The sequence below is a fragment of the Sphingobacteriaceae bacterium genome (genome assembly GCA_002319075.1).
Taxonomy (GTDB): Bacteria; Bacteroidota; Bacteroidia; order B-17B0; family Aurantibacillaceae; genus Aurantibacillus.
In genome coordinates, this window is sequence record NVQB01000001.1 from 5,359,680 (window position 1) to 5,590,365 (window position 230,686).

Below are 230,686 nucleotides of genomic sequence, written 5' to 3' on the forward strand. Positions count from 1 at the left end.
TTTTTTTGATAAAAATAAATTTGCATTGAATAAAAAAAAATGATTTACATTTGCACCACAATCTTACTTCTCAGTATTAATTTTTTAATCAACAGGAGGATCGATCATGCTAGAGCGCAATAACATATTATCCCTGCAATTCACTGCGTAACCGCGGCTCTGGATCGTTTTATCAGCATTTTTTACTTTCCTGATTTTTTGATTTAGATGTCCGCATATCACCGGAATTTATTTTCGTTGCCCCTTTGTTTTGCACGGTAAGCCATCATTGGCTTTTTAATTCAACAATTTCCAAATACCGTTTACATGCAAATTAATGGACATAAACGAATGGGAATACTATGTTCTGTGCAGTCGCCTTAAAACGAAAAGACAAAAAGAGCGACTTCGGAAATGGGATTCCGACAAAAAACTAATAAAAATTAATAAGGAACTAAAACGCCTTCAAAAAGAACAGATGAACCTGGGGCACAAGGAACTTGACCCTCCGGTACAAAGAGGTTGGAAAAGATCTTTTGTACTTAGACCGGATGTGGAAAGAACTAAAGACCGCGCTTTTTTTCAAGCACTTTTAGATAAGATCAACACAGAGCAATACAGCCATCGTCGCGATTTTAAAAAAAAGATCAGAAAAAAAGGAAAAAAAATTCATGTGCCTCGGGTACAAAAGCTAAATGAGTTTTATGAATGGAGTTTTAGAAAACTGAAATTAACTGAAAAAGAAAAATTGTATTTCATAGAAAAATGGGAGTTCAATCAAAAGCGAGAGCTCTGCAAAAAATACGCATTTGCAGAACCCTGGAGATATACCTTGCGCGTGCGGCCAAATATGATAACAAAGGTAAAAGTAATCGATCCACTCTTGTTGCAACAGCAAGCTGAAATTGACAACTTTCTGTGCAGGAATAATCTTTGGCCCAGACTTCATAAAGTGGTCGATGGCTGGCATCAATACCGTTGGAACCCCGGACCCAAAGAGAAATACAAACAATTATTAAAAACCGACTCCATTAAAAATTTAATGGAAGACTATTACAAAGAAAAACAACATGAACACTAATAAATTAAATGGAAAAGATCTTTATAAGATCGGATATGACAAGGATGCATCACGAAGCATGGCAATAATGACCGCTTCAAAGCATTTTAAGCATAGCCCAAAAGAAGAAGTACTGAATCAATTTAAGTTGGTTAAAGAAAATCCGGAGGACTATCTGGCGGATGAAAAGCTTGGAAAGCTTGCCGTTACATTTATAGAAAAAACGGATGAGCGACCTTTCAAGGTTTACACGTTGAATGATATGCCTGAACGGGTGAAAGTATATGGTTATAATCATATTGAAGAAGAAGCAAGAAAACAAATGGATGTTGCCATGCGATTGCCCATTAGCCTAAAAGGCGCTCTGATGCCCGATGCACACAGCGGTTATGGCTTGCCTATTGGTGGGGTGCTCGCTGCTGACAATGCTGTAATTCCATTTGGCGTTGGCGTCGACATTGGTTGTCGCATGGCCTTATCAATTTTCGATCTCCCCGAAAAGTATATTCATCATAAAGCGTTTGAATTAAAAAACGCCTTAAAGGAGCATACTCATTTTGGAATGGAAGGTAGCTTAGACAAAAAACAAGATCATGAAGTACTTGAACGATCCGAATTCAATGACACACCTTTACTGCGAAAATTGCATGGCAAAGCAATGCGGCAACTAGGGACTTCAGGAAGTGGAAATCATTTTGTAGAATTTGGGATCATTACATTAAATGAATTTAATACGCAAAATTTACCAGCAGGCAGTTACATAGCGCTGTTGTCGCATTCAGGGTCAAGAGGCCTGGGGGCAACTGTCGCACAGCACTACACGAAGATAGCTATGGACACCTGCAAATTACCGAGGGAAGCACAACACCTTGCGTGGCTAGATCTCAACAGTGGTGAGGGACAAGAATACTGGTTAAGTATGAATTTAGCGGGAGACTATGCAAAAGCTTGTCACGACAGAATTCATATTAATTTGACAAAAGCACTTGGAATAAAACCTGTTGCAAAAATTGAAAACCATCATAACTTCGCCTGGAGGGAAACACTAAATGGTAAAGAGATGATTATTCATCGCAAAGGTGCTACACCTGCACGTGAAGGTGAGCTTGGTATTATCCCGGGAAATATGACCGACGCAGGTTATCTTGTTTGCGGAAAGGGGATTATTGACTCTCTCAACTCTGCGTCGCACGGCGCTGGAAGAGCCATGTCAAGAAGAAGGGCCAAGGACAGCATCACGGTATCTTCATTTAAAAAAATGGTAGCAGATGCGGGAGTATCTTTAATTGGCGGCACGCCGGAAGAGTCTCCTCTTGCCTACAAGAATATTGATGAAGTAATGATCGCTCAGAAGGACCTTGTAGATATCCACGGAAAATTTATCCCAAAAATCGTAAGAATGAACAAAGAATAATTATGGAAACAAAACTGATACAAATTACATCAGGAAAAGGCCCCGCAGAATGTGAGCGGGCCGCCTTCCTGGTAGTAGATAAAATGAAAAAAGAAGCGATAAAACATACGCTGATAATTGAACCAGTAGAACTGATAAATGGAAAATTTGACGAAACCTATCTTTCTGTTTTATTCCGCGTTAGCGGCAAAGGAATCGGAGCTTTTCTTAAAGAATGGGAAGGAACCATTCAGTGGATAGCACAAAGTCCATATCGCAAATTTCACAAACGTAAGAACTGGTTTGTTGGAATTATATCGTATGATTTGCCAAAAGAAATTCCATGGAATGAAAAAGATATTTCGTTTCAAACCCTCAGGGCATCAGGACCAGGTGGTCAAAATGTAAATAAAGTAGAATCGGCTGTCAGGGCAATTCACAACCCAACCGGTACAAGTGTAACGGCATCTGATGAAAGATCGCAGCTAATGAATAAGAAAGCCGCCGGAGAAAGATTAAAGAATAAGTTGTTAAGCTTGCAGATGCAAGAAACTATGATACAAACACAAGACCAATGGATGAAACATCATTTGCTTCAGAGAGGCAGTCCTGTCAAGGTTTTCAAAGCATCGCTTGAATAAATTAAAAAGTGTTTTCTTGTTTACGAATTTAAAACTACTGCTCACTCAATGAAACACTCTATTCAGAAAAAATATAAATTATTTTTTAAGACCCTGAAAGTACTGATTTTAATGGAGTTTCCAGAGGTGTTATAGATATATTAAAATATCATTTCGCCATTTTAATAAAAATAAATTTGGATCGAATAAAAAAAATGATTTACATTTGTGCCAGAGTTAAAGAAAAGAACAAAATGAAACACAGTTTAATATATCGCCAAAACATACACCAACCGGCCTTTACGCCGCTATTTGGATGTATTGGGTTATGTTGAACTTAGAATAAAAATTTATTTTAATTTATCATAACCCCGGCCACACCGGGGTTTTTTATTGAACAAGAAAATGAAACGACACAGTCTACAACCGATATTTTTCTATCAACCAGGTTTTACCTGACAGGGAAATCGTGTGCCATAGTGTAAAAACTATTCAAGCCCGATCCCTGAAAAGATCGGGTTTTTGTTTTACTGCCGGGTCGTCTAATTGGTAGGACACCAGAGTTTGAATCTGGGTATAGTGGTTCGAATCCACTCCCGGCAACAAATACCCTCTTAGCCCAATTGGTAGAGGCGCTTGTCTTAGGAACAAGTTAGCATTGGTTCAAATCCAATAGAGGGTACAAAAAAATGGGATGTAGCTCAACGGTTAGAGCAGGTGCCTTATACTCACAAGGTTGTCAGTTCGAATCTGGCCACCCCGACAAAAAAGAACGGGAAGTAGTTCAGTTGGCAGAACGCGTGCTTTGGGAGCATGAGGTCGCAGGTTCGAATCCTGTCTTCCCGACAGATGTTGAGATTAGTGTAAGGGTTAACACGGTGGCTTGTGGCGCTATCAATAAGGGTTCGAATCCCCTATCTCAACCAAACGTGAAGTAGAATAAATTTCGCTTCATATTAAAAAATCATGAAGCGTAAGTTTTGCTTTCTGCTTCATGAAAGGGACAAGTGGCAGACGTGGTGTATGCGTTGCTCTGAAAAAGCAAAGAAAGTGATTCGATTTCACTCTTGTCCACAGAATCTGAAGTGAACCATAGAGTTTGCTTTAGAAAAACGACCTGTAGCTCAATTGGAAGAGCGGCTGAATACGAATCAGCAGGTTTAAGGTTCTCCCGATAGCTATCGGGATTACTGGTCGTCAAAAAAAAATGAGAATGCGCTGACCCTGGAGTTCAGGCATAGAAAATTATTAAATGGGAATGCGCCAACGACGGTGAGTTGGGACGGACTGTAACTCCGTTGCCGCAAGGCTTTGCAGGTTCGACTCCTGCTACTCCCACAAATCCTGAAGTGAACGAACATTGTGAGTTCTACTTCAAGGATCCGTTCTTTGATAGTTTGAAATTGTATGTTTAAGCCGCGCTTGAATCTTTCCGGAGAGCCGTTTCGGAGATAACACTTTAATCTGTTCTCCGAAGCCAAGTATTTCTCGCTCAAGCTCAAAGTTCCAGATCACGTCTAAAGAGAAAATAGTTCCGTCCATTTCTTCTTTTAAGATCTTCTGACTATGGTGAATGGGCTTTGTGATAATGTAGGGTGCATGCTCGGGTATAATTTTCATCACAATAGTCTGAGATTTTTGGCTTGGCATTTTTGAAACACCGATAGTATCATTAAAGTAACTGAAGACATCATGTTCAGGTTTGATATATTTTTCTGAACCTGCTTCGGCAATACTTTCAATGCGGTCAAGCGCGAGGATCATAATAGCTTTCCCTTTTTTATTTGCGCCTTTCAAAAACCAACGGTTACGATATTCTTTAAGCAGGTAGGGATAAAAGACAATTTCCTGTGGCTTTTGTGCTTTGAAAGATTGATAGGTGATGAGAATCGTTTTTTTATGAATAATAGCCTTATGCAGTGTATCAATGTGATTAAGGCCCTTGAGAAGTTCGTTTTTTTCGAAATCAATATAAGAACGGCCTTTGTTTTTTTGCTTGTACAGCTTGTCCTCCAGCCGTGTAACCATTCCTGTAAGATCTTCGAAATAGCTAAAGCCCTTAAATTGTTTTAGTACTTCCATAACCTCATTCAAAGTACCCAGGTCCTGCGTACTTAATGGAATATTGGTGATGCTGTAATTCTTGTCCTCGTAAGAATAATATTTCTTATCGGTCACAATAATGGGCGCATTATATCCCAGTTTTTCACTCCGCATGTTTTGTATGTCCAGTTGGATGGTGCGAACACTGATGCCTTTGCTTATTCCTTCGTACTCGTTAAGCGCTTCGGCGCAGGCTTCTACAAGGTCATTCAACGTCCATTTGCGAAAACGATTCTGAAGGCAATTATCTATGGTTTTATAGCGCATAAGCGCCAGCTTATTAATTGGCATAAAATAAGGGGCTGGTTCAACGCATTAAAGATACAATTTTAAAAAAACTACGCAATGTATTTGCGTAGTATAAACCGGGTGAGAGTTTAACCGAAATTAATTCTCCTCGTTTTCAGATACTTAAAATAAAAATAAAAAAATCAATAAACTACGCAATTCGGATGCGTAGTTAAATAAAACCTTTGTCTTGTCAATATGAAACAATAATAAAAACAAATTCAAATTGATAGTAATAATTAAAAACAGAAGAGTATGAAATTCAACATCTTTAAAAAAAACGTAAACGCTGTAACCAACTACGAAGGTGCAAAAGCTTACACGTTAACTCCTGAAATGGAATTATATTCCGCAGTAGTAACTGCCGGATTAAATGACAATTTCTACGAGAAAGGCGATACCCGTCTTGCCCGTATACAAGAGTTGATGTTGAAAAACAATGCTGAGTATGTTGCAAAACTGGCTGTATACACCCGCAACGAAATGTATATGAGAAGCGTGCCAATGGTATTGGCAGTTGAACTGGCAAAAGCAAATTCAGGTAACGCAGTTGTTGGAAAAACTGTAAGCGGCGTGGTAAAACGCGCAGATGAGATCACTGAATTATTAGCCTACTACCAGTTAGCCAATAACAGAACAGGCACTAAAAAATTAAACAAGCTTTCCAAGCAAATACAAAGAGGTTTGTCTGAAGCGTTTAACCGTTTTGATGAGTATCAATTTGCCAAATACAATCGTGCAGCTGAAGTGAAATTGCGTGATGCATTGTTCATTGTTCACCCTAAAGCAAAAGATGAAGCACAACAAGCGATCTTTAATAAAATTGCTGGCAACAACCTGGCTGTACCATACACCTGGGAAACTGAGTTATCAGCTTTAGGTCAGGCAAAATACGAGAATGAAAAAGCGAAAGCAGCGGCGCTTAAAGCCAAGTGGGAAGAATTAATAGACAGCGGTAAAATAGGCTACATGGCCTTAATGAGAAACCTGCGAAATATTTTGGAGGCAAACGTATCGGTAGCTCATGTTAGAAAAGTAGGCGACTACTTATCAAACGAAACTGCGGTGGCCAATTCAAAACAATTGCCTTTCCGTTTTCTGGCTGCCTACCGCGAAATAAAAATAATGAACTCTGAATTTGCAACTATGATCTTAAATGCACTTGAAGATGCGGTTATTGCAAGTGCAAAGAACATGAAAGGTTTTGTCGAAACAACACGTGTATTGATTGCCTGTGATGTATCAGGTTCTATGCAAAAGCCAATCTCTGCAAAAAGCAAAGTGTTGTTGTTTGACATTGGTTTAATGCTGGGCATGTTAATGCACTCAAAATGCAAAAGAGTTGTAACCGGTATGTTTGGTGATACGTGGAAGATCGTGAATATGCCGAACCGCGGTGTATTAGCAAACGTAGGAGAATACTACAAGCGTGAAGGTGAAGTGGGTTATTCAACGAATGGTTACAAAGTAATCGATGACCTGTTTAATCGTGGTGTGGTAATGGATAAAATAATGTTGTTTACCGACTGCCAATTATGGGATAGCAAGTTTGGAGTTTCAAGCCTTGAAAAATCATGGAAAGCCTACAAACAAATAGCGCCAGAGGCAAAATTGTATTTGTTCGACCTGGCAGGTTATGGTACTACGCCGTTAAACGTCCAAAAAAATGACGTCTGCCTGATAGCAGGCTGGTCAGATAAAGTGTTTGATGTATTGCATTCTATCGAGAATGGTGTGAGTGCAGTTGAAAAGATCAAACAAGTAGTGTTGTAGAATAAATCCCTCTCTGTCAATCCAGTCAGAGGGGGTTAATATGGTCTTGTAGCTTAAAAGGAAAAGCTGCGGCAAAATTAGCTTAACCGCGGAGTGTATGGAAAATGCCGGCACAACTATGCGTTGTGAAGGACAGAGTTTACAGTGCACCGAAATGATTTTATCATAGTAGGGAAGCGTATTTACAGCCATACTGTCTGAAAAGAAATACGAGTTCGAATCTCGTCAGGACCACGTTCTTTAAAATATTGAAATTGTCAAAATGCCGTAGAATGGCCCGATAGCTATCGGGACGCTCTACAGGGCGGGTCTCAATAGGGGTGAAAGCCGGTATGGGTGCAAATCCTCATGCGTATCCCCGTTCTGAATTCGCCTTTTGCTTTTGACATACTTAAATTTCCAGGATGCCGTAGAAGTGGGTTACTTCGAGCCAAAAACAATTAGGGGAGGTTGCCGGTACGTCCGGTATAGGGACATGATCCCTATGGCAAATCCCCGTTGCCTGCTCCGACTTTCGCTCCTGGAATACTATTGAAAGATGCCGTAAATAAGAGATACTTCGTTTGGCAAAGCCGAAAGGCAAGGGGTTCGAATCCCTTAAGACTCTTATTGCTTTTTGCTCTTTTATAAACAGTGCCGTATATAAGACTTACTTCGTTTGAAACACCTAAAAAGGTCTTATAGCTCATTGCCTGTTTCTAAGATTTTAAAACAGTGTCGTATATAAGAGATACTTCGTTTAAATTATGTGTCGTTGGTTCGAATCCAACTTTCATGAAAATGAAATAGCTCAGCTGGTAGAGCAATAAAAAAGACTCTTATAGTTTTTTACCTGTTTTTTAATGCTATTGATAAGTGACGTAGTGAAGCGATCCTTCGGTAGAGCGCCCCGGCCCGATAACCATCGGGACCGGGAAGGTCGTCGGTTCAAATCCGGCACCGGTTTCCCCGATAGCTATCGGTACCGGTTAGCTCAGTTTTCTTCTTCGCTTTGCGCTTTTTTCCTTATCATAAATATTGAATGGTGTCATAGAATAGAGATACTTCGACTGTCACTCAGGTGGTCGCAGGTTCTCCCGATAAATATCGGGACTGCCTTAATCGACCCAGGTAACAGATTGGCTTTGTAGCTCAGTGGTAAAGCGCCATGTGCTTTATTCGCTTTTAACCCATTCATCATCGGCTGTAACTCAGATGGCAGAGTACCGTCCTTTTAAGACGGGAGTTCCGGGTTCGAATCCCGGAAGGCCGACAAGGATTTTCACAAGAAAATCTGAAATAAAATAAAAAAAATGAATAAATACGAAAGACTGAAGCAGGAACTGCAAAGTTCAGGCACAGGAAAAATGAAATGTTTTGGGAACTCTATGTTGCCCATATTAAAAAGCGGCTCCTTGCTGACTTTTAAAAAAGAAGAAAATTATAAAATAAAAGACATTGTATTTTGCAAAGTAAAAGGGCGTTTTATCGACGCGCATAAAATTATCAAAACCGATGCCGCTAAAGGTTTTCTTATTGCCAATAATCATGGCTATGAGAATGGCTGGACACGTGTGATCTTTGGTAAAGCCGTGCTTGCCGAATACAATGGAGAAACGAAAGAACTTTAAGATTTAACAAAATTATTTTTATCTGCGCAATTTGACTGCGTAGTCAAAGTTTTTCTTTGTAACATGAAAGAATTAAAAAAATACATGATCTGGTTTGGCATACTCGTCTTGCTTATTACTTGTGGCGATAGTGCCATGACCATTCTGAGTATTTTAGTTTACATTTTCCTCGGCATCCTGTTGCTTCTTATTGCAGTGATTCTGTTTGTCATTTGTGTAGAGGCTATAGAGGATGGAAAGTTTTCACGTTTCAAAAAAAAGAATGAAGGACATTATTTTTTAATGTATGGCATCAATTGGCGCCTTAAAAAGAACATTGAGCTGGATCTAAAACCCTGTCTGGATATACAGTATAAAGATATTCTGATAAACAGAGATGAGATCGTTATTAAACAGAACGAAATGGAGAACGGATATTTGTTCAAGGAAACGAATATGGTTAAATTTCCCAGGGTGATGAGAATTGTTGAAGGCAAAATGCAAGTGGTGTCTTTTTACTCAGAGATCTGCAAGTTAAAAAGCGGAGAAATAAATAAAGATGCATTTAAAAAAGAAGTAGAAATCAAATTACAAAAATTACAGAAATGAATAAATTAAACATAAAAGGTGACGATCTATTAGCATTAGGTTATCCAAAAGGTAAAGCCATTGGAACTGCTATTCGCGTGGTAGAGCAAAACTTTAAGAACCAGGAAAGAGAAGAGGTTTTATCCATCTTACTAAAAGTGTTTCAATACCCGGAAAGCTTTTTAGATGATGCTATTCTCTCTCCAATTGCTAATGAGTTAGTTATCAAACCAAAAATGGAAGATGGCATTCCGGTAACACCTTTAAAAGAAAATGCGGATAGTTATGCTATTTATGGCAAGCAGCATATCGAAAAAGGCGCTATCGATCAGATGGAAATAGCCATGAAGCTGCCGGTAACAGTTGCGGGGGCATTGATGCCGGATGCGCATCAAGGATATGGTTTACCTATTGGCGGAGTATTAGCTACTAACAATGCAGTAATTCCTTATGGCGTGGGTGTTGACATTGGCTGCCGTATGGCCTTATCCATTTATGATTTTCCAGAATCGCATTTTGTTGAGAATGCCGCTAAGTATAAAAGAGAACTGATTGCGTGGACAAAGTTCGGCGCCGGTGAAGGTTGGCAGGGAAAGTTTCGTGCAGAGCATAACATTTTAGATCGCCCGGAATTTAATGCCACGCCCTTTATTAAAAGCCTGCACGAAAAAGCGGTACATCAGCTTGGATCTTCAGGTGGCGGTAATCACTTTGTAGAATGGGGTATAATTGAATTTGAAAAAGACGATGTAGCTTTAAACATTCCAAAAGGAAATTACGTAGCCTTGTTAACGCATTCTGGTTCCCGCGGTTTTGGCGCTACCATTGCCGGGCACTATACCAGGCTGGCCAAAGATCTTTGCAAGCTTCCTGATGAAGCAAAGAACCTGGCGTATTTAAGTCTTGACTCCGCTGAAGGACAAGAGTACTGGCTGGCTATGAACCTTGCCGGAGATTACGCATCGGCCTGTCATGAAGTGATCCATAACCGTTTAACAGCAGCAATGGGTGGCACCCTACTCGCCCGCGTAGAAAACCATCACAACTTTGCCTGGAAAGAAAAATACAATGGGCAGGATGTGATCGTACACCGCAAGGGTGCAACGCCAGCCTCAAAAAATGTACTGGGAATTATTCCCGGCTCTATGACTGCTCCTGGTTTTTTAGTCCGCGGAAAAGGAGAAGAACATGCTATTAACTCAGCTTCTCATGGTGCCGGCCGCCAGATGAGCCGTACACAAGCTATCAAAACAGTGAGTAAAGCATCTATGCAAGAGATCCTGAAAGACCACGGCGTTACCTTAATTGGCGCCGGGTTGGATGAAGCGCCCTTTGCTTACAAGGATATCAATATGGTAATGGCTGCACAGTCGGAATTAGTAGAAGTATTGGCTAAATTCACACCGAAGATGGTGAGAATGGCAGATGATGGCAGCAGAGAGGATTAGAAAAATGTTGAATTATAAAATGTGTAAGACAAATGGAACAACACATAAAAAATAAATTAAAAGAAATAGAACAAACACACTCTATAAAAATACTCTATGCCTGCGAAACGGGTTCGCGGGCCTGGGGCTTTGCATCACCGGATAGCGATTATGATGTGCGCATGATCTATATGCATGAGCCTGATTGGTATTTGACGTTATCGGATAAAAAAGATTCGATAGAGTTAATGCTCGACAATGGAGAGCTGGACATAACCGGCTGGGATTTTAAGAAGTGCTTGAAACTATTATGGAAATCTAACGGCGCTTTGCTGGAGCGAATACAATCACCAATAGTGTATTGTAACACTTTAGATTTAGTCGAACGCTTCCACTATTACGCAGACCGCTGTTTTATACCGATAGCAACCATGCACCATTATTCAGGAATGGCGAAAAATAGCTTTTCTGAAATAGAAGGAAAAGAAGAAATAAAACTTAAAAAATTATTTTATGCTTTAAGAGCTACTTTAGCTTGCAAATGGATCTTAGATAAGGACTCAATACCACCAATAGTTTTTAAAACCATGGTGGACGAATTAGACTTTGATCCCAAATTAAAGACAAGAATAGACGAACTGGTTCAGTTAAAATCAGGAAAAAACGAAAGCTATATGCACCCAGCCGAGAAAAAACTCAACACATTTATACATGCACAACTAACACTAGCCGATGAAAAAGCACCGGCATTAGCAGGTCGCAAAGACAAGAACGTAAACCTCGATGAGTTTTTCAGGCACGGATTAAAAACATACTGGGTATGACAATAAAGGATTTAAAAGATCAGCAGTTGATCCTGCTCGAATGCATCAGTGGCAGCCGCGCTTATGGCCTGCATACGCCTCAGTCTGACACAGATCTGAAGGGTGTGTTTCTCTTGCCAAAAAATATATTTTATGGTCTTGAGCAAACCGAACAGGTTAACAATGACTCGAACGATGAAGTATATTATGAATTAAAGCGCTTCATCGATTTGTTGACAAAAAATAATCCTAATATCCTGGAGTTACTAGCTACGCCACAAGATTGTGTTATCGAAAGACATCCATTGATGGATCATGTAAAACCGGAACTTTTTCTCTCACGTCTGTGCAAACAAACCTTTGCCGGCTATGCGCAATCTCAGGTAAAAAAAGCAAAAGGGCTCAATAAAAAAATTGTGAATCCGGTAGATGAGGAGCGCAAGTCCATCCTGGATTTTTGTTATGTAGTAAGTGGGCAGGGATCGGTTTCTTTAAAAGCATGGTTGCTTAAAAAAGGCCACAGCCATCAAGATTGCGGTCTTGTAAACATCCCTCATATGCGCGATACCTTTTCGGTATTTCATAACAGTCAGTTGCAGCAAGGTTACCTGAAAGGAATTTCGTCGGGCATAGAAGCTAATGACATCTCCCTAAGCTCGGTGCCTGCAGGCCTTGATCCCCTGGCTGTGATGAGCTTTAACAAAGATGGTTATTCGAAATATTGCAAAGATTATAAGGCCTATTGGGAATGGGTAGAGAAACGGAATGACGCCAGGTATGAGAATACCATCGAGCATGGAAAAAACTACGATGCCAAAAACATGATGCATACTTTCAGGCTTCTGAATATGGCCCAAGAAATTGCAAGAGAAGGCAGGATCAACGTGCGCCGTAATGATCGTGAGTTTTTGCTCAGCATACGTTCTGGCCGTTTTGAATACGATGACCTGGTAAAAATGGCGGATGAAAAAGTAGCTGAAATTGAAAATTTGTTTGATAAGAGCGATCTGCCGGAGATGCCAGATTTGAAAAGGGCTAATGAGTTGCTAATTCATCTCAGGGAGAAATTTTACGAAGAGACATGAAGATACTTCTTCCAGAGCCTGGAAACTATGAAAAATAAAAAAGCCGCTGATTTTCAGCGGTTTTAATGTTTGTAAACAACTTATTTCAGGACGAGAGATATTGACGAAAAAAGGCAGAATACAATACTGACGTGCAGGATAAATTACTAGCCAAAGCTTCCAAAATGCCTTCAAAGACATTGCGGCAAGCTGTTACAAAATATGGAAATGCTAAAACAAAAAAACTCTTTAAACCGCTTATAAGCCAAACCTTAGAGTATGCCTAATTATTGCCCGATCATAAAGTGTCTGGGCTGAGACGCATAAAAAAATCTTGGTTTTTATTATTACTTTTACGATCGTGTCTAATTTGGATCAGGCGCAAAAGTTGTGGGGAAGAAAAAATAATCTGAATTTTACGGGGACTAAAACTAACTATGGACCCATCCTACAATGACTTTTTAAAAATAGTATTACCTGAGGGGATTTGCGATTATTTTGAACTCACAGGTTATAAAAAAGACTCAGAAAGCGAGCGCATTGATTTGTATTTACAAGAGATAAGCACTATTCCTGCTGAGTACGCGACTGTCCGATTAACTTCAAAAGGTTTTTTTGATCAGGTAACTATACAAGATTTTCCGATTCGGGGGCACAATGTTTTTCTGCATGTCAAGCGTCGTCGCTGGCTTAATGAGGAGACCGGAAGTGTAGTTTTTCGTAATTGGGATATCATTACAAAAGGGACGCGAATCACAAACGATTTTGCGGCTTTTTTAAAAGAAATTAGTTGATACGCATGCGCATAGCATTAAAACTATAGGCTCATTTTACGGCATTAATGGCAAAAAGCTTCAGCGTTACTATCGTAAGAAATTAAGTGATTATAACGATTGGAAATACAAGAATAAAGCCGAACAAGGAATTATATTTCCTGAAAACATTGGTCCTTATTTATCCATTGATGAGACCTGTTTATCACACTCAGAGCTTTACACAATCCTCTCCAACAAAGCGGCAAAAGGGAAGAAGGGTACCATAGTTGCGATTTTAAAGGGGACTCACTCGGAGAGCATAATCTCATTGCTACAAAGTATCCCCTTACATCTTAGAAAGAGAGTTCGTGAAGTCACACTGGATCTTGCGGGTAGCATGGGGTTAATCGTAAAAAAATGTTTTCCTCATGCAAGTATGGTTATTGATCGCTTCCATGTTCAACAGTTAGCTACCGAAGCACTCCAGGAAATAAGAATAAGACATCGTTGGGAAGCTATAGAGGCTGAAAATAATGGCATTGACGAATCCCGGAAAAACAAAAGAGCTTATGTCCCTGAAATTTTAAGTAATGGTGAGACTCTCAAACAACTACTCGCAAGAAGCCGCTATTTACTCTACAAAGCCGAACACAACTGGACTTTAGAACAATCCCAAAGAGCTAACATACTTTTTGATCGTTATCCTGATATTAAAAAAGCGTATGGTCTGGCTCAAAAATTATCCTGGATCTACAGCAATACAAAAGAGAAAATATATGCGTTTACAAGATTAGCCAAATGGCATGAAGAGGTTGCCCAATCTGGGTTCAAGACCTTCAATACCCTATCCAGAACCATTGAAAACAATTACAAAAGAATACTAAACTACTTTAATAACAGAAGTACTAATGCCTCAGCCGAATCATTTAATGCGAAAATCAAAGCTTTTAGAGCGCAATACCGAGGAGTTACAGATGTAAATTTCTTCCTATTTAGACTCTCTAAACTATTTGCCTAAATTTTACTCCACAGATTTTGCGCCTGATCCTCTAATTTATATATAATCGCAGGATGTAATGGTGCCGGAAAAACTACAGCATCTTATGCAATGTTGCCCGAAATTTTAAACTGCAAGGAATTTGTAAATGCAGATGAAATAGCCAAAGGACTTTCACCTTTTCAACCTGATAAAGTAGCTTTTGAGTCTGGAAGAATTATGCTTCATCGCATTAGAGAATTGCTGGCCAATGGGAACGATTTTGCTTTTGAAACAACTCTTTCTACAAGGTCTTATGTCTCCCTTATCAAAGAAGCAAAACAACTAGGGTATAAAGTAACATTGGTATTCTTCTGGCTAGATTCTTTCGAAACAGCTAAAGAAAGGGTCAAACATAGGGTGTTATTAGGTGGACACGATATTCCTGAAGATATAATTGAGAGGCGATACAAGAGAGGTATTCAAAATTTAACAAAATTATACATTTCGCAAGTAGACTATTGGATGGTTTTTGATAATACTAAGGAATCTAGACTGGTTGCCGAAGGCACAAATAGTCTAGGTTTTAACATAATAAATTCCGATATTTGGTCTAGAATTTCTAATGGGCAATAATCATCCATACTCTGATTTAAGAGATAAAATAATAGCTGGAACTAAACTAGCATTCGAACGTCTAGTTGAAAAAGCTAAGTTGAATGATGATTACCTGGTTTTTTCTGAAAATGGAAAAGTTATCAAGGTGAAAGCTCGTTCCTTAAAATAAGTGTACTTTATTACTTAATATTTTGAAAGCTCTTTCAATATTGTTTTTTAACAAAACACTACTTGTAACAACCTGAAAAACAAAACTTAAATCACCTTATTTTTGAGTCTTAAGATGCTCAGATGAGTTAGGTGAAAAGTAACGTAGTTCTCCAAATAATGGCACCTCTAAGCTCTACTTTCTTCCCGAAACGGAAAAATTTGGCTTGAGCATTTTTCTGTACGCCTGTCGTCATTGTAAATTCCGCTTAAACAGACCCCTCTATTCCGCTTGAAAGAGACCCCTCACTTTGACTTACTTTTTTAGGGATAATCTTACTCTATTTTTAGCAGTGTTTGGCTAAGTTAGTTTTTTAAATTTATTAGTTCAATTTCTTCCTGATTTTTGGGTTTTCTTTTCTTTCTTAAAGAGTCTCCTTTCATTTCAATACGGTGTGCATCATGTATAATTCTATCCAGGATCGCGTCAGCGATTGTTTCCTCTCCGATGACTTCGTGCCATTTGTTTACAGGTATTTGGGAGGTGATGACGGTTGAAGATTTGCCATGCCGGTCTTCCATTATTTCCATGAGTGTTAACCTGCTTTGTGCGTCCAGTGGTTGTATTCCAAAGTCGTCGATGAGTAAGACTTGTTGTTTTTCGATCTTGGCAAGTTCTTTTAAATAGGATCCGTCTGCTTTTGCGATTTTCATTCTTCCAAAAAGTTTTGTGCTGTGCTGATACAAAACACGATACCCGAGCGCGCAAGCTTGATGACCAATGGCAGAGGCGATAAACTTTTGCCAATACCAGTGCTTCCGGTGATGATGATGTTTTCTTTTTGTTTCACGAACTCACAATCTGCAAGCCGAAGGATTTGATTTTTATCTATTCGCTTGTTCTCAAAACTCAACTCTTCAATGCTTGCTTTGTAGCGGAAGCGTGCCGATTGCAGTGTTCTGTCGAGTTTACGATTGTAACGCTCGTCCCATTCTGAGTCTATCAGGTGAGTGATCATTTCATCGGGAGTAAACTTTTCGTTCTTACCTGATTCAAGGGTTAGGTGGAAGGCCTTGGCCATTCCCAGCAGACGCATCTGCCGCATTTTTGTTAAGATGTCATTCATGGTTTTGTTTTTATTTTTTATTTTATTGATAGTAATGAGGCCCACGTATATTCTCATGTGTAGGCATATTTTCTTCCCGCAGATCTTCTTCTTGTCTGTCAAGGTTGTTCTTTAGGATGTCTTCGATGATCTTGTAATTGTAATAACCAATCTCATGAGCACGCTTGCAGGCTTTAATTAATCGTTGATTGCCAACACGTTTAGCAAAAGATAAAATTCCCATGCAGGATTTATAAGCTTGTTCGGGATGTTGTTTTCGTTCCAGAACTTTACTTACAAAATATTCTACAACTGGATCAATCTCTTTTGCTTTACTAAGAAAAAATGTAGGGCTCCACTCAGTTACATAGCGATGCTGCGCTGGCATGTGCGCAGGGTCTGTAGAGTAGTTATGGGGACTGCGCAAGCGCTTGTGACTTGCTACAAGCTCGTACTGACGGTAAAGTCCAACCTCAGAGCGGGAGTACTGCATCTTAAGTTTCTTACCAATAAGTTCATAGGGAACACTGTAGTAATGCTGATCTTCACTCAAATAAACGTGTCCGTTTTTCATAACAGTGACTTGTTTTATCTTTCGCATTTCATAAAGTGAGTCTACAAGTGGATGAAGCGAGGGCAGTTCCATTTTCCATTGATCCGTTCTTGAACATTCTTTACCGGTGAGTTTAGCATCGTTAAGCGCTTCAAGATGTGTTCTGATTTGCTCATTAAGCTCGCTTAGAGGAAAGATCTTCTTCTCGGACAGGTTGGTGTAGATCTTTTGATAAGAGAGCTTCACCATGTTCTCTACGTGAGCCTTGTATTGTGGTTTGCGGGAGCGTGCCGGAAGAATTGCAATACCGTAATGGTCAGCGAAGGCCGTAAAATTTTCGTTTACTAACGGTTCATACCGGCTTGCTTTTATTACAGCCGACTTTAGATTATCAGGAACAATAGCTAGCGGTACACCTTTAAAATAGTGAAGAGCATTCTCACAAGCACTAATAAAATCTTCCACGTTTTGACTCTGCATGGCCTCTACGTATGCGTACTGGCTCCATCCTAATATGGCCACAAAGACTTGTGCGTTTTTTATTTCACCAGTATCTGTATCTACAAAAGGAAGCGTAGCTCCCGCATAATCTACATACATTTTATCGCCAACCTTATGCTCTATGTGCATAGTTGGATTTACTTTTTTACTCCACTGATTGTAATAAATGTAAAACGATGTGGCCTTGTAACCCTTTGGATGCAGCGTTTTGTAAACCTAAATTTGTTTTAAGATCGTCATCCCACGTCTACGCATTTGTTTTTCCATCTCAGGAAAAAATTCATGCAGTTGTTTTAAGCGCTCATTGGATTGTATTACTTGTTGTGTGGGTGAAAGAGTTTATTTAACTCATAATCGGTGAGTTTGATTAACTCCTCGCAAGGTCGGCGCAAGGCCTGATACTGTCCAACATAAAGCTTTACAGTGTTTTTTGACATGCCTAAGCGTAATCCTATTTTTCTTTTGCCAATTCCCTGGGAATGAAGCTTGATGATCTGACGTACTTTGCTCATACTAATTGCTTTATTGGCCATGAAGTTTTTAAGATTACTGAAGTCATAAAGTACAACTCAACAATCAAAAAAACATCCTGCTAAATCAGCAAAATCATACTAAAAAAGGTGGGGTCAATTTGCTCCGGAATACTGGGGTCAGTTTACTCCGTAAAGGAGGGGTCTATTTGGAGCGGTTAACTGGGGTCTGTTTGTGCGGAATTTCCAGTAATACCTGAATTGGCAATCCTCTAAGCATTAAAATCGACTTATCCTTAGGCTTCGAAAGATACTCTAGCTTGAGCTTTGGTTTGAGTTTTGCAAAATTAAAACTCATAAAGCCTGACAGAATTTTTATGTTCCGTTGAAACATATTTTTGGATATTTTCGCATCGGAGGCTTTGTATTTTTCTTGCAAAACTTCTACTTTTTCATCTAAAAGTTCGTTTTGTTCCGATCTAAAAACACTACCTATCGTGCTCAAGGAATGGATCCAATAATCACCTCCTTCGCCAGGTTCACTTTTTGGTTTAGTTTTTTTCAAATTGTTAACAAAAGTCATCTCCGAACTAAGAGTCTTTTTCCTCCTAAATTCCACAATCTTACTAATAGCTATCTTATCCATAGTTGAACTAATAAACTTGTAAACACTCAAAATTATAACGACGAGGAAACGGTAATTCTTAGCTATCTAATCAAATATTAAGAACTTTTATCGCCTTTATTCCATCTACTTTAAATACACGAGTAGCTTGTCGAAGATGGCAGTAGGCTTTCAAATAAGTTAATGATACTTCTTCAGATAGGTCTTTTCCCTGTTCTTCTCCGACTAATTCAACGTCACTTATTACCCTCTTTGTCTCATCATCTTTAAAATCTTTATAAATAATCCAATAATACTTCTCTTTTCCAACCTTATCAATTAAGTGCTTAATATTTTCAGCATTTATTAAACGCCCGTTTACTTTATTAGAAACTAATTTGAAACTTGGTAATTCTTCTGAATACCATGATTCAAGAATCTCATACTTAGTTAATAAAATTGCAAACTCTTCTAACATGGCGTTAAATAGATTAAATGCAGATACGTAGTATCGCCCTGCCCTATAATTAATCTTTTTTGGATCAACTAATATTTTTTTGGGAGGACTACCTTCTTTGGCGGATGGAAATGTTAATATTAAATGCTTGTTTCTTTCAATTGCATCTTTTAATGGTTCCAAGGCGTCTTTATTGAATTCGGGAATTTTAGATAACGCGTCAATTGGAATAAGAACTTCCGTCATTTTTTCTGACGCTGAATTATAATATTTACACTTGACAAGTGTTTTTGAAATAAAACGCTTTGGCCTTTGAGTATTAAGATCTCTTAAGGGTTCTTTTATCTCGTTCTTAGTGGTTCCAATAACCTGCATTATAGGGCTTACAAAGCTTAGCTCAGCAGTAACAGACGTTTCATTTTGATTGTTTTTAAATTTTAAGCTACTTTTTTTCTTGCCTAATTCTATCTCAGAACCTCTTAGCTCAACCAAATCGCCATATTTATAATTTACTAGCTCATCAACTGGCTTTATTATGCGCAATAATCTTGATGATATCCAAACCTCTTCAAAATGAAAATTTTTGCTAGAAAACCAAATGCATTTGCATTGAAAGTTTTTATCATCTTTTCCGTCTATCAAATCTCCTGTAGTAGGATGGTAAGATTTTTTCTCTGGCGTAGTTTCAACAATCACCATCAAAGGTGAAATTATTTTAGGTTCACCTGAATAAACAATAATATCAGAATTCACTTTTTCCGTATAGAAATGGCTCTTCAAAGCTACAACTGTGCCGTTTTTCCATTCTGTTGGATTAACCGGAATTCCTGTTTCAGTATCCATAAATGATATTTAACTTGTTAATTGGACGAATATATGGAAACCAATTAACAAAAAAGGGGCGGTTTACCGCCCCTTTTCGGTCAAAATACGGATTTTGGACTTAATAAGTTATACTAGCGAATTTTCATTAACTTTAAATCGACTTTGCAGATCGCTAGGACGAGGACTTTTGGTTAGAACCGCAACGTTCTTAAGAACGTACTCGCATTTGGCAATAAAGTCAGGGTGTTGAGGAAAAGGATTACATTCCTGCGCCTTCTTGAGGCTGATATATCTATATATTTCATATATAAGGTATACAACCGATAGAATCGCAGATGGGATGTCTCCCAATAAATATAAGGATTTAATTAATATTATCATGGTCTTTATGGCTTGAATTATTAGTTTCTTCTTCTGATTTCGAAAATATAGTGACTCAAGAATTTGGGTACTGGTTCGACCCGCAAGGGTGTATGTCTTCGAAGTGTCCGCTACAGCGACTGCAAAGTTTTTTTTAATTATGGAAGAAGAATACAACTGGCTCAAATCAAAAGGGTATTTACACATTACGGCTCAGATTGATATAGCTCAACGTAAAACAGAGATCTATAATAAAGTCACCGATCCGGGTTATGTCGCCCGGTATTCTTTTTATCCTCTAATTCATCTAATTATTGACGAGCGCAAATACAAAAAAACTGGATTGCCATATCCTCAACGAGCCCACTCATACATTGATAATAAAGGCGAGCATAAAAGAACTGTCAAAAACCGACCCTTGCATTATGCTACTCATTTAGATGCCATAATATTTGGTTACTACGCCGAGCTTTTACAAAAACGTTATGAAATTAGTCTACAAAAATATGAGGGGTTAAGTGACTGTATTATTGCTTATCGAAAAATACCCACTGGGGTTGACGACACTAATAAAAGTACCATTCATTTTGCCCATGAAATATTCGAAGAAATAAGAACTCGTACTAACGAAGGACGAGAATGTTTTGTACTTGCCTTCGACATTAAAAGCTTTTTTTCGCGCCTTGATCATTTAATGCTGAAGAAAGCTTGGATGAAGCTGCTTGACACAAATAGGTTAAGTCCAGACCATTATAATGTTTTTAAAGCAGCTACTAATTTTTCCTACATTATGCGTGATGAACTGCGAATAAATAAAAAACTAAAATCTGGAAAAAAGTCCCCTTTTGACGAAAAAGAGCTGGCAATGATTAGGAATAAAAAAGGATTTCATTCCTTTTTCGAATCACCAAAAGCATTTAGGGATAGAATAAAATCAGGAAAGCTAAAGATCTATAAGCATCCATTCAGAAATGATGAGAAAGAACCTGTAGGCATTCCGCAAGGCTTACCTATAAGCGCCATTCTTGCTAATTTGTATCTTTTAGAGTTTGATATTAACATCCTTGATGAGCTTGTAAATAAAAAAGGGTGCTATTACAGGCGCTATTCCGATGATATTGCTATTATTTGCGACGTAGAACAAAAAGATTTTGTGGAGGATTTTGTTAATACATCTATTAAAGAAAGTAAAGTGCGTATTAGCGAGGGTAAGACAGAAAAATTTCATTTTAAAGTAAGTGATATACATAGCAAAAGTCCAAGACTTACCTGCTTTAAAGTATCTAAAGATGGAAATTATACCTATTCGCCATTTATATATCTGGGTTTTGAGTTTAATGGTAGCCACGCCTTAATAAAATCATCCAATTTGTCAAAATTCTATCGGCGCATGGTATTTGCGGTTAGAAGAAAGGCCAAGCGTGCTTTAAAAACCGCCGAACTACAGCCTGGAAGCAAACCAGTTGTATATAGGAGACAATTGTATAAGTTGTACAGCGCTTTAGATCTTAGTACTGTAAAAACGCATACACGCTGGAAAAAGCTACTTAAGCAGGAAAATGGTGAGTTCAGATTAATAACAGGAGTTAAGAAAAGACCCTTAAAAAGTAACTATTTCAGTTACGCTAGACGCGCCACTGAAATAATGAACGAGCCAAAAATCTATGGCCAAACACGAAACCACAAGAAAATTTTTAATCAAGCTGTTTCTTGGCATTTAAGGGCAAAATAACAGTTGTTACTATGTTTTACTCCCACAGTAGGGGCAAAAAGCGAAGAGCTTTTCAAGCTGACTGGAACAACTACCACATACTTCAATTTTTTCAATTACAGACTTAATAGGCAGACTAGTCTTTACAGTAAAATTATCAGGTATTTCTTTTAAAAAACTCGACTCATTACCTTTCTCAGTGATTAGAAATAGCTTGTCTTTCGCTCTTGTTATAGCTACATAAAAAAGTCTACGTTCTTCTTCCAGAAGAAGGTCGTGATCTGCCTTTTTGATTACCTGAAAAATTCGATCTTCGAGCCATATATCAGGAAATCCGCCGTTTCCTTCTGTAAGACCCAGGATGAATACAACCTTTGCTTCAAGCCCTTTTGACGCGTGGATTGTCTTCCCTTGAACTTTTAAACCTTCTGTTTTAAAGCGAAAAAAATATGGAGAAAACATCTTACTTCTTCTGTATAAAAAAAGTATATCGTCATTTTTTATACCATCTTCTAATAACTCCCTAATCTTAGTAACGCAAAAGTTAATATTTTCCTCCTCCTGGCTTCCTGCAAAAACCACAATTTTATGTTCTGACATCTTGGAGGCCGAAACCTCTTTTTCAACTTTAAACTTATTATGCTTTATAACCTCATTGCTGGCACCAACAATGTTTTGAGTACTGCGATAATTGAGGTTTAATTTAATAGTTTTTGAATTTTGAAAATGCTTTTCAAATTCAACAATGTAGCTCACATTTGAGCCTCTAAAACCATAAATACTTTGCCAATCATCGCCTACGCAAAACAATTGAGTATTAGGGGTTAGAAGTAGCTTTATAAGCTCTACTTGTAGGTTATTTACATCCTGAAACTCATCAACCAAAATATATTGATATTTCTTTTGAAATTGATGAACAATATCAGGTTGGTTTTTAAATAGAGAAATCGCGGTCGAGATTAGATCATTAAAATCAAGATAAGATTTGTTTACACAATATTGAATATATTTTTCAATTATGGGAATAGCAACTCTATAAAATGCGCGAATTCGCTCATGTTGATCGGTTTGTGATTTTTCTAAGATTGAGTTAATATCAGTATTTTCAACCTTTATCATATCAGTAATCCGCATTACTTGGACTACAAAATCCTTAACATCTTCATGGTATTTATTAAATTCTTCTTTAAATGATAGAGTTATTGTTTTATGGTAATCAAGTGGTAAGCGGCTTTTTACAATTTTGTCTAATGTATGGTTGAATAAGGCCGAATCATTCGTCATACTTTCATATGTTTTAACTAAAAGTAATTTGCCTTTTTCGAACTGATCTTCTTTTGCTTTTATTGGGTGACTCTTATCGCTGATATGCTCTATATACAAGTTTGCATCTGGAATATAAAAATCCGGCCTGAAATCAAAGTCTTTTACATTTAACAAAGGCTCATATTCATATTTTATGCTATGCCTGTATAGCCAATCAGCAATTGATTGTTCAGATTTAGAGCGCACTTTATCACCATTTAAAGTGGTGTAATACTTTCCATCTTTAGGAATCGAAATCTTTTGATTTCTTTCAATATGAATTCTATCAATGATATAGTCAAGAATATACTTTTTAAGGTGTAACAGGTACTGGGTATCTTCGCAAAGTTCTATTACTATTTTATGAAAAACTTCAAAAACCGTTTCAGGGGCGGCATACTTGGCCAACTCATCTCCATCGTCCTTTTTTTCGTCTCCGATTATTCTGAATTTATTGTCAAATTCATTAACACCATAATTTCGCAAAATGTTGTAACAAAGCCCGTGAAATGTTTTTACCGTGAGGCTATCAACCCACTTATACTTTTTGACGTATGCGTACCTTGCAGTATCTTTTTCTACTTTGCTTTTATATTTATCAAAAAGTATGGCCTCAAATTCTTTCGATTCATCTGCGGAAATAATTAAGCGATCCACCATTTCATTGGTGGCATTTTTGGTAAAAGTAATCGCTAGGATATTCGAAGGGCTTACACCTTTCTCCTCAATTAAATAGATTAGTTTTTGAAGCAAGGTTTTGGTTTTCCCAGATCCTGCGCCAGCTAAAACTAAAAGTCTTTTATCCTCACTAATAACAGCCTCTCTTTGCTTATCGTTAAGCGCACTCAGATCTGTTTTCGTCAATTGGGGAACTACTTTGTCCATAATATTATAAATTTAGCTAAAAGCGTTAAATTATTCATACTATTTAATCCATTTGCTCGAATTTTTGAATTTCAGGGATAATGAGGCTGGGGGTCATAAAATCAATACCTGACTCATAAATGATTGTATTTTTTACTTTATTATATTCTTCTTTCCAAGTTTCGAATTCATAAAGATTAAAAGCTGATGAAATTTTGACTTCCAAATTTGTCTTATGTTGTTTTGCGGTTAAAACATTATTTTCAATAACTGGATCAATAATTTGAAGAGTGAAAATTTGCGGAACAGCCGCTTCATTCTCTTTTTGAGAAATAGGAAACAACGGAACACATAAAAAAATATATACCGGCGAGGAGTGCTTATTGTTAATAAAAAGTAGTTTAAAGCGAAAAAGAATATTTTCTTTTTTGTCAAGAGTAAGTATTAATGACTCGCATAAATTCGATTCGTTCTGATTTTTCGTGAATGTATGCTCAAGCGCATTTCTTTGCAGTCTAAGAGAAACATCTTCATACATTTCGTTGATGGTACGGGAGACGAACTCAACTCTATGCCAAAAAACAATCCCAGCAAAGCTATAATGCTTGGGATGAGCGAAATAATTTCTTGTCCACTTGAGGTGTTTTAAACCTTCTAAATTTAAATCAAATAGGTTTAATGCGCTTAACTCTCCGATGAGATTATTAAATGTAAGGTCTTTTGAACCCGGAAAAAAATCCTTGTATCGAATGCTCATAGCCATTTCAAAAGTGAGTAGGGCTTTTGCATAAGCCTCATCAACAAACCTATATTCATAATAACCAAATATCATAAGCTTTTCGATAACTTCGAAGTTTTTTATTACGTCTTCGGGGACGCCTTTTCTAAAATAAAACTTCGGTATTTTTAAGCAATAATCTTCAAAACTGATATCCGCACATAGTGGATGAGCTTTTAGATACAATTCTTTTGGGGAGGGATTACTCATTTTGGTTGTAGAGTTTAGCTATGGTTTGGTTGAAGTTTTGAGATTGAATAAACAACCACTTCCTTCTCTACGAAGCTGTGCAAAAGAAAATATTGGAAAGGGTAAGATTTCTTTTTTTAAATATGCAGTAGGAATTTCTTCGGAAGTTATGACTACAGATTTTATGCAGTAGGCGAGGGGATTTATTAACAGAACTTTTAGTTTATCTAGATTGCTTTTGAGCCACTGGTCGCGAATAACATGTTTTTGTAGCATTCCGGGCATACCATCCCTTCCAAGATATTTGTCCATTTCTGTTTTCATGGCATGTACAACTTTAGCATCAACGGTGTTTTTGCACTCTATAGAATAGATTATTGACTGTTTATGATCTATTGCCATGATATCAATATCCCCAATATCTATAGTGTTATTTAGCAATTCGCCAGGGCCAATTTTTACTTCATCGGGCTTCACGTCCAACTCTGAGTTAGAACTCAGCCATTCTGTTACTAGGTTTCGAAAGTGATGACCCTTTTTTGTGTTAATGGCCTTTACAAGTTTATCTAGTTCCCCACCAGATTGAACATGTAAAGATCCATTTAAAAGTAAAGCAAGTAGATTGTCAAACGCAGCAAATAGATGTCTATAACTCCAGTAATAAATAGTTCTGTTATTTCTGGTAAGTTTAGCGATTGGCCTTCGTATGAAGGACAGCTCACGGTTGTAATGCCAGGGATAGGTATCTGAATTTAAAAATCCCTGAGGAGGGATACCAACCTTCCAACCCGAAATTAACGAGAGAGCTTTTAAAGCTGAGGAGATTTCCGCCGTAGACCAATTAGAATCTTTTAGAATTTCACTATAAAGATCCGATTCATCGGCGCATACTAATGTTGCATTTTTGGTACGAGTAAAATGCGCAAGAGTTGTAATAAAGTCGTTTAGTCGTAAAAATTCTATACCCCAATCTGCTTTAAATGCTTGATTAATTTCTTCAAGCTCAGGAGAAATATCGATGGGTATTTTTGAATCCGGTATATCAAATAATTCCCCATAGGCTTCATTATGATGAAGTATTTCATTTTGAGACCGTGCTACGTTAAATGGATAGAGTTGGGAATTGATCGAAGGATAATCAACTTTTAATCTTCCGCATGGTAGTAACTCGATTGCAGGGTCATACAAGCCGAGATTTAGGCCATCAGATAAAGTGGCCCAAGCAATCATTTCGTTCATGAGAGCAATTAGTTGATCCATATCATCAACAGACGGTAGTTGATGACCTATGATCGGCTCACTGTCATAAGCTACAATTAATTCAATTAAGCAACGTAGTCCAAGGGCCGTTCTAACACGCTCTTGTTCATTAACTATCAGTTTAAGTACTTCTTCAGAGTGCGAATCAAGACAAGCAATTCGAGCAGGAAGATCTAAACTACGGATGGCGCGTAATTGAACGCAAGCTTCATTATTACTCATAAGGATGAGAAGCAACGATTCGGGTTCATAACGCCTAAAGCTGTCTATTATTTTTTGATGGATAACTGTTGCTATTTTATAACTGAGTTTCTTTTTGTTTTCTGTGGTAGAAAGGTCACTGGGCTGAATAGTTATTCCATAGTTACGGGTCAAAGATGTTTGAACACTTGATATATCGGCTTGCTGGATTTTTCGATACGGAGGTAAGAACCGTTTTTCCATCTGTAAGTTATTTGCATTAGCTAACATACTTGACATTTTTGCTGGACCTTTCGGCATTATTATGTCAAGAACGTTAACGAGTTCGACATGTTTGTCTTCACTAATAATTGTCTTTAAAAAACTAAGCATTACATGACGCTCACCGTCGTTGTGAGGTTTTGCATACCAATGTGCCATCTCAAGTGGAATAGTCAGTGTTATTAGATTAGAGCTGACTTTAACAGGAATAACAATATTCACTAAATCGACTATAGGCACTTCATGAAGCCTTACCTCTTTTTCAAAACGGTTATCAATTATTAAATTAATAGTAATGGGATCTAGATTTGTAGATTCAAATAAATTTCTCAGCTGATTACTCAGCCTGTATGACCAAAAGGCTAGCATCTCTAATTGTGAGCTAACCAATTCTTGATTCAGTTTTTCTTTTTGATTGTTGACAAACCAAATTGGAACTATAAAATCTTCTAGTAGAATGTCCGGAGGATAATTATCCCATCCTTCCATATAAAAGGGAGCATAGGTACAATATTTGAACACAAACTTATATGTCATCTCTCCACCTACTAATTGAGGAGCAATGTGTTCTTCCCTATCAATAATAGATTTATATCTATATCTCGCTGATGAACCAGGAGGAATTACTAACAAACCTGGCTGCTCTTCTCCCTCAATCCATAAGGAGTAACCGTTAGTTTTATAAGCGAAAAATACATCAAGCATACCGCCATTATGTAGTAAATCCATCTCTTCTGAGGCATGAGTATAGCTGCGAGCAAATTTCCATAGCAACAATGGATCGGGTTCTTCGCTCAACGCTATAAATTTGAACTCTGTTACTTTAAAATGAAGTACTAATACATCTTTAGAAGTAGACGGAACCGCATAGGATTCGGAAGGATATGCGTCTGAAATTATATAGACGGTAAGGATTAACTGTTCGGGTAAGTCAAAAGTTTTAGAAAGATGATTTAAGACTTCAATTTGTCGCTTTTGCAATCTAGCACTATATTCTACCAGTGGCTGTGGATGCTCTTGATAATTATCTTCCGCAATTTTGAGATCAACTCCCTTCTTAATAAAACAAAGATAAACTAGTTTATTAAGTTCTAATTTAAATACAGACTCTTGGAATAGATCTTGGTCAAAAGATGTAGGCAAGCCGATATCTATTAAAGGCCACTGCATTTTTCGTGCATACTCTTCAACTTGATTCATCTCAAAACTTTGGAAGAGATTTTGAAGTAAATCATAACAATTCTGGGTTTTGGCTTCCTGCCATATAAAATTTATAAGGCATTCAACTAGAGAAATTGGTTGAACCAAAATATACTCATCCTCTATTTTGATAAATGGCTTTTTGTTTAAAGGAGAATTGTATGGTAAATCCTGTAAAAGGCCTGTATCATTAAGGTTTGTAACAAAGATGTCGATAAGATCAACACTTATTTTCTGGTTAAGGAAATGTTCGGTAAGGTTTTGTTTACTAAAGGTAACTATACTTTTTAACTCTTGAAGTTGATCCTCTAGTGGAAAATTTAACGGTTTTTTCAATACTTTTTCAAAGTAATTATAGGAAAAACCAGTCTTTTCAGAGACTAATCGTGATATGCCAAGAATTAGCATTGCTGAATTGTAAATATTGTCTCTGTATGATTTAGGAAAGCTCTTGTCCTTATCATATATAAAAATCGTCTGAAGCAACAAGTTCAGAATGCTAGTACCACTGTACGTAATACCTGGAAAAACGGTATAATTTTCACTAAAAAACATAACGTTTTCCGTGAAAAGATTTATTGGGTAATCTTCCCATTCCGACTCTGCATATTCTCTAGCGGTTATTTCTTGAAACTTAGATATTGGAACCTTGTTTGAAAAGGAATTAAGATTAGTAACAGTAACTCGAGCGAGAGATTCTAGTCTAACTTTTTTGCCATGATTTTGTGGCAATAATTGCATTGCCCCAATGATTTTCAATAATTCTGAACTATTGTAAATTTGGGCAAATTGAGTGTATTCGGTCATGGCAAATACTTTATCAGATTAATTTCTATTTTGATTAAAGATAAATAAGTTTTGAAGATTAAAATGCAAGCGTAAATTTAAAAATGAAGTAGAAAAAGGGCGGTAAACCGTCCTTTTTGCGCCTTTTTAGGCGTTATTTCAAATTTTAAGGAATTATACAGTTAGAGAATTGATATCATCAACCTAACGTAAATTGATGCTTTTCAGGCGATGATTCATAAAATCAACCACATCTTGTTTCGAAATATCTCCTGTCCCTAAACAACCTTCGATACATTCATCAAAAACTTCTATTTCTTCAACAGTCAGGTTTGATTTGGCAGCGCTATACATGCCTTCGATCTCTGAACGATACTGTTTATTTATTTCCGACAGCCAAGTTGATTCAATATCGCTATCTGTATCCAAGTTCTCTCTGTAGTCTAAAAACTTACCAAGCAACTGCATTATTTTAAAAAAGGCCTCGTCTTTAATATTCTCAATGTTTTTTTGAACTTCAACACCCGGCAACGAAGAAATTTTAAGATTGTCGGCAAACAAAGGCAACGGATTGTCTATTTCCTCTTTATCGAACTCACCAGTTTCAATGGACTTTCTGATCACACTGAAATAATCTTTAGTAACCCTTATACCGCAGACTGCCTTGCCTTGCGATATGAAAACAAAAGTAAAAAAGTTAATCTCCGTCTTATCAAAATCCAGCATTTTGTTTACTAGTATTGTAAAATCCTCACTAAGATCAGTTAGATTCGCTCCTTCAATGCCTATTTCAGCATATTTCAGGTTTTCATTCTTAATAATTTTATCAGGAAGCATAAGTGTTAGCCCATCATGGGCACCACCCTTTATTATTGAGTGTAGTTGCTCTAATTTTTGCTTTTCAGTATTCTCATACCAGCGTTCAATGTCAGTTTTTATAACAAAAATTCGCCCTGGGTTTTTAGCGTTAATCATGTGAACATAAAACAATACTGTTTTTAGTAAACGGCTATACCAGGTTAATTCTAAGCTACATAATTCATCGGTTGGATAATAGTCAAATGTTTCCTGGGTAATTTTATTATACGCTTGTTGCATTGCCCGAAGCTTGTATTCAACAGCATCCAGATTAATTACTGCAAGGTTTCTGTCGTTATTTCCCTTTGGAGCAACAATATTCACCATTTGATTCCTAAAATTCGTTAGCGATGTACACCAGCTTTTTATCGTTTCCTCTTCTGTTTTGTATTTATCTTTTTCAATGTAATCCTTATTATATTTAGGTAGCTTTTTACTTGAGTTAATACTTTTCAGCAGCTTGTCGGCTGGGCTAGCCCATTCTTGCGCAGCACTTTTAATTCTAGCCTGGTTTTGCTCCAGGTACGCTTCAAATAACCTAACACACTTTTTTGCAAATTCAATTCCTGCCTGCCTTATTTCAATATACTGCATTTGCCATTCATATAACGAACCTACGCGGTAGTTAGCTACAAGAGCACCGTGCCAAATCTGGTTAATATGTACATCAAACTTGTCTTCAAGGTTAGCTTTCGAAATTTGCTTTACTGAGTCCTGAATAACCACATCAAAAATCTGCTGGTACGGAAAAGGCAGCACTATGGCTTTTGAACAGTAGCGATCATAATCCGGCAAAAAACTGCTCAAAGCATCTATGCGTTTCATACTTTGATGGTTCGCTTTCCCAGTATCCGCGCCTAAAAAATATTTAATGTGAATATCACCTCCATCTTCCTCAACAGCCAACGTATCTGTATGTTTCTTAAGCAACGAAATTATTTCCTTTTTATTTTTTATTGTAAACTGTTTATATTTTACAGGAAATGCGACTTGATAATAGCCGAACAATTCAGCAGCCTCATCAAGCTCTTGCTTTCTTAGAACGTTTAATAGTATGTCGTCATTAACATTCACTAATACTGGTACTTCAATATTCAAGCACTTATACCACCTCGCTAAAAAATCTAATCCTTTAAAAGAATGCGGATTATCGATTGGCTTTATCTTTAAAGACAATTTTTTAAGGAAAATAAAAAGATCGGTTTTAGAGGCATCATATGGGCTAAGGCCATCCAGCAGGCCAATTACTTCGTCATAATTACTGTTATTATTATCAATTTCTTTCAATCGCCTCAACATATTTAATTTTGTATAAGGGAGCGTATCAAAAATAAATACCTCTAACGCAGCAGGGATGTTAGTAGCAACACGGTCAAAAGTTGATCGATTGGCAAGCCAGAATTTTTCTGCTTCATATTTCATAAGGCCATCCAATGCGCGAACCAAATTAGGTACTTCTTTTGTTGCCAAAGCTGTAGCAACTTCCTTGTAAATCTCGTCCTTTTCTGAAGCAGAAATTAACGAAGGAACGGCTTTAAAAAATTCGAAAATATATTCCGAATTAATGATAGAGAATAGCTGCAACAAAGTTTCGGAAACCTGTATCGAGCTATGTAGTATATCCACTAAATGCCGGGATCGTATAGGGTGAAGCCCTTCCACATATTTTTCATTAAACCGGATATAGTATTCCTGTTCTAATTGTCGGTAAACTTCATTTCTATCCGTATCAAACCTTACGGTATTGATAATATGCTGAGTGATTCGGTTTGTTTCAAGTTTAATATCCATTATATCCGCAAGAGCAATTAACCGAAGTATTTCTGCCTTGGCCGCGCCGCTGTTTTCATTAGCAAGTTGTTTCACCTGTTCCTGAAGCCGCTCGGCTAGCATCTGGCCTCGTGTTAGCAAATACACATATTCTATCAACAGTCCTTTGGCTTCAACCTTTTCCCACGCTTCCTGCCATCCGTTGTTATCGGCGCTAATTTTGCCCTTTTCCTTTAATTGCAAATAAATTTCACGGGCTTCCTGTTGGGATAATTTAATTTGCACCGGCTTTATTTTGATTTTCGAATGATCGTAGCCATACCGCACCCAATCTTCTTCGCGTGCAGTGATTAAAAATTTCACTGGACGTTCCTTTAACCTTTCAGCAAGTATGCCCCAGCCTTCAACCATGTGGCCTAAACCATCAATTACAATCAGTGGTATTTGGCCAATATAAATTCTCGATTCTATCAGATCGTAGATCTGTGAGGCTTGATCCCAATCTTTGCAATAATTTAATTGAAAGATCGTATAGCCCTCTGTAAGCAAACTATAACTGGCTTGCCAAGCTAGAGTAGATTTGCCCTGCCCGCTGGAGGCGCGTATAACTGTTACGTCAAAACCTGTGGCGCTTTCCTGGATTTCCTTTTCCCACAAGGGTCTTTTGACAGGCAGGTTGTTTGCAATATGAATCGGTTTTGCCGCCTTGCCATCAAAATAATCCATTATATCCGTAGATTCTGTCATCTCGAAATTTACTGGTAACAGCCAGCTATTTTGAATAGCAGGATTAACAGGAGCCTTGGAAAACGATTCGGTTGTTAATACAATCAACTCATCAACATTCTTTTTACTGATTGTAGATCTGTTTTTGGACCATTGAAAGACACTATTAAAAAGCGCATTAAAATATTGTTTTTCTGTCCCTACATTAAGGCAATACTTCTTCGCCAATAGCTTGAGGCAATTATTTAACAGATCAATTTCGTTGGTTTTTTCAATCGTGATTGCTGCAATAAAAGCCGGAAAGTCAATTCCTAAAACATCAAAACCATTTTCTTTGAACCTATTTTTCCAGTATTCTAAGGTTTCGTTTGAATAATTACGATTAAAAAGACCACGCAATTTTCCCTCGGTAAAAGCGGAATTATGAACTAGCTTAAATTTGGCCGCAGGATCAATTTTATATGCTTCAAGAAAATTTTGAAGTACTTTCATTTCCCAAAAGGCACTCGCGCCAATTATGTTTTTAGAAGTCTTAAGCTGCACATACTCTGTGGTATCTATCTCACCCAAAAAGTCGATATCCTCAATGCCTTCAAGGCGTATTTGGTGGCTTTCTTTGTCCAGCATTGTAAGAATAAGAAAACAGGAATACAAGAGCTGAAATTCCACGCCCCTGATATTGTTAGCACCACCGGTTCTCCTATTAACCAACACTTCCAAACCAGTAATTTTACCGTCTTTTACAGCGGCAGCCTGGGTTAGCTTTGTTTTTGGTTTATTATTCTTTGTCTTACTCATGCATTCTACACTTTATTTATAAAGATAAATGTAGGGGTAATATACGGTTGCTATAAATTATAGAATATGGAGGCTAAATATGAACAGTTTTTTCTGTTTAAAACCCTGTTAACACCTTTCCACCTTCTATTGTCGCTAATTTCGAAAATTCTTTATCTTTAGGCTGCCATGAAAACCACTATTCCCAACCTTCCAGCGCACAAACAGGCCGAAATAAAGACCATTGTTGCGGCCTTGATCCCAAGGTTTTCCGAGATTGAAATGATCATTTTATTTGGTTCGTATGCGCGCGGCACCTGGGTGGAAGATAAGTACATGGAGAAAGGTAATACTTACGAATATAAAAGCGATTACGATTTGCTAATTATCCTGAGTAAAAACGGACATGCTAATAGCGACAGTGTTACTTCAGGCATTAGCACCAGGTTAAACGAATTAAAATTGGATACTCCAGTGCATCCTATTTATCATGGGATGGAATTTGTAAATAACGAACTACGCGAAGGCTCTTATTTTTTTGGCGATATTAAGAAAGAAGGAATCCTGCTATTTACAACGAACCGTTATCAACTAGCCAATAAACGCGAAATGAGCCCGGCCGAAGTGCAGGTAAAAGCACAACGCGATTTTGATAATTGGTTTGAGAGTGCGAATGGATTTTATGGAATGTATCAACATGCCGTGAGTGTTGATCAAATAAAAATTGCTGCCTTCCAATTGCATCAAGCTACTGAACGCTACTACGGCGCTATTCAACTAGTATTTACAGGGTACAAGCCAAAAACACATAACATAGAAGAACTCGGCAACCTTGCCAAAGCCTGTAATATGGAGTTCGGCAAAGCCTTTCCGCAGGCATCACCTCAAGAGCGCCAACGCTTTGAACTTCTTAAAAAGGCTTACGTAGATGCCCGCTACAATATGGATTATACGATCAGCAAAGAAGATCTGGATTACTTAAGTGAACGCGTGCAAGTACTACGCAAAATGACAGAGGAGATTTGCAGGGGAAAGATTTCTAGCTTTATTTAATGACCGTTTTTTTAGTTATAGCATTAATAGATCATCAAGCCCTATAAATACAGGCTCATTATTTTCCCAGCTGTAGTATAAAACACTTATCCCGAGAGAAGCAAATCTCCTTGCCACAGGCATGCTTAATCTATCAGGTAATACAGCAACCAGTTTAACGGGATTTCTAATTGGGATGCTATAAAGCAACAGTTGTCCCACAGCCTGGTAAAGACATTGCGTTGAAGAGCTTGTTTTAACTTCAAATAGAGTTGAAATTCGTGATCTGTGATGAATAAATAAATCACGATTTCTATCGTTTGACGCATTAAGGCCTCTTCTTTCTAGCTCATCATGCAATGCATTTACTACAATACCATGAGTTCTTGTAATTGTGCGCGGATCGTTACTTTCCGTGACGGTACTTCCAGAGCGTTCATCAGTATATTTAAAGTTTCCTAGGTATCCAAAATCAGTTTCTATTTGTTCTTGGTTAAGATTTTTTACCCTATAAATTTCGCGGATGAAGTTCGAGACCTGTTCAGGGAAATGAGGTGAATTCAATTCACCAACGAGGCAATAGTCTACTTCTTTATCGTCATGAATAGCTTTTATAGGATCTCCTCTGAAATTTGAAAGGAAGAAATTTTTGCCTATACCCTTTTTTCCACCACCAATGGTGCCAGTGTGGAGAATCAATATTTTACCTTCGTTGTCAACCGCAAATGCACCTGCAACTCGTTTGCTACCTTCATAGTCAAAATTGATCTCACCATTCAATGAATTGCTTCTGCCTTGTTTAGGTCTACCTATTCCGAAGCCATTCCAATATTTACTTTCTTGTTCCTGAACGCATACCCAAATATCTAGTTCTTGTGAATATTGTACAGTAGTATCCATACTACCACCTGGAAATCCCACACGGCAGCGAATTCGTTCAGTGAAAAACGCATTTAATTTTTTGTGAAAAAGTTTGTGGAGCTTTTTTATCTCTTGCTCATCTGTGATTACTATAGACATAACTAATCAATTTTAAAATGATTAATCCACTTTGGATTTCCTAAAAGGGTTGAGTGCGAAATACGACCTTTAAATTCAGGAGCAAGATTCATCAACCCATCCTTTACGCTATTAAAAACGGGGTCGGGGAGTCTGCTGCTAAGAGTGATACGTCTAATGCAATTAATATCTAGTGGTACATCAAATGCTGGTTTTTGGTCTTCCTTTCCCAAAGCTATAATCCTGTATTCTCTTTCCGGCTCGAAAGGATCTCTTTTAAGATAAGGCAGTTGTTTAATATTCGAACCGTAGTCTGCAAGGTCGTTTATTTTCACATACTTCACTTTCCCGTGGCTTAAACTTTTTGTCTTATCAAGGCATTCGATTAGTTTCTTACGATCGAACTCTATACAACAACCACTGGTTCCGTTAGCAAAGGCAGTCCAATGATGAATGGTTTCTCTCCTGTCAGATAAACAAAGTGCATATATACTACCTGCTTTCTTTTTGTTTTTATATAGATCCATAGTAACCCTATCATTGTAATCCTCCCAGAATGCAGGATTAAGCAAGGTTAATTTTTGCCTGGTAAGCATATCCATTAAAAATGGAATTGTAGTGAAGCGATTTAAGAAGTTGTCTTGAGATGTTGACATAGTGTTTTGTTGTAAATGTGTAAAAATAGATTTTAAGAACGACAAAAAACGGGCGGTAAACCGAACTTTTTCGACCTTATGATTCTATTTATCTACGAAAATTGGCTAATTCCCTGCATAATTCATCTAACATCAACTTCATCTTTATTCCCGCTTCTCCTCTCGCATTTGGATGGTAAGTAATAAACACCTTCTTAAGAAAATCCTTGAATATTGGATATTCTTCGCCGGAAACAGAATAATATAAAAGCTTCTCTTTCTCTGTATCGGGATCTAAATACGTCTTCTTGTGCTCATTCCAATCTACTGTATTTCCATCAATACGTTTATGAAGTACATCACTAGCGTCCGTTCCTAGTACCATAATAATATTCGGTTTAAATATTTTAATCTCTTCTACCGAAACATTAAAGAGACTTTGCTCTAGTTCGACTTGCTCAGGGCTGATCTTATAGACATTATTCCAAATTAGACTAATATCCTTCTTAAGATTAAACTGCAATAACTCCTGAAAAGCATAAAAGTAATTCCAAAACGCATTGCCATAACGCCAATTACCTCCTTTAAAATAAAAATCTTCATACATGTCCATTAGTGCATTTATACCTTGCTCATCTGCTACATTATATATTTTTGTTTTGGTATCCCAACCATTTGTACTAATTCCGAATACCATTATACGTATGTCGGCTGCATTCCATTGATCTTCAAATTCAGGGGATACAGATAGTAAATGAGGGTGTTCAAAATCCTTATCGCCATCTTGTTTTAGTACCTCGGATTTAAAAGCTGACCATTTAGAGAGGTACAAATGTTGAAGTTGTGTTTTAATGTCACTCATATTGAGTTATGGGTTTCAAGAGCGTTACAGAGAAAATTAATAAAATAAGGATCAAAATCTACGAACTAGTTTACTTATGGGTTATATCGGAGACATCAATCACGTTAATTCCGAAGTTAAATTGTTGCATCTCTTTCACAACCTGTACCAGTGAGTACTTTGCAATATTCGATTTACATTTATCTATTCGATCAATAATCTTCTCTCCTTTGTAATGATTATTTTTAAATGCCATCACAAAACTAATATTTAGCTCTTTTTTAATAATTTTTTCTACAACACCAGTTACATCTATTTTTTTGTCGGCATTCCTCTTATTATATTCTTTAAGCGTGCTTTTAAGATAGCTTACGCCTTTATTATTTTTTAAATCATTTGATAGTCTTTTTGCTGACAAGATCACCTGAATATAAAGATCGCGCATTTGCGCATTAAATCCATTTTTGACATGGATAAAATATGCCGTATTATCGCGAATGGCTAAGATGTCACATAACTCAATGTTTTCTTTAATCACTTTGTCTAGTATGTAATAGTCGGCCAAGTCTTTGTAACTATTATTATATGCGTCCTCGTCATCCTCATCGTTCCATTCAATCAAGATGTCTTCTTTTAAAAAGTACTTATTATAATATTCTTTGGCGTCTTCATTCATTATACCAAGAAATTCATCTTCCAAGATGTACCAGTGTCCATCTATTTTAAAATATTTTTTTGCTTTAAACTCGACTTCAGCTGTAATATGAGAAAATAAATTACCGTATGTTATTTCTTTATCATTAACGAATCCAGTAATATTTAACTTAAAGATGTCTTGCTTAATTTTAACTCGATCGGCAATATCTTCAACATTTTCAAATATGTATTTGGTAGCGTTAAAATACAGTTCGCCTCTTTCAAAAATCTCTAAGTCCTTTTTACCCCTTGAAAATTTGAATCTTATGACGAATTTGTCGCATTCGTAGAACCTCTCAAGCTTCGATGGATGAACAATTTCGATTATATCATTTTGAAAGTTTTTTAACGCCAAAGGATTGTTATGTATCTGTACATCGTTTGTAATTAAATCTAAAAGATGTTCATCAAGCTGCTTCAAAAAATCAATATCGCTCACTTTTGAAAAAAGAGTAAGTTGCTTCGGAGGATTATCAGTATATATCTTATCTAAGTCGGTTATAAGAGATTTTAAATCTTCAAAATCTATTTTTTTTCTCAAATAGAAATACGATCCAACTTCCATAATAGACATTTTTTCGTCTAGCTTATATTTCTTAAATTCTTTCAATTTAAGTTCATCTCGAACCTTCAATTTTATTTTTACGGGAACATCAGAATACACTAATGTTTCAGAAATTGTTTGATTTAAATTGTATGTTTCTTTTTTATATGAAATATTGCTTGCAATACTCCTTGTGTTTAACTCTATGATATTATCGTTAGTAGGGCTCGCAATTCTTTGATAAATCTCTATACCAAACAAAGGATGTAAGAATTTCTTGATCACGCTCATTCCGCTTCCACTAATAACGCAGTATAGTTCAGATTTATACTTAATAAAAAGCACATAAGAAAACTCTACTACATCAAAATTTTGATTTTGTGTTAATACATCCGGCAAAAACACTTTCCAATAAAATTTCTCTTTTGGTTGTCTATAGCAATATGACCAAAATTTGAAATCCCCATCCTCGTGTGTTGTTATTTGAGGGTTAACTAATTTCAAATCTAAGTTCGCAAACTTGTGTCTTAGTTTTTTGATATGGTTTTCTTTTATGTATTGGTAATATCCTCGAAGGATTTATCCCTTAATTCATAAAAGCTTCTGTCGATTTTAAATATTTTTAAATCGATTTTGAAATTATCTAAATCCATAGCTTATCTTTTATGGCGCTATCCAGTCAAAATCAATAAGGTGAGCTAAATTGTCGGTCAATGTTTTATCTGGGTTAGAACGAAGATATTTCCCGTTTTTTCCACTAACAACTTCAACAGTTTCACCAATATTCCATCCTGCCTGTGTATAATTCCATAACCAGGTGGTGGCACTATTACCTTTGGTTTCCAAAAGCGTTATTGCATCCGCCCTAGTTTTTTTACTCGCTCTTGAAATTGAATTTTCACTTACCGTATGAAAAGCATAATGTGTAATCACATTGTTTGAATCTTTCCACACACCTGATATTCTGTATTCTGCCATGTTGAGTTTATTTTTAATCAAATATAGTTTATGATAATTATATGAAAGGGGCGGTAAACCGTCCGTTTTGAGCTTCTTTAGGTCGTTTTTTATGATCTGAATCTTTTTATGGTACAATATTATGGAATCAGCTGTTAAATAAAATCCCTAAAACCAATGAAATCATATCCCCGATTTTTGGGATTTTGAACTCAGAGATAAATCTTCTATATTTGAAATAATTGCTCATAAGGCCACGATCTCCGGATTTCGAATCATCTAAAGATCAATCTTATGAAAAAGAAATTAATGCCACTCGAAAAAGGAGATCTATCTTCTTTAAAATCTGCTCAATCCCGTAAAATTTTACAGCATGTTCTAAGTCCTTTAGAAGAAGCTGCATTCCATTACATTTACAAACCTTTTGACTACGAAATAGAAAAAGGCAAAAGCATTTACATTACCCACTACACCTGTAAAGAACTGTTGCGCAGCACTTCGCATAAGTTAGATTTACTTTTAAACTCCACTACCAAATCCATTTATTTTAATCGCGTTCCTGTTAAACATCGCAAAGCATTCGATGATGTAAGAATAATTCTTTCCTTATATCCCATTCTAAGAAATAAACTCTGCCGGCTAGATTGTTACACACTTCTTTCTATAATGAAACACGGCCGAAAGTACTTTTCAGAAGAACAAAAATTTGGAAAAGGTGAAATGCAAACCATAGATGGGTTGTTCGCCAGGTACAATTGTTCGCATTTATTTAAGGATCTCTAACAACTTTTATCCTATGTTAGAAAGAATTACGATTTATAATTCTTGTTGCTTGCAGGCTATGCCGTTAATTGATAGTAAGAGCATTGATTTAATTTTGTGTGATCCGCCTTATGGAAACGATCGATCTCAAAAGGAGTGCTGTAATTAACAAGCTTTATACCAACTCCCTGGTTCCTTGCACAATACTCCCTACTTACCCCGTACATATCCCGTCTTTTAGTATAAAACACATCCATTCACTCAGCTTCTCATACACCTTCCCTCAGAGGTCAATACACTCTTACTCATTCGTCAAATTTTTCATCCAATTTCCAGCTATCTTTGTATATGGCATTTCAGGTCGGTGATATAAAACTCTCAGGTACTGTAAATGGTATTTCTTTCTACAAAAGCGTCTTTGGCTGGCTGGTAAGGTCCAAAGGCGGGCCAAAGCGGAAACAATTCAAAACCTCACCGGCATTTGTTCGGTCAAGAGAGAACAGCGAAGAATTCACAGCCTGTGCCCGGGCTGCGTCTACTATCCGCCGCCTGGTAATAAGACACACCGGTTATAAAGACAAAACCCTTTACCACCGCCTCATGAAGTTGATGCGCCTGCTCGCAGATAACGATAAGGAATCCCTTCGTGGAAAGCGCGACCCTATGAAAGGGATGCAGACAAGTCAGGCTCAGGCACTTTTAAAGGAATTCAAAATAAGCGAAAATCTTTGCCTCTATGATATTCTGCTCATAGCCGGGTTGTTTAAAGAATCTCATGATAAAGTGAAGGAAGGCAGCACTCCTATTATCCTTTCAGGGGCTATCAGACGCAGACGAGCCAAAAAGCTATCGCCTTTTTATCCACTTTCTAAAGCTCTGCCGGCACACTTATCTTTAAGCCAGAAACAAATACAGGTTAACACCGCTTTCGGTTAAAGGCGTTTATAGAAAGCTAATTACAGGCTTAGCATCTGCACTACAATCAAACTTTATTTTCTTCCCAAAGCATTCGCGCATGATCAGTTTTTTATAGCGTATACATATACCATTTGCTAACAATAAAAAAAGCAGAGAAAAAATTCTCTGCTTTTATATGTACCCCGCACTTTGAAATTATCGAACTTTATGCGCGAACCATAAAGCAAAAAGCTCTCCCGTATTAACGAAAGAGCTTTTCTGCTTTACGCACCCGGAGGGTACGATTTATCGAACTTTTTAGATGATTTCCAAGCAATTAGAGTGTTAAGAAAACTTACTAAGAAATCAATATGCCTGAATCAACGCATTTAATGGAATATTTAATTTTTCATGAAGATTACGAATCATCTCTAAAGTCAGCTTACGCTTCTTATTTAAAATTTCACTCACGTGGCCTTTATAGCCTATTATCTTTTCCAGATCTTTTTGTTTGTAACCCATTTGTTCCATTCTGAATTTAATAGCTTCTATAGGGTCTGGCGCTTCGATCGGATAATGTTCATCTTCGTAACGCTCTATTAAAAGTGCAAGAATATCCAGTTCATCTCCTTCCGAAGTTCCAGGACGAGCATCAAAAATCTCTTCAAGCCGGGTTAAAGCTTTTTGATAATCTTTTTCAGTTTTTATAGGTTTTATGTTCATGATTTTTAATTTTAAATGGATTCGGCATCTATTTTGTCGTATTGGGCGTGAGTCCCAATAAACCTGATCCAAACCATTTTATATTTATAATTTATTCTTACGATAAGTCTGTACGAATTGCCTTTGATATTAAATACTACGCGATTATCACTCAAAAAACTTGCACTAGGGTAATTGATTTTAATGTCTTTCGTTGATACCCAATTTGCATTTGCAGTTTCCTCATACCATGATTTTAATTGTTGTTCACAATCTTCATGTTTCTTCCAAAATAGTACTAATGTTTTTTTAGCAATAATTCTCACAAACTTTATCTTGATTACAAAGTTAAGCAAAAACATTAAATAGTTCCCAATTTGGGAACTATTTTAAGAGATAGGGAATAAAAAACCGCTAAGCGATATTTTATCAACTTAGCGGTGATTTGATGCGATTAAATCTGATTTAATCGTTTTGTACCTCCGGTCGGACTCGAACCGACACGATTTCTCACTGGTGTTTGAGACCAGCCTGCCCGCCGAAGCTCAGCCTTGCGCGTCGGCAGGCGGGCGCGTCTTTTGACACAGTTCGGCCAAAATCACCCTTAACCTACTCTTTCCTTCTCCTGTTTTATAAAACTTTTCCCATTTGCGAGCTTCGATTCTATCATCACATTGCATTGAAAAAATTAAAAGGAATGGTGAATATGGTTTTGTACTTTTTTCTTCTCTATTATTATGTTGATGAAACCGAAGGAGGACATTTTCCGTTTGACCAACATAAATGTAGTTGCGGTGAAGGCTTTTTATAGCGTATACATATACCATTTGCTAAAAATAAAAAAAAACAGAGAAAAAATTCTCTGCTTTATATGTACCCCGCACTTTGAAATTATCGAACTTTATGCGCGAACCATAAAGCGAAAAGCTCTCCCGTATTAACGAAAGAGCTTTTCTGCTTTGCGGTACCTCCGGTCGGATTCGAACCGACACGATTTCTCACTGGTGTTTGAGACCAGCCTGCCCGCCGAAGCTAAGCCTTGCGCGTCGGCAGGCGGGCGCATCTTTTGACACAGTTCGGCCACAATTACCCTTAACCTACTCTTTCCTTCTCCTGTTTTGTATTTGCTCATAATAAAAAAAGCAGAGAAAAAATTCTCTGCTTTTATATGTACCTCCGGTCGGACTCGAACCGACACGATTTCTCACTGGTGTTTGAGACCAGCGCGTCTACCAATTCCGCCACAAAGGCATTTCATGATCAGGCTGCAAATTTAGGCTTTTGTTTGGTATTACAAAAAAATAAAACGAAAATTTTATTTAATGAGGCTATCTAAAACTACATAGTGCCAGTAGGGTTGGCAGGCTAATTAAATTTGAGTTATTTTGCTCACAACCCTTAAAAAAATAGGCTTTGTCGCGATTTGGCTAATAATTCTTACCGGCACTTTCAAATAGCACAAAGCAAACAACTCAATGCTGCGAGGAATTAATTTAGCGTAACAGTTTAAGTTAAAATGCAGAATACACTAATTACAAACACATTACAACCCTAAATCCTACAATCCGTCTTTAAATAATCTTTATACCCTCTACCCTAAATCTTTATCAGCTTCCCTTTATCTTTGTAACATTAAAGCCATATGGACGGATTTCTCTTTCGCAAACTAAGTTTAAGCAAACAATACATTTTCAGCTTGCTGTTTATTTTTGTTATTGCCGGTTGCTGTTATCTTTTATCAGACTTTGTAGGTTACCGGGTTGTTGCTTTGATCTTGATGCTGAGCGTTTCTATCATCGCTATGTTTTTTGATATGAAGCCCGTCTTGCTGGTAGCGGTATTGAGCGCTCTTACCTGGAATTTCTTTTTTATACCACCCAAATTTACACTTGCAATTCGTGGCACAGAAGACAATTTAATGTTTCTGATGTATTTTGTTATTGCCATGGTAAACGCTGTTTTAACCTCTAAGATCAGGCAAATGGAAACAGAAGTGCGAAATAAAGAAGAAAAAGAAAATACCTTAAAACTTTATAACACTGTACTCAATTCACTTTCACACGAGCTGCGCACTCCTATCTCTACAATTATTGGCGCTACAGACAATCTTCAGACGATGTCCAAAAAATTAACGGAATCTGATAAATATGAGCTGGTCTCCGAAATTTCAAAGGCTTCCATGCAACTCAATCGTCAGGTAGGAAATTTGTTAAACATGTCCCGGCTGGAGTCTGGTTTTATCAAACCTAAAACCGATTGGTTCGATATAAAGGAATTAATCTACGATGTACTGAATCAAATGGAGGATACTGTCAAAGATAAACCTGTACACGTTGCTGTGGATGAGAATACCCCGCTTTTTAAACTTGATTACGGTTTGCTTTCACAAGTAATTCACAACCTGGTTCACAATGCTGTTACCTACATTCCGACACACGCTGTCATCACAATCCGCGCATTTTGCAAAGACAAAAAACTTGTGTTGGTAGTAGAAGATACCGGAAATGGTTTCCCCGAAACTGAAAAAGAAAAAGTCTTCGAAAAATTTTACAAGCTTAAACATTCCGGTACTGGCGGAACCGGCCTGGGACTCTCAATAGTAAAAGGGTTTGTTACAGCGATGGATGGGAAGATAACACTGCAGAATAAGACCGATGGTGGTGCAATTTTCACAATAGAAATTCCTTCAGAACTTTCATTTGTAACGCCTGCGTGATAAAATGAACAACGCAGAAATATTGATTATTGACGATGAAGCGCAGATTCAAAAGCTGCTGAAGATCACTCTGCAAACCAATGATTTTAAAGTCACCGGAGCTCTAACGGCACAGGAGGGATTAAGAGCAGCAAAAAATATAAATCCTGATCTCATCCTGTTAGATCTTGGCTTACCCGATAAAAGCGGTCACGACGTTTTGAAAGAACTCAGGGAATGGTACACCAAACCCATTATTATTCTTTCTGTGCAAAGTGCAGAAGAAGACATTGTGAAAGCTTTGGACAATGGCGCAAATGATTACCTGGTAAAACCTTTTCGTACGGGCGAGTTACTGGCAAGACTTCGGGCTCTGTTACGTTTTTCACTCACTCCTCCTCTTTTTAAACCGCTTGCTTTAGATGAGTTGGATGTAGATCCTCAACTTCGCCTGGTAAAAAAGAAGGGTGAAATTATTAAGCTCACAGCTACAGAATACGATCTGCTAACCACCTTGATCAGGAACGAAGGACGCGTGTTGACACATCAGTATCTATTGAGAGAAGTGTGGGGGCCCGGCTACATCGAACAATCTCAGTACCTCCGGGTGTTCGTAAATCAATTGCGCAAAAAAATCGAGGCAGAACCAAACCAGCCGAAATACATAATTACAGAATCTGGGGTCGGATACCGTTTCATTTCCAAAGAAAATCATTCCTGAAGAGTCTCTCTAAAGACAATGGATTGTGCTATAACCCACTCTTTCTATACTGGCGACTAAATGCCGGAAAAACTTTAGATGGTATCTTTGCCATGCTCTTAGTTTATAGTCTGCCATTTGAGTTTGCATCCGTCTATTCAATATAGCCAGGCATTCCATGAACCTCATCCGTTTATACTCTATTAAAAGCTGTTCATGAAAAATACCTGTAACAAATAAAAAAAAGTGTATTATAGCAGATACTTTAGCGAATTAATGAGACAAACTTTACTCTGTATATTTTTACTGGCTTCCCTATTTCATTCTTCAGCACAAAACCTTGTTCCTGATTCCAGCTTCGAATTCAATTCCACTATTCCTTTGGATTTTTCATCCATATCCATATCTTCCGCATGGAACTCACCGAATAGGGCAACTCCCGATTTGTTTTGCAAATGCACTAAGAAACAGGAAAAGATCTCCCGCGTTAACGTTCCTAAAAATGGCATGGGACAGCAGGAAGCCCATACTGGCACATGCTATGCAGGCATTTTTGCAGTCTCGCACGGCTATTACCGCGAATATTTGCAAACAACACTCAACAGTCGCCTCGAAAAAAACAAAGAATACGAATTAACCATGTACGTGAGTCTGGCTGATTACGCACCGCTTGCAGTGGATAAGCTCGGCATTTGTTTCCTGAACGACAAAGTGAAATTTGAAAACTCGGATGTTATCACCTCTCTTCGTCCTCTTCAGATTCCACTTGAAGAAGAAGTTGGCACAGATACGGATGGCTGGCACGAATTAAAAGTGCGTTACAAAGCGCAGGGTGGCGAGAACACGCTACTGATTGGCAGCTTTAACCTCCGCAAGTTATTCCGCACAGGCAACACGGTGCCACAGGGCTTCAGTTCACCCATCTACAAGGGCATGGAGCGCGATGCTTATTATTATATTGATGATGTAAGTTTGCACCAGTTTATTCCTGAAGTGATTGACACAACCGAAGCGCCTGAAAATCCTTATTTCGCGAATCTTCCGCAAGACAGTGTAGAGACAGTAGTCATAGAGCCGGATACGCTCAACAATCTTTACAAGGAAAAATATGAAGAAGTACTGGCATTCAGAAACGTTACTTTTAAAACTGGTGAAGCTGTTCTATCTCCTCTCTCCTACCCTGAACTAAATTCTATTGCCTCTCACATGGCCTCCAATCCTAAACTTCGGATGGAGATTTATGGTCACACCGATAACGCAGGTGAAGAAAAAAAGAACATGGAACTCTCTCTTAACCGCGCAAAGTCCGTAGCAGATTACCTCATTGCCAAGGGGGTGATTTCTGAAAACATAAGCTATCAGGGCTTCGGAAGTACCAAACCTGTAGATACAAATACAACAGAAGAAGGTCGTCGAAAAAACCGGAGAGTTGAATTTATATTAAAGAAAAATTAGTATGAATTACCTCACTTCCATATTTGCCTTTGTGATTGCGGCCGGCTGTTTATGGATGAGTGTAAAAATGATCCGTCTTTATTTACAGGTAAAAAAATGGCAGCGCGTTCAGGCTTCTCTTAGTTCCAAAGAACTAATTCTTCACTCCAGGCATTCAACCTCCAGGGCACCCTATGGAATAAAAGCCGAATACAGCTATTTGGTTAATGATAAAATTTACCATGGAGATACCGTCTATCTTATTGAATTAACAGGCGGACAAGTAAACATGATGAAATCGGATGCGGAGCAAAGATTAGCTAAAATTAATGACGACTTATTTATTTTTGTAAATCCCAGTAAGCCTCAGCAATCTTTAGTGTATTGTGAAGGAATTGGCCTTTACGTTTTTATTTTTTCTATGGGAGTTTTTGCCTGCCTGATGGGTTTAAACGCCCTGCTCTAACAAACCATTACCCATAAGATTTATTTACCCTGCATTAAAATCTAGTGTTGATAGCTCATAACCGTGGGGCGGTTAGAAAGCAGGTTATTTTTTAACTGTTTTTCTTCAATGTCAATTTCTGTCAGCAACACTGCTCTTTCATTCAGAAGTTTTTCAAATTGACTATAAGTATCAATACTAAATTTTTGAAGCAGTGACGTGATCAGAGATTTGAGAGAGTCTACAAATTTTGCCGGTGTGCCATAAGACACAAAGGCAATAAAAGAATATACCAGAAGAACCATCGAATTAAATCTCAACATTTCATTCGAAGACCTTTTAAGATCAAAGGGGAGTTTGTAATGTTGCATGTAAAAATAATTGGCCAGTAAAAGTGTGAGAGCAATGAAGAAACGTGATACAAGAAGTATTTGCCTTTCTTTCCGTTTCATTTCTTCTTTTTTTGCCTGAAGTTCCATGATCTTGTCCTCAACTGTTTTTAAACGCTTTTTCTTATCGTCAAGCGTAAGCGGTTTATCGTTGTCAAGCAATTTATTTGCTGCCCATCCCACGGTAATAAAAATAATCGCGATCAAAAAAATAATGATCACGAACATAAAAAAATGTCCGATTGGCTTTTTAATTCTTTTGTCCATGATTTGTAAGTAAAGAACGGTGTTTCTTTATAACACGTTCTTAAAAAGAAAATTGATTTTAAACAGCTTTTTTAACAGGATATTACGGCTTTAATATATAACTCGTACTGCGTCCACCCCCTTCTTCTTTTTTGAGGATCTTCTTTTTTATGAGATCATTTACATCGCGCAAAGCTGTATCTGTAGAGCACTTGGCTATTTTAGCCCATTTGGTAGACGTTAAGTTGCCATTAAATCCCTCAAATAATTTATTTATCATCAAACGCTGACGTTCATTTATGCCTGTTTTCTGATGCTTGTCCCAGAACTGTGTTTTACCCATCACCTTTTTCAAACTCCCATCGGTAGCATTTAAAGCACGATCAAGGCAATTTAAATACCAAAGCAACCAGGCGGTTATATCAAGTGTACCCTTTTGTGTTTTTTCAAGCATGGCATAATAGGCGGTGCGATCAAGACGTATTTGTGCAGACATGCTGTAAAACCTTTGCTCATCTCCATCGGCACGAGCCAGTTGCATGTCCGCTATAGCCCTTGCTATGCGACCATTTCCATCATCAAAAGGATGCACGGTTAGAAACCATAAATGGGCGATAGCAGATTTTATAACAGGGTCGAGTTTCTTCTCTGAATTAAACCAGTTAAAAAACAAACGCATCTCTTTTTTTAATTGAGAAGAATCAGGAGCTTCAAAATGCACTTTTTCTTTTCCCATCGCGCCCGATATCACCTGCATTGGACCCTTCTCGTTATCGCGCCAATTGCCCACCACGATCTTATGCATACCACTTCTTCCCGAAGGAAACAATGCCGAATGCCATCCGAAAAGGCGCTCAGTATCTAATTTTTTTTGGGCGTTTCGCGTAGCATCCAACATCATTTCTACTACACCATCTACATGACGCTCGGCGGGCACCAGGCCGGCGATATCCATCCCTAGTTTACGCGCTAAAGAAGAACGCACCTGATCTAAATTCAGCATTTCACCCTCTATCTCGCTCGACTTAAGTACATCTTGTGTAAGCGTTTGTAACGTTGCTTCCTTTCTTAGTGCAAAACCAAGCGCGTCCATATAGCCTTTTAACCTGCCCTGCTTATGCCTTACAGAAGACAAGAGCACCAAAAGACTATCATTGTCCCAAGTAAAATGAGGCCAGTCAAGTTGCTGATAAAGATATATTCTCCGCATAATTGCGGTAAATATACGGTTTATTCTCCGCAACTAAAAAACTATTCTCCGCAAATTTGCGGATAATAAGCGCATTAATCTCCGCAAACAATAAAGCTATATTATAGCTACAGGGCATACCTTTTAAAGAAATGAAATAAAATTATTGCTAACATTGCAGTCTTGAAATGACTTCGTAGCTCAGCTGGTAGAGCAGTTGACTCTTAATCAACGGGTCCGGAGTTCGATCCTCCGCGGGGTCACCAGTAAAGCAGAAAAGTCATCCTTCACTAAGTGTTTGAATGGACTAGAGTATCGGATTTTTTTCTGCACATTTCGAAACAAAAAAAATCCGGGACCGAGGTCCCGGATTTTATAAACTGCAGAGAAAGAATTACTCTTTAATAAATTTTTGCTGATAGGATTTACCTTCCGTTTTAAGGTTTAGAAAATAAACCCCGTTCTGAAGGTCTGTTAAATTAAGTGCCGATTTCCCTGCGATGTGTTTTTCAGAATAAAGAATTTGCCCGATCAGATTGCTAACAGTTAGATCTGCATCGGTGTTTGCTTCTACAATAAAGTGTCCGTTGGTAGGATTTGGATATAAACTGATATTTAAATCAGAATTTCTATCCGCCAGAGCGGTACATTCAGAAACATTCTGTGTAATAAAAACAGTCAGCTTACACGAAGTAAGGGTACTTGTTCCCACAACCGTATAGGTAGTTGTAAGCAAAGGTGAAACTACAATATCTGAATTTACAGAAGCAGTGCTCCACATGTAATTATCTGCCCCGGTTGCAACTAAGGTCACTGTTTCGCCAGAGCAAATTAAAGTTGAACTGGTTGAGGCGGTTACCACAGGTAAAGCATTTACACTAATAGATTGCACGGCTGTAGATGTGCAACCTTGCGCACTAAACCCTATCACTGAGAAGCTAGTATTTGCGGTAGGATTTACGTTAATGCTAGCAGTGCCGGCTCCATTTGTCCAGGAATAGGATTGTGCTCCTGAAGCACTCATTAGAAGTGTTTCCCCTGCACAAATTAAGGTGTTATCAACGGCAATAGTAACCGTAGGATTAGGATTTACCGTAATAGTAACAAAGGCCGAATCTGCGCAACCATCAGGGTTGCTACCAACAACACTGTAATTGCTTGTAATGGAAGGTGTGATAGAAATAACAGGCTGGGTGGAATTCGTACTCCAGGAATAGCTGCCTGCACCTGTTACTGCCAAGTTAAGAGAGTTTCCTTCACAAAGATTAAAAGAAGAAGTATTAATCGTAACGGTTGGCGTAACATTCACACTAATGTTCGCAATAGCCGTGGCCGTGCAACCTTCACTACTAATACCTGTAACAGTATAATCTGAAGTCACATTTGGCGAAGGCGAAATGTCTGATGTTATTTCACCTGTACTCCAACTAAAAGATGGAGCGCCTTGCGCAGCAAGACTTGTGCTATTACCTGAACAAATAAAAATTCCTCCACCGGCAATTGTTACGGTAGGCGTTAGATACACTGTTAAGGTTACCACTGCAGTATTTGTGCAGCCTTCAGCACTAACACCAACTACGGTGTATGTGGTGTTAGTAAGGGGTGAAACTGAAATTACCGACGATGTGGAGGTCGTATTCCAGAGATATACAACGGCACCCGTAACACTTAAGTCAGAGGTATTTCCCGAGCAAAGTGTAGCCTGGGTAGCTGCAATAGAAAGGCTTGGTGTTAAACTCACCGTTACAGTTTTTACAGCTGTTGACGTGCAGCCCTCTACGCTTGTTCCAATAACCGTATAGCTAGAGGTTAAACCTGGAGAAACAGAAATAGCCGAAGATGTAGCAGAAGTGCTCCATAAATAAGACGATGCTCCGGAAGCCGTTAAACTTGAAGCATTTCCTGAACAAATGCTTGTACTGGAAGCTGAAATAGAAACTGTAGGAGTAGTATTCACTGTAATACTTGTAACAGCGGCATTCGTGCAACCAAAAGCACTTGTTCCAACTACACTGTAAACAGAGTTTGTTGCAGGAGTTATGGTAAGTACTGTTGATGTCGTACTGGTATTCCATAAATAGGAAGAGGCTCCCGAAACAGTTAAAGTTGCAGAATTACCTGAACAAAGAGCCTGGTTTCCGCCTGAAATAACAACAGATGGTGTTGGATTTACCGATACGGTTACAGCAGTTGTGTTTGTGCAACCCACTGAATTTGTCCCAACTACCGAATAACTACTTGTGCTGGTGGGTGAAACAGAAATAGAAGTGGATTGTGTAGTTGTACTCCAGGTATAACTATCAGCCCCACCAACGGTTAATGTAGCAGTGTTACCTTCACACAAGGTAGTGGTTGAGGAAGATATTGACAAGGTTGGTACTACTGTATTTGCAGTCACAGCAACTGTTGTTACAGAAGAAGTACATCCGTTTGAACTACCAATCAAAGAGTAAGTACCGGCAGAAGCGACCATAGCATTTGCACTGGTTGAACCTGAAACAATAACGGGGCCAGTCCATGTATAAGTAGATGCTCCTGATCCATTAAGAGTAATGGTGGTTAAACTACAAGTTAGTGTTTGTGTAGTGGCAGCACTAACAACTGGCGTCAGTGTTACATTCACCGTGCTGGTAACCGTGTTACTCGCGCAGCCCTCACTACTCAATCCCGATACAGTATAAGTAGAGTTAACCAGGGGACTAACAGTTGCAGATCCTCCCTGAATACTGTACGAATTAGTACCCGAAGGCGTTAGTGTAAAAACAGAACCACTGCATATAGAGCCGCTGTTAACGGAAATGGTAGGGGTTATAAAAACACTAACACTAGACACCACTGTATTAGATGCGGGACACCCCGACAAATCTCCCGTGATGGAATAAGAACTGGTAGTCATGGGATTAACGGTAAAAGAACCTCCAGATATAGTATAAGAGTTAGCCCCTGAAGGACTCACTACAAAAAAATTGCCAGAACATACAGAGCCACTGTTAACTGAAATCGTGGGAGCGGGACTAACAGAATAAGAAATGACAACATACCCATTACCATTATTTACACCCGCAGAAATGGAAGTGTTAGTGATAGCCGCTGAGAAATAATTTGTTCCACCTGCTCCGCCGCCGCCGCCGCCCTGATCATTAAGGGTACAACTTACAGTGCCGGCTGAACCGCCGCCACCACCGCCGCCGCCGAAGTAGCCACCGCCACCACCGCCGCCGCTAACAAAAGCACCGCAAATAGAAGGCCCATTTCCGCCACTGCCGCCCTGGCCAGAAGTACCGTTAACGCCAACCGTACCGGAAGCAAAAGAACACCCTATACCTGTAGCGCCGCCACTAGTGCCATTACCACCTTGACCACCACCGCCTCCAACACTGTTATTGCCACTGGTGCCATTACCGCCACCGCCAGATCCGCCATTACCTCCTTTAATCGCTGATGAAGCACAACCGGCATTTCCGCCGCCGCCGCCGCCGCCAGCTACAATAATACGATTAGTCAATCCAGTTCCTCCAACACGAATATCACTGGCTCCTCCCCCTGCACCTGATGGACCCCTGTTACCTGAACCCCCACCGTTAAATCCACCCACAGAACCTGTACCAGCTCCTCCCACGTAAACATTTAAAGTAATGCCTGAAGCAAATAATGAATAAACTCCAGATGCCATAGCGCCAAGGCCGGCAGTTCCGCCTATTGCGCCAGAAGCTGTACCTACTCCATTGGCGCCTTTAGCGCCATAACAAGTAATGGAAACCTGGGAAACACAGGCCGGAATTGCAAGGGTTTGGCTTGCCCCGGTATAAGACAGCGTTTGAGTAATAATTTGAGCAACGCTTATTTTACCAATCAAGAATAAAACTAAGGGTAATAGAAAATGTCGGGATTTTTTCATGAAAACAATGAGTTAATTTTTTTTGCAAAAGTAGGTTTTTTTCCAGAGATATGCTCTGGCTTAAGTCAAAGTACTATTCTTAAGTACGAACAAAAACTCACTAAGTTTATACAGTAAACCTATTTGTTATTTGTTATTTTGTGCAAGAAGCTCTTAGCTAGTAAGCCTCGGAATAGAATTCCACCTGCAGGCCTGGTAGCGCTTAATTATTAAAATCATAATTCGTGGTCCAAAAACGGTAAGGCAACTTAGCGTCTTCGCCGGCATAATCAATGCCTATGCGCGGACCTACTTTTATATCATGCTCTTTTATTTTTATTTTATCATCCTGTATCCATATTTCTTTTCCCGTTAAAGAAACATTATTGTGTATGAGATCTATACCTAATGCCTGTGAAACTTTGCCAGGGCCAACACATAAAGCCGGCGAAAATTTCTGACCACGACGTTTGACTATTTCCTCTAAGCCTTTTGTCGGATAAATAGCCCTGACTAAAATGGCATGCGGAACATCCCTGGCATTAGTAACGATATTAAAAAGGCGATGGATGCCATAACAGAGGTACACATAACTAACCCCACCTTTGCTATACATCGTTTCTGTGCGGTTCGTTCTGCGACCGCCATAGGAGTGCGACGCTTTATCAACTATGCCGGCATAGGCTTCGGTCTCTGTTATGATGCCGCAGGTTAATTTATTATTAATACGTGTGCAAAGTGTTTTACCAATAAGATCTCTGGCAAGGAAAACAACGTCAGGATTTAAATAATAGTCAGTTTTAAGCATAAATACTATTTAAAATTAGTACAAAAAGTGGTGGTGGAAAAAACACTTTAGAAACTTTGGGAAATAAAAAAGGAAGCTCTTTTCAAAGCTTCCTTGTGGTTAACTAAACACACATTAAAAAATTACGCGGCGTTCTGCCCCAATATAGAGTTGAGAATATATTTTAGATCGAAAAAGGTATAGGGTTTTTTAAAAAAACCGGTAGCTCCCAGTTCTATGGCTTTATTCTTAAAAAGCTCTGATTCGTAGGATGAAAATAAATAAATAGGGATATCATTAAATGCTCTGTGCTTCCTGATTTCTTTCAGATCTTCAAGCCAGAAAAAATCTGCTTTTACATTAGCTATAATAAGATCGGGAACTTCCTGCCTGTTTAAATCAAGATATACCTGATCTTTTAAAAGAAATTCTACAACCTGGCGACCTGTGTGCAACACGTCTACATTTATAGTGAGATCTATTTCTGCAATGGCATTTTGTAATAAGAACTGGTCGCCCGGATCATCTTCTACTATAAGCACTGAATACTTTTTTTCAGAATTCATCATTTGTTACTTTTTTTTATTTATGCTAACCAGGTGCTGTTCAGCGATCCCACAATATTCACCAAATCCTGAGCCCCGAAAGGCTTTGAATAATAATGGTCGCCACCCTGTTTAACAAAATCGGTTTTTTGAAACGTGTTAGAACTGTTGGTTAAAAATACGATAGGCACTCGTTCAAGACCATCTGCTCTCTTAATTAATTCAATTGTACTTTTGCCTGAAACGCTTAACATGTTCTGATCAAGAAAGATGAGATGCGGAAGCGCCGAACAATTATTGAAATATTGCAATGCTTCATCATCGTTGTAAACTGAATCTACAATAGCGTTTGGTACAACACTGTGAATTACTTTTCTTAAAAAAGTATGGTCTGTTTTGTCGTTTTCTACAATGGTTATGTAAAAAATTATATTTTTTGAAAGAGTGCTCATAGTTGGGTTACCTGATAGCTATCAAAATGTTACTGATTTAATTTAGTTAACTTCCATTTTAGTGAGATAATCAAGAAGGTCATTTTCAAGACGACGCAATCTTAAAGACTTTGGATGATACGAACGGAAGCTGTATTCAGGAAGTTCAGGGTGAATTAAACGGCAGAATTGTTTTACATTCCAATCGCCTATAGCTTCAAATTGCACACCTTCAAACACTTTCTTTAAGCGCATGTCAAAATCCGGGCCTGTAAAAAATAAACATACTTTCGGATTAATTATTTTAATCTCATCTAAAAGAATTTTATCTACTGAAGAAATAACTTTTTCGTACTTGCCGTAAGATTTGCCACCGTAAAGATCAAACTTACTCAGGTTAGTCCAGGCGCAGGAATGAGGTTCATTACCTAAGGCATTTTCCACCTTACGTGTTACATTCCAAAAAGTGGTAGAATCAAAACCTTTTCCTACTTCAAATTCCTCGTAAGTGTCCATTTGCTTCTGAATCTCATCAACGTGATAAGTCCAGCCGTTGGTTTCTTGTCCAACTATTAATAAAGGTTTCTTTTGTTTGCGGTAGTGTTGTGCAGGCGACATAAGGAAAGGTCCGGCAAGATCATCTCCCGGAAAAGTTCCTATTACATTTTTAAAATTAAGTTGTCTGTCCTGGTAAAGTTTTAGTAATTCTTCTTTCATGCCTGTGTGATTTAGCTTAGTTTTTTATAAAAAAGGACATTGTTTCTTCTATGACGGAAAAAGCGGTGCTTACCCCCAAAAAGAATTATGATCAAAATCAATTATTTTTTCAAAGGGCCCCCTACGCTATTGCCGAAAAAATTTAAGAAACTCTGAATCAGATGATTAGTAAGTGACTATTAAACTGGAAATTTAACCAACTCTTGTAAAAAATAATTCCGTAGGTTTAGATCAAAATAAAAACATGACGCTAAACACTGTAAAATCTTTGAAATTTGTTTTTTATTCCACTTTACTTTTTACATTAGTTGAGTGTAATCAGCAAACGCATGAAAGTGAAACGGAAGTCGGCACCGGAAGTCCTAAAGATATTCTTGAAGGAGTGATAGCCGAACCGGAGGATATTGTTTATGATCTAACATACATGGACACATTGCCCTGTAAAGATTGCGGCGGTATTAAAACCACTCTTAGACTTTCTACAAGCTCTAATAAATTCAGCCTCAAAGAAGAATTCTTAAAAACGGAAATCGCTCCAAATATCCAGCTGGGTAATTTTAATACGGAACGAGGCTTTGAAAAAGATGAAAACGCTACAGTTTATATTTTAAATGACGAGCTTCCTGACAGTGAACATCAGTATTTCGTAAGAGAAAGCGGAAAAGAAACCCTGCTAAAGCTTGACAATGAGAGGAAAAGAACCAACCCTACTCATTTTGTTTTAACCCAGGTTTCGGAATAAAAAAAACCGTCACTTGAGGGTGACGGTTCAAATAGTTTTAAATTTATTACATCGCAGCTAAATCCAGCTCGAAAGTATAACCAAACTTTTTCAGCATACGTAAATGCGAACTTAAAGCCTCTTTCATAGTATGTGAACACAAGTAGGGCACATCAAATTCAGCGGCTGTTTGTTCTACAATTTTTGAAATCTCAGGATAATGCACGTGGCAAATATTGGGAAACAAATGGTGTTCTACCTGGTAATTTAAGCCTCCCACGTACCATGACAATAATTTGTTTTCGCGCGCGAAGTTTACCGTAGTATTCATCTGATGCATTGCCCAGTCGTTCTCTACAATGTTAGCGCTGTTTGGTAAAGGAAAGTCTGCCTCTAAAACTGAATGTGCAAGTTGAAATACTACGCCCAGAATAAGCCCACCGATGGCGTGCATAATTAAAAAGCCTCCAATAATAAGCCCAAAAGAATATTCCTGCAAAGCTAAAGGAAGTACCAGCATGTACCCTACATAAAAGAGTTTCAGTGCGATCATGCTCCAGAAATAAAATTTATTTTCTTTCTCGCTGTAACGGTTTACGCCATTTTTACGGTATTTAAAATACTGGATCACATCTTTTGCCAGCACCCAGTAAAGGGTAAGAATCGAATAAAAGAAAAATACATACAAGAATTGGAACTTGTGGAACTTGCGGGCTTCTGAATGTGGTGAAAAACGAAGTACTAATTTTTCTTCGATATCGTCATCCATGCCATGAATATTTGTGTAAGTATGATGTAATACATTGTGCTGCATTTTCCAGTTAAAGACCATGCCCCCCATTAAATTTAAAGTATACCCTAACCACTTATTTACAGTTTGGTTTTTAGAATAAGCGCCATGGTTTGCATCGTGCATCACCGACATACCTATTCCCGCTTTTGCAAAGCCCATTATAGCGTAAAGACTTAACACGGCCCAGGGTTTCAGATGAAAGATTACCATTAAGGCGAGTGGCAGAAAAAAGGCCGACAATAAAATGATTGTCTTCATCACCATAGTTGCATTGGCATTCCTGGAAATGTTATTTTCCTTAAAATGGGCACTAACCCGTTTCTGTAATGTTGGGAAAAACGCTGATTTGTCCGCTGGAACAAACCGAGGATAGATTTTTTGTCCGTCTTTAGTCATAGTTTTTTACTTAGCACTCCAAAATACACCAAATTATGGAGATTACAAATTAATTTCGCCTAGAACTCAGTCTTTACGAGGTTTTCAAGGAATTAAAATGACGAACGCCGTTTAATTTTAACAAAATGCATGTACCAGGGTAGATGCAGCTAGTTAAATAAAATTTATATTTGATCGCTCTCTGCACTAATAGACCTCTTTTCAATAAAAATTATGGAAACAGCGCTTAAAAATTTGTATTACGCTTTAGGTGAAGCCTGTTATGCGGTTGCAATGGCGGATGGCGAAGTTCAGGTAGAAGAAAGAATACGACTGACAGAGATCCTTAAAAAGGAATTCAGCCAAAGTGCTGCAAAAGATATTGTTGAAACTGAAATTATTTTTGCGCTTTTAAATAAAGAACGCACAGATGCCGGTACTGCTATGGATTGGGCGATTAATGAAATAAAAACAAACTCACATTATTTCAGTACCGACTTAAAATGTCATTTCATTAGCACAATGATTAAGGTTGCAGATAGTTCTAAGTCTGTAGGTAGTGAGGAAAAAGCAATGTTGATGCGTTTTATAAACGAGGTGATCGATATTCACGAAGACAAGCTGTTGAGCCCGCCCACAGCAGATAAATAGACTAAAATGGTTTGCCGTGAGTCAGGCGGATAATTCTGCGAGCAAGTGAAGGTATAACCTGGAAGAGTCGGATAGTTATATTGGTTAAAGAGGAGTATTCAGACAATTTTTGAAAATGCCGGCTAAGTTTGATGCGCATGGCAAATTCCTTCTTCCAGAAATCAGAATAGCTTTTATCCAATTTATCTTTCGTGATGTTTCCAGAAAAATAATCGTCCAGCAGATTTGCTAAAACAAATGCCGAACGCAGTCCCATACTCATTCCGTTTCCGGTTACAGGCGCAATACTGCCAGCTGAATCTCCCAGGAAAAACTGCTCGGTAGTTAAGGGTTCTTTTATAAGAAAATTGATGCCGCTTACCGTGACAGGCTCTCTGAACAAAAAATCAGCATCTGTAAATATTTTTTTAAGGTTTACATTTTGCGAAAGTATTTTCTTTTCTAATTCAGGTATAGACTTATTCACTGCGTTTAACTCTTTAGCATTCACGATGTAACACAAGCAGGACTTATCTTCTTCAATAGCGGAGATGCCACAATATCCCCCAGGAAAATTATGGATTTCTATCAACCCGGCATCGCGTTTTAGTTTAATGTGGTATTTTATCCCAACATAATTTGTGCCCGTTTGCTTCTGCCCTCTTTCCGTCATTTCGAGATTTGAGCGACGGCCGCTGGCATTGCAGATTATTTTCGAACGTATTGTTTCTGATTTTGTTACTACCGAACAAATACCAGCTTCTGAGGCTGCAATTGACTGGGCTTTAGTGTCTAGTAAAAAAATTACCCCAGCTTTTTTTGCTTCTTCGTACAGAAGTTCTTCCAGCAGATAACGGCTTATACCAAATCCACCAGATCCTAAAGGAGTTTTAAAATCTCTTAAACCGGTAGAGGTGATCCTGAAATTTTTAATGAGGGGTAAATTTAATCCAGATAAAGCCGGGCAAAGTGAAAGCAAATATCTGTGCGACTCCATTGAAATATATTCTCCGCAAACTTTTTGTCTGGGATACGAGCCTTTTTCAATGAGTACGATAGTATACCCTCTTTTTTTAAGATCCAGCGATAAGGCCAATCCTGCCAGTCCTCCACCTATTATAACAACATCGTGTATCATGATTTTGCTATGATGATGTAACGGAAGGCCCAGCTCCAGGTAACTGAATAGTCTTTAAAGCCGCTTTGTTTTAGTAAATCAAGAAGTTCATTTTTTCTAAAACCCCTTGTAACAGAAACCGCGGCATCATTTTTCACAAGGTAAGATTTCGAAAACAAAGCTGTTAACCATTTAATGCTATAATAAGCCAGAACGTTGCGATGAAGATCGTTGGCAAGAATCATACATTTGTTTTCGCGGGCAAAATGAAAGAGCCCGATAATTTCATCGTTTGTTAAATGGTGTAGAAATAAACTGCAATGAATAAGATCGATGTCATTTAATAATTCTTTAGAGATATTCCTGTAATCGTTGCAGATAAGTTTTTTGTTGGCTAAGGCCGAAAGATTTTCCTCAGCGTAATTAACGCAGTCTTGTTTCAGATCAACCCCGTAAAAAAAAACATCGTTTTTCTTTTTTTTAGCCAGGATTGCAAGTTGTTTGATAGAATCGCCGCCACCAAAGCCAATGTCCATAAGGGTTTTAACTTTGTTTTCTCTGATAAGTCTTATAAAACCCTTTCGCGAAGCAATATAACCGCCCAAATGCTTATTGATAAAATCGAGTTCCTTCAAATTCTGATAAAGATCTTTTGTGGCAATTGCATCGCCATCAAGCAACTCTTTTTGATTTGATCTATACTTCAAATGCATGATCTTCTACAAGTGAATTTGCAATAAGAGAATTTACGGCCGAAAAACGTAACATTTCAATATTAATTCCCGGACCAAAAGCACAACAAAAAATATTCTTTGTTTCTTCGGGAGGGCCGTTTTTTATTTTATCGAAAATACTACTTAAAATGAATAGTATAGTGGGAGAAGACATATTCCCGTAATTTTTTAAAACGTTCAGAGAATCTTCTACATTGGCTTCGCTTAAATTAAGCCTGTCGCTCACGGCTTCAACGATTTTTACACCGCCCGGATGAATGGCCCAGAAATCTATTTCATGGATCTGGCTTTTTAGAAAATCAGTTACTACCGGTAAAATATTTTCTTTGATAGTAGTCGCTATATTTTTGCTCAAATGCATTTTAAAATGAGTCGGGCTGACATTCCAGGTCATTAAATCGAATGTATTTGGAATATAAGCTGAACCTAAGTCTTCTAATCTTAAAACCGTTTTATTTTCCAGGTGTTTATTTTTGTCGCCACAAACAATGGCGGCAGAAGCTCCGTCGGCAAACAACAAATTTGCCACTATGTCTTCGTCCACATCAGAAGGGTAAAAATGCAGAGAACATAATTCTGCGCAAATGATCAATACGCAAGCGTTCGGTTCTGCCTGGGCAATGTAATGGGCTTGTTTCAGGGCTTTGATGGCTGCGTAACATCCAAGAAAATTTAAACCTACTTTTTCAGTATGTTGCAAACCATAATGTTCTGCCAGTTGAAATTCAATACCTGGTGCAGTTAGTCCGGTACAACTTACCGTTATAAAATGTGTAATATCCGAAGGATCTAATTTTGTGTCCTTTAAAACTTTGTCTATCGCCTGCGTTGCCAGAGGAATAACATGTTTTGTGTAAACCTCCATACGTTTGTCTACAGAAGGAATTTCAGTACCATTTTCAAAAAGTTCAAAAGCATTACCTTTAAAATCGGGAATGCAGGAGTAACGCTTTTCGATTTTCGTTTTAAGGCTTATGAAATTTAATTTGTGGGAAAATGAAGCAGGATCTGATGGATTAAGAGCTTTTGCATAAAATCTTAAAAAATCATCTTTATCAGCTGAATGCTGAGGAACGGCTGTTGATATGGAGAGTATGGCGGACATAAGATCAGTTTAGTAATAACACGAAAAAATAAATATTGTTTAGCATGGATGACAGTACCAGCATAATCATGGTATTTTTAAAATTAACATGCACGGTATCTCTAAAAGACCGCAAAGCCCAAATAAGAAAAAATAACGTGGAGGGCAGCATCACAATATTAAATAACCAAAAATTAGTGAGATTATTTTGAAGGTAGAAAGATGAATAGATCAACAAACTGGCTATTGAAAACATAACTACCGAAAAAACAAAGGTCCCTCTCATTCCCAGAACAATGCTAAGAGTTGTAACACCTTCGTTTTTATCGGCCTGGTGCTGATAGATTTGTGTGATGGGATAAATGGTTCCGATTAAGAAAGAAGAAGCTATAGCGGAAAGTAGCACAGGTGTGTGATTGAGTAACCCTGGTTCAGACAAAGCAAAAATATTAGCGCAAAAAATCCAGAAGCCCTGGAACACAAATACTACCAGGAAACCATAAACAGGATATTTTTTTAGCCGAACAGTTTTGTTACTGTATAAACGGGAAGCGATAATATAAACGAGAACAAAAAAGGTGAAACTAAAGCTAATAAAAAGAGAGAGAAGAGCTGCCAGGCCATCCATAAAGTTGACACTGGTTAACAGCGCTTTTGTTGGTTTTGGAGGTCTGGCAAGTCCACCAATCGGACCTTCATCGGCATCGTTATAACTGTTATAACCATTGCTTGCTGGAAAAACAAGTACATGCCAGATAAAAATCACAAGCCAAAAGGAAAAATTAAAGTCAGGCTGGATATAAAAAAAAGAAAAGAGTGAAACAGGCAACAAAAACACAGAAAATGGAAATCTCAGAAGCTTAAGTGTATTTCTTATCTCTTTAAAATCTTCTTGCATAGTGTTGGTATAAAGATAGCCTTTTTAAAACTCAGACTTCCCTGTTTTCATGCAAATTTGAGACCAACTACGGCCCTCAAAACTAAGTGGATTTCTCAGGAACGTACTTTCAGGAAAAAGACTTTTTTTTGCGAATTACTTTCAAGTTTTAAGGTATAATTTCCATTTGGCAGCAGAAATAAATCAATCTGCTGACCATTTACCACATTTGCAGAAGTATAAACTACTTCTTTTGCTTTATTTGTTATTGTTAAAGAAGGATTAGTAGACCGTTTGGCGTTACAAGCTATATATAATTTGCTGCTCACAGGATTCGGATAAATATAAATATCGGTGAATAAACTTTCATTTTCCTGCACACTTAAAATTAAAGCCGGAATAAGTGACTGTCCATAACTCCCCATATACTCAACCGAACAATCTGAGTATACCCTGAATTTCCAGAAACGGCGCTGTTCGCATCCTGTAGAACATTCCTGCCATCCATAGGAATAAGTTAATTCGGTATATTTTGAATTTACAGAATCGGTAATGTCATTCCCATCACCATACATAAATTCAGATTCTGCGGCCTTTACCCCCAGTGCTGACTTTAATTTTCTTGCCAAAGGAACAAGATTACTATTGGTATCTGTTCTGAACACAACCATGTTTGGTTGCATGAGCCCGGAATAAAAATGTTTTTCAAGGCCGTATTTCTGCATCATTTTATCAATGGTGTAATCGCGCGTTGGCAAAATGTTGTAACGCAGATTTGTCATCCATACTAAATTAGAATCGGCCATAACTATCAAAGAATTTAAACCTGGATTGTAGGTGTGAATATTTAATAATCTGGTTATGGTATCAACCGCGGAAAGCGCTGTAGCATTGTTTACCGCAACCAATGCCTTTAGGTATTTTTCGCTAAGCTGCTTGTCTATGGTAACACTGTCTTTGTACGAAGAACCAATGTGATTTACCCTTCGAATCGCCATCCGGTCAGCATCGTTTTTGTAAAGTTTTAATGCAGTGGAGGTGGCATTGCATTTTGAAATAACAGTCTGGGAAAAGGAGTTAAGAGGTAAAAAAATTAGTAGAATAAAGGCGTTAAGTTTCACGGGCAATCGGATAGTAGTGTTTAAATATACAAATTGTTCCTTTTGATTACTGCTAACAAAGCGCTGCATTTTGCAAGAATAGCTATGTTTGACACTGATTTATTGATTTTAATTACATTATGTGTTTAAAATTGAAAAAAGGAAATTCGTAACGATCTCAAAGCCTAAAGTTAACCAGGTTAAATTATCCAGGCAGGCAATTAGTGAGTTTTCATCGTGATTTACCAGGAGTGACTTCATGGCCCTTATTTTCTTAGCTTATATCTGCACCATCCGGAAAAAAGAACCAAATCTATTTCACTATTATTTTCTCGGTGATTATTTTTTCAGATTGAGGTTCATGGCCGGCTAACTCAACATAAGAAACTGTCGGCTGCATGTAGGTTCCGCCAATTATATTTACGAAGATTCTGCTAAGAATAACTGATTTTCCTTTAATGTTTGCATGCACGTGATACTGTTTGGTTTTAATATCCCTTTTAAGGTAAAATTTTATTTTTTTATTGGAAACCAGTGAAATCGCGTAAATTTTATTTGGTTCATCAATAAGTTCTGATTCAATACCATAAGCAAATTTACTTTGCAGAAACGTCAGCGAACTTCTTTTAGCTTCATTGTCAAAATCAATCCAGTAAGTTTTAATTGGATTTTTAGCATTGAGTTCGCCATCTGGCTCCAGATTCACCTCATAAATGACTGTGTTTCTATCTACTGTTCTCTGAAGATAGAACAACATGTTTTTTGTGGGTGCCGGTTCAGGAAATGGTCCGTAAAAGGGAGTGATTTTTTGAGCGCGTGAAAAAATACTCGTCAAAAAAAACATAAGTACTATGAGAACTCTTCGCATGCACTGCAAGTTTACAAAAATAATTGCAGTCTAAGCCCTAAGAAGATTGCTGATCTATTTATTAGCGATAAAATTTAGAATTCTTAGCGCTGAAATTTAAATTCAGTAAATTTTTTTTGTCAAAAAAACATTATCTTGTTTGAATGAATGAAGTAGAAAAATATTTTTATGCAGAGAAAAATTTCTGCTTGTTCGGAATTATTTTTGGGTTTACTTGTTTACTGGCCGCTGCTTATTTTTTAATCAAGATAAAACACCCTTTTTTCAATGGAATGGCCTATCCATTTGTTTTTTTAGGGGGCATATTTCTGGCTGTTTGCGGAAGTGTTTACCTGCGATCTTCCAAAGACATTAGCCGCGTTAACACTTATGTACAAACCTACACGGAGGGTTTAAAAAAAGAAGAACTTCCACGGATGCAAAGGGTACTCGCTGGTTTTAAAGTTATTATTGGTATCGAAATTGCCCTGGTAATAACAAGCGCGTTTCTCGTTTTCATGGTAAGATCTAATTCTTTTGTTAAAGGAATTTTTACCGCTTTGCTTATTTTTAGTCCTTTTCTTTTACTCTTCGACGTATTAGCAAAAAGCAGGGCAAAAGTTTATCTGGAATATCTAAACATCTTAACTAGAAATTAAAATTACATGAGACAAAATTTAAATATCATAACACTGGGAGTGAATGACTTTGAGAAATCAGTTCACTTTTATGAAACAGGGTTGGGTTGGAAAAAATCTTCTGCGAGCCAGGATAACATAGCGTTTTTTTCTTTAGGCGGAATCATTTTGGGCATCTATCCTCGCAAAGAACTTGCAGAAGACATTACCATCCATCCGGAAGGCAGCGGTTTCTCGGGAATAACATTAGCCTATAATACCAAAGATGAAAAGGAAGTAGATGACGTGCTAAAGGAAGTTGAAAAATTAGGTGCTACCATTATTAAGCCAGCACAGAAAGTATTCTGGGGCGGATACAGTGGGTATTTTAAAGATCTGGACGGCCATATTTTTGAAGTGGCGTTCAATCCATTCTGGGAGTTTGACGAGAAAGACAATCTGATATTGCCATAGATGGATGTGCAGCAACGGCGAATCGCTGAAACTGGCTATTAGGATCCTAAGGCCAAAAAATTGCGTCGTAAGGGTTCTGGGCAGATATCGCGCTCATCTTACACTCCTAACTGTGATCGGGACGGAATTACAACTGCAAATAGTTTGAAGCCACAGATTGCGAAATTTTACGGATTTCTTGCACAATAATTGGAGTGATGGAATAACAGGTGATCAATGAATTCGTTCCCCCTCGATTTAAAAAATTATTTTTTCTTTTTATGTTTGCATTTTTATGCGTTATGCTTTTTTGATATTTTTTGTTTGCTCACTGGGGTTAAATGCTTTTGCACAGCAGAAGCAGAAGAAAGATTCTAAAGGTGAAACGGAAGCCGCAGATAAAAAGAAACGCGAAAAACTGCCGCCAGAAAATATTGAATTTTTCCCAAAGAATTTCTTAGTGAAGGTACGTTACAGTTATCCTTTAATGTCTATTAATGTGTCCAATCGCAGAGATGGAAAAGGAAGTAAATTCATGTATCTGCCCGCTATGCCTGGCGTGGTGGGACTGTCGCTAAAAATTAAAAAAGTCTATATTTCATTTGGTGTGCAGTTACCAGCCAGCGACGCTCTTAAAAAAAAGTATGGTTATTCTAAATTCAGGAACATTGCTTTAAATATTCGTGGACGTGTTGTGCAGTGGGGTATGTTTTACAGAGATTACAAAGGATTTTATTTAAAAAATTATCAGAGTTATTACCCGTATTGGAACAAGGATTCGTTGGGATATCCAAAGACAAAAGGATTGAGAATTCTTGAGACTGGTTTGAATTTTAATTTCACATTCAATAAAAGATTTTCTTTGAACGCCGCTCTTTCTCAGGGCGAAAGGCAGAAAAAGAGTGCGGGTTCCTTTATGCTGGGCTTCTCTGAACGTTATCAATGGTTGCATGCGGACACTAGTTTTGTTCCGCCGGGACAAGGGGACTTCTACCCTAACCTGGATAAATTAAAATATGGGAATTTCTTAACAACCATTATTTCTTCGGGTTATGGTTACCAGATTGTAGTGAAAAAATTTCATTGCACTCCGCACGTGATGTTGGGAACTGGAATTCAATTTCAAAGCTACAGGCAAATCGGTGAAAGGCATTTGCGTGTGAATATTCCTACTTATGCCAGCGGGGGATTACAACTAGGTTATAATGGAGATCATTTTTTCTTCAATACTATTTATCAGTCTGAATTTAATACTATACCCATAAAAGAATCCCGAATACGTCTTTTTCAAAATCGGTTTGAAATAGGGGTTGGAATGCGGTTTTAGGGTCTCGACTACGCTCGACCTGACATGTCACCTGCTACACACCTATCCGCAATCGCGCTCAAAGAGTCCTAACTCTTTTGCCCTGTACGACCTGACATGTCACCTGCTACACACCTATCGCACGATCGGGCTCAAAGAGTCGTAACTCTTTTGCTCGACCTGACATGTCACCTGCTACACACCTATCGCACGATCGGGCTCAAAGAGTCCTAACTCTTTTGCCCTGTACGACCTGACATGTCACCTGCTACACACCTATCGCACGATCGGGCTAAAAGAGTCGTAACTCTTTTGCCCGACCTGACATTTCACTGCTAGAAAACTATCGCACGATCGGGTTCAAAGAGTCCTAACTCTTTTGCCCTGTACGACCTGACATGTCACCTGCTACACACCTATCGCACGATCGGGCTTAAAGAGTCGTAACTCTTTTGCCCGACCTGACATTTCACTGCTAGAAAACTATCGCACGATCGGGTTCAAAGAGTCCTAACTCTTTTGCCCTGTACGAGGTGACATTCACCTGCTACACACCTATCCACAAGCGGACTCAAAGAGTCCTAACTCTTTTGCCCTGTGAGCTGACATTCACCTGCTACACACCTATCCACAAGCGGGCTTAAAGAGTCCTAACTCTTTTGCCCTGTGAGCTGACATTCACCTGCTACACACCTATCCACAAGCGGGCTCAAAGAGTCCTAACTCTTTTGCCCGACCTGACATTTCACTGCTAGAAAACTATCGCACAATCGGGTTCAAAGAGTCGTAACTCTTTTGCCCTGTACGAGCTGAGATTCTTTTAATGGCAACTGGAGCGCAAGAAATGAATTTGGCTATCTATACTCTGTAACCCGACATTGCAACTGTGATTGAGTGTGCTAAATCGCTATATGTTAAAGCTGTTTTGCCTTTAGTTAGAGGTAGAGTCTGTTCGTGTCATTTCGAGCCTGGTCGAGAATAAGACTTCGACATACAGATGCTATGCCTCTATATCTAAGTTTGAATATTCGTTCTTACCTGGGGTTTGTAAATTTAAGCGGTGTTGTCGGTAGTAATCCTTATCAGTGCTGGTGTAGTCTGGAACTACATCCTAATCCCCAAAACACAAATATCATCCGTTTGCTCGGTATCACGTTGCCAGGCTTCTAAGCCAGATTCTATAAAATCTACTTGCTGATTCATAGGCAAAGGAAAGGCCCTAGCGAGAATAGTTCTGAAAGTTCTGTAGGTTATTTTTTTATTTCTCGGGCCTCCAAACTGATCTGCGAAACCATCTGAAAATAAATAGATTGTATCGCCTTTCATAAGGTCCATTACCTTTAATTCGTATTTCACAATTACTTCATGCACTGAACCAATTGCTTGTTTAGTTGCTTTTAAAATAATCTCTTCAAGACCTTCGTCTTTTTTTCTGAAAATATAAATAGGATTGTTAGCACCTGAATAATAAAGTTTCATATTCTTGTAATCGATCCCAATTAACGAAATATCCATACCATCACGGATTTTATTTTTACTCCATTGCTGATTCAAATGCGAACTTACGCTCTCATTCAGGTAATCTAAAATTTCGTTTGGTTTAGAATTTGGATTTTCAATGAGCGAACGATCTAAAAAATCATTTGCCAGGATACTTAAAAATGCCCCAGGAACACCGTGTCCGGTACAATCTATAACACCGGCAAACTCAAGGCCGCTTTTTGCTTTTGTGTGTCCTGCGCACCAATAAAAATCTCCGCTCACAATATCTTTGGGTTTATACAACACGAAATAATTATTCGAAAACATTTCTTTCATCAAACCTTCCGGCGGTAATAAAGAGTCCTGTATATTTTTAGCATACAATATACTATCAGTTATATCTTTATTTTTATGTTCGAGTTGTACTTTAATTTCTTCAACCGCTTCCTTTTCGCGTTTCAGCAAAAAAGTTTTTTGTTCAATACGCATTTCCAGTAATTGCTGTGTTCTTTTTAAAGAACGCGTTCTCAGAATTACCACCACGTTCATAAGCAGTACCACCAAGAAAATCAGCAGAAGATAAAACCAAACACTTTTCCATATCGGCTTTGCAATAACGAACGAAATCTTTGCCGGGATTTTATTGCATTGTCCTGTGATCACGTTACAAGCGAGTACTTCAAAAGTATATGAACCATCCCCTAATTTTGGAAAATCCACGTAAGGCATGCTGGTAGTATTAAACGATTTATCCACATCCAACAAGCGGTACTTAAAAACAATGGAATTAGGATCAGAAAGCGACACCGCTTTAAAGTCGATATGCACAGAATAATAATTATACTCCATCTCAATAATTTTATCGAGAGGCTGATTGATGTCGTTCATCTGTATGCCGGAAATAAAAATCTCAGGAGTCTTTACTTCTATTCCACCATATTTTGCATCATATACCACCAACCCCTTATTGGTTCCAAACCAAAGATTATCCACCTCGTCTTTAAAAATAGCGTTTAGATTATTTTCATTGAACATTAATCCTTTTTGCCTCGCGTAAGAAATAAATTTACTACGGCCTTTCTGTAACATGCTTATGCCACTGCGATGTGTTACCCAGATGGCATTGTTACGATCTACTATGATACCGGTGCAATAGTTCGAGATCAGGCCTTCGTTAGCTGTATACTGCCTGAATTCAGAGTTATTATACCTGAACACCCCGTCCCCGTCTGTTGCAATCCATATATTTCCTAATATGTCTTCACAGAATGCGTTAACGTTATAAGAAGTCATGCCCTCAATTTTTTTCAAAGCAGTTATCTTCTGGTCCTTAATATAATAAGGTGGTGCTCCGTGAGAAGCTATCCATAAGCGTTCGCGACTGTCCATAAAAACATCTACAATGTTGTTATGAAATAAGCCGTCGTTGGTACTCAAGTCTTCATGGTTTTTTGAATCGGGAGCGTAAATGTAAAGTCCGTCGGTAGTTCCGATCATGATTTTATCATTGATCTTTCGAATACAATTAATGGTAAGGTGATTAAACCTGTGTTCTTGCGAAAAATTTTTAAATCTCTTTTTAGCAGGATCAAAAATATAAATGCCATTTTCCTGGGTTCCGATCCAGATACTTCCGTTATCTGCCAACACTGTATTTACATGTCCGTCTATAAATCCGTTAGCTGCATTGTACAAAGTATAATTTCCTGATTCTTTATTATAAAGTGCCAAACCCTTATTTGTTCCTAACCAAAGATCGCCTCGCTCTGCGCCCGATATTGCATTGATATCAGCTTCCTGGAAACCCTCGCCTTTTCCAAAAAAAGAGAATAATTCGACAGGTTTTTTAATAAGACCTTCGCCAAAAGTACCAAACCAGATGTTTCCTTCCGCATCCTGAAAAATAGTTTGAATGTTATCGCTTCCTAAACCATTTTTGGATGAAATTTTTTCCATGGTATACCGGTGAAAAAAACGACTGTCACTAAAACTTAATTTGCGCACCCCATCACCAAAAACACTTACCCAAAGATTATTCGAATGATCTTTGTAGATGTAACGGATACTGGAATTTGCGTAGTCTGGAGTATCGAATAATCTTTGAAAGATCTTACAGGTCATTCCTTTAAACCTTACCCCATAAACGCCTTCGCCTTCAACATTCAACCAGTATTGGGTACCGCGCCTCACCGCTTTAATGATTTGTTTTACATTCTTATTCTCGAAAATATCTACGGTGCTTGCCACGAGTCTATCTTCCTTTGTATTTAAAGTTGCTGAAATTAATCCTTCGGTGGTAGCTATTAAAAGGTGACCAGGACTTGTTCCCAAAAAAGAATTGATATAATATTTTTTTGTAGGTTCATAAGAGTTGACTTTAAAATCGGGATTGATTTTAAAAAGGCCGCCGGAAGTTGCTACCCATATACATTTTTTATCGTCCTCTGCAATTTGTGTGATCTTAAGTGCTGAGATTTCTTTGTTTGCAAATTTATGACACTTGCCATTCTGATAGTAAGACAAACCGTTCTGATGTCCAAGCCAGGTGATGCCCCGTGAATCTACAAAATGCGTGGATTCAATTTGCTCGGCCAGTTCTTTATTAGAGAAGGACGTAAACTTATCACCATCAAACCAGGAAACGGTTTCGCCGGTAGAGAGAGTGAGAAGACCTTCACGGGATTGAGAAATATTATAAATGTAAGACTGCATCAAGCCATTCTCTTCGGCATAATGCGCGAAATTATAGGTCTGTGCTGAAAGAAGACTGTCTAAAAAAAGTAAACAAAAAATAAATCTCTTAATCATTACTCTTCTTTTACAGCGATTTTATACAAATACTTTGGAACTCCTCCAATGGGCGTTGTAAAAAAGGGCATCAATTCGCCGTATTGATTAGCAATATACACAACAATATTATTATTTTTTACTGCACTTTGTTTGATAAATTGAATATCGAGTGAAGTATTGATTTCTTCTTTCACCACCCGGTGCATACTTTCTATCCAGAGGCCCTCTTCATTGAGTTTACAGGCATCTCCTTTTTTTGCAACCGAAATAATACGAATCATGCCTTCATTATCGTAATCAAAAACCTTAATTTTCACTGCCGTTACTTTGTCTGCCACAAAGGGGTAAAGGTGAGAAACTGAGCCTTTGGCATCAAACAAACGAAACGCATACTCGTAGGCAAACCCATTTCCTCCCTCAATAGGTTTATTATCATCTGCTACCGAGGATAAAAAGAGACGGTACAAATTTCCATCGTCGCCTTCCATGCCTTCGATGATTACCTTAAAAACGCGCCCTCCCAATTCTTTTTGTAACTCTCCTTCAATCGGATTAAATGGTCCTAATGTTACCCACTTGTTATCTACCGATTTATCATCACCATAAATTTTTGAAGCCAATAAAATTCCACTCTTAAAATTGCCAACAGGATCAGGCCTTATCGCATCCGGATCAGAATGAGCTTTAGAACCTCCATACACCGAAAATTTTGTTTTGCTATTAAAATCGTTATGATTCTCATCATACATACCACCACAATCCGGATCAAAGACGCGGATATAAACCGGTTTTTTGTAAGACTCAGGGACAATAAAAAAGAACGTTTGTACAAAATCATCATCGCCCCAATTCTTATCTGCCTGTTTACTAAAAGTGCAGATAAACGGGATCTTTTCATCGACTGAAGGAACCGGCTGAGCAACAAGATCCAGAGAACTGATTAAAAAAGTATATATAAGTATTCTAAAAAACTGCTTCATAAATTATTTTACATTCTCCGACACGATTATTGTTTTCTCTATTTTGTAGAGCTCCATTTTTTCAGTGTCTTTATTTTTTGCCACCACCCCCAACTGTATTTTATATGTTCCCGGCTTTTTATAACGATGTTTTACTGTGGATCCGGAATTAAAACGTCCGTCACCAAAAGCCCAGCATATCTTATCGGGTTTACAGTTTTTAATATAGAGATCTTTTGACATTAAAACAATTTCTTCATTTATAGACGCCTTTTCGCTGCAACTGATAACTAAATTTGTTGGTCTTTCAATTGTTAAAGGATAAGAAGTTTCGCTTATAAAAATTTCACCTGACATTTTATCCACTACATTTAAAACAACCTGGTATTCTCCCGGGCCAGGAAAGCAGTGGCGAGCACGCAGTCCCCTGCTCTTCTTACCATCACCAAAATCCCATTCGTAAGTTAAGGTTAATGTGTCTTTTGAAGCCAGGGTACTTTCTTCAACAAATGAATAACAAAACTGTGTTTTAGGAATTACCGTTTTTGCGTCCCTGAAATCAGGCATGCTGTTGGTAAAATAATAAATATCATCTTTAAACTTAGCGATGCGATTGCTTGAAAAATAGCCTGATGAAGAAGCGGAATCGACCCAGATCCCAAAATCATCGTATTTTGTGTTTATTGGAAAAGTCAAAAGTCTGGGTTCTTTTTTGGCAGAGTCTAGAGAGACAAAATAAATATCCATTCCTGTGCCAGTTTTTTTATCGCAGGAAAAATAAAGAACGTTGTTTGGACCAATAAAAGGAAAGACCTGGCTGTTTGTGTCGTTAATTAAAGCGTTGAGAGCCTGTGGTTCTGACCAGGAATCGCCCTGCAGGCTGGAGGCATAAAGATCAATTTTATTTTTTGCCCTGTTACGATCACTGGCAAAGATGAGCTGATCTTCCATAGGAGAAAGGGCTGGATGAAAATACGAAAAGGTATCCTTACAAAAAGATAATTGCTCTGGTCTTGACCACTTGTTTTCTGTTTTCTCGGATCTAAAAATTTTCAGAGCGGCCGTCTTTTTGTCATTTGCTGTAAAATAAATGATGGTTCCTTGCTTATTAATGCAGAAAGGACCTTCATACGCCTTTGAATTAATACGCGAATCGAAAGTCCTTGTATTTCTAAATTTAACCGGACTTACACGCGTAGAGCGATAAAGATCTGTGATCTCCGATTCGCCGTTTGCATCGACATAATCCACTCCCACTTCCTTATTTCTTCCAGACACAAAAAACAGTTCGTTATTCACAAAGAAAGGACTGAAATCTGGTTTATCGGAATTCAGCTTTAAACGCAGAACTTTTATAGTGGTTGTATCCTCTCTGCCCTCTACAAAACTTTCAAGCGTATCCTTCACCTCCTGAGCAACAGAAATCCTGATAATTAATAATAAAAGTATGCTAAGCCCGATCCTCATAAAAATTAGAAAAAGCGCACATTTGTTGCATTGATCTTATAACGGAAAATGTAGTGAAGCATAAATTCATGGCTTCCCGCTATATAGGTTTGAAGGTCATTCAGCGTGTATTCGTAGCCATAGCCTACATGTAGCTGTTCATTAACCCTTATATCTGTGTAAACAAGTGCAGAACTTCTATAGGTATAACCGGCCCCGAGTCCTATTATTTCTTTAAAATAAAATGTGGCTGAAAAATTTGGCGAAATAGGAGAACCTGAAATGTATTTTATAAGAACAGCGGGCTTAACCTTAAAATTTTTACCCATATCCACCACGACGCCGGAACTCAGGCAGGTTAGTGAATAGGGATTTAACCGGCCTGTAAATAAATTCGGTACCGATAAGCCTACGTAAAATGATTTGGTATGATAATAAGCTCCGGCTCCCAATTCTGGCATGGTTTTACGATTTACATTTGCTACAAAACTTGGATCTCCCGCTTCGGTGATATTTAGTTTGTCCCAGTTCGTAGAATAGGAATCTATGCCTGCCTGCAGTCCCAAAGCAAGATGTCCCTTTAAAAATTTAAAGCGGTAAGCATACACAAGATTCACCTTTGTATGATTAAACAAACCAAACTGACTATTCTGAAAATTTCCTCCAAGGCTTATACTTTTATTTTTAAGCGGTGAATGCACACTCAGCATTGCCTCTGTAGGCGATCCGTTAATGCCCATCCACTGTTTCCGGTAGAGGCCAGTCATGCTTAAGGCCTCCTGGCTGCCAGCATATGCCGGATTAAGAATTAAACCATTAAACATATATTGCACATAATTACTGCTATGCTGAGCATTTAAAGTAAATGCCGAGATATACACCAAAACTAAAAAAATAAATTTCTTTATCATTTATCGCGCTTTATAATAACAAACCCTGTAAAGTTTTTGAAGGTAGAAATTTCTATAATATAATAATAAGTATCATCGGCCAGGTTTTCGTTGTTGGAGTTAATACCTGCCCAATCGTTATGGTATTCTGGATTATGATATAACAAAGTGCCCCATCGGTTGTAAACAGAAATCTTCACATTTTCGTAGTAATCGAGCGAGGTGATTGTAAACTTGTCGTTTATTCCGTCATTGTTAGGAGAAAATGCATTGGGAATATTTAATTCTTTTACCCGGATAACGATGTCATCTGAAACATCGGGACAAGATTCGTTAGCTATAGTCCAGCGCAACAGGGTTGTTCCAAAAGGAAGGTTTGCAATAGTAGCGGAGGAATCGTGAGGATTTGTAAAAATACCCCCACCTGAAATGACAGACCAGGTGCCCGCGCCTGACTGTGGCGCATTAGCATTCAATTGATAAGAAGCAGTTTCAATAATTCGATCTGCGCCGGCATCCGGCACAATAGGATTGTCTGTACGCGTAATGGCTACTGTATCAGCTACAGTTGGGCAATTTCCATTTGAAATGGTCCATACAAATTCGTAAGGTCCGCCTTTAAGACCTGATATATGTGTTGTATTTGTTGTTATTTGCAGAATAGCGCATGAAGTTGTACCGGATAGCTGCGACCACGTGCCTGTGCCTACAAGAGGTTTATCAGCGTACATAGGAATTTCATCAGCACATACGAGACGATTTTCGCCTGCAGCGGTTTTTACCGGAACAGCATTTGAGAAAATAGAAACAGTATCTGCAGAAGCGGGACAAACACCATTCGTTATCGTCCATTCAAATGTATTATTACCGGGAATCAGTTGCGTGATAGTGCTTTGCGGCGTTTTATCATCCGAAAATTCTGCGTTACCAGACAAGGTTCTCCACAAGCCGGTAGTTCCCGCCGGAAGTAGAGCACTTAAACTTGTGCTGTCGCCGCAAACCTCCTGGTAATTACCGGCATTTGCCACTCCAAGCGTTTCATACCTGGTAATGTATAGCGTATCAGCAGTTGTAGGACAGAAGGCTTTAGAAACCGTCCAAATAAAACTTGAGAGGCCTGTGCCTAAACCAGTGACTTGTGTTGTGGCGCTGGTTACACTCGCCGGAATGCCAGCCCCACTTCCTAAGGTCCAGATCCCATAGCCATCGTTATTAGCTGTTAGTGTATATTCGGTAGCGCAGATTTGTTGGTTGCTGCCCACCAATGCATCCGGCAGAGGAGTTGCTGCAAAAACAAACACTGTATCAGAAGATGCAGGGCATACCCCATTGGTTGCGACCCATACGAACTGATTTAGTCCTTCACTTAAATTTGAGACTACCGCAGTTGAACTACCTACTGAAGATAAAGAAGAAGATATCAGATACCCCGTCCAGCTGGCAGTGCCAATTGATACTGGTAGTGCCGCAAGAGTGCAGGAAGAGGCACAAACTGTAAAATCGGAGCCTGCGATGGCACCCGATGGATTTAAATCCCTTAAAATTTCTACGGTAGCAGTTGCGGCAGGACAAACACCGTTAGCTACAGTCCATAAAAAAACATTTGATCCGCCCGCTAAACCAGAAACCTGGGTTGTATCATTACCGGGAGAAGTGATAGTAGCAGAGGAACCGAGCAACGACCAAACGCCCGTTCCTACCGTTGGTAAAGCGCTAAGTGTAGCATCTGCCGAGCATACCGTCTGACTTGTTCCTGCAAAAGCAACAGGCTGAACATCCTGGATAACAACCACCGTGTCTATTGCAGAAGGACAAGAACCATTAACCACCGTCCATGCAAACACATTGGTTCCGGTAGACAAGGCCGTTACGTTTGCTACGGCAGAAGTTGAAGAAGTTATGGCCGCGTTACCTGCTAACACCGACCATGAACCAGAACCTGGTCCAGTAACACTGGCAGTAAGAGTGGCTTCCTGGGCACATAAAACCTGATCTGTACCTGCCTGTGCGGTAGGCGGCAGATCGCGTGTAATGATAACAGTTGAACTCGCAGCAGGGCAAATACCGTTAGTGACGGTCCAAACAAAACTATTGGCAGTGGGATCAAGATTAGTAACGGCAGATACAGCGCTCCCCAATGACAGTATGGAGGCATTGCCTGAGGTGGACCAGGCACCCACTCCAACAGAAGAACTAGTTGCTGCTAAAGTGAAACTTGATGAACAAATACTTTGATCGCTGCCCGCACTGGAAACAGGCTGCTCATCGCGCCATATAAGTACCGAAGAGGTGCCTGTAGGACAGGAACCACTGGAGACGGTCCATAGAAAAACGTTAGCGCCTACATTTAAAGAAGTAACCGATGCTGTATTGCTCGAAGGATTTGTGATGGAAGAAGTGCCACCTATCACTGACCAGAGGCCTGTGCCGGCAGTAGGACTGCTGGCACCGAGAGTAACACCTGAAGAACAAACAGTTTGACTGTTACCTGCAACAGCAACAAGCGCCGGACTTCGGTAAACAGATACAGTTGAAGTGGCAGCAGCACATACACCATTAGATACAGTCCAGACAAATTGATTTAGCCCCGTACTCAGACCTGTGACTAGTGAAGAAGCTGTGGTTGTAGAAGTAATTACAGCAGACCCGGAAAGCAAAGTCCATACTCCCGTTCCTGGAGTAGAAGAAGTCGCTGCCAGGGTGGTGCTCGAAATACAAACAGTTTGATCACTTCCCGCACTTGCCAAAGGAGCAAGATCGCGGTTGATCGTTACTACGGATGTTGCCGAAGCACATGCCCCGCCTGTAACCGTCCATAAAAATTGATTTGGCCCAGCGCTCAAACCCGTGGCTTGTGAAGTATAAGAAGAGGAAGATATCACAGTTGCCGATCCTGAAACAACAGACCATGATCCGACGCCAACAGTTGGACTCGTTGCCCCAAGAAGTACTGACGAAGAACAAACGGTTTGCAGCGTTCCTGCATTCGAAGTAGGAGGAATATCTCTGATAACGGTTACAGCAGAGGTTGCTGAAGTGCAGGCAAAATTGGAAACCGTCCATAAAAATTGCGTGGCCCCGGAACCAAGACCTGTTACCTGTGTAGAAGCATTGGACGGAGCCGTTATGGTGGCACTGCCACCTAACACCGACCAGGACCCTGTGCCAACTGTGGGTGATACGGCTGCTAAATTTGCGGAAGGAGAACACACTGCGGCGGCAGTTCCTGCATTTGCAGTTGGAAGAGCATTTCTAAAAATTATTACCGTGGAAGTAGCGGCAGTACAATTACCGTTAGAAACCGTCCAGACAAACTCATTTGTACCAAAGCTCAAACCCGTTGCCTGCGAAGAATACGATGCGGGAGAGCTTATTGATCCAGTGCCCGTTAAGACCGTCCACAGACCCGTTCCCACTGTGGGATTGACAGCCGCAAGGGTATAGTTAGCAGCACAAATCGTTTGACTCGTACCTGCATTAGAAACCGGTTGTATGTTGCGAATTAGTGTAGCAATAGAAGTTGCAGAAGGACATGAACCGTTTGTGACTGTCCATAAAAATTGATTGCTGCCATTGCTTAAACCTGTAACTGCAGAAGAAAAACTGGAAGCGCTAACTAAACTTGCTGTACCGCTAATTACCGACCAAAGGCCAGAACCAGTTGTTGGAGATATAGCCGCAAGTGTGGCAGAAGAAGCACAAACCGTTTGACTCGTTCCGGCATTAGAAGTTGGCGGGATATCTCTTAAAATAGTAACGGTAGAAGTTGCGGCAGTACAAATACCGTTAGATACTGTCCAGACAAACTGATTTGTACCAAAGCTCAAACCCGTTGCCTGCGAAGAATACGATGCGGGAGAGTTTATTGATCCGGTGCCCGTTAAAACCGTCCACAGACCTGTTCCCACTGTGGGATTGACAGCCGCAAGGGTATAGTTGGCAGCACAAATCGTTTGACTCGTACCTGCATTAGAAATCGGTTGTATGTTGCGAATTAGTGTAGCAATAGAAGTTGCAGAAGGACATGAACCGTTTGTGACAGTCCATAAGAATTGATTGGTACCGGTGCTTAAACCTGTAACTGCAGAAGAAAAACTGGAAGCGCTAACTAAACTTGCTGTACCGCTAATTACCGACCAAAGGCCAGAACCAGTTGTTGGAGATATAGCCGCAAGTGTGGCAGAAGAAGCACAAACCGTTTGACTCGTTCCGGCATTAGAAGTTGGCGGGATATCTCTTAAAATAGTAACGGTAGAAGTTGCGGCAGTACAAATACCGCTAGATACTGTCCAGACAAACTGATTTGTACCAAAGCTCAAACCCGTTGCCTGCGAAGAAAAACTTCCCGGCGAACTTAACGACCCGGTACCTGTTAAGACTGTCCATAGACCCGTTCCCACTGTGGGATTAACAGCTGCAAGGGTATAGTTAGCAGCACAAATCGTTTGACTCGTACCTGCATTAGAAACCGGTTGTATGTTGCGAATTAGTGTAGCAATAGAAGTTGCAGAAGGACATGAACCGTTTGTGACTGTCCATAAAAATTGATTGCTGCCATTGCTTAAACCTGTAACTGCTGAAGAAAAACTGGAAGCGCTAACTAAACTTGCTGTACCGCTAATTACCGACCAAAGGCCAGAACCAGTTGTGGGGGATACAGCCGCCAGCGTGGCAGAAGAAGCACAAACCGTTTGACTCGTTCCGGCATTAGAAGTTGGCGGGATATCTCTTAAAATAGTAACGGTAGAAGTTGCGGCAGTACAAGTACCGTTAGAAACCGTCCAAATAAACTGATTTGTACCAAAGCTCAAACCCGTTGCCTGCGAAGAAAAACTTCCCGGCGAACTTAACGACCCGGTGCCTGTTAAGACTGTCCATAGACCCGTTCCCACTGTGGGATTAACAGCCGCAAGGGTATGGTTAGCAGCACATAGCGTTTGATTCGTTCCGGCATTAGAAACTGGTTGAATATCTCGTATAATAGTAGCAATGGAGGTTGCAGAAGGGCAAGAACCATTAGAGACAGTCCATAAGAATTGATTGGTACCGGTGCTTAAAGCCGTTACACCCGACGAGAAACTTGTGACAGAAGTGACATTCCCGGTGCCTGTTAACACAGACCAATTACCTGACCCTATAGTAGGTGAAGTTGCACTAAGCGTTGCAGTGGCTGCACATACACTTTGAGTTAAGCCTGCGTTGGAGGTGGGCGGCAGATATCTGAAAATAGTCACTGTAGAAGTTGCGGGCGTACAAACACCATTACTCACCGTCCACACAAATTGATTTGTACCCGCCGAAAGTCCGCTAACAGCAGAAGCCGGGTTGGTTAAAGTCGTAACTGAAGCTGTGCCTGAAAGTACCGACCACAAACCCGTACCCGCAGTAGGTGTTACCGCCGCCAAAGTAACAGTGGATGCACAAGGCGTTTGACTTGCCCCGGCGGCAGATACCGGTGGCACGGAACGGAATACAGTAACCAAAGCTGTAGAAGTCGGGCACGGACCATTGGAGACAGTCCACACAAAAGAATTGGTACCAATGCTTAAACCCGTTACAGATGAAGAAAACGAGTTTGAGGCAGAAAGCGTGGCCGTGCCACCCAATACAGTCCAATTACCCGAACCCGGAGAGGGCGGTGAAGCTCCAAGAACACTGGAGGCAGAACAAACACTTTGGTTGGTACCCGCCACTGCCGCTGATGGTGGGGCAATAACATTCACCGTAATAGTGTTGCTGTTAGATGCAGATAAAGAGCAACTACCGGAAGACGACACTACCCTGCGGAAATAAGCAGTTGTGGTAAGCGTTCCCGAAGTATAACCCTGTGTTGTGTTTGTACCCGGAGCGGCTGTCCAGGTTGCATTATTAGCACTGGTTTGCCATAGATATAAAGTTCCTCCAGTGGGTACAGATCCGGTAAATGTAGCAGGTGAAGTTCCAGCACAAATGGTTTGTGTAGCAGTTACCGTATTGTTGGCTATTACCGCACAACCCAGCTTTGCCACAAAAACATTTGTGCCACCGCCGCTTTGTAAAGTCGTTGTAGCATTAATTACCATCGATCCATCCTGTTCTCCACAAGTGTAAATTCCTCCTGTGCCGTCAACTGTAAGTCCATTCACATAGTCCCTGGCATTTCCACCTGCTTTTGTGCTCCAAAGAAAACTTCCTGTATTAGAGTAGGAACTGATAAAAACGTCATGACCACCCGCAGACGCAAGGTTTGGTCCACCCCCAGCACTGTAATTAATACTACTTGTATAAACTCCGCCCAAAATGATATTCCCATTAACATCTACTTCAAGAGCCCTTCCAATTTGTTCACCTGCCCCATTTCCGGTTACGGAGGCATTCCACGAAAATGTGCCAGCAGATTTTCCCAATTGCGCGAGAAAAAGATCCAGGTTTCCGCCAGTTGTTAGACTTTGCGTTAATGTAGGTGTAGGATATTTAAAATTTATATTTCCATCAAAGTAGCCTGTAACATATAAGTTCGAAGCATCTTGTGCAATGCTCCAACCTACTACCATATCACCACCCGTGCTACTGGTAATGTTATTCTGCCAGTTAAACATTCCAGCCTGCGTTACGGAGAGTATATATACCTGAGCTTTATTGTTTTGTTGCGCCTGGAGGGTTGCACTGGTGGAACCAGAAGCATCTTTAAAAATAAGATGGTCATCATAGCGTCCGATGAAGTACACGTTATTCGCATCTGCAGTAACACTAAATCCCATGTCATCTTTACTACTGCCACCCGATACTACCCACTGAATGACCCCACTGGAATTGTATTTAGCACCGTATGCATTTACTTGCGTAGAAGCCGAACCGATGGAGGTTGTTTTTGTGACAGCACTTCCATAAGAATAAAATGTTGCTGGAGTAGACTCATAGCTCCCGGTAAGATAAACTCCGTTAGCATCAGAAGCCATTTTCCAGGAATACTCATCGTTTGAGCCTCCAAACTTTGTAGCCCATACCAGCGCTCCAGCGGAAGTGTATTTCGCCAAAAAGCCGTCAGCTCCACCGGAAGATGTCAAAGTATAAGTAGAAGAGGATGGATCAAAATCGGCAGTCCCGGTAAAAAAACCCGTTACATATACATTACCGGCGCCATCGCAGGAAACACCATGAATTTCGTCGTTGTTGGTGCCTCCTATCTTAATAGCCCACAAAACTGTTCCCGACTGATCGTATTTAGCCAGAAAACCATCGCTACTGCCGTAGGTAGAAGATAACGAAGATCCGTAAACTGAACTTAAGTTCCCAAAGAACTCACCACCTACATATATATTTGTTGAAAAACTGTCGTAAGCCACATCCCAGGCACTTTCGTACGAAGATGAATTAGCATCTTTGCCCCAAACCCACGCAGGAGCCTGAGACAGCAGGGCTGCTGAATAAAAAAAAGTAAAAATTACAAGTAGTACTTGTCTCTTCATCTAGTTCGTAAATAATGTTAACTTAACCCAGAGGCATTGGGGGTAAGTCGATTATCGTGCCAATATATTGAAATAAAAAATATAAGGTAGTAAAATTACTGCATACTCGATGAATACAAGATTTCAGGGCATGAAATTATATAGACCTTCTGCAAATCACTAATATCCTTAGACGGAGGCATTCTGAGTGTTGCGAATATTTCCCAACTCCCGGCGTTAATTGAAAGCAATGGGCAATTTAAGCCTCGTTTTCCCCATTTAATTTAACCTTTTGTCCAACATTGATTATCTTGTCACCTAATAATTGTACAGAAAAGGCAGAACCATATGGATTACCAACTATTATTACAAAGCGTTTCAAAACATATCAGCCTCACTAAAAATGAGGAAGAAAGTTTTACCGCTCTCTTCCAGGAAAAAAAACTGAAGAAAAAACAATTCCTGGTCCATGAAAATGAGTTTAATAAGTTTACAGCCTTTGTTACCAAGGGATGCCTGCGTTCGTATTCCGTTGACCGAAACGGATTTGAACACATCATTCAGTTTGCCCCGCCCGGCTGGTGGATCGCCGACATGGCAAGCGTTATTTCTAACCAACCAGGAAAACTTAACATAGACGCCCTGGAGGAAACCACCATGCTTATCCTTACAAGAGAAGATCAATTACAACTCTTTGAAAAAATCCCGAAGTTTGAACGTTTTTTCCGCATCATTACCGAAAATTCCATTGCTGCTAATAGCCACCGCCTGATAGACTATATGGGACTTACAGCACAAGAAAGGTATTTTACTTTCTGCAACCGCTACCCTACTCTTATGCAAAGCCTGCCGCAAAAACAGATTGCTTCTTATATTGGTGTTACGCCCGAGTTTTTAAGCAAAATTAAAGCGGAGTTTCTGAAGAAAAAGTAAGTAATAGCTAAGTTGTTACACAGGTTGCCCAGCTACACTGACCTGTACGTTTACCAGATTAACGCAGATAAATTGGTTTGCAAATGCAGGATTCTCAAAACGATGCTAAAACGAAGCCTTGCTGTGACCACTCTCTTAGCCATGCCTTCTATTGTAAAACCGTTAGCGTCTTGTTTTAGTAGTCCTTCAGCCTGCAATGCACTTCGCTAGTTAGTACGTTAACCTCCTGGTAAAAGCCCACAACCCCTAAAAAAAACAAGCAAAGCAACCTGCAATTTTCGTTTTAACTACTATTTGAGATGGCTTTGCTCGTGTTAAGCCGTTTTTATTTCAAATCAAAGCGGTCAAGGTTCATTACTTTCACCCATGCAGCAACAAAGTCAGTCACGAACTTTTGTTTTGCATCAGCACTTGCGTAAACTTCCGCCAAAGCTCTTAATTCAGAGTGAGATCCAAAGATAAGGTCTGCGCGGGTCGCCGTCCATTTAAGAGTTCCAGTCTTTCTATCTTTCCCTTCAAATTCTTCTTTCGAATCGCCTTTAGTTGTCCAGGCAGTGCTCATGTCTAAAAGATTTACAAAATAATCATTGGTTAAGGTCTCTTTTTTTGTTGTTAGAACACCAGCACTTGAGTGATTGTAATTTACATTTAATACCTTCAAACCGCCCATCAAAACAGTCATTTCAGGAGGAGTTAATTTTAGCAATTGTGCTTTATCCACCAAAAGTTCTTCTGTTGAAACTGTGTATTTTGTTTTCAAATAATTCCTGAAACCATCTGCCATTGGCTCCAAAACAGCCATTGACGCCACATCTGTCTGCTCTTGTGTAGCATCCATACGTCCGGGAGTAAATGGAACCTCAATAGTATACCCTCCATTTTTTGCAGCTTTCTCAATTCCTACAGAACCGCATAATACGATTAAATCGGCCGTAGAAATTTTTGCGGTTTTAGATTTTGAATTAAAGTCATTTTTAATTTTCTCAAGAGTTTTTAATACTTTCTCTAATTGTTCAGGATTATTTACTTCCCATTTATTTTGTGGCGACAAGGTAATTCTGGCTCCGTTTGCGCCACCCCGTCTATCTGAATTGCGATACGTAGATGCAGATGCCCAGGCGGTGGCTACCATTTCACTTACCGATAAGCCTGAATTTAATAGAGATGATTTTAACCCGGCAATGTCTTTTGCGTCAACAACCGGATGATTGAGAGCCGGAATTGGATCCTGCCAAATTAACTCTTCTTTGGGAACATCTTTGCCTAAGTACAAGGTACGCGGCCCCATATCACGGTGTGTTAGCTTAAACCAGGCACGGGCGAAGGCATCAGCAAAAGCATCTGGATGATCAAGAAAATACCTGGAAATTTTCGCATAAGATGAATCCACCCGTAGCGACAAATCTGTGGTTAGCATGGTTGGTAAATGCTTTTGGTTGCTGTCAAACGCATCAGGAACAACAGCGGAACCATTTTTTGCAACCCATTGATGAGCGCCGGCCGGACTCTTGCTTAATTGCCATTCGTAATTAAAAAGTGCAGTAAAAAAACCATGGCTCCATTTTGTGGGCGTGGTAGTCCAGGTAACTTCTAATCCGGATGTAATGGCGTCTTTTCCTTTTCCCGATTTGTATTTGCTGGCCCAGCCAAAACCCTGCTCTTCGATAGCCGCTCCTTCAGGTGCAGAACCAACCAGGGCAGCATCCCCGGCACCGTGTGTTTTTCCAAACGTATGTCCACCGGCTATTAAGGCTACCGTTTCTTCATCGTTCATTCCCATTCTGCCAAAAGTTTCACGAATATCTTTCGCAGCAGCAAGGGGGTCTGGATTTCCATTGGGACCCTCGGGATTTACATAAATTAGTCCCATTTGTACTGCAGCTAGAGGGTATTCCAGTGCACGGGCATCGCCTGTATGTCTTTTATCATCTAACCATTTTTTTTCAGAACCCCAGTACACGTTGGTTTCGGGCTCCCAAACATCTTCCCTTCCACCTGCAAAGCCAAAGGTTTTAAACCCCATGTCTTCTAAAGCAACGTTTCCCGTAAGAATCATCAAATCTGCCCAGGAAATTTTATTGCCATATTTTTGCTTTATTGGCCAGAGTAATCTTCTCGCTTTATCTAAATTTCCGTTATCAGGCCAGCTATTTAAAGGTGCAAATCGCTGCTGCCCTGCACGCGCTCCACCTCTGCCATCGCCCGTGCGGTAGGTACCAGCGCTGTGCCACGCCATACGTATAAAAAACGGACCATAATGTCCAAAATCTGCCGGCCACCAATCTTGCGAATCTCTCATTAATTCATGCAAGTCTTTTTTCAATGCGTCCATATCAAGACTTTTAAACGCTTTTAAATAATCAAAATCTTTATCCATGGGATTTGACAAAGTTGAATTTTGTCGAAGGATGTTTAAATTCAACTGATTTGGCCACCAATCGGTAGCGTTAAAACCTTTAGAATTAAAATTCATAACAGGTTGTTCAGCAGAAGCTGTTGATTTACTGTCGTAACCAAAGGGGCATTTACCTTTACTTTCCATAGGAGTTTGAGCTAATGAGTTAATTGATAGAATGAGACTTGAAACAATAATTATATTTTTCATTGTAATTTTTCAGGGATTTAATTTGTTTGTAAAACTAAACCATATCTTTGTTTGATAAAAACGATAATTTAGATATTAACATTGATAGAATAGATGAACATACAGCAATTTCAATACATTCTTGCCGTAGCAGAGCACAAGCATTTTGAACTGGCCGCTGAAAAGTGCTTTATTACACAATCTACATTGAGCACCATGATTTCGAAGTTTGAAGATGAAATAGATGTTCAGATTTTTGACAGAAAAAAGAAACCCGTTCAAATTACAAATGAGGGCTCGGTAATAATAGAACAATTAAAAATTATTACCAATACCATTGAACAACTGCAAGAGTTAGTAAAAGAAGTAAGGGGAGAAATAAAAGGAACTGTGACTTTATCTGTAATACCAACAGTTGCACCCTTTTTACTACCTTTATTTTTGCAGGATTTTGCCGCTAAATTTCCTAGCTTAACTATAAAAGTAAGAGAAGAAACTACCAGTGAAATTATTCGAAAAATAAAGTCGCGTGAACTGGACATTGGCATACTTTCCATTCCGTTAGCAGATAAAGATCTTATTGAAATAAAACTCTACGACGAGCCCTTTGTTTTTTTTGATGCAGGCAATGTTGTTGATAAAACTGTCTCCATGAAAAAAATTAATCTGAAAAATTTGTTTTTAATGGAAGAAGGGCATTGCATGCGTACACAGGTATTGCAGCTTTGCGATATCAGTAAACAACAAATTGATACCAAACTAAATTTTGAATATATGGCAGGGTCCATTGATAGTTTGTTGCGTTTTGTAAAAGCAAATAAAGCCACTACACTCCTACCTTACTTAGCAGTTAACGACTTTTCAAAAGAAGAAAAAATGCATGTGGGCCGTTTTTCTTCACCTGTGCCTTATCGCACGGTAGGTATGGTTGTTCATCGCCATTTTGTGAAGAAAAAATTATTCGAAATTTTGCAAAAGGATATAATGATCAAAGTTTCGTCAGTAATCAGCAAAACGGATATCGTTGGTGAAAAATTATCGCCGAGATAGCGTGTTTTTGTTGCATGAACTGACAGAACTCCAAAAAAAATGCGCTACCAGTGTGCTTTAATGGCGGGAAAAACATCTTAGCCTTCTTGTTCATTGTCTGAAAAGCCGTCTGTTTCGCCTATAAGAGAGGACTTTAATCTTATCTCTGTATAACTCTTAACCTACCTTATCTAAATTTCTTAATCTAGGTTATTAGCTGGTGACTTCCTGGTGTCCTACCTTTGAGTCATCAAAATTACAAAACATGGACAGAATAGATTTTATTAAGAAAGGCCTGATGGGAACAGGAATGTTTCTGGTAGGAAATGGAGTTGCTGATACATTGACGAATGATATTGACGAACTTCATAAACTTGACATCATAGGATTTAATCATTTGCCCACAACAACCTCAAAAATTATGGAAAATACAATCGTTCACAAAGCCGAAACACGTGGCCACGCAAACCACGGTTGGTTAAACAGTCATCATACCTTTAGTTTCGCAAATTATTATAATCCTGAAAGAATGCACTTTGGTGTATTAAGAGTTTTAAACGACGACCAGGTAGATGCCGGAATGGGCTTTGGCACTCATCCTCACGATAACATGGAAATTATATCTATTCCATTAGAAGGGGATTTGGAGCACAAAGACAGTATGGGAACTACAGCGGTTATTAAAAACGGCGACATACAAGTAATGAGTGCAGGTACTGGTATCACGCACAGCGAGTATAACAAAAACAAAGACAAACTTGTAAAGTTTTTACAGATCTGGGTCTTCCCTAACAAGAAAAATGTAACACCGCGTTATGACCAAATTACTTTAAAAGAAAGCGATCGTCATAATAAATTGCAACAAATTATTTCTCCTAACGCAGATGATGAGGGAGTTTGGATTCATCAAAACGCCTGGTTTCATTTAGGGAAATTTGACAAAGGTGTAAGCTCAGACTATTCTATCAAAGCAAAAGGAAATGGTGTTTATGCCTTTATTTTAAAAGGAGATGTAACAATTAACGGGCAAAAATTAAATCAACGCGATGGGTACGGTATTTGGGACACTGATAAACTTTCAATAAGTGCCGACAGCGATGCTGAGTTTTTGTTGATGGATGTTCCGATGACGATCTAAAATATAACCACTTAGACACTAAGGTCACTGAGCAGCACTAAGAGAAATTATGCAGGTGAGTTAAGTGATGTTTACAAGAGCATGGGGAGGGAAAAGGATTTTAGTAGAACCACTTAGACACTAAGGTCACTGAGCAGCACTAAGAGAAATTATGCAGGTGAGTTAAGTGATGTTTACAAGAGCATGGGGAGGGAAAAGGATTTTAGTAAAACCACTTAGACACTAAGGTCACGAAGGAGCACTTCACTGAGCAGCACTAAGAGAATAAAGCAGGTGAGTTAAATGATTTCCTTAGTATTTTAAGTGTCTTAGTGGCAAAATAAACTTAAGCAATCAATAATTAATAATTAAAAACAAAAAAACAATGAGCAAAATTAAATGGAATTTAGACCCAGCGCACAGTGAAGTAACTTTTAAAGTGAAACACATGATGATTACTAACGTTAGCGGAAATTTTACTGATTTTTCGGTAGATGCTGAAACAGAAGGCGAAGACTTTACAACTGCCAACGTAACCTTCAGTACCAGAACAACCTCTGTAAATACAAATTCTGAACAACGCGACGGTCATTTACGTTCACCGGAATTTTTTGATTCTGAAAAATTTCCTGAATTAAAATTCAAAGGAACTAAATACGAAAAAGTTTCAGGCGACGATTATAAATTACATGGTGATCTTACTATAAAAGATGTAACCAAAAACATTACACTTGATGTAGAATACGGTGGAATCAATAAAGATCCGTGGGGCAATATGAAAGCCGGTTTTACAGTGAGCGGTAAAATTAACCGTAAAGACTTCGGTCTTACCTGGAACGCGGCTCTGGAAACAGGTGGCGTAATGGTAAGTGAAGATGTTAAAATCAACTGTGAAATTCAATTGGTAAAAGGCTAATCTTATTACTGCTTACACCGAAGCCTTCTTAAACCGAGAAGGCTTTTTTTATTCTGAAACTTTGAATTTTAGCTTTTTTTAGAACTTATCGGATTGGTTTTTGTATACTTTTGAACAAACGAAACACACATGAAAAATCTATTGATTATCGCCCTGACTCTTTCAGGATTATTTAGCGCTTACAGTCAAACCCCTGTTTGGACGAAAGAACAATTGATGCCGACCAAAGATCTTGCTGAAAAAATTAAAACAAATGCAAAAGATAAACCTATCATTTTTAATGTAGGTCCAATGGAAAACATTAAGACTGCTGTTTTTGTAGGAAGAGCTACCAGCGCTACCTGTGTCGAAAAAATGAAATCTACTTTATCGATGGAGAACAAAACAAAGCAAGTAGTAGTTTATTGTGGCTGTTGTTCTTATGCCAGCTGTCCAAACATTAAACCTGCTTATGATGCTTTAATGGGAATGGGTTTTAAAAACACAAAGGTACTTGAGCTTCCTGAAGGCATTAAGCCTGATTGGGTTGCCAAAGACTATCCGATGGAAGAATAATATATAATTAATATATTTTGTAAAGCTACGTAAGACTACGTAGCTTTATTTTTTTATACCTTTTAATCCGCAAACTGACTTATGACCAGCGCTATTATTATTACTTTTTGTTCTTTGCTGCTCATTGCTTACGTATTTGACCTTACCTCTTCCAAAACAAAAATCCCTTCGGCAATTTTGCTCTTGTTGTTAGGGTGGACAATCCGGCAGATCATTGACTTCTCAGGAATTCAACTTCCGAACTTCGCTCCTATTCTTCCGGTATTAGGAACTGTTGGACTTATCTTAATAGTGCTTGAAGGATCACTTGAACTGGAACTTAACCGATCAAAGTTTAAGATGATTTCAAAATCATTTTTCGGAGCCCTTCTCCCTTTATTTGTATCCGCATTTTTACTGGCATATTTATTTCGTCATTATGGTGGCGGATCTTTTAGAGACGGTTTAGTAAACGCAGTACCTTTTTGCATTATTAGCAGCGCCATAGCTATCCCAAGCGTGAGAAGTTTAAGCTCTGCCTCTAAAGAATTCGTAATTTACGAAAGCAGTCTCTCTGACATATTGGGTGTTTTACTTTTTAATTTTGTAGCACTTAACGAAAGTTTTGGCACTTACTCGTTCGAAGTTTTTGCTTTGCAACTTTTTATCATTATTGGAGTTTCTTTTTTAGCGACCATCGCACTCTCCTATCTCCTCAATAAAATTGAGCACCATATAAAATTTGTTCCGATTATACTTTTGGTGATTTTAATTTATGCCGTATCTAAAGTGTATCATTTGCCAGCATTAATATTTATTTTGCTTTTCGGATTGTTCATTGGAAATATCGATGAATTGAAACGCTTTAAATGGATTGAAAAACTTAAGCCGGACGATTTAAACAGAGAGGTTCAAAAGTTTAAGGAATTAACCGGTGAAGCGACTTTTTTAGTGCGTGCTCTTTTTTTTCTTGTTTTTGGTTACCTGCTTGAGACGTCTGAAATTCTCAATCCGGCCACTTTAATTTGGTCCATAGGCGTTGTTGCAGGTATTTTTGTTCTCCGGTTTATTCAGCTAAAAATATCCAAACTTCCTTTAAGTCCTTTACTTTTTATAGCCCCGCGCGGACTAATTACCATTTTATTATTTCTTTCGATCGATTCTTCACAGCGCATACCTTTAGTCAATAATTCGTTGATCATCCAGGTGATTATTTTTACTGCCTTGATTATGATGGCCGGACTTCTGACTTTGAAAAAAGAAGTTTTAGAGTAGTAGGCATGCGGTGGCGATAACTGAATTCATCATAAAAAACGAAAAACGCTCAATAAAATCTAATTATTGATCGCCCCCGCATCAATCCAGCAGATAATAGTATTCTTCTCAACTGCGGTTAAAGTATTATTCTTCGGCATTGTAGCATTTATTACAGAAGAACGTACAGTAGCCGAAGCATTTTTAACCTGCGAGTAGGTGGTTAAAGCTCCCGGACCATTTGAACTGCCATTCGCGTGGCATCCTGACGTAGCGCATTTTGAACTTATGAGGGGTCCAACAGTTGCAGCATAAGTTGGCGTTGTGCCGGTACAATCTGGTATAAAAGCGACTGGAGTTGTACTTAGGGTGTCTTTCTTTTTGCAGGAAATAAAAAGCAGTAAAGTAAGGGAGAGCAATAGATTTATTCTTTTCATAAAAAAACTTTAATCAAAGTTAGCAAAACAAGATGATAAAATCTTTTAGAGAAAAAGAAAAGCTGGCTGTAGTCAAAAAACAGTACTTTCATGAAAAATTTTATTTTACTGATGAAAAACTTTCTGCTTCTCGTTTCCTTTTTACTTTCACAATCATTTAATGCCCAGGACGAAATTATTACTTTAAAAACTCCAGCAGGAGATTTAGAAGGAAGTATCTTAATGCCTGCCAAAAGTACCCCTGTTCCTCTGGTGCTAATCATTGCAGGCTCTGGTCCTACGGATAGAAATGGCAATAACAGCGAGATGGAAAATAATTCTCTAAAATTACTCGCTGCCGAATTTCAAAAAAATGGCATTGCCAGTTTTCGTTTTGATAAACGTGGTATTGGTCAGAGTGCTGCCATGCATACCGACGAGTCTGAAATGCGTCCCGAAACGTACATTGAAGATGTAAAATCCTGGATTAATCTACTTGTAAAGGACAAGCGCTTCAGCAGAATTATTGTAGCCGGCCACAGTGAAGGTTCCTTATTTGGTATGATAGCATCCGCCAATAATAAAAACGTAAGCGGATTTATTTCCATTGCAGGGGCAGGAAAACCCATTGATGAAATATTAAAAGAACAGTTTTCTAAAACTCCTGACAATGTAAAAAACATTGTTTATGAGATGCTGGATAAACTCAAAAAAGGTGATACACTCACGAACGTGCCACCCCTATTTTATGCCATATTCAGACCAAGCATACAACCTTATATGAGGGCCTGGATGAAATACAATCCTCAAACGGAAATAAAAAAACTAAATGTTCCTATTCTCCTTACAAGCGGAACAACAGACATTCAGGTGAAAGAAGAAGACGCACAGCTTCTCGCTAAAGCACAACCAAAAGCCCAGTTAAGCATTATTAAAAACATGAATCACGTATTAAAGGATTGTGATACCACTGAAAAAGAGACACAGCTGAAAACTTACAACGATCCGCTGTTGCCATTAAATAGAGAGTTTGCAAAAGTTGTAGTTGATTTTGTAAACACCCATTTCTTAGACCTTGTAAATTCTCCAAAAGGTAAAAACTAGATGCTTAAAAAATGGAAAATACTCTCTGAAGAAGATGTATCGCCGTCGAAATGGTTTCCTATACTGAGACATGTTGTAGAACTACCAAACAAAAAAATAATTGACGATTATTTTATTTCTCCTTTCGGGAATGCTGTAATGGTTTTACCTTTTACTAAAACGAACGAAATGGTTTTAGTAAAGCAATATAAACATGGTCTTGGCGAAATTCTCATAGAACTTCCTGCAGGATTTCAGCAAGCCGGGAAAAGTATTGAAGAATCTGCGATTGCCGAATTACTTGAGGAAACAGGCATTCAGACAACTACTGACAATCTCGAGTTTATTGGAAAAATCAGTAATAATCCCACAAAGACCAACCAGGTCACACATGGTTTTATTGCACGGAATCTCACGTTTAATTCCGTGCAGCATTTTGATAGCACTGAAGAAATTGAGGTTTTGGTAGTTAAGCCAAAGCAGGTTTTAGAAATGATTGGCAGAGGTGAGCTCTGGACAGGCGATTCTGTGTCTATGATCTTGAAAGCTTTCATGGTTTATCCGGAGCTTTTTTAATTCTCCATTATACGTAAACTCACCGTATCGATTCTATGCTTACATGTATTAACAGGCAACTTTAAGCCACTGCCACTATCCATATCTGCGCGTGCTAGCGGACTTTGTGAGGATTTGTTTGTCTGTAAACAATTATTATCTTTATAAAACACAAAATCCCGTTCTTCGTTAAAAGGCTATTAAATATGACAAAGTATTTTTTGAAGACCACTTTAAAATACCCTAAAAAGGTTTTTTTATTCATTGCTATTTTTCTAATCAGTTTCACGGCATCAACCTGCTATTCCCAGGTTGCTTCGAACGTTTTTCCTTTAAGCCCACTGGCTACAAAAACGCTTATTGACAGTCTCACCAACCAGATTATTAAATATTACGTTTTTAAGGATGCTGCCATTAAGATGAACAGCTATATTAAAAAAAGATATAAAGAAGGGCATTACAATAACATCAAGGATCCCCATGCTTTAGCTGGCGCACTGACTTCTGATATTTTATTTATAAACCGCGACGAGCATTTTCATTTGGAATACAATCCCCAGATGGCGAATGAACTCCTTGGAAATATTGACGATGTACCTAAGATGGTGGCTACGCGATTAAGACAGGAGAAAGAAAAAAACTTTGGGTTTAAAAAGGCTGAAATTTTAAACGGAAACATTGGGTATCTTGAAATCAGTGCCTTTTCGAGGCTTAACGGTTACTCCAAATCCACGGCGGACGCAGCATTAAAATTGCTTTCTAATTCAAGAGCACTCATAATTGACCTGCGTTATGGCATTGGCGGATCTCCCGACATGGTGAACCATATAATAAGTCACTTTTTTAAGATGCCAACACATGTGGTAGATATTTACATTCGCAGTGAGAACGCCACCCTACCCTACTACACCGTGCCTGACTCCTCTTACGGCGTGCTTACGGAGATTCCGATTTATATTCTTACAAGCTACAAAACTTTTTCGGCAGCAGAAGGATTAACGTATGAACTGCAGGCTTTAAAACGGGCAACTGTCGTGGGCGAGACTACCCGCGGCGGCGCGCACACCGTTACCTATCGCCCTTTAAGCAGTGGCTTTGTTTGCGACATTCCGTTTGGAAGAGCTACCAGTCCGGTAACAAAAAGAAATTGGGAGAAAACAGGTGTTATTCCAGATCTCAAAGTACCGGCGGAAAGAGCCCTGGAAATTGCCGAGACAAAAATATTTGAAGATGCATTTAACAAAGCAAAAGACTCATCAGAAATAAAAAGCTTAAAATGGCAGTTAGAACTAGTACAATCGATTAATCATCCTGTACAATTGGATACAGCTACCTTTAATAGTTTTACGGGGCTTTACGGAGCTTATGCAATCAGCTATTCTTACGGAGTACTTTATTATCAAAAAACCGGCAAGGCTAAATTCCCGTTGATTCCAATGACCACAAGTATGATGCGTGTGAAAGGCAACGACAGCTTTACCGTTGAATTTTTTAAAAATTATTTTGGTAAAATTACCCGTATTGCAACACGCTACGATGATGGACGTGTAGAATATGCCGACCGAACAGACTAAACCATTTTTTTTATTTAGTTTAAAAGAGACTGCCATAAGGTTGTCACTGCCTGATGCTTTCTTTGCATAAACATAAAATTTAACTCATGGAAAAATCTTATTCAATGTGTCAGAGTTGCTCTATGCCTCTGAAAGATGATCTGCAACACGGCGGAACAAATGCAGACGGAACTAAAAGCAATAAGTATTGCAGTTACTGTTATCAAAATGGAAAGTTCACTCAGCCTGACATCACCGCCGCAGAAATGCAAGTAGTTGTAAAAGGGAAATTAAAAGAAATGGGCGGCGTTTACCGTTTGTTCGCCGGATTATTTTCGAAGGGAGTTCCAAAGTTAGAGCGCTGGCAAAAACTAAAATAGAAGTAGTCACTATTTTAGGTCATTTGTAGTCAATCAGTAGAGAAAATTCTACATCTTATAAAAAAAATCTAAGAATAATTTTTCAAGATAATTTTTACGTGCGTCTGAATTCCTTTAATATTAAGGCATTCAGACCTCTTAACGTTCTTTGTATTTAACCGACAATGTAGGTACGTTTATTGAGCTGGATATAATAACTAATTATTAACTCTCAAAAAACTCTACTTATGGCACGCTATTCAAAAACAGCTTTGTACAAGTTACAAAATGAAATACAACACGAAATACATACCACTAAACCTGGAAAATTGAGTACAGACTTTGGTCACAAGCCAACGGTTCCGTTAATTCCAACAAGTCAGTTAAGTACTGCCACTGAAAAAGAAAATCCTTCATTGGGATCTTTAGCTCCTGCAACTAGTTCTCCCATGTATATAACAAGAACAACTAACCAGTCGGGCGAAGACGGAGAAACAAAGGCTCCTGCTAAAAAAGTTAAAGCAAAAGCACCTGCTAAGAAATCTGCGTCTAAAAAAACAAGCTCTGCTTCAGCTAAAAAAGCTACAGCAAAAAAAACAAGCCCTACGACTGCTAAAAAAACATCTGCGCCTGCTGGAAAAAAAGCTTCTTCTGCAAGCTCAGTTAAAAAAGCTGCTCCTAAAAAAGCTACAAAAACGGCGTCCAAAAAGGCAGCTGTTAAAAAAGCCAGCGTTAAGAAATCTGTTAAAAGGTCAGCTCCCAAAAAAGCTTCGGCAAATAGGATAGCTATTGGATCTTCATCAAAAAAAGTAGCGGCAAAATCAGCTAAAAAAGTAGCTTCAAAAAAAGCAACCAAATCTATGGGGTCTAAAAAAATAATGTCCACCAAAGCCAGCAGTGTTAAAAAAACTACCGCTAAAGGAGCGAAAAAAATGACCGGTAAGATGGCTTCAAAAAAACGTTCAACTAAAAAATAAATGCATGGCGAAGTATGGAAAGAAAGCTGGTGAAAAAGTAGAAAAAACCATGCACGAGCTTAAGAAAGGAACTTTAAAAAGTAGTTCCGGTCAAAAAGTTAAAAGCCGCAAACAGGCTATAGCGATTGGCCTTTCAGAAGCAAAACAAGCAGGTGGAAAAGTTCCGACAGCTCCGGCTAAAAGATCTTCAGCTAAGAAGCTTGCATCAAAGAAAGCTTCGCCCAAAAAAACATCGGCTAAAAAAGCAGCTAAAAAAAGAACAACAAAAAAATAATTAATAACACTTAAAAATAAGATTATGGCAACTCAAGAAAAAACATCAGCAGCAATTACAGATCTTATCGTAATTAACAATGACCGTTACGAAGGATATAAAACAGCCTCTCAGGAAACAAAAGAAGCAGATCTCAAGGAATTATTCAATTCTTACAGCGTTCAAAGTAATGGATTCGCAGGAGAACTTCGTCAATTTGTTCCTGCAGGCGAAGATCAGCCTAAACGCGATGAAACAAAAACAACTGGTAAATTGTTCAGAACCTGGATGGATTTAAAAGCGGCCGTTACTGGCAATGATCGTAAAGCGATTTTATCATCGTGTGAATTCGGTGAAGACACTGCAAAAAAACATTATAAAGATGCTCTAGAACATACTGAAGATATCGCTCCAGAAGCATTGGAAATCGTTCGCAAGCAAAGTGCTGAATTGCAAAAAGCTCACGACCGTATTAAAGCTCTTCGCGACGCCGCTAAGTAATTTTTAACTAGTACTCACCTCTACTGATTTATTTGGTAAGTCGGATCAATCAGTATACAAAACAAACATATATCATGTCAACACCAGAAATAAATAATCCGACAGTTGCTGGATCTGATCCAAAGGAAAAGAATCCACAACAAGATGATAAAAAGATCAATCCCTCTAAACCAGGGAGCGATCCTGATCAGACACCAGAACGTGAAACCAATAAACCACCGGTAGCAGAGCCTGAACCAGGACGAACTGAGAAACCGGGAAAAATAGGTTTCTAATTTTTGTCTCTGCATTTTATGCGCAGAGATAATAGGTCCGCAGATACTTAGGTGTCTGCGGATTTTTTGTGTGAACCGGTTTAACTATTGCCACAGATTTCACGGATTTCGCAGAATGATTAAAAATAGATATACGCCTTTGGCGGAAATTATTACGCAGAGCTTTTTGGCTAAGATTCTATGTACTTACAATGGAGCGCTTCTCTGGGAGCGTGACGCAGATGACACAGATTTCGCAGAATAATTACAAATTAAATATTCGCCTTTGGCGAAAATTATTTCACAGATCTTTGTGGCTAAGATTCTTTAGACTTACAATGGAGCGCTTCTCTGGGAGCGTAACGCAGATGACACAGATTTCGCAGATTAATGAAAATTAGATATTCGCCTTTGGCGAACATTATTACGCAGATTAAGCTAATTTTTTTTAAAAAGCAAAACAGTATGCTTCTCAACCTGCTCATGGCTCCTTTTATAGTTAACAATGTATTTATCTATCAGTTCAAATTTGTGTCTCATAAAATATTCTCTTAAATTATTTTGTGAATGGTAATAAAAATAAGTTCGATCTCCTGTGCTGCCAGTCTGAAACCCAGACAGGCTGCTATCTCCTTCCACAAAACTTAAATATAGAACAGCCCAATCGTTCATTAAATCGGAACAGTCCTTTATAAACATAGAACAATCTTCAGGGGACAAATAAGGAATACAGAAACCGCAGACAATGGCATCGACTTTTGTTTTTAGTTCTTTAAGATTTCTGCAGTCCAGAACCCTAAAGCTAGCGCCGGGATTATTTTCCTGCGCCAACCTGATCATAGCTGGAGAAACATCTGTGCCTTTTATTTTCAGATCAGGACGTTTGTTCAGTAAATACTTTGTAATATTCCCTGGGCCACAACCAATTTCAAGTATCCTTGCATTTTTTTGACTTATAAGCAGTAAAAATTTGTCGTAAGTTTCATCATAGAAATCAAGGCGCATAAATTTTTCCTGGTAGAGACTAGCTAACTTATCCCATGTTTCAAAAGTCTCTTTATAACGGTTATTTACATCATTAGCATTTACATCTTTCATATCCCAGCGGGTTTTATAAATGGAGATCAGCTTTGGGAGCGACTCTTTATCTATTTTATAATAATTCACATTTAATTTTACAGTCCCAACATGCTTTGTTCTTACTTCTATAGCAATAAGAGACTTTGAAGCGTCATCTTGCATGTAAACCCGGACTATCTTTTCGACATCCGCCCATAAAACCATTTTATTGTCATAAAGAAACCCATCGAAGGTTACTACCAGTTTCGATAAACCCGATCTATACCCATTTGAAAAATAATAATTGAGTGCCAGCAATAAAACGATTATTAAAAACATACCAGCAACAAGAATATTCAAATAGTTATATTTTTTACCTGGAGAGTTTAAGACATCAAATTTATAGGCGAAATAATAAATTAAACAAGGGGCTACAACAAATAATACGCCCTGAAGTCTGCTTTGTGCTTTTAGAACGTGACTAGCAGGAAGTGTTTCAATATTTCTTAGATCTCCGTAATTTATGAAGGCTTCTCTTACTGGAGGCACTTCCTCTGTCCAACTCTCGTTATAATCACGCATGATCTACTTTGGTATTGAGGTTTAATAAGTTGCCTTTACCTAATCCCACCATAAATCCAGTTCGCCATTCTTCTTTAGTTTTTTTTCGACTTCGTCCACATCTTCAGTGTCAGGACAAAATTCAAAAATTTCGGCTGCAAGACTTTTACTATCAAACTCTTTTGCTAAAAATTTTAAATCCAGGTAATCGTGGCTAATTCCGTAGATGTGAAGGCCGTATTTCTCATCCCAGGTTTTTAATCGAGTGATAATATCTTCCGTTTCAAGCCCATAATTTATTCCGTTTGTTTCAGCGTGGCGAAGAATTTCATAAGGATCATTTGTATCTATTAAAACTACTTTGTATTGACCACCGGATGCTTGATAACCTCCAAGGTAAATGAATTTTCCTTCCGCTATAAATTGCTCCCGAAGTTCCTTCACCATTTTCCTGGCTCCTTTCTCGTAATCACTCACGAAAATACAAGGTGGTTTATCATCTTCCTGAACATATTCAAATTCAAATTGATTAATTTCGCCAGCTGATCTTCTCTTGAGTAACAAAGCATCCTCCAAACTATAGCCTAAGTCCTGACAAAGGATCTTTTCACGGTCCGACAATTCCTTATCTGAATTTTCACTAATTCTCGCGGAATTCTCTTTATTAGAATCACTTTTGACTCCAAATATTTTCTTTAAAAACGACATGGGTTTAAGTTTGCGGATATTAATTTGAAATGAAGTTAATTATAAATGGAGTAAAAGCAAAACTATTAGTTTACAAAACTTCCCGTTGACATGTATTACAACATTTGTTTAAACTGTGCCTTACTTTTTAACCGTTCGATTTTTTGCAGCGTGAAAGTCGTTTTAACTTTTTTGCCGCTTAGAGGTAAGTTTTTAAAAACCTGAGAATTACAAATGTAAGCCGTCATGTTCTTATCAAAAGCTATAAGTGTTACAAGTGAAGTTTTTGTGAAGACAAACTTGTAAGGATTGTATCCCCCTGCTCCATCGTACCTGATAAGGCCATTCAATGAACTATCCAGAATATAAATATATTCCGGAGAAATAGTGTTTCCCTTACTGTCCTTGTAATTTGCTACTACCTCTACAGTATTTGACAAACTTTTTAATGCATCAAAATTAAAAATGCCAAGGCTATTGATATTCATGGTTTCTGTAATAAAACTGACTTCACGGTCAACACTTGCTGAACTCCCTCCACCGCCCGTTAAAGGTGGCACTATGCAAATGGCCAATTGATTGTCAGAAACTGAGCATTCGCCATTTCTTTCTTTTGCCTGCGAGTATCTTTCAGTCATTTCTGTCTTATGCGCATCGAAGTAACTGCACCATTCTTTAAAAGACATTTTCCCTTCAGTTTCCATCATAAATGGTTTACTTCCATTCCAGAAACAAGTGGCAGTATCGGCGCCTGAATGCAAGAGCGAATAAATCCAGTCGTTCGCCGTTTTTAATTTTTCTAAAGAGTCCAGGCGATTTGTAAAACATTCATTTTTCAGCAAATAAGGTGTTTTTAACTTTGCTAATGCTTCTAATCTTTCAGTATACATTTTACGAACTGTGTTATAATCAAAAAGGAGAGCTTCAGCGCGGGACGCTTTATTTTTTTTACCCAGTACTCCTTTCACTTTCATAGTAAGATGCTCCATTTGTATCTGTTCTTTTCCGTCACCCAATACAAGGGAGTAATCGTTCCCGGATTTAATAATTTCGCAGCTTGTCCAGTAATTATTAAATGTTTCAGGCTTTAAAGGAGGAAGATCTTTTGTTTTGAATTTCCAGTGCACTTTTGAAAATGATTCCAACTCATTATTATTTTTTGAATAGCAGCTGAGATGAAAAATTGTTCTCCTGGTATTTTCTCTTAAACTATGCAGTTTATAAGTATGGGTCTCTTTTTTAATTTCTTCCTCTATCTCTTTTATTTTCGCTTTATTTTTTGCCGAAGAAGACTTTAGCTCATCGATTTCAGCTATCAACTTTCTTTTGTTTTGTTTGAAGGTTGCTTCTGTTTCTGTAAGTTTTTCGTAAAGTGGTGCCGGATGATAAGCAAGATAAACTCCGGCTCTTAGAGTTGTACATTGGCTCAGCGTGCAAGTGGAAGTTCCTGCTAAAAGCTTTTGATAGTCTTTATCTGAACCGTAAACCCTCGTAGAAAGTTCCTTTCCATCAGGACCAGTTAACTGTGCTAGCTCGGTCCACTTTTCAGAGATAGTATCGAAGTTGTAAAAATTGAGATTCGGAAGTTTAGAAACAACAGCAAATTTTACTTCCAAAGGTTTTTCAAGTTTCAGGTAAACGGGAACTCCTTTGCTAAATGCAAGCACCTTAAACATACCTGCAGAATTAAACTGATACAATTTTCCTTTTTCACTATGACTCATCGGGATGCCTGCCAAAATAAAATCAATAGGATCGCGGTATTCACAATACATGATGTCCACTTTCCCTGAAACAGTTTTACCGTCTTTCGTTACAAAGGCCGAAGGAGGAATGGTGACCCTGGTTCCTGAACTGTATGTAATAACGGCCCCCGAGTCAGCGTTAATTTTAAAGCGCTCGTTTTTTATTCTTAAGCCAGCGATGCCTTTGTCACCCGCAATCTTTTTCCGCTTCATAACAACAAGTTCCGGCTGAATGGTTATGGTGACGCGTCTGTTAGCCGATTTGCCTTTTTCCGTGCTGTTATCCTCCACAGGATTTAAGAAGCCTTTCCCTGCTATAGTAATTTTCTCTTCTGAAAAACCTTTCTCCAGAAAATAGTCCATAGTAGCATCTGCGCGGCTTAGGGAAATTTCTTCATTTGCCGCCATGTTACCAACGTTGTCTGAATGGCCTATGATTTCAACCGCGTAATTTTTTATATTTTTTGAAAGTAATTTGCAAACCGAATCTATCTTATCTTTCTGTTGGAAAGTAAGTGCGCGTGCATTGCTTTCGTAGTTGATCTGGAATTTATGAGCCGATTGCGCCTTGGTAGTAAAGTTCAGGAACAGTATCCAGAACATTAGCAGACTTTGTATATTCTTTTTCATAGTGTGTGATTTTAGGAATTGTTTTATAACCATAACTAAAAAAGACTTAAGAAAGATACAGGAGGTAAATTCCGTTTTACGCAAGTTCCCTGTAAAAAAAAATCCCATCTTTTTAAAGACAGGATTTTAAATGAGGTTAAACTAAACTTTAGTTAATAAAGAGCTTCAGTAATATAAATGCTAAGAATGCAAATAGCGTATTTTTTCTTTTGATTTTTCGGAGGAGTTCGTTATCAAATTTCATAGTGCAGAGTTTTAGTTCTTAGTCAATAGTTGATGGTCAGTAGTTGATTTTATAGTAGGTCAATAATTTAGAAGGATGCAACCATTTAGTTGGTTATCAATTTCATTAACTCCTCCAATTTTGGAGATAAAACAATTTCGGTACGGCGGTTTTTTGCTTTCCCTTCTGTTGTGCTATTATCGGCCACCGGCGAAAATTCTCCTTTTCCTGCTGCTGTTAATCTTTTTGCATCCATTTTATAGTCTTCGGTTAAAAGACGAACTACGTTGGTTGCACGGGCTGCACTTAAATCCCAATTGTCTTTGTACTGAGACGTTTTAATAGGTACGTTATCGGTGTGACCTTCAATAGCAATGCTCACATCATTATTTTTATTGAGGACTTCTGCTAATTTTTTCAAAGCTTCTTTACCTTTCACTTCTACGTTAGCGTCACCAGATTTAAACAAGAGCTTATCAGATAGTGACACGTACACTTTACCGTCGCGCATTGTAACAGTTAACTCATCAGGACTGAAACCTAACAATGCATTTTTTACAGAGCTATTTAATAAGTTTAAAATAGAATCTTGTCTTTTTAAGATCGCTTCCAATTGTCTTAGGCGGGCTTCACGTTCTTCAAGCGTTCTTTGTTTGTTGCCAAGGTCGCTGCTTAATTTATCAATGTTTGAATTTAATTTATTTACTTCTGAACCTGACGATTTTTTTAAACTTTCGAATTTTGCCGTTAGTTCTTCGTACTCTTTTGAAGCCTTAGCCAGTTCATCCTTTTGCACTTTTGTTAAACTGCACAACGAATCTCTTTCATGAAGCGCCTTATTATAGCGTTTTCCGTGGTATTTTTTATTTGTTGTATTCTCGCCGCAGTTTTTGTGAGCAGCGCAGGAAGTTACAAATATGGCAATTGCGGCAGTTACAAATGCCATCTTTAAAAATGTTCTGAAAAAAGTAATCATAGAGAGTGTATTTTGCATGCAGAATCTGATTCAAAAACCATGCACTGCAAAATACTATTGAAAACTAAGGGTATAACTGGATAAGAAATCTCATTCGAGGAAAGAATTCCACATTATGTGGTCTAATTAAAGATCTATCTCTTTTAAACTGCGCTCCAGAATAACAAATGCTTCGTCAATAATTTCCTTTGTAACGGTTAACATGGGACGAAAACGAATAGATTTTTCGCCGGCTGATAACAATAATAAATTATTTTTGAGAGCAACTTCCAGCAATTTATCGCGTAATTCTTTGGTTGGAAGATCCATAGCGCATTGCAAGCCGAGTCCACGTGTGTTAGAGACTTTGCAATTCTTTGAGAGCTGAATCATTTTTTCAAGAATGTATTTCCCTTGTTTTGCGGCATTCTCCACTAACTTGTCTTCTTCCATAATCCTGAGGATTTTCGTTGCACGCACCATGTCGGCAAGATTTCCACCCCAGGTGGAGTTGATGCGTCCCTTTATTTTAAAACAGTTGTCCTCCACCTCGTCGATGCGTGAAGTGGCAATGATACCACAAGTCTGCATCTTTTTTCCGAAACAAAGAATATCCGGCGTTACATCAAAATTCTGATAGGCCCAGAATTTCCCTGAAAGCCCAACGCCATTTTGCACTTCGTCAAAAATTAAAAGAATTTCATTTTCATCACAAATCTTTCTCAGGGACTGCAAAAACTCTTTGCGAAAATGATTGTCTCCCCCTTCACTCTGTATTGGTTCTATAATAATAGCGCAGACATCATCCGGATTATCTTTTAAGGCTTTATAAATTTGCTGAACTGCCTCTTCTTCCTTTTCCTTAGCCTCCTGCAAAGCGTTTTCCGTTATAGGGAAACTTAGTTTGGGATTAACAATGCGGGGCCAATTGAATTTAGCAAAACCGTCAATGTGTTCAGCTTTGGTATTGGTGAGTGACAAACAATAGCCACTTCGGCCATGAAACGCTTGTTTAAAATGAATGATCTGCGTGCCCTTCTCGCCCTTAACCCCCTTCTTAGCATTCTTTTTACCTTTCCAGTCCATGGCGACTTTCAGACCATTTTCAACTGCCAGCGTTCCACCTGAAATGAAAAAAGCATGCACAAAGGGTTTCGGCATTGCTAACCTTGCAAAAGTTGCCATGAAGTTAGCGTACTGTGTTGTGTAAAAATCAGAATTACTGGGATTTTCAACGGCTGCAAGCTGCAAATCCTTTAGAAATTCAAGATCTTCTTTCATTTTAGGATGATTATGTCCTAAAGCATTTGTCCCAAAATAAGAAAAGAGATCAAGGACCTTTCTCTTGTTTAAAGAATCATAAATGTAAGAGCCCTGACTTTTTTCGAGGTCTAGCACCATGCGGTAGCCATCGGCAAGAATATGCTCCTTCATAACAGGAAGAACTTCTGAAGGGGAAAGTGAATTGAACATAGGATTTGGTTTATCGGTTTAATATATATCAAGATTTATTCCTGCTCACAAATGTCTAAACATAATCAGAGGCTTGCAGTTAAAATTTCAAAAAAAAGTTTGGCATTTAAAATAAAGCTTACATTTGAACCGAATTTGAAAACGACAAAAAAAATAATTAGTTTTTTTAATTTACTACTTTTTGTAGGGACGTTTTTATTTACCTCTGTTAGCGCTTTTGCCTCCAAACAAAACGCTTCCCCTTCTAACTTCAATCAAAAACACATTTCTGCAAAAACAGATTTGGAGAACAGTGGCTCGCATGAATCTTTTTTTGAAAAAAATGAAAACGAAACAGAGTCAGAAAGCGATGCTCCAGTTCCGGCAATACTCCTGCCGTTTTTAGTATCTTTCTCTCCTTTAGAAGTTTTACAATCTACTTGTATAACTGTGCATTCTGCTGCAGTTAAGCATTCAGCACCGATATATCTTTCGGTTTGTAATTTTCGCATTTGATAATTTAGCCGCTCATCTTAGCCTGGTGAGTAACGGCTTCATGCTGTTCTAGTTATTTTCAAATCAAAATTACATCCATTAAAAATGAAATTAAAGTTTTATACTCCAATGGTCTCAATAACCAGGAAGCAATTTTTAAAACGTATTTTAAAATTGAGCTAGTCTCAAAACCCCTTGCCGGGCCCGCTTGTCTTCAGTTTATTTCATAGTTTTCTGACAGATTGTTAAAGTGGGTTTGGCAAGACTAATTTGAGTTGATAAACTCAAAAGAACTTGTCAGTTCCCGGCTACATTTTAAGTAGTTTATTTCATAGTTTTCTGCTGAAATTAGCCGGGCCCCTGACAAGATAGTGGGATATACGTACTAAAAATTTTTATGAAACTATTTCGCATTATCATCATCACATTCATCGTGTTTAACACTGTTTTATACGGGCAACAGGCAGACACTGTAAAAAAAACAGCGCCTGATAAAAGCGGGCTAAAGTTTAACATTAGTGCTGATGGCTCTCGCTATTTCCAGGTAGTGTTCTTAAATCAGGTGTGGTTGCGTTATAATGAAAGCAACCCTGGTACCACCCGTTTTTCTAAAGCGACACCTGAGACTTTTGATATTGGATTAAGAAGAACACGTGTTCAGATGTATGGACAGATTACTGACAGAGCCTTTGTATATTTTCAATTTGGTCAGAATAACTTTAACAGCACTGCACAATACTCTGCTGCAGGAACGGGAAACAGGAAAATTGCCGCCTTCTTTCATGATGCACTTGCCGAATACAAAATATCGAAAGGAAATCAGCTAAAACTCGGAGGCGGGTTAACCGTACTCAACGGACTTTCACGTTTTTCTCAACCCTCTGTTGGCTCTATCCTGAGTTTGGATGTTCCGGTTTTTCTCCAATACACCGTCGATCAAACAGATCAGTTTGACAGACGTCTTGCAGTGTACGCGCGGGGACAAGCAGGAAAGTTCGATTACAGAATTTATCTCTCCAATCCTTTTCCAATAAACACTAATGGAAGTATTCCTCCTCCTATTGGCAGGAATGCAACTTTTGTAAATACAGGCGCAATTGCTAACGGTTCCGGGCCGGGTGTTAACAATCAGTTTGGAGGATATTTTGCGTATAATTTTTTAGACAATGAAAACCATACGACTCCTTATATGCAAGGCACTTACCTGGGATCTAAAAGAGTATGGAACATTGCGGTTGGAGGAGTCTATCAAAAAAATGCGACATGGAATCTGGAAGCGAACAAAACAGGCACTTACACAGATACGGTTTACAACAATATGCTTCATTTTTCGGTGGAAACATTTTTAGACATGCCCTTAAATAAAGAAAAAGGAACAATGATCAGCGCGTTTGCCGGTTATTATAATACGAACTACGGAACAAAATACTTAAGATATAATGGCATTATGAATCCTGCAACTGGTGCACTTACTTCTGCCTTGCCAACAATGGTACAGGCAAGCAGTTACGGAAATGCTGTACCTATGTTTGGTACAGGTCAGGTTGCTTACGCCCAGATTGGATTCATGCTTCCTAAATCTTTACTGGGAGAAAAAAACGGACAATTAATGCCTTACCTCACAAGCACCTATGCAGATTACACGGCACTGCAAAATAAAGCTTCTGTGATTTTAGATGCGGGTATTAATTGGTTCATGAATGGTCACCGCTCGAAAATCTCACTGGATTATCAGAGTCGACCTACTTTCTATACTAACGCTACTAACAAAGACATTGTTTCAACAGGTCCGCGTAAAAGCAGCGTTACGCTCCAGTACCAGATCATGTTTTAGATCGTATTTCGTTCCCTATTCCTAACTTCTTTTTCAGGGTTGTAAGCTCTATTAAATTCTAACGAGCAATTTTCTCCTTTCCGTTTTTAAAAATTAAAAATGGTTCTGAGCCTTATGGCACATTTTCATACGCATGCAATTTTACATTATAAACACTAAATATGTTAACACGACAAATTCTAATTTTTTTCTAATTCAATTCTAATCCTGGTCTAAAATCATATAAAATGCCCACAACTACCTTTGTCATCAGACGAAAAAGAACTTCTATGGTTTATAAGACACGCTTCAAAAATTAAAGAAAATGAAAACTACACACACACCATTCGCTTTCCTGTTTCTTTGCCTGATTTTTAAGCAGATGAGTTTTGCACAGGTTTCGCAGTCGCTAACCATTGAAGACTGCGAAAATCTTTTTCTCAAAAAAAACCTGTCTTTACTCGCCCAACAGTACAATATCAGCGCTAAACAATCATTGGTAATCCAGGCAAAAGCTTATCCAAATCCAATTTTCAGCGCCGACATTAATTTGTACGATCCACAAAACAAGAAAGTGCTTCACATAGATTCAGGTGGACAAAAATCTTTCCAGGTAGAACAACTAATATTATTAGGAGGCAAACGCAGAACAGAAATAGAGATTGCTAAACAAAGTACGGTATTGGCTGAATCAGAATTTGCAGACCTCTTACGGAATTTAAAAGCACAACTCAGTGACAGGTTCTACAGCATTAACAGTCAAAAAGTTGTTATTGAAAACTTCCAAAAACAACTTCAGATCCTCGACACAATAATCAATGCTTATAAAACACAGTCTGACAAAGGAAATTTACCCTTGAAGGATTTAATTCGTTTGAAATCGGTTTACATTAAAATAAACGGTCATAAGTCAGAATTAGCAAGCATGAATGAAGAAGATCAGAAACAATTAAAACTTTTATTGCAGACAAATGTGGATATAAATCCGGTTGTTTCTGAGGATGACTTCAAAAAATTTGTAGAGCTGAAAGCACTCAGCGAACTTCAAACACTTGCTATTACGAACAGGCCGGACCTTAAAATTGCCGATCAAGGCGCCCTATTAGCCGCACTCGCACTTAAACGCGAAAAGAAGCAGGCGATCCCGGATGTTGCCGTGAACGCCAGTTACGATCAGCGTGGCGGAGCTTTTCGCAACCAGATTAATGCCGGTATTTCATTGCCGCTCCCAATTCTCAATGCTAACCGCGGTAATATTAAAGCGGCCGAATACGACAAGAAGGCAATGGATCTTTATCTGCAGGAAAAAAAACTGGAAGTAGAACTTGACATTCAGAAGGCGTGGTCGACCATGCAACGTAGCATAAATGAATACACCAAAGTAAAGGAATTATACAACGAAGAATTTCTAATTGTCAACAAGGGAATCAACGATAATTTTAACCGTAGAAATATTTCCATCCTGGAGTTTGTGGATTTCGTTGAAGCTTTTAACGAATCTCTCGCTGACTTTGAACGAATAAAACAACAACTGGCACAATCAGCGGCGCAAATAAACTATACAACAGCTACAAAAATATATTAAAAATACATCCTTGGATTTCTTTCATAGATATTTCAGGGTTTAAACAAACCACACATGAACTTCAAATTATATCTGGCAGTTATCTGCCTCGCAACTCTAAGCTTCACAGCCTGTAAAGACAAAGCCAAAGAAGAGGTTTCACAAACCTTTGTACTTTCTGATACTATGCTCAAACGTTGTGAATTTACCAAAGTAAAAACGGAGGACGTAAAAAGTGAGCTTAAGCTTTTTGGAAAAGTAGAAGCTGACAACAATAAAATGGCGCACGTTTACCCCATCACCGGAGGAATTGTAGCCCGGATTAATGTGGAATTAGGCGACCATGTAAACGAAGGGCAGCTACTGGCTATAGTAAGAAGTAGTGAGGTAGCAGATTTTCAACGTCAGCTATTGGACGCACGTTCGGATGTGGCACTCAGTGAAAAAAACCTACAGGTGGCCAGAGACCTTTTTGCCGGAAAATTAAATTCAGAAAAAGACGTATTAGCTTCTGAAAAAGAATTAGAAAAAGCAAAAGCAGAGTTTAACCGGATCACCGAAGTATATTCTATCTACCACTTGAAAGAAGGTTCAGAGTACCGTATGACGGCTCCCATAAGTGGATTTATTATCCGAAAAGACATTACCCAGAACGAAGAATTGAGAAGCGATCGTGCCGAAGAAGTTTTTACAATAGCACAAATTAGTGAAGTGTGGATTTTAGCGAATGTAAATGAATCTAATATTTCAAAAGTAGAAGTAGGTTACGAGGCCGACGTTCAGACTTTAAGTTATCCCGACAAAATATTCAAAGGAAAAGTAGATAAGATCTTTAACGTTATTGATCCGACAACTAAAGCGATGAAAATTCTCATCAAAATAAATAATCCCGATCTTTTATTAAAACCAGAAATGAATGCGACGGTAAACCTCCGTTTCTCTGAAAAGAAACAACTTATTGCAGTGCCTTCGAGTGCAGTTTTATTCGACAAAAATAAATATTGGGTAATGGTTTTTAAATCAAAAACTCACATTGAAACCAGGCAGGTAGAAGTCTATCACCAGTTAGGAAACATAACTTATATCACTTCCGGACTTAACGCATATGACAATGTTATCTCCAAAAACGGCTTGCTAATTTACGATGCGTTGAACGATTAACTTATAACGCCATGAACAAATTCATCAAAAACATTATCACGTTTTCGCTTAAGAATAAATTCTTTACCTTCTTTTGGGTAGGAATTCTAATCATAGCGGGTTGGATCAGCTACATCACTATTCCTATTGAAGCTTTTCCCGATGTAACCAACACCCAGATTATTATTGTAACTGAATGGAACGGTAGAAGTGCTGAAGAGGTCGAACGTTTTGTTACCACCCCTATTGAGATCGCCATGAACTCCGTGCAGAAAAAAACAAACGTGCGCAGTATTACCATGTTCGGTCTTTCTGTTATCAAAATTATTTTCGAAGATGATGTGGAAGACTTCTTTGCAAGGCAGCAGGTTAACAATCAATTAAGAAATATTGCCTTACCCGAAGAAGTAGATCCCGATGTTCAACCTCCTTATGGCCCCACCGGTGAAGTTTACCGTTACGTATTGACGGGGAAAAACCGCGATACCCGCGATTTGCTTACCCTGCAGAATTGGGTCATAGATCGTCAATTACGCGCAGTATCTGGCATTGCGGATGTGGTAGCCTTCGGAGGACAAGATAAAATTTACGAAATTTCTGTTGATCCCGTTAAACTTCAAAAATACGACCTCTCCCCTACCCAGGTTTATGAAGCCATCACAAAAGCCAACCTGAATGTAGGTGGCGATGTTATTGAAAAAAACGGACAAGCTTATGTGGTGCGCGGATTGGGTCTATTAAACAGTACAGAAGATATCGAAAACACCATTGTAGATGAATTTAACGGAAACCCTATCCTGGTAAAAAATATTGCCGCAGTGAATGAAGCCAGTGCGCCACGCGTGGGGCAGGCAGGATTAAATGACAACGATGATGTTGTAGAAGGTATTGTAGTAATGCGCAAAGGAGAAAATCCCAGCGAAGTATTGGGTAGACTAAAATCGAAAATCGAAGAACTCAATACAAGCGTACTTCCATCAGATGTAAAAATGGAAGTATTTTATGACCGCGACAATCTGATGACCTTCTGCACAAAAACGGTGATGCACAATTTGCTGGAAGGAATTGTATTTGTAACGCTGATTGTATTGATTTTTATGGCCGACTGGCGTACTACACTGATCGTATCCATCATCATTCCCCTTGCACTTTTATTTGCTTTTTTATGTTTGAAATTAAAAGGCATGAGTGCCAATTTATTATCCCTGGGGGCAGTTGATTTTGGAATCATTATTGATGGAGCCGTTGTAATGGTAGAGGGTTTGTTTGTAATGCTGAACCACCTCGCAGAAAAGCGTGGCATGGAAAACTACAACAAGCTCTCTAAACTTGGAGTGATTAAACAAACAGCAACCGGACTCGGCAAAGCCGTTTTCTTTTCCAAACTTATTATTATTTCTGCGCTGCTCCCAATTTTTGCTTTTCAAAAAGTAGAAGGTAAAATGTTCTCTCCTTTAGCTTATACTTTAGGATTTGCTTTACTAGGGGCGTTAATTTTCACTTTGACTCTGGTGCCTTTACTGGTTTCTATTTTATTAAAGAAAAACGTCAGAGAAAAAAACAATGTTGTTGTTGATTTTTTTAATAAAAGTGTTATGCGTGGATTTAAAGTAACGTTTTCTAACAAAAAACTAAGCCTCATTATCTCCGTTATAATTCTGGCACTCTCTCTTTTCTCAACAAAATGGCTGGGAACCGAATTCCTTCCCCCCTTAAATGAAGGCGCCTTGTGGGTAGAAGCTAAATTACCCATGAGCAATTCGTTAACCGAAACTATAAAAACGGTGGCGCTCCTGCGTGCCGAATTACAAAAGTTTCCGGAAGTTAACGGCGTACTTTCTCAAACAGGTAGAAGCAATGACGGTACAGATCCCAGCGGCTTCTATTACGTGCAAATGCAGGTGAATTTAAAACCTAAAGACGAGTGGACACGAAAAATAACCGTGGATGGTCTGGTTGAGCAAATGGACAAGGTGCTTAAAAATTACCAGGGAATCGTTTACAATTATTCCCAGCCTATTATAGATAACGTAGCGGAGGCTGTTGCTGGCATCAACGCCAGTAACGCGGTTAAAATTTATGGAGACGATCTTGATAAACTGGATGAGATCGCTAACCAGGTAATTGGACAGATTAACCATGTGGCCGGTATCAAAGACGTGGGAATACTCAGAAATATTGGTCAACCCGAGATAAGCGTTATTCTCGATGAAGAAAAAATGGCGATCTATGGTGTGCAGAAAGCAGACGCGCAGAGCATCATTGAAATGGCTATTGGTGGTAAAACAGCTACACAAAAATATGAAGGTAATCGCAAATTTGATATCCGCGTGCGTTACTCCAAAGACTACCGAAAAGACGAAGATGATATCATGAACCTTATGGTGTCAACCGTTCGCGGAACAAAAATCCCTTTAAAAGAAATTGCGAGTTTAAAAAAAGTAACAGGTCCCGCCTTTATCTATCGTGATAATACCAAACGCTTTATTGGTGTAAAATTTTCCATCCGTGAAAGAGATTTGGGAAGTACAATTGCTGAGGCACAAACCAATGTTGAGAAAAACATTAAGTTACCCAACGGCTATAAAATCGGCTGGACCGGTGAATTTGAAAACCAGGTGCGCGCAACAAATCGATTAGGACAAGTTGTGCCGGTGAGCCTGGTATTAATTTTCATATTGCTTTTTATTATGTTTGGTAATTTCAGAGATGCTTTACTGGTGCTTATCAATGTACCCTTTGCAATCATTGGTGGTATTTTTGCACTCCACTTAACCGGCATTAATTTCGGAATCTCAGGAGGGGTTGGCTTCATAGCCTTGTTTGGGATCTGTATTCAGAATGGTGTTATCTTGATTTCCGAATTTCACAGCAATTTAAAAAACAAACTGAGTCTGCAGGTTTCGATTGTGGACGCTGTGAAAGTAAGGACCAGACCTGTTGTAATGACGGCGTTGATGGCTGCTATTGGCCTGATGCCGGCTGCCTTATCGAGTGGCATCGGTTCTGAATCTCAAAAACCCCTCGCTGTAGTTATTATTGGCGGGCTTGTAACGGCCACTGTTTTTACGCTTTTAATTTTTCCGATTTTTTATTACTGGGTGTCACGAAAAAAACTGGAAGACATTTAAGGAGATAAGCTGGCACATCCGTTATTTTAGTAATTTTTTGTTTTATCTTATTTCTTTTTTACATAGATTTGCCCTCCACTCATTGAAAAAAATCAGATTCATATTCGTTTTTGTTTTCCTGGCAGGAATGCTGTTTACAGTGTTTCAGTATATTCCTATCCTTGAGGAAGAACCCCATGGACATAAAGTGGAACTTGCAAAAAAAGTAAAAGCAGATAGTTCAGCCGATGGAGATGATGATAAAGATGCTGATAGTGACGATGACGATTCTGAACAAGAATTAAATTATTTTTTCTTATCCGAGTATGCCTCCCTTTATAGTAATCATAGTATTCATTTTTCTCACAGGAATAACCTTTATTCCTACCTTTTAGAATCCAAAGACACCCCTCCTCCTAAGATTTAAGATTAAAAAACGCTCCTGTTATTCAACAGGGATGCTCTCCATTTTTTAATTTTTAAATCATTTATGAAATCTATTGTTACAAATTTCAAATCAGGAATTGTCGTTTTTTTAGTAGCTCTACCCTTATGTTTAGGGATTGCACTTGCCTGCAACGTTCCTCTATTTTCAGGTATTCTCGCCGGCATCATCGGCGGAATTCTTGTAACCACTTTTAGCGGATCAGTTTTAAGCGTGAGCGGACCCGCGGCAGGACTTACCTCCATTATTCTTGTTTCGGTGGCGTCTTTAGGCTCATTCGAGGTTTTTATTGCAGCGGTAATGTTCGCCGGAGTGCTTCAGATCATGCTGGGACTTGTACGCGCAGGAGGCATTGGTAACTTTGTACCAAGCGCCGTTATAAAAGGCATGCTGGCAGGCATCGGGATCATCCTGATCATGAAACAACTTCCTCATTTAGTAGGTTACGACCGTGATCCGGAAGGCAATTTTGATTTTTTGCAACAAGATGGGCACAACACTTTCTCCGACCTCTATTACATGTTTAACTACATCTCTTTTGGCGCTGTAACGATAGGGCTTATTTCTATCATCTTACTTTTTGTGGGCGACAGACCATTCTATAAAACAAATAAATTTCTTTCATTAATTCCACCGGCCCTGATTGTGGTAATTGTAGGCGCATTGTTAAATGTAGCCTTCAATCCATTTAATATACTGCATATACAGGATGAACACATGGTTGCACTGCCGCTTATCCGCAATTTTTCGGATTTGAAAGAAACCTTGATCTTCCCGGACTTCAGTGCACTGCACACAAGCCGCTTTTGGGGTGTTGTAGTAACTCTTGCAGTTGTTGCGAGTCTAGAGTCCCTACTCAGCGTTGAAGCTACCGATAAACTAGATCCTGAACGACGCGATTCTAATTCAAATAAAGAATTAATTGCCCAGGGAATAGGAAATATTTTTTGCGGACTTATTGGAGCCCTGCCTGTAACTGCTGTAATTGTAAGAAGCTCTGCAAATATTAATGCAGGCGCCACCTCCAAGCTCTCTGCTATGATTCATGCACTGCTGTTGTTACTGAGTATTTTACTGATTCCAAATCTTTTGATGTTAATTCCCAATGCGGCCCTGGCTGCTATATTAATTATGACGGGATATAAACTCACAAAAATTGAATTGTTCAAATACCACTATCAAAGAGGAATCGATCAGCTGCTTCCTTTTCTTGTAACTATAGCAGTGATGCTACTCACAGACCTTTTAAAAGGAGTTGGAGCAGGAATAGCCGTTTCTATTTTCTTTATCATTCGCTTCAATATAAACTCTTCTTTCGAAGTGGCTGAAGATGTGATCGAAGGAAAAAGAAATTACCTGATAAAACTACCACAACACATTACTTTTTTTAATAAAGGATTTATAATTGAGTACCTTAATAAAATTAAAACGGAGAGCCGGGTGATCATTGATGGTTCTATCAATAAAACTACCGACAAAGACGTCAAAGAAGTTCTTCACGAATTTATTGAAGTCTCAAAACAAAAACAAATAGAAATACAACTCGTAAAATATACTATCGAATAATGACGACAATGGAAGAATCATATAACAAACTTATTGAAGGAAACAGACTTTTCTCACTTACAAAAAAATTAGATGACCCCGAATACTTTAAAAAATTATCACTTGGACAGAAACCCGATTATTTGTGGATTGGCTGCAGCGATAGTCGTGTACCGGCGAATGAAGTAACAAATACTTCAAGCGGCGAAATGTTTGTACACCGTAACATTGCCAACATGGTAGTGCATACCGACCTGAATCTGCTAAGTGTGCTTGAATATGCTGTTAACGTACTAAAAGTAAAACACGTGATTGTTTGTGGTCACTACGGTTGCGGCGGTGTAAGGGCATCTATGGGTAACGACCTGATAGGTTATGTAGACAACTGGTTGCGTAATATAAAAGACGTTTATTCAAAACACCAGTTAGAATTGGAAAACATAAGTGACTTTGAAAAACGTGTAGACCGCTTAACAGAACTTAACGTTGTTGAACAGGTAAGAAATCTTGCAAAAACAGGTATCGTACAAAAAGCATGGAAAGAAAGAGAACTCCATTTACATGGATGGGTTTACGGAATTAATAGCGGACTCATTACTGACCTTAGCGTTATTCATGACGGAAGCGCTGACATTGATCCTATATACCGTTTTAACCTGTAAAATTAGCCACAGAGAAGGGGAAACGCAAAGCCTTGTATGAAACAACAACGTGTTAGTTTAGCTTTTCAGAAAGCTTTGTGTCTCTGTGGCGTTTTTATTTAACCTTCATTTAACGAAAATAGCTGTAAATTAGGGGCTGAAAATCGCCAACAATAATCCCCTATATGAAAACAGTTCTTATTACAGGAAGCACCAGCGGCATTGGTCTGGGAATAGCTACAGAATTCGCAAAAACAAAGCAGTATAACATTATTTTTAACGGGCTCGAAACTAACGGTCCTGAAATTGCCGCAGAAATTGGAAAAAATTATGGCATTGAAGTTATGTATAGCAATGCTAACATGCTTAAACCAGAGGAACTCCGTAAAATGGTTGCCGACGGAATTTCTAAATTCGGCAAGATTGATGTGCTTATCAATAACGCAGGCATTCAACATGTTTCCCCCATCGAAGATTTTCCAGACGATAAATGGAATGCGATCATCGGTATTAATTTAACGTCAGCGTTTTATCTGTCTAAAGCCGTTTGGCCAGGTATGAAAGAACGTAAATTCGGACGCATCATCAATATCGCTTCTGCGCACGGACTTGTTGCATCTGAATTTAAAAGCGCTTACGTATCTGCAAAACATGGTATTGTAGGACTTACAAAAACTTTGGGTTTAGAAGGAGCTCCCTTTAATATTACCTGCAACGCTATTTGTCCGGGGTATGTTAAAACACCCTTAGTTGAAAAACAAATTGCTGATCAGGCCAAGGCTCACAACATGAGTGAAACAGATGTTGTAAATAAAGTAATGCTTTTAAAACAAGCCGTGAAAGAATTTGTAACCGTAGAAAGTATTGGTTTGATGGCACTCTTTTTAGCGGCAGAAACTTCTACCACAATTACCGGCACAGCTCTACCCATTGATGGTGGCTGGAATGCTCAGTAAGTTTCACTACGGCAGAGAACTTTTGCTTGCAGAATGTAAATTCATTTATCCGCCGTAAAAGTAGTCACGCGAATCATCTTCTTATCTTCACTCAAAAACGTCTATTTCTGTGCGAATAACGCATAAATAGACGTTCTTAGTTTTACACAGTACAATCAAACCCCCGAGGCTATTTTCCAGCCAAAAGACAACTACTTCTAAACGAATATAAATTTGTTTCCAGCGCTTTTTTCTTTAGCGACCCCGGTCACAAATCCTCAGGAAATTTCTGGTTTAAACTATAGAATTTTGACACAAAATTCTATGAAACATTATTTACTCTAAAAAACCCACCATGAAATTCAACCTTTATCAAAGCCTTAATTTAAGAGCTCAGAACTTGAGTAAAAGAGCCTGTTATTCTTTTCTCCTAATGGCAGCAGTTGCTTCCGCTGCACCTGCACAGGTAACATTGTATGAATCATTTACAGCCCCCTTTAATCCTGCCTCTGCCGGTTGGAGCGTTCAAAACCTTTCGTCACCTGCCGGAACAGCAACATGGTTTCAGGGAACGATTGCTTTCAATGCATTGGTTGGTGCACCTACAGATTACTATGCTGTTAACTACAACAGTACATCAAGTGCCGGAACAACCAATACAATCAGTAACTGGCTGATTACCCCTACACTTAACTTGGTAAATGGTGCCATTGTTCAATTTGCTACCCGCACAACCGCTAATACAAATTTTGCAGATCGTCTTCAACTGTATTATAGCGATGCCGGAGCAGGCACCAATGTTGGAAACAGTGCAGGCACACCAACAAACACCGCAGGTACATTTACAAATATAGTTTTCGATCTTAATGCCAATCAAGCGGCCACAGGTTATCCGGGTTTCTGGATTTCGATGACCGCAACGCTCAGCGGTATTGCCACGCCAACAGTAGGACGTCTTGCGTTACGCTACTATCTAACCAACGCAGGAGCCTCAGGCACCACCGGAAATTTTGTTGGGGTTGATGAATTCCGTTACTCCCTGCCCTGCAATCACGTTCCTGCTGTCGTTGCCTGGAATGTTCAGCCCTGCGCTGGAAATCCTGTTAACTTAACGGTGATGGGTGCAGGCACCACTGCCATTACTTCTTACACCTGGTCTACAGGAGTTAACACAAGTACCACAAGTTTTATACCTTCTAATACAGGAATACAGAGTTGTTACGTCTTAATGGAAACTACTGCAGGATGCGTCAATTTAGAGGTAGCAAATCTGAATGTTCTCCCCTCACCAACAGTTTCCTTTGTTCGGTCCCCGAATGGGAACCTCTGTTCGGGACAAACTGTTACCGTAACCGCAAGCGGCGCAAATTCCTACACCTACGTCATCAGCCCAACACAAACCATAACTACTACCCCCCTTGCAGCAAACCTGCCCACAGTAAATACTTTAACCAATGTTTCATTTACACTCCGGGGCATAGGATCAAATGGTTGCGCCAACACGCAAACTGTTTCACTCGCTGTTAATCCCAATCCAACAGTAACAGCCTCAGGTACATCGTCAGCGCTATGTATCGGAAAAACCGCTACACTCAGTGCTTCTGGTGCATCTACTTATAGCTGGTCGGGAAGTTCCACTTCTACTTTCGCAACCCTGAACTATTCAGCAACTGCACCGGCTGGCACAAAAAGTTTTTCCGTAGCCGGAACATCTGCCGAAGGCTGTATCTCCGGCACGGCGGTAGTTTCTATCCTGGTTAATAATTGCACAAGTATAGGTGATCAGTCGCTTTCATCCATTGTAAACACCTATCCTAACCCTTTCACAGATCAACTATATATTCAAGGCTTTACCGGAAACATTAAAATCTACAATGAGCTTGGACAATTGGCAATAGAGAAACAATGCCATTCGTCAGACGAAATCGACACCCGCAAACTACCCGCTGGCGTTTACCTCCTGCAAATAAAAGCCTACAACCATAGTATCACAAAAAAAATAATAAAACAATAGACGGAAAATCGTGAAAGTGAAAAGGAGTTCCGGTATAGGGAACTCCTTCTTATTTTATTTATTCATACTCTGTTCTTTCTCCAAAAGACGAATATCTTTGATTAATTTTTGAATATCTTCGGAATTCGTGCCATCGTAAAATCCACGTATGTGTCTTTCTTTATCTACTAAAGCGAACAATTGCGAATGAATAAAATCATCGCTGTCGCCATTCCCTTCTTCGTTATTCATTAAATAGCTTCTTCTCGCAAGATCGTAAAGCTCCTTTTTCTTTCCTGTAAGAAACCACCAGTTCTTTGCATTGGCTTCATGCATGTCAGCATATTGCTTTAAAACCGGGATAGAGTCTTCTTCAGGCTTTACAGTATGTGACAGAATTTTAAAGGTCGTATCGTCTTCAAATACTTTTGCAACCGTCATCATATTTTTGTTCATAACCGGACAGATAGATTGGCATGTAGTAAAGAAATACTCTGTTACATAATTTTTACCTTCCACATTTTTTTGAGTGATGGTATCACCTGATTGGTTTACAAACGCAAAGTCTGCCACTTTATGAAAAGTGGTATCAAAATCATTTACGATTTTGTTTCCTAAAGTTGGAAGAAGGCGTACTTTATCTTTTTTATCTCTTTTGCTATAGTTCACGTATATGATAGCAAAGAAACAGAATAACAGGAGCAGCATTAAGGGAATATATTTTTTCATTTTTATTAAAATTAAAGGCAATCTAAAAAAGACTGCAAAAGTGAATTAAAATTGTTGATCAGGCCATTCAGCCTTATAATAAACAAACGTTAGAATGTTTCAAACTTATGCCTGTTGCGGTGGATGGAAAACAGAAACCTTATAGTTGCTTAAATAAAAATTGAGGTAACCATCATATACCTGACTTGTGGCTGTGGCAAAATAAAATGCAACCAAACGCACTTCCTGCTCAACAAACTTTATTTCTTTTTGTTTCAGGTCTGGAAATTTTTCTGTTTTCTTTTCATTCTCTTTTAATTCTTTTGTAAGATAACACTGACCGTTACAGAGTTTAATCTTTTCGAATCGGTTCACACAAAGATTCTCTGAAATAGATGTACGGTTTAAATAGAACGAACCAAGAATAAAAAGATGCGAGAGGCTTTGAAATAATAGTACAAAAAGGAAGAGTATAGAAAGGCATCTTTTCACGCGGTAAATTTACTAATTAATTTCCTGAGGATTGAAATAAAGACCAGAGAGCTTAGCTGAGAGAGGCAAAATTCCTGAGTCTAAAACCCAACATCGCTCTCACCTCATTCACGTTTTACCAGGGAAATATATGTATGTAGATAATCCTTGAAAGTTTAAAGTTTTTCAGTGAGAATAAGAAGATTACACCCACAATAGCGAATGCTACATACAAGACAGGAACGGAAGGAAAAAGAAAATAAAAAGTGAGAAAAGTGATAATGGCTTGCAGTACAGCAAGACCATAACTCAAATACATAGCACCTAAAAAGTAACCTGGCTCCCTGTCGAAGTGATAATCACACACTTCACAATTTTTTTTCATTACAGGAAACTGATAAAATTTCTTTTTTTCGAAAACATGCCCTTGTCCACAATTCGGACATTTTTCAGTAAGAATATTTAAAACCAAATTGCCTTTTGCCGTTTTCATAGAGTCTGAATTACACTACAAATATACGGAAGAAGCGTGGTTTACAACCATTACAAACTACGCATTGTATGGCACAATTCAGACATTTTTGTATTTTTATAGTATGAAATCGTTACCTGTTTACAAAATCAAAGATTTTAGAAAATTTTCGGAAGAAAATGTCTTTTATTCCAATGATCTTAAAGCTCACGTAAAATTTCATGACTTTACAAATAGTCCTCATAAACATGACTTCTATTTTGCAGTTCTTTTTACTAAAGGCTCAGGTACACATGAAATCGACTTTAAAAAATATCCTGTAAAAACAGGGAGTCTATTTCTGCTAAAACCCGGACAGATGCATAACTGGAAACTCTCAGCCGACTGCGAGGGATTTATTTTTTTTCACACCCGCGACTTTTATGATACAGGATTTACTTCCGAACACTTACAGGATTTTCCTTTTTTTTCATCGCACCATAGCAGTCCATTACTCGTTTTAAAGGGCAGTTCATTTTTATCTATTAAAGAATTGGCTAACCAGATTAACGAAGAATACCAGAAAAACGACCGTTTCAAATTGCAAAAATTACGCGCCCTGGTGAATCTCGTTTACATCGAAACCTCGCGTCAATACAGTTCTCCCACCGAAGGCACAAAAGAAAACTACCTCGAAAAACTTAAAAAATTCGAAACCCTCATTGATGGCCATTTTAAGGACCATATAACGGCGAGTGATTATGCCGCCCTTATGAACATCAGCGAAAAACATTTAAACCGCATCTGTAAAACGTGTCTTGATAAAACAAGTACCGACCTTATATCCGACCGCATGATTCTGGAAGCGAAACGACTTTTACTTCAGTCGAAATGGAGTGTTACGCAAATAGCCGCCGAACTCGCTTTTAAAGATAATTCGTATTTCAATCGTTTTTTTAAGAAGCGCACCGGCGAAACTCCTTTAGGATTTTTGGAAAAATATCGCTAAAACTTAGTCGAGTACAAAAAAAAAGACCTCATAAAACCGGGAATTTCTTCCCCAGGTTGAGTATTTTGGTAAAAACGGGAACTACTTTCTCAACCCCTTGTACAATTACATTCATCCACAAAACTCAGTGTTTTTAAGCCTTTCAGAAGCAGTAGAATCAGATGACACCTCTCCTGGGTTGCCACACCTTCTGTCACATTATTTGCAATATCCTTAACATATTTTAAATGCACACATGATAGACAGGTTACCACTTTATCTAAAACTTTCTACAATTACAATGGGGCTCCTGGGCTTCTTTTACATTCTGTTTATTGGGCAAGACATACTTATTCCTCTCACTTTTTCTTGGATCATCGCCATTTTATTAAATCCCCTGGTTAATTTTTTCTGTCGCAGAAGTAACAGGATCATAGCAATCTCGTTAGCGATCATTGTTATGTGCATCATCGTAGGAGGAATTCTATTTTTTATAGGCTCGCAGGTAAGTATGTTCAGTGATTCTTTTCCAGCTTTAAAAAAAGCATTTAATGAATACGTCAACCAGGGGCTCACCTGGTTTTCACATACTTTTAATGTGGGCAAATCAAAAGTGAATAGTTGGATCGCAGAACAAAAAGCTGAACAGATGCATAATGCCGGTGGAATGATCACAAATACGGTTACAGGTCTTGGCGGCGCAATTGTAAATATTTTCCTGATTCCGATTTACATTTTTCTTTTTCTTTTCTACAAACCACTACTACTCGATTTTGTAGGAAAATTATTTGACAGTCATCAACATAAAGTTGTGGCAGAAGTTCTTTCTCAAACACGCGTTCTCATTCAAAATTATTTAGTTGGATTACTTTTAGAAATGGTCATAGTAGCCGCTATGAATTCTACCGCGTTACTCATTATAGGCATTAAGTATGCCGTATTATTAGGGGTGATAGGAGCTATCTTAAATCTAATTCCTTATATCGGCGGTATTGTTGCCATTGCGCTTCCCATGATTATGGGATTAATTACCGATGATCCTTCCTGTGCTTTTTTTGTATTAATCGCCTATATCATCATTCAAATTATAGACAACAACTTTTTGGTTCCTATGATTGTAGCATCCAAAGTAAAAGTCAACGCCTTGGTCTCGATTATAGTTGTACTCATAGGAGGAGCACTATGGGGGGTCGCGGGCATGTTTTTATCCATTCCTTTAACGGCCATTGCCAAAGTAATCTTCGACCGGGTTGATAAACTCAAACCCTTTGGTTTTTTAATTGGAGATACTATGCCAGATATCGGTAAAGCCATTTTTCACTTTAACCGTATAAAAAAAGAACCTAAACCTGTTATTAAACCTGAAACCGAAACGTTAACTAATACCAAGTAAAAACAGACAAATGATAAAAGATAAACTTATTTACAAAATTTTATTGGCAGTTGTTTTAATGCCTGTCATCTTATTTGCCATGTATTGCGGCTTTAATATTCACCAGTTGGTAGAAGAACGGTCGCAAATTAAAAAAGATTACAGCGAAATAAACAGTATTAAAAACGGCCTGTTTTCAGTAGACATATGGCGTTCGCATATCACCGACATTATGGATGAGCAGATCGACGCTTTTGATCTTACAGACATGCAGGAAGATACTTTAAAAATTGCTTTGAATAAAGTACTTAACTCGGTGGTAACAAAAGCCAACGACATGGTGAATAAAAAACAAACCAAACTTGACAAAAAAATAAAACAATTCGCTATCCGTCAGGTGGTGGACGTAGACAAGGTACGTGCAAAAGTTCCGGAGTTTTCGCAAACTATTATTGACGAACTAAAAAAACCCAGTAATAAACAAAGATTAAAATTTTTAGCCAAAGACAAATTTACAGAGATGGCTAAAAAAACACACGATAGTATAAGCAATGAAGAAGTGGTTCGCCAATTACTGAATAAATATCAAGCCAACACCGTGGCAGAATTTAATATGATCTCTAATTTAAAAGTTCAGCAACTGCAACAAACAAGTTACAACTACACTTACATGATGGTGATCTGCCTGTTCTTCTTTCTTGTTTTATGGCTGCTTCTCAGAAACCAAACACCTTTGCACACGCCTCTTTTTGTAATGTCGGTACTGTTAGGATTGGTAGTTCTATTGATTGGTCTTATCGCACCAATGATTGAAATAGATGCCCGGATTAAAGAGTTCGATTTTATGCTGATTGGAAAATCACTGATCTTTACCGACCAGGTTATTTTTTATCAGAGTAAAAGTATTCTCGATGTAGTACACATTTTAATAGCCACCGGAAAAGCAGATTCAATACTGGTAGGTTCGTTGATCTTAATTTTCAGTGTGGTCTTCCCTATTACCAAATTGATCTGTACTAAAATTTACCTTTTAGGAAGCGATAAAGTGAGAGAAAACAAATTCCTTAGCTGGTTTGCATTTAAGTCAGGAAAATGGTCGATGGCTGACGTAATGGTTGTGGCCATATTTATGTCTTACATTGGTTTTAAAGGAATTCTGGACACCCAAATGGCGGTACTGAATATGAAAAAAAATACACTTGCCACTATAGCCACTAATGAAACGTCGTTGCAACCTGGTGTGATCTTATTTGTGAGTTATGTACTTTATGGCTTAGTTCTTGGCGTGATTCTTAAGAAAATCACTTACAAAGAAAAAATCATTGACATTGATAAACTTCGTTTTATCCGCAGAAAGAAAGTGGTTCTGACTGAAGTACCTAAAATAAATAACGATCCTGCAAAATAATCGCCGGATATCCATTTAGGTAATCATGACTCCGGGGCCCACCCCTTACGAAGCTTTTATACAAAAGAAGCTCCTTTAATTTCTTTCCGTTAAAACAGTTAAAGTCTGTTTGGCACAAACAGTGTATACTACTAAATATACCTGTTGGGAAATTTCTTGTTGAATATTATGCAATTGTTTATTTTAGGCTCAGCAAACACCCAATAGTTTTCATGAACCTGATTCACTTAGCTTTATTTATTCTTTTAATTTCGGTCTTTTCCTGTAAACCCATGGCAACAACACAATCAACTCTACAAAATGAAAATGTAAAAGGACATTTTTTTTTAAAAGAGATGTACAACGACAGTTATTTCCCTACTCTATGCGTGAACAAAGGTAAAGACATTTTAATTGACCTGTGTTTTCAAATTGAAGCGCAACAACCGGCGAATTTAGATGCGCTTTACAAATTGACACATGCTTCAACCGAAAAATTTAACGACCTTCAGGAGCTGTTCGAAGAAAATGGCAGTGAGATAGAAACAGCAGCAAGAGAAAATATTGCAGCGGATTTTGAATTTATTGCTAAAAGCTACGGATTTACAGAGGCTGACGTGGAAGAATTAATTGCGCCAAGAGAGTGGTAATTTATATCTTGATATCAACCGAATTTTTTTTATAGCCCCCTTATAAATTCCTTACCCAAAAAAACCAGGAATGCTAAAGCGCATCTTAACAACACTGTTAGTTACCTTGATTTTGTCAAACACACAGGCGCAAAAATTAATTGGCCTGGGATTAGGCTATGATTGGGCTGAATCGTTCAGTTCAAATCCGGCTTACGCTAATAAGGACATTGATATTAGCTTTTCAAACTCCTGGAATGACTTTGTTTTGGAGGGCCGCGAAGCTTTAAGATACATGGAAGGTTTTGAAACGATCCGCTATAACACCTACGTTTTGGCAGGTTTCACAACCTTAAAAGACAGACATTTTGTGTTTGACTTTCTCGGCGGGCCTTGTTTTACTTTTGTAAATGAAAAAGCCGGAAGAGCAACCTATCATTACATAAACCAGGTAAATTTAAGTGGCAAAACAAGTTTGTCTTTGAGGTTAAGTAAAAAGAACAATCTCTTTGTGGGTCTTGCCTGTTTATTTTCGACATACCGTTATATTTCTCCCGCCCGCTTCAATGGAAAAGAAACAAGAGGCTACACCGGTTCCCTCTTGATTTCCCTCACCTACTGTTTTTTAAAGGAGTCGCCATAAAATAAATACAGCAATTCAGATAAATAAATTTTGCTTAATTTAAAGCTATGTACGTACTTGAAAAGCTACTTCTAACATCATTCGAAAAACAGCAAGTAGTAAGACTCTGGAACAAAGAATATCCAAAGTCTTTAAACTTTGCGGATGACCAGGGATTTGATCAGTACCTGAAAACTTTGTCAAATCCACAGCATTACCTTTTAACAAGTGAAAGCAAAGAAATTCTAGGTTGGGCAAGCAAATTCTCCCGCGAAGGAACAACCTGGTTTGCCATTATTCTAGACGACAAAATTCAGGGCAAAGGCTATGGATCTAAGATTCTAACTGCGATACAGAAAAACGAAACTGCTTTGCATGCCTGGGTAATTGATAAAGACAATGCGTTAAAAGCAAATGGAACGTTTTATAAATCTCCCCTGGATTTTTATTTAAAACAGAAGTTCGAAGTTCATTCCCAGATAAGACTAGAGACGGAAAAACTGTCAGCAGTTAAAATTGTCTGGAGCAGTTGAGATTCTGTGAATCTGCGTTTTAGCAATAAACAAGGCGAGTTTTCGTTCAGTATTTATGAAGAACATAAAACCCTTTTTAAGGATCATTCCGGAAATTATCCTGATTTTAATAGTTATATTTTACTGGCAGGACGCGGGTCTGAGAAATCCTGTTGCCCCGGTTTTAATGGGACTACTGCTAATGCAATTACTTCTCCGCCGAAAAACATCAGGACTCATTGTCTCATGTATCTTTCTGTTTTTAAGTTTGTGGATGGTACTGGCTTGTTTGTCTGATGCCATGAAAATAGAAGAGATGAACCATAAAGCATGGACGTTTTTGTTCTTTGGTATCGGATTTTTGAGCCTTCTTGGTATTTCATCAACACTTATGTTTGTGAAATACGTAAACCAAAAAGAACTTAAAAATCTGCAAACGAATTAAACAGCAGCTTCCTTATTATATTTCCCTTTGTATTCTATCGGAGACATACCCGTAATCTTCCGGAAAACCTCTCGAAAAGCTTTTACGTCTGAATAGCCGACTTCATACATCACTTCATTAATAGTTTTATTACTTGCTTCCAGAGCTTTTTTAGCAGATTCAATCTTTAATCTTTGTGCATATTCCAAAGGTGTGTTGCCTGTAGCCTTAATAAACCGGCGGTCAAAATTTCTCCTTCCAACTGCAAATTTAGACGACAGATATTCTACCGATATTTTTTCATCCAGGTGATTTTCCATATAAGCCTGGGCTTTTTTTACCGTTTCATCACCATGAGCCTTCTGCCCTGTAAAAATTGAAAATGGCGATTGACTTTGTCTTTCAATTTCAATCTGAAAAACTTTTGCGCAGAAAATAGCTGTTCTCCTGTCGTAATATTTTTCTATCAGGTAGATCATAAGATTAAGAAAGGAATATGCGCCACCATTTGTATAAATGCCTTTTTCATCCGTAATAATTTTATCCGTCTGCAAATTTATTTGCGGATACAGTTTTTTAAAATCATCGGCTGCTGACCAGTGCGTAGAACAGCTCATTCCATCTAAAAGTCCTGAGGAAGCAAGTATAAAAGCGCCTGTACAAATACTTGCAATCTCAGAACCTTCCTTGTGTTTTTTGGTGATCCAGGAAATAAGAGTTTTATTTTGCAGCAAGGCTTCCTTATAATTATGATTTAATGAAGGAATAATAACAAGGTCTGTCTTTTTTATCTCTGAAAGTGCAATATGTGGTTTCACCGTAAATAGCCCTTCGTAAAAATCTACTTTCTTAGAAACACCCGCCACCTGTATTTTAAAAACATCTTTCTTACCATTTTTTTTGTAGTAGTCGTTTGCTCTTGAAAAAAGTTTGTAAGCGCCCACAATACTACTTAAATTATTTTCTCCTTCGGGAACGACAATAGTAAGATGTTTCATGTTTGAAATTTCACATAAAGATAGAAATTCAGCTTGTCCGAATCAACCCGCTACAATGTCTATTTTACACCCCTCAATTCCCCCTCTTTCGCCCTAATTTTGTGATAGGAATATTCACTAAAACACAAAACACATGACTGCTATTGATGTAATGGTAAAAATGGTACAAGACAGATGGTTGGCCTTGCTAAAAAATTTCGACCGGGATCTTGATTTGCTTACAGATGAGCAATTACAAAAAGAGATTGCGCCGGGCAAAAACCGTGGAGTTTATTTGTTAGGGCATCTTTTAGCAGTACACGACGAAATGATCGTTCTCTTAGGTTTCGGCGATAAACTTTACCCCGAATTGCATGAAGCGTTTCTTAAGTCACCAGATAAAGCCATAAGCACGATCCCCTCTGCAAAAGAGCTTAGAGCTTTATGGACAAAACACAAAGAATTTTTAAATCAAAGAATAAGCGGTCTTAAAACTGCACAATGGTTTGAGAAGCACACGGCAGTTTCAGAAGAAGATTTCAATAAAGAACCGCACCGTAATAAGTTAAACATTCTTCTTACAAGAGCAAGTCACCTCGCTTACCACGCCGGACAATTCGTTCTGCTTAAATAGTTCCTTTAAAATTTATGAAAAAACTCATTCTTTTCAGTCTGCTCAGCCTGCCAGCTTTCACAAACTTTACCTGCTATACCCAAACAAACGCAATAAGTCAAAAAGATAAACCTATGAAAACAGAAGATTACACAGCTACGTTAATTGTAGATAATAGTTCAACCCAGGCCTTTACTGCCATAAAAAATTTCCGCGCCTGGTGGTCAGAAGAAATTGAAGGTCCCACTGATCAGCTAAATCAAACATTTTTCTATCACTACAAAGACATTCACTTATGTAAAATAAAACTGGTAGAAAGCATTCCTGATAAGAAATTGGTTTACGAAGTGATGGAAAACGAGTTCAGTTTTACCAAGGACAAAACAGAATGGATTGGCACCAGATTAATTTTCGACATCACAAAAGAAGGAGATAAAACAAAAATTGTTTTTACCCATAAAGGCTTAGTACCGGCATATGAATGTTACAAAGTTTGTAACGACGCCTGGACCGGCTATATGAACAACAGTCTTTACAAGTTGATTACAACGGGCAAAGGCGAACCAAACCCTAAAGACGGAGAAGGGTTTAACGCAGAACTCGCCGAAAAATGGAAGTTGAATCACTAAAGCATGTGCCCGCATTTTCAAAATACACATAACGTTTCAACGAGCAGCTATCTGCTGACACTGGCTAAAGACCTTCTGAATTTATCAGGAGGTCTTTTTATATTAAAGACTTTCTAAGATACTTAGGGGTGTTAAGAATTATTTTTACCTTGAGCAGACTAATTTTAACACTTCAATGAATAAACTTATCTGGATTACTTTGGCATTTCTTTCAGGAGCTTTTTTACCCATACAGGCCGGGTTAAATTCGAGGCTGGGAAAAACTTTAGAAAGCCCTGTATATGCTGCATTTTTTAGCTTCGTGGTAGGCACACTTGCCCTTGGCGCTTATATTTTATTTACAAAGCAAAGCATTTCTTTAACCGGCATTAAAGAAGCACCGCGCTATATCTGGCTCGGAGGCTTGCTCGGCGCGTTTTACGTAACCGTAATCATTCTTGCTTTTCCAATTTTAGGTCCGGGTTTAACCTTCGGTCTCATTGTGGCTGGACAAATGCTCATTTCCATGGTACTGGAACACTTCAATATTTTAGTGGCACAGCAACATCCGGTTAACTACATGAAACTTTTAGGAATTCTGCTCGTTATAACGGGTGTAGTAATCATCAGAAAATACTAGCTAACCTTGCATGACCACCAGGACAACCGTTATAAGTCTTATTGCTCTTTTACTCCTGATTATAAAACTACGGAAAGACTTTAGAAAAGACAGAGACCTACATGAACGTGCAAAAATTTACCAAACCCTTATCTTAAGCGTTCTTGTATTTTTTAACGCTACCTCCATTTATCATCTCCTCTGGGTAGTGGTGAATCTAAAAACGGTAGTATCGGGCTATACGATGAGCGTTGGGATGCTGACCGGATCTTTGCAGTTTGCACTTTTTGTACTAAAACTTTTATGTACCGTAGGTGTTTTTATTTTATGCTTTTTAATGTCAGGCAGAAACGAAAAAGCAAGAAAAGTATTTTTTTACGCCCTGCCTCTACTCTGCCTGAGCGGCTTATTTCATTTTTACACCAACTCCCTGGTCTTTGGCAATGCTTTTGGCCTGGCATTTCCCAACATGCTTATGATCGCACTGTTCGTTTATATAGGTTTAACGATCCTTACTCTTTTAATTTACAGATCCCCTTTTATGAAAGCATTTTTCCATGCGAATGCTGAATCTCCCAACGATAAAGAAGATGAGATTTTAGATGATATGGATCTGTCCGAAGAATCCTAACTATTTTTGTGGTATCGACCTGAAATTTTTAAAAAGCAAAAAAAATCGGGATTGTAATTTGGCATACTAGCAGTTACAGCCCTCTCTAGGGTTGAACGCGGGTCGCTTTAAGCTTTATAACCATCGCACAAAGCAGGAAAAAAGATTCTGGCAAAGTTCCTAAATGCATTTTTTTAATGTGCCTGAACTTTGTATCTTTTCAAAAAAAATTCAGTTATCAAAATAAATGCCTGGCTGGCTAAATAAAGAATGAGATTAAATTTACTAGTAATTGGTTTTATTATCTTTTGTTATTTTCCCCTATTGGGTCAGGTCGACTCCTTGTCGGAACTCAGCACCACAGAAACCATTTACACAGCCAATCCAAAAATTAAAACACTTAACCTCGATTTAAGCAATCCTGAAGAAGTGGAATTGGTTCTTAAAAAAATTCACACCTTTCGCTATTTGGAGTCTCTTACACTTGATGGAGAAGCCGATGAAAACACGCTAAAAAAATTATTTTACAGAGTCTCTGTTTTAAAAAATCTGAACAAAGTTACGTTCAGAGAAAACGAACTTAAAAAAATGCCCGAAACTATCAGCACACTTCGCAACCTGCAATCAATTACCATTGAGGGAAACACAAGCCTGGACTATTCGGACTTATGCTTCAAACTAAAAAGCCTTCCGCTAACTGAACTCAAACTCCTTGATAATGATATAAAGAAGACGCCACCCACCATCTCACAATTGACTTCGCTCAAAAAACTCACGATCTCCGGAAGCAACCAGCTGGATTATTCGGTACTGGTAGATCAACTCACCAAAGTTAAGGGCCTCACCACCTTGTCTATTCCGGTAAATTACATTTCAGAACTTCCAAAAAACATCGATCAGTTAAAAGCCTTGCAGGTACTCGATGTTAGTAATAACAACCTGACGGAACTCCCCAAAGAACTTTCTTCTTTAAAAGCAATTAATAAACTAAGTATCCAGGGTAACTTGTTAGTTGATCCGGCAAAAGATCTTGAAAATTTAAAAGACAATACTATCCAATACCTGGCCCTGGATAAAGAAATATCGGGTGAAGACCTTGAGCGCATAAAAAAAATGTTTCCTACCGCTCAAATCTATTTTCCACTTAACGAAGAGGAACCAAAAGAACCAGCAGCTGTTAAAGAGCAAACCGTTAGTCCACAACGGACAGGTGAACTCCGCGTAAAAAAAGAAGCCAGACTTTTATCGGGTGCTTATGCTCTTTATCCTGTGCTTTTTCAGCCCATAGTATACACTTTTGATACACTCACTTTTGAAGAACGTTACAAAGATCTCAGGTATGCAGGTACTTCCCGGATCATGCGTGCAGGGGTTATGGACGAGCCACCCTTTCATTTTCGTACACTACGTAACCGTGGTGAGGGAAAAGGAAAAAGAAAAGAGATTTGGTTTTACTTTCCTTTCGAAGGAGTTTTTCAGGAACTACGTGCATTCTCGGGCATGTATTGGGTTTACAAAGGCCCCTTGACAAAAAAACAATTTAAAAAAACTTATTTAAAAATAAGAAGGCGACCAAGCAGCGCTTACTTTTTTCCTCGTGTAAAAAGAAAATTTCCTATTGGATGGAACGACATTCGTGTGATCATTGATAAAAACAACAGCCAATTCACCATTCAACTTAAAAGCGATACTGGATTTTCTGAATTCACAGCTTGTCCCGTTTTTGCTTATATGGATCCTTATAAAAACACACAAACTTATACTAAAAAATATCTCCTGTATCAACGCTTTCTTCAAAGACGGAGTCAGAATTTTAAAAAACAGCAAGCGCGTGAAAAGGCTACTTATGATCGCAACTATAATAAGGTAAAGGAATACGCCTGGAAAGAACTGCAGCTAAGAATGAGTGATGAAGAAAAATTAATGTCGCAGGAAGACTGGCTTGAGTATTACGACAACATTGTAGCCAACGAAGAAGAAGCCATCAATGGCAGTTCGCTAAGTACACCCTTTATTTTAAGATCTCTGGCACTTAAAAGTTATGCCGCATTTGCAGAACCTACAAACCCTTCAACGGTAGCAACGCGAAGCAATACCGCTTTTTACAGAACAAAATCAGTGGAGGTTGATTTTATGAATGCCAACGGAGCAGGTAAACTGGCCGTTGCAAACATTATCGTGCTTGACTCAAAAAACAAACTTTATTACATGAACGCCGGTACACTCGGACTTCTGCCAAATACCCTCAGCTTGCAGCAATTTGCAGGTTACAAAATAATAATACAGATGCGAAATGGCGACTGGGGCGCGGTAGATACGGAAGAAATAGACAAACAAAACTTCGAATCCAGTGAAACCCTGCTCTTTAAAACCCAGGTTTTTGACAAGAATTTAGACACTATTGGCGATCTTTTACAAAGTAGTTTAAAGTAATTTTAGAAAACTGTATCTTTTTGTCCCCCTTTTCAGTTATCACTTAAAACGCACCCTTAAATGCCTTTGATATGAATGAAATTATAAGCCCATATCACCAGAACAAAGAGCAGATTGAGCAGGAACAAGTTCTTATAGCAGCAGCTAAAAAAAACTCTTCCAGGTTCGCTGGTCTTTATAAAAAATACTATGAGCAGATCTTTCTGTTCATTTTAAAAAGAGTTGAATCTGAAGACACGGCTGCAGACGTGACTTCTCAGGTCTTTTTAAAAGCCCTCACTAACCTTAGCAAATACAAGGATATGGGATTTCCCTTTTCATCGTGGTTGTTTCGTATTGCACGCAACGAAATATATGATATGTACCGCGACAAAAAAATCGACCTCGTAGTAAGCATCGAAAAGAAAGGTGTGGGAGAAATGATTGCTGAGATGGGCACGGAAGACAAAGAGGACCACAGCAAACTTTATTTAGCCTTAGGTCATTTGGATGAAAGTGAAATGGAATTAATAGAATTAAGGTTTTTTGAAAAGCGCCACTTCAAAGAGATCGGCGAAATTTTAGAGATTACAGAAAACAACGCGAAAGTTCGCACTTACAGAGTATTGGACAAACTTAAAAAACTTTTGAAAAATGAAAGATAACGCAGGCAAAAGAAAAATTCTGACGGACAGAACTTTCCCAAGTTCGGAGCAGATTGCTAAGCACCAGAATTTTGAACGACTTCATAAAGACTATTCGGTGATAAAAAAATTGCTGATGAAAAAGATCATGCTTTGGACTGCAGCTGTTTTGGCCGTGGCAGGAGTAACTGGTCTTGTACTTACGAATGCGAACAAAAAACATCCAGCGCTTTCCAAAACAGAAAGTCAACCAACCGACGAGGTCAAATCCTTCATTGAGCCACCCTTTCCGGGAATGGAAACGCCCTTCACTACTTATCGCATAAGTGCAAAAGAAGGCGGTGTCATTAACCATTCAACAGGCAGTGCGATCACTATTCCTGCGAATGCCTTCTTAAACGAGGGAAAACCCGTGACTGACAGTGTTGATATAAGGTATCGCGAATTTCATGACCCTTTGGCCATCTTTCTTTCCGGCATTCCAATGGGCTACGATTCTGCGGGAATACATAACACGCTCGAATCGGCAGGCATGCTCGAAATACTGGCCTTTGAAAATGGAAAAAGTTTACAACTGAATGAGCAAAGTCCTATTAAAATTAAAATGGCCTCCTTAACAGCAGACGAACGTTTTAACCTGTATGAATTGGATACCATCCAAAAAAACTGGCTCTACAAAGGAAAAGATAAAGTAGAAAAAATAAAGCAAGGACAAACTCTGCCAAATGCAACCGGTACAAAAAGACAACAAACCACCACACGTCAGTTTGCAGGCAATGCAGAGCCTGCGCCGGCACTTGCAGATCCTGAAAAGTTCTCTTTTAAAATTGCTTATGACAACAGCGAATTCCCGGAACTCTCTGCTTACGAACATGTGCTGTTCGAAGTAACTGATAAAAGTTTTAAACCTTCATACTATAAAATCAACTGGAATAAAATTTCGCTTTACAGCAGCGATAATGACGGAGAGTACCTTGTAAAATTAAAAAAAGCAGATACAACCATCTCCGTTACGGCAAAACCAGTGTTTGACAAGAAAGATTATGCAGCTGCACTGGCCAAATTCGAAGAGAAAAACAACAAAGCGAATGAGCAAAGAGATCAGGCAGAGTTTGAAAAACAACAAGCTTTAAACAAAGTGAATAAAAATCTTTCCACTTATAACAGCAAACAATTATTAAGCGCTTCAGAAAAAATTGTGACTGCCGTGGCTTTAAGAGACTTTTCCATCGCGCGATTAGGCATTCATAATTGCGATTTCCCGCTCGCCCCCCTCGTTCAGTATGCCTTTTCTTTTAAAAGAGATCAGAGAACGGCGGAAGAAGCTGAGAAGAGATTTTCATACAACACCATTTTTTTAGTTGAAAAAGGTAAAAACACAGTTTTCCGTTTTGCAAAAGGACAACCTGTAAGACTTAATCCTTCCGCAAAAAATTTAATGTGGACAATGACAGATAAAAACCAGGTAGCTTTTTTCAGAATAGAAGACTACACCCGGCTTCAAAATGGAAACGAAAACACTATTGAACCGGTTGTAGCGGAAAGTCAGGCCCTGGCTTTTGAAGAAATAAAAAAGTTTTCGGAATAACTCTTTTTGTGTGTTAGTTAGGAGAGCATTGGAGGGGTGATATCTATTCATCTTTCCAATGTTTTTTTTTTACAAAAATCAAGCGCAATCCCTGCAATATCCGGTGAGCATACAATTAACATCCTGCACTTTATAACCCCTTGGAATTCTAAAATTTACTTCCTCCTTCAAACATTCTACCGTCTGACATTTAACGCAGCGAAAATGAAAATGGTTATGCGTGTGTTTTTTTTCTTCGCATTTTACGCATATGGCAAAATAAAATTTTCCATCATCCGATAAAACCTTATGCACAAGACCGTCTTCGCAAAAACTATTCAAAGCCCTGTAAACAGTTACACGGTCCATTGTGCCTTTCACTTCCTGTTCAATGTTTTCCTGGCTTAAGGCTTTTTTTGAAGCGCGAAGAATGTCTAAAACCGACTGTTTGGACGCTGTATTTCGTCTTTTCATTTTTTCATTAATGCAATTGAGTTGCAATAATAGAACTTATTCCTAACTTTGCCAAGTAATAAACCAAAATTTTGATTTTATGGCAAATGAAAAAGTAGTCGATGTAATTATCCTGGGAGGAAGCTATTCAGGACTTTCAGCAGGAATGGCACTTGGCAGAGCGCTAAGAAATGTACTTATCATAGATAGCGGAAAACCCTGTAACAGGCAGACGCCCCATTCTCATAATTTTATAACGCAGGATGGAAAAACACCAAAAGAAATTTCGGAAACAGCCAAAGCGCAGGTTAAGAACTACAAAACCGTTAAATTTCAAAATGGTCTTGCCACCAGCGGAAAAAAAACAGCAAAAGGGTTTGAAATTTCGCTGGAGTCGGGTGAAATTTTTAGCGCTAAAAAGTTGATTTTTGCTACAGGCATAAAAGACCTAATGCCAGATATTGCGGGCCTGGCAGAGTGCTGGGGTATTTCTGTTTTACATTGTCCTTATTGCCATGGCTATGAAGTAAGAAATGAAAAAACAGCCATTTTAGGAAATGGAGACTTTGGTTTTGAATTTTCGAAACTGATCAGCAACTGGACAAAAGATCTGAAACTTTTTACCAATGGCCCCTGCACACTAACAGCGGAGCAAACAGAAAAAGTTAAGAAAAATAAAATAGAAATTATAGAAACCGAAATAGAAAAAGTAGAACACAAAGACGGTTACCTTCAAACCGTTTATTTTAAAGATGGTTCGAAAGAAACTATAAAAGCCATGTATGCAAGATTGCCATTTGTGCAACAGTCTGAAATTCCTCAAAATTTGGGTTGCGAGCTGGCAGAAGGCTACATCAAAATAGATCCCTTTCAGAAAACCAGTGTGCCGGGAATTTTGGCTTGCGGAGATGCTGCTTCGCCAATGCGTTCTCTGGCTAACTCAGTAGCAATGGGAACACTGGCCGGGGTTATGATAAATAAAGAATTGATTGAGGAAGAGTTTTAGCCTGCACATTATGAGGAAGCACTCATTCTCCTTCATTTAATTCCTGCTTTTTTTTAAATTCACTCAATTATTTAGTAAAGAAGGATTATGACTGTTAAAGAGATCATGAGTTTCCTCGAATCAAAAGGAAATCCAGGTACTAAAAAAGTACTTTTAAAACATGGCATGAAAGAGCCTTTCTTCGGCGTAAAAGTTGGAGACATGAAAGTAATTCAGAAAAAAATCAAAAAAGAGTATCAGTTAGCTTTAGACCTCTATGCTACCGGCAACGCAGATGCCATGTACCTTGCGGGTCTCATCGCCGACGAAACCAAAATGACAAAGAAAGATTTGGAGACCTGGATAAAACAGGCAACATCATCTAACATCATTGAATATACTATACCCTGGCTCAGCGCCGAAACTAAATTTGGTATGGAGCTTGGTTTGAAATGGATTGAGGATAAAAATCCGGATACCGCCTCTGCAGGTTGGGCAACACTAAGCAGCGTAGTATCTATTACCCCTGATCCCGACTTGGATCTAAAAGTTTTTAAAACACTCCTCCAAAGAGTTCAAAAAGAAATTCATAAATCAGAAAACAGGGTGCGTTCAAAAATGAATGGATTTATAATCGCGGTTGGATCATGGGTTCCCGCTCTAACGGAAGACGCACTAGCAGCTGCAAAAAAAATCGGAGAGGTTTATGTAGACGTTGGTGATACATCGTGCAAAGTGCCAGATGCTTTGGAATATATTGCTAAAGTAAAAGCTAAAGGAAGTCTGGGCAAAAAGAAAAAAATGGCAAGGTGCTAAATCTTATCTCGTCTTATTCATTCATCATTCATTATTAGAGTATGTCATTTCAGGGTTATTTAAAAACTATCAAAGAAAAAACAGGTAAAACACCAAAAGACTTTAAAGCTCTCGCTGATAAGAAAGGATTTACCAAAGCAGGGAAATTAAAACCTGAAACCAAAGCAGGTCAAATTGTTGATTGGTTAGCCGCCGACTTTGACCTCGGTAAAGGCCACGCCATGGCCATCTTCGCCATTTTTAAAGGCATTAAGAACGAAGATAGTGAATAAATGAAAGCTGCTTCGGTAGCCATTCTGTTCTTGAAAGTAACGGGAGAAGTTTTTTCCACGACTTAATTTTTGCCCGCATCACCTGTATACCGATTAAACGTGTACATTAGCTTCAACTATTCAAAATCAAACTTATATGCGTATTAAAATCATGGCCATCGGCCTGTTGCTGCTTATTGGAATCACAAGCTTTTCACAGGAAAGAATTGTACCGGGAAGCAAAAAAGGAATTGAAATTATAAAAGAATCCACATTGCAGGTTGTTGTGGGAGAAATCGGGGAAGATTATGACGAGGCTATTAAAACTGCGCTGGAAAAATATTGGAAAATATGTCCAGTAGAATATGTAGACGCGAAAGAAGTAGATAAAAGCAAACCTTTCCTTGCAACAAATGTCTACCAGGGGAAAGGCTGGGCTGGAAAATATCAGTTTCTTAAACTTGTATTTACCGGGCCAAAATATATTAGCTGCGAATGTCATTTTGATAACCTGACCACCGAAAAAACAGGCTGTATCGGAATAGATATAGATAAAGCAGAATGGCAATTAAGAGGTACGATCGCAGTTATGAATCTATGCGCTCAGCTTCGCCAGTACGAAGAAGTAATTATCACTAAAGAATACGGGGATTTTCTAAAATTTGAAGGATATACTCAAAAAATAAAAACCACCACTATCCTTATTCCTACAGAATACCTTCAGAACGGCATCACAAAAAATGCTTTTAAAAAACTTCCGAAACATGAGTTTTTAAGTCTTGCAGAAATAGCTAAAAGAATAGCGGATGGTAAAACTAAGGGTTACGCTATCTTTACAGGGTATGTGGCAATACCAGGGCGTTTTCTGAACATCATAGATCTTGACACCGGAGATTATCTATTCTACAAAGAACTTGGAGGTGGGTATGTTGCGGGCGGTACAAGTATGCCTGATAAATTAACCGATAAAGACATAATTAAAGCCTTAGAGAAAATTTAAAGGATTATTTTTTCGATCATTTTGAAAGGGTTATGGTTTACCATAACCCTTTTTTTTTGCAGAAAATGCAGTATTAAAGAATTGAATTATTGATTTTTAAAATAAAAGAGGGTTTAACCTGCACGGTCTGCGTTCAATTAATGATTAATGCAGATTTAAAAAATTTACCGGCTTATTTCAATAATATAATGAGTGTGAGATGATTAGTTTTGTCAACCTAAAAGCAACCCAATGATGATCCAAATGCTAAAGACCAAAATTAAAGAGCTAACCGTTTCCGAAAGTTCCATTCATTATCCCGGAAGTATTTCTCTACCGGAAGAAATTTTAAAAGCATCTGGTATTAAACCATTTGAGATGGTTCATGTAAACAATAAAACTAACGGTAACCGCATAACCACTTATGCCGTGAAAAGTAAAACTCCGGGTCAGGTTACTTTAAATGGCGCCGCCTCTCACCATTTCTCTAAAGGCGATCAGATTCACGTTCTGGCCTACGCTCTTTTAAATGAAGGAGAATGCGATACTTTTGAACCTATACTGGTGTTAACAGACAAAGAAAACAGACTTCTTTCAGCTAAACCTTATCTGTTCGATTAATGACCTTGCTCATTTTTATCTTTGCTTTTGTTGTACTGGGTATTTTTTTTCTGATCAGAAAAAAAATACCATTTTTTATAAAAGCTAAAACCATTCGGCTGCAAAAACCCGGTACTAAAGGCAGTGAACGAACAGGCGTGCCCGCTACTTTAGAAACTAAAAACCTTATAAACCTGGAGAAAAATCTAAGAGCTGTTGCCTACAAAAAAACTTCTATTAAAACCGGACCGGATTTTTTTGATGATTCTGATATGCAGTCAGACTATTACCTGGTAATAGTTTACGATAAAAAAACAAATACACCTTTGCTTACGGCCCGCTATTATTTTGAGAAAGAGGCTATTTTGAAATGTTTGCAAGGTGATGAAAACGGAACATTAGCTCTAAATCCTTATTTGTATAACGAGAATGAGTTATTTCTTTCAGACCGTCTTTCAGGAAACACAAGCAGTAAAATCTATCGCAGGTACCGTAATTATATTTTTCTGTTATTTTACAAAGAGATTATCAGGAGAAATAACTGCTGCAAGTTTATTCTCATGGCAAGAAAACAACCGCAGGAAAAACTGCTGTCGAAATATTTGCGTTTAGGGCTTGACGTAAAAGGCTCCAATGTACACAAAGGAAAAGCTCACTGGATCCTGCTGGGTGATCTGAAAAAAATAAAACGCAGCTTCACCCAAACACTCTTCTCAACGCTTTATTTACTTGTAAAAACTTAGGGCAAATGATTCTTGAAAAAATAAAAGGATTTTTTAAACTAGTCAGGTGGTTTCATGAACTTGTAGCTCTCATTCCATTTGTAGGATTATACCTGGTTATAAAGCACTTCATCTCTATTACCGGACAAAGCTGTGACCTGTCACTCCTCAATTTTAGCATTCTTTGTTTTGCGGTGCAACTACTAATAGCAACGGGCTGTGTTCACAACGACATCCGGGATAGAAAAATTGACAAGGTCAATAAACCAAAGACACATACGGTAGAAAATACTATTTCCTTAAAAGAAGCAAAGTGGATCTTTGGTTTCCTTACTCTCCTTATTATCCTGGTGAGTTGGTATATAAGCACATATATGTTTAGCGAGTGGACACTTATATGTATAGGTGTTTACGGCCTCTCCGCAGTATACAATCAATGGTTAAAACGAACTCCCCTGTTTGGAAACATCCTGATGGCCGTTTTAACAGCATTTATTCCACTCGTTATTTTATTTTTCGCGAAAGACTGCATAGAACTGCTACATAGTAACAAACTGATTCGCCTGATTTATCTTTATGCGCTATACCCCTGTCTTATTATCATTCCAAGAGAATTAAGCCTCGACATTTCAGATATGGAAGGAGATAAAGCAGATGGTTGCAAAACTTTGCCGCTACTTATCGGAGCGAAAAAGGCGAAGAGGGTTGTTTATGCTTTTTTATACCTCATTCTGCTAGTGTCGTTATTCTTCATGGTGAACTATTCTTATTTAAGAAGTACCTTCATTTTCACCGACCTTCTGCTTTTAGTTTACATGTATAAATTAAAAAACACAGAGTTGCGATTACACTATATTCGCATCGGAAGATTTTTATGGTTGATAATGATTGTTGCTTTAGTGGGATTTACAATCGCAACTATGAGCTAGCCACCAGTATCCCGGTTCTCACTTTCGGCAAATTTATACACAACACCATCCACTATTCCCAGCAATAGCAGGGTATCTGGGTGCGGTATGATTATGGAATTATCACATAGGTATTCCAACCAAAAATTCTATGAGAAAAATAATTTTAAGCTGTGCAATAGCATTAACGTCCTTAACTATGTATTCGCAAACTGCCACTGACGTTAGAGGCAGACTCGTTTTAGGACTTAAAGCCGGGGTAAATTACTCCAATGTATACGATTCACGCGGTCAATCTTTTGATGCGAATCCAAAATTAGGTTTTGCAGGTGGAGGCTTTTTAGCCATTCCAATTGGCAAACTCTTTGGCATACAACCCGAAATAATGCTCTCACAAAAAGGATTTCAGTCTTCTGGAAATATTCTTGGAAGTTATTATAATGTGACGCGCACCAGTACCTACCTCGACATCCCGCTGCTCTTTGCATTCAAGCCTAGTGAGTTTTTAAGTTTATTCGCCGGTCCGCAACTATCGTACCTTTTAAAACAAAAAAACACTTTCAAGAATGGTTCAACCAGTGTTGAGCGCGAAATAGCGTTTGATAAAGAAGATCCAAGAAAAAACACTTTAGGTTTTGCCGTTGGTGCAGACCTTACTTTAAAACACTTTTTAGTGAGCGGTAGAATTGGTTGGGACATTCAACAAAACAATCCTAATGGAACTTCCTCTGAGTTACGCTATAAAAATGTAGTTTACCAAGTAAGCATAGGACACAGATTTTACAGCCGCCGTTCTTAATTTAGAACTTATAATAAACTCTTAAACCAAGCGCATTTTGCAATTTTAATTTGCGGGTATCGCCCATGTTTATTTTTTCGAGAGAAGGTTTATAAAGTAGCTGCACATTAAATTTAGGACTCACATCAATGTTAGCTCCAATGCCCGCGTAACCACCAACACCAAAGCCAAGCAGTCTTCTTGGCATACCAACTGAATTTGGATAAAGTGCCTGGTTCCAGTAGCTGTTAAGATCAATCTGTAAATTATTTATGAAGATCATATTTCGGTCAGACTTTGCTAACGTTCCAACCAGTCCAAACTCAAGCAACATGTTAAACTTTTCATCAGAGCCTGCAAGATGCTGATAGCCTAATTCGAATTGCAAACGTTGCTCCCGTCCCTGAATACCACAAACTACAATATTTGAGTTAACGCTGGGATCGGGGTTAGAAGGCCTGGTTTTGGTTATTGTAAAATTGCCTTCCAGGTTTATTTTAGTACCATTTACATTTACTATAATAAAATTTTTCTGGTCAACCGGAATTTTAAAGTTAGCACCCACTATGACGGCGGGAGTGTAACGCATGTTGGTTGGCATATCACTTTCTGTAAACTGCCAGGCTCCCTGGTCAACCCCTATTGCATCGGCTACCTGGTCGTGAAGCCCATAGCCGTAACCATATTCATTTATTATTTTTTGATACATGAGACTGTTTGCAAAACTGTTTCTCACCCCATAGTAATCAAAGCCATAACCATTATAAATGCCGGCGGTAGATTTGTTTGCAAAATAGGAAGCCACATAAACGCCCGTTAAAAACCTGCTTTTTTTACGTATAGGTTTTGTATCCTCGTCCTGGTCGTTGTCTTGCGCTGCAAATGGTGCGCTTAAAAGTAGAAGTGCGGAAAGAAAACTAAAAGTTCTTAGTCGGGATAGTATCATGAATGCGAAGCAATAAAATTAAAGCGATAAAGTAAAGATACAAAACGATTATGAAATCGAATAAGGACAGGGCTCCTCATCTGCCAATAAACTAAAAAAGCCACACTTTAAGGTGTGGCTTCTTAAAAAGTCTGCTATTTGTTAAGCGAATTTTTTCTCAAATTCTTTCATTACATCTACTAAAACATTCACACTTTCTAAAGGAAGTGCATTGTAAAGAGAAGCTCTGTAACCGCCAACATCTCTGTGTCCGCGAATACCACTAATATTTGCGTCTTTCCAGAATTTATCGAATTCTGCTTCTAACTCCGGTTTATTCATGAGGAAACAAACGTTCATATTACTACGGTCTTCTACCGCAGTAGTTCCATAGAATAAAGAGTTGCGATCAATTTCATTATAAATAGCATCGGCCTTTTGCTGATTTACTTTTTCTATCCAGGCAATTCCCCCGTTCTTTTTTAACCATTGTAAAGTCAATAAAGTAACATAAATAGGAAATACAGGAGGCGTGTTGTACATGGAATCTCCTTTAATGTGTACCTGGTAATCGAGCATAGATAACATTTTTCTGCCTGTTTTTCCAAGCGCCGATTTTTTTACCATCACCATGGTGCTTCCCGCAGGACCCATATTTTTTTGAGCACCCGCATAGATCAGATCGAATTTTTTAGCATCTACTTTACGGCTGAAAATATCAGAACTCATGTCACACACCAAAGGAATCGGCGAGTTTGGAAATTCTTTCATCTGTGTTCCGTAAATGGTATTGTTGCTTGTAATGTGCAGGTAATCTGCATCTTTCGGAATCTCATATCCTTTAGGAACATAAGTAAATTTTTTATCTTCTGAAGAAGCAATCACATTTGTATTACCGATAATTTTCGCTTCCTTGATAGCTTTGCTTGCCCAAACACCAGTATTTACGTAAGCCGCAGTACCATCTGTTCTCAAAAGGTTATATGGAATCATAGCAAATTGTAAGCTTGCACCTCCGCCTAAATAAAGTACTTCGTAATCATCCCCTACTTCAAAGAGTTCTTTAACGGTATTTCTTGCTTCAAGAATGACCTTCTCATAGTTTTTACTGCGGTGAGAAATTTCAAGCAGTGATAGATTCAGATTATCAAAATTAATGCAGGCTTCAGCTGCTTGTTTCAACACTTCTTCCGGTAATATTCCAGGACCCGCGCTAAAATTATGTACTTTGCTCATAGATTGATTTTTAAAGGCTTAAAGGTAATAATGTTTAATCGTATATCAATTTTATTTCTCCGTTATTTAAAGTAACTATCAGCAGCTTGTTGTTAATTTTCTGCACATTATCCACTTCGGTAAATACAAGCTCACCCTTATTGTTAATTACAGAACGGGAGTCGTCGTTCACACTGTAATAATGGCGTGAGATCTTTACAATTTCGGCGCCGGTTGAAAAAACTTCACTCCCATAAACAGTTATAATAGCATTGTACTCTTTAACTTTTGCAAGCGCAAGACTATCTGAAAAATCGTTTGCCTGCGAATATTTGTAGGGAATTGCAAGCGCCAGTTTTTTGTCCAGGTAACCGTATTTATTTTTTTGCTTCACCCTCATAAGATCGTTTTCGGGGAAGTTAATTTCCTGGTAAGCTCCAAATGGTATATAGGTTTTACCATTTGCATCTACAAAAGATTGCTCGCCTTTGCGTTGCAGTTTAAATAGTTCGCCATTGGTATAATAGTCGGGCATTTTTTCCTTCATGTAGTCGTAAGCCAATCCGGTTAAAAAACAGCCTTCAGAACTAAAGAAGCCATAGAGGTTATTTTGCACAACAATAAAAACAGAAGAATTGGTTTTTATAATCTGATCATATTCCGGCTCCAGAATCTTTTTTCCGGTTACAGTAATGAGTCCGTATTTATTATTTTGTTTAATGATTGCAATTTGTGATGTATTAAAATCGGAGATCCACTCAAACTCTGCTTTGTGACGGGTGCCGGCTTTTGAAATAAAACCATAAGCCCCTTTGTCTACGTAATAAGCATACTCATTTTTGAAGTCGCCCAGTTTATCATATTTTGGTTCGAGAATGCTTTGTCCAAACTGATCGAGCGCGCCATACTTATCGCCGAACTTCACTACATACACGCCGTCTGATAATTCATTTATCTCTTCATAAACTTTGGAAATAGTCTGGCCCTGGCGATTAATAAAACACCATTTCGTATTTTGCTTTACAGGAGCAATGCCATTCTTAAAAACGGAGGCATCAGAATATATTTTGCCAAAAGGATTTATGTTTTTCTTATTTATAAAATACACAGAATCATTTTTAGAAACAACTGAAAGACCTTCATAAAAATCGCTGGCCGAATCATACACCGGCTTAATGACGTATTGTCCTTTTTCATCAATAAACCCTGAAAAATCGCCTTTTTGATAAGGATACAGGATTAATTTATTTAGTTCGAGTTCATTTAAAATAGAAGTCTTGAGAGGAAAGTCAGGATACACTCTCACAAAATTTTTAAGTTCATCAAAAGAAAATTCTTTAACACTTAAAGAGAATAACAATTTCCATGCTTCCAAAGCCTGATAAGACTCAGGATAAGTCTTCACAAAAAAGGCGAGTCCCGTTATGTCTTTTTGCTGACGGTAGATCGTAAACAATTTTTCATGCGCAGTTTTCACGAAAGTACTTTTTGGATAATTTGCCAGGAAAGCGATATAGGCCTCTGCGGTTGCTTCTTTGGTTTGCTCATTGTAAAGCTGTTTTTCCAACAGAGAAGAAGCATCCTTGAACAAACTGCTTTCCGGATGCAACACCATAAACTGTTTTGTACTATCACTTTTATTATACTCCAGGGTCAGTGAAAAATCCAATTCATCACGCGAACGAAGTACAGCCTCACGCAAATTTGAACCAGCCAGGTAAAAATTCTGCAGATAAAAATTGTAAGCATTTACTGTGTTAAGCTGTTTGACCAAACGAAACATTTTTCGAGAAATGGAATCGGAAAGACTCAGAATGGTACTTTTATCAATTACATAACCCGACAATGTTTGCGGAGTTGGTTTTGCCAAAAAAAGATGAAAGCTTAAAGTAATGTATTTTCCTGCGCTATCAATATTTGAAAAGGGATTGTCGTTGCGGCTGAAAATTAAGGCCAGGCCATACGAGGCATAGGGATCAGGCTTTTTTAAATGCATCTCGCTCAGAATCTTTTTCGCCTGGAAATAGTCGAAGATACGCAGCGCTTCAAATCCTTTTTCCAGTTTGGAGGCATTTGCGAAATGATTCCCAAAAAGAATAAAACTTAAAAAAATATAGATATTTCGTTTTCGTCTCAAAAACAGATGGTGAAGTTTGCTATTTTTTTTGATAAAATTGAAGCCTTTTTACTTTTTAAATGGCAATGACCTCAAAAATTATCCCCTATATTTGCAGCCATGTTTACCACCGGGAGAATTGTTTTTGTGTCTTTGTTTATTCTGGCTTTCGTTATTATGCTCATCTGGAGCTACAATAAGGAGAAAAAGTTGAACAAAATCCATTTTAGCAAGGCTTATAAGGTTATCATTGCCCTGCTTCTCTTCCTTATCTTACAATTCATAATTGTTAAAATTCGGAAATTTCTCTGAAAAACAAGCCTTCGTAGGTTGTTTTTGGCATTTTGTCGTATATTTGCTTCTGTATTTTCCGGCCCACATTCCGGCTTTTGCTTTTGAAAAACTAAAATTATGAAAAGATTTTTGCTACTCGTAGGTGCGTTAACAACCGGCTTTATGGCCAGTGCTGCCACACTTGTTATTGAAGGTAAATATCAAAACAAAAACGTTTATGTGCACAATGGCTTTGGGGCTGGCGGTGTGGGTTTCTGCACCACAGAGATCAAAGTAAACGGAAATATAACCACGGATGAAATTAACTCCAGTGCGTTTGAAATCGATCTAAAAGCTTTGCACTTAAAATACGGAGAAAATGTTACCATTGAAATCGTTCACAACGATGGCTGCACACCTAAGGTTTTAAACATGGAAGACCTTAAGCCAAAGCCAACTTTTGAAGTGATAATGATGAGCATTACACCTACAGGGCTTTTAAAATGGTCAGCTAAAAATGAGATGGGTGCCCTACCCTACACTATCGAACAATTTAAATGGAATAAATGGGTTCCGGTTGGAGAAGTTGATGGCGCAGGCACTCCTGAAGCGCACGATTATTCTTTCCAGGTAGCTATGCATAGTGGCGAAAACAAATACCGCATCAAACAAAAAGGCTTAAATGCTCTAACCAAAATGTCGAAAGAGGTTACTGTAACCTCAGCCATTAACAAACCCTCTTTTGCTATACCTAAAAACAATTCAAGCATCGATTTCACAGCAGAAACAGCTTATGAAGTTTACGATGCTTATGGTGTAGTTGTGAAAAAAGGCTATGGCAAACAGGTTAAAATAGATAACCTCAGCAAAGGTGAATACTACTTATGCTACGACAATGCACTTACTGAGTTTAAGAAATAAGTTTTAAAATTTGTTTTAATTCGCTTAAGATCATTGCGGTTGCTCCCCAAACTTTCAGTTCTTCTACCTCAAACCAGGGTGTCTTAATTGACAGACTTTCCATTACCTGCATGCTTCCCTCTTTTACTATGCTGTCTTCCAGCAGATCTGTAACTGCTAATTTGATAAGTCTTTTCACTTCCCTTTCCTGGTTTACCATAACCGGATCTTTGATTTTACAAATGCCCACATAAGGGTGAATCAAAAAAGAACTTACCGGAACATGTAAAGGTGTTAGTTTCCCGATAACATCTATCTCTTTCACTCCAATTTCTTCAAAACACTCGCGAATAGCCGTATTCATAAGATCTAAATCTTCGGGTTCAAACTTTCCACCCGGTAAACTTACTTGTCCGCTATGCGCACCATTGTAAGTCATGCGTTCAGTTAGGGGAATATACAAGTCGCCGTTTGCATTCTCGCAGAATACGATCATCACCGCACTTGGCCTGTAATTTTGTGTTTTAAGTTGTTCCTGGTTCATACGCTGGCGGTTGAGCGGAGCCATCATGTATTGCGCGTCTATGCCGGGTAGTGTTTCAGAGAGTGCCGTTTTAAGTCTATTTACCAATTGTTCCAAAATAAAATCCTATTTCAAAGGCTTAAATTACCTAAATTTGTGCCACATTATGAGTGAATTTAAATTAAATACTATAGAAGAAGCCCTTGAAGATATTCAAAAGGGAAAAGTAATAATTGTTGTGGACGATGAGGACCGTGAAAATGAAGGTGACTTTATAACAGCCGCCAGAAACGCAACACCGGAAGTGATCAACTTTATGGCAACACACGGCCGCGGACTCATTTGCGCACCTCTTACAGAAGAAAGAGCGCACGAATTAAAACTCGATATGATGGTGCCGGCCAATACCTCTTTACATGAAACGCCCTTTACAGTTTCTATCGACTTGCTTGGTTTTGGCTGCAGCACAGGCATTTCAGCATCTGACCGCTCAAAAACGGTAAAGGCTTTAATTGATCCTACTATAAAACCATCTGATTTTGGCAGACCCGGACATATTTTTCCCTTAAAATCAAAACCAGGCGGAGTATTGCGCAGAACCGGGCATACCGAAGCTACCGTAGATATTTCGGTATTAGCGGGATTCGAACCTTGCGGGGTACTTGTTGAAATTCTGAATGAAGATGGTACGATGGCCCGTCTTCCTGAGTTAATGAAAATTGCAGAGCGTTTCGATCTTAAAATTATCAGCATTGAAGATCTTATTGCTTACCGTCTTTCAAAAGAAAGTATTGTAAAAAGACAAGTAGAGGTTAACATGCCCACCAATTATGGTGATTTTAAATTGATAGATTACCAGGTAGAAACCAATGGGCAGGAACATCTTGTGCTTATAAAAGGTGAATGGAAAAAAGATGAAGCTATACTCGTAAGAATGCACTCGTCCTGTGTTACCGGCGATATTTTTGGAAGCTGCCGTTGCGACTGCGGAGAACAACTTCACCAGTCGATGCAAATGATTGAAAAAGAAGGCAAAGGCGTAATCGTATACCTTAACCAGGAAGGAAGAGGCATAGGTCTTTTAAATAAATTGCGGGCTTATAAATTACAAGAAGAAGGTCTGGATACTGTAGAAGCAAACGTGGAGCTAGGTTTTAAAATGGACGAGCGCGACTACGGCGTTGGCGCACAAATATTGCGTGACCTGGGCGTAAGAAAAATTAAACTGATGACCAATAATCCAAAAAAACGTGCAGGCCTTATCGGTTATGGCCTAGAGATTGTTGACAATGTGCCTATCATTGTAAAATCAAATCCTCACAATGCAAAATACCTTGCAACGAAGAGAGATAAAATGGGGCACTCGTTTTAAGAAGTAAATCAAAAAGATTAAGAAGGACCGCAAGGTCCTTTTTTTATGGAATACCTTTCATGTTCACAGCTAATTAGAATATGCTTAAAAAAGGGGCAAAAAAAAATCCCCTCAGTTTTACCAGGGGGATTTTTTATTAAAGTTTTAATTATTAATGTTTGATGACTTTTAGTACTTCTTCACCTTTACCAGACTGTACTTTTACATAGTAAATACCATTATCAAGATTTTTAAGATTAAAGGTCATCTTATTCTCTGAAGTAAAAGTACTGTATACCACGCGACCTGCAAGGTCAGTAATCTGAACAGATTTATTTAATCCATTGGGAAGATCAATAGTAAATTCACCTGAAGTTGGATTTGGATAAGCAGTTAAGCCCACAAGTTGAGATCTGGATTCTGCTATACCTGCACAAGCATTTACCGTTAACTCAATGGACGCGTTTGAAACACACCCTTTTGCATCCGTACCTACAACAGCATAAGTTGTATTTGTTACCGGGCTAACCGTAAGAACTGGAGTTGCCGTATTCAGCGAATCGTTCCACAAATAGGTGTTTGCACCATTTGCAGTTACCGAAGCGGTTTCACCAAAACAAATAACACTATAACCTGTAATTGAAACTACCGGATTTTGATTCACCGTAACACTTATAGTTCCTGAATGATAACAATTGATAGCGTCGATGGCATTATAAGTGTAGGTAGAACTTGTAGAAGGCACAATAAGCACAGAGCTCACAGACGATGCTACAGGGAACCAGCTGTAAGAAACAGCGCCATCAGCAGACAATATAACCGAGCCACCTTCACAAACGGCTGTGTTTGGACTAGCCGCCAGAACAATTGTATTTACTGAAATAGTGAGTGTTTTAGTTTTAACGCATCCTAAGGCATTATCAGAACTTACAGAATAAGTGGTGCTTGTTACAGGTGATACCACGATGGAGCTGCCCGTACCTGGAGCAGACCAGGTGTAAGTTTGACCACCCGTTACAATTAATGTAGAAGAAGAACCTGCACAAACAGAAAGACTACTTGCCGTAAGCGTTAACTGCGGAGCCGGATTCACTATTACAAGCGTTGTGGCAGTTCCTACGCAGCCATTTAAATCTGAGCCGGATACGCTGAAGGCGCCGCTGGTAGAAAGATTAGCTGTATAAGAAGTACCTGTTGCCGTTGTAGCATTCCAGGTATAAGTAATACCACCCGTTGCTGAAAAGATAATCGGAGCATCTTCACACACAATAGCATTTGAAGGACTCACCACTGTGATAGAAAGAACCGGAGCAGCAATTACCGTAAGGTTAGAAACAGCAGGTAAAGAAACGCATCCCAGATTTATACCAACAACGGTATAAGAACCTGAAGAAGTAGGACTCACCGTATTTGTGCCACTTTGGAAACTATAAGAAGGAGCGCCGGTAGGTGAAAAGGTAAACACACCACCCGAACAAACCGTACCGCTATTAACAGATACTGTAGGCATATTAGAAACCGCAATAGTAGAAATTACAGCAGTAGAAGTACATCCCTCTGAACTTGTACCAATAACACTCACTGTGGTGTTTGTAGAAGGAGCAATTGTGGATGAACCGTTAGAGAATACATAGGTAGATGCCCCGGACGGATTCAATGTGAATACGCCGCCGGTACATACACCACCGCTATTAACAGATACTGAAGGAACTGCGTTAACAGTGACAGTAACAATTGCCGTATTTGTGCTTTGGCAACCCACAGAACTTGAACCTATAACACTGAAGTTTGCCGTACTTGTTGGAAACACTACATTAGGTCCGCCAATAACCGAATAAGAAGAAACTCCCGTTGCGGTGATAGTATAGCCTTGTCCGTTACAAATCGAACCACTTGGTGAACTCACCACCGGACTGGTAAATACAGTAACGGTGCTCACAGCTGTATTGGAGGCAGCGCAGCCAAATGCACTGGTACCTGTAACAGAATAGGAAGTTGTAGTACCTGGAGAAACGATATTCGTTCCACCAGTAATGGTATAGTTTGTTGCTCCTTGAGGAATTATTGTAAAGGCATTGGCAGAACAATTCGTGCCACTGTTTACTGACAGGGTTGGAATTGGATTCACACTTACTGTAATAACCACTGGCGTAGCGTTTGAGCAGCCCAATGAATTTGTACCCGTAACGCTATAACTCGTATTTACTGTTGGGTTTACCACAAAAACACCACCCGTTACGCTGTAACTCACACCGCCCGAAGGAGTAATAGTGTATGAACCACCAGAACAAAACGAACCATTGCTGGCAGTAATAGTTGGCAGGGCAATAATATTTACAGTAGCAGTAACAGGCTGTGATACACAGCCCGCTGTACTTGTAGAGCTAACAATTACCGTGGTATTGCTCGTTGGAGCTATAGTGCTTGAACCATTTGAATAACTGTAAGATGTAGAAGACCCCGAAGGTGTAAACGTGTAAACTTTTCCCGCACAAACTGTTCCACTGTTCACCGTGATTGTTGGCGTAGTGAAAACAGAAACTGTAGCAATAGCTGCCGTAGCATTTGAACAGCCTGCCACATTCGTTCCATAAACGCTGTAAGATGTAGTGGTAGTTGGAGAAACAGCTGCAGATCCACCTGAAAAAGTGTAGGTAACACCACCAACAGGATTAAGCGTGAATACTGAAGCTGAACATAAAGTTCCGCTACTCACCGTAATATTTGGTTTAGCAAAAACAGAAACCGTACTTACGGCCTGAACAGTACTTGCACAGCCTAAAGCACTTGTACCGCTAATAGAGTAAGAAGTAACGGTTGAAGGGCTTACGACAAAACTACCACCCGTAATGGTATAACTAACAGCCCCTGTAGGTGTAATGGTGAAAGCATCGCCTGCGCAATAACTACCACTATTTACACTAATATTAGGAATAGGATTAATAGTATAACTGTAGATGACAAGACCATTTCCTGAGTGCACACCATTTGTCATGCTTGAAGTTGTAAATACTCCGCTCACAAAGTTAGTACCTCCGGCGCCACCGCCGCCAGCACCCTGGTCGTTATTCGTGCAGGCAACATCTCCTAAAGAGCCGCCGCCGCCGCCGCCACCGCCAACGTATCCGCCGCCGCCGCCACCGCCGCCAACATATGTGCAAGCTAAATAACCAAATCCTGCAAATCCGCCCAGGCCTGAAGATCCGCCACCACCGGGTCCACCAGTGAATCCAGCACACCCTACTCCGGCGCCACCGCCAAGAGAACCTGCGCCGCCGCCACCGCCGCCGCCGCCGGCAATAGCACTAACACCGCCAGTGCCACTTGCTCCGCCTCCGGCTCCACCATTTCCTCCGCTTATAGTTGCGCTCGGACAACCTGCATCGCCGCCGCCGCCGCCACCGCCGGCAACTAAAACACGATCAGCCAGGGTAATACCTCCAATTCTGAGATCAGAAGCACCTCCACCTGCACCGGAATTTCCTATAGAGCCAGAGCCACCGCCGTTGTAACCTGCAACGGAACCTGTACCGGCTCCACCCACAAATATGTTTAAGGTTGTACCCGGCGTGATAGGAGCGTCTGCAGTTACCATGGCACCTAATCCTCCTGAACCGCCAATAGCGCCTGAGGGACTATTAATACCATTTGCACCGCTGGCTCCATAAACTGTAAAAGAGATAGCTCCCACACAGTTTGGAATTGTAAGCGTTTGAACGCTACCCGTGTAATTAAGAGTTTGCGTAACAACCTGCGCATGCGAAATTTGCACAGATAAAAAAATTGCAGGTAAAAGGGACTGCAAAGTAGATTTTAATTTCATAAGTGGGTCTTTAGAACATTTTTGAGCACTAAATTTAGTGCCTAAATCGCTAATAACCTAAAATAGTTATAAGCCCCCCTACCGAAAACACAGGGTCCCGGAACCTTTTAACATATGCTTTGCACTAAAATTAAACTTCGGCTAACAATTTACTAAACTTGTCGAAAAGTGACTGCTATTTTAACTCTGTGCCAAATTACCCTAAAGGTTTTAATACGGAACACCGGGGGCTTATGTCATAAAAAAAGTCCCTCCATTGCTGAGGGACTTTTAAACTTATCAGAAGAGCAGGTCTTATTGTTTAATTACTTTAACAACAGATACTTCCTTGTTTGATTGCACTTTCACGTAATAAACGCCATTAGCAAATTCAGTCATTCTAACATTTACCAGGTTCTCAGAGCTTATCTCAGTACTTAAAATACGACCTGAGATATCTATGATCTGGATTGTTTTCTCTGATCCATTGGCCAAATCAACTGTAAATGCACCATTGTGAGGATTTGGATAAATCTGTAAGCCATTCATTCTTGAAGCCAACTGATTTAAGCCAGTACATTTACTTACGGTTAAACTCACCATTGCCGTATCAGAACAACCATTTACATCTGTACCGGTTACCATATAAATCATACTGAAATTTGGATTAACTACTAAAATAGTTCCTGCGGTACCTGTGGTGGTTGGTGAAGTCCATAGGTAATTACCTGCACCAGCTGCAGTCATAGTTGTAGTTTCTCCTGTACAAATCAGAGTGCTTGCAGCAACTGCAGTTACAACCGGAACAGGATTAACACTTACTGTTATACTACCCTGATGATGACACGATTTTGCATCAATTGTGTGGTAGGAATAAGTAGTAGTTACCGCCGGAGTTACAGTTACAGCGCTAAAAATAGACGGTACAGGCGTCCATGTATAAGAACTTCCACCCGGTGCGTAAACACTTATAGAATTTCCAAGACAAAGTGAACTGTCAGGCATTTCATTAATTGTAATAGTATTTACACCAATGCTTAAGGTTTTGGTTCTTGAACAACCATAAACATTTGAACCGATAACCGTATACACTGTGGTAGCTGTAGGTGTTACTACAGTAACTGCAGAAGTGGTAGATGAAGCTGACCATGAATAGGTAAGCGCGCCACCTGCAGTTAAAGTAGAAGAACCTCCACCGGCACAAAGGGATAACGGGCTACCGTTAAGAGATACTGTAGGTAAAGGATTAACAGTGTATGGCACTGTAGCAGCGCTAACACAACCATTTGCATCTGTTCCGATTACGAAATAAGAACCGTTTACAGTAGGCGTTGTAACATACGATGCACCTGTGGCAGTATTATTCCAGTTATAACTTACAGCTCCACTGGCAGTAAGAGACAATGATCCTGTAATACAAACTTCCAGATTAGAAGGTGTTGATGCAACAGTTAAAACAGGTGTGCTGAATACCGTAAGGGTTGCAATTGCAGGCAATGATAAACATCCTGCAGAGTTTGTTCCAATAACTGCGTATGTGCCAGAAGTTGAAGCGAGAACAGGATTAGAGTAATTAGGATAAATGTAGCTGGTTCCACCTGAAGGAATTAAAAGGAAATTCGATCCTGCACAAACAGTTCCACTGTTAACAGATACAACCGGCAAAGCAACAATGCTAACGTTTACAACAGCAGGAGCTGATGAAACACAACCGTTAGAACTTGTACCCGTTACGTTAATAGTTGTATTAGAAGTTAATGCAACCGTGCTTGCCCCTGTAGAATAAGAATAAGTTAAAGCTCCTGAAGGAACCGTTGTAAATACACTTCCTGAGCAAAGCGTTCCGCTAGCTGCCGTAATGGTAGGAGTTGGATAAACAGAGAGCGTAATGGTTTTTACACCATTACAAACCGTTGTACCTGTACCCGATACTGTATATACGGTGGTAACAGAAGATGAAACCGGAACTACTGTAGCATTTGAGCTCAAGGAAGCCCAGGTGTAGGTATTAGCACCAGAAACCGTTAAGCTTGAGGTAATACCCGGACAAACCGCTGAAGGTGTAGCTACCACAGTAAGAGAAGGTGACGCTAAGGTAGTTACGGTAGCAGAGGGCGAATTAGCCAGAAGCGATAAACAACCATTGCTGCCTGTTCCTCTTACAGTATAAGTGGTATTAACAATTGGAGAGAGTGTTGCGGTTGTTGCTATAACCGTTCCCGACGGGGAGCCGGCAAAAGTATAACTCGCAGCTCCACTGGCTGTTGTGGTAAAAGATCCACCAGGACAAATAGAACCGTTATTAGCAGTTAAACTGATAGTTGGTGTAGGGATAGAAGTTACTGTAACCGTTTTAACATCGTAATTACATCCTGCAGCCCCATAACCATAAACGGTGTAAACCCCTGAGGCCGCTGGCGTAATAGAGATACTTGCTCCACCCACACCCGTGCTCCAGGCATAGTTGGTAGCTCCTGAAACACTGAGTGTTCCTGCTGAGCCTAAACATATAGAGGGTGTTAATGCTGTGGCTGTAATTGTAGGATTAGCGCCAGAGTTAACTGTTTGTGTAACGGCGATTGTAAAGGCACTTGCAGCACTATAACCTGTTACAAGAACATAATAATTGGTAGAAGGTATAGAGCAAAAAGTTGCCGATGCAGCGCCACTCGCGCACATTGGTCCGTTATCATCGTTTCCTGTTACACAAGTCCAGGCACCGCATGATCCTGTGTAAACAAAAATTTTAGAATCCCAACTGCTGGCAGCGCAAAGATCAACGCCTATCTGGTTACCGTTACCAACGAGTTTGTACCAAACACCAGGTTGACTCAAACTTGTTCCGCAAGTACCGGGTGCAGGACTTTCCAGTGTTGAATTTACCGTTGTTCCTGCTGTTGAGCTCGGAACCGCCATAGTGATAGCAGCAGCACATAAGTCATTTGCCGGTGCAGGAGGCACAGCCCCACCAATGCACGTTACAGAATTATCCCTGCACGAGCTTTGTGTAGCGCATAAGGAGCTTGAGCTCACGTGTATGTAGTGTGTTCCTGCTACCTGAGCTGTCCATGTTAATGGTGAGGGGCCGGCCGCAACAACAGGACCAGTAGAAGTCCCGCTGCGAATTGTGTAATAATCTGTAGAAACAGAAGACGCTGAAACATAAACATTTCCGGCTGTAACCGAATTTAAAGTCCCATACTCTCCCGCATACTGACAGCCTATATAAACTGTAAGAGTTGGATTGGGCGCAGTCATACTTCCAAAAGCTGAACTTTGTGTACATGCCGGGCCGTAACAACCCATGAGTACATTACGACAAGTACTTTGCGTACCACAAGCGGAACTTGTATTACAATGGATGTAATAAGTACCTGAAACCGTTGGCGTAAAAACCAATGGTGCAGGGCCAGAAGCTACAAGGGTGCCGTTAGACGCTCCGATGCGAATCGTAAAATAATCTGTAGCAACGGTTGAATTTACCCAATAGGTATTTCCAGCCACTACAGAACTGGTAGTGCAATACTCACCGGCATACTGGCAGGATACCGCGGTAATAGATGTTCCAGGGGCGGGCGCCGTGGGCGATCCGAAGGAGGAGGAGTTGGTGCATTGTGCACTCATTTTTAGCGACATTACACTGAGTAATACGCTAAAAAGCATTAGAAATTTGTTAGTTTGTTTCATGTGTGTGTTGTTTAGTTGCCGACAATGTAGAGAAAAAAGATAACAAACATTAACAAACAGTTAAGAAAAAAGTTAATTTTAATCAAGTTTTAAGTCAGAAAATTTAATTATGAGGTAAAATGCATTGTTATTAGGTGAAACGACAACAAGCCCCAGATGTCTAAAATTTTAGATTTGGGATATACATATTTAACAATAGACTTAAAGTTAACCCAAAGCTAAAGTTGAGCGCAAAAAAAACTCCTTTATAAAAAGGAGTTTTGACAAAACAGGCATGTAAAAGTTCTTTAAGCACCAAGCATGGCAAGTGCATCAGCCTGAGTATCGGCTACTTTAAAAAGCGTGTGAAGTTTGGTAATGAGAATAAGTTCGTTTATTTTTTTATTCATGTTGTAGAGCACTGCTTCGCCACCAGCCACACGGGCTTTGGTGAGTAATTGAATAAGTGTATTTAATCCACTACTATTCATGTAAATTAATTTTTCAAGATCAATAACCCATTGCGAGCAGTTTTGAGTGATAAGTTCTTCCGACTTTTCAAGTAATGCAATAGCCTGACCTTTTTCAATCAGGTTACCACTCATACTTATTACGGCGTAGTTACCGTTGTTGGAAATTGTAAAATCAAAAACCATAATTTACTTTTTATAATGTTGACAGGCGCCAGATTCGCTTAAAAATTTACATTTTGCAAAAAAATTAAGAGAATGGTGCAGTACTTTAAAGTTTAACATTTCTTCCGTGCTTCTTTGAATCTGCATTATACGAGGATCGCAAAACTCAAATACTTTTTCACAATCGGTACAGATCAGGTGATCGTGTTGCCTGTATTTATAGGCTTTTTCAAACTGAGCCATATTTTTACCGAACTGATGTTTAATAACAAGCCCGGCATCCAGCAAAATCTCAATATTGTTGTACAAAGTTGCACGACTAACCCTGTATTTTTTATTCTTCATCATGAGATATAACCCTTCAATGTCGAAATGACCATCGTGGGAATAAATCTCGTTCAAAATCGCAAAACGTTCTGAAGTCTTGCGGTGTTTATTAACTTCCAGGTAATCAGTTAATATTTTATTTACAGCATCCTTGGTCTCCTGGCTCATAACTAAGTTTCTAAATTAGACATAATTTGAATTTATCGCAAATAAAAAAGTTTGGGCCACCTTGTTATTTAGCCCAAAATTACCAATTGATAGACGAACCTGGTATATTAAGGACGCATACGCCTATTAACAGTTGCGCCTTAAAGATATTTTTGCAGCCTTTTAATTTCAGTAATAAATTAATTACATTTAGCAATTATGCAACACGGAATTTGTACGCTCAGTATTGTGCCTGCGAGAAAAGAACCTTCTGGAACAAGTGAAATGGTTACCCAGCTTTTATTCGGTGAACACTACACAATTCTTGAGCAGGGCGAAGACTGGCTTCGCATAAAAACCGCTTTTGATAATTACGAATGTTGGATCAACGGTAAACAACATACCAAAATTCCTGAAAGTTTATTCCAGCAGCTCGAAAAACAAGATGCTGTGTATTCTAACGAATTGGTGCAACTTCTTCATGATAAAAGGAATGAAACCCATTTTCCGGTGAGTATTGGAGCTACCCTACCCTTTTTTAAAAACCATACTACCAGTTTTGATGTTTTTGATTTTGGATTTGAAGGGGCAACGGCTTCGCTAAAGGAAAAGAAATCAGCGAGAGATATTATCAATTCAGCCTATGTATTCCTTAATGCTCCTTATTTGTGGGGTGGAAAGAGTCCTTTCGGTATTGATTGCAGTGGTTTTACACAATTAGTATACAAATTAAACGGTTATAAATTACCCCGCGACGCCTACCAACAGGTTGAAACCGGGACACCCCTTAGTTTTGTGGAAGAGGCAGAAGCCGGGGACCTGGCGTTTTTTGATAACGAAGAAGGCCGGATTATTCATGTGGGCATTTTATTAAACAACGAACAGATTATTCATGCGAGTGGTTGTGTACGCATTGATAAATTTGACCACTATGGTATTTTTCATACAGAAACTAAAAAGTACTCGCACACTTTAAGAGTTATAAAAAGGCTGCTGTAATTCGGATGTGTAGATTAGGCCCGCCTTTACAGATACAGCCCCTACTATCGCTCAAAACCATGCTTTAACCATTGCCGTGAGTGGAAAACTTTGCGTGGGTTGCAAAAGTTGTAAAGAAGGACATAAAGTTTCATTTTTAGTAAACCTGATTACCCATTTAAAAAGCTTTCTATAAACGCCTTTAACCGAAAGCGGTGTTAACCTGTATTTGTTTCTGGCTTAAAGATAAGTGTGCCGGCAGAGCTTTAGAAAGTGGATAAAAAGGCGATAGCTTTTTGGCTCGTCTGCGTCTGATAGCCCCTGAAAGGATAATAGGAGTGCTGCCTTCCTTCACTTTATCATGAGATTCTTTAATGAACCCGGCTATGAGTAGAATGTCATAAAGGCAAAGATCTTTGGTTATTTTAAATTCCTTTAAAAGTGCCTGAGCCTGACGTGTCTGCATCCCTTTCATAGGGTCGCGCTTTCCACGAAGGGATTCCTTATCGTTATCTGCGAGCAGGCGCATCAACTTCATGAGGCGGTGGTAAAGGGTTTTGTCTTTATAACCGGTGTGTCTTATTACCAGGCGGCGGATAGTAGACGCAGCCCGGGCACAGGCTGTGAATTCTTCGCTGTTCTCTCTTGATCGAACAAATGCCGGCGAGGTTTTGAATTGTTTCCGCTTTGGCCCTCCCTTGGCCCTGACCAGCCAGCCAAAGACGCTTTTGTAGAAAGAAATACCATTTACAGTACCTGAGAGTTTTATATCACCGACCTGAAATGCCATATGCAAAGATACCTGAAAATTGGACGAAAAATTGTACGAATGAGTAAGAGTGTATTGACCTCTGAGGGAAGGTGTATGAGAGGCTGAGTAAATGCATGAGTTTCGTACTAAAAGACGGGATATGTACGGGGTAAGTAGGGAGTATTACGCAAGGAACCAGGGAGTTGGCATAAGGTAAACTTCACCATGCCTTCACAACTTTTGCCCCTGATAGCTGTCGTACAGCTGCGCTGTACCGGGTAAAACTCTCTTGAATAAACAAGTTCTATCTTTTGATTACTAACTTTTACATTCAAAGATTTCGGTTAAATGACCAGAATCTTTAGTTTCAAACAAAGGTTTAAAAAATGATCGCCCTGATCTTTGAAATGCTTATTTTTAATTTTAAATCAAAGCCGTGGTTAACAGGTATAAACTGCTATTCGTTTTAGTCTTCTTTAGTGTCCTGATTCTATCTTTGTACGCTTTTCATAGTTTGCGTGATGATAAGGACATTCTTAGCTATGTGATGGACCCAAAAAAACAGGAGCTTGGTTTGTACTGGAAAGATGACGATGGTAAACTGTTGGGGAGCATTGGCGCGTTAAAGTCTTACCTGGAAAGAAAAAAAGTAAAACTTCTATTTGCCTGCAACGCGGGTATGTATATGGAAAACCAATCTCCGCTTGGTTTATTCATTAAAGAAAACAAACAACTGCGCGCTCTGAATACGAGCAGTGGAAAAGGCAATTTTCATATGAAACCCAATGGTGTGTTTTACCTGGATGATCTGCAACAGGCCGGTATTTGTAAGACCGAAGATTATTCCAGGCAAAAAAACATACGCTATGCAAGCCAATCGGGACCAATGCTGGTTATTGACGGGGCAATACACTCTTCTTTTACCAAGGGCTCCGAAAACCTTAACATTCGTAATGGTGTTGGCATTCTTCCCGATAATAAAGTGGTGTTTGCCATGTCTAAAAACCCCATTAACTTTTATGACTTTGCCTTGTACTTTAAAAACCTGGGATGCAAAAACGCGCTCTATTTTGATGGATTTGTTTCCCGCAGCTATCTTCCCGAAAAAAACTGGATACAAACGGATGGTAATTTCGGAGTGATGGTTGGAGTAACCCCTAAATTTTAAATCAATGATTCGTAAAAAAATTAGCCTCACTCTCCCTTCCATTTTCATTAGCCTTTTTTCTTTCTCGCAGAAGCCTGCCGATATGGAGGTGATTAAGTTTGTAAACCCTTTTGTGGGAACCGAAAAAATGGGACACACCTACCCTGGTGCAACCGTTCCATTTGGCATGGTACAATTGAGTCCTGATACCGACACCTTGCAATACGAACTCAACGGAAAATACAATCCCGATATTTATAAGTACTGCGCGGGTTACCAGTATTCAGACAAAACTATTGTGGGTTTTAGCCATACGCATTTTAGCGGGACGGGACATTCTGATCTTGGCGATATTTTAATTATGCCCACGGAAGGTGCTCTGCAATTAAATCCCGGAACGGCCGATAAACCTGCAAGTGGGTTTCGTTCAGCTTTCTCACATGCTAACGAGTTTGCAGAACCCAATTACTACAAAGTAAAATTAGACGATCACAACATACAGGCAGAATTGACCACCAGCGCGCGCGTGGGCATGCACAGCTATACTTTTCCGAAATCGCAACAGAGTCATATTATTTTAGATATGATGTCGGGTATTTATAATTACGACTCTAAAAATGTATGGACGTTTATTCGTGTGGAGAATGATTCTTTAATTACCGGCTACCGTGAAACCAATGGCTGGGCAAGAACAAGAACTGTTTATTTTGCTATTTCTTTTTCTAAAGCTTTTAAGAATTACGGCTATAAAAACTTTTCGAAGAAAGAAGTTTACCGTGGCTTCTGGAGAAAATTTGATCAAAGCCATAACTTTGCTGAAATGGCGGGAACACAACTAAGGGCGTTTTTTGATTTCGATACGGATGCCAACGAATCTCTGAAACTCAAGGTAGCTCTGTCTTCTGTAAGTACGGAAGGCGCCCTGCTAAATTTACGAACAGAAATTCCGCACTGGGATTTTGAAAAAGTAAAGCGCGATGGGCAAAAGTTATGGCATGATGAACTCGGAAAGATAAAAGTTGAAACACTAAATCCGGAAGACAAAGTAAATTTTTATACGGCCATGTACCATGCTTTTTTGAGTCCGACTTTGTACATGGACGTTGACGGGAAGTACCGTGGGCTTGACCAGAACATTCATAAAGCAGAAGGATTTTCGAATTACACGACATTTTCTTTGTGGGACACTTACCGGGCTTTGCATCCTTTTTTAAATCTGCTGCAACCGAAAAGAAATTCAGATATGATCCGCTCTATGCTAAGTCATTACGATCAGAGTGTGCATCGCATGTTGCCGGTATGGTCGCATTACGCGAACGAAAACTGGTGCATGATTGGTTATCATAGTGTTTCCGTTATTGCAGACGCGGTAATGAAAGGAACTACGGGGTTTGATCCCGAAGTAGCTCTGCTAGCCTGTGCCACGACCGCCAGAAATAAACAGTATGACGGCCTGGACTATTATATGGACCGCGGTTTTATTCCCGAAGACAAAAATGGAAGTTCCGTTTCAAAAACATTAGAGTATGCTTACGATGACTGGTGCATTGCGCAGATGGCGAAAAAATTAAGTCACAAAGAGCTCTACGATGAATTTATAAAACGTTCTGAAAATTATAAAAACGTGTATGATGCATCGATTGGGTTTATGCGTCCGAGGTTAAACGACGGAAGTTTTAAAAAAGAATTTGATGTGTTGAGTACCAACCAGGCCGGTTACATTGAAGGCAACTCGTGGAACTACAGTCTGTATGTACCGCACCAACCTGACTCGCTTATAAAATTAATGGGTGGTAAAAAAAGATTTTCGCAGCACCTCGATTCACTGTTCACTATGAGTTTACCCGATAAGTATTTTGCGGAAACTGAAGATATCAGTCGCGACGGTATTATAGGTAATTACGTGCATGGCAATGAACCCTCACATCATGTGGCTTACTTCTTTAACTGGGCTGACGCCTCCTGGAAAACACAGGAAAACATCCGCATGATCCTTAAAAAAATGTACAAACCCGGTTCAGACGGCCTGGGCGGAAACGATGATTGCGGGCAGATGAGTGCCTGGTACATTTTTAGTGCTTTAGGATTTTATCCCGTTGCACCTGGATCTGACCGGTATTCTATAGGGAGTCCACTTGTAAAATCGGCGCAGTTACTTTTAGAGAACGGAAAAACCTTTAGCATAGAAACCAGGAATCAGAGCGATAAAAATGTTTATATAGAAAAAATTCTGTTGAATGGAGAAGACCTCAAAAGAGCCTATTTAACGCATGCAGAAATTGTATCGGGAGGCAAGGTGCTTTTTATAATGGGTGGAAAACCGAACAAGAAGTTGTTTTTGAATTAAGATCTAGTGGTAAAGAAAAATTTGCGAGGAACACTTTTACACAGTTTTGTTATACAAAGTGGTGTTTAAAAAGCCATGAGTAAGAAAAATTCTATTATATTTGATTTACCGCCAACATTACAAAAGGTAATGCAATCGTGTAAAATTCGCCAGATTGGAGGAAGAAAGGTAATGGTATAAGGTAATTATGGGAAAGCCGTTGGACGACTACTGGAAAAACTTAAAGAACAAAAACATTAGGACAACAATACATAAAATCTAATGAAAGGTAATTCTGCTCTTTTCACTCTTGTAATTATTGTTGCAATAATCGCATTCATAATAAAGGTCGTTATATCGGTAGTAAGTTCTCTATTGCTTCCAATTGGCATCACTGTATTAGTGGCCGGTGTGTTGACGTTATCGTATATAGTTTATAGACACTTCTATTTCAATAGTAGCAAATTTTTAAATCTCAAAAGTGACATTCAAAAATATATTAAGAATTGCAACGACCTGAACAGTCATATTAATGAATTAAAAAGTTCTTTCGTTGACATAAATACATACGACTATGGACAAGGGGAACTCAATGACAACAGTAATTTCAAATTCAAACGCAAGGAGTGGCAAAATAACATTAAGAATCATCAGATTTATAACTGTTCTGCAGCCGTATGTAAAAGCGCAAGTAATCAACCAATCAAATACCTCTGTAAATATTTCAATATCGAGACAAATGAAGGTACATTAATGAGTTTTGAAACTGTGCTTAATGACTTTGCTGCGGCAGAACAAGGAAAAGAACTACTAAGGAATGAAAGAGATTCAATTCTAAGCAACATCAGCGAATCTATTCCGAAATTAATTATGTACTTCAACAAGAACATGGTTATTCGGAAGCTTGGCTTTGAAAGTTACGATTTTAGCGATTTGTACTTACCTGTCTACACTTTTCAGTATGTGTCTGCGGGTGGCAACAGCTCGACAAAATGTGACATAAAATTAAACATCGACAACTTAGAGAACTTGATTTCATATTTAAATGATTTAATTAAATTTAAAAAGAGCGTTCAGGGACAAAGGGCCTTAATGACATCCGCTCTAAGAGAAAAAATAAAATCAAGAGATAACTTTTGTTGCAAAAAATGCTGCTTATCAATTAGAGATGAAAAGAATTTATTGCTAGAGATTGACCATGTTATTCCGCTTTCAAAAGGCGGTATTACATCTGAAGACAATTTGCAAACTCTTTGTTGGAAATGCAATCGGACTAAAGGTTCAAAAATTGAAAACACATAATAAATGTTTATGCGGACACTTAATCAGACTGAAAACTGTGTGCAACGGCCAACCCATAACGGCAGTCTTGCGTCCATGCCGGGTCTTTTTTGTTTTGGCATTTCGGCGGACATTAGTACATTTATAACATTGCGGAAGCCGGCACGGCGCAAGGCTGCCATACGTTAGTACCAATTGAGGCGGACATATAACACGACTTGAAGTTTGATGAAATTATAAATATACAATGACAAGTCCCAACTGGAAAATTTATAATTGGGTTATTTTATCTTTTCAGGTTTTAATCCTGGTAGTTGGACTTCTCTTTGGAAAAATCGCGTTCGGTTGGGGCTTAGGTGACTTGTTTTGGTACGGACTCATTATAGTTTCAATTTTGACACAATTAATTTTGACACTGATCTTTAAAAATAACTTTAATCGACTTCGCATTTTGACAATTATATTTCTTCTCTTTCTATTCTTCATCTCCCTGAGAGCGACAATATGGCGAGGATCTGAGTATAAATGGAATGGAAATATATTTTATTCAACTTCTTACGAAACAACTTTCGGGACAATTCCAATCGACTCACGGGACTATTACATTAACCGAGACGGAAAAAAATAGGTGAACGCAACTGGTACTAACAGCAACTAAGCGCCAGCGGACGACTGTACAGGCAAAAGCAAATTTACGGGCAGACAATTTATAGTTTTTGCTTTTGCTCGGTTTATTGTAAATTCGTTCAGACATCGGAGGCTCTTAAAAACCGGAAAGCATTCTGTTTTCGCCGGCGCTTAGTCGCAATCCGTTAGTACCAATTGCCGCGGTGGACATTTCCAAAGACAATTTCGGCGGACAAAAGAACTTTCGTTTTCAAAAACTTCTGGCATTCCGGTCGACAGCTTCCGGGCGGACATCCGGACATTAAACAAATTTTTCCCGGGACAATTTTAATTTTTTTTCGACGCTCTAACACACAAGCTCGCTCAAATGCCCGCAAGGCATTTGCCGTGTGCCGGGACGCGGCACATATTGGCTATCGCTATTGCAGCACATTTGTTTGGCCTCGGAGGACATATGGTAAAGCCAAACAAATAAGCTGCAATGCCCACGCTCAGACAAATTGGTTTCTTGCCGACGGGCAAGCGGCTTGACACAAGCTCGCTCAAAAGTCCACCGGACTTTTGCCGTGCATCCCCTCCGGCCAGTCAAAGGCGCAAGCCTGCGGCAGCATGGCTGACAGGTTTTTGTTCGTTGACGATGGTGATGGTTAATTTATTTTTTTGTTGTTTAATCTTAATGGTCTGACCTCTTTTAAAGCCAAGACTTTCAAGCCATTTGCCTTCGAGACGGATTTCAGGAATTTTGGTTTCATCGTATTTTCTGGTACGGTATTTTGTAAGGATTTTAAGTTTTCTAAATTGTATCATTGACGTTGAATTATTTAATATCGATGTTGAATTCCGCTTAAAAATATTCATTTTATGCTTTATAAGCAATATATTCATATAATTAAGCATTAAAATATGCTTTATAGACTGAAAATGAGTAAAATAGAATTTTTAGATTATGCTTATTTTGCAGAATAATTAATGTATAAAACTTCTTTATGAAGAAAAAAAGAGCTAGTAATAGAATTAAGGCTGTTTTAGCGGAACAAGGAAAAACGAACAATTGGCTTGCTGAACAATTGGATAAAAACAGAACAACTGTTTCCAAGTGGTGTACAAATCAAATGCAACCAACAATGGAAACTCTATTTGAAATAGCATTTGTTTTAGATGTAGATGTGAGAGAATTATTGGTTCCAACAAAAAAATAAAAGAGTGAATTTTGAATGCTATAAAATATAGCAAACGTCAACTACATTTTATCGTAATTTAGTTGTGTGAAATTGAAGTATTTAGACTAAGGATTTTATAGACGGGCAAATTAGTAATGACAGGACAAGAGGTTATAGAATTAATTGGATTAGACAGAGCTAAATCTATAAATTCTAAGAGTAAAAAACTCTTAGAAAGCGAGTCTATTGTATTTGATCATGTTCGTGAATTTGGAGTTGATTCGGTTTATTTTAACACAGATGAAAACGGAAATAGTTTTCCTGCCGTATTTTTAAAAAAGGTAAAAAGTTTTGACGTGGAAACATTGCAAGTAATAGCTGATACCCACAGAAAAATATGGAATTATAAAAAAGTACTATTCTTATATGTTTATTCCGAAATAGAAATTCGTATATATAATTGTTCTGAAAAACCTCTTATTAAAACCCAAGAGAATTTTGATTATCAAAAAGAACTTCAAAGCATCGAAATAGAAAGTTATTCTTTTTCAGACAAAAAACAACTTGAAGAACTCAATAAACTTTTTTCAAGAATAGCCATTGATTCCGGAGTTATTTGGACATTAGAAGAAGCTCAATTTATTAGAGATAAAATAAATTTACAACGTAGAGTTGATAAATACTTAGTAGAAAGCTTAGTTAACACTGCCCAACAACTAGAACAGGAAGGTCTAAAAGTTGATTTTATTCATAAAATCATTCTTCGTTCCCTTTTCTTATTGTATCTTGAAGATAGAGGAGCTACGGACCATAAATTGTACTCTCAAATTAAAAAAGGGACAAAATCTTATTTTGATATTTTAGACGATACGAAGTCTACATACCTGTTATTCGACCGCTTGGAAGAAGATTTTAATGGGAACGTTTTTACTTTAGAAAAGGGAGAAAAAATATCTGCAGAACAACTTCAACTAATAAAAAAATGTTTCATAAGTGGTAATGATAACACACCTCAATCAAAATTGTTTGAAGAATGGAGATTGTTTGATTTCAGTATTATACAAATTGAGTTGTTAAGTGAAATTTACGAAAACTTTTTATTCAAAACCGATCCTGATTTAAAGAAAAAAACAGGAACATATTATACGCCTCCTGCACTGGTAGAATTTATATTAAATGAGAAGTTACCGATTAGAAAAAATGAAAAAAACTATAATATAAAAGTATTAGACCCAAGTTGTGGTTCTGGAATTTTTTTAGTTGAAAGTTTCAACCGTTTGGTAAAACGTTATGAAAACCAGCACAAGGAGAAGCTAACGGATTTTGATAGGTTAAATAAATTATTAACTGATAATATTTTCGGTATTGAACTACACCCTCAAGCTATAAAAGTAGCGGCATTTAGCTTATACTTGGCATTAGTTGATAAATTAGATCCTAAAAATTTATGGCAAAAGAAAAAACATCGTTTGCCTAATCTTATCAATAATCCTAATGATAAATCATTAAAAGCACAAGGCAAAAATCTATTTTGTAGAGATACCATTCTGCAAAATATAGAAATTGAAAATATTGAATTCAATTTGGTAGTTGGTAATCCGCCATTTGGAACAACTGATTTATCAAAATCAGTCATTAAATATTGTGAGAAATATGGTTTTGCCAAAGAAATGGTTCTACCATTTCTTCACAAAGCGACAAATTTTGCACCAAATGGCGAGATAGCTTTGATCTTTAATACTAAAGTTTTGACGAACACAGGTGGAACATATCAAAATTTTAGGAAGTGGCTGTTTCAAGAATGTTATGTAGATAAAATATATAACTTTTCCATTCTTCGGAATGCAAAGAAAAATTTTGGAGGACAATTATTTGGCGATGCGACAGGTCCGATAAGTATTCTATTCTATCAAAAAGAACAACCAAAAAATCCAAAAGATAAAATTGCATACTATGCTCCAAAAACATTTATTAAATCCAATATAATTGATGGATTAAGTATTGACTTTTCAGATTTAAAATTTCTGCCTAGAAATGAATGTGAGAAGCCTGATACCAATATCTGGAAAATTGCAATGTGGGGGGGAATGAATGATTGGGATTTAATACAAAGGCTGAATAAAGAATTCACTTCAATTAATAGCTTTTTAAAAAACGAAAATATTGATTATGGTGTAGGTTATCAACTGGGTAATCCTAGAAATATTGAAAATTTAGAAATCAAAAAATTACCAATTCACACTCCTAATAATATATTAAAATATTATACTCCGAAACCTACCCAAAGAATAAACATAGATAAATTCCATAGATTAGGTAAACTTGAAGCGTATCAAAACCCACATATATTACTAAACGAAGGCATTAAAGTTGATAATGGCAAGTTGACTTTGTTAGCTTCTTTTGTTGATTATAAAAGTGCTTATTCAAAAGGTATAGTTGGTATTTACTCAAAAAAAGGCGATACAAATCTGTTAAAATTATTGACGGTTTATTTGAATTCTGATTTCATCCGGTATTATTCGTTCTTAATGACATCTAGTTGGGGAATCGAAAGAGATGTAGTTAAACATAAGGAATTATTTGAAGTTCCTTTTTTATTGGAACAACTGGATGAAAAACAGAAAAAACACATTATCAAACTGTTTGATGAGGATCTTTATAATAAAGAATTTCAGACAATCAACAAGTCAATAGAAAATCAAATAAACGACATAATCTTAAACTGTTTGCTACAAAATGAAAAGTTTATTGTGCAACATTTGCTGGACAATATTGAACTATTTCACAAACAAGAAAAATCAACTGCTCTATATCCTTTACTCCAACAGCAAACGCAAGAATACGGAAAAATCATTAGTTCTGAACTCAATGATTTCCTTAATGGCCAGGATTTATTTGCAAATCCTACAGTTTATAACATTAGCAGACTTTCACCCTTGATCATTATAAAACTTTCTTTTGATAAAAAACAAAAAGAAATTATTACTTCAAATGAGTTTGTTGAAGATGAGCTAAAAAAAATAGATCAACATTTATGGGAGGAAAAATCAAGTAATATCTATTTTAGAAAAAAACTAAATTATAAAACAGAAAACGACATTTATATTATTCGACCGAATCAGCGTAGATTTTGGTCGAAGTCAATGGCATTGGAAGATGCTTCAGAATTAATTCTAGAAATCTTAAACAGGAATTAAGGATGGCATTGAATACTACTATTTACGAAAAATTCAGGAATGCTTTTGAGCATAAATGTTGTCAGCTAATAGTTGATGCGTATCAAACTTCAATAGTAGAGAAAGTTATAAAACTAGACTGGAATGAAAACGATATTTCTTCCGAATTACACCAGCATATAAAAAAAAATCCACAAAGACTGAAGTGGAAAGTTTCAACCAATGTAGAAGCTGATATTCCTAAAAACATTCCGAAAGAGAAAGGGTTTTCTGATAAATTTCCAAGGATAGATTTTAGACTGACTTCGTTTGTATCAACTTATGAGTTTGAATATTTCTTTGAAGCTAAAAATCTGAAACAAAACGATTCAGGATTAAAACGTAGATATATTGATACAGGAATTAACAACTTCGTCTCCAAAAAATACGAAAATGGTAGTTTGATCGGATATCTTCTGGAAGGCCAAACCAATGACGCGATAAACGGTATTAACTCATTATTAAAAAAAGACAAAAGAAATACGGAAACATTAATTTTGAAATCGAATAAGCTAATAAAAACCTATTACGAATCTAACCATTCTGACATTGGAGTATTGAAACACTTAATTTTTGATTTTACAAATATCTCCAGTTAACAATAGCTATTTTTACTCAATTCCAGTCTCTATTAGATCGCATGTCCTGATTTTTTTATAATCCACAGCACATTTTACAAGCACATTTGCCGCGTCTTTCAAAGGCAAATATTTTTAGTGGCGCCAAATAAGCTTGTAAAATTTCCTTCCCGCCTGTGTGGACATTAGAACGAGCAATTTTTTAAATTGCATTCCTATCGCACAAAAAAAATAAAAAGTTCGGACGGAAAAAAATGGTTTGACATCTTAAAATTTAGCGGCGGACACATGACCAGAAGTTAAACTGTGTGGCGGCAACTGGGTACTAACAGCACGCGTAGCGCCATTTTTGCGCATTAGCGCCTAAATGCATAACTTGGACTTAGCAAAAACGGACGCCAGCGTGCCATCCGTTAGTACCAATTGCCGCGGACATCTCCAATGACAATTTTACGGCAGACAACAGAGTTTTCGTTTTCAAAAACTTCTGGCATTCCGGTCGACAGCTTTTGGGCGGACATCCGAACATTAAACAAATTTTCCCAGGACAATTTTAATTTTTTTCCTACGCTTCTTTCTGCCCCGTGACGCGGGGCAAATTGGCTATCGCAATTGCAGCACATTTGTTTGGCATCGGAGGACATTTAGTAAAGCCAAACAAATAAGCTGCAATGCCTACGCGCAAAACAAATTGGTTGCTTGCCGACGGGCAAGCGTGTTTGCGCGTCTCGCTCCGCTTAGTCAAAGGCGCAAGCCTGCGGCAGCATGGCGGACAGGTTTTTGTTCGTTGACAACTGTAATAGTTAATTTATTTTTTTGCTGTTTAATCTTGACAGTCTGACCTTGCTTAAAGCCCAGTGCTTCCAGCCATTTGCCTTCGAGACGGATTTCAGGAATTTTAGTTTCATCATACTTTCGTGTACGGTATTTTGTGTGAATTTTGAGTTTTCTGAAATTAATCATCGTCATATAACTGTATGACAAATATAACATGAGAATTTCATTTGTCAACTTTTAATATGACAAACTTGTCAACAAATTAGCTGACATTTGTTTTAGTGACACGCGATAAACTCAAAAAGAAAATCGGACAACGGATCATCGAATTCCGGGAACAAAAAGGTTGGAGTCAAGCCGATCTGGCGAGAGCTTGTAGTAAAGACAGACAAGCTATTGAAAAACTTGAGAATGGGAAGGTGAATCCAACGCTCTATACTTTGCTTGAAGTTGCGAATGCTTTGGAAATTTCATTAGCTAAATTAGTTGATTTAAGTTAGTTATATTACATTATAAACTCAATTCATATGTACAAATTTATATTCGTTATCATACTTTGTGTTATGGAATGTAAGTCCCAGCGGCTGCCTTCTCCAGAAGAGTTATTAGGAAAGCAAGACAATGCAAAACTTAAGAAACCTAAGTTTAATCCAAAGGCGAAATATAAATCTGTTAGTACAATATTTGAAACGAAAGATAATCGACTAGAGTACATGATATCAAATATGGCTACATATTGTAAAGATGGACCAATATATTATAGTGGCTTCAAAAACATTTATTATAACACAGACCTCGCTGTGATTGATACGAATAAAGCCTCAAGCGGCCTACTAATCACGGTAAAAATGTCTGACAATAATTTGCTTGTATTTATGTTTCACTTTTTATGCGATTTTAATAATAAAGAAACCGGACTTGTAAATGTTACGTATTTTAATTATAAGTATGGAGAAGTAGATCGATCAACTGCGAAGACCTTCAACATTAGAAGAAAAAGACTATATCCCAAAAATAATATATATACAGAAGAGTTAATTTGCGGAAAAGTCAGCTTTATTCTCGAAAACAGTAATAACAATAAAGTTAAAATGATATTTTCAGGAAAAGAAATTGAACTTGAACCACAAGTTTTATAGTGATTCTTAATTCAATATTTTCATGCGTTAATTTTGCCTATCGTCTGGGTAAGGAATGAAATTTGAATGCTCTATATTTGAAATTAAAAAACTCCAGATTTCTTTTAGCAAATCTAATTTACTCAGAAATAATTCACTTGCAGGAACATTCAAATTGTTATATCCTACAATTTTTTGATTTTCAAAAGTGTAAGTTCCATTATAAAAGGAATAAGTTAAAGACTTTGTGTTTTTTTTAGCGAAGTAAATATAATTCGTATGCATTGTATTTCTAAAACGCCCAAAGAACAGCAAAAACTCTTTATCCTCTTTCACCCTGTCTTTTGGATATTTTTCGGCCTTCTTAAATAATAAGTCCGTCTTACGTGTGATCGGAACGTGCGTTAAATGAATGTCGATTGAACTTTCTTTAAAAGCACCTAAGTCAATTTCATTGAGAGCTGATCGTTTAAATTTGTTTATAATATCCTTACAAGAAGAGCTTAATAATTTTTCTTTTTCATCAGGTGAAGCGACAGCATCACACAATAGCGTTACACAAAGTTCAAATGTCGACCAAGCACCAATAAATAAATTTCGATTTAACGAATTTAAATATGTTTTAATCAACGCCTCTTTTTCAGTTAGTTCATACAATTTTAGAATATGAGGTTCAAGGTTTGACATTTCATGATCAAAGTGAACTTTCCCCATACGACCCATATCAGATATTTCGAAAGCTAAATTTCCCATATAGTAGCAGTATCCTATATCATATAAAAAATTATAAAAATCTTTTCTTATATCACCATCAGTGAATTTAACTACGCCTGCTTCTTTTTTTAAACCCTCAATCCAATTAAGTATGTAATCCGAATTGCGTTTGGATTTGTATTTTTCCTTTCCCAGCTGAAAGTCTTCTGTGTTAATTTTATTCATGTTATCAGTTTTTTAAATAAAGGTAGCCATGATCATAACCTTGTCTTGCTACAAAATATAGTTTTCTTAAAATTAAATTTCATTTTTCTCAACATTTCAGCAGCACATTTCACAAGCACATTTGGCGCTTCTATCCAAGGAAAATATTTTTGTGGCGCCAAATAAGCTTGCAAAATTTCCTCCCCGCCTGTGTGGACATTAGAACGGGCAATTTTCCAAATTGCATACCTATCGCACAAAAAATTAAAAGTTCGGACGTAAAAAATTGGGTTGACACTTCTAAAAATTTATCGGCGGACGCGTGACCAGAAGTTAAACTGTGTGGCGGCAACAAGGTACTAACAGCATGCAAATGCCTCATGCCGGGTTCTTTTTATTTTAAAATCTCAGCGGACATCCGTACATTTATAACATTGCGGAAGCCGGCACGAAGGCATGCATGCAATACGTTATGTTCAATGCGCCCGGTGGACGAATTAACATTTCGGCTTGACAAGAACAATAGCATCTCGGCTGACAATTATTTCTTCATCACGGCTTGACAAGTACATTAGCATTCTCCCTGACAATTGACCTCGTTTCGGACGTTCTTTAATTAATTTTCGCTACGACAACCAAGGACAGGTTTTGGACTTTGGTTCGTTAACTGTAAAATCTCGGTGTGTTTATTTTGTTGCTTGCTGACGCTTTTTTCGGCTCCTTCGGAAGCCGTAGGAACAGCTATCGCTAATTTAGTACATTTGTTTTTGCAAGAGACAGGCAAAAAGCAAATAAGCTAAATTCCAGATTTAATGAAATGTTCAACTCTTTTTTATAATAACGTCGTACTTTTTATGTTCAGCCTTAAAAGCTTTAATAATTCCAGTTATTTCATCACCGAGTTTATAAACATCATCAAAATCAGCTGGTAATTTACTACTGTGAATATAACCCGCTACTGGAGAGCCAGGAATTTCAACGAATACACCGTACGATTGAATATTTACTATTTTCATTTTATGCTCGCTACCTTTCTCTAGTTCCAAGTGCTCTTTACTTATAAAATTTGATCCAAAGTCTTCCAATTCTTTAATTGCAGCGCCAAAATTCATCGGTACACTATTATCCTTGTCAGCAATTATATCGTAGTTGAAAGCAAAATGATCCTGAAAGTATGTGTCCAAATATTTAATGAGTAATTCCGAATGGCGCAGGCTGTTTTGTATTGCTAAATGTGAGAAATGACCAACACCCGCCATGTTATTTCCAATTTCCTCAGCAACTGAAACTGTTTTGTACCAAACGTTTTCTGAACAACTTGACAAATAATCTATATTCTTTAATAAATCCAAATGAATTATTCCTGAGGTTGAAATAGATACCAAATCGTCAAGATTTACTTTAGTTGTGTCTTGGGATTCGCTTAATATCAGAGTATTTCGGATCAAAAATAAAAGTTCTTCTTCGATTCTATAGTCTGCGTGGCCATGTGAACTCAAAGTCTGTAGAATAAAAGATGTTTTATGAAAACCTAAAATTCCCCCTGATCCTTTAGAGTTTTTCAGGTCATTTAATAATTTAAGTATTGCTAATCTAACAAACGGATCCGGTAAATCATCAGAAGGGTCTGAATGAAACAAGTTTTTAACGCGTGAATTAGCGTCAGAATAATATACCAAATTACCCCGTAAAAAAACGCGACTTATAATATGATTTGGAATGCGGAATTCTCCTTTAGTTTGCTTCATTTTTAGTATTTCCTTATCCGTAATATGGCCGCTTTTGCAAAAATCTAAAAATATTTCAATTCCCCTTCTTATATCCCTTCCAGCCAGACCAGAAATTAATCTCTTAAAAAAATTACTTTGAAATAGGGAAGTAAGAATGCTTTTCAAATAATGAAGTTCATCCGAAGATGGGTAACTAACTTTAAAACCATTAGAAAGTGTATAAAATTTTTCAGGTGATTTCTCAGCTAGACGGTTTGCATATTTTATTCTACTGTAAATTACCTTTTCAAGTGAAGGAGGATTAATACGGAAAATTAAATCTTTAATAACTGTGTCAAGCGGTTTCTCATTTCTATAGTGGTCAAAGGTTGTATCACGAATTGGCAAGAAAACAATGGCTTTAATGTTATCCTTAATCCAATTGGCAACTTCGAACATCAAAAGCTGCTCCTCTAAATTTCTTTTATCGCAGTTATCTAAAACAATAATTAGTTCCTTACCGGCATCATGAACAACTTTTCTTATAAAACAGTTTAGAGTGAGATCAATATCAGCTTGAAATTCCAAAATTCTTTCAACTAGAAGACTTTTGTATTTTTCGCTTTCAGGATCTAGTAATTTTAATGCTCCTTTTTTTACAGATGCTATTTCTTGCTCGTATAATTGCTCAATAAATTCAAGACTATCGTAATCGGCTTTGATAGCTGATTTTATTTGCTTAATTAAATTTTGTTTTATCCAGCGATAAATTTCGCTTGCCGTCACGGGAGCATCATTTAAATTCAGGTTTACCCAAAAAGTACGGGCGGTAATACTAGCATCCAACGCTACTTCACGTAAATATGTTAGAAAAGTTGATTTCCCAGAACCCACGCTTCCAATTAATAATAAAACTTGGTTATTATAATTTTGAGCATTTTCAAGTTTTTTTAAAATTTCGCGAGGTTTAACTTGGTCCTCAATCTCTACAGACGTTTCATTAAGAGGTTTAACTTTTTTGCGGATTAATTTATCTATGGGCTGCACGTGTGACTCATGCTTTGATACATGCACATAAGCATTTTTAACTATATCTCTCCGCTCAGTCTCTTCATTTGGATTAAATAGATGTCTGTATTGAATTGAAATAGATTCACCGAATGTATTTCTGGTATTTTGATTCTGAATATGCTTTCCACCTAATAGATTTAGTGGATTCTTAAATGCGACATCTGTTCTAATTGACTTGCGAAAATCACTTGCGAATTTATTTAGTTTGCTTTGAGTAAAACAGGATATAAATGAGGAAAAATGAATCTCCGTTGCTATCCAATTTTTAACTTCAATTTCGAACTCAGGTTTGTCGGAATCCCAAGTGCCTGCAAGAAGTCGGATTCCATCACACGCTAAGACTAACTCGCATGGGTTTTGTTTAGAAGGAAATAACCTATTAATTTCTCCAGCGTATAAGCTAGCTTGTCTAAAAGCCTCCTGTAAGTCTTCCTTAGGTTTTTTTGCCTCTATCACGACTACTGGAACGCCCCTTATATTCAAGACAAAATCTGGGTAATATAACTGTGCTTTATCTCCCTTTCCTATTAATAATTTTCTTAAACTTTGCTTTGTTTGAATTTGAGTATTATTAAAACCTAAACCTAATGGTTCCGGATTAGTAACAAGGGGCAAAATCACTTTCATTTCAACGTCACTCTCAGTGACTAGTTGTTTTGAATCTAGAATATATTCACTCATACTTTCTTGTCTTACAGCTAAGGTACGAAAATCTAATCCTTCAACTGTTTTTTCCTTTCTATCAAGTCGTCATATATCTCCAAAGCCAATCCTTCGAGCTTTTCATAAGATTTTATAAGATCAACTCTTTCCACTTTTTGGCGCAGTTCAAGATAGTGCTCAAACAGAGCTTCTCCCCGCTCATTATCTTTAATGCCAAGCAATATAAAAACTGTATCGCTTAATCCAAGCAAATAAAGTTCCGGCTGCAGACCGAGTTTGTCAAGACCAATATTGAGTTTGGAATTAATTAAGTCGTCTTTAATTAAAGAAAGAATAAGTTTTTTGTTATTTTTCATAGATTTAAATATTTGGAAAGTAAATAGTATTATGTAGATATTCGGGACAATATTATTTATATTCTACTTAAATTCCAAATATGTATGTAGAATTTCTCAACAAAAGACTAATAAGTCGATATTTATATCCTGATAATCAGGACAATTATGACAAAACTCGGTTTATTTTTGGCTAAAAAATCAATCAATAAAGCGGAGGTTTCCCGGAGAACAGGAATCAGTACTTCCCGTTTAAGTCAGTTGACTTTAAATGAAACTACAAAATTACAAGCTGACGAATTATATCTAATCGCTAAAGCAATTCACATAGACCCTTGTGAAGTTCTCAATGAAGTTTGCGGACATCTAAAACTCGCAAAATAAATCAACCATTACCCGCTGACCTGGGTGTATCGACCTAAACCCGTCAACCATACTCGTTGACCTGTGTATAATGCGTAAGAAAATTTCTAAAAAATAAAATATGAAAAATAAATGGAAATTGAGTTTCTGGATTCTTATGGTCATATTTATATCCACGACAACTTTTCTTGTTTATCAAATAGTTGACCAAGCCGTCACGTTAACCTACTTGCGCGACAGCGATGATGGAACAGAATCAGATTTAAAAGAACTTTCGCAAATTATAAAGGGAAAACTTGATTTTCACGACTTCAAGCAAATATCGGATCGATACCCCGACTTAACAGACTCCACTTATCTTGGTATGCATAATCTAAAGATCACATTTGGACCAGACTTGAAAATAACTTCTATAACAACGCAATGGTAACACAACTCAAAATTACCAATAACCGTTGACCTGGGTGTATCGACCTAAACCCGTTACCCATTACTCGTTGACCTGTGTGAAAGCCAGCCCGCATTTTACAAGTACATTTGGCGTTTTCTTTTACTGGCAAATAATTTTTTGTGCGCCAAATAAACTTGTAAAATCTCCAACAGCCTAAACCCCTATTAGGACGGGCGCTTTTCCAAAGCGCTTTCCTATCGCTCGCAAAAAAATAAACCAGTGCATTTTAAAATCCCCTAGACAAGTATTCCGTTCGACATCGTTTCAAAACAAATTTTCGGAACAGTTTCTCGTGGACATCCGGACATACTGTGTAGGGCGCACTAAACATAACAGCAAGCGTAGCGTTATGCCGGGCATCTTTTTATTTTAATATATCGGCGGACATTTGTACTTTTATAAAAATGCGGACGCCGGCACGAACGCCAGCTTGCGGTCCGATATCTATGATAATTCCAAATTAATTTTGGAATAGTTTTCCTGATAAGGAGTTCCTCTTTTTACAACAGCCATAACGCGTTTTATTAGTTTATTTCGAATGGAGTTAATTACCGTCATTTTGTGTTTTCCTTCCGTTACTTTTCTTTCATAATATTGTTTAATGTCTGGGACGTATCTTAATGCCGATATCGCAGCCATGTGCAACGTGGATTTAAGGTGCATATTTGCAAAGTTAGACGTGCCGGTTCTACCGCGCACACTTGTTCCGGAGGAATGTTCAAACGGCGCTACTCCGCAGTAACAAGCTAACTGCCTTACATTTTCCATTCTTGTAAAGGCATTCGTATAGATTAACAATTCTGTCGCCAATACTTTACCCACACACTTAACAGAGGAAATAAGACTGTACAATCTTTTTAATTCTTCATCCTGATTTATTAATTCCTCCATTCTGCCCTCAACTTTTTTCTTGCATGTCAGTAAACCTTTAAGGGCAGTTGAATTTAATTTTTCAAGTTCTTTACCCATACTTAAATCTACAAGTTTTAATTCCTGAATTGAAATACGGATGGATTGGTAAGCTTTTGAAAGTCTTTCGCGATTACTCAACAGATCTTTAAGCTTTTGAAGTGTTGTACCGCTCAATTTAACTAAAACGGCCCTGTCATTGTTAGTCATTGCATAGCGGGCAATTCTGTATGAATCGACTTTGTCGGTTTTACCCCTGGTCATTCCCATACTTCTTTTTAAGTGAAGAGCCGACTCCATCCAAACCTTGCATTGCTTTTGTAATAACTCTGATATTAACTGCCGCGTATATAATCCTGTATGCTCCAGACAAAACAAACAGCGTTCCACTGTGAAAAAATTCTTGTCTTTAAGCCATTTAAACAGGGTTTTAAATCCTGAATTATTATTCTCAAACTGGTGATAATCTTGGTATCCAGTTGCTGTAATAACACTGACATCCAGCGTTAGTTTTGAAACGTCGATTCCGACATAACAGTCTTGAATTTGGTCTGTTTTTTTCATAGATTTAATTTATGTTTAAATTAACCACGGTTATGATACGTCTCGAAACCTTAATAATAGGCCGCACTGCCTTAATATCTATTTGAGGCTTTCATAACCAGAAGACAGGGTCCGCAATCGGACTATAGGCCGTGAACCTTGTTAGCGCATTGGTCGCCCTGTCTTCGGTTAATTTGATTAATATCATTAAATTTAAATTCAAAATCTTTAGATTACAAGTCTAAAGGTTACCTGCAAGTGGCGGTCGGACTTCCGTTCAAATAAAAACGTTCAAATAAAATTTCTCATGGCCCTGGACATAACAAAATCAGTTGACATCATTGAGACGATGGAAAATTATATATCCAAAATTAGACCTGCACAAGAAATTAGAAATAAACTTGACTTTGGCTATGAAATCGACGGACAGAGTGTTATTCTCCAGGAAATTCGACCTAATTGGCGGGACCCTAGCGTCATTCAACGGTCTGGTTATGCCAAGACAACTTTCGTTCAGAAAAAAAATATCTGGAAAGTTTTTTGGTTACGTTCTGACTTGAAATGGTATTCGTACGATCCCAAGCCTACGGTTAAAAAACTTACCGACTTTTTAAAACTTGTCGACGAAGATAAACATCATTGTTTTAAAGGCTGACGTCTCTTCAATCGCCACAAGACGGGTAACAGTAAACGTGGCGCCACCGCGGACAAGAGACAGCTTGCTTTTGCACAGGCTCCGCTCAAATGTCCACAGGACATTTGCCGTATGCAAAACCAATTATAATTTGGTGCCTTCAGCGCGACGCCTCGACAAGTTCAGCGTAAGCTATAGTTTTGCTTTTGCTTAAAATATTTTAACTTCAATCCCGATAGCTACACGGATTAGCATCGGCGGTAGTGAATCCCAATAAAAATCAGAAGCTGCTGTGCCAGTTCGCAAAACATCCGTACATTTAAAAAAGCCAGCGTTACCGGGAAATGCCCCGAAAACATTCCTGACAGTATCCCACCATGACTCTACCACTAAAATATTTGGGATCTTTGTATCTGTTGCTACGCTTCCGATGCAATGGACAAGGTTATACAGGCTTTTTCTTGTTGTGTATTTTGTTTTTTTGTCATAATATAATTTTGGCGCAGCAAATGGTTTGGATGCAGCAAAACTCAGATGGGCAGGTAGTTGCCAATTTACATCCCAGGTTCAAGATTGATCCATTGCAACCCGTTTTTATGAGTAATTTTGATTATGTTGACAGGGTTCTCTGTGGAGACACCTTTTTCTCTCATCTGGACTTCCACTCCCCTCGCTGGGGAGATATGAAGGAGGATAAAACTTTTTCGATTTGTAACAGATCTCTTGATTTTAGTTTTCAATTTATTTTCTGCAATCATCATGGCTGGATAGGCAGTAGCGATCTTTATGAGCTACTTCGACTTCCCACCGGAAGTATGTCATGGTTTCCCGAAGAAAAAAACAGCTATAGAATGACCAGCTACCGTCATGACTATGTTTGCAGCAACGATTCACATGGCTACGACTCATACGACGATCAGGTCTGGCAGGTTGATAAGGATGGCCGTGTTGAGAGTATTTTTATCTATTCAAAAGACAGTGATGATTCAGTAGGAAAATTGTTGGAACGCGTAGATCTTGACTATACTTCCTTTGGAAAGATCCAGAAGATAACCTATAGAGAATTTTATGGTACGAAGACAGCCTGCACAAATCAGTGGCAGCGAGAGTGGTATTACGATGAGCAGCACCGCGAGGCAATGATGATAAATTATTCGGGTTCGCCACGCAAATTTAATAGCAACGAAATCAACAGCTATAATTACCTTTTAAATCAGGCAATCACATCACAGAGCACTGTATTTAAGGCTAAGCTTGACTCGAATAACATTGACAATATGGTGCTATACACTTATGGAACATTTGGTATTGAGCAGGTAAACGGTTATTACGCTCCAGCAGATTACACAAACATTCGACACTATTACACCGACAGTATTTTTTATAACCCGGAAGGAAAAATTGTGCGTTATGTGGGTGGGTACGATATGATGGGAAGTTCAGGAGAAATGCTTTACTGTTATGATAACGAAAGCTCACGCTTAATGAGCGTAACAGGCCGTAGTAAAGGCTGTATCTATAAAAAAGTTCAACAATGGTTTTCATACACCGATAATAAAGTAAGCTCTTTACGAGAAAAAATTTATGATTTACAGCCTGTTTACATGGCGGAAAAACAAAGTGATCCTGTTGAGAAACTACAGGAAGAAAGGCTCTACACCTACCGTTATAAATCAGCGAAAAAATAAAAATTATAAGACTACCAATTTTCTTCCTTTTTGACATTTATCAAAAAGCGCAGGCTTGAGTTGGGAGAGAGTCTTGTTTTTCTACATTTGAATTACAAACCCTAGGCAAATGAAAAAAACGTCTTCTGCATTTATTCTGATTCTTGCGCTGATTTTAATAAGCAAATTTTCATTCGCTCAGATTGTTGATCCGCCCCTTCGCTATCCCCGCACTACTACTAAACCCGAAAACAGACAAGACAAATTTTCTCTAGCACTACGGGGAAAAGCCATAAGTTTTTTTGTGATCGAAGACGCCTATTTTTCTACTGCAACACTTGGAACTGAATTGTCTTTTAAAGGCGGACATAGCTTCGGCCTTGACCTTTCCTTTTTTTACTGGCGGTTCGAATCGGACGATGAAAATGATGTAGCTCAGTACGAAACCTACGAAAAGCGAAACTACCTTTACGTGGATTACAAATACAGACTTCTTGCTTTAAAAACATGCGATTTTTATTTGAATGCTTATGATAAGATTGGATCCTACCGATCATGGGCGGAGGGTGTTGCCGAAGGGTATAACGAATGGGAAACCCCATTTTTATCGGATAAAACAAAAGGTGTTTTTAACCAAGCCGGATTTGGCTTAGGTCTTAAAAAATTTTACAGCGATCGCTTTTATCTCGACTTAAGCGCAAACGCCGGCAAGGTTTTCACAAAGAATAACAGTATTACCTATGACGCCAATTCCAAAGTACTTATTAAAACAAACAATGAAAAAGCCAGTAAGCCGGTTTTTTACATCCGTGTTAATTTTGGCTATATATTAAGAGGAAATTATTCAAAAAAGAGACCAGAGCATTTTGATAAGAATTAATTTTTGAGCGTTGATAGACTATTGCTGTTGATTCAGATAAAAAAACAGTCTCCAAAATTTTAAGTTTCGCCATTGAAGCACTAAGTTTTTTTAGATGCGTTAACAACGTGCTACCACTCCCATTTTCTCTGTGCTAATTCAATTGTTACATGTGTAAGATGAAAAGATTCAGGTAAAATTTTTATCTTTATCTAAATTCTATTTATGAAAATGAACACCCAAATTCTTTTTCACACGGTTCTTTTGTTAGCCGGGGTAAAAAGTTACTCGCAAACCCTTACCTGCACTTCTACTTGTCCAAAGATTGGTGAAATTTTCAGCATTAAAACTTCTTCTCCTGTGCTACATACAAACGGCAAAAACCAGGTTTGGAATTTTTCGCAGGTCTATTATCTTCAGGGTTCGACAAAAGTAAGCTATGCAGATGCTGCTTCCATTCCCTCGTCGAGCTTGTATCCTCTTGCCAATCTTGTCTGCCTGCAAGGAAATTCTGAAAAATTTCTCGAGGTGAGTGATGATGGAATTTTATTAGCGAATTCTACAACAGTGTCTGTAACTAATCAATCTGTATTACTTCCTCTGCCCTTCTCGTATGGCAGCATTCATACTGAAACACTAGTAACTACATCGCTTAGTGGTTTAGATACTTTAAAAATGACAGCCATCAAAAACATACAGGCAGTTGGTACCGGAACGCTAATACTTCCAACAGCCACCTATACAGACGTACTTAGAATAACAGGAACTTTAAGCGAATCGCAAACAGTAAACGGAACGTCTGACGGTTACACCTTAAACACTACAATACACTACTACTACTCTGAGAAAATTTCACATCCTTTATTATACTCCGATCAGAGATCGTCAAGTGGTGGTACTGATTACGGTCCTAACACCTGGTTTTTATCAGAAATTACAACAGGTATTAAAAGAGAAAACCTGGATGAGCAAAACACCTTGGTTGTAAGTCCAAATCCAGCATCAGACTTCCTTCATGTTACCACTGTTCGCTATGAAGAAGGGCAGCTTCGTTTATTTAATGCTTTGGGTGACCTGGTGCTAAGCAAGACGTTTTCAGAGACGGAAAGGCTGGATGTTAGTAAACTGTCTGAAGGTTTCTACACGCTGTGCATCCTGCAAAATGGAAAACTACAAAGTAAAAAAATTGTAATAGCACGCTGATTTTTTTACATTCGGTGTACTTAAATTCAATGCCAATCATGAAAAACAGAATCGTGCTTTTCTGCCTTTTAATAATTCCCTTTTCTGGAAGTTCGCAGAATTACATATTTTATTTACATGGAAAAATTGTGGAGAATCAAGGTCCCGAAGCGGTTGACAAGGTTAACGGTTATGGTGAGTACCGCTACTATGACATCCTGGATTCTTTGAAAAAAAATTCTACCAGGGTAATAAGCGAAGTAAGAGCAAAGGACACAGATTTAAGAGTTTATGCTCAGAAGATAAAAAGGGAAATAGACAGTCTTATAAAGATGGGCATCCCTCCTTCTAAGATAACGGTTATTGGCGCCTCCAAAGGTGCTTTAATTGCCATGTATGTTTCTGCCTTTGTAAAAAACAAAGCAGTGAACTATGTTTTTATGGCTGCTTGTTACAACAATGAAACTGAAACGGATCTTTACTTCTACGGAAACATCTTATCCATTTATGAAAAAAGCGACCTGGCAGGATCTTGCCAGGCTTACAGAACGAAATCATCCGGCATTACGCATTATAAAGAAATTCAAATTAACACAGGATTAAAACATGGATTCCTTTATCGCCCCATTTCCGAATGGATAAATCCTGCGAGGAACTGGGCAGCCGGAACATATAATTAATTACATTTGCTTTCTATGAAGTATCTATTTTCTCTTTGCCTTTTAATTTTGGTAAGTTGTCACAGCCATAAAACTGCTGAAAAAAAGTCTGACATTCCTGCCTGCGTGCAAAAAGCTGTAGAGAACTTTAAAAAAAATCCCTGTGAGAAAGGGCTAAGTGTGAAAGAATATACTTTCCAGGGAAAGGAAGTTTTTGTGTTTGGTCAGGATGGCTGCGGTAACGACATGACTTCTGAAGTAATGGACAGCAATTGCAAAAGTCTGGGTTTGTTAGGAGGTTTTGTGGGAAATGTAAAAATTAATGGTGAAGATTTTTCGAATGCCGTGTTTGTAAAAACGCTTTGGGAGAAGTAATAGCGTTATAAAAAACAGCGTCTTAATAACTGTAACAGGCAAAGCCCTAAAACCACCCAATTTTTAATACCTTTAAGTTTATATATTTTTTCGTGAGACCCATACACCTAATAATTTTAATTGCAGCTTTAACAGTTAGTGCCTGTAAAAAAAAGGATAAACCCCTTGAAGAGGAAACAGGTTCTACTCTGACAACCACAACGGGTTCAACAAACCCCAACCCCGAACCTCAGCCAGAATCTGATTGCAAGGACCTGCCTGAACCTCCAAAACCTTTTGGCTGGTATGACTCCACCGAAAATAAAGCAAAGACAGTAACCTCTTTTTTATTTGATCCCGTAAATCCGGATAGAATTATTTACGTAATTAACGGAGATGAATCGGGCTATAACAAACTCTTCTTTTACACCGTGCCTACAAAGCAATCTAAATACATATGTACGCTGGGAAGTTATTTGCCGGATGTAAACAAAAACGGATGGATTACTTTTAGTGATGTGGATAATAATATTTTTGTGGTAAAGAATAATTCGGACAGCGTGTACCAGTTAACTACCTATCAACATGGTAAAAATCCGAAATGGGATAATAGCGGAAGTTATATTTATTATTTCCAGGAAGCTTTTGCAGCATTTAATTCATCGATGATAAGAATAGATGTTTTGGGAAACCAGGCCGGCGTGTTCGACATGGATCTGCCTTATTTTACCAGCTTCAGAAATAGTTTTAAAACGTTGCTGGTAGAAAATAAAAACAATGCAGCCAATGTAAAAATCAGAGACTTTACAAACCTCGGCGATGAGAGGATACTTTTAAGTGGCCCGATGTACAGCAATGGAACACACTTCAATTTTAATAATCTTACTCTTGATAAGACGGATGAGAATTTTTTCTGGTCCAACTCGTATGGTATTTTTCGCTGCAACATAAGTTCTTTAAAGGTAGACACGCTTTTAAAAAATTGTCCCAACCAGATTTATAGAAATCCGGTAATTTCGTTTAAAAATAATGAGTTGACGTACACGCGTGAGTACATTACAGTATTAAGCTCATATCGTCTTTACCATGAGTTTAAATGCATGGAAATGAACCTTACTACGAAAGTATCATCGGAGGTTAAGATCTATCCTTAAGATAGTCATTTAAAATTTAATTAGTTTTTTTGAATTTGAATAAGATCAGACTTATTCTTTAATTAGTTATACTATTTTCTGGTGACCTTTTGGCCGGGAAATCCGCAGAAACCGCATCCGAACCTATGTGTTCTACTGTTTGCATACTACCATTTTGCAATGAGCCCCGCATTAAGTATCTGACTAAACAAGAGTTTTCTAAAAGTGATTGAGACTATTATTTGTAAGTGATTTCATTTAAACCAGATTAGCGGTATGGCCTTAAAGTTACTGCGCACTGATAAAATCTGATTGAAAATGAGTAGCTGACTGAATCTACCCGGTAAATTCCCAACATGGCCTACACCGTATCCAACTCAAAGACTTAGAACCGTAAGTTTGTTTACATTAATTTTAAGCGGATTTATTAAAGGAGTTCTTACACCCAATGAGAATTACGGATCATTTGGCTAGAAGTCTTTACAGAGAAAGACTTCTAGCTCCTGATTTTTTGGGCAAATATGATTTTGGTGTTAACAATTCTTTTAGTCGTAAGTATTTTGAAATAAACAAAATCAATTTAGTGTTTCAATGAAGATCAAACTTATTCTTTGATCAACTTTGCCGTTTTCTTCTGGCCATTATCCATTTTTACCGTTACAAAATATACTCCTGATTTCAGATTGCTGACATTTACCTGCGTTTCGCCACTAAATTTCTCATCCAGAATTATCTGCCCTGTCACACTGGTAATACTAACTACTGACAAGGCTTTGCTTCCTGATTTAATACTTACAAAATCATGCGCAGGATTAGGATATATAGTGAGATTTAAGTCCTTATTACTTCGTGATTCTATGCCTGTAATCGACATATCAATAGTTTCATCTTCAGACATATTTTTTCCACACCTTCTTACATAAACCATTTGACTGGCTATTGGTAAAATATTACCACATGAAGTAAGAATGGATACAGTTATTAACTGTGGGCCTAAACCATATCCTGTTGTCACTGTAATTACATTGGTAGAAGAATTTCCTGTCCAGCCTACCGGTAAAGTCCAGTTAAATGTTGCGCCTGTTATTGGAGGTACGGAATAGGTATATTCGCTTCCTGCACATGGCTCAATTTCTCCTGTTAATGGAATAGTGCATGCAGTGAAAAGTTGATATATTTCCTGCGGTGTTAAAACTCTGTCATAAAGATAATAATCATCCAAACTTCCCTCGAACCAGCGGATAGGATTTGGGAAGTTACTATCGTTACCGATCACAATAGGGGTTTGACCACCGGTATTTAGAATCTGGGTGCCGTTTCCAACGCCACAGGCTTGCGAAGAAACTAACAGAGCATCCACGTAAAAATCTACGCTGTTTAATTGCTGATTTCCTGAACCGTCATAAACGAGAGCAATGTGATGCCAGTTATTGTCAGTAATACAGGAATTACCCTTGGTTATTTGCTGTACGGCAATATCAAGGCCTAACCCCGCACATCCATAATTATATTGTGCCTGAAAAGCTTCGGCAATACCACCCGAACCATAAGTAAATAGCGCCATGGTACCGTTATTATTTGTTTTAGCCCAGAAAGCCACAGACCGTGAACTATTGCCCTGTGGACCCGGAGCTAGCATTTTAATGTAATCAGTGATCCCGTTAAAGTAATAAGCGCTATTGGCATTATTACAACGGTCAGATACTAAAGTTGCACCGAATACAGTGCCATCATTCCCGCTTGAAGAAAGATCGTTGGCATTGCCTGAAAACTCCCATCTGCCAATAAGACCGGCAGTTGGTATTTGGGCGTACAACAAGCTGTTAAAAACTATAGCAGCGGCTAGAAAAATTGGTTTTGTTTTCATTTTAAATTAATATTAGTGGGTTTGTTGCACGAAATTAATGCAGGTAAGCCGAAGTGTATCAGTGAAATGATTAGTTCACAGGATCTAATGAGTAATTCACATTAAATTTTATTGAGACTGCGGATTATTTCCTTTAATTTTATAAAGTTTTCGATAACAACTGGTATATTTTTTTTACTGTAAGATGAGTAGTAAGTAAGTATGAACGCGATAATTATTGATGATGAAAAAATTGGTGCTAACACCCTGCAGACACTACTCACTAAGCATTGCGGACACGTTAACCTGCTGGCTATAAAACATTCAGCGCCAGAGGGAATAAAAAGTATTTTGGATCTTAAGCCTGACCTTGTTTTTTTAGATATAGAAATATCTCCGGATACCGGCTTTGATGTAATAGATGCTACCAATCATCTCAATTACAAAGTGATCTTTACCACAGCGTATGATAATTATGCTTTAAAGGCCTTTAAAATACAGGCTATTGATTACCTCTTAAAACCTATTGACACAGAAGAACTTATACAAGCTGTGCAACATGCGCATTTAAGGATCAAGGAAAACGATAAGAGAACTAATGAACAATTAGAGACTTTTTTTAAAAGTATTAAGAATCCAGCTAAAAAAATATCACTTCCTACCGGTAAAGGGTTAACGCTGGTAGCGCCCGGCGAGATTATTTACCTCGAGTCTGATTCAAACTACACTAAAGTATTTTTAAAAACGGGTGAAAAAATTTTAATTTCCAAAACACTAAAGGACCTGGCCGAAAAATTCAGCGGTACTATTTTTTGTAGAGTTCATGCTGCTTACACGGTTAATCTAGATGAAATCGATCAATACATAAAAGGTGATGGTGGCTACCTGATCCTTAAAAATAAAGCATCCATTCCTGTTTCCAGAGCCTATAAACAAGAGCTACTTAACAAGATCGGACTTTAGAAATTTTTCGTTCCCAAAAAGAGGTATTTTTATTTTTATTGTCGTTCCAGAATTTTCAGGTTTGTCAATGATGGTGAGATTACAATCGAGAGAATAAATTTTATTTACAAGTACTAGACGCGCCCTGATAAAATCAATAGCAAGAGATTTATTCCCTTCCAGTTGGTAGTTTTTTTTCCTGCGGCCTGTGCCATTGTCATCAATTGTACACTCTACATATTTTTCGTTAATGGATTTAAATAAAATAGTAATTTGTTTATCCCCCTGTTTATTTTTAAGTCCATGCCAGATGGCATTTTCAACAAAAGGTTGTACCATAAGTATTGGAATATGACAATCTACCAAGGACGAAAAGCCTTCGGTTTTTACAGAACTTTGTATTTGGCCTTCAAATTTCAAATTCTCTATTTCGATAAATTGTTTGAGAAGCTCGATCTCAGATTCAAGTGAAATAGTGTCTGATAAATTACTTTCTAACGTTTTGCGGAGCAGGCGTGAAAATTTCACGAGATAAACATTAGCTTGTTCAATTTCCTCATTTAAAATGAGACTTTGGATCGAATACAATGAATTATAAACAAAATGAGGATTCATTAAAGCCCTGTTCACGCGCAGTTCCATTTCGAGCAATTTATTCATTAATTCAAGTCTTTCTTTTTCTTTTTTCTGTTTTTTACGAAGCCTGTATCTAATAAAAAAATAAAAGAGCATAAGTAGTGCCAGTACAGCATTTACTATTAACGCTCCTTTTAAAATGACTCTGTTTGAATTAGGATTTGGTGCATCGTACAAGACTTGCACTTCCTCATCAGTAAGCACCTTATCATAGAATTCCACATCATCTAAACTTCCCATGAGGAAGCGACTGTTTCTTTTATTAGCCGTAACACCCATCAGAACTGAATCGGACTCCAGGTAAATGTTCCCGAAATTTTTCACCAGCTTTCCCTGGAGCTCCCCGTCCAGATAAAAAGCAATAAATGTATCATCGAACGTTAAAACTGTATGATGCCATTCCTGAATCGGCATTTCATGTTTACTGGTTATAACCATCTGTTTTAAAGAATCTTTTGCACAGTTTACCGACAGAATACCGGTTTCGTAGTTATAATAAATACTATAGGACTCGTAAAAATCATCGCATGTGGTATATTTTGTAAGGATAATGGGGTTTATCTTACTCCCTGCGCCCGACGATACTTTACTTATAAGATTTACCCATAAAGAAATACTTCCAACCCTTGGCTTCAGTAATTTGTTCTTACCCAGATTAATGTAACTATTTTCGTTTCCGTATAAATAAATGGCGCTATTTGGATTGCCAAATCTATCTTCCGTATATCTCACTCCTACTAACTTAGCTTCAATGCCCCCTAAATTATCTCTGTTGCTTTTATTATTAAAAGAAAAATTCGCGACCGGGTAAGGTGAAATTTCAGACTGAGAGCAAAGCAAAGTATGCAGTGCCACAAAAAAAAGCAGGTATAATTTCTTAGATCTCAAAAAATCTTTTGTCTGCAATAATAGTTAATTAATTTTAGAAAGAAAGAAGCTTATAAATTAGCGCCTGTTACCTTCCAAGATAGTAAATGTCTTCATCCACTAAAATTACACCGTCGTCAATAAGCTCGTTAAAAGCTTTGATCCAGGTTTCACTGTTATTGCTTTTCATTTTTTCTTTCAGATCTTCCAGCGAATGCTGAGAAGTTTGCAGAATGGTGAGGATTTTATTTTTTACAGTTTCGTAGTCTTTCGGACGTTTTGAGATACACACATCGCAATGTCCACAATCGCTGTAATTAAATTCATTAAAATACATGAGCAACTGTACTTGCCTGCAAAGCTGATCATTGTTAGTATAATCGATAACTGAACTGATTTTTGAGCGGTAATTTTCTTTTAGCTTATGGTAGTTCTCCGGATTAAATTCCAAAAATTTAGTAGTTATCCGATCCTGCATAAAAACGAGTTTAGGCAAAGAAGATTGGGGAACGTAAGAAATAATTTCCTGCTTATCTAAATAAGCCAAATGTTCTGCGATGGTTGCAGCGCTAATCTTTACGCGATAAGCCAGGTCTTTTTCGTTGATGTGTACGTAATTTTCAAAAAGGCCGCCATAACTTCGCAGCAAGGTTTTTACAAGGGGTTCAAATTTTGGATAGAGTAATTCGAAATGGTAAATATCTTCTTTGTTAGCTGTAAACAATACCTTAGAAGGCTCGAAACCTCCGTCAAGGAAGGAAACATAATTTTCTTTCTCTAAAAACTTTATGCTGTTGTAAACTAAAATCGGAGAGAGATTATAGCTCTTGCATATTTTATCAATATCAAATTCCACGCTGGTTCCTTGCCCCGCGCCAATAGCCACCTGAAAATAATTGCAAATAGCCTGGTAGGTAGTTCTGATAAAATCCAGTTCAGGAAAAGCGAATTGAAAATTATCGAGTAATTTTTGCTGATCGGCTTTGGTGAAAAAAATAGTAGAATAAGCAATCTTTCCATCACGGCCTCCCCTGCCCGCTTCCTGAAAGTAAGCTTCGAGGCTTTCGGGCAGATCGAGATGCACTACGAAACGCACATCCGGCTTATCGATGCCCATGCCGAAAGCATTGGTAGCGCAAATAACCTGTACTTTATTATCGATCCACTGCTGCTGAACATTTTGGCGTTCCTCGTATTTTAGTCCGGCATGGTAAGCCATAGCGGAAATCTTATTGCGTTTTAAAAAACCAGCCAGCTCTACCGTCTTCTTCCGGTTACGCACGTAAACCAAACCTGATCCACCAATGTTATTTATTAGCTTAAAGAGCCGGTTAATTTTATCTTCTTCGAGTTGCACAACGTAGCGCAGATTTTTGCGAACGAATGATTGCCGAAAAACAGCTTGATCTTTAAACTCGAGTTGTTTCTGAATATCCTCTACCACGTGTTTGGTGGCACTAGCGGTAAGGGCAATGATTTTAACGTCTGGAAAGTAAGTGCGCAGCACGGAAATGTTAAGATAACTGGGACGAAAATCGTAACCCCACTGAGAGATGCAGTGCGCCTCATCTACGGCAACCAGTGTAATTGGTAAATAGGAAATTTTCTGAACGAAAGTTTCATTCTGCAAACGTTCGGGAGAAATATAAATAAACTGAACATGCCCCCTTGCCGCGTTATTCAGGGCAACATCTATCTCTTTAAAATTCATGGCGGCACTTATTGCAACCGCTGAAATACCCCGTTTTTGAAGATTTTGCACCTGGTCGTTCATCAGAGCAATCAATGGGGAAATTACCAGGGTGGTTCCACCGAGCACTAGTCCTGGTACCTGGAAACACAAGGATTTTCCACCCCCTGTAGGAAGCAGTGCCAGCGTGTCGTGTTTATTTAGAACAGAAAGAATAATATCCTCCTGCAAAGGCCGGAAACTGTCAAATCCCCAGTACTTTTTTAACAGGCTATGAATATCTTCTTTTATATTTGCGCTCAAAACTTCGCTAATTTCAGTAATTTTCAGAAATAATCGCGATTTAATTTCCTGAAAAGCAGGGTCCAACTAACAAGAAAATAAAACTGAAGTGATTTCCACCTATTTAAACCAAGTACTTCTGCTCATAAAGCGTTTATTGATTTGTTACCTGGCATATTTTATTTGCCGCCTGCTTTTTTATTTCGCCAACATGAGTTATTTCCGCAGTGCCGGATTTTGGGACATTGCCAAAGATTGTTTTTATGGATTGCGTACAGACTCCTTTAGTATAGTTATATCCAACAGCCTGTTTATCTTACTCTCCCTTCTTCCTTTAAATATCTTTTGGAATAAGGCTTACCAGAAACTGCTCAAATACGTTTTTGTTATTTTCAATACCATTTTTATTGCTGTTAACTGTATCGATATAGGTTATTTTCCTTACATCCGTAAGCGTTCAAGCGCTGATCTTCTGAAACAGGTGGGTGGTCAGAGTGACGTGATGAACCTGATTCCCCAATTTCTGAAAGATTTCTGGTATGTGCTTTTGTTTTTCATAGTGCTGATTCTACTCCTTAATTGGCTTTACAAACGCATAGAAGTTTTTTCAGAAAAGAAGTACACGTTTTCCCATATTGGACAATGGCTTGTAATTTTTCTTGTTTTTTTAGGCAGTACCACCTTAGCCGTAATTGCCGCGCGTGGAGGTTTGCAAAGAGTTCCTATAACCATTGTAGATGCAGGCGCAGCGACCAATTCTGAAGAAGTTCCCATTGTTTTGAATACCCCTTTCACCATTATAAAATCGATGGAAGATAAAGCTGTAGAAGAATACATTTTTTATACAGAAGCCGAATTAAAAGCAAAATACAATCCTATTCATGAATACAAAGATTCTGTTTTTAAGAAACAAAATGTGGTCATTCTTATTCTTGAAAGTTTTGCTAAAGAATATACAAAGCTCGGACGCCACAGTTATACGCCTTTTTTAGATAGTTTAATGGACAAATCGCTGGTTTGCAGCAATGCTTTTTCAAATGGATCAAAGTCTATTGAAGGTATTCCTGCTATCTTATCAAGCATGCCATCGTTAATGGAAAATCCTTTTATTAATTCGCTTTATTCTTTAAATGACCAAACCTCGCTGGCAACAGTATTGGGAGCGGAAGGCTACCAGACTGCTTTTTTTCACGGCGGCATTAATGGTACAATGAATTTTGATGCCTGGGCTTCTTTAGCGGGCTACCAGGCTTACTACGGAAGAAACGAGTATGGTAATGACGATGACTTTGATAATTTCTGGGGAATATGGGATGAACCCTTTTTACAGTACTCTGTAAGAAAAATGAGTGAATTCAAACAACCTTTTCACAGCTCTATTTTCACTTTAAGCTCACACCATCCCTACATGATACCGGTTCAGTACAAAAATAAATTTCCTAAAGGAGATCTTGAAAACTCAGAATCTGTTGGGTATGCAGACTATGCCCTGCGTAAATTTTTTAGTGCCGCACAAAAAACCAGCTGGTACAAAAATACCCTTTTTGTATTAACAGCAGATCATGGGAGTCTTTCGGATGATCCCTTTTACAGCAATGTTGTGGGTAACCAAACCATCCCTATTTTATTTTTTAAACCCGATAATTCTTTAACTGGAATTCACAAAGAGGTTTTTTCACAGGTAGATATATTACCAAGCGCATTGCATCTGCTGGGATACAATAAACCCTTCTTTAGTTTTGGTGAATCTTTTGCTGAGAAAAAACATGGGAACGATTATTTTTATGCAAATGCTACTCATCATCTCTACAAGGACTCGGCCCTTTATTGTTTTAAAGTTCCAGACCTGTTTCAGGTGTATTATTACAAACATGACAGTACACTGTCGCAACAACTTTTAAACAAGCTACCTGCTCTTGATTCAGCGGCAACTGTTGATTTCAGAGCTTTTATTCAGGCTTACAACCATACGTTGCTTCACAATACAGGACGGGTAAAATAAATGCTTCCCTAAATAATAATATCTCCCTATATTCGTTATCTTAATAAATTTCTGAAAGCACTTAGACCACATATCCTCTTTATTTTTATTTGTTTTGTTTCGCTGGCGAAGGCACAAACGGCTACTATATCCGGAATTGTGAGAGGTACGGATAACGAGGCTATTACGGGCGTAGTAGTAGGTGTAAAAGAGAACCCGAAAATTTCGACTACTAGTGATGAAACCGGACTTTATTCGCTTGAGATTGAGGCAGGAAAATTAATCACACTGGTATTTATAAATATCAGCTACGAGCAGCGCACTCACACTGTTATAGCTAAAGCCGGTGAAAACATTAGTTATTCACCCACACTGAATTTTAAAAACACTTTTACAACCGTTGAAATTACTTCCGGGGCGCGCTATGAAGAAGTTGTGCGACTAAATCCTCAAATTATATCTGCCATTCCTGGTCGCGACGATGTTGAAAGTATGATTAAAACCCAGGCAGGGGTGAGCAGTAACAACGAGCTAAGCAGCGGTTACAGTGTGCGTGGCGGTAACTTCGATGAAAACCTGGTTTACGTAAACGACATTGAAGTGTACCGTCCTTTTCTTGTTCGCAGTGGGCAACAAGAAGGTTTAAGTTTCGCGAATCCGAATATGGTGTCCAACATTAATTTTTCTGCGGGAGGATTTGATGCAAAGTATGGAGATAAACTCAGTAGCGTTTTGGATATTACTTATCGCAAGCCTTTAAAATTTGCAGGAAATGCCTCAGGTAGTTTTTTAGGAGGAAATGTGCAGTTGGAAGGCATCTCAAAAAATCGCCTCGTTGCCTGGAACGTAGGTGCAAGGTACCGTACCAACAGCTATTTATTACAAAGCCTTGACACAAAGTTAAATACCACGGGCGGCTACAGGCCAAGTGCTATGGATGTACAAAGCTTCCTGACCTTTGATGTGAATCCTAAATTAAGGATTGAATTTCTGGGCAACATTGCGAACAATAAATATCTGGTAAAGCCTGTAAATCGTCAAACCGATTTCGGAACCGTGAGTGAAGCCATTCGTGTTACCATGTATTTCGACGGACAGGAATTGATGCAGTATTCTACTTACATGGGAGGACTCTCTGCAACATTCCGCCCCAATACATTAACAAAATTAAAGCTCATTGCCTCGGCTTACAGAGCTAATGAGCAGGAAGTTTACACCATTCAGGGGCAGTATTATATTGACCAGTTAGAAGCTGATCTTGGTAAACCAAACTTTGGTCAGGTGGCATTTAACCGTGGTGTTGGTACGTTTTTAAACAATGGCAGAAATTATCTGACGGCGAATGTTTACAACCTTGAACACAAGGGCACGCGCACTATTAATAGCAACAATGAGTTATTATGGGGAGTACGCGAACAATTTGAAAAAATTGAGGATAAACTGGGAGAGTGGCGCACGGTAGATTCTGCCGGGTTTAATGTGCCTTACAGTCCAACCGAAATAAATCTTACCGATGTTTACAAAACCACTATTACGCTTCCCAGTTGGAGATCACAAGCCTATCTTCAGTTCAATCATTCTTCTACTTTAAAAGGAGGGGCTGTTTTTAGGGCCAGCGGAGGCGTTCGTGCCAATCACTGGACGGTAAATAATCAAACGGTTTTTTCACCGCGTGTAAGCTTTGCACTAAAACCAGACTGGAAGCGCGATTGGCTGTTTAAGCTCAGCGGCGGATTTTATTATCAACCCCCGTTTTACCGTGAACTCAGAAATATAGACGGCACAATTAATAAAAATGTAAAAGCACAACGGTCAATCCATGCCGTGTTTACGAGTGATTACGTCTTCCGCATGTGGAACCGCCCTTTTAAATTAATGATGTCTGCTTATTTTAAACAACTTAACGCTATTGTTCCTTATGAAATTGACAATGTAAGGATCCGTTATTTCGCGAACAACAATACCAAAGGGTATGCAACCGGAGCCGATGTAAGGATTAACGGTGAATTTGTGAAGGGGGTTGAAAGTTGGGCTACCATTGGTGTTTTAAGAACTTACGAATATTCAAAAGACAACATTCACTATGTTTATTATAACAAAGATGGTGAGAAAATCATAAGAGGTTCTACTTTTGACCAGGTGCGTGCGGATAGTCAGAGAGTTGATCCGGGTTATATCCCCCGTCCCACTGATCAGCTTATTACTTTTGGATTATTTTTCCAGGATAATTTGCCGCGGTATCCTTCTATCAAGTTTAACCTCAATCTTCAATTTGGAAGTGGTCTGCCTACAGGACCTCCCACACATTTACGCTGGCAGCAAACACGGCGTATGCCACCTTACCGTCGTGCCGATGCAGGATTGGCTTATAATGTATTGAAGGCGGATCGCGAAATGAAACGTAAAAACTACTTTAATAATCTGAAAGAGATGTGGATCTTTTTAGAAGTGCTCAATTTGCTTCAGATTCAAAATACGGTGTCGTACACCTGGATCACCGATGTAACAGGCAACCAGTATGCGGTTCCTAATTACCTTACTAACCGCCAGGTAAACGTTAAGTTGCAGATTCGCTTTTAGCGAAAATTCATTTCCTAATAATTCTCAAAATCACTTTCAGATTCTTGGCTTTTTTGTAATTTTGAAGGCTTATGTTAACACTAAATCCTAAAGAATTAGCCATTCCTGTTTTGCAAAAATACCTGCAAAACGCGGTAGCTCCACGTCCTATTTGCTTCGCAAGCACTGTGAACAAAGACGGTGAACCCAACCTGGCTCCTTTTAGCTTCTTTAATATTTTCTCATCCAATCCCCCCATTGCAGTTTTTTCGCCGGCTTACAGCGGACGTACAGGCGCTGCCAAAGACACTTTGTTGAATATTCTTGAAGTGCCTGAAGTAGTAATTAATGTGGTAACTTATAATATGGTTCAGCAGACCAGCCTGGCCAGCAGTCCTTTTGCAAAGGGTGTGAATGAATTTATCAAAGCAGGATTTACCCCACTTGCATCTGACCTGATTAAACCTTTTCGTGTGAAAGAGAGTCCGGTTCAACTGGAGTGTAAGGTGGTGGAGATAAAAGAACTTGGAAAAGCAGGAGGTGCCGGTAACCTTGTTATCTGCGAAATTATAAGAATTCATATTGAAGACTCTGTTCTTAATGACGACAACCAGATAGATACCCGCAAGATTGACCTCGTAGCCCGTATGGGCGACAATTGGTATTGCAGAGCCAGCGGAGATGCATTATTTGAAGTAAAGAAGCCTATTACAACTATTGGAATTGGCTTAGATCAGATTCCATTTGCCATTCGTAACAGCACTGTGTTAAGTGGAAATAATCTTGGACTTTTGGGAAGTGTGGAGGAATTACCAGGTGCAGAAGAAATTGCAGAATTTAAAAAAACCATAAGCTCATTTTCCACTACCGAAGAGCAGCATCTGTTTGCAAAAACATTACTGGAAGCCCACAAGGTGAAAGAAGCCTGGATGGTGTTACTTTAATTTGATAATTTCCCGATTTGTTAATTGAGAAATTTCTTTAAATTAGTCATGTCAACAAAGTTGACCCTTATAGCGTAAACAATAAAATAAATATATCATGGAAGTAATCGGAACACTAAAAACGAAATTCGAAACGCAGAAAGTAAGCGATCGTTTTCAAAAACGCGAATTTGTATTAACTACTGAAGCTAACACACCTTACCCTCAACACGTTAGTTTTCAGGTAACACAAGATAAATGCACGATCTTAGATCAATTTAACGATGGAGAAGAAATAAAAGTGCAGTTTAACTTACGTGGCCGCGAATGGAATGGTCCACAAGGGATTAAATACTTTAACACGCTTGAAGCATGGAGAATTGAACGTGTATCAGGAAGCAATACAGCGTCACAATCTACTCAAAACACAAATCAAGGCTCGAATACAAGTATGGGAACCAACTCCTCTGCACCAGTATTTACAAGCAATCCGGGAGATAACGACGATCTTCCTTTCTAATCAGAAAACAAAAAATTATAATGGAGATGCAAGACAAATTGTCTTGCATCTTGCTTTAAAAGCAATCTAAAAATCAAAAATTATGGCTAAAAAATCATCTGTACTTTTAATTTATACCGGTGGAACTATAGGTATGATGCAGGATGCCAGAACAGGAGAACTAAAGCCTTTTGATTTTAAGTCGCTCACCGAACAAATTCCAGAACTCACAAAGTTCGATATTGACCTTTCTTCTATCTCCTTTAAAAATCCGATTGACTCTTCGAATATGCACCCGGAAGTATGGATAGAGCTGGCAAAAATCATTGAAAAAAATTACAGCAAATACGATGGCTTTGTAGTGTTGCATGGCAGCGATACCATGAGTTTTACGGCCAGCGCGCTGAGCTTTATGCTCGAAAATCTGAATAAACCTGTAGTGCTCACTGGTTCACAATTACCAATCGGCATTATAAGAACAGATGGTAAAGAAAACCTGATAACTGCCATTGAGATTGCGGGAACCAAAGAAAAAGGAAAATCTATTGTAACAGAAGTGTGCGTGTATTTTGAATACAAACTTTACCGTGGTAACAGGACATTCAAATATAACAGCGCGCATTTTGACGCTTTTAAATCGCCCAATTATCCTGCCCTTGCCGAGGCCGGTGTAACTATCAGCTATAACAAACCAGCGCTCTTAAAATCAGCGTCGAAGCCCTTAAAAATTCACACAACTTTAGATAATGATATTGCGGTACTAAAATTATTTCCGGGTATCAGTAAAAAAATAACCTCGGCTATATTAAATACAAAAGGCATTAAGGCTATTATTTTAGAGACATTTGGAGCAGGTAATGCTACCACGCAAGACTGGTTTGTAGAAGAGTTAGAGAAAGCCATTGCCCGAGGCATCATCATCTTAAACATTACCCAGTGCAGCGAAGGGCGCGTTATACAGGGGATGTACGAGACCAGTTCACAACTTAAAAAACTAGGGGTGATTGGAGGTTCAGACCTTACTTTTGAAAGTGCGGTTACCAAACTTATGTTTTTACTGGGTCAAAAATTAAAACCTGCTCAACTAAAGAAGATGCTGCAGGCAGATCTCCGCGGGGAGTTGAGCAAGTAAAGCTCTTATTTCTTTGATCACGTTGAAGGCGGCCACGAGGGCATTATAAATGTTAAAAAGTAAAATATTTCTTTGTAAAAAATAACTATTTCAAGCCAGCCAAAGCCCTTATCTTTAACATTTACACGACTATGAAAATTTGCAAGACAATACTTGAAACTATTGGGAATACCCCGATGGTGAAACTCAATAAAATCACAAAAGATCTTCCCTGCGATGTTTACGCTAAAGTGGAAACTTTTAACCCGGGAAATTCCATTAAAGACCGTATGGCACTTAAAATGGTAGAAGATGCCGAGTTGGATGGCCGCTTAAAACCAGGCGGAACTATTATTGAAGGCACGAGTGGAAACACAGGGATGGGTCTTGCCATTGCCGCTGTTATTAAAGGCTACAAATGTATTTTTACAACTACAGATAAACAAAGTAAAGAGAAAGTAGATGCTTTGCGTGCTTTCGGTGCCGAAGTCATTGTTTGTCCTACTGACGTTGAACCTGAAGATCCGCGTTCGTATTATTCTGTTTCTTCACGTCTGGTACAAGAAATTCCGAATGCCTGGAAACCTAATCAATACGACAATTTAAGCAATAGCCAGGCGCACTACGAACAAACAGGGCCAGAGATCTGGGATCAAACAGACGGCAAAATCACTCACCTGGTTGTAGGAGTTGGAACCGGTGGAACTATTTGCGGAACAGGAAAATATCTAAAAGAAAAAAATCCGAATATTAAAATATTAGGAATTGATACCTACGGTTCAGTATTTAAAAAATACAAAGAGACCGGCATCTTCGATAAAAATGAAATTTACTCTTACATCACAGAAGGCATTGGAGAAGACTTTTTGCCAGCTAATGTGGATTTTAATGTGATCGATCATTTTGAAAAAGTTACCGATAAAGATGCGGCAGTAATGACGCGCCGTATTCCCCGTGAAGAAGGCATCTTTGCTGGAAACAGCGCAGGATCGGCTATGGCAGGACTTTTACAAATGAAAGGCATGTTTAAAAAAGGCGATGTGGTAGTTGTTATTTTTCACGATCATGGCACCCGTTATTTAGGAAAAATGTTTAACGATGACTGGATGCGCGAACGTCATTTCTTAGAGATGAGTAAACCAAAAGCCATTGACCTTGTTGCTAATCACAAGAACCAAAAATTATTGACCGTGGACGTTGAAGCGACTGTAAGTGATGCTTTGGCCATACTAAACAAATATGATATCTCACAAATTCCGGTAACCGAAAAAGGTCACTATGTGGGGTCGTTAAACGAAAGTTATTTATTTACACGTTTGATCGAAGACAGTGAAGTGAAAAACAAGTCTGTGAAATACCTTATGCAGGCGGCTTTTCCTATTGTTGGCGAAAAAGCGCCCATTGAAGAAGTAAGTAAACTGATTACAAAAGATAACAATGCGGTTTTATTACGCGACATGGGAGGTAACATGCATATCATTACCAAACACGATATTATTCAGGCCGTGGCGCAAATGGCTTAAAACTGTAATTGATTTTTAGAAAAGAGCAAGTAAACAAATTACTTGCTCTTTATTTTTTCAAGCCTTTTAAATCCGTCTTCCAGGTAGCTTTCGCGCATATTCATCTTTACAGGAGATGTCACTCCTTCAGGGAGTGTGTAAAACTGAATTTCGTTAGTAGGATAAATAAAAAATTTATGTGACCCCTGCTCTACTTCTATGGGTGTGGTAAAATCGTGATTTACGCGATCAAATTGAAAAATAAGCTGATCTTTTTCTAAAGTAAAATCATAATCAAAATTCCAGAGAAGCAGAGGAGAACTTCGGTGATAGAGGTAGTGATCAAAGAAATAGGTTTGGTCTTTAGCACTCATTTTATTTACCAGGTTTATAAAATCTTTGGTACTTGTAGTTTTGTAACACTGTTCTTTAAAAAATGTTTTTAAAATGGCGAAGAATAAAGTATCGTTTTGCAAATGATTACGAAGCGTGTGGAGCATGGCAGCTCCTTTTACATAAGGATCTCCATCCTTGTAGTTCCAGTAATACACTCCCGAAGGACCAATAACCGGTTTTTTATTTGCCACCGTAATACTATTCCAGTTGACATAATTTAAGTAAGCCTCATAGCCTTTTGTTTTTTCAACGTACAGCGCTTCAGCATAAGTGGCCATGCCTTCGTGGATCCATACATCAGAAAAATCTGCCACAGAAACAGCATTGCCCCACCATTCGTGAGCTGTTTCATGAAGGATAATGTAATCGTAACTCTCGTTTCTTTCATTTTTATACCCGTTGCCGTAAGCTATTGCCGTTTGATGCTCCATGCCGGCAAACGGACTCTCCACCAACTTATAACCATCTTTAGTCCAGGGATAGTTGCCGAATAACGCTTCATAGACTTTCAGAATCTTCTCCGTCTGTAAGAAATGCGTTTCCGCTTTTGTGAAATTTTCAGAAAGCGCATAAAATTTTAAGGTCATTTTTTCACCATCCATACAAGTGTAGGGTTGCTCCATAAGTTTATAATCTCCCACATAAAATGTTATGTTGTAAGGATTTATCATGTAAGAGGTTTGCCAGGTATAAACTTTCACAGTTTCCTTTCCTTCTACAGAAATTAAATTGCCATTTGAAACGCCCACAAGCTCTTTGGGAATACTGAGGTGCATCGTCATGCTATCGGGTTCATCACCCAACCAGGCTTTTACAGGCAACCAGGTCTGTGCCCCCGCCCCCTCGCAGGCTACCGATACAAAAGGCTTTCCATTCTTATCCTTTTTCCAAACAAAACCGCCTTCCCAGGGTGGACGTTTTGCAGAGACGGGTTTTCCCTGGTAATAAACAGTAACAAGCTGTGATACCTCTTTAGAAGGCAGCGTTATTGTAATAGCAGTGGCTTTGCGTGTGAAGGAAAGTCTTTGTGCGCCCTGTTTTATAGAATCAATCTTGAATTGCGGATCAAGGTCTATTTGTATTTTATCAGAAGGTTTAATTAAGTCGAAACGTGTAGTGACCTTACCGGAAATACTTTTTTTGTCTGTATCGATAGAGATATGAATATCATAGTGTTTCACATCGAAGCAGCTTCTGTTCGCATTATTAAATCCAAGTAGGGAATCTTTTTGGGTAAAATCTGGAAGACGCGCCGGTTTTTTTGGTGTTTTATGTTTGAAGTTTAAACCCAGGCTCATGCAGGAGGCCAGGAACAAAAATAAAGGTACACTCAGTAGTCTGTAAGAAAATCTATTCATCCTCTCAAAAATATTAATTCAGAATGAAATAGGCTGTAAAAAAGAAAATTATTTAGCGAAGGACATTCACAAAGCCGCGCAGGACATGTTCTTTTTGAAGATTATCAGTTACTACAACCCGCCAGCTATAAATATCATTGGGATCTGTTCGAACAGCGTCGGGTACTGCTGCATCTGGTTCTATGCCTCCATCCCAGCCTTTGTAAACATCTGTGGTGGAAAAAATTTTATGTCCCCAGCGGTTATATATGTTCAGTGAATAATTTTCGTAGAGCCACCCTGTACCTTTAGGAAGAAACACATCGTTGATTCCATCGTTATTTGGTGTAAAAGCATTGGGCATATAAAAATTAAACCCTTCAAACACACAAATACTTCTTATGGTAGAGTCTTTGCAACCATTCGCATTTTCTGTAAGCAAACGAATATCATAACACCCTGTATCTCTAAACGAATAGGAGATATTTTCAGTCGTTCCAAAATAGACACCATCCACATACCATTTGTAGGAAGATGCATTGCTGGTTATATTTTTAATTTGCACATTTTCTGCGTCGTTAAGCGTTATAGTGCCAGGCTCTGTAACAAACCCTGCCTGGGGCTTAACAAGCACGTGCACAGCATTTGTATAGGTATAAGAAGCCTTGCAGGAATTTGCATCGGTAACGCTTAAACGTAAATTAAAATCACCTGCTTTTTCGTAGCAGTAAAACGTTGTATCGCCTCTTTGCTCAAAAGGTTTATCGCCATAATTCCAGATGGCATTTTTCGAATCGGGTGTGATATTGATAAAGCTAGTGCAATAAGGCGTGCAACCGCCTTTACCTTCTTGTTTAAAGAGCGGTTGAATAACAGGATGGATTTTGATAGTAATTTCTTTATAGGCCGTTGGGGTTCCACAGGCATCATTCACTACTACCGTATAAGTGGGAATTTTAATATTCTCTACAAAAATTGATGCGCCTTTAGACTCTCCCGGAAGCCATAAAAAAGAATAGTTGCCGTCGCCACCAGTAACCGTGGGCGTAATTTGCGCCGTGGTGCCCGGACAAATGCCTGCGTTTGAATTACTGATATCTATAGTTAATTTCGGGTTTACATTCACTGTCACGGCATACGGGTCAAGTGTACACCCTTTTGAGTCGTAGACATTCAAGCTATAAGTTGTTGTAACTACAGGTTCAACATTTACTGTTTGCCCCGACAAAGAACCCGGATTCCAGAGGTAACTCAAAACTCCGGTTCCGCCACCGGCGGAAGCTTTCAGTTGCGCATACCTTCCTATACAAATAGCTGCAGGCGACGCCGCTGAATAAGAAAAAGCGGCAGGCTGAGGAAAATTAAGCGTATCAAAAGCAGGACAACCATTTGCATCTAAGGCTTTTACCATGTAAAACCCAGCGCATAAATTAGAGAGCACACTGTTTGTGGTTACCGGCAAACCCGTTATACTGTAGCTTACCGGCTGCACAGCATTCTGTGTATTCAGTAAAACACTTCCATTGCACATGTTGTAACATTGCACCGGGGTAACCGTTAGAATATGCAGGCTAACGGTGCTAAGGTTGCCGACATAAATCAAAGAGGAGTCTATGCAGCCTTTTGCATCTTCAATAATGGTTGTATAAGTTCCTGTGGTTAGCCCGCTGGCAGTGTTTCCCGGAAGATTACCGGGCAAGGTGGTGTAAGTATAAGGGGCCATACCACCTGTAGCGTTTAAAGTATAAGAACCATCAGCAGCGCTGCAATTCTCTTTCGTAATGGTCGCAGCGGGGACAATTGCTGGTGCAGGAGGCACGGTAATCACGCTCCGTGTTATACAATTACTCAGGTCCAAAACATCCAGCGTGTAGTTTCCGGCAGCAAGGTTTTGAAAAATGGATCCGCTAGCCGAACCGGGCGTCCAGGAATAAGTATAACCCGCTACGGGTCCATTTACAATAACGGAGATTGCGCCGTTCGCGTCTCCCGGGCAATTTGGCTGAGTAATGGTTGGTGTTATAATTTGCTGTGCGGCCTGGCTAAGAGTAAAAACATTGCTTTGTAAACAGCCCTTACTGTCTTTGGTGATTATGGTTTGTGTTCCTGCTACTATACCAGTAGCAATGCTTCCCGACGAAGAGGACACAGGATTTCCATTAACCGTATAGGAATAAGGAGCTACGCCACCTGTTGTAGTGACGACACTATTGATTGTGCCTCCATAGCAAGGAATAAGCGTGCTGCTCAACTGGCTATCTATTTGAGGTGGCTGATTTATTGTAAAACTTCGTCCTGCGCTGCATCCCGACGTGGTGGTCATAACTACGGAATATACTCCGGCTGATAATCCTCCAATAGAAGAACTTGTTGCCCCTGTAGACCACTGGTGGGTATCGGTAGGATACAGATAAGTAGCTGATGCACCACCATTTGTTCCTCCATAACAATCCACATTATTTGTTGAGAGCGATATGTTTATAGAAGCAGTAGGATTAGGAAAACTCCCCTGTACATATCCATACGTGCAAGTTCCGGCGCTGTAAATATTAACGGTATAAAATCCTGCCGCAGGAAGATTGGCAAATGTTACGTATGTATTGGTAACCACTGTATTAATACCGAGAGCAACGGAGGTTAAGGTGTACGGAGGCGCTATCCCGGTTCCTATTATACTAATCGTTAATTCGCCCGTTGCTGAGCCGCAGTTGTATGAAGGTGAAGGGACTGGATACATACATTGTGTCTTTGCTCTTTGGGTAAAACACATAATGAGCAAGAGAACCAAGCTATGTCGGAGCAATTTTAACATATTTAGTACCCTAAAAGTACTCTACCAAAGATAAAAATCTTTAGCGTATTAGTAATTGGCAGCATTCGCCCGATAAGTGGATTATGGCTAATTAATGCAAAAAAGAAGACTGTTACCAGGCAAAGTTTAAACCCAGGATATTGGAATTGCCGGGGAAGGCCATTTTTGAAAAGGAATAAGAAAAACCAAAACGTTTGATACGTAACCCTACACCAAAACTCAAACCGTTAGCGCCTCTGCGCTCCGGTAAGGTCATTTCTTTCTGACGGCGGTAATTATAAGCCACCTGCAGATAAAAGTTTTTTCCAAAAGAAATTTCTGTTCCTATTACCAGGTGACGCATAAAATTATCGCCCACATTTCCTGCACGTACTTTAAAGCGTTGAAAACCTGTGGAATCTGTTGTTTTATCACTCAGGTTCAACGAACTGGATTTGCCAGTTGTATCTACGGGACTAATATATTTTAAATCCCATTTCAGTAATTGATCATAAACTACAAACAAGCGAAAAGGCGCTTTTGCCACCTTTTTACTCCAACCTAACTGAACATTTTGAGGCAAAGTTTCATTCACCCCATTGTTGGAATAACTCTTCCAGATAAAGCCTACGTTTTTAACCAAAAGGCTTACTGTCATGTTCTTTCTATTGTGGTAGGTCACCCCAAAATCAATAGCATTACCGAATGACTGGTAAACATCGTATTGAGAAATGATTGTTTTCAATGCGATTCCAATGTTAAACATAGAATCTGCCATGGGTTTGGCGTAATTGAGAGTAATGAGGTTATCGTTTGCTTTAAAAGTGTTTGTTTTTTGCCCGAGCTCATCATAGCCCTGGAACTTTCCGTAATTGTATGTCTGCAGGCTTATAGCCCCGGTGCCGTAAGATTTAAGACTATGGGCGTAGGCGGCCTGGTAGAAATTTATATCCCCCACGTAATTGCAGTAATTAAACGCCACCTGCTTGGTCATAGCAGGATTTAACAAAGAAGGATTACTGTTTATGAGGTTAATATCATCACCCCAAATGCTCATGGCCGAACCACCATTACCGGCAGCCCTGGCCGTCATTGGAATATCGAGGAAACGATAAGTGCGGGTACCTCCTATTTGCGAAAAGCTTTCGAGGACTATAAAAACGGATATAAAGAGTACTAAATTTCTCAACTCGGTAATAACGGCTAATTTATAAATTTAGTGTGAGAAAACGGAACAAATTTACAAACTCATCATGTCCTTCAATTTAACAGCCTGGCGACGGGAGATTTCAATATCCTTACCGTCTTTTAGTTTTACATTTAAACCACCGTTAAACCAGGTTTCAACGCTGGCTATATAACTCATGTTGATCATGTGTTTACGAGAGGCCCTAAAGAACTGTTTTTCGTTTAAGCGTGTTTCTAAACTATTTAAGCTGCGCAGAATAAGCGGTCTGAAATTTTCGAAATACACACGCACATAATTACCCTCCGATTCAAACAATCGAATGTCAGAGAGCCGCACGAACCAGCATTTTTCACCGTCTTTAATAAAAACCATGTCTTTTTCAGTAAGAGGTGTATTGTTATCGGTGCGGGTGGCGGTTTCTTTAATGGATAATTTTTTTATAGTTTCAGCAAGACGCTCTGCCTGCACCGGTTTTAAAAGATAATCGAAAGCGTTGAGTTCAAAAGCTTTAATAGCGTGCTCATCATGCGCCGTTACAAATACTACATCAATAGCTCCTGAAATTTCCTCAGCAAGCTCAAGGCCCGATTTTCCGGGCATATTAATATCACAAAAAATAATGTCCGGTTTTAATTCATTGATTTTCTCCCTGGCCTGTTGAGCGTCAGAACACTCTGCAATAATTTCGACTTCTTTGTAGGCGGCTAATAAATTTTTTAATTCCTGGCGGGCCAGGCGTTCATCGTCAATGATTATAGCTTTCATGGTCTGATTAAAGTTTATTCTATTTTTATTTCAAAGGTATAGTTATCTCTACAACTACCAAATCGTTTGCTTCGTGTATTGAAATTTTTCCGGCGGAACCATAAAGTAATTCTAACCGTAAGATAGAATTTTTAAATCCTACACCGGTTAAGGGTGTTTCAGAATTGATTTTCCCGCTGTTCGACACCTGGATTTTAAGTTTCTGTTCCTCCTTAAAAGCTTCTATGAGTATTTGTCCGCCACCCGGCAGGCGTGATATTCCGTGCTTAATAGCATTCTCTACCTGCGATTGAATAATAAAAGGTGGAATAAAGGCACTGCTTATATTTTCTTCAATTTTAAACGTGTAATTCAAACGTTCTTCGTAACGGATCTGTTCAAGGTTTAAATAGTCTTTTACCAGAGCAATTTCGTCCTTCAAAAAAATTTCTTTGCTTTTATCCATCAGTAAAGTGTTACGCAAAATATTGGATAATTGTGTGACCGCTGTTTTGGCATTCGTAGGATTTTCGTCAATTAAAGCGCGAATACTGTTCATACAATTAAAAATAAAATGGGGATTTAACTGGGCTTTTAAACTGTTAAGTTCCGACTCTCTGCTTGCAGCCAAATAACGTAAAGAATTAATCTCTGCACGTTTGTAGTTTTGAAAATACTGGAATCCAAAATAAATAATATTCCATAAACTGAAAACCACTGTAAAATCAGTAATAGATGTCGATATGGAAAGAAAATCGGGCCAGGAATCGAGGAGGCCGAATAAAACGAATAAGGTAGAAAAAATTAAAAAGAAGATAACCGCTTTGACGAGGCTGAACAAAACGATGCAGATTAACTGGAGGGAAATGCGAAGTTCCAGAATTTTCTGACGGATAATAAAATTCCGGTAAAAATGCGAAATGGCAATGCCAATAGGCAGCATTAAGAAATAAATGAGGTATTCTTTAAAACTGGACTGGTAGCTTAATCCGAAAAAAACGGAATTAACGATGATATAAAAAGACCAGCCGAAAATCTGGCAGTACCAATAAATTGAAGACTTTTTCATTCAGCTAATTAACAGCTCAATGTACTAATAAATCAGTTAGCAGAAATTACCCAGTCGTTTTCAAATTTACAAAGATATTCCTGGTCGAGTTTTATGTAAGTGATTTTAGACCGTTTTTTAATCCACTCTTTTACAATTTCCTGTTTCTTAACCTGGTTTGCCATTGCTGAAATTCTTTGGTAATCGTCTTTCATATTAGCTCTGTGCGGATCAATTCTGTTTTTAAGCTTTAAGATCCTATACCCTGCTCTTCCATCCTGGGTTGAAAATTGCATCGGGTTACTAAACTCACCAATTTGCATGCTATTAAAAGTCGCGATCAGATTTTTATCGATCTGGCTTAAAGTTTCGTTATCAAACTTGGTAGAAGCATTTGAAGGGTTGATCATTAAACCGGCGTTTTGTTTTGTCTCCTCGTCATCACTGAATTTTTTTACAGCATCTTCAAAACTAATGGTTCCGGCCTTTATAGCATCGTGTATAGAGTCTAACTGCTTTTTACACTTGAAAAAATCTTCATTGCTCATCTTTGGCATCACAAGTACGTGACGCACCGATACCATTTCTCCCTTACGTTGTTCGAGTTGAATAAAATGGTAACCATAAGCTGTTTCAAAAACATTGGAGATCTCCCCTTTCTTTAAACGAAAAGCAACAGCTTCAAAAGCAGGATCCATTACCCCACGTCCAAATTCATAGTGCCCGCCGTCCTTTGCTGAACCCGGATCTTCGCTGTATAAACGCGCAATGGTGCTGATACTAACTTCACCTTTAACCACACGTTGACGGTAAGATTCAAGGCTTTCACGCGCATCCAGTCTGGCTTCAGAACTAAAAGTAGGACGCTTAACGAGTTGCTGAAGTTCCACTTCCGACTCAATTAGGGGCAGGCTATCTATAGGAATGGTATTAAAAAATAAACGTACTTCGGCTGGTGTTAATTTCGCATCGCCGGTAATTTTGCCATTCATTTTCTCGGCAACCAATTGTTCCTGGATATCCGGTTTTAACTCGTCACGCATTACATTGGTACGCTTGCCATAAAAAGCCTCCATTTTTTCTTCACTGCCAAACTGTTGAACAAAATAATTCATACGGCGCGTTAATTCTGTTTCCACTTCGGCATCCGACACTACCACACTATCTCTGTCTGCCTGGGCAACCAGGAGTTTTTGAAAAACCAACATCTCGAAAGCATTGCATTTATCAAGCGGTGCGCCCTGGTTTTCGCGCTCCACCATACTGTTCTGAAGATCACTCAAAAGAATAGGGTATTTGGCAACAACGCCTATAACTTTATCAATAGGTTGCTGAGCTTTGAAAATTAAAGCTGACAAGGCGAGCAGGAGGGTGAATCTGAATTTTAACATGCGTGGTAAATTTACTTAAAATATAAGAGCTTTAGAGCTGCGTTTTCTTAAAATTTTATAAGTTTTAAGGCTAAGACGGGCGGAAGAACTGAAAAGTTACAGGAACTTACAACTTAACAGGTGTGCTGAAAAAACCGCCGGGATCATCTGAACTCTTGACTAGCTTTCTGCAATGCCGAGACACTGTATATTAAAAATAATCCATCATTTGAAATTACTTCACCAGACTTCCATTGACCCGCAGCAACTCGGCCTCGGCTACCTTAATAGCATAGAGAGCGTTGATATAACGAACCTGTGCGTCTTCGAGATTTTTTTGCGTTTCGATGGTTTCTAACAGATTAGCCTTACCCACTTTATAGCGTTCTAAGGAAATAGTTTGCACTTCTTTTGAATCGGCAAGATTCTGTCTTTCCATGCTTACAATTTGCTGATTCAATAAATAGGAACGGTAACTCACGTAAACAAGTCCATCTATCTGCAATTGTGTTTGCTCGGTAAAATAACGCTGATTTAATGCTTGTATACTGCGTTCTTTCACGAGCCTGTTATTTTTGTTACCATTAAAAATTAACCAGCTGGCACTAATACCGCCGTTTAAACCATTCTGACGGTTTAAGAATACGATACCGGCCTGACTTTGGTTTCGTGTAAAAACATAAGCTCCATTTACCTGGATTAAAGGAATGTTTGCTGAGCGTGCTTCTCTTATGGTTTGGCCGAATATGAGTTCATTTTGTTTGGAAATAAGAACAGAGGAGTTGCTTTGTGTAACGTTTTTCTTCAGATCATCAAGATTCGGATTGTAATTTACACTTATAGAATCTGTGGTTTGATAATCAGTGTCGGCCGGACGGGCTATAAGCGTATTCAATTGAACTTTGGCATTCAACAGCTCCAGTTCTAACTGAATAATTTCGCTCTTCGCTTTATTTTCGTCAGATCGGGAGAGTAAAACATCTACTTTAGAATCAGAACCGATCTCTAGCTTTAACTCTGCAATTTTGCGGCGTTCCTGGTAAATCTCTAAATTTTGTTTTGCGGCTTTCAGCAACTCTTTTGTTTTTACGATATTAAAATAAGTAACGATCACATCGTAAACAGTATTCTCCATTTGTTGTTTTAGCTGGATAGCTGAAAGTCCTTCGTTTAATTCGAGGCGTTTTTTAATGGCGAACATTTTAAATCCGTCAAACACATTCCAGGCAGCGTTGATAGAGGCGCCCGTTGCATTGGTCTGGGCCCCTGTTCTATCCTGCACTACGCCTGTATTAAATACCTGGTGTGAATTCAGAGTGGCGAGATTTAAATTCGCTAAAGCGGTAACGGTTGGCGACATGCCGGCATTACCCAAATTGTTTTGTGCTTTTGCAATTTCCTGGTTGCCTTTTACAATAAGCACAGAGTAGTTTTTTTCGAGAGCTAATTTAATCGCTTCATCTACCGTGAGTTTATCTTGTGCTTGTGAAGCAAATGCAAACAAAAAACAAACGCATACCAGTGTTATCGTTCGTTTTGTAGTATGTAAACAACTCTTAAGCATGTGGTTTAATTTCTTCGTTATTCTTCGGTTTGTCTTTTATCATAAAGGAATAGATAGCTGGAATCACAAACAGTGTGAGGATCATTGATAACAACAAACCGCCAATGATCACAATCCCCATGCCCATTCTACTCTTTGAACCCGCACCCAAAGCCATAGCAATGGGCAAGGCACCGAGGATGGTAGCAAGACTGGTCATTAAAATCGGACGCATACGGGCAGTGGAAGCCTCAATAAGAGCTTCTCCCACGGGCATACCTCTTTCTCTTAACTGATTTGTAAATTCAATAATTAAAATCCCATTCTTTGTTACCAGTCCGATTAGCATGATCATTCCAATCTGGCTAAAAATATTTAAGGTTTGATTAAAATACCACAATGAAAAAACAGCTCCTGAAAGGGCCATGGGTACAGTGATCATAATAATTAAAGGCTCTACAAAACTTTCAAATTGTGCAGCCAGTAATAAATAAATTAAAACCAATGCTAAAGCAAAGGCAAAGAAAATATTAGAAGAACTTTCTGCATAGTCACGTGAAGCGCCTGTTAAGGAGGTTGTGAAACTATCATCCAACACCTGGGCTGCAATTTTATTCATCTCGTCAATTCCATCTCCAATAGTTTTACCAGGAGCCAAACCTGCAGTAATGGTAGCAGACTGGTACCTGTTGTAGTGATACAATTGAGGTGGACTACTGCGCTCAACAACGGTAACAACATTATCCAGTTGAATCATTTCTCCACTGGCATTACGCACGAAAAGATCCTGGATATCGCGTGGATCGTCTCTGCTCTCGCGGGTTACCTGACCTAAAACCTGGTATTGTTTATCTCCTTTTATATAGTATCCGAAACGCTGGCCACTTAAAGCGAGCTGAATGGTTTGTGCCACATCAGCAATGGAAACACCCATTGTTCTTGCTTTATCGCGGTTGATCTCAATTACCAACTCGGGCTTATTAAATTTTAAATTAACGTCTACCTGACCACCAAATACAGGGTTTTTGCTGGCCAGCTCCATAAATTGCGGAAGTTTTTCACGCAGTTTCCCGAAGTTTTGTGTTTGCAATACAAATGCTACAGGTAAAGTACCGCGGGGTCCGCCGCCGGAAGTAATAGATTGTTCCTGGATAACAAAGACGCGACCTTCAGGAAATTGTCCTACGTTTTTATTAATGGCGGCAGCTATTTGCGCCTGCGATCTTTCTCTATGATCAGACTCTGTTAAAGCGAGACGTACAAATCCTGTGTTTACCGCACCTGAACCGGCAAAGCCCGGTGCAGTAACAGTTAAGGCTACTGCTTTTTCAGGAACAGAATCGGAAATAAATCCCGAGATCCTGTCTATTAAAGCGTCGGTAGCTTCGAAGGAAGTTCCTTCGGGGGCTGTTACTTGCAGTCTGAGCCAGTTGCGGTCTTCCAAGGGAGAAAGCTCCGACTGTAATTGAGACCCGAAAAAGAAGATCGCGCCAAAAGAAGCTGCAATGATAATTATAGCCCACCATCTTTTTTGAAGAAAATTGGTAACTGTTTTTTTAAACCAGGCATCCAGACCAACAAAGAAAGGTTCGGTCATATGATAAAACTTACTTTTTTTAGTCGGGTCTTTTTTAACCAGCTTTGCATTCAGCATGGGTGTTAGGGTAAGTGAAACAAAAGCAGAAATAATAACGGCTCCCGCAATTACCACACCAAACTCACGAAAGAGACGTCCAACAAATCCTTCTAAAAAGATAACCGGCATAAATACTGCTGCCAGCGTTAAGGAAGTAATAATAACTGCCATGTAAATCTCCCTTGTGCCTTCAATTGCCGCCTCTGTGGGCTTCATACCTTTTTCAATTTTTTTGAAAATATTTTCGGTTACAACTATTCCATCATCCACTACCAAACCAGTTGCAAGCACAATTGCTAAAAGCGTCAATACATTTATAGAGTAATCCATAATGTACATAATAAAAAAAGCGCCAATCAAAGAAACCGGAATATCTATTAAAGGACGAAAAGCAATTAACCAATCCCTGAAAAATAAAAAGATGATGAGGATTACCAATATCAAAGCGATGATGAGTGTTTCCTGAACTTCTACAATGGATTTCTTAATAAACCTTGTATTGTCCAGAGCAATGTTCACATGGTAATCTTTCGGCAACTCCTTTTTAAGCAATTCGTAACGTTTGTAAAACTCTTTTGAAATATCGATGTAATTAGCTCCGGGCTGCGGCACAAGTCCAAGTCCCACCATGGGAACTCCAGAGTCTTTTAAAATCGTCTCTTCATTTTCTGCCCCCTGCTCTACCAGTGCCACATCTCTTAAACGCACAATGTTGCTGGCATCTTCTTTAATGATCATGGCCTCAAACTCCGGCACTGTTGACAATCTACCGATTGTATTTACCGTAAGCTCTGTGGCGTTACCAGCAATTTTACCTGATGGAAGATCCACGTTTTCGCGATCTAATGCCAGTTTCACATCGAGTGGCGTTAAATTATAAGCCGCAAGTTTATCGGGATGCAGGCGGATGCGCATCGAAAAGCGGCGTTGTCCCCAGATCTGCACCAAGCTTACCCCTGAAATTGTCTGAAGATTTTGAGCGATCACATTTTCGGCATAATCACTCACTTCTAATAACGAACGGGAATCGCTCAACAATGTCATGGAAATAATGGCATCTGAGTTAGCGTCTGCTTTAGATACAACGGGCGGTGCATCGATATCCTGTGGCAATTGTCGTAAGGCTTGCGAAACCTTATCCCTCACATCGTTGGCAGCAGCTTCAAGATTGGCTCCTAAATTAAATTCTACGGTTATAATACTCGACCCCTGGTTTGAGGAAGCTGAGATAGAACGTATCCCGTCGATACCATTGATGGCTTTTTCAAGAGGTTCGGTGATCTGCGACTGTATAACGTCGGCATTGGCCCCGGTATAATTGGTGCGAACTGTAATAACAGGTGGATCGATGGATGGGAATTCGCGCACGCCGAGGTAATTGTAACCAATAGCACCAAAGAGCACAATGATTACTGACATTACTACTGCTAAAACCGGGCGCTTTACGCTTAACGAAGCTATATCCATTAGTTAACCGCTTTTAGTAATTTAAGTTTAGAATCTTTTTTTACAGAGAGTAAACCCGTTGTAATAACGGTGTCTCCCGGTGCAAGGCCCTTAACTATTTCGATCTTATCATCGGTTCTAACACCAATGTCTACAAGCACTTCGGTAGCCACACCACCCCGGCTTACGAAAACTTTTTGTCCTTTTAAAATAGCTATCACCGCCTGGGTTGGAACCATTAAAGCATTGTTGGTTTGCCCCATATTTACAAAAACTTTTACAAAGCTTCCTGGATAAAAAGTTTCTGAACCATTGTACATGGCCCTGGCTTTTATTGTTTTGGTTATTTCGTCAACACGTGGCTCTATAGCATAGATTGTTGCAGAAAATGTTTTTTGAGAGTTTAAATTGTCGTTAGAAAAATTAACATGAATTCCTTTTTTAAAAAGCGCATTGTATTTTTCAGGAATAGAAAATTCGACATAAAGCGGCTGCAGTTGAATAAGAGAAGCTATGGGAGTAGTAAGACTTACAAAGGACCCGGGACTAATATTTTTAAGTCCAATTACACCGCTAAAGGGAGCCGTAATGTTTGTTTTTGCAAGCTGGGCTTCTATGTATGCCTGGTCAGCTTTAAAACCTGCCAGTTCGTTTTCCTGCATATCAAATTCTTCCTGGCTGATGCCATTAATACCTAAAAGCTTTTTAAGGCGCTCTAATTTTTGCTCAGATAATTTTAATTGCGTTTTTGTTTTTAAAAGTTGAGCTTCCAAATCAGAACTATTAAGTTTCACCAGGAGATCTCCTTTATTTACAGATTCACCTTCTTTAAAATTTACAGAGATTATTTTACCGTTTACTTCCGGCAGAATATCGATCTGGTTAAAAGCGCCTATTTTACCGGTTGTATAGATATCGTTATTAAAAGATGTAGCTTTTGTAACGTAATAATTTACGGCTATAGGAATATTTTTTCTTTCCTGTGGTGTTAAAACTTTCTCTTGTTTTTTTGAGAAGAAAAGAAATTTGGATCCTATGAGCAGTGCTATAACAACAACAATAATGAGCCAGTTAGGTATTTTTTTCATGAGGGAAAACTTAATTTTTGTGCGTGCTTTTTTGTGCTTTCAATTTTGTTATCGAAAGACTGCGGTTATTTTTTGAGAGCGTTCTTGTTTTTTTATAATTAAACTGCAGATCATTTCCGGGTAATAATTTTAAATTTTCCGACAATGTAGACAGTACTCTTGTGAAAGCTATCCTGTCCTGTTTGGTAATAGTAGAAAAGATTTGCTCGTCAATTTCATCGAAAGACTTAACGATTTCAGCCGTATACTTTTGTCCTTTTTTCGTTAAAATAACAATGTGTTCTCGGCGGTCTTCAGTATTTATTTCCCGCAAAACATAGCCTGCTTTAATGAGGTAATCCAGCACCTTCACCATGGCCGTTTTATCAATTGCCAGATGATTGCAAATAAATTGCTGACTGCAACCGTTGTTTTCGTTTAAAAAATAAAGAACGGAGAAATACCTCTCTATTTCAAGATCCTCAAGACTTTTACTTAAAACACCAAAATAAAGCTTTGAAAGAATCAGCGCCCTTGTACCCACGGGAATATCTTTATTTTTTCTCAGTTTAGAGTGCACCGTTTCATCTTAAAATAGTTTGTAAATGTAACCAATATTAAAAGCCAGGGGCTTGATTTAAGGCTTTTTAACGCTAGTACGGATTATTATTTTACATTGAATCTTTAATTTACAAAACATGCCTTTTTACATTTTTTATTTCGATTTAATTTTATAATAACTGTTCGTTTACGGGCATAAAAAAACCTCAGGATGAGAAACCCTGAGGAGTGATAGTTTAATTTAAACTAGTTTTGTGAAGCGCCTACTTTATGCATTTCGCTGCATGCCGCCCCTGTTCTGTGATCTTGCCAATGGTTGTGCATGCCTCTGCCGCAGTGGCGCGGACCAATAAAAGCCATTAAACTTCCGAAAGTCAGTGCCATACTGGCCACAAACACTGCTATTTTTGTTCCTCTTTTCATTGTTCAATTTTTAAAATTAAAAATTTGTTGTTTTATTTTTTTCTTCTGTTCCAAAGTTTTCCGAACCACCTTTGTAGTGTGGGCCGCAACGGTGTCCGTACTTTTCCATGAAGGCCTTACGATCATCTTCACTCATGTTATTGAATTTCTGAGCATAGGCATAACGCCATTGGTGACGGTGCCTGCCTCCTCCCATAAGACGGAAAATAGATTTAAGAAGGAAAAGAACTACCAGCACTTTTAAAATTATAAAAGGCATCATAAAAAGTAGTACTCCCGCAAGAATACCGGCTAACACTGTTTTTAAAATTTGTTTTGTACTCATAACTTTTGTTTTTAGACTATTGTCTTCGTGAATCTGCGATTTCATTTTATTTGTTTTTTTAGTTTGGGAAGGTTTACTGAAGCGCTTCAGAAGGCCTTCTATAATAGGAAGACGAGCAAGATGTATTTTTACTTTAATTATTTGAAAATAAAAAAGCCAGTCCTAAAACTGGCTTATCATTTATTTCCTTGAGCAACGCTCTTTCCATTGCTCACGGAATTTCTCACGCTCCTCTTCGCTCATGTTCATCATTTTTTGTCTCCAGGGCGGTCCACCTCTATGCCCCGGTCCGGTCCGCCCTCTTCGAAAACCGCCGAATAAGATCCGGCAAAGGATCAACAGCCCTGCTGCCTGCAAATAAGTAAGAGTACCTACTCCACTTACTACCGGTGGCAAAATGGCGTTCCACAAAAACATAACCGCTAAGCCGCCGGCAGCCACAAAGGCCAGTCCGAAGAGTGGAAACATAAAAAATCTTCTTTGTTTAAATCCTCTGTTTATCATTTTATTAGTAGTCTAAAAATTCGTTATATAAATCGTTTAATCTTTCTCTTAAAAATTTTACTGCATACCCTTTGCGGGAAATGATTGTCTTAATGCTTTCTCCACTTTGATCGGCAATCTCCTGCAGACTTTTTTCTTCCAGCTCATTCTGTATAAAAACACTTCTTTGTTTTTCAGGAAGTTCTTCCAACGCAGACATCAGCTCTTCCCAGAAAATCTTTTTAAAAAACTCGTCCTCCGAATTTTGCGGGTCTGCTAAAAGAATTTCTTTAAAATTAATTTCACCGCTTTCGTTCTCAAAAGCAAAATCTTCAAGGCGTTCTGGTTTTTTCCTGCGGAAACGGTCTGTTATTTTATTTTTCGCAACCCTGTACAGCCATCCGCTAACACTTTCAATGGCATCCACTTCATCCAGGTTGCTGTACTGGTACCATACATCCTGTAAAATATCTTCGGCATCTTCATCGCTATTTACTTTGCCACGAATAAAACCCAATAGCTGTTTGCCATAGAGCGCAACCGTTTGAACAATAGTTTGTTTTTTTTCAGCCATGAATACGTTACTATCTACCTGCATTATTACTGTAGACGGATGAGATTTAAAATTACTTTAAAATAGTTGAAAAAGTTCTAACCAGGCAACAATTCAAGTAGAACGCCGGTTTTTTTAAAACTATCTTCCACAAATAACACTAACTTTACGGTTCAAAATGACAGAACTTACACCTCATAAATCCGGCTTCGTAAACATCATTGGATGTCCGAATGTTGGAAAATCTACCCTAATGAATGCCTTAGTAGGCGAACGTTTAAGCATTATCACTTCTAAAGCACAGACAACGCGTCACCGTATAATGGGCATTGTTAGTGGCGACGATTATCAGATCGTATTCAGCGATACTCCCGGCATTATAAAACCGCTCTACAAACTGCAAGAGAAAATGATGCAGTTTGTTATTACGGCTTTAACAGACGCAGATCTGTTTTTATACATCACCGATGTTTTTGAGGACATTCAACTGGAAGAATCTTATTTAGCAAAACTTCAGAAAACACAAACACCTATCCTGCTCCTGATAAATAAGATAGATATCGCCACACAGGCCCAGTTGGAAGAATCTCTGGTAAAATGGCGTGAGAGATTACCAATGGCTGAGATCATGGCTATTTCTGCACTTGAAAAATTCAACATCGATAAGATCATGAACCGCATCATCGAATTACTTCCTACCGGAGATGCCTATTATAACAAAGAAGAATTCACTGACAAATCGGAACGCTTTTTTGTGAGTGAAATCGTAAGAGAAAAAATTCTACTGAATTATAAAAAAGAAATCCCTTACAGCGTTGAAGTGATCGTCAACTCCTTTAAAGAAGAAGAAAAGATCATTAAAATTCAGGTGGATATTTTGGTGGAACGGGATAGTCAGAAAGGCATTATTATTGGCGACAAAGGCTCTGCTCTCAAACGTGTGGGGACAGCTGCCCGTAAAGACATGGAAATCTTTTTTAAGAAACAGGTGTTTTTAGAATTGTTCGTAAAGGTAGATAAGGATTGGCGGAGCAATGATACCCGGTTGAAGAACTTCGGGTATTGATTTTGCGGAGTCTGACGCTGATTTCGCAGATCGCACAGATTGAAATAAAATAAAACCTCTAAGTTTACCAGGAACGTTCCTGGATGACTCACGATCAACTTATAATTTTAAATTGTTAAGCCACTAGTTGTAGAAGGCTAAATAACTCTGATTACATTTATAGTCATTCAGATCAGTGTTATCTGAGCAATCTGCGTCAAAAAAAGAGAACATGAGACTGGAAATAGAAAAAACAACATCCACTCAAGGCTGGTCAAATAAAGATTTCAGTCCAAAGTTTTTAGAGTTAATTCTAAAAAACGAAAGTGAAAGACCTTCTGAAATCAAGATCTATTTTGCAGACAAGGAACTGATCTTCGAAAAAAAATTGTTTGAGGGACTCCCCTATCTTACTTTTAAGGCCGACGCTAAAGCTGCGTTCAACAAATTCAAATTAATGCCAAGTATAGCATTAGAGCGCAGATATGCCTTTTATTATTTACGATGTAACGAGGCAGAACTTGTTGAATCTATTGAATTATTGCATTTGTGATTACATTTTTTAAGATTTGTATTGTTTGAAATCCATAACTTTGCAATATGAATAAGACGCTTACCTTACAGGAATTTTACACGGAGTATTTGCCGAAGAAAGATAACCCTTTGGTATTACTGCCACAGATGGGACATTTTAATGTTTTTCAAAGAGGAATTTTCTGTAAACGTCTGACACAAATTCACCGTACGGACTTTTATAAAATTGCTTTGGTGATTGGTACCGGTATTTTACACCTGGAAGATAAAAAGATTGAAGTTAAAGGCAGAGCATTGATCTTCTATAACCCTATGACGCCGCACATGTGGGAGCCCATCTCCGAAAAGCAGGAAGGTTATTTTTGTCTTTTTAATAATACTTTCATTGCTCCGGCTATGAATGACAATAATTTCAGAAACTCTCCGCTCTACAATACAAATCTTAATCCGGTTTACGATCTTACGAAAGATCAGGCGAAAGAACTTGACATGCTTTTCAAAAAAATGATGCAGGAAGTAGATGGCGACTATGTAAAAAAATATGAATTATTGAGCCATTACCTGCATATCCTTATTCATGAGGCTCACAAGATGCAGCCCTCCAGCTCGTCCAGTGATAAGTACTCCAGCGCTTCATCACGCATTTCTTCACTTTTTATCGAAATGCTCGAACGCCAATTTCCGGTGGATTCTACAGAACAATCCTTAAAATTAAAAACACCACATGACTTTGCCGACTTACTTTCTGTACATGTCAATCATCTGAACAGAGCGGTTAAAGAAGTAACAGGCAGAAGCACCACCGAAATTATTTCCGCAAGAATTGCAAACGAAGCTAAAGCCCTGTTAAAACACAGCGACAACAGCGTTGCTCAAATAGCCTACAGTCTTGGATTTGAACACCCTTCCAACTTCAACATTTTTTTCAAAAAACAAACCAGTAAAACTCCGGGGATGCTGAGATCACGGGCGTAAACGTTTGCGTAGAATATTCCAGCATACAATTCCCGATTCCTCAAAAAACCGTTAACATTCTTTCACAGAGCTAAATTAGCATTGTTTGATTTGCATAGTTAATCGTTTGAAATCCATAATTTTTATTTTTATTCTATTCTGAAATTTGTGAACTGAAATTTTATTTTTTTTCCAATTTCATTTATACGAACCATGATCAGAAACAGTTTTGTTTCCTTACTCTTAAGCCTCTTGTTTTTTTCTCCTGCCCTGGCCCAGAAACAAACGCTTACATTAAAAGACGCTTTACAAAAAGGACTTGAAAATTACGGAAGCGTAAAAGCAAAAGAAAATTACGCACAGGCGTCAAAAGCTTCCGTGCAACAAAGTAAAAGAGATTACCTTCCAAACCTTGTTCTCTCTGCACAACAAGATTACGGAACTATCAATGGTCAAAACGGTCCGCTCTATGGTTTTGGCGGTTTTGGCGTTGCCTCATCAGGGCTTCCACTCGCCACTCAAAACTGGAATGCCGCATATGGTGCGCTTTATCTTGCCAACGTTAACTGGGAATTTTTCACTTTCGGAAGAACACGTCAAAGGATTAAAATTTCTGAAGAAGCTTTAAGACGCGATGAGAACGACCTTGCGCAAGAACAATTTCAGCACCAGGTGCGGGTAGCTTCAGCTTATTTGAATTTAATAGCCGCCCAAAGAATCACCCGCTCGCAGCAAAAAAATTTAGAACGCGCCATAGTCTTTAAAAACAATGCCGTAACCCGCGCCAAAAACGGATTGATTGCAGGTGTAGACTCTTCTTTAGCGGCCGCAGAAGTTTCAAGTGCAAGAATAGCGTTAACCCGCGCTAAAGATGCTGAACAAGAACAAGCGGGCAGACTCGCTGTATTAACCGGACTGACATTTTCGGATTTTGTTTTGGATACCAATCTTGTAAGCCGCGTGCCGTCGGGTGCTGCAGCTTCGGGCTCAAAACAGCATCCTGTTTTAAATTTTTATCAAAGTCGTATTGACCTGGGAAACACACAAGCCAGCTATTACCGCAGGTTTTATTTTCCAACATTTTCTTTATTCGGCGTTGTTCAAGAGAGAGGTTCAGGCTTCGAAGCAGGATATACCACCAATCAAACTGCTTTTACCAAAGACTATGCCAGCGGTGTAAAACCTGTGCGTGGAAATTATTTATTAGGAGTTGGCCTCAACTGGAACCTGACCACTATTGTTCGCAACAGCGCGCAGGTAAAATCTCAAAAATTTATGGTCGAAGCTTTACAAAACGAATACGATTTAGCCAATCAACAATTAAAAATGCAGGACGCTTTGTCAGATGCAAAAATGAAGAACGCGCTCGACAATTACGCAGAAGCACCTGTGCAAGTAAAAGCTGCGTCGGATGCTTATCTCCAGAAAACAACTTTATATAAAAACGGATTAGCAACCATGGTAGAAGTCACTCAAACACTTTACACACTTAACCGCGCCGAAACCGACCGCGACATAGCTTTTACAAATGTCTGGCAGGCTTTGGTATTAAAGGCTGCTGCTACCGGAGACATTACATTATTAACTAACGAACTACATTAACCATGATCCGTTTCGCCCTTCGCAAACCCATATCCATTTTAGTACTGGTGGCAGGTTTATTTTTCTTCGGTATAAATGCTACGCGCGATATCAAGATAGACATTCTGCCAAACATGAATTTACCGGTAATTTATATTGCCCATCCTTTCGGTGGCTATTCACCTACACAAATGGAAACCTATTTTGGTAAATCCTATATCAATATTCTTTTGTTCGCTAACGGTGTAAAAAGTATTGAAACAAAAAACATACAGGGCTTAACCTTGATGAAATTAACCTATTACCAGGGAACAAACATGGCGCAGGCGGCGGCTGAGATCAGTGCGCTCTCTAACCGTGTGCAGGCTATTTTTCCGCCGGGATCAAATCCCCCATTTGTTATTCGTTTTGATGCTTCTTCTCTGCCGGTAGGACAATTGGTACTGAGCAGCAAGATCAGAAGCAATAACGAACTGCAGGATTTAGCCAATGTTTATGTACGTGCTTCTTTTACGTCTATTCCCGGCCTTCTTGCTCCTGCTCCTTTTGGGGGCAATGTGCGGACAGTGGAAGTAAACGTAGATCCGGAATTATTAAGATCGCATAATTTAAGTGTAGATCAAATTGTAGAAGCCATCCGGTTAAATAATCAAACAGCTCCTGCCGGAAATGTGCGTATAGGCGATAAAAATTATTTAACTCCCACCAACAATACCATTAAAGAAGTGAAAGACTTTGAAACCATTCCACTTTTTAAAGGCGTGCAGAATTTATACTTACGCGACGTTGCTACCGTAAAAGATGGTGCTGACGTGGCTGCGGGCTATGCATTAATTGACGGGAAACGTTCTGTTTATATCAGCATTGCAAAGTCAGGCGACGCTTCTACCTGGGAAGTGGTAAATAATTTAAAAAAGAATCTGCCAAAAATTCAGAGCACACTTCCTGAAGACGTGACTTTAACTTACGAATTCGATCAATCTGTATACGTGATTAACGCCGTAAAAAGTTTGGTGAGTGAAGGTATTATCGGTGCTATCCTTACAGGCTTAATGGTGCTTTTATTTTTAGGAGACCGCAGAGCTGCGCTGATCGTGATCATGACCATTCCAACCTCTATTATTTCAGGGATATTGTTTCTAAAACTTTTCGGACAGACGATCAATATCATGTCTTTAAGTGGATTGGCTTTAGCCATTGGAATTCTTGTAGATGAGAGTACCGTAACGATAGAAAATATTCACCAACACTTAGATATGGGCAAACCCAAAGCCAAAGCTATTTGGGATGCCTGCCGGGAAATCGCACTTCCTAAATTATTAATTCTCTTGTGTATTCTTGCCGTGTTCGCTCCGGCCTTTACCATGGTGGGAATTCCGGGCGCTTTATTTTTACCATTGGCCCTGGCAATTGGCTTCTCGATGGTGGTTTCGTTTTTATTGTCACAAACATTTGTTCCGGTATTAGCTAACTGGATGATGAAAGAACATAAACACGCCCACAAAGAAGGTGAACGCGATGCTTCAGAATTAACCTTTGATACCGCAGAACAAAAACGCATTATGGCACAGCGCATGGATAGCAATAACGACGGCAAAATCGGGCGCTTCGAAAAATTCAGAATGCGGTTTATGCGGTTCTTAGACCGTTTATTAAAACGCCGTAAGCTGGTAACCGTTATGTACTTGCTTGTGATTTCGCTTCTCGCCGTTTTATTTTTGGCGACTATCGGACGTGACGTACTTCCGAAAGTAAATTCCAGTCAATTTCAATTAAGACTCAGAGCCCCCGATGGCACACGAATTGAGCGTACCGAAGAAAAAGTAAGAACGGTTCTTGCAGCACTGGATTCGATGGTTGGCAAAGAGCATGTGAATATTACTTCTGTATACGTGGGGCAACACCCTTCTTTATTTTCAGTGAATCCAATTTATTTGTTTATGTCTGGCCCGCAGGAAGCTGTTTTCCAGGTGAGTTTGAAAGACTACCATGCAGACATGGATATTTTTAAAGACGAATTCAGAGAGCGTATTGCCAAAGTCTTGCCTGATGTAAAATTATCTTTTGAACCTATAGAACTTATCGATAAAGTATTAAGCCAGGGATCTCCTACCCCAGTAGAAGTAAGGATTGCGGGTAAAAACAAAAAGGTGAATGAAGACTACGCAAACAAAATAATTGCCAAACTGAAAGCAATAAATTACCTGCGTGATATTCAAATTGCTCAACCTATTAAATATCCTTCTCTGAACATTAACATCGACAGAACAAGAGCATCGCAATTGGGAGTGGACATGAATGATATTTCCCGTTCACTTATAGCTTCTACCTCTTCTTCCCGTTATACCGAAAAAAATATCTGGGTAGACGAAAAACAAGGCCTATCGTACAATGTACAGGTACAGGTGCCTCTTAACAAGATGCAAAGTTTAGACGATATCAATGAAATACCTTTGTTGAAAAATGCTATTCGTCCCGTATTAAGCGACGTAGCCAGTATTACAAAGGGTGTTACCTATGGTGAAAATGATAATCTTGGTGCAACACCTTATTTATCGGTAACCGCCAATCTTTACAAAACAGACCTGGGAACTGCTTCTGAAGATGTAAAAAAGGCCATTAAGGATCTGGGAGAATTGCCACGCGGTTTATTTATTGAACCCATTGGCCTTGGAACTGTGTTAGATGAAACTTTGAGCAGTCTGCAATCAGGATTACTTGTTGCGATAGTTGTGATCTTTTTAATGCTATCCGCTAACTTCCAATCGTTCCGTGTTTCCTTTGTGATCTTAACCACTGTACCTGCCGTGGTTTTAGGGTCATTACTTTTACTAAAACTCACCGGTTCTACTTTAAATCTTCAATCCTATATGGGCATTATTATGTCGGTGGGTGTATCGATTGCTAATGCCGTTTTACTAATTACAAATGCCGAACAATTAAGGCGCATTTCCGGCAATGCCCTGGAGTCAGCCAGGGAGGCAGCTTCTCTAAGGCTACGTCCGATCATTATGACCAGTGTGGCCATGATTGCGGGTATGTTACCCATGGCTATCGGTCATGGGGAAGGCGGCGACCAGGTATCACCTCTGGGACGCGCTGTAATTGGAGGTTTACTTTTTTCAACCTTTGCCGTATTAATTATTCTTCCTAACATTTTTGCCTGGGTGCAGGAAAAAACAAGTATCAAGTCTGTATCCCTTGACCCGGAAGACCAGGAGAGCGAACATTACATTCAAACAGGTGGCATTTAATTATTTTGAAAAACAGATAGTATGATAAAAAATAAAATTATAGTTGGACTTTTTGCTTTGGTTAGTTTGCAAAGTTGTTCTTCCTCAGAAAAAAAAGAAGAAAAAAAAGAACTGGCAACCCACCCGGAAACATTTTTACTGCAAAAAAACAAATTCTCCACACGTCTTGTTTTACCGGGAGAATTGATAGCGTATCAACAGGTAGATCTTTATGCAAAAGTGACCAGTTTTGTAAAAGAACTGCATGTTGACATTGGCTCTGAAGTAAGCGCCGGTGAGCTTTTGATGACCCTGGAAGCTCCAGAACTGTTATCGCAACTGGCAGCAGCAGAATCGCGTTTAAAATCACTGGAAGCAAATTACACCGCCAGCAGTGCTAATTACAACCGTTTAGTAGAAGCCGGTAAAATTCCCGGCACTGTTTCGCAAAATGATTTAGACCAGGCCAATGCCAAAAAAAATGCTGACTTCTCTAACCTCGAAGGCGCCAAAGCTTCGTACAAAGAAGTAGGTGTTATAAAAAGTTATTTAGAAATCCGCGCGCCTTTTAACGGGATCATCACCTCGCGGAATGTAAATCCCGGTGCCTACGTGGGTCCCAGCGGCAAAGGATCTGAATTTCCCCTGCTAACTTTACAGGAACAAAAACATCTGAGACTTGCTGTTTCTATTCCCGAAGCTTACACCGGACTACTAAATCAAAACGATGCGGTGACCTTTAAAGTTAAATCAATGCCTTCTGAAACTTTTACAGCGACCATAAAACGGATGGCCGGGGCATTAGATCTGCGATTAAGATCAGAACGTATAGAAATGGATATAGAAAATGAAGCAAAAAAATTATTACCCGGAACAGTGGCGGAAGTTTTTATACCCTTGGCTTCCAAAGACAGCAGCTTTGTGGTTCCAAAAACGGCGCTGGTAAACTCAAACGAAGGAACTTATGTAATTGCTGTAGTAGACAACAAAGCAAAACAAATTCCTGTAAAAAAAGGACGTGACGTAGAAGACAAAACAGAAGTTTTCGGGGATCTAAAAATAAATGAGGAGCTACTAAACAAAGCCAACGAAGAAATTAAGGACGGGACACCGATCAGGTAAAAGCATCTATCTAAGAAATAAAACCGATTATTTACATTTGTAAGATTTTCGCAGAACTTGTAACCTATAGCGTTTATGCTATATGTAATTTTATACCAGAGTTTTTCTTTTGTTGGGTAAGGAAAAACAGCCCCGCCAGATGTAATAGCATCTGACGGGGTTTTTCTTTTTACTATTGGCTTGGACCAGGAATAAAAGTTTTTACATAAGTGATCGCCGGGCGCAAAAATCATTTCAACTGCGAACTTACAACAAGGCTGGGACGAGGCTTTTAAAGAGGCGGGCTTGTAAAATGGACGTATACGTTTGGAAGATTATTTTATCTTCTGTGAACGGAAAAATGAAAACGCTTAGTAAACATGTGACGCTAAGCCGGCAAGTTCTTCGTTTGCGGGTGCGGGTCTTGTGCCTGGCGAATGCAGATTGCAGCTACTTGTTTTGGCTAAAACTGGCTTTTATAAAATCCGTCATCAAATAAGCAATGAGTTTACCAGTTTTGTTATCTGCTTTAATGTGAGAAAGAACAGGCGCTCCTTCAGCAATGTGAAAATAAAGACATTTTAAATTCCTTGCGCAATGGTCAACATACTGCCTGGCCTGCGTTGGCGAAATTCCACTGCTGGTTTTGGCACTTGACGGCACATTGGTAATAGCGTCCAAATCTATTTCCAAACCACATAGTTCTTCTTTCACAAAACCAATACATTGATTCAAAGCGGTTTTGAAATTTAGTTCTTCTCTTACGAAAACGGATTCGTAAGTTGTATAAAATAAATGAACAGGGTGTTCTTTAAATTTTTGAATGGACCCCTGGTTGTTATATTGTTCATGCATGGCAAGCACTGCGTACCTGTTCAAAAAATTATTTTCATACGCATAAGAAAAACCATTTCCACTGTGTCGGCCTTCGAGTGGACGAAAATCTAAGTGCGGATCGCAATTGATAACGTTTATTTTCCTGCCCAGCGCCTGCGAAGCACCTTTAATATTTCCGTAAGAATTATTATGCCCTCCGCCAATAACCACCGGAACTTTATTTAACGTCACGACTAGTTTTATTACTTCCGATACGCGTTCATCTAATAATGAAACAAGCTCTCTCAACTTTACAAGCTCATTTTTATTTTTCATATCCAGATTTTCAGCCTCATGCATCAGGTCGTCCACTAAAATCTCTCCAAGTATAAAAACACTTTCGGCTTTTAAGAAATCATTATTTTGCTGATTTAAAAAACTATCAAGGGCTGGTCTGAAAGCAGTGGCCGCTCCTGCCCTTCCATAATTTGCGCGAACACCTATATCTTCAGCGATTCCAATAACTACAAATTTGGCGTCCGTGTTTTCAAGATCTTTTTTCCAATCCGAAGAAACGTATTGCACGGCTTCTCCTATCTTATCTTCTCCGCTGCGTTTACGGGTTAATTTTTCTATGTCTCCCTTTGTGTAAGGCTTTAGTATGTTTGTCATGCAGCCGCGAAATTAAGAAATTAATTTCAGGATGAGCTAAACAGGGCAACAGATCCGATAGCTTTTGTATGATCTAATTTCACGGAGTAAATTAAACCAATAGTGCTGCAACAACACGTAAAGAACTATCACAGATATTTACCTCACCGTTATTTTCACATTGGGAAGATCTCTTATGTCTTCGGGTGATTGCACTTTAATATCGTCGATGTAAATTTTAGATCCTATTTTAACCTTTGACATAGCTTGTCGGGCCGGCTCTGATAACTGATTGCCCTGGCATTTGAAAAACTGAACTCCTACACCCTGAGTAAAGATTGTCATGGAAAATTCAGTTACCCTGAAAGGCGCTTCAAAATCTACACTCGCTACATCCAAACCTATGGATCCGACATTTTTTGCGTCTGCAGGTTTCATATCCATGTTTCCAATTACTGTTCTTCCATTTATTCTTAAAGGAGGATTCGGAAAACGTTTTACCCGAAAGATTTGCGGCGGACCTTGTTGAACCAATTTCCCTTCCAACTTCTGAAACACCGAAAGCGTGCATGTACCTGTTCCCTTGACCTTTACCATGTACTTTCCATTATTTTGCCCCTGAAGGGTACCATTGCAGCCTTTAATATCCACAACAAGATCAACCGGTGCGACACCTGCCGCAGAAACAGTTAAAGGATTGTCAACGCCTGCATAAAACACATTCATTTTATCAGGACTAATAGCCACCGCCGCGTTAGCCACAACGTATTCTTTCGCGTAAGGAAAATATTTGTATTCACCATTGTTATTCCTGAATTTGATCCAGCCTTTTACCTCTTTGTGACCTGCTCCAGCAGTGCCGAATTTAATTTTACCCGTACCGTTGTCAATGGGAAGAATTTGTGCGTCTTTAGAAATAACTCCAGTGGCTGTATCCATGTCACCCATAATAAACTGCAAATTATCTTCTTTAAAATCAGTTGAAGAAGCGCTTAAAAAAACATCAGCGGTGAATGGCGAACCAGCTTGTACATAATTACTTATGGGAACGATGCGGGCTTCGAGCTGATTAAATTTCACCGATAATTTTCCGGAAGCTGAAGCAAAAGTATTTACTGTGTAGCCCTGAATGTTAAGAATATCACTTTGTATCTTAGAAAGGTTTGTAATGACTGCTGCCAAAGGCTGGTTGTAAAAATTCTTGTATTCCCATTTTACAGGCTTACCCTCTTCGTCCGTAGAGTTATCAAGCGGACGCAAGGCTTTTATTTTGCTCTTTAGCGCCAAATAATCTTCAGGAGGTAATTTTGATCCTTTCTTGTCTTTCATAAGATCTATCATTCTTTCTAAAGAGTCTGCCAGCATAGTAATTTTTTGCCTTAATTCGTCTGCCGAATATTTTCCTTTTTTAGGATTTAACTCATCCGATCCCATCAGGAAAAAAGTCGGCTTATCATAATTATCCAGGCTTTCTACTTCGGCCAAAGTCAAAGTATCTGCGCCTTTTGTATCCTCAGTATACTTTATGACTTCTCTTTTTAAACTATCCACATAAGTATAAGCTTTATCACTTAAACGATTTGCTTCTTTAGCTTTTGCGTAATAAGGTTCGAATTCATGTCGCCCCTGCTTAATTGCCTCTTCGAAGGCTTCCATAATTTTACCTGTGTTGTTTGTAAAATTCGAATTTGTTGTTTCTATACTTTCGTTAATGTGTACAAAACCTTGTAGTACTTCTTTGCTGACATTAAGTGCCAGTAAGCAGGTAAGAACAAGGTACATTAAGCTGATCATTTTTTGCCTGGGGGTTTCTTTTGTTCCTGCCATGTTTTTAGTATTTAGTAGTGAGTAGTAAGAATCAGTAGTTAGTTGCCGGTGTTTAAAAGATGATAAACCTTGTTTCATGTGTATAAATTCTGAATTTAAAAAATGGTACAAACTTTATTTTTTTGAACAGCGCGTAACCTTTTAGAGACTATGCATTCAGGAGCGCGAAAAAATTACAGTATCTTTAAGTATGAGATTTCTTTTTTTTGTACTTGTTTGGATAGAATGCCATGCTCAGCAAACTTTTATTGAGGTGGACAGTCTTTCTCATTTCCCGAACAAAACATACGAAAGTCTTGGCAACTACAGCTGCTTACTTTTAGGCGAAATGCACGGTACTGCGGAAGCTCCGCTTATCGTAAAATCTCTTGCTGATATTTTCTCAAAACATCAGCAGGTAATAATTGCCCTTGAAATTCCAGATGAGAACCAGCAAGAAATTAACCGCTATTTAAAAAACGGTGACGAAACTATTTTACAAAAAGTTAAATTCTTTACTGATACCAGAGACGGCCGTTCCAGCGAAGCCATGGCCAGGCTGATAAAAAGTGTTTATAAAAAAGAAAACATCCAGCTTGTTTGTTTTGACGTTTCAGATTATTACAGCAGCAATACTTACAGAGACAGTCTTATGGCTCAAAACATCCTGAGAATAAAAAAACAAAATCCCGAAGCTGTGCTAATTTCATTATCTGGCAACATACATTCGAATACCAAAAAAGGATTTAGAGAAGGTTACCAAACCATGGGCTATTATTTAAAAAAAGAATTGGGGCTTACCGTGATTTCATTAAACATACTTTACCAGGAAGGAACCGCGTATAACTGTGTGGAGGGAATTTGCAAAGAAAGAAAAATGGAACCTGACAACTCCCAATTTAAAAACTTCCTCAGAAAAACTGCTTTTATTCTGATAGACCCAGCCTTTGAAGCAAGCGGCATTCATGGGATCATCTATTTGAAAGAGGTCACGGCCTCTCTGCCCTACATTCAATTTTAATTACCGGGCAAACTACTTAACAAGTGGAACTCTAAGCTTATCTTCTCCACTTATATTCCCCAGCATGGTGGAGTCAAAATCAACAATCATATTTGAAATACCAAAATCCATCATTGGTTTTATGTCCGGAGGAACCATGCCGTAAGCAATCTTTTGATCCATCAATTCATTTTTTTTCAACCATGCTATATGATCTGTATCTATATTCCAGTAAAAACTTGCATAGAAATCGGGCTTAAGCATTTTTGGCATGAGGTAATAGGTCCATTCCTTGCCCGAATCAAAACCTTCAAGTGCAGTTGCAATTCCGCGGTGTTTGTTTTCGAGGTAAAAAACAAATAAGATATCCGAATTAGCAATAATGGCGTGTTTTTCTATGTGAAATTCCTTAATAATGGCCACCATGTCTTCAGCTGTTTTAAAATCGGTGAGTTTCATGTCAAAATAAAACAAAAAGTCTTCACTGTATTTATCAAGTAATTCGCGCAAAGTGATCATGTATACATTCGTATCAAACTTTTCCTCCCTGTACAATAGCGGATACTTCTTTAGATCTTTGTAAGTCATGGTATCTACTTCACCCTTAATGCCCAGCAACCGATCGCAAAAATCATCATGAAAAACAATAAGCTCTCCATTTTTATCACGACGAATATCAATTTCGAGTGCCGCAAACCCAGCGTCTTTCGCCTTGTCTATAGAAAGTTCACAGCTCTCAGGATAATAAAGATCGATTCCACGGTGCGCAAATAATAATTTATCATCAGGTACAGCATTATTTGGATCAAGGGCAGCTTCCTTTCGTCCAAAGCCTCCGTATGAAAACATAAAAATAAAATACAGACTTGTAAAGCACAGCAAAATGTAAGCGGTGATTTTTACAGGTTTTTTAGCAAAGATATGAGACATGGTTTAGTGCGGAATAAAGATATTGCATCTCAGCTTCAGAACCAAGCGAAACTTGACATTCTACCAAATCACATCTACCCATTGAAAGATTTTAATGCTTGCATAGGTAGATAATAATCACAGAATGCTTTTTCTAAAATAAGCCCAGACAGCGTCATCACTTATAGGAAAGGTTTCAAGACTGATTTCTTCCTGTTTTACCGGATGTACAAAGTTTAACTGGTAACTATGCAAATGAATAAATCCACCTTCATTTGTGCGGTTAAAACCATACTTGAGATCCCCTTTAATCGGGCAACCTATGGCAGATAACTGACAACGGATCTGGTGATGTCTTCCTGTAAATAATTTGATTTTTAAAAGGTGGTAATTGTCTGAAGAAGCTAAAAGTTCGTATTCCAATTCTGCTTTTAAAGCCTCTCCCGTTGGTTTACTGAAGGCTTTAGACATATTGGTTTTTTCATTTTTTGTAAGGTAGTGGATAAGCCTGTCTGATTGTTTTGGCGGTTTATTTTTTACAACAGCTAAATAAGTTTTGTGAATCGTTTTCTCGCGAAAGAGTTCGTTAAAGCGGGAAAGAGCTTTACTTGTTTTTGCAAAAATCACGAGTCCACTCACCGGACGATCCAGGCGGTGAATAACTCCGCAAAACACATTGCCTGGTTTATTATCTCTGAGTTTGATAAAATTTTTTATCTTCTCGCTCAGCGGCATATCGCCGGTTTTATCCCCCTGAACAATCTCTGAAGGAAGTTTATTCACCACTATAATATGATTGTCTTCGTAAACGATCTGCTCCTTCCAAATAGACTCTTTATTGATCTTAGCGTTCATGATTTATCGAATCCCGGTTTTTGTTGTTTTTTGTTTGATCTTAAATATCACATTCAATTTATATTCAATACCTCCTGAAGGAGAACTGGCAGGCGATTGAGCGAGATAACCAAAATTATTAATTAAAAAATAATCTTCTGTGCCGGTTACAAAATAATTTTCTTTAGCTGTTTTAGTTAATGACTTTTCACTATTGAACCAAATGGGCCAGTCAAATTTTGGGTTTGCGCGCAAATAATTGGTATAGCTGCTCAAGCTGTCATCAAGGCAAATACTCAGAAAAACCACCTTGCCTTCAAATTTCTTTTTTAAAGCTGCAATCTTTGGCATCTCTTTTAATGTCTCAATATTTTTTGTGGAGAAAAAATTTAAATATATCCAGCGGCCTTTGTAGGCACTCAAACTAGAGATAGTGCCCTGTTTGTTGCGTGCTGAAAAACCGGGGGCGGCCGACCCAACCTGCATCTTATTAAAATAAGCAAGCATGGTTGAAGCGATTTTTTTATGTTCTTTATTCCTGGTTTGAAGATTTATCTGCGAAACAATACTTTCAACAGCATCCGGAACAAAATCTACGCTGAAATAAAAATCCCACATGTTTTTAAGTATTACCAATTCACGCAGACTATCTGTTTTTAGAAGTTTATCCTGCCTTACAAAGTTCAGGAGACCAGCATAATCTGCCTTTACATTAATGAGGTTATAAAGTGACTGCCCCTTATGTTGCGATGCAATGGTATTGAGGTAACCTTTAAAACAGGCATTAAAAAACTGCATATATTCATAGTGATTGTATTGTATCTCCTTATTGTTGATATAAGAGTCAATCAGAAAATTCTCCCCGCGCGATACGCTGGCATTTATTGAGGCAATGGAGTAAACAACATAGCTTCTGAAATAAGCATTATCGATTTTGGCGTATCTCTCATAGCAGAGTTTCTGCAAAGAGTCTGCCCGTTTAAACATTGAGGGACGAAAATGAGAATCCTGCATCAGGAAAAAATTATTGTATTGTTCCTGGTAATCAAAAACCAGGGCATTAAGTTCTGTGCTGTCGTGCCCTACAATTCCAATGTTTATAAAAAGATCAGCATCATTCCTGTAATCAAAATCCTTTTCTAATTCGGGAATGGTGATGCCATACACGAAATCAGGTTGTACATACATCTGCGATACTACATTTCCAATTCTAAAAAAAACAGCCTGGGTGTAGAGCGACTGGTAGTTCAATTCAAAGTAACCATCTGCTGCTATGGTATCCTGACTTTCCTTTTGTTGAAGATTAGTAATGCCGTCGGTAGATGAAAACAGTTGTATGACTTTACCAGCGTACGACGGATGTGCTTTTCCCCTGATAAGAATGTTTTGTGAGAAAGCCGAGAAGCTTATGAGTAGTAAAAAATATGTGAGCCTGATACCTATGGTTTTATAATTAAAAAGATGACGAAAGATACACTAATTCTGAATTCCGGAAACCACAAACATGTCTTTATAATTCTCGGAAATTTTCTGAAAAATTTTAGGATCGCTGGCAATGCGGTCATAATAATAATCAAAACCAATGGGAAGAGGTTTTGTAAACATTTCATCCACCTGAACGGTGTACAAAACACTTGAGTTGGAACCCTGTTTTATTACTATTGGTGTGGTTAAAGAAAAAGAACAAGTCTGCAAACAGGCATTCGGACCTTTGTATCCACCTACATGAATAGCGTAATCTCCCGTTTCAGGCCGCTCGCCGGAATTAAAAACCCCTTCCATTTTTAAAAAGAGGTAACCTTCCCAGGCCCAGTACATATCATTTGCAGGATCAAGAGCTCCGGTTCTAATAGTGCCCACATTTGTAAGACTATCCACACCAATGAGGAATTCTATTTTTGTATAGGTTCCCTCCGGTATGTCGGTCAAAACAAAAGACGTTTTATTTTCGAGGTGTTGAATCAGGTGATAACTATTTTGCTCGTTAACTACCGAGCCATCTGCACGGGTCAGTTTTACATTGGTAATGTAGTAAGTGAGTTTCGAAACAGTAAAAGTATCGTGAGAAGCGTTTGTGTATTTAGTATCCGGAAGCAGATTTTTACCATTTACCTTTGCCTGGAAGTTAAATGAAACTGTTCCCGGAACAGCAGGCTCTTCTTTGATTTCGGGATCTTTTTTGGTGCACGAATTCAGAAAAAAAGTAAGAATTAGGACTGAAAAGAATCTGAAAATAACCATATGCGAATTTACAAAAATAATAGTTAAGGAACAGGATCATAACCGTGCCCACCCCAGGGATGACAACGCAAAATACGTTTGAAGCCTAACCAGCCTCCCTTAAATGCACCGTACTTATTTATTGCCTGAACAGCGTACTCACTGCAGGAAGGAGTGTAACGACAGGCATTTGGCAACAATGGGCGAATGGCCACCTGGTAAAATTTCACAAATGCTAAGGCAATAAATTTCATTTAAGAAGTATAAGATTTAATAAGCATCTCCCCTACTTTTCTATCAATAATAAGCGTGAAATCGGAATCTTTTAAATCTTTGAGTTTTATCCAGCGTAAAGACTGTGCACCGTTTGTGAGTTCGTAATCATGCAAAATTTCGCTGACTTTAAAATCCAGATTTCCCAAAGCTTTTACAAGATAATAAATACTTATAACCTGGCTATTTGTGTCGAAGGAAGAGGTTACAAAAAAATCAGTCGTGTAAAAATGCTCTGCAACTTCGATATCCAAATTTAATTCTTCTTTGAATTCACGGATCAGACCGTCTTTTAATCCCTCTCCAAATTCCAATCCTCCCCCGGGTAATTTGGTGATCTTATTTTTTTTGATATACTCATCCGACACCAAAACTGCGCCATCCTTAATAAGCACACCATATACTCTTACATTGAATTTATTTGGCACAGAGTAAATTTAAAGTTTAAAGTCTGATAATGAAAAGAATAAATCCTAAAATACCTTAAGCCGTAAAAGAGAAGCCTTAAATTGGATAATTCTTGGTAGTGTGAGGAAAGATCTTACTTTTGTTATTCTAACATGGAAATTAAAAAAACAGTCATCTCGTTTTTCCTTATCATGGTATTTTTCCTCATCACAGGACGATTTCTTGTATTTATGGGTTTTTTAGAATCTCAAAAACCTGCTTTTAGAAACTATATTATCCTTAATCAACTGTCAAAAACGGTAAGCATTAAACTTGCGTCTGAAGATCTTTTTAAAGATAAGAACGGACTTTACTGGCAAGATGATAACAAAGAACTGGTAAAAAGCGGCAGCTATTTTGAAATTGTGTGTATTAAACTGATTAAAGATTCTGCGGTGGTTTTTATTCTTGAAGACGCAAATGAAACGCGTCTGTTTCAGAAGTTTTTTTGTCTGACTACTACAAATACTTCCTTACTTGTAGAATTTATTAAACTGCTTTCCAATCTCAGTTTTCTTAGTTTTGAAGACATTTCTCTCAAACATTTCTTTTCACTTATAAAAAAACAAAACACGCATATTTTCTTCAAACCTCAGCAATTTCATGCTGAATTAATAAAGCCTCCAAAATTCCAGCAGATCATTTAACATTCTGCAACATTCGGATATAGCGCAGCACAAACCTTTTCAGCCAAAATTTTAAACAGGATTATTCATCTTGTTTCTATTAGTCATTAAAAAAACTCAACATGAAAAAAATATTACTTTTTTTATTTACCCTGTCATGCTTTTTTTCAAAAGCGCAGGTTTTGATCATTACCGACAACTCGAGTCGCGAAAAAATAAGCAACGTTATCATACAAGATAAAAACAATAAATCAGCAAGCTCTGATGCTGAAGGAAAAGTCGACA

General features: G+C 38.5%; 200 protein-coding genes, 8 tRNA genes and 2 pseudogenes (1 of these 210 running past the window's edge). 118 read left to right on the forward strand and 92 right to left on the reverse strand.

Translation table 11 applies throughout. The features are described from left to right. The first annotated feature begins 316 nt into the window (after window positions 1-316). The 8 genes from CNR22_23125 to CNR22_23160 all read left to right on the forward strand — a co-directional run bounded on the left by CNR22_23125 (window position 317) and on the right by CNR22_23160 (window position 3,978). A complete protein-coding gene (locus tag CNR22_23125) occupies window positions 317-1,060 on the forward strand; it encodes a hypothetical protein (protein ID PBQ34551.1) in 744 nt (247 codons plus the stop codon). Beyond that, window positions 1,050-2,453: an RNA-splicing ligase RtcB gene (locus CNR22_23130; protein ID PBQ34552.1), complete on the forward strand. Its 1,404-nt coding sequence runs from the start codon at window positions 1,050-1,052 to the stop codon at window positions 2,451-2,453. Before CNR22_23125 ends, CNR22_23130 begins: the two co-directional genes overlap by 11 nt. Window positions 2,454-2,455: 2 nt before the next feature. Continuing rightward, complete coding sequence (locus CNR22_23135) at window positions 2,456-3,073, forward strand: peptide chain release factor H (GenBank protein PBQ34553.1); 618 nt, start codon at window positions 2,456-2,458, stop codon at window positions 3,071-3,073. A 510-nt stretch (window positions 3,074-3,583) separates the two neighbouring features. After that, window positions 3,584-3,658: transfer RNA gene (locus tag CNR22_23140), tRNA-Gln, on the forward strand. Between the two features lie 2 nt (window positions 3,659-3,660). Next, window positions 3,661-3,737, forward strand: a tRNA-Leu gene (locus CNR22_23145). A 5-nt stretch (window positions 3,738-3,742) separates the two neighbouring features. Further along, window positions 3,743-3,818 (forward strand) — tRNA-Ile (locus CNR22_23150). Between the two features lie 7 nt (window positions 3,819-3,825). After that, window positions 3,826-3,898: transfer RNA gene (locus CNR22_23155), tRNA-Pro, on the forward strand. 7 nt (window positions 3,899-3,905) lie between these two features. Continuing rightward, window positions 3,906-3,978 (forward strand) — tRNA-His (locus CNR22_23160). Between the two features lie 448 nt (window positions 3,979-4,426). Here CNR22_23160 and CNR22_23165 read toward each other — a convergent pair. After that, a complete protein-coding gene (locus CNR22_23165; protein PBQ34554.1) occupies window positions 4,427-5,446 on the reverse strand; it encodes a WYL domain-containing protein in 1,020 nt (339 codons plus the stop codon). A gap of 252 nt (window positions 5,447-5,698) precedes the next feature. Here CNR22_23165 and CNR22_23170 point away from each other — a divergent pair, with 252 nt between their 5' ends. Continuing rightward, window positions 5,699-7,216 carry a ribonucleoprotein gene (locus tag CNR22_23170; protein PBQ34555.1) on the forward strand — a complete coding sequence of 506 codons (1,518 nt, stop codon included), beginning with the start codon at window positions 5,699-5,701 and terminating at the stop codon, window positions 7,214-7,216. A 482-nt stretch (window positions 7,217-7,698) separates the two neighbouring features. Here the strand turns inward: CNR22_23170 and CNR22_23175 are convergent, their stop codons facing one another. Next, a complete protein-coding gene (locus CNR22_23175) occupies window positions 7,699-7,905 on the reverse strand; it encodes a hypothetical protein (GenBank protein PBQ34556.1) in 207 nt (68 codons plus the stop codon). 491 nt (window positions 7,906-8,396) lie between these two features. On the opposite strand from CNR22_23175, the gene CNR22_23180 reads away from it, so the two are divergent. The 9 genes from CNR22_23180 (at window position 8,397) to CNR22_23220 (ending at window position 15,054) form a co-directional block, all read left to right on the forward strand. Beyond that, window positions 8,397-8,471 (forward strand) — tRNA-Lys (locus tag CNR22_23180). Window positions 8,472-8,508: 37 nt separating this feature from the next. Next, window positions 8,509-8,826: a hypothetical protein gene (locus CNR22_23185; protein ID PBQ34557.1), complete on the forward strand. Its 318-nt coding sequence runs from the start codon at window positions 8,509-8,511 to the stop codon at window positions 8,824-8,826. Window positions 8,827-8,889: 63 nt separating this feature from the next. Continuing rightward, window positions 8,890-9,414, forward strand: coding sequence for a hypothetical protein (locus CNR22_23190; protein ID PBQ34558.1), 525 nt, complete (start codon window positions 8,890-8,892; stop codon window positions 9,412-9,414). Then, window positions 9,411-10,841 carry an RNA-splicing ligase RtcB gene (locus CNR22_23195; GenBank protein PBQ34559.1) on the forward strand — a complete coding sequence of 477 codons (1,431 nt, stop codon included), beginning with the start codon at window positions 9,411-9,413 and terminating at the stop codon, window positions 10,839-10,841. Before CNR22_23190 ends, CNR22_23195 begins: the two co-directional genes overlap by 4 nt. A 32-nt stretch (window positions 10,842-10,873) precedes the next feature. Next, window positions 10,874-11,644: a nucleotidyltransferase gene (locus tag CNR22_23200; GenBank protein ID PBQ34560.1), complete on the forward strand. Its 771-nt coding sequence runs from the start codon at window positions 10,874-10,876 to the stop codon at window positions 11,642-11,644. Next, window positions 11,641-12,708, forward strand: a complete 1,068-nt coding sequence (locus CNR22_23205; protein PBQ34561.1) for a nucleotidyltransferase — start codon at window positions 11,641-11,643, stop codon at window positions 12,706-12,708. Before CNR22_23200 ends, CNR22_23205 begins: the two co-directional genes overlap by 4 nt. Before the next feature lie 416 nt (window positions 12,709-13,124). Further along, entirely contained in the window at window positions 13,125-13,481 is a 357-nt protein-coding gene (locus tag CNR22_23210; protein PBQ34562.1) for a transposase, read from the forward strand. 25 nt (window positions 13,482-13,506) lie between these two features. Next, window positions 13,507-14,460, forward strand: coding sequence for a DDE transposase (locus CNR22_23215; protein ID PBQ34563.1), 954 nt, complete (start codon window positions 13,507-13,509; stop codon window positions 14,458-14,460). A gap of 42 nt (window positions 14,461-14,502) precedes the next feature. After that, entirely contained in the window at window positions 14,503-15,054 is a 552-nt protein-coding gene (locus CNR22_23220; GenBank protein PBQ34564.1) for a zeta toxin, read from the forward strand. Between the two features lie 495 nt (window positions 15,055-15,549). Here the strand turns inward: CNR22_23220 and CNR22_23225 are convergent. From CNR22_23225 to CNR22_23245, 5 genes and pseudogenes are all read right to left on the reverse strand, one after another. Continuing rightward, window positions 15,550-16,310: pseudogene (locus tag CNR22_23225) on the reverse strand (ATP-binding protein). Window positions 16,311-16,332: 22 nt separating this feature from the next. Then, window positions 16,333-17,472, reverse strand: coding sequence for a transposase (locus CNR22_23230; protein ID PBQ34565.1), 1,140 nt, complete (start codon window positions 17,470-17,472; stop codon window positions 16,333-16,335). 185 nt (window positions 17,473-17,657) lie between these two features. After that, the gene (locus CNR22_23235) at window positions 17,658-17,876 is read right to left on the reverse strand and encodes a hypothetical protein (protein PBQ34566.1); all 219 of its coding nucleotides are present in this window, start codon (window positions 17,874-17,876) and stop codon (window positions 17,658-17,660) included. Between the two features lie 142 nt (window positions 17,877-18,018). Next, the gene (locus CNR22_23240; protein ID PBQ34567.1) at window positions 18,019-18,459 is read right to left on the reverse strand and encodes a hypothetical protein; all 441 of its coding nucleotides are present in this window, start codon (window positions 18,457-18,459) and stop codon (window positions 18,019-18,021) included. Window positions 18,460-18,529: 70 nt separating this feature from the next. Continuing rightward, on the reverse strand, window positions 18,530-19,717 hold the full coding sequence (locus CNR22_23245; protein ID PBQ34568.1) for a hypothetical protein: 1,188 nt from the start codon (window positions 19,715-19,717) through the stop codon (window positions 18,530-18,532). A gap of 502 nt (window positions 19,718-20,219) precedes the next feature. Between CNR22_23245 and CNR22_23250 the strand changes: the two genes are divergently transcribed. Then, a complete protein-coding gene (locus CNR22_23250) occupies window positions 20,220-21,791 on the forward strand; it encodes a hypothetical protein (GenBank protein ID PBQ34569.1) in 1,572 nt (523 codons plus the stop codon). A gap of 9 nt (window positions 21,792-21,800) precedes the next feature. Here the strand turns inward: CNR22_23250 and CNR22_23255 are convergent, their stop codons facing one another. From CNR22_23255 to CNR22_23270, 4 genes are all read right to left on the reverse strand, one after another. After that, a complete protein-coding gene (locus CNR22_23255) occupies window positions 21,801-23,960 on the reverse strand; it encodes a DNA helicase UvrD (GenBank protein PBQ34570.1) in 2,160 nt (719 codons plus the stop codon). Window positions 23,961-24,003: 43 nt separating this feature from the next. Further along, window positions 24,004-24,927 (reverse strand): hypothetical protein, encoded by a 924-nt coding sequence (locus CNR22_23260; GenBank protein PBQ34571.1) that lies wholly within the window; start codon window positions 24,925-24,927, stop codon window positions 24,004-24,006. Between the two features lie 18 nt (window positions 24,928-24,945). Next, complete coding sequence (locus CNR22_23265) at window positions 24,946-28,635, reverse strand: hypothetical protein (protein PBQ34572.1); 3,690 nt, start codon at window positions 28,633-28,635, stop codon at window positions 24,946-24,948. A 183-nt stretch (window positions 28,636-28,818) separates the two neighbouring features. Continuing rightward, the gene (locus tag CNR22_23270) at window positions 28,819-32,766 is read right to left on the reverse strand and encodes a hypothetical protein (GenBank protein PBQ34573.1); all 3,948 of its coding nucleotides are present in this window, start codon (window positions 32,764-32,766) and stop codon (window positions 28,819-28,821) included. Window positions 32,767-32,934: 168 nt separating this feature from the next. Between CNR22_23270 and CNR22_23275 the strand changes: the two genes are divergently transcribed. Next, the gene (locus CNR22_23275) at window positions 32,935-33,798 is read left to right on the forward strand and encodes a hypothetical protein (GenBank protein PBQ34574.1); all 864 of its coding nucleotides are present in this window, start codon (window positions 32,935-32,937) and stop codon (window positions 33,796-33,798) included. A gap of 15 nt (window positions 33,799-33,813) precedes the next feature. Here CNR22_23275 and CNR22_23280 read toward each other — a convergent pair whose 3' ends face one another. The 5 genes from CNR22_23280 to CNR22_23300 form a co-directional block, all read right to left on the reverse strand. Then, a complete protein-coding gene (locus CNR22_23280; protein ID PBQ34575.1) occupies window positions 33,814-34,797 on the reverse strand; it encodes a hypothetical protein in 984 nt (327 codons plus the stop codon). Window positions 34,798-34,799: 2 nt separating this feature from the next. Beyond that, window positions 34,800-35,432, reverse strand: coding sequence for a hypothetical protein (locus CNR22_23285; GenBank protein ID PBQ34576.1), 633 nt, complete (start codon window positions 35,430-35,432; stop codon window positions 34,800-34,802). A gap of 88 nt (window positions 35,433-35,520) precedes the next feature. Beyond that, window positions 35,521-36,273, reverse strand: coding sequence for a hypothetical protein (locus CNR22_23290; GenBank protein PBQ34577.1), 753 nt, complete (start codon window positions 36,271-36,273; stop codon window positions 35,521-35,523). A 70-nt stretch (window positions 36,274-36,343) separates the two neighbouring features. Beyond that, a complete protein-coding gene (locus CNR22_23295) occupies window positions 36,344-38,071 on the reverse strand; it encodes a hypothetical protein (protein ID PBQ34578.1) in 1,728 nt (575 codons plus the stop codon). Window positions 38,072-38,155: 84 nt separating this feature from the next. After that, window positions 38,156-38,587 (reverse strand): hypothetical protein, encoded by a 432-nt coding sequence (locus tag CNR22_23300; protein PBQ34579.1) that lies wholly within the window; start codon window positions 38,585-38,587, stop codon window positions 38,156-38,158. Window positions 38,588-38,743: 156 nt separating this feature from the next. On the opposite strand from CNR22_23300, the gene CNR22_23305 reads away from it, so the two are divergent. Beyond that, the gene (locus CNR22_23305) at window positions 38,744-39,232 is read left to right on the forward strand and encodes a hypothetical protein (protein PBQ34580.1); all 489 of its coding nucleotides are present in this window, start codon (window positions 38,744-38,746) and stop codon (window positions 39,230-39,232) included. A gap of 327 nt (window positions 39,233-39,559) precedes the next feature. After that, on the forward strand, window positions 39,560-40,147 hold the full coding sequence (locus tag CNR22_23310; protein PBQ34581.1) for a hypothetical protein: 588 nt from the start codon (window positions 39,560-39,562) through the stop codon (window positions 40,145-40,147). 327 nt (window positions 40,148-40,474) lie between these two features. Here CNR22_23310 and CNR22_23315 read toward each other — a convergent pair whose 3' ends face one another. The 4 genes from CNR22_23315 to CNR22_23330 form a co-directional block, all read right to left on the reverse strand. Next, a complete protein-coding gene (locus CNR22_23315) occupies window positions 40,475-40,831 on the reverse strand; it encodes a transcriptional regulator (protein ID PBQ34582.1) in 357 nt (118 codons plus the stop codon). Between the two features lie 11 nt (window positions 40,832-40,842). Further along, on the reverse strand, window positions 40,843-41,136 hold the full coding sequence (locus CNR22_23320; GenBank protein ID PBQ34982.1) for an addiction module toxin RelE: 294 nt from the start codon (window positions 41,134-41,136) through the stop codon (window positions 40,843-40,845). Between the two features lie 219 nt (window positions 41,137-41,355). Next, window positions 41,356-41,637, reverse strand: a complete 282-nt coding sequence (locus CNR22_23325) for an endonuclease (GenBank protein ID PBQ34583.1) — start codon at window positions 41,635-41,637, stop codon at window positions 41,356-41,358. Between the two features lie 344 nt (window positions 41,638-41,981). Further along, window positions 41,982-42,061, reverse strand: a tRNA-Leu gene (locus CNR22_23330). Window positions 42,062-42,452: 391 nt separating this feature from the next. On the opposite strand from CNR22_23330, the gene CNR22_23335 reads away from it, so the two are divergent. From CNR22_23335 to CNR22_23350, 4 genes are all read left to right on the forward strand, one after another. Next, window positions 42,453-43,526: a sensor histidine kinase gene (locus CNR22_23335; GenBank protein ID PBQ34584.1), complete on the forward strand. Its 1,074-nt coding sequence runs from the start codon at window positions 42,453-42,455 to the stop codon at window positions 43,524-43,526. A gap of 4 nt (window positions 43,527-43,530) precedes the next feature. Then, window positions 43,531-44,226, forward strand: coding sequence for a DNA-binding response regulator (locus tag CNR22_23340; GenBank protein ID PBQ34585.1), 696 nt, complete (start codon window positions 43,531-43,533; stop codon window positions 44,224-44,226). A gap of 255 nt (window positions 44,227-44,481) precedes the next feature. Further along, window positions 44,482-45,660: a hypothetical protein gene (locus CNR22_23345; GenBank protein ID PBQ34586.1), complete on the forward strand. Its 1,179-nt coding sequence runs from the start codon at window positions 44,482-44,484 to the stop codon at window positions 45,658-45,660. Between the two features lies 1 nt (window position 45,661). Beyond that, window positions 45,662-46,105, forward strand: a complete 444-nt coding sequence (locus CNR22_23350; GenBank protein ID PBQ34587.1) for a hypothetical protein — start codon at window positions 45,662-45,664, stop codon at window positions 46,103-46,105. Window positions 46,106-46,146: 41 nt separating this feature from the next. Here CNR22_23350 and CNR22_23355 read toward each other — a convergent pair whose 3' ends face one another. Both CNR22_23355 and CNR22_23360 read right to left on the reverse strand, forming a co-directional pair. After that, complete coding sequence (locus tag CNR22_23355) at window positions 46,147-46,740, reverse strand: hypothetical protein (protein PBQ34588.1); 594 nt, start codon at window positions 46,738-46,740, stop codon at window positions 46,147-46,149. A gap of 82 nt (window positions 46,741-46,822) precedes the next feature. Then, on the reverse strand, window positions 46,823-47,920 hold the full coding sequence (locus tag CNR22_23360) for a cell filamentation protein Fic (GenBank protein PBQ34983.1): 1,098 nt from the start codon (window positions 47,918-47,920) through the stop codon (window positions 46,823-46,825). 178 nt (window positions 47,921-48,098) lie between these two features. Here CNR22_23360 and CNR22_23365 point away from each other — a divergent pair. Next, window positions 48,099-48,174 (forward strand) — tRNA-Lys (locus CNR22_23365). A 128-nt stretch (window positions 48,175-48,302) separates the two neighbouring features. On the opposite strand, the gene CNR22_23370 is transcribed toward CNR22_23365, so the two are convergent. The 5 genes from CNR22_23370 to CNR22_23390 form a co-directional block, all read right to left on the reverse strand. Further along, window positions 48,303-51,806 (reverse strand): hypothetical protein, encoded by a 3,504-nt coding sequence (locus tag CNR22_23370; GenBank protein PBQ34589.1) that lies wholly within the window; start codon window positions 51,804-51,806, stop codon window positions 48,303-48,305. Between the two features lie 202 nt (window positions 51,807-52,008). Next, window positions 52,009-52,593, reverse strand: a complete 585-nt coding sequence (locus CNR22_23375; protein ID PBQ34590.1) for a 3-methyladenine DNA glycosylase — start codon at window positions 52,591-52,593, stop codon at window positions 52,009-52,011. Between the two features lie 122 nt (window positions 52,594-52,715). Then, window positions 52,716-53,141, reverse strand: a complete 426-nt coding sequence (locus tag CNR22_23380; protein PBQ34591.1) for a hypothetical protein — start codon at window positions 53,139-53,141, stop codon at window positions 52,716-52,718. Window positions 53,142-53,158: 17 nt separating this feature from the next. Beyond that, window positions 53,159-53,569 carry a hypothetical protein gene (locus CNR22_23385; GenBank protein PBQ34592.1) on the reverse strand — a complete coding sequence of 137 codons (411 nt, stop codon included), beginning with the start codon at window positions 53,567-53,569 and terminating at the stop codon, window positions 53,159-53,161. A 42-nt stretch (window positions 53,570-53,611) separates the two neighbouring features. After that, a complete protein-coding gene (locus CNR22_23390) occupies window positions 53,612-54,265 on the reverse strand; it encodes a hypothetical protein (protein ID PBQ34593.1) in 654 nt (217 codons plus the stop codon). A gap of 244 nt (window positions 54,266-54,509) precedes the next feature. On the opposite strand from CNR22_23390, the gene CNR22_23395 reads away from it, so the two are divergent. Further along, complete coding sequence (locus tag CNR22_23395; protein ID PBQ34594.1) at window positions 54,510-55,007, forward strand: hypothetical protein; 498 nt, start codon at window positions 54,510-54,512, stop codon at window positions 55,005-55,007. Between the two features lie 46 nt (window positions 55,008-55,053). Here CNR22_23395 and CNR22_23400 read toward each other — a convergent pair whose 3' ends face one another. After that, window positions 55,054-56,175 carry an acyl-CoA desaturase gene (locus tag CNR22_23400; GenBank protein ID PBQ34595.1) on the reverse strand — a complete coding sequence of 374 codons (1,122 nt, stop codon included), beginning with the start codon at window positions 56,173-56,175 and terminating at the stop codon, window positions 55,054-55,056. A gap of 213 nt (window positions 56,176-56,388) precedes the next feature. Here CNR22_23400 and CNR22_23405 point away from each other — a divergent pair, with 213 nt between their 5' ends. Next, entirely contained in the window at window positions 56,389-56,805 is a 417-nt protein-coding gene (locus CNR22_23405) for a hypothetical protein (GenBank protein ID PBQ34596.1), read from the forward strand. 1 nt (window position 56,806) lies between these two features. On the opposite strand, the gene CNR22_23410 is transcribed toward CNR22_23405, so the two are convergent. From CNR22_23410 to CNR22_23435, 6 genes are all read right to left on the reverse strand, one after another. Further along, window positions 56,807-57,922, reverse strand: a complete 1,116-nt coding sequence (locus CNR22_23410) for a hypothetical protein (GenBank protein ID PBQ34597.1) — start codon at window positions 57,920-57,922, stop codon at window positions 56,807-56,809. Next, entirely contained in the window at window positions 57,919-58,614 is a 696-nt protein-coding gene (locus CNR22_23415; protein ID PBQ34598.1) for an SAM-dependent methyltransferase, read from the reverse strand. The genes CNR22_23410 and CNR22_23415 overlap by 4 nt, the downstream gene beginning before the upstream one ends. Then, window positions 58,598-59,740: a hypothetical protein gene (locus CNR22_23420; GenBank protein PBQ34599.1), complete on the reverse strand. Its 1,143-nt coding sequence runs from the start codon at window positions 59,738-59,740 to the stop codon at window positions 58,598-58,600. Before CNR22_23420 ends, CNR22_23415 begins: the two co-directional genes overlap by 17 nt. A gap of 4 nt (window positions 59,741-59,744) precedes the next feature. After that, complete coding sequence (locus tag CNR22_23425) at window positions 59,745-60,617, reverse strand: hypothetical protein (GenBank protein ID PBQ34600.1); 873 nt, start codon at window positions 60,615-60,617, stop codon at window positions 59,745-59,747. Between the two features lie 95 nt (window positions 60,618-60,712). Further along, entirely contained in the window at window positions 60,713-61,786 is a 1,074-nt protein-coding gene (locus tag CNR22_23430) for a hypothetical protein (GenBank protein ID PBQ34601.1), read from the reverse strand. Window positions 61,787-62,009: 223 nt separating this feature from the next. After that, window positions 62,010-62,564, reverse strand: a complete 555-nt coding sequence (locus CNR22_23435; protein PBQ34602.1) for a DUF4833 domain-containing protein — start codon at window positions 62,562-62,564, stop codon at window positions 62,010-62,012. Window positions 62,565-62,707: 143 nt separating this feature from the next. Between CNR22_23435 and CNR22_23440 the strand changes: the two genes are divergently transcribed. From CNR22_23440 to CNR22_23450, 3 genes are all read left to right on the forward strand, one after another. Beyond that, entirely contained in the window at window positions 62,708-63,202 is a 495-nt protein-coding gene (locus CNR22_23440; protein ID PBQ34603.1) for a hypothetical protein, read from the forward strand. 6 nt (window positions 63,203-63,208) lie between these two features. Beyond that, window positions 63,209-63,634 (forward strand): glyoxalase, encoded by a 426-nt coding sequence (locus tag CNR22_23445; GenBank protein PBQ34604.1) that lies wholly within the window; start codon window positions 63,209-63,211, stop codon window positions 63,632-63,634. Between the two features lie 274 nt (window positions 63,635-63,908). Further along, complete coding sequence (locus CNR22_23450) at window positions 63,909-64,940, forward strand: hypothetical protein (GenBank protein PBQ34605.1); 1,032 nt, start codon at window positions 63,909-63,911, stop codon at window positions 64,938-64,940. 1,083 nt (window positions 64,941-66,023) lie between these two features. On the opposite strand, the gene CNR22_23455 is transcribed toward CNR22_23450, so the two are convergent. From CNR22_23455 to CNR22_23475, 5 genes are read right to left on the reverse strand one after another with little or no spacing between them, the layout of a single operon-like run. Continuing rightward, window positions 66,024-69,209 (reverse strand): hypothetical protein, encoded by a 3,186-nt coding sequence (locus tag CNR22_23455; GenBank protein PBQ34606.1) that lies wholly within the window; start codon window positions 69,207-69,209, stop codon window positions 66,024-66,026. Further along, window positions 69,209-70,171, reverse strand: a complete 963-nt coding sequence (locus tag CNR22_23460; GenBank protein PBQ34607.1) for a hypothetical protein — start codon at window positions 70,169-70,171, stop codon at window positions 69,209-69,211. Before CNR22_23460 ends, CNR22_23455 begins: the two co-directional genes overlap by 1 nt. Window positions 70,172-70,174: 3 nt before the next feature. Further along, window positions 70,175-71,617 (reverse strand): hypothetical protein, encoded by a 1,443-nt coding sequence (locus CNR22_23465; protein PBQ34608.1) that lies wholly within the window; start codon window positions 71,615-71,617, stop codon window positions 70,175-70,177. Window positions 71,618-71,622: 5 nt separating this feature from the next. Further along, entirely contained in the window at window positions 71,623-72,507 is an 885-nt protein-coding gene (locus CNR22_23470; GenBank protein PBQ34609.1) for a hypothetical protein, read from the reverse strand. After that, complete coding sequence (locus tag CNR22_23475; GenBank protein ID PBQ34610.1) at window positions 72,504-79,934, reverse strand: hypothetical protein; 7,431 nt, start codon at window positions 79,932-79,934, stop codon at window positions 72,504-72,506. The genes CNR22_23470 and CNR22_23475 overlap by 4 nt, the downstream gene beginning before the upstream one ends. A gap of 327 nt (window positions 79,935-80,261) precedes the next feature. Here CNR22_23475 and CNR22_23480 point away from each other — a divergent pair, with 327 nt between their 5' ends. Then, complete coding sequence (locus CNR22_23480; protein ID PBQ34611.1) at window positions 80,262-80,846, forward strand: hypothetical protein; 585 nt, start codon at window positions 80,262-80,264, stop codon at window positions 80,844-80,846. A gap of 325 nt (window positions 80,847-81,171) precedes the next feature. On the opposite strand, the gene katG is transcribed toward CNR22_23480, so the two are convergent. After that, window positions 81,172-83,451, reverse strand: coding sequence for a catalase/peroxidase HPI (katG, locus tag CNR22_23485; protein ID PBQ34612.1), 2,280 nt, complete (start codon window positions 83,449-83,451; stop codon window positions 81,172-81,174). 93 nt (window positions 83,452-83,544) lie between these two features. On the opposite strand from katG, the gene CNR22_23490 reads away from it, so the two are divergent. From CNR22_23490 to CNR22_23510, 5 genes are all read left to right on the forward strand, one after another. Further along, the gene (locus tag CNR22_23490) at window positions 83,545-84,480 is read left to right on the forward strand and encodes a DNA-binding transcriptional regulator OxyR (protein PBQ34613.1); all 936 of its coding nucleotides are present in this window, start codon (window positions 83,545-83,547) and stop codon (window positions 84,478-84,480) included. Window positions 84,481-84,724: 244 nt separating this feature from the next. Beyond that, a complete protein-coding gene (locus CNR22_23495) occupies window positions 84,725-85,597 on the forward strand; it encodes a hypothetical protein (protein PBQ34614.1) in 873 nt (290 codons plus the stop codon). A gap of 364 nt (window positions 85,598-85,961) precedes the next feature. Then, a complete protein-coding gene (locus CNR22_23500; GenBank protein ID PBQ34615.1) occupies window positions 85,962-86,492 on the forward strand; it encodes a hypothetical protein in 531 nt (176 codons plus the stop codon). Window positions 86,493-86,621: 129 nt separating this feature from the next. Then, window positions 86,622-87,047, forward strand: a complete 426-nt coding sequence (locus CNR22_23505) for a hypothetical protein (protein PBQ34616.1) — start codon at window positions 86,622-86,624, stop codon at window positions 87,045-87,047. 81 nt (window positions 87,048-87,128) lie between these two features. Further along, entirely contained in the window at window positions 87,129-88,301 is a 1,173-nt protein-coding gene (locus CNR22_23510; protein PBQ34617.1) for a sodium:proton antiporter, read from the forward strand. A 59-nt stretch (window positions 88,302-88,360) separates the two neighbouring features. Here CNR22_23510 and CNR22_23515 read toward each other — a convergent pair whose 3' ends face one another. Further along, window positions 88,361-88,717, reverse strand: coding sequence for a hypothetical protein (locus CNR22_23515; GenBank protein ID PBQ34618.1), 357 nt, complete (start codon window positions 88,715-88,717; stop codon window positions 88,361-88,363). 90 nt (window positions 88,718-88,807) lie between these two features. Here CNR22_23515 and CNR22_23520 point away from each other — a divergent pair, with 90 nt between their 5' ends. The 8 genes from CNR22_23520 (at window position 88,808) to CNR22_23555 (ending at window position 94,252) form a co-directional block, all read left to right on the forward strand. After that, window positions 88,808-89,800 carry an alpha/beta hydrolase gene (locus CNR22_23520; GenBank protein ID PBQ34619.1) on the forward strand — a complete coding sequence of 331 codons (993 nt, stop codon included), beginning with the start codon at window positions 88,808-88,810 and terminating at the stop codon, window positions 89,798-89,800. Beyond that, a complete protein-coding gene (locus CNR22_23525) occupies window positions 89,801-90,355 on the forward strand; it encodes an NUDIX hydrolase (GenBank protein ID PBQ34620.1) in 555 nt (184 codons plus the stop codon). It begins immediately after the preceding gene. 185 nt (window positions 90,356-90,540) lie between these two features. Next, on the forward strand, window positions 90,541-91,908 hold the full coding sequence (locus tag CNR22_23530; protein ID PBQ34621.1) for a hypothetical protein: 1,368 nt from the start codon (window positions 90,541-90,543) through the stop codon (window positions 91,906-91,908). An 86-nt stretch (window positions 91,909-91,994) separates the two neighbouring features. After that, window positions 91,995-92,267 carry a hypothetical protein gene (locus CNR22_23535; GenBank protein PBQ34622.1) on the forward strand — a complete coding sequence of 91 codons (273 nt, stop codon included), beginning with the start codon at window positions 91,995-91,997 and terminating at the stop codon, window positions 92,265-92,267. Window positions 92,268-92,494: 227 nt separating this feature from the next. Further along, entirely contained in the window at window positions 92,495-93,223 is a 729-nt protein-coding gene (locus CNR22_23540; protein ID PBQ34623.1) for a hypothetical protein, read from the forward strand. A gap of 4 nt (window positions 93,224-93,227) precedes the next feature. Then, a complete protein-coding gene (locus CNR22_23545; protein ID PBQ34624.1) occupies window positions 93,228-93,497 on the forward strand; it encodes a hypothetical protein in 270 nt (89 codons plus the stop codon). A gap of 24 nt (window positions 93,498-93,521) precedes the next feature. After that, window positions 93,522-93,977 carry a hypothetical protein gene (locus CNR22_23550; GenBank protein PBQ34625.1) on the forward strand — a complete coding sequence of 152 codons (456 nt, stop codon included), beginning with the start codon at window positions 93,522-93,524 and terminating at the stop codon, window positions 93,975-93,977. 32 nt (window positions 93,978-94,009) lie between these two features. Then, window positions 94,010-94,252: a hypothetical protein gene (locus CNR22_23555; protein PBQ34626.1), complete on the forward strand. Its 243-nt coding sequence runs from the start codon at window positions 94,010-94,012 to the stop codon at window positions 94,250-94,252. Between the two features lie 417 nt (window positions 94,253-94,669). Here the strand turns inward: CNR22_23555 and CNR22_23560 are convergent, their stop codons facing one another. From CNR22_23560 to CNR22_23580, 5 genes are all read right to left on the reverse strand, one after another. Next, window positions 94,670-95,329 (reverse strand): SAM-dependent methyltransferase, encoded by a 660-nt coding sequence (locus CNR22_23560; GenBank protein PBQ34984.1) that lies wholly within the window; start codon window positions 95,327-95,329, stop codon window positions 94,670-94,672. A gap of 582 nt (window positions 95,330-95,911) precedes the next feature. Further along, entirely contained in the window at window positions 95,912-96,559 is a 648-nt protein-coding gene (locus CNR22_23565; GenBank protein PBQ34627.1) for a hypothetical protein, read from the reverse strand. Between the two features lie 95 nt (window positions 96,560-96,654). Beyond that, the gene (locus tag CNR22_23570; GenBank protein PBQ34628.1) at window positions 96,655-99,021 is read right to left on the reverse strand and encodes a hypothetical protein; all 2,367 of its coding nucleotides are present in this window, start codon (window positions 99,019-99,021) and stop codon (window positions 96,655-96,657) included. A 221-nt stretch (window positions 99,022-99,242) separates the two neighbouring features. Continuing rightward, window positions 99,243-100,130, reverse strand: coding sequence for a flagellar motor protein MotB (locus CNR22_23575; GenBank protein ID PBQ34629.1), 888 nt, complete (start codon window positions 100,128-100,130; stop codon window positions 99,243-99,245). 108 nt (window positions 100,131-100,238) lie between these two features. Beyond that, a complete protein-coding gene (locus tag CNR22_23580; GenBank protein ID PBQ34630.1) occupies window positions 100,239-101,564 on the reverse strand; it encodes an L-lysine 6-transaminase in 1,326 nt (441 codons plus the stop codon). A 51-nt stretch (window positions 101,565-101,615) separates the two neighbouring features. Here CNR22_23580 and CNR22_23585 point away from each other — a divergent pair, with 51 nt between their 5' ends. From CNR22_23585 to CNR22_23630, 10 genes are all read left to right on the forward strand, one after another. Further along, complete coding sequence (locus tag CNR22_23585; GenBank protein PBQ34631.1) at window positions 101,616-102,059, forward strand: hypothetical protein; 444 nt, start codon at window positions 101,616-101,618, stop codon at window positions 102,057-102,059. A 376-nt stretch (window positions 102,060-102,435) separates the two neighbouring features. Further along, window positions 102,436-103,872, forward strand: a complete 1,437-nt coding sequence (locus CNR22_23590; GenBank protein PBQ34632.1) for a hypothetical protein — start codon at window positions 102,436-102,438, stop codon at window positions 103,870-103,872. Window positions 103,873-104,176: 304 nt separating this feature from the next. Continuing rightward, window positions 104,177-105,436, forward strand: coding sequence for a transporter (locus CNR22_23595; protein ID PBQ34633.1), 1,260 nt, complete (start codon window positions 104,177-104,179; stop codon window positions 105,434-105,436). A 54-nt stretch (window positions 105,437-105,490) separates the two neighbouring features. Continuing rightward, a complete protein-coding gene (locus CNR22_23600; GenBank protein ID PBQ34634.1) occupies window positions 105,491-106,576 on the forward strand; it encodes an efflux transporter periplasmic adaptor subunit in 1,086 nt (361 codons plus the stop codon). 11 nt (window positions 106,577-106,587) lie between these two features. Then, on the forward strand, window positions 106,588-109,686 hold the full coding sequence (locus CNR22_23605) for a CusA/CzcA family heavy metal efflux RND transporter (protein ID PBQ34635.1): 3,099 nt from the start codon (window positions 106,588-106,590) through the stop codon (window positions 109,684-109,686). Between the two features lie 82 nt (window positions 109,687-109,768). Further along, entirely contained in the window at window positions 109,769-110,092 is a 324-nt protein-coding gene (locus CNR22_23610; GenBank protein PBQ34636.1) for a hypothetical protein, read from the forward strand. A gap of 63 nt (window positions 110,093-110,155) precedes the next feature. Next, window positions 110,156-111,676, forward strand: coding sequence for a hypothetical protein (locus tag CNR22_23615; protein PBQ34637.1), 1,521 nt, complete (start codon window positions 110,156-110,158; stop codon window positions 111,674-111,676). Window positions 111,677-111,684: 8 nt separating this feature from the next. Next, window positions 111,685-112,317, forward strand: a complete 633-nt coding sequence (locus CNR22_23620; protein ID PBQ34985.1) for a carbonate dehydratase — start codon at window positions 111,685-111,687, stop codon at window positions 112,315-112,317. A 164-nt stretch (window positions 112,318-112,481) separates the two neighbouring features. Further along, complete coding sequence (locus CNR22_23625) at window positions 112,482-113,252, forward strand: D-beta-hydroxybutyrate dehydrogenase (GenBank protein PBQ34638.1); 771 nt, start codon at window positions 112,482-112,484, stop codon at window positions 113,250-113,252. Between the two features lie 334 nt (window positions 113,253-113,586). Beyond that, complete coding sequence (locus CNR22_23630) at window positions 113,587-115,245, forward strand: hypothetical protein (GenBank protein ID PBQ34639.1); 1,659 nt, start codon at window positions 113,587-113,589, stop codon at window positions 115,243-115,245. A 54-nt stretch (window positions 115,246-115,299) separates the two neighbouring features. On the opposite strand, the gene CNR22_23635 is transcribed toward CNR22_23630, so the two are convergent. The 3 genes from CNR22_23635 to CNR22_23645 form a co-directional block, all read right to left on the reverse strand. After that, window positions 115,300-115,932 (reverse strand): electron transport protein SCO1/SenC, encoded by a 633-nt coding sequence (locus CNR22_23635; protein PBQ34986.1) that lies wholly within the window; start codon window positions 115,930-115,932, stop codon window positions 115,300-115,302. Window positions 115,933-116,058: 126 nt separating this feature from the next. Further along, a complete protein-coding gene (locus CNR22_23640) occupies window positions 116,059-116,307 on the reverse strand; it encodes a hypothetical protein (protein ID PBQ34640.1) in 249 nt (82 codons plus the stop codon). A 232-nt stretch (window positions 116,308-116,539) separates the two neighbouring features. Further along, window positions 116,540-116,896 (reverse strand): DUF983 domain-containing protein, encoded by a 357-nt coding sequence (locus tag CNR22_23645; GenBank protein ID PBQ34641.1) that lies wholly within the window; start codon window positions 116,894-116,896, stop codon window positions 116,540-116,542. On the opposite strand from CNR22_23645, the gene CNR22_23650 reads away from it, so the two are divergent. The 7 genes from CNR22_23650 to CNR22_23680 all read left to right on the forward strand — a co-directional run bounded on the left by CNR22_23650 (window position 116,877) and on the right by CNR22_23680 (window position 122,809). Beyond that, complete coding sequence (locus CNR22_23650; GenBank protein PBQ34642.1) at window positions 116,877-117,863, forward strand: AraC family transcriptional regulator; 987 nt, start codon at window positions 116,877-116,879, stop codon at window positions 117,861-117,863. The two genes, CNR22_23645 and CNR22_23650, sit on opposite strands and share 20 nt — an antisense overlap. Before the next feature lie 235 nt (window positions 117,864-118,098). Beyond that, the gene (locus CNR22_23655; GenBank protein PBQ34643.1) at window positions 118,099-119,235 is read left to right on the forward strand and encodes an AI-2E family transporter; all 1,137 of its coding nucleotides are present in this window, start codon (window positions 118,099-118,101) and stop codon (window positions 119,233-119,235) included. 10 nt (window positions 119,236-119,245) lie between these two features. Continuing rightward, window positions 119,246-120,622: a paraquat-inducible protein A gene (locus tag CNR22_23660; GenBank protein PBQ34644.1), complete on the forward strand. Its 1,377-nt coding sequence runs from the start codon at window positions 119,246-119,248 to the stop codon at window positions 120,620-120,622. Window positions 120,623-120,894: 272 nt separating this feature from the next. Continuing rightward, complete coding sequence (locus CNR22_23665; protein PBQ34987.1) at window positions 120,895-121,251, forward strand: hypothetical protein; 357 nt, start codon at window positions 120,895-120,897, stop codon at window positions 121,249-121,251. A 70-nt stretch (window positions 121,252-121,321) separates the two neighbouring features. Beyond that, window positions 121,322-121,873 (forward strand): hypothetical protein, encoded by a 552-nt coding sequence (locus CNR22_23670; GenBank protein PBQ34645.1) that lies wholly within the window; start codon window positions 121,322-121,324, stop codon window positions 121,871-121,873. Between the two features lie 47 nt (window positions 121,874-121,920). Further along, entirely contained in the window at window positions 121,921-122,385 is a 465-nt protein-coding gene (locus CNR22_23675) for a hypothetical protein (protein ID PBQ34646.1), read from the forward strand. 55 nt (window positions 122,386-122,440) lie between these two features. After that, window positions 122,441-122,809 carry a hypothetical protein gene (locus tag CNR22_23680; protein ID PBQ34647.1) on the forward strand — a complete coding sequence of 123 codons (369 nt, stop codon included), beginning with the start codon at window positions 122,441-122,443 and terminating at the stop codon, window positions 122,807-122,809. Here the strand turns inward: CNR22_23680 and CNR22_23685 are convergent. Then, window positions 122,806-123,786 (reverse strand): AraC family transcriptional regulator, encoded by a 981-nt coding sequence (locus tag CNR22_23685; GenBank protein PBQ34648.1) that lies wholly within the window; start codon window positions 123,784-123,786, stop codon window positions 122,806-122,808. The genes CNR22_23680 and CNR22_23685 overlap by 4 nt on opposite strands. Window positions 123,787-123,919: 133 nt before the next feature. Between CNR22_23685 and CNR22_23690 the strand changes: the two genes are divergently transcribed. The 7 genes from CNR22_23690 (at window position 123,920) to CNR22_23720 (ending at window position 130,859) form a co-directional block, all read left to right on the forward strand. Then, window positions 123,920-124,399 (forward strand): hypothetical protein, encoded by a 480-nt coding sequence (locus CNR22_23690; protein ID PBQ34649.1) that lies wholly within the window; start codon window positions 123,920-123,922, stop codon window positions 124,397-124,399. 113 nt (window positions 124,400-124,512) lie between these two features. Beyond that, window positions 124,513-125,007 (forward strand): ATPase, encoded by a 495-nt coding sequence (locus CNR22_23695; protein PBQ34988.1) that lies wholly within the window; start codon window positions 124,513-124,515, stop codon window positions 125,005-125,007. 175 nt (window positions 125,008-125,182) lie between these two features. Beyond that, window positions 125,183-125,626, forward strand: a complete 444-nt coding sequence (locus CNR22_23700) for a hypothetical protein (GenBank protein ID PBQ34650.1) — start codon at window positions 125,183-125,185, stop codon at window positions 125,624-125,626. Between the two features lie 10 nt (window positions 125,627-125,636). After that, window positions 125,637-126,236 (forward strand): hypothetical protein, encoded by a 600-nt coding sequence (locus CNR22_23705; GenBank protein PBQ34651.1) that lies wholly within the window; start codon window positions 125,637-125,639, stop codon window positions 126,234-126,236. Window positions 126,237-126,557: 321 nt separating this feature from the next. Further along, window positions 126,558-128,648 carry a hypothetical protein gene (locus CNR22_23710; GenBank protein ID PBQ34652.1) on the forward strand — a complete coding sequence of 697 codons (2,091 nt, stop codon included), beginning with the start codon at window positions 126,558-126,560 and terminating at the stop codon, window positions 128,646-128,648. A 71-nt stretch (window positions 128,649-128,719) separates the two neighbouring features. Beyond that, the gene (locus CNR22_23715; protein ID PBQ34653.1) at window positions 128,720-129,292 is read left to right on the forward strand and encodes a heat-shock protein; all 573 of its coding nucleotides are present in this window, start codon (window positions 128,720-128,722) and stop codon (window positions 129,290-129,292) included. Further along, window positions 129,282-130,859 (forward strand): hypothetical protein, encoded by a 1,578-nt coding sequence (locus CNR22_23720; protein ID PBQ34654.1) that lies wholly within the window; start codon window positions 129,282-129,284, stop codon window positions 130,857-130,859. The genes CNR22_23715 and CNR22_23720 overlap by 11 nt, the downstream gene beginning before the upstream one ends. Window positions 130,860-130,937: 78 nt before the next feature. On the opposite strand, the gene CNR22_23725 is transcribed toward CNR22_23720, so the two are convergent. Then, window positions 130,938-131,312 carry a transcriptional regulator gene (locus CNR22_23725; protein PBQ34655.1) on the reverse strand — a complete coding sequence of 125 codons (375 nt, stop codon included), beginning with the start codon at window positions 131,310-131,312 and terminating at the stop codon, window positions 130,938-130,940. Window positions 131,313-131,391: 79 nt separating this feature from the next. On the opposite strand from CNR22_23725, the gene CNR22_23730 reads away from it, so the two are divergent. From CNR22_23730 to CNR22_23765, 8 genes are all read left to right on the forward strand, one after another. Next, complete coding sequence (locus tag CNR22_23730; protein ID PBQ34656.1) at window positions 131,392-132,297, forward strand: pyridine nucleotide-disulfide oxidoreductase; 906 nt, start codon at window positions 131,392-131,394, stop codon at window positions 132,295-132,297. 87 nt (window positions 132,298-132,384) lie between these two features. Then, window positions 132,385-133,092, forward strand: a complete 708-nt coding sequence (locus tag CNR22_23735) for a DNA alkylation repair protein (GenBank protein ID PBQ34657.1) — start codon at window positions 132,385-132,387, stop codon at window positions 133,090-133,092. Between the two features lie 41 nt (window positions 133,093-133,133). Then, complete coding sequence (locus CNR22_23740; protein ID PBQ34658.1) at window positions 133,134-133,364, forward strand: hypothetical protein; 231 nt, start codon at window positions 133,134-133,136, stop codon at window positions 133,362-133,364. A 136-nt stretch (window positions 133,365-133,500) separates the two neighbouring features. Beyond that, the gene (locus tag CNR22_23745) at window positions 133,501-134,343 is read left to right on the forward strand and encodes a hypothetical protein (GenBank protein PBQ34659.1); all 843 of its coding nucleotides are present in this window, start codon (window positions 133,501-133,503) and stop codon (window positions 134,341-134,343) included. Between the two features lie 231 nt (window positions 134,344-134,574). Beyond that, the gene (locus tag CNR22_23750; GenBank protein ID PBQ34660.1) at window positions 134,575-134,943 is read left to right on the forward strand and encodes an aspartate 1-decarboxylase; all 369 of its coding nucleotides are present in this window, start codon (window positions 134,575-134,577) and stop codon (window positions 134,941-134,943) included. Then, window positions 134,943-135,665, forward strand: a complete 723-nt coding sequence (locus CNR22_23755; GenBank protein ID PBQ34661.1) for a hypothetical protein — start codon at window positions 134,943-134,945, stop codon at window positions 135,663-135,665. The genes CNR22_23750 and CNR22_23755 overlap by 1 nt, the downstream gene beginning before the upstream one ends. Before the next feature lie 5 nt (window positions 135,666-135,670). After that, window positions 135,671-136,573, forward strand: coding sequence for a hypothetical protein (locus tag CNR22_23760; GenBank protein ID PBQ34662.1), 903 nt, complete (start codon window positions 135,671-135,673; stop codon window positions 136,571-136,573). Between the two features lie 130 nt (window positions 136,574-136,703). Then, window positions 136,704-137,351, forward strand: a complete 648-nt coding sequence (locus CNR22_23765; GenBank protein PBQ34663.1) for a hypothetical protein — start codon at window positions 136,704-136,706, stop codon at window positions 137,349-137,351. A gap of 1 nt (window position 137,352) precedes the next feature. Here CNR22_23765 and CNR22_23770 read toward each other — a convergent pair whose 3' ends face one another. The 3 genes from CNR22_23770 to CNR22_23780 form a co-directional block, all read right to left on the reverse strand. Beyond that, window positions 137,353-138,276: a hypothetical protein gene (locus CNR22_23770; GenBank protein PBQ34664.1), complete on the reverse strand. Its 924-nt coding sequence runs from the start codon at window positions 138,274-138,276 to the stop codon at window positions 137,353-137,355. Window positions 138,277-138,417: 141 nt separating this feature from the next. Then, window positions 138,418-139,491 (reverse strand): 3-phosphoserine/phosphohydroxythreonine aminotransferase, encoded by a 1,074-nt coding sequence (locus CNR22_23775; protein ID PBQ34665.1) that lies wholly within the window; start codon window positions 139,489-139,491, stop codon window positions 138,418-138,420. A gap of 34 nt (window positions 139,492-139,525) precedes the next feature. Further along, window positions 139,526-141,607: a hypothetical protein gene (locus CNR22_23780; GenBank protein ID PBQ34666.1), complete on the reverse strand. Its 2,082-nt coding sequence runs from the start codon at window positions 141,605-141,607 to the stop codon at window positions 139,526-139,528. 99 nt (window positions 141,608-141,706) lie between these two features. Here CNR22_23780 and CNR22_23785 point away from each other — a divergent pair, with 99 nt between their 5' ends. Together CNR22_23785 and CNR22_23790 are read left to right on the forward strand one after the other, a co-directional pair. Beyond that, window positions 141,707-141,898: a hypothetical protein gene (locus CNR22_23785; GenBank protein ID PBQ34667.1), complete on the forward strand. Its 192-nt coding sequence runs from the start codon at window positions 141,707-141,709 to the stop codon at window positions 141,896-141,898. 99 nt (window positions 141,899-141,997) lie between these two features. Beyond that, window positions 141,998-142,780 (forward strand): hypothetical protein, encoded by a 783-nt coding sequence (locus tag CNR22_23790; protein ID PBQ34668.1) that lies wholly within the window; start codon window positions 141,998-142,000, stop codon window positions 142,778-142,780. On the opposite strand, the gene CNR22_23795 is transcribed toward CNR22_23790, so the two are convergent. After that, window positions 142,770-143,399, reverse strand: a complete 630-nt coding sequence (locus CNR22_23795) for a coenzyme A pyrophosphatase (GenBank protein ID PBQ34669.1) — start codon at window positions 143,397-143,399, stop codon at window positions 142,770-142,772. The genes CNR22_23790 and CNR22_23795 overlap by 11 nt on opposite strands. Window positions 143,400-143,448: 49 nt before the next feature. Between CNR22_23795 and CNR22_23800 the strand changes: the two genes are divergently transcribed. Then, window positions 143,449-144,654: a bifunctional 3,4-dihydroxy-2-butanone-4-phosphate synthase/GTP cyclohydrolase II gene (locus CNR22_23800; GenBank protein ID PBQ34670.1), complete on the forward strand. Its 1,206-nt coding sequence runs from the start codon at window positions 143,449-143,451 to the stop codon at window positions 144,652-144,654. Between the two features lie 151 nt (window positions 144,655-144,805). Here CNR22_23800 and CNR22_23805 read toward each other — a convergent pair whose 3' ends face one another. Continuing rightward, a complete protein-coding gene (locus tag CNR22_23805) occupies window positions 144,806-147,628 on the reverse strand; it encodes a hypothetical protein (protein ID PBQ34671.1) in 2,823 nt (940 codons plus the stop codon). A 100-nt stretch (window positions 147,629-147,728) separates the two neighbouring features. On the opposite strand from CNR22_23805, the pseudogene CNR22_23810 reads away from it, so the two are divergent. Beyond that, a pseudogene (locus CNR22_23810) lies at window positions 147,729-147,989 on the forward strand (hypothetical protein). A gap of 761 nt (window positions 147,990-148,750) precedes the next feature. Here CNR22_23810 and CNR22_23815 read toward each other — a convergent pair. The 3 genes from CNR22_23815 to CNR22_23825 all read right to left on the reverse strand — a co-directional run bounded on the left by CNR22_23815 (window position 148,751) and on the right by CNR22_23825 (window position 153,231). Then, entirely contained in the window at window positions 148,751-152,122 is a 3,372-nt protein-coding gene (locus tag CNR22_23815) for a hypothetical protein (GenBank protein ID PBQ34672.1), read from the reverse strand. A gap of 287 nt (window positions 152,123-152,409) precedes the next feature. After that, window positions 152,410-152,757, reverse strand: coding sequence for an anti-anti-sigma factor (locus CNR22_23820; GenBank protein PBQ34673.1), 348 nt, complete (start codon window positions 152,755-152,757; stop codon window positions 152,410-152,412). Window positions 152,758-152,760: 3 nt separating this feature from the next. Continuing rightward, window positions 152,761-153,231 (reverse strand): transcriptional repressor, encoded by a 471-nt coding sequence (locus tag CNR22_23825; GenBank protein ID PBQ34674.1) that lies wholly within the window; start codon window positions 153,229-153,231, stop codon window positions 152,761-152,763. Between the two features lie 198 nt (window positions 153,232-153,429). Here CNR22_23825 and CNR22_23830 point away from each other — a divergent pair, with 198 nt between their 5' ends. Continuing rightward, complete coding sequence (locus CNR22_23830) at window positions 153,430-154,209, forward strand: hydrolase Nlp/P60 (GenBank protein ID PBQ34675.1); 780 nt, start codon at window positions 153,430-153,432, stop codon at window positions 154,207-154,209. Between the two features lie 181 nt (window positions 154,210-154,390). Here the strand turns inward: CNR22_23830 and CNR22_23835 are convergent, their stop codons facing one another. Beyond that, window positions 154,391-154,978 carry a hypothetical protein gene (locus CNR22_23835; GenBank protein PBQ34676.1) on the reverse strand — a complete coding sequence of 196 codons (588 nt, stop codon included), beginning with the start codon at window positions 154,976-154,978 and terminating at the stop codon, window positions 154,391-154,393. 508 nt (window positions 154,979-155,486) lie between these two features. Here CNR22_23835 and CNR22_23840 point away from each other — a divergent pair. The 5 genes from CNR22_23840 to CNR22_23860 all read left to right on the forward strand — a co-directional run bounded on the left by CNR22_23840 (window position 155,487) and on the right by CNR22_23860 (window position 160,851). Continuing rightward, entirely contained in the window at window positions 155,487-156,107 is a 621-nt protein-coding gene (locus CNR22_23840; GenBank protein ID PBQ34989.1) for a hypothetical protein, read from the forward strand. Between the two features lie 4 nt (window positions 156,108-156,111). Then, complete coding sequence (locus tag CNR22_23845; protein PBQ34677.1) at window positions 156,112-158,433, forward strand: sugar hydrolase; 2,322 nt, start codon at window positions 156,112-156,114, stop codon at window positions 158,431-158,433. 261 nt (window positions 158,434-158,694) lie between these two features. Beyond that, entirely contained in the window at window positions 158,695-159,714 is a 1,020-nt protein-coding gene (locus tag CNR22_23850; GenBank protein PBQ34678.1) for a hypothetical protein, read from the forward strand. Window positions 159,715-159,940: 226 nt separating this feature from the next. Next, entirely contained in the window at window positions 159,941-160,321 is a 381-nt protein-coding gene (locus tag CNR22_23855; GenBank protein PBQ34679.1) for a hypothetical protein, read from the forward strand. A 194-nt stretch (window positions 160,322-160,515) separates the two neighbouring features. Continuing rightward, window positions 160,516-160,851, forward strand: a complete 336-nt coding sequence (locus tag CNR22_23860; protein PBQ34680.1) for a hypothetical protein — start codon at window positions 160,516-160,518, stop codon at window positions 160,849-160,851. A gap of 54 nt (window positions 160,852-160,905) precedes the next feature. On the opposite strand, the gene CNR22_23865 is transcribed toward CNR22_23860, so the two are convergent. Next, window positions 160,906-161,127 (reverse strand): hypothetical protein, encoded by a 222-nt coding sequence (locus CNR22_23865; protein PBQ34990.1) that lies wholly within the window; start codon window positions 161,125-161,127, stop codon window positions 160,906-160,908. Between the two features lie 179 nt (window positions 161,128-161,306). Between CNR22_23865 and CNR22_23870 the strand changes: the two genes are divergently transcribed. The 3 genes from CNR22_23870 (at window position 161,307) to CNR22_23880 (ending at window position 165,297) form a co-directional block, all read left to right on the forward strand. Then, window positions 161,307-161,519 carry a transcriptional regulator gene (locus tag CNR22_23870; protein ID PBQ34681.1) on the forward strand — a complete coding sequence of 71 codons (213 nt, stop codon included), beginning with the start codon at window positions 161,307-161,309 and terminating at the stop codon, window positions 161,517-161,519. A 116-nt stretch (window positions 161,520-161,635) separates the two neighbouring features. Continuing rightward, window positions 161,636-164,680, forward strand: a complete 3,045-nt coding sequence (locus tag CNR22_23875; protein PBQ34682.1) for an endonuclease — start codon at window positions 161,636-161,638, stop codon at window positions 164,678-164,680. A 2-nt stretch (window positions 164,681-164,682) separates the two neighbouring features. Beyond that, window positions 164,683-165,297 (forward strand): hypothetical protein, encoded by a 615-nt coding sequence (locus tag CNR22_23880; protein ID PBQ34683.1) that lies wholly within the window; start codon window positions 164,683-164,685, stop codon window positions 165,295-165,297. Between the two features lie 392 nt (window positions 165,298-165,689). Here CNR22_23880 and CNR22_23885 read toward each other — a convergent pair whose 3' ends face one another. Both CNR22_23885 and CNR22_23890 read right to left on the reverse strand, forming a co-directional pair. Then, window positions 165,690-165,920 (reverse strand): hypothetical protein, encoded by a 231-nt coding sequence (locus CNR22_23885; protein ID PBQ34684.1) that lies wholly within the window; start codon window positions 165,918-165,920, stop codon window positions 165,690-165,692. Between the two features lie 97 nt (window positions 165,921-166,017). Continuing rightward, entirely contained in the window at window positions 166,018-166,239 is a 222-nt protein-coding gene (locus tag CNR22_23890; protein PBQ34685.1) for a hypothetical protein, read from the reverse strand. Window positions 166,240-166,334: 95 nt separating this feature from the next. On the opposite strand from CNR22_23890, the gene CNR22_23895 reads away from it, so the two are divergent. Then, entirely contained in the window at window positions 166,335-166,553 is a 219-nt protein-coding gene (locus CNR22_23895) for a transcriptional regulator (protein ID PBQ34686.1), read from the forward strand. A 63-nt stretch (window positions 166,554-166,616) separates the two neighbouring features. Beyond that, window positions 166,617-167,192 (forward strand): hypothetical protein, encoded by a 576-nt coding sequence (locus tag CNR22_23900; protein ID PBQ34687.1) that lies wholly within the window; start codon window positions 166,617-166,619, stop codon window positions 167,190-167,192. A gap of 27 nt (window positions 167,193-167,219) precedes the next feature. Here CNR22_23900 and CNR22_23905 read toward each other — a convergent pair whose 3' ends face one another. The 4 genes from CNR22_23905 to CNR22_23920 form a co-directional block, all read right to left on the reverse strand. Then, entirely contained in the window at window positions 167,220-168,110 is an 891-nt protein-coding gene (locus tag CNR22_23905) for a hypothetical protein (protein ID PBQ34688.1), read from the reverse strand. A gap of 32 nt (window positions 168,111-168,142) precedes the next feature. Next, window positions 168,143-168,349: a hypothetical protein gene (locus tag CNR22_23910; GenBank protein ID PBQ34689.1), complete on the reverse strand. Its 207-nt coding sequence runs from the start codon at window positions 168,347-168,349 to the stop codon at window positions 168,143-168,145. Between the two features lie 561 nt (window positions 168,350-168,910). Beyond that, on the reverse strand, window positions 168,911-171,550 hold the full coding sequence (locus tag CNR22_23915; protein ID PBQ34690.1) for an RNA-binding protein: 2,640 nt from the start codon (window positions 171,548-171,550) through the stop codon (window positions 168,911-168,913). A gap of 32 nt (window positions 171,551-171,582) precedes the next feature. Continuing rightward, window positions 171,583-171,888 (reverse strand): hypothetical protein, encoded by a 306-nt coding sequence (locus CNR22_23920; protein ID PBQ34691.1) that lies wholly within the window; start codon window positions 171,886-171,888, stop codon window positions 171,583-171,585. 147 nt (window positions 171,889-172,035) lie between these two features. On the opposite strand from CNR22_23920, the gene CNR22_23925 reads away from it, so the two are divergent. Further along, window positions 172,036-172,251 (forward strand): DNA-binding protein, encoded by a 216-nt coding sequence (locus CNR22_23925; protein ID PBQ34692.1) that lies wholly within the window; start codon window positions 172,036-172,038, stop codon window positions 172,249-172,251. A gap of 100 nt (window positions 172,252-172,351) precedes the next feature. Beyond that, window positions 172,352-172,660: a hypothetical protein gene (locus CNR22_23930; protein PBQ34693.1), complete on the forward strand. Its 309-nt coding sequence runs from the start codon at window positions 172,352-172,354 to the stop codon at window positions 172,658-172,660. A 465-nt stretch (window positions 172,661-173,125) separates the two neighbouring features. On the opposite strand, the gene CNR22_23935 is transcribed toward CNR22_23930, so the two are convergent. Continuing rightward, window positions 173,126-174,154, reverse strand: coding sequence for an IS110 family transposase (locus CNR22_23935; GenBank protein PBQ34694.1), 1,029 nt, complete (start codon window positions 174,152-174,154; stop codon window positions 173,126-173,128). A gap of 286 nt (window positions 174,155-174,440) precedes the next feature. Here CNR22_23935 and CNR22_23940 point away from each other — a divergent pair, with 286 nt between their 5' ends. From CNR22_23940 to CNR22_23970, 7 genes are all read left to right on the forward strand, one after another. Continuing rightward, a complete protein-coding gene (locus CNR22_23940) occupies window positions 174,441-174,788 on the forward strand; it encodes a hypothetical protein (protein PBQ34695.1) in 348 nt (115 codons plus the stop codon). A 488-nt stretch (window positions 174,789-175,276) separates the two neighbouring features. Further along, complete coding sequence (locus CNR22_23945) at window positions 175,277-176,455, forward strand: hypothetical protein (GenBank protein ID PBQ34696.1); 1,179 nt, start codon at window positions 175,277-175,279, stop codon at window positions 176,453-176,455. Window positions 176,456-176,564: 109 nt separating this feature from the next. Then, window positions 176,565-177,314: a hypothetical protein gene (locus tag CNR22_23950; protein PBQ34697.1), complete on the forward strand. Its 750-nt coding sequence runs from the start codon at window positions 176,565-176,567 to the stop codon at window positions 177,312-177,314. A gap of 204 nt (window positions 177,315-177,518) precedes the next feature. Then, window positions 177,519-178,496 (forward strand): hypothetical protein, encoded by a 978-nt coding sequence (locus CNR22_23955; GenBank protein ID PBQ34698.1) that lies wholly within the window; start codon window positions 177,519-177,521, stop codon window positions 178,494-178,496. 38 nt (window positions 178,497-178,534) lie between these two features. Then, window positions 178,535-179,155, forward strand: coding sequence for an alpha/beta hydrolase (locus CNR22_23960; protein ID PBQ34699.1), 621 nt, complete (start codon window positions 178,535-178,537; stop codon window positions 179,153-179,155). A 15-nt stretch (window positions 179,156-179,170) separates the two neighbouring features. Further along, window positions 179,171-179,509, forward strand: coding sequence for a hypothetical protein (locus tag CNR22_23965; protein ID PBQ34700.1), 339 nt, complete (start codon window positions 179,171-179,173; stop codon window positions 179,507-179,509). Window positions 179,510-179,601: 92 nt separating this feature from the next. After that, window positions 179,602-180,642, forward strand: a complete 1,041-nt coding sequence (locus tag CNR22_23970) for a hypothetical protein (protein ID PBQ34701.1) — start codon at window positions 179,602-179,604, stop codon at window positions 180,640-180,642. Between the two features lie 583 nt (window positions 180,643-181,225). Here CNR22_23970 and CNR22_23975 read toward each other — a convergent pair. After that, window positions 181,226-182,488, reverse strand: coding sequence for a hypothetical protein (locus CNR22_23975; protein ID PBQ34702.1), 1,263 nt, complete (start codon window positions 182,486-182,488; stop codon window positions 181,226-181,228). 201 nt (window positions 182,489-182,689) lie between these two features. Here CNR22_23975 and CNR22_23980 point away from each other — a divergent pair, with 201 nt between their 5' ends. Continuing rightward, window positions 182,690-183,430 (forward strand): DNA-binding response regulator, encoded by a 741-nt coding sequence (locus CNR22_23980; GenBank protein ID PBQ34703.1) that lies wholly within the window; start codon window positions 182,690-182,692, stop codon window positions 183,428-183,430. Here the strand turns inward: CNR22_23980 and CNR22_23985 are convergent. Together CNR22_23985 and CNR22_23990 are read right to left on the reverse strand one after the other, a co-directional pair. After that, window positions 183,407-184,951, reverse strand: a complete 1,545-nt coding sequence (locus tag CNR22_23985; GenBank protein ID PBQ34704.1) for a hypothetical protein — start codon at window positions 184,949-184,951, stop codon at window positions 183,407-183,409. The genes CNR22_23980 and CNR22_23985 overlap by 24 nt on opposite strands. A 49-nt stretch (window positions 184,952-185,000) precedes the next feature. Next, on the reverse strand, window positions 185,001-186,971 hold the full coding sequence (locus CNR22_23990) for a recombinase RecQ (protein ID PBQ34705.1): 1,971 nt from the start codon (window positions 186,969-186,971) through the stop codon (window positions 185,001-185,003). 124 nt (window positions 186,972-187,095) lie between these two features. On the opposite strand from CNR22_23990, the gene CNR22_23995 reads away from it, so the two are divergent. The 6 genes from CNR22_23995 (at window position 187,096) to CNR22_24020 (ending at window position 195,480) form a co-directional block, all read left to right on the forward strand. Beyond that, a complete protein-coding gene (locus tag CNR22_23995) occupies window positions 187,096-188,886 on the forward strand; it encodes a sulfatase (protein PBQ34706.1) in 1,791 nt (596 codons plus the stop codon). Between the two features lie 138 nt (window positions 188,887-189,024). Then, window positions 189,025-191,445: a TonB-dependent receptor gene (locus tag CNR22_24000; GenBank protein PBQ34707.1), complete on the forward strand. Its 2,421-nt coding sequence runs from the start codon at window positions 189,025-189,027 to the stop codon at window positions 191,443-191,445. A 71-nt stretch (window positions 191,446-191,516) separates the two neighbouring features. Next, window positions 191,517-192,368: a flavin reductase gene (locus tag CNR22_24005; protein ID PBQ34708.1), complete on the forward strand. Its 852-nt coding sequence runs from the start codon at window positions 191,517-191,519 to the stop codon at window positions 192,366-192,368. Between the two features lie 97 nt (window positions 192,369-192,465). Beyond that, on the forward strand, window positions 192,466-192,867 hold the full coding sequence (locus CNR22_24010) for a hypothetical protein (GenBank protein ID PBQ34709.1): 402 nt from the start codon (window positions 192,466-192,468) through the stop codon (window positions 192,865-192,867). Window positions 192,868-192,949: 82 nt separating this feature from the next. Then, window positions 192,950-193,978 (forward strand): L-asparaginase 1, encoded by a 1,029-nt coding sequence (locus CNR22_24015; GenBank protein ID PBQ34710.1) that lies wholly within the window; start codon window positions 192,950-192,952, stop codon window positions 193,976-193,978. A gap of 131 nt (window positions 193,979-194,109) precedes the next feature. Then, on the forward strand, window positions 194,110-195,480 hold the full coding sequence (locus CNR22_24020) for a cystathionine beta-synthase (protein PBQ34711.1): 1,371 nt from the start codon (window positions 194,110-194,112) through the stop codon (window positions 195,478-195,480). 38 nt (window positions 195,481-195,518) lie between these two features. Here CNR22_24020 and CNR22_24025 read toward each other — a convergent pair whose 3' ends face one another. The 13 genes from CNR22_24025 to CNR22_24085 all read right to left on the reverse strand — a co-directional run bounded on the left by CNR22_24025 (window position 195,519) and on the right by CNR22_24085 (window position 212,392). Further along, window positions 195,519-197,213 carry a hypothetical protein gene (locus CNR22_24025; GenBank protein ID PBQ34712.1) on the reverse strand — a complete coding sequence of 565 codons (1,695 nt, stop codon included), beginning with the start codon at window positions 197,211-197,213 and terminating at the stop codon, window positions 195,519-195,521. 52 nt (window positions 197,214-197,265) lie between these two features. Beyond that, complete coding sequence (locus tag CNR22_24030; protein ID PBQ34713.1) at window positions 197,266-200,004, reverse strand: hypothetical protein; 2,739 nt, start codon at window positions 200,002-200,004, stop codon at window positions 197,266-197,268. Between the two features lie 112 nt (window positions 200,005-200,116). Then, window positions 200,117-201,076: a hypothetical protein gene (locus CNR22_24035; GenBank protein ID PBQ34714.1), complete on the reverse strand. Its 960-nt coding sequence runs from the start codon at window positions 201,074-201,076 to the stop codon at window positions 200,117-200,119. 147 nt (window positions 201,077-201,223) lie between these two features. Further along, complete coding sequence (locus CNR22_24040; GenBank protein ID PBQ34715.1) at window positions 201,224-201,937, reverse strand: DNA-binding response regulator; 714 nt, start codon at window positions 201,935-201,937, stop codon at window positions 201,224-201,226. A 25-nt stretch (window positions 201,938-201,962) separates the two neighbouring features. Beyond that, window positions 201,963-202,985 carry a histidine kinase gene (locus tag CNR22_24045; protein ID PBQ34716.1) on the reverse strand — a complete coding sequence of 341 codons (1,023 nt, stop codon included), beginning with the start codon at window positions 202,983-202,985 and terminating at the stop codon, window positions 201,963-201,965. 32 nt (window positions 202,986-203,017) lie between these two features. Continuing rightward, a complete protein-coding gene (locus CNR22_24050; GenBank protein ID PBQ34717.1) occupies window positions 203,018-204,355 on the reverse strand; it encodes a peptidylprolyl isomerase in 1,338 nt (445 codons plus the stop codon). Between the two features lie 214 nt (window positions 204,356-204,569). Then, a complete protein-coding gene (locus CNR22_24055; GenBank protein PBQ34718.1) occupies window positions 204,570-205,898 on the reverse strand; it encodes a hypothetical protein in 1,329 nt (442 codons plus the stop codon). Beyond that, complete coding sequence (locus tag CNR22_24060; protein PBQ34719.1) at window positions 205,891-208,980, reverse strand: acriflavin resistance protein; 3,090 nt, start codon at window positions 208,978-208,980, stop codon at window positions 205,891-205,893. Before CNR22_24060 ends, CNR22_24055 begins: the two co-directional genes overlap by 8 nt. Then, window positions 208,980-210,047 carry an efflux transporter periplasmic adaptor subunit gene (locus tag CNR22_24065; GenBank protein ID PBQ34720.1) on the reverse strand — a complete coding sequence of 356 codons (1,068 nt, stop codon included), beginning with the start codon at window positions 210,045-210,047 and terminating at the stop codon, window positions 208,980-208,982. Before CNR22_24065 ends, CNR22_24060 begins: the two co-directional genes overlap by 1 nt. 10 nt (window positions 210,048-210,057) lie before the next feature. Continuing rightward, complete coding sequence (locus tag CNR22_24070) at window positions 210,058-210,606, reverse strand: hypothetical protein (GenBank protein PBQ34721.1); 549 nt, start codon at window positions 210,604-210,606, stop codon at window positions 210,058-210,060. A gap of 420 nt (window positions 210,607-211,026) precedes the next feature. Continuing rightward, window positions 211,027-211,380, reverse strand: coding sequence for a hypothetical protein (locus CNR22_24075; protein PBQ34722.1), 354 nt, complete (start codon window positions 211,378-211,380; stop codon window positions 211,027-211,029). A gap of 135 nt (window positions 211,381-211,515) precedes the next feature. Further along, entirely contained in the window at window positions 211,516-211,803 is a 288-nt protein-coding gene (locus CNR22_24080) for a hypothetical protein (GenBank protein ID PBQ34991.1), read from the reverse strand. A 40-nt stretch (window positions 211,804-211,843) separates the two neighbouring features. Continuing rightward, window positions 211,844-212,392, reverse strand: a complete 549-nt coding sequence (locus CNR22_24085) for an RNA polymerase subunit sigma-24 (protein ID PBQ34992.1) — start codon at window positions 212,390-212,392, stop codon at window positions 211,844-211,846. 157 nt (window positions 212,393-212,549) lie between these two features. On the opposite strand from CNR22_24085, the gene CNR22_24090 reads away from it, so the two are divergent. From CNR22_24090 to CNR22_24115, 6 genes are all read left to right on the forward strand, one after another. After that, a complete protein-coding gene (locus CNR22_24090; protein PBQ34723.1) occupies window positions 212,550-213,437 on the forward strand; it encodes a GTPase Era in 888 nt (295 codons plus the stop codon). A gap of 175 nt (window positions 213,438-213,612) precedes the next feature. After that, the gene (locus CNR22_24095; protein ID PBQ34724.1) at window positions 213,613-213,969 is read left to right on the forward strand and encodes a hypothetical protein; all 357 of its coding nucleotides are present in this window, start codon (window positions 213,613-213,615) and stop codon (window positions 213,967-213,969) included. A gap of 47 nt (window positions 213,970-214,016) precedes the next feature. Next, window positions 214,017-214,925 carry an AraC family transcriptional regulator gene (locus CNR22_24100; protein ID PBQ34725.1) on the forward strand — a complete coding sequence of 303 codons (909 nt, stop codon included), beginning with the start codon at window positions 214,017-214,019 and terminating at the stop codon, window positions 214,923-214,925. A gap of 192 nt (window positions 214,926-215,117) precedes the next feature. Further along, window positions 215,118-216,506, forward strand: a complete 1,389-nt coding sequence (locus CNR22_24105; protein ID PBQ34726.1) for a transporter — start codon at window positions 215,118-215,120, stop codon at window positions 216,504-216,506. A gap of 2 nt (window positions 216,507-216,508) precedes the next feature. Continuing rightward, window positions 216,509-219,739 carry an acriflavin resistance protein gene (locus CNR22_24110; protein ID PBQ34727.1) on the forward strand — a complete coding sequence of 1,077 codons (3,231 nt, stop codon included), beginning with the start codon at window positions 216,509-216,511 and terminating at the stop codon, window positions 219,737-219,739. A 21-nt stretch (window positions 219,740-219,760) separates the two neighbouring features. Further along, a complete protein-coding gene (locus CNR22_24115) occupies window positions 219,761-220,840 on the forward strand; it encodes an efflux transporter periplasmic adaptor subunit (protein PBQ34728.1) in 1,080 nt (359 codons plus the stop codon). Window positions 220,841-221,269: 429 nt separating this feature from the next. Here the strand turns inward: CNR22_24115 and CNR22_24120 are convergent, their stop codons facing one another. After that, window positions 221,270-222,307 (reverse strand): arginase, encoded by a 1,038-nt coding sequence (locus CNR22_24120; GenBank protein ID PBQ34729.1) that lies wholly within the window; start codon window positions 222,305-222,307, stop codon window positions 221,270-221,272. 138 nt (window positions 222,308-222,445) lie between these two features. Next, on the reverse strand, window positions 222,446-224,191 hold the full coding sequence (locus CNR22_24125; GenBank protein PBQ34730.1) for a hypothetical protein: 1,746 nt from the start codon (window positions 224,189-224,191) through the stop codon (window positions 222,446-222,448). Window positions 224,192-224,303: 112 nt separating this feature from the next. Between CNR22_24125 and CNR22_24130 the strand changes: the two genes are divergently transcribed. Next, window positions 224,304-225,113, forward strand: a complete 810-nt coding sequence (locus CNR22_24130; GenBank protein PBQ34731.1) for a hypothetical protein — start codon at window positions 224,304-224,306, stop codon at window positions 225,111-225,113. A 12-nt stretch (window positions 225,114-225,125) separates the two neighbouring features. Here CNR22_24130 and CNR22_24135 read toward each other — a convergent pair whose 3' ends face one another. From CNR22_24135 to CNR22_24160, 6 genes are all read right to left on the reverse strand, one after another. Continuing rightward, on the reverse strand, window positions 225,126-226,022 hold the full coding sequence (locus tag CNR22_24135) for a hypothetical protein (protein PBQ34732.1): 897 nt from the start codon (window positions 226,020-226,022) through the stop codon (window positions 225,126-225,128). Window positions 226,023-226,139: 117 nt separating this feature from the next. After that, window positions 226,140-226,856, reverse strand: a complete 717-nt coding sequence (locus CNR22_24140; protein ID PBQ34733.1) for an RNA pseudouridine synthase — start codon at window positions 226,854-226,856, stop codon at window positions 226,140-226,142. Between the two features lie 3 nt (window positions 226,857-226,859). After that, a complete protein-coding gene (locus CNR22_24145) occupies window positions 226,860-228,086 on the reverse strand; it encodes a hypothetical protein (GenBank protein PBQ34734.1) in 1,227 nt (408 codons plus the stop codon). 225 nt (window positions 228,087-228,311) lie between these two features. Then, window positions 228,312-229,076: a hypothetical protein gene (locus CNR22_24150; GenBank protein ID PBQ34735.1), complete on the reverse strand. Its 765-nt coding sequence runs from the start codon at window positions 229,074-229,076 to the stop codon at window positions 228,312-228,314. Between the two features lie 23 nt (window positions 229,077-229,099). After that, the gene (locus CNR22_24155; protein ID PBQ34736.1) at window positions 229,100-229,309 is read right to left on the reverse strand and encodes a membrane protein insertion efficiency factor YidD; all 210 of its coding nucleotides are present in this window, start codon (window positions 229,307-229,309) and stop codon (window positions 229,100-229,102) included. Then, the gene (locus tag CNR22_24160) at window positions 229,310-229,756 is read right to left on the reverse strand and encodes an NUDIX hydrolase (protein PBQ34737.1); all 447 of its coding nucleotides are present in this window, start codon (window positions 229,754-229,756) and stop codon (window positions 229,310-229,312) included. It lies immediately after the preceding gene. Window positions 229,757-229,888: 132 nt separating this feature from the next. On the opposite strand from CNR22_24160, the gene CNR22_24165 reads away from it, so the two are divergent. Further along, window positions 229,889-230,422: a hypothetical protein gene (locus CNR22_24165; GenBank protein PBQ34738.1), complete on the forward strand. Its 534-nt coding sequence runs from the start codon at window positions 229,889-229,891 to the stop codon at window positions 230,420-230,422. Between the two features lie 101 nt (window positions 230,423-230,523). Next, a protein-coding gene (locus CNR22_24170) for a TonB-dependent receptor (GenBank protein PBQ34739.1) crosses the window boundary here: on the forward strand, window positions 230,524-230,686 show its beginning. Its footprint extends 2,255 nt past the window's final position; only the first 163 of its 2,418 coding nucleotides appear in the window; its start codon is at window positions 230,524-230,526; its stop codon lies beyond the right edge, outside the window.

Excerpts from the sequence above, each read along its gene's own strand:
- CNR22_23125 (PBQ34551.1), top strand. The coding sequence starts at position 317 with ATGGACATAAACGAATGGGAATACTATGTTCTGTGCAGTCGCCTTAAA.
- CNR22_23130 (PBQ34552.1), top strand. The coding sequence starts at position 1,050 with ATGAACACTAATAAATTAAATGGAAAAGATCTTTATAAGATCGGATAT.
- CNR22_23135 (PBQ34553.1), top strand. The coding sequence starts at position 2,456 with ATGGAAACAAAACTGATACAAATTACATCAGGAAAAGGCCCCGCAGAA.
- CNR22_23165 (PBQ34554.1), bottom strand. The coding sequence starts at position 5,446 with ATGCCAATTAATAAGCTGGCGCTTATGCGCTATAAAACCATAGATAAT.
- CNR22_23170 (PBQ34555.1), top strand. The coding sequence starts at position 5,699 with ATGAAATTCAACATCTTTAAAAAAAACGTAAACGCTGTAACCAACTAC.
- CNR22_23175 (PBQ34556.1), bottom strand. The coding sequence starts at position 7,905 with ATGAGCTATAAGACCTTTTTAGGTGTTTCAAACGAAGTAAGTCTTATA.
- CNR22_23185 (PBQ34557.1), top strand. The coding sequence starts at position 8,509 with ATGAATAAATACGAAAGACTGAAGCAGGAACTGCAAAGTTCAGGCACA.
- CNR22_23190 (PBQ34558.1), top strand. The coding sequence starts at position 8,890 with ATGAAAGAATTAAAAAAATACATGATCTGGTTTGGCATACTCGTCTTG.
- CNR22_23195 (PBQ34559.1), top strand. The coding sequence starts at position 9,411 with ATGAATAAATTAAACATAAAAGGTGACGATCTATTAGCATTAGGTTAT.
- CNR22_23200 (PBQ34560.1), top strand. The coding sequence starts at position 10,874 with ATGGAACAACACATAAAAAATAAATTAAAAGAAATAGAACAAACACAC.
- CNR22_23205 (PBQ34561.1), top strand. The coding sequence starts at position 11,641 with ATGACAATAAAGGATTTAAAAGATCAGCAGTTGATCCTGCTCGAATGC.
- CNR22_23210 (PBQ34562.1), top strand. The coding sequence starts at position 13,125 with ATGGACCCATCCTACAATGACTTTTTAAAAATAGTATTACCTGAGGGG.
- CNR22_23230 (PBQ34565.1), bottom strand. The coding sequence starts at position 17,472 with ATGCACATAGAGCATAAGGTTGGCGATAAAATGTATGTAGATTATGCG.
- CNR22_23235 (PBQ34566.1), bottom strand. The coding sequence starts at position 17,876 with ATGGCCAATAAAGCAATTAGTATGAGCAAAGTACGTCAGATCATCAAG.
- CNR22_23240 (PBQ34567.1), bottom strand. The coding sequence starts at position 18,459 with ATGGATAAGATAGCTATTAGTAAGATTGTGGAATTTAGGAGGAAAAAG.
- CNR22_23245 (PBQ34568.1), bottom strand. The coding sequence starts at position 19,717 with ATGGATACTGAAACAGGAATTCCGGTTAATCCAACAGAATGGAAAAAC.
- CNR22_23250 (PBQ34569.1), top strand. The coding sequence starts at position 20,220 with ATGGAAGAAGAATACAACTGGCTCAAATCAAAAGGGTATTTACACATT.
- CNR22_23255 (PBQ34570.1), bottom strand. The coding sequence starts at position 23,960 with ATGGACAAAGTAGTTCCCCAATTGACGAAAACAGATCTGAGTGCGCTT.
- CNR22_23260 (PBQ34571.1), bottom strand. The coding sequence starts at position 24,927 with ATGAGTAATCCCTCCCCAAAAGAATTGTATCTAAAAGCTCATCCACTA.
- CNR22_23265 (PBQ34572.1), bottom strand. The coding sequence starts at position 28,635 with ATGACCGAATACACTCAATTTGCCCAAATTTACAATAGTTCAGAATTA.
- CNR22_23270 (PBQ34573.1), bottom strand. The coding sequence starts at position 32,766 with ATGAGTAAGACAAAGAATAATAAACCAAAAACAAAGCTAACCCAGGCT.
- CNR22_23275 (PBQ34574.1), top strand. The coding sequence starts at position 32,935 with ATGAAAACCACTATTCCCAACCTTCCAGCGCACAAACAGGCCGAAATA.
- CNR22_23280 (PBQ34575.1), bottom strand. The coding sequence starts at position 34,797 with ATGTCTATAGTAATCACAGATGAGCAAGAGATAAAAAAGCTCCACAAA.
- CNR22_23285 (PBQ34576.1), bottom strand. The coding sequence starts at position 35,432 with ATGTCAACATCTCAAGACAACTTCTTAAATCGCTTCACTACAATTCCA.
- CNR22_23290 (PBQ34577.1), bottom strand. The coding sequence starts at position 36,273 with ATGAGTGACATTAAAACACAACTTCAACATTTGTACCTCTCTAAATGG.
- CNR22_23305 (PBQ34580.1), top strand. The coding sequence starts at position 38,744 with ATGAAAAAGAAATTAATGCCACTCGAAAAAGGAGATCTATCTTCTTTA.
- CNR22_23310 (PBQ34581.1), top strand. The coding sequence starts at position 39,560 with ATGGCATTTCAGGTCGGTGATATAAAACTCTCAGGTACTGTAAATGGT.
- CNR22_23315 (PBQ34582.1), bottom strand. The coding sequence starts at position 40,831 with ATGAACATAAAACCTATAAAAACTGAAAAAGATTATCAAAAAGCTTTA.
- CNR22_23325 (PBQ34583.1), bottom strand. The coding sequence starts at position 41,637 with ATGGTATATGTATACGCTATAAAAAGCCTTCACCGCAACTACATTTAT.
- CNR22_23335 (PBQ34584.1), top strand. The coding sequence starts at position 42,453 with ATGGACGGATTTCTCTTTCGCAAACTAAGTTTAAGCAAACAATACATT.
- CNR22_23340 (PBQ34585.1), top strand. The coding sequence starts at position 43,531 with ATGAACAACGCAGAAATATTGATTATTGACGATGAAGCGCAGATTCAA.
- CNR22_23345 (PBQ34586.1), top strand. The coding sequence starts at position 44,482 with ATGAGACAAACTTTACTCTGTATATTTTTACTGGCTTCCCTATTTCAT.
- CNR22_23350 (PBQ34587.1), top strand. The coding sequence starts at position 45,662 with ATGAATTACCTCACTTCCATATTTGCCTTTGTGATTGCGGCCGGCTGT.
- CNR22_23355 (PBQ34588.1), bottom strand. The coding sequence starts at position 46,740 with ATGGACAAAAGAATTAAAAAGCCAATCGGACATTTTTTTATGTTCGTG.
- CNR22_23370 (PBQ34589.1), bottom strand. The coding sequence starts at position 51,806 with ATGAAAAAATCCCGACATTTTCTATTACCCTTAGTTTTATTCTTGATT.
- CNR22_23375 (PBQ34590.1), bottom strand. The coding sequence starts at position 52,593 with ATGCTTAAAACTGACTATTATTTAAATCCTGACGTTGTTTTCCTTGCC.
- CNR22_23380 (PBQ34591.1), bottom strand. The coding sequence starts at position 53,141 with ATGATGAATTCTGAAAAAAAGTATTCAGTGCTTATAGTAGAAGATGAT.
- CNR22_23385 (PBQ34592.1), bottom strand. The coding sequence starts at position 53,569 with ATGAGCACTCTTTCAAAAAATATAATTTTTTACATAACCATTGTAGAA.
- CNR22_23390 (PBQ34593.1), bottom strand. The coding sequence starts at position 54,265 with ATGAAAGAAGAATTACTAAAACTTTACCAGGACAGACAACTTAATTTT.
- CNR22_23395 (PBQ34594.1), top strand. The coding sequence starts at position 54,510 with ATGACGCTAAACACTGTAAAATCTTTGAAATTTGTTTTTTATTCCACT.
- CNR22_23400 (PBQ34595.1), bottom strand. The coding sequence starts at position 56,175 with ATGACTAAAGACGGACAAAAAATCTATCCTCGGTTTGTTCCAGCGGAC.
- CNR22_23405 (PBQ34596.1), top strand. The coding sequence starts at position 56,389 with ATGGAAACAGCGCTTAAAAATTTGTATTACGCTTTAGGTGAAGCCTGT.
- CNR22_23410 (PBQ34597.1), bottom strand. The coding sequence starts at position 57,922 with ATGATACACGATGTTGTTATAATAGGTGGAGGACTGGCAGGATTGGCC.
- CNR22_23415 (PBQ34598.1), bottom strand. The coding sequence starts at position 58,614 with ATGCATTTGAAGTATAGATCAAATCAAAAAGAGTTGCTTGATGGCGAT.
- CNR22_23420 (PBQ34599.1), bottom strand. The coding sequence starts at position 59,740 with ATGTCCGCCATACTCTCCATATCAACAGCCGTTCCTCAGCATTCAGCT.
- CNR22_23425 (PBQ34600.1), bottom strand. The coding sequence starts at position 60,617 with ATGCAAGAAGATTTTAAAGAGATAAGAAATACACTTAAGCTTCTGAGA.
- CNR22_23430 (PBQ34601.1), bottom strand. The coding sequence starts at position 61,786 with ATGCAGCGCTTTGTTAGCAGTAATCAAAAGGAACAATTTGTATATTTA.
- CNR22_23435 (PBQ34602.1), bottom strand. The coding sequence starts at position 62,564 with ATGCGAAGAGTTCTCATAGTACTTATGTTTTTTTTGACGAGTATTTTT.
- CNR22_23440 (PBQ34603.1), top strand. The coding sequence starts at position 62,708 with ATGAATGAAGTAGAAAAATATTTTTATGCAGAGAAAAATTTCTGCTTG.
- CNR22_23445 (PBQ34604.1), top strand. The coding sequence starts at position 63,209 with ATGAGACAAAATTTAAATATCATAACACTGGGAGTGAATGACTTTGAG.
- CNR22_23450 (PBQ34605.1), top strand. The coding sequence starts at position 63,909 with ATGCGTTATGCTTTTTTGATATTTTTTGTTTGCTCACTGGGGTTAAAT.
- CNR22_23455 (PBQ34606.1), bottom strand. The coding sequence starts at position 69,209 with ATGATTAAGAGATTTATTTTTTGTTTACTTTTTTTAGACAGTCTTCTT.
- CNR22_23460 (PBQ34607.1), bottom strand. The coding sequence starts at position 70,171 with ATGAAGCAGTTTTTTAGAATACTTATATATACTTTTTTAATCAGTTCT.
- CNR22_23465 (PBQ34608.1), bottom strand. The coding sequence starts at position 71,617 with ATGAGGATCGGGCTTAGCATACTTTTATTATTAATTATCAGGATTTCT.
- CNR22_23470 (PBQ34609.1), bottom strand. The coding sequence starts at position 72,507 with ATGATAAAGAAATTTATTTTTTTAGTTTTGGTGTATATCTCGGCATTT.
- CNR22_23475 (PBQ34610.1), bottom strand. The coding sequence starts at position 79,934 with ATGAAGAGACAAGTACTACTTGTAATTTTTACTTTTTTTTATTCAGCA.
- CNR22_23480 (PBQ34611.1), top strand. The coding sequence starts at position 80,262 with ATGGATTACCAACTATTATTACAAAGCGTTTCAAAACATATCAGCCTC.
- katG (PBQ34612.1), bottom strand. The coding sequence starts at position 83,451 with ATGAAAAATATAATTATTGTTTCAAGTCTCATTCTATCAATTAACTCA.
- CNR22_23490 (PBQ34613.1), top strand. The coding sequence starts at position 83,545 with ATGAACATACAGCAATTTCAATACATTCTTGCCGTAGCAGAGCACAAG.
- CNR22_23495 (PBQ34614.1), top strand. The coding sequence starts at position 84,725 with ATGGACAGAATAGATTTTATTAAGAAAGGCCTGATGGGAACAGGAATG.
- CNR22_23500 (PBQ34615.1), top strand. The coding sequence starts at position 85,962 with ATGAGCAAAATTAAATGGAATTTAGACCCAGCGCACAGTGAAGTAACT.
- CNR22_23505 (PBQ34616.1), top strand. The coding sequence starts at position 86,622 with ATGAAAAATCTATTGATTATCGCCCTGACTCTTTCAGGATTATTTAGC.
- CNR22_23510 (PBQ34617.1), top strand. The coding sequence starts at position 87,129 with ATGACCAGCGCTATTATTATTACTTTTTGTTCTTTGCTGCTCATTGCT.
- CNR22_23515 (PBQ34618.1), bottom strand. The coding sequence starts at position 88,717 with ATGAAAAGAATAAATCTATTGCTCTCCCTTACTTTACTGCTTTTTATT.
- CNR22_23520 (PBQ34619.1), top strand. The coding sequence starts at position 88,808 with ATGAAAAATTTTATTTTACTGATGAAAAACTTTCTGCTTCTCGTTTCC.
- CNR22_23525 (PBQ34620.1), top strand. The coding sequence starts at position 89,801 with ATGCTTAAAAAATGGAAAATACTCTCTGAAGAAGATGTATCGCCGTCG.
- CNR22_23530 (PBQ34621.1), top strand. The coding sequence starts at position 90,541 with ATGACAAAGTATTTTTTGAAGACCACTTTAAAATACCCTAAAAAGGTT.
- CNR22_23535 (PBQ34622.1), top strand. The coding sequence starts at position 91,995 with ATGGAAAAATCTTATTCAATGTGTCAGAGTTGCTCTATGCCTCTGAAA.
- CNR22_23540 (PBQ34623.1), top strand. The coding sequence starts at position 92,495 with ATGGCACGCTATTCAAAAACAGCTTTGTACAAGTTACAAAATGAAATA.
- CNR22_23545 (PBQ34624.1), top strand. The coding sequence starts at position 93,228 with ATGGCGAAGTATGGAAAGAAAGCTGGTGAAAAAGTAGAAAAAACCATG.
- CNR22_23550 (PBQ34625.1), top strand. The coding sequence starts at position 93,522 with ATGGCAACTCAAGAAAAAACATCAGCAGCAATTACAGATCTTATCGTA.
- CNR22_23560 (PBQ34984.1), bottom strand. The coding sequence starts at position 95,329 with ATGAAAGATGTAAATGCTAATGATGTAAATAACCGTTATAAAGAGACT.
- CNR22_23565 (PBQ34627.1), bottom strand. The coding sequence starts at position 96,559 with ATGTCGTTTTTAAAGAAAATATTTGGAGTCAAAAGTGATTCTAATAAA.
- CNR22_23570 (PBQ34628.1), bottom strand. The coding sequence starts at position 99,021 with ATGGGATTTTTTTTTACAGGGAACTTGCGTAAAACGGAATTTACCTCC.
- CNR22_23575 (PBQ34629.1), bottom strand. The coding sequence starts at position 100,130 with ATGCAAAATACACTCTCTATGATTACTTTTTTCAGAACATTTTTAAAG.
- CNR22_23580 (PBQ34630.1), bottom strand. The coding sequence starts at position 101,564 with ATGTTCAATTCACTTTCCCCTTCAGAAGTTCTTCCTGTTATGAAGGAG.
- CNR22_23585 (PBQ34631.1), top strand. The coding sequence starts at position 101,616 with ATGTCTAAACATAATCAGAGGCTTGCAGTTAAAATTTCAAAAAAAAGT.
- CNR22_23590 (PBQ34632.1), top strand. The coding sequence starts at position 102,436 with ATGAAACTATTTCGCATTATCATCATCACATTCATCGTGTTTAACACT.
- CNR22_23595 (PBQ34633.1), top strand. The coding sequence starts at position 104,177 with ATGAAAACTACACACACACCATTCGCTTTCCTGTTTCTTTGCCTGATT.
- CNR22_23600 (PBQ34634.1), top strand. The coding sequence starts at position 105,491 with ATGAACTTCAAATTATATCTGGCAGTTATCTGCCTCGCAACTCTAAGC.
- CNR22_23605 (PBQ34635.1), top strand. The coding sequence starts at position 106,588 with ATGAACAAATTCATCAAAAACATTATCACGTTTTCGCTTAAGAATAAA.
- CNR22_23615 (PBQ34637.1), top strand. The coding sequence starts at position 110,156 with ATGAAATCTATTGTTACAAATTTCAAATCAGGAATTGTCGTTTTTTTA.
- CNR22_23620 (PBQ34985.1), top strand. The coding sequence starts at position 111,685 with ATGGAAGAATCATATAACAAACTTATTGAAGGAAACAGACTTTTCTCA.
- CNR22_23625 (PBQ34638.1), top strand. The coding sequence starts at position 112,482 with ATGAAAACAGTTCTTATTACAGGAAGCACCAGCGGCATTGGTCTGGGA.
- CNR22_23630 (PBQ34639.1), top strand. The coding sequence starts at position 113,587 with ATGAAATTCAACCTTTATCAAAGCCTTAATTTAAGAGCTCAGAACTTG.
- CNR22_23635 (PBQ34986.1), bottom strand. The coding sequence starts at position 115,932 with ATGCTGCTCCTGTTATTCTGTTTCTTTGCTATCATATACGTGAACTAT.
- CNR22_23645 (PBQ34641.1), bottom strand. The coding sequence starts at position 116,896 with ATGAAAACGGCAAAAGGCAATTTGGTTTTAAATATTCTTACTGAAAAA.
- CNR22_23655 (PBQ34643.1), top strand. The coding sequence starts at position 118,099 with ATGATAGACAGGTTACCACTTTATCTAAAACTTTCTACAATTACAATG.
- CNR22_23660 (PBQ34644.1), top strand. The coding sequence starts at position 119,246 with ATGATAAAAGATAAACTTATTTACAAAATTTTATTGGCAGTTGTTTTA.
- CNR22_23665 (PBQ34987.1), top strand. The coding sequence starts at position 120,895 with ATGGCAACAACACAATCAACTCTACAAAATGAAAATGTAAAAGGACAT.
- CNR22_23670 (PBQ34645.1), top strand. The coding sequence starts at position 121,322 with ATGCTAAAGCGCATCTTAACAACACTGTTAGTTACCTTGATTTTGTCA.
- CNR22_23675 (PBQ34646.1), top strand. The coding sequence starts at position 121,921 with ATGTACGTACTTGAAAAGCTACTTCTAACATCATTCGAAAAACAGCAA.
- CNR22_23680 (PBQ34647.1), top strand. The coding sequence starts at position 122,441 with ATGAAGAACATAAAACCCTTTTTAAGGATCATTCCGGAAATTATCCTG.
- CNR22_23685 (PBQ34648.1), bottom strand. The coding sequence starts at position 123,786 with ATGAAACATCTTACTATTGTCGTTCCCGAAGGAGAAAATAATTTAAGT.
- CNR22_23690 (PBQ34649.1), top strand. The coding sequence starts at position 123,920 with ATGACTGCTATTGATGTAATGGTAAAAATGGTACAAGACAGATGGTTG.
- CNR22_23695 (PBQ34988.1), top strand. The coding sequence starts at position 124,513 with ATGAAAACAGAAGATTACACAGCTACGTTAATTGTAGATAATAGTTCA.
- CNR22_23700 (PBQ34650.1), top strand. The coding sequence starts at position 125,183 with ATGAATAAACTTATCTGGATTACTTTGGCATTTCTTTCAGGAGCTTTT.
- CNR22_23705 (PBQ34651.1), top strand. The coding sequence starts at position 125,637 with ATGACCACCAGGACAACCGTTATAAGTCTTATTGCTCTTTTACTCCTG.
- CNR22_23715 (PBQ34653.1), top strand. The coding sequence starts at position 128,720 with ATGAATGAAATTATAAGCCCATATCACCAGAACAAAGAGCAGATTGAG.
- CNR22_23720 (PBQ34654.1), top strand. The coding sequence starts at position 129,282 with ATGAAAGATAACGCAGGCAAAAGAAAAATTCTGACGGACAGAACTTTC.
- CNR22_23725 (PBQ34655.1), bottom strand. The coding sequence starts at position 131,312 with ATGAAAAGACGAAATACAGCGTCCAAACAGTCGGTTTTAGACATTCTT.
- CNR22_23730 (PBQ34656.1), top strand. The coding sequence starts at position 131,392 with ATGGCAAATGAAAAAGTAGTCGATGTAATTATCCTGGGAGGAAGCTAT.
- CNR22_23735 (PBQ34657.1), top strand. The coding sequence starts at position 132,385 with ATGACTGTTAAAGAGATCATGAGTTTCCTCGAATCAAAAGGAAATCCA.
- CNR22_23740 (PBQ34658.1), top strand. The coding sequence starts at position 133,134 with ATGTCATTTCAGGGTTATTTAAAAACTATCAAAGAAAAAACAGGTAAA.
- CNR22_23745 (PBQ34659.1), top strand. The coding sequence starts at position 133,501 with ATGCGTATTAAAATCATGGCCATCGGCCTGTTGCTGCTTATTGGAATC.
- CNR22_23750 (PBQ34660.1), top strand. The coding sequence starts at position 134,575 with ATGATGATCCAAATGCTAAAGACCAAAATTAAAGAGCTAACCGTTTCC.
- CNR22_23755 (PBQ34661.1), top strand. The coding sequence starts at position 134,943 with ATGACCTTGCTCATTTTTATCTTTGCTTTTGTTGTACTGGGTATTTTT.
- CNR22_23760 (PBQ34662.1), top strand. The coding sequence starts at position 135,671 with ATGATTCTTGAAAAAATAAAAGGATTTTTTAAACTAGTCAGGTGGTTT.
- CNR22_23765 (PBQ34663.1), top strand. The coding sequence starts at position 136,704 with ATGAGAAAAATAATTTTAAGCTGTGCAATAGCATTAACGTCCTTAACT.
- CNR22_23770 (PBQ34664.1), bottom strand. The coding sequence starts at position 138,276 with ATGATACTATCCCGACTAAGAACTTTTAGTTTTCTTTCCGCACTTCTA.
- CNR22_23775 (PBQ34665.1), bottom strand. The coding sequence starts at position 139,491 with ATGAGCAAAGTACATAATTTTAGCGCGGGTCCTGGAATATTACCGGAA.
- CNR22_23785 (PBQ34667.1), top strand. The coding sequence starts at position 141,707 with ATGTTTACCACCGGGAGAATTGTTTTTGTGTCTTTGTTTATTCTGGCT.
- CNR22_23790 (PBQ34668.1), top strand. The coding sequence starts at position 141,998 with ATGAAAAGATTTTTGCTACTCGTAGGTGCGTTAACAACCGGCTTTATG.
- CNR22_23800 (PBQ34670.1), top strand. The coding sequence starts at position 143,449 with ATGAGTGAATTTAAATTAAATACTATAGAAGAAGCCCTTGAAGATATT.
- CNR22_23805 (PBQ34671.1), bottom strand. The coding sequence starts at position 147,628 with ATGACAAATGGTGTGCACTCAGGAAATGGTCTTGTCATCTACAGTTAT.
- CNR22_23815 (PBQ34672.1), bottom strand. The coding sequence starts at position 152,122 with ATGAAACAAACTAACAAATTTCTAATGCTTTTTAGCGTATTACTCAGT.
- CNR22_23820 (PBQ34673.1), bottom strand. The coding sequence starts at position 152,757 with ATGGTTTTTGATTTTACAATTTCCAACAACGGTAACTACGCCGTAATA.
- CNR22_23825 (PBQ34674.1), bottom strand. The coding sequence starts at position 153,231 with ATGAGCCAGGAGACCAAGGATGCTGTAAATAAAATATTAACTGATTAC.
- CNR22_23830 (PBQ34675.1), top strand. The coding sequence starts at position 153,430 with ATGCAACACGGAATTTGTACGCTCAGTATTGTGCCTGCGAGAAAAGAA.
- CNR22_23835 (PBQ34676.1), bottom strand. The coding sequence starts at position 154,978 with ATGGCATTTCAGGTCGGTGATATAAAACTCTCAGGTACTGTAAATGGT.
- CNR22_23840 (PBQ34989.1), top strand. The coding sequence starts at position 155,487 with ATGGACCCAAAAAAACAGGAGCTTGGTTTGTACTGGAAAGATGACGAT.
- CNR22_23845 (PBQ34677.1), top strand. The coding sequence starts at position 156,112 with ATGATTCGTAAAAAAATTAGCCTCACTCTCCCTTCCATTTTCATTAGC.
- CNR22_23850 (PBQ34678.1), top strand. The coding sequence starts at position 158,695 with ATGAAAGGTAATTCTGCTCTTTTCACTCTTGTAATTATTGTTGCAATA.
- CNR22_23855 (PBQ34679.1), top strand. The coding sequence starts at position 159,941 with ATGACAAGTCCCAACTGGAAAATTTATAATTGGGTTATTTTATCTTTT.
- CNR22_23865 (PBQ34990.1), bottom strand. The coding sequence starts at position 161,127 with ATGATACAATTTAGAAAACTTAAAATCCTTACAAAATACCGTACCAGA.
- CNR22_23870 (PBQ34681.1), top strand. The coding sequence starts at position 161,307 with ATGAAGAAAAAAAGAGCTAGTAATAGAATTAAGGCTGTTTTAGCGGAA.
- CNR22_23875 (PBQ34682.1), top strand. The coding sequence starts at position 161,636 with ATGACAGGACAAGAGGTTATAGAATTAATTGGATTAGACAGAGCTAAA.
- CNR22_23880 (PBQ34683.1), top strand. The coding sequence starts at position 164,683 with ATGGCATTGAATACTACTATTTACGAAAAATTCAGGAATGCTTTTGAG.
- CNR22_23885 (PBQ34684.1), bottom strand. The coding sequence starts at position 165,920 with ATGTCCTCCGATGCCAAACAAATGTGCTGCAATTGCGATAGCCAATTT.
- CNR22_23890 (PBQ34685.1), bottom strand. The coding sequence starts at position 166,239 with ATGATTAATTTCAGAAAACTCAAAATTCACACAAAATACCGTACACGA.
- CNR22_23900 (PBQ34687.1), top strand. The coding sequence starts at position 166,617 with ATGGAATGTAAGTCCCAGCGGCTGCCTTCTCCAGAAGAGTTATTAGGA.
- CNR22_23905 (PBQ34688.1), bottom strand. The coding sequence starts at position 168,110 with ATGAATAAAATTAACACAGAAGACTTTCAGCTGGGAAAGGAAAAATAC.
- CNR22_23915 (PBQ34690.1), bottom strand. The coding sequence starts at position 171,550 with ATGAGTGAATATATTCTAGATTCAAAACAACTAGTCACTGAGAGTGAC.
- CNR22_23920 (PBQ34691.1), bottom strand. The coding sequence starts at position 171,888 with ATGAAAAATAACAAAAAACTTATTCTTTCTTTAATTAAAGACGACTTA.
- CNR22_23925 (PBQ34692.1), top strand. The coding sequence starts at position 172,036 with ATGACAAAACTCGGTTTATTTTTGGCTAAAAAATCAATCAATAAAGCG.
- CNR22_23930 (PBQ34693.1), top strand. The coding sequence starts at position 172,352 with ATGAAAAATAAATGGAAATTGAGTTTCTGGATTCTTATGGTCATATTT.
- CNR22_23935 (PBQ34694.1), bottom strand. The coding sequence starts at position 174,154 with ATGAAAAAAACAGACCAAATTCAAGACTGTTATGTCGGAATCGACGTT.
- CNR22_23940 (PBQ34695.1), top strand. The coding sequence starts at position 174,441 with ATGGCCCTGGACATAACAAAATCAGTTGACATCATTGAGACGATGGAA.
- CNR22_23945 (PBQ34696.1), top strand. The coding sequence starts at position 175,277 with ATGGTTTGGATGCAGCAAAACTCAGATGGGCAGGTAGTTGCCAATTTA.
- CNR22_23950 (PBQ34697.1), top strand. The coding sequence starts at position 176,565 with ATGAAAAAAACGTCTTCTGCATTTATTCTGATTCTTGCGCTGATTTTA.
- CNR22_23955 (PBQ34698.1), top strand. The coding sequence starts at position 177,519 with ATGAAAATGAACACCCAAATTCTTTTTCACACGGTTCTTTTGTTAGCC.
- CNR22_23960 (PBQ34699.1), top strand. The coding sequence starts at position 178,535 with ATGAAAAACAGAATCGTGCTTTTCTGCCTTTTAATAATTCCCTTTTCT.
- CNR22_23965 (PBQ34700.1), top strand. The coding sequence starts at position 179,171 with ATGAAGTATCTATTTTCTCTTTGCCTTTTAATTTTGGTAAGTTGTCAC.
- CNR22_23975 (PBQ34702.1), bottom strand. The coding sequence starts at position 182,488 with ATGAAAACAAAACCAATTTTTCTAGCCGCTGCTATAGTTTTTAACAGC.
- CNR22_23980 (PBQ34703.1), top strand. The coding sequence starts at position 182,690 with ATGAACGCGATAATTATTGATGATGAAAAAATTGGTGCTAACACCCTG.
- CNR22_23995 (PBQ34706.1), top strand. The coding sequence starts at position 187,096 with ATGAGTTATTTCCGCAGTGCCGGATTTTGGGACATTGCCAAAGATTGT.
- CNR22_24005 (PBQ34708.1), top strand. The coding sequence starts at position 191,517 with ATGTTAACACTAAATCCTAAAGAATTAGCCATTCCTGTTTTGCAAAAA.
- CNR22_24010 (PBQ34709.1), top strand. The coding sequence starts at position 192,466 with ATGGAAGTAATCGGAACACTAAAAACGAAATTCGAAACGCAGAAAGTA.
- CNR22_24015 (PBQ34710.1), top strand. The coding sequence starts at position 192,950 with ATGGCTAAAAAATCATCTGTACTTTTAATTTATACCGGTGGAACTATA.
- CNR22_24020 (PBQ34711.1), top strand. The coding sequence starts at position 194,110 with ATGAAAATTTGCAAGACAATACTTGAAACTATTGGGAATACCCCGATG.
- CNR22_24025 (PBQ34712.1), bottom strand. The coding sequence starts at position 197,213 with ATGAATAGATTTTCTTACAGACTACTGAGTGTACCTTTATTTTTGTTC.
- CNR22_24030 (PBQ34713.1), bottom strand. The coding sequence starts at position 200,004 with ATGTTAAAATTGCTCCGACATAGCTTGGTTCTCTTGCTCATTATGTGT.
- CNR22_24035 (PBQ34714.1), bottom strand. The coding sequence starts at position 201,076 with ATGACGGCCAGGGCTGCCGGTAATGGTGGTTCGGCCATGAGCATTTGG.
- CNR22_24040 (PBQ34715.1), bottom strand. The coding sequence starts at position 201,937 with ATGAAAGCTATAATCATTGACGATGAACGCCTGGCCCGCCAGGAATTA.
- CNR22_24045 (PBQ34716.1), bottom strand. The coding sequence starts at position 202,985 with ATGAAAAAGTCTTCAATTTATTGGTACTGCCAGATTTTCGGCTGGTCT.
- CNR22_24050 (PBQ34717.1), bottom strand. The coding sequence starts at position 204,355 with ATGTTAAAATTCAGATTCACCCTCCTGCTCGCCTTGTCAGCTTTAATT.
- CNR22_24055 (PBQ34718.1), bottom strand. The coding sequence starts at position 205,898 with ATGCTTAAGAGTTGTTTACATACTACAAAACGAACGATAACACTGGTA.
- CNR22_24060 (PBQ34719.1), bottom strand. The coding sequence starts at position 208,980 with ATGGATATAGCTTCGTTAAGCGTAAAGCGCCCGGTTTTAGCAGTAGTA.
- CNR22_24065 (PBQ34720.1), bottom strand. The coding sequence starts at position 210,047 with ATGAAAAAAATACCTAACTGGCTCATTATTGTTGTTGTTATAGCACTG.
- CNR22_24075 (PBQ34722.1), bottom strand. The coding sequence starts at position 211,380 with ATGAAATCGCAGATTCACGAAGACAATAGTCTAAAAACAAAAGTTATG.
- CNR22_24080 (PBQ34991.1), bottom strand. The coding sequence starts at position 211,803 with ATGTTTCCACTCTTCGGACTGGCCTTTGTGGCTGCCGGCGGCTTAGCG.
- CNR22_24085 (PBQ34992.1), bottom strand. The coding sequence starts at position 212,392 with ATGGCTGAAAAAAAACAAACTATTGTTCAAACGGTTGCGCTCTATGGC.
- CNR22_24090 (PBQ34723.1), top strand. The coding sequence starts at position 212,550 with ATGACAGAACTTACACCTCATAAATCCGGCTTCGTAAACATCATTGGA.
- CNR22_24100 (PBQ34725.1), top strand. The coding sequence starts at position 214,017 with ATGAATAAGACGCTTACCTTACAGGAATTTTACACGGAGTATTTGCCG.
- CNR22_24105 (PBQ34726.1), top strand. The coding sequence starts at position 215,118 with ATGATCAGAAACAGTTTTGTTTCCTTACTCTTAAGCCTCTTGTTTTTT.
- CNR22_24110 (PBQ34727.1), top strand. The coding sequence starts at position 216,509 with ATGATCCGTTTCGCCCTTCGCAAACCCATATCCATTTTAGTACTGGTG.
- CNR22_24115 (PBQ34728.1), top strand. The coding sequence starts at position 219,761 with ATGATAAAAAATAAAATTATAGTTGGACTTTTTGCTTTGGTTAGTTTG.
- CNR22_24120 (PBQ34729.1), bottom strand. The coding sequence starts at position 222,307 with ATGACAAACATACTAAAGCCTTACACAAAGGGAGACATAGAAAAATTA.
- CNR22_24125 (PBQ34730.1), bottom strand. The coding sequence starts at position 224,191 with ATGAAACAAGGTTTATCATCTTTTAAACACCGGCAACTAACTACTGAT.
- CNR22_24130 (PBQ34731.1), top strand. The coding sequence starts at position 224,304 with ATGAGATTTCTTTTTTTTGTACTTGTTTGGATAGAATGCCATGCTCAG.
- CNR22_24135 (PBQ34732.1), bottom strand. The coding sequence starts at position 226,022 with ATGTCTCATATCTTTGCTAAAAAACCTGTAAAAATCACCGCTTACATT.
- CNR22_24140 (PBQ34733.1), bottom strand. The coding sequence starts at position 226,856 with ATGAACGCTAAGATCAATAAAGAGTCTATTTGGAAGGAGCAGATCGTT.
- CNR22_24150 (PBQ34735.1), bottom strand. The coding sequence starts at position 229,076 with ATGGTTATTTTCAGATTCTTTTCAGTCCTAATTCTTACTTTTTTTCTG.
- CNR22_24155 (PBQ34736.1), bottom strand. The coding sequence starts at position 229,309 with ATGAAATTTATTGCCTTAGCATTTGTGAAATTTTACCAGGTGGCCATT.
- CNR22_24165 (PBQ34738.1), top strand. The coding sequence starts at position 229,889 with ATGGAAATTAAAAAAACAGTCATCTCGTTTTTCCTTATCATGGTATTT.